Origin of the sequence: Streptomyces sp. NPDC055243 (assembly GCF_044544025.1) — a bacterium.
In the GTDB taxonomy this organism is placed as follows: domain Bacteria; phylum Actinomycetota; class Actinomycetes; order Streptomycetales; family Streptomycetaceae; genus Streptomyces.
In genome coordinates, this window is sequence record NZ_JBITWR010000002.1 from 1 (window position 1) to 230,686 (window position 230,686).

Sequence of the window (230,686 nt, forward strand, 5' to 3'; positions counted from 1 at the left end):
CCGTCTCCGCCCCCCGGCACCGCCCCGCCCGGCCCCCCCCCGCCCCCCGCCGCCCCCCCCGCGCCCCCCCCGCGCGCGGGCCCCCGGCGGCCCCCCCCCCCCCCCCCCCCCCCCCCCCCCCCCCCCCCTCCACGTACAAGCAGGCGCGACGGCTAGCTGGCCGCGTCCTCCCGGCGGACCGACAGGAGGTCCTCCAGCTGCTCCTCGCGGGCCTGGGCGGCCACGAAGAGGAGCTCGTCGCCCGCCTCCAGGGAGTCGTCCGCGGTCGGCGCGAGGACGCGCGTGCCGCGGATGATCGTCACCAGTGAGGTGTCCTCGGGCCACTCGACGTCGCCGACCTGCGTGCCCGCGAGGGCCGACTCGGGCGGCAGGGTCAGCTCGACGAGGTTCGCGTCGCCGTGGCTGAAGCGCAGCAGACGGACGAGATCACCGACGCTCACCGCCTCCTCGACCAGCGCGGACATCAGGCGCGGGGTGGAGACCGCGACGTCGACGCCCCAGGACTCGTTGAAGAGCCATTCGTTCTTGGGGTTGTTCACGCGGGCCACGACCCGCGGGACGCCGTACTCGGTCTTGGCGAGCAGCGAGACGACGAGGTTGACCTTGTCGTCGCCGGTCGCGGCGATCACCACGTTGCAGCGCTGGAGCGCCGCCTCGTCGAGCGAGGTGATCTCGCAGGCGTCGGCGAGGAGCCACTCGGCCTGCGGGACGCGCTCCACCGAGATGGCGGTCGGCGCCTTGTCGATGAGCAGAATCTCGTGCCCGTTCTCCAGGAGCTCACCGGCGATGGAACGTCCCACCGCGCCGGCTCCGGCAATGGCGACCCTCATCACTGACCGCCTTCCTCGGGGCCTTCGGCGAACGCCGCTTCGACCTTCTCGACCTCGTCGGTGCGCATCATCACGTGCACCAGGTCGCCCTCCTGGAGAACCGTCTGGGAGGTCGGCAGGACCGCCTCGCCCAGCCGGGTGAGGAAGGCCACGCGGACGCCGGTCTCCTCCTGGAGCTCACTGATCTTGTGGCCGATCCAGGACGCGGACGCGTGCACCTCGGCGAGCTGTACGCCGCCGGTGGGGTCGCGCCACAGCGGCTCGGCCCCGGAGGGCAGCAGCCTGCGCAGCATCTGGTCGGCGGTCCAGCGGACCGTGGCGACGGTGGGGATGCCCAGGCGCTGGTAGACCTCGGCGCGGCGCGGGTCGTAGATGCGGGCCGCGACGTTCTCGATGCCGAACATCTCGCGGGCCACCCGGGCGGCGATGATGTTCGAGTTGTCGCCGCTGCTCACCGCGGCGAAGGCGCCCGCCTCCTCGATGCCGGCCTCGCGCAGGGTGTCCTGGTCGAAGCCGATTCCGGTGACGCGGCGGCCGCCGAAGCCGGAGCCCAGACGGCGGAAGGCGGTGGGGTCCTGGTCGATCACGGCGACCGTGTGCCCCTGTTGTTCCAGGGTTTGCGCGAGAGCGGATCCGACTCTCCCGCAGCCCATGATGACGATGTGCACGCCCGTCCTTCCGGCTGTGTCAATACTTTTTGCTCAGGCTGAACGGTAAAAGCGTCTCAGACCGAGGCCCAAGCTACACACGCGCGGTCGGTGGAGGGCACCCCCGTGCACCCGCCGGTCCTCAGGACCGGCCGCTTCCTCAGTCCACGCTGCGCAGCAGGCCCTCGACGGCCTTGAGCCGGTAGCCCATCTCGACCAGCTGCAGCCGCGCCGCCTCCTGCTCGGACCTGGCGCGCTCGACGACCTCGCGGTACTGCTCCATCGCCTCGGCCCACTGCCGGTCGCGCTCGCGGTTGCGCTGCGTCTGGAAGTAGGCGACGGCCACGATCGCGCCGGCGAGTATCAGGAAGAAGGCGACCGGGATGATCACGTCGTCCATTAAGACCCCTCTGGTGAGTGCTGTGCGGCCTCGTCCGACGCGTCCTCCCGGACGGCCGCGAGGATCGTGTCCACGTTCAATCGCACGTCGAACGGCGCCAGTTCGAAGTACTTGAGCGCCTTGCCGTCGTCGGAGAGCTCCAGGCGGCCGACGACGAGACCGGCCTTCTCCAGACGTTCGAGGTGCATGTAGAGCAGGGGCCGGGAGACACCGAGCCGCCGCGCCAGTTCGCTGACGTACAGCTGCCCCGGGGCGAGCTCGGTGATGATCCGGATCCGCTGGGCATGGCCGACGGCGGAGAGGAAGGCGAGCAGCTCTTCGCTGTCCATGGCCCGCCTTCTCGCTGGTCTTGGCGCTGTTCTTCGCGCGTCCCGAAACCTGTCAGCCAAGACTTACGCATGACGGGATCCACTGTCAATCTGCCCCCTTCAGCCTCTGCGCAGCCTCGAATAACAGTTGACGGTTCATTCCTTCACCTGTCAGTCTCCACTTACACATGAAGGTATGGGGTACGGCGAAGGGGCGGGGATGGTCATGAGAAAGCGATCGGTCACGGTGCGCGTGGCCCGGTGGAGCGCGCTGCATCCGGGGCGCGCGGTCATCGGCTGGCTGGTGTTCGTGGTGCTCTGCCTGGGGGGCGGCATCGCCGCCGGCATGAACAGCGCGACCTCGGAGGACTTCCGCGTCGGCGAGGCGGGCCGCGCCGAGGCCCTGGCGACCGAGGGCGGCGTCCAGCTGCGGCCCACGGAGCAGGTGCTGATCAGCGCCCGTTCGGGGCCGCTCGACAAGGCGGCCGCCGACGCCGCCGTCAAGGACATCACCGCCCGGATGAAGTCACTGCCCGAGGTCGCCTCGGTGGCGGCGCCGGTGGAATCGGCCGACGGGCGGGTGCTGCGGGTCCAGGTGGAGCTCAACGGCCCCGACCAGGACGGCAAGAAGAACGTCGTCCCGCTCCAGGCCCAGACCGAGCAGGCAGAGAAGGCCCACCCGGACCTGGTGATCGAGGAGACCGGCGCCGCGTCCGCGAGCAAGGGCGTCAACGACCAGCGGGGCGAGGACCTCGCCTTCTCCGAGACGATCACGCTGCCCATCACACTCATCACGCTCGCCCTGGTGTTCGGCTCGGTGGTGATGGTCGGCGTACCGCTGCTCCTCGCCGTCACCTCGATCATGGCGACCATGGGCCTGGCGATGCTGGCCTCGCACCTGCTGCCCGACACCGGCGTCGGGATGAACATGATCCTGCTCATCGGCATGGCCGTCGGCGTCGACTACACGCTCTTCTACCTCAAGCGCGAACGCGAGGAGCGGGCCCGCGCGGGCGGCCGTCTCACCTCGGAGGCGCTCGTCGAGGCCGCCGCCGCGACGGCGGGCCGCGCGATCGTGGTCTCCGGGCTCGCGGTGATCGTCTCCACCGCCACGCTCTACCTCGCCGGTGACGTCATCTTCGACTCGCTCGCGACCGGCACCATCCTGGTGGTGGCCGTCGCCGTGATCAGCTCGGTGACCGTGCTTCCCGCGCTCCTGGTCAAGCTCGGCAAGCGCGCGGAGCGCAGGGCGGCCAAGCGCCTGGCGCAGGGCAAGCCGGTGAAGACGTACGGCGAGAAGAAGCCCGGACGTGCCTGGAACGCGCTGCTCGCCCCGGCCCGCAAGCGCCCCGCGCTCACCCTGTGCATCTCCGTCCTGGCCATGCTCGGCCTCGCGCTGCCCGCGCTGAACATGGAGCTCAAGGACCCGGCCCGGGACAGCTTCTCGCGCGACATCCCGGCGATGCAGGGCTACGACCGGCTGCTCGACGCCTTCCCCGAGCAGCGCATCCGGCACCAGGTCGTGGTGCGCGCGTCGGCCGAGCAGGCCGGTGAGGTCACCCGGGCCCTGCGCGACCTGGACCGCAGGGCGGCGGCCGACCCGCTCTTCTCCCACCCCTCCAAGGCCCCGCTCCTGCGCTCCTCGGAGGACCGCAGGACCACCACCCTGGAGCTCAACGCGCCGCACGCCACGTACTCCAAGAAGGCCGTCGCCTCCCTCGACCACCTGCGCGACGACCACCTCCCCGCCACCGTCGGCAAGCTGCCCGGCGTCGAGACCGCCGTCACCGGCGAGGTGCCGCGCGGCACCGACTACGTGGAGCACCAGAACCAGAAGCTCCCGCTCGTCCTCGGCTTCCTGCTCCTGATGACCTTCGCCATGACGGTCTTCGCGTTCCGCTCGGTCGTCCTCGGACTGCTCGGCATCGTGCTCAACCTGCTCTCCGCCGCGTCCGCGCTCGGGCTGCTCGTCCTGGTCTTCCAGGGCAAGTGGGCCGAGGAACTGCTCTCGTTCATCTCGCTCGGCGGGATCTCCTCGCGGGTGCCGCTCTTCCTCTTCGTGATCCTCTTCGGGCTCTCGATGGACTATCAGGTGTTCGTGGTCAGCCGTATCCGGGAGGCCGCGCTGAACGGGGTACCCACCCCGCAGGCCGTCATCCAGGGCATCGGCTCCTCCGCCAAGGTCGTCACCAGCGCGGCGATCGTCATGGTCACCGTCTTCGCGAGCTTCGTGATGCTGCACATCCTGGAGATGAAGCAGATGGGCTTCGTCCTCGCGGTGGCCGTCCTGCTCGACGCCGTCGTGATCCGCATCATGATCCTGCCGGCGGCGCTGCTGCTGCTCGGGCGCGCCACCTGGTGGCCCTCCCGCGCGATCCGCAGGGCCGAGGAGCAGGCCGCCGAGCGGTACGGGGCGCACGGGACGATGGGGGTACCGGAATCACCGGAGGCCGCCGAAGACCGTCCGCTTTCCGGGCATTGGGCGGAGCCCCGGGCGGCGCGTCGTGGCTAACCGGAGCAGTTAGGGGGTGGTGGGTGGGCGGGCACCCATTCGAACGCTTACGATCCTCTGCGTGTCCAAACTGACCGACGTGCCCAAACGGATCCTCATCGGGCGCGCACTGCGCAGCGACCGGCTCGGAGAAACCCTCCTGCCGAAGCGCATCGCTCTACCCGTGTTCGCGTCCGACCCGCTGTCCTCCGTGGCCTATGCGCCGGGGGAAGTGCTCCTCGTCCTCTCGATCGCGGGTGTGTCGGCGTACCACTTCAGCCCCTGGATCGCTGTCGCGGTCGTCGTGCTGATGTTCACCGTCGTCGCTTCGTACCGGCAGAACGTGCACGCCTACCCGAGTGGTGGTGGCGACTACGAGGTCGCCAACACCAACCTCGGCCCCAAGGCCGGGCTCACCGTCGCGAGCGCCCTGCTCGTCGACTACGTCCTGACCGTGGCGGTGTCGATCTCCTCGGGCATCGAGAACCTCGGCTCGGCGGTCCCGTTCGTCGTCGAGCACAAGGTGCTCTGCGCCGTCGCCGTCATCGTGCTCCTCACGCTGATGAACCTGCGCGGCGTGAAGGAGTCCGGGAAGCTCTTCGCCATCCCGACGTACGTCTTCGTCGTCGGCGTCTTCCTCATGATCGCGTGGGGTGCCTTCCGGGGCATCGTCCTCGACGAGACGATGAAGGCGCCCACCGCGGACTACGAGATCAAGCCCGAGCACCAGGGACTCGCGGGCTTCGCGCTCGTCTTCCTGCTCCTGCGGGCCTTCTCCTCAGGCTGTGCCGCGCTCACCGGCGTCGAGGCGATCAGCAACGGCGTCCCGGCCTTCCGCAAGCCCAAGAGCAAGAACGCGGCGAGCACCCTGGCCCTGATGGGCGGCCTGGCCGTCACCATGTTCTGCGGCATCATCGCGCTGGCCATGACGACCAAGGTCAGGATGGCCGAGAACCCGGCCAAGGACCTGTTCCACAACGGTGCGTCGGTCGGTTCCGACTACGTCCAGAACCCGGTGATCTCCCAGGTCGCCGAGGCCGTGTTCGGCAACGGCAGCTTCCTGTTCATCGTCCTGGCCGCCGCCACCGCGCTGGTCCTCTTCCTCGCGGCCAACACGGCGTACAACGGCTTCCCGCTGCTCGGCTCGATCCTCGCGCAGGACCGCTACCTGCCGCGGCAGCTGCACACCCGCGGCGACCGGCTCGCCTTCTCCAACGGCATCGTGCTGCTCGCGGGCGCCGCGGCCCTCCTCGTCGTCATCTACGGCGCGGACTCGACCCGACTGATCCAGCTCTACATCGTCGGCGTCTTCGTCTCCTTCACGCTCAGCCAGATCGGCATGGTCCGGCACTGGAACCGCCATCTGCGCACCGAGAAGGGCCAGGCCAAGCGCCGCCACATGATCCGCTCGCGGGCGATCAACACCTTCGGCGCCTTCTTCACGGGCATGGTCCTGATCGTCGTACTCGTCACGAAGTTCACGCACGGCGCGTGGGTCGCCCTGCTCGGCATGTGCATCTTCTACGCGACGATGTCCGCGATCCGCCGCCACTACGACCGTGTGGCCGAGGAGATCGCCGCCCCGGACGCCCCCTCCGACGACAGCGTGCGCCCTTCCCGCGTGCACTCCATCGTCCTGGTCTCCAAGATCCACCGCCCGACGCTGCGCGCCCTGGCCTACGCCAAGCTGATGCGCTCGGACACCCTCGAAGCGCTGAGCATCAACGTCGACCCGGCGGAGACCAAGGCCCTCAAGGCCGAGTGGGAGCGGCGCGGCCTCACCGTCCCGCTGAAGATCCTCGACTCGCCCTACCGCGAGATCACCCGGCCGATCATCGAGTACGTGAAGAACCTGCGCCGCGAGAGCCCGCGCGACGTGGTCAGCGTGATCATCCCGGAGTACGTGGTCGGTCACTGGTACGAGCACCTGCTGCACAACCAGAGCGCGCTCCGCCTCAAGGGACGCCTGCTGTTCACGCCGGGCGTGATGGTGACGTCCGTCCCCTACCAGCTCGACTCGTCCGAGGCCGCGAAGAAGCGGGCCCGGAAGCGGTCGGAGTGGAACGCGCCGGGTGCGGTGCGGCGGGGCCCGGTCGAGAAGCGCCCGAAGGAGCCGAGCAACGGCAGCAAGGGCTAGCCCTTGTCCCGGGCGGTTGGTGAGCGGCCGGACGACACCCACGTAGACTGGTGGGCTGTTGTCCGGCCGTTTCTTTCGGCCGATCCCCTTTTACGTAGTGGAGTCACCCCGCCATGCAGGCAGAACCGAAGAAATCGCAGGCGGGGAACTCGAAGGAGGGCTCGCAGGAGACCTCCCTCGTCGGGCAGGAGTACGAGGTCGAGGTCGGCCCCGTCGCGCACGGCGGCCACTGCGTCGCCCGCACGGCCGAGGGCCGGGTGCTTTTCGTCCGCCACACGCTCCCCGGCGAGAAGGTCGTCGCGCGCGTGACCGACGGCGACGAGGACTCCCGCTTCCTGCGCGCGGACGCGGTGACCGTACTCGAACCGTCCAAGGACCGCGTCGAGGCCCCCTGCCCGTACGCGGGACCCGGCCGCTGCGGCGGCTGCGACTGGCAGCACGCCAAGCCGGGCGCGCAGCGCCGCCTCAAGGGCGAGGTCATCACCGAGCAGCTCCAGCGCCTCGCGGGCCTCACCCCCGAGGAGGCCGGCTGGGACGGCACGGTGCTGCCCGCGGAGGGCGACAAGCTGCCCGGGGGAGAGGTCCCGGCCTGGCGCACGCGCGTCCAGTACGCGGTGGACCCCGACGGCAACGCGGGCCTGCGCCGCCACCGTTCGCACGAGGTCGAGCCCATCGAGCACTGCATGATCGCGGCGCCCGGTGTCTCGGAGCTCGGCATCGAGAAGCACGACTGGTCCGGCATGGAGTCGGTCGAGGCCATCGCGGCCACGGGCTCCCAGGACCGCCAGGTGATCCTGGAGCCGAAGCCGGGCGCGCGCCTGCCGCTCGTGGAGCTGGACAAGCCGGTCTCGGTGCTGCGCATCGCCGAACAGGACGGCGGGGTCCACCGCGTCCACGGCCGTCCCTTCGTCCGCGAGCGCGCCGACAACCGCACCTACCGCGTCGGCAACGGCGGCTTCTGGCAGGTCCACCCGAAGGCCGCGGAGACGCTGATGCTCGCGGTCATGCAGGGCCTGACGCCCCGCAAGGGCGAGACGGCCCTGGACCTCTACTGCGGCGTGGGCCTGTTCGCGGGCGCGATCGCCGACCGGGTCGGCGACCAGGGCGCGGTCCTCGGCATCGAGTCCGGCAAGCGAGCGGTCGAGGACGCCCGGCACAACCTGGCCGCCTTCGACCGCGTCCGCATCGAACAGGGCAAGGTCGAGGCCGCCCTGCCGCGCACCGGCATCACCGAGGTCGACCTGATCGTCCTCGACCCGCCGCGCGCGGGCGCGGGCAAGCAGACGGTGAAGCACCTGGCGGGCCTGGGCGCCCGAAGGATCGCGTACGTGGCCTGCGACCCGGCCGCCCTGGCACGCGACGTGGCGTACTTCCGTGAGGGCGGCTACCGGGTGCGGTCGCTGCGGGCGTTCGACCTGTTCCCGATGACGCATCACGTGGAGTGCGTGGCGATCCTGGAGCCGATCAAGCCGGCGAAGCCGGTGAAGAAGGGCGACTGACCTGCCACATCACACATGCCGGTGGGGCGCCCCCTGAGAAAGGGGGCGCCCCACCGGCATGTTCGGTGGTGTTGCTAGTGCTTGCCGATGTCCTTGGTCTTTTCCTTGGCCTCGCGTGCGTCGCCCTTCATCTGCTGGGCGTGGCCCTTGGCGGTGAGGCTCTCGTTGCCCACAGCGCGTCCGGCGGCCTTCGCGGCTGCGCCGGTGGCCTGCTCGATCTTTGCCTTGGCCTTCTCGTTGGCGGTCATGTCCGCTCACGCTCCCTTGGCATCGACATCATGTGCTGTCAGTCCGCCTGGCCGCTCAGCCGCTCGGCAAACATCCCGGGCTTCTTCGATCTTCTTCGGCCGGGTGTGTGTGGCCGGGGCGGAACGGGGCACTCCATGGTGCGGTCGCATGCCCTGCACTCTGTGAAAGAAACACACCTTTTGTGTGTTTGTGAGATGGAGTTAAGAGCACACGGTGGCCTGGAGGTTGATAACAATGGTTCCCCTGATTCTGGTACTTCTTCTGGCCCTGCTCCTCTTCGGTGCGGGCTTCGCGCTCAAGGCACTGTGGTGGATCGCCGTCATCGTGCTCGTGGTGTGGCTGCTCGGCTTCGTGATCCGGCCCGCTGCGGGCGGCGGCCGCAAGGGCCGTTGGTATCGATGGTGATCAGCTTCGCCTGATGGCGACATGGAACGGCGCCGCGCCATGACAAGTGGTGCGTGCGTCCGAGGGGTGGGCCCGGCCTGGGACGGCCGGGCCCACCCCTCTTTCCGCGTGGCGGCTGAGATCCTTGGTGCGGAAAGGAACAGCACATGGATCAGTCGGCGGCAGGACCTGCCCCGGGAGAGCCCGAGCAGCAAGCGCTCTTCGGATGGTCGGACACCTTACCGGCGCCGCCGGCCGCGCGCGGGGCGTTCCGGGACAGTCCGCGGGCACGGCGGATGCTCGATGTGCGGGAGGTGTACGCAGAGGGGGCGGCCCTCGACTCTCCGCGCGGTCAGCAGATCATGGCCCGGTTGCCGGGTGTGCGCGTGACCGAGGTCGAAAGCCACTGGCGGATTCCCTCCCTGCACGGCAACGACGGCAACATCGCCCGGTGGGTCCGCATCAAGACCGAGACGCTCGTCCTCGGCGTCAAGCACACCCTCGCCACGCGCCCCAACGGCAGGTCGGCCGACTGGATCGCCCCCGGCCCCTCCAACGGGTGCGCGATGGCATGCGCCTACTGCTACGTCCCCCGCCGCAAGGGCTTCGCCAACCCCATCACGCTGTTCACCAACATCGAGGCGATCGTCGCTCATGTCCGCCGCCACGTACGGGCCCAGGGTCCCAAGAGCGAACCCAACCAGTGCGACCCCCGGGCATGGGTCTACGACATCGGCGAGAACGGCGACTGCTCCGTCGACGCCCTGGTCTGCGACAACACCGCGGATCTCGTCGCCGCGTTCCGCGGCCTGCCGACGGCCAAGGCCTCCTTCGCGACCAAGTTCGTCAACCCCGACCTGCTGGCCCTCGACCCGCAGGGGCGCACGCGGGTCCGCTTCTCGCTCATGCCGGCCGCCGACGCCCGCCTCCTCGACATCCGCACCAGCCCGGTCGACGAGCGGATCGCCGCGGCAGCCGACTTCCTCGACGCCGGGTACGAAGTCCACTTCAACCTCTCGCCGGTCGTGCTGCGCCTGGGATGGCAGCGGGACTGGGCCGAGCTTCTCGACCATCTCGACGATGTCCTGCCCGCCCGCGTGAAGGAGCAGGCGGCGGCCGAGATCATCATGCTGACCCACAACCAGTCGCTCCACGAGGTCAACTTGGGCTGGCACCCTCGCGCGGAGGACGTGCTGTGGCAGCCGGACGCCCAGGAGACCAAGCGCTCCCAGAACGGCGCCCTCAACGTCCGCTACGCCAGGGAGATCAAGCAGCAGTCCTTGGTGCGCATCGAGGAACTGATCGCCGATCACGCGCCGTGGCTGCGCGTCAGGTACGCCTTCTGAGCGGGCGGGTCACGGGCGCTCCCGGCTCCGGCGGCGCCCGGTGGGCAGGGGGAACGGGGCAGGGCCCGGGACCACCCTGTTCGTGAGGGTGCCGATGGCCTCCGCCGTGAGGGTGACCGTGTCTCCGGGGCGGAGGGGCGGCGGGGACTGTTCGCCCCGTACGCCCCAGAGTTCCGCGAGACAGCCGCCGTTGCCGCACGTGCCCGAACCCAGGACGTCGCCGGGGTGGACCGCCGTGCCGCGTGAGGCGTACGCCGTCATCTCCTCGAAGGTCCAGCTCATGTTGGACAGCAGGTCCTTGCCGATGACCTGGCCGTTGACCTCGGCGGTCAGGGCCAGCCGCAGGAAGCCCTCCGCGTCGCGGTAGGGCTCCAGTTCGTCAGCCGTGACCAGGTACGGGCCGAGGGTCGTGGCGGTGTCCTTGCCCTTGCAGGGCCCCAGGCCGACCTTCATCTCGGCCGACTGGAGATCGCGGGCCGACCAGTCGTTGAAGAGGGTGTAGCCGATGATGTGGTCGCGGGCCCGCTCCGGGGTGAGGTCCTGGCCCTTGCTGCCGATGACCGCCGCGATCTCGAGTTCGTAGTCCAGGACGGCCGAGCCCGGAGGCATCGGGATGTCGTCGTGGGGGCCGAACACCGCGTGGGGGTTCGTGAAGTAGAACGTAGGCGCCGCGTACCACTGCTCGGGCACGCCGCTCACGCCGTCCACCGCGCGGCGGACACCCTCGACGTGCTCCTCGAACGTGACGAAGTCCCTTATGGAGGTGGGCTGGAGGGGTGGGAGAAGCCGTACGTGGGACACGCGGGGGCCTGCCGGTTCGGCCAGGGCCAGGGCACTCGCGCCGGCGCGCAGCAGGTCCGGCAGGCCGTTCCCCGCCCGGATCAGCTCCGTCAGGGAGGTGGCGCCGGGCACGGGGTGGAGCGTGCCGTCCTCCTCCACCACGGCGACACGGGTGCGGTGCTGGTGTTCGTACGTGGCGAAACGCATGCGGGCGGCTCTCTCTCCTCTGTCCTTCTTGTCTCTCCCGGCGGTTCGGGTCAGACCGGCGGGGCTATGAACACGCCTCGGTCGGGGTCGTTGAACGACTCCTTGGCGACGAGTTCGTTCATCGGGTTGGCCGTGCCCCACTGGTCGGTGACCTCGGGGCGGGAGAAGTCGTAGACGTGCGGGTGCCAGGTGTCCTCGTCAAGGGCCTCCAACTCCGTCGTGTACTCGACGGTGTTGCCGTGCGGGTCCAGGAAGTACGTGAAGGTGTTGTCGCCCGCCATGTGCCGGCCCGGACCCCAGATCTTCCGGAACCCCGCGCGCATGACACGGCCCGAGCCGCGCATGTACTCGTCCAGGCCGCGCATCTCGAAGGAGACGTGGTGCAGGGCCGTGTGCGGGCCCTGGGCGATGGCCATGGAGTGATGCTGGTTGCTGATCCGCATGAAGTGCATGACCTCGCCCATGTGGGGAGAGCTGAGCGTGTCCGACAGGGCGAAGCCCAGGTGTCGCTCGTACCACTCCCGAGTCCGGTTCAGATCAGGGGAGTTGAGGACCACGTGCGACAGCTTGACCGGGATCGCCTCCTTCTCCTCGATCTTGCGGTGCCGCCTGACCTCGACGTCCGCGGAGACCTCGATGGTGCGCCCGTCGACGTCGAAGAACCGGAAGCCGTAGCCCCCTCCTGGGGTGTCGACCTTGCCCGGATCGCTGAGCAACTGGACTCCAGCAGCCGCGAGTTCCTCGGCCAGCGTGTCCACGTCCGCCCGCGAAGACGCTCCGTACGAGACGAGGTCCAGGCGCTTCTCGTCCGCTTTGCGCAGGCGCACCACGTACTGCTCCGGTGAGCCCTCTGCGGCCAGGAAGGAGATGCCGGAGTCCTCGGCGACCTTGGTCAGGCCCCAGACGCCGGAGTAGAAGTCCAGCTGCTTGTCGTAGTCGGGGACGGCCAGGTCTACGTGCCTGAGGTGGGTGAGCAGGCGCATGATGTCAGTCCGTTCGCTGAGTTCGCTGAGTTCACTGAGTTCACTGAGTTCACTGAGTTCACTGAGTTCACTGAGTTCGCCGAGTTTGCTGAATTCACTGGATTCGCTTGATTCACTGAAGCTGGAGGAGGGTGGCCGCGTTTGCGCCGCGCACGGCGGCGAGGTCCGCTTCGGAAAGCCGCGCGGCGCGCAGCGCGCCCACCGGGTCCTCGGACCCCATGTCGAAGGGGTAGTCGGAGCCGAGGAGTACACGGTCCGCACCCGCCGCACGGATCAACTCGCGCAGTACGTACGGGTCGTGGACCAGCGAGTCGAAGTAGAGCCGCTTGAGGTAGGTGCTCGGCGCGTGGGCGCAGGACGCGCCCGCGTCCGCGCGGGTTGACCAGGCGTGGTCGGAGCGGCCCATGTGCGTGGGCAGGTACCCGCCCCCGTGCGCCGCGATCAGCCTCAGCTCCGGGTGCCGGTCCAGGACGCCGGAGAAGATGAGGTGGGAGAGCGCCACGGCGTTCTCGGTGGGCTGGCCGACGGTGTTGGACAGATACCAGCGGTCGAGGCGGTCGTCGAGCGTGCAGCCGAAGGGGTGCAGGAAGATGAGCGCGCCCGTCTCCTCGGCGCGGGACCAGAAGGGTTCGTAGGCCGGGTCCGAGAGCTCGCGACCGGGCGCGTGGCTGGAGATCTCCACCCCCAACAGGCCCTGCTCCAGCGCATTTTCGAGGGCGCCCACCGTCCGTTCCGGGTGGTGAAGCGGCGCCAGTCCGAGGCCCTTCAGGCGGTCGGGAGCCGTCGAACAGTGCCTCGCCGTCGCCTCGTTGGCCAGTCGGTAGACCTTTTCGGCCGTCTCCTCGTCCGTCCAGGAGTGGTAGTGCGAGGGGGACGGGCTGACCAGCTGTACGTCCACACCCTGGGCGTCCATCGCGGCCAGACGTACGGAGGCGTCGGTGAGCCGGGGGACGCGCTCGCGCACCATGGGGCCGCTGACGGCCAGGGCGGCCGGGCCGTTGCGGCGGGCGTCCAGTGCCTGTGCCTCCGCGTGGCCGGGCAGGCCCGCCACGAGTGCCTCGATCTCGGGCAGCAGGACGTGGGCGTGCACGTCCACGGTAGGGACGGCGGGATGGCTCATGGGACCGACAGGGCTCACGGGCGCTCCTTGAGCAAAGCCATGGTGCGCCCCATCAGGGCGGGTACGTCGGCGTCCCGCACCCCGTCCAGCTGCCACTGCCCGATCTGGACGGACGCCTCCACCACCGGCCGCACCCGGCGCATGCGCCGCTCGTAGTACCTCAGGAACAACGCGTCGTCCCACTCCTCGGAGCCGGAGCCGGAGCCGGTGAGCAGCTCGGCGAGGACGAGAGCGTCCTCCAGGGAGAGCGCCGCGCCCTGCGCGAGCGTGGGCGGGCAGCAGTGGGCGGCGTCGCCGGCCAGCACCACCCGGCCCCGGTGCCAGGAGCCCTCCACCAGCATCCGGTCGAACCACGTGTAGTTGACCTTCGCCGGGTCGGTGATGTGCTCGGTGATCCCCGGCCAGAAGCCGCCGTAGTGCCGGGCGATGCCTCGCATCTCGTCGGCGTACGACTGAGGAGGGATCGAGCCGCGGTCCCGCTTGGCCTCGACGACGAACGCGTAGAGCGTCGAGTCGCCGGTCGGACAGTACCCGGCTATGTAGGACGGGCCGCCGTAGGCCAGGTCGGCGCGGACGACGCCTTCGGGGCGCGGGGCCTCGACGCGCCAGATGGCCATGCCGGTGGGTTCCGGTTCGGCGGTGATGCCGATCGCGGCGCGGGTGGTGGAGCCGATGCCGTCGGCGGCGATCACCAGGTCGTAGCGCCCGGTCGTGCCGTCGCTGAACCGCACCGTCACACCGGAAGCGTCCTGCTCCAGGGAGGTGGCGCGCGTCCCCAGGCGCACGGTGGCGCCGGATGCGCGGACGGCTTCGATGAGGATGCGCTGGAGCCTCGGGCGCTGGATGCCGACGGTCGCGGGCAGGTCGTCGCCACCCGTGCGGACGTCCTCGGCGACGTGCAGGACGGTGCCGTCCGGCGCCGTGATGCCGACCGACCCGAAGCCGTGGCCGGACTCCCGCACCCGCTCCCACACGCCGAGTTCGCGCAGGACGCGCAGTGCGTTGCCCTGGAGGGTGATACCGGAGCCCGCGGTGGCGTTCCAGTCGTCCTTGGCCTCGATCAGGTCCACGTCCATGCCGGCCCGGCGCAGCAGGATCGTGGCGGCGTTGCCCGCCGCGCCGCCGCCGATGACGAGGACCGTGCGTCGTACGCTCATGAAGCGAACTCCCTTGTGTCTGTGCTCACTTGACGGCCACCGGATTGACCGGGGAGCCTACGGCGCCGGTGATCGGCAGGGGCGCTGCGGTGAGCCAGAACTCGTACACCCCGTCGGCCGCGCAGTCGTCGGCGAGCGCGTCGAGGTCCCACATCTCGCCGATCAGCAGGCCGATGTGGGGGATCGCGATCTGGTGCAGCGGCTGGAAGGCGTGCTCGAACTCGTTGGGCCGCACCTCGAATCCCCAGGTGTCGGTGGCGAGCGCGGCCATCTCGGTGCCGTGCAGCCAGCCCGCGGTGGTGAAGGAGAGACCGGGGGCCGGACCACCCGCGTAGTCGCCCCAGCCGTCGCGGCGGGTGCGGGCCAGCTGCCCGGTGCGGACGAGGACGATGTCGCCGCGCCCGGCCCGGACCCCGTGCGCATCCGCTGTCGCGGTGAGGTGCTCCTCGGTGATCGCGAACCCGTCGGGCAGCTCGCCGTCGTCGCCGATCACCCGGCCCACGTCGAGGAGCACCCCGCGCCCGGCGACGTGTGGCGCCATGTGCTCGATGCCGGTCACCAGGTCGCCCTCGGAGGTGACGACCCGAGCGGCGTCCCGGCCGTTCCACGCCTTGCCGTGGTCGAAGATGTGCCCGAGCCCGTCCCACTGCGTCGAGCACTGGAGCGGCATCGAGATCACGTCGTCCGCGCCGCCCAGGCCGTGCGGGAAGGGGTGGTTGCCGAGGGCGAAGTCGGCGCCCGTGTCGAGCATCGTGTGCACCGGGTTGCTGCGGCGGCGCCAGCCCCGCTGCGGGCCGTGCGTGTCGAAGCGCTGGGAGAGGGAGAAGCTCGCCCCGCGCCGGACCAGTGCCGCGCCCTCCCGCCGCTTGGCCTCGTCGAGGAAGTTGAGGGTGCCGAGCACGTCGTCCGCGCCCCAACGCCCCCAGTTGGAGCACGACGTGGCGGTGCGGGCGATCGCGCCCTCCGGGTCGGTGAAGTCGGCGCGGTCCGGCGACGTCACGGTGCCACCTCCGCCGCGCTCGCCGCCACATGCTCCGGCACGCTCTGCGCCACGCATCGGGTGCGCTGGGCGCCGAGTCCCGTGAGGGAGCCGTCCATGACGTCGCCGTCGCGCAGCAGCCGCCCCCAGTGCATGCCGTTGCCCGCCGGGGAGCCCGTCAACACGACGTCACCGGGCAGGAGTTGGGCCGACTGGGACGCGTACGAGACCATGCGTGCGACGTCGAAGATCATGTCCTTGGTGGACTCGTCCTGCATGGTCTCGCCGTTGAGCTTCAGCGTGACCCGCAGATCACCCGGATCGGGGATCGATCCGGCGGGCACGATCCACGGCCCGAGCGGGGTGAAGCCGGGCGCGTTCTTGCTGCGCAGCCAGTCGGTGCCGATCTGCGGCATGTCCCGGCGGAACACGGTCGCCCGGTCGGTGAGGTCGTTGGCGATGGTGTATCCGGCTACGTACCGCAGCGCTTCGTCCACCGGCACCTGATGGGCGGGGCGTCCAATCACCGCCGCCAACTCCAGTTCCCAGTCCGGCTGTTGTGCCCACGCGGGCAGGACGACATCGTCGTACGGACCCGTGATCGCACTCGGCAGGCCGATGAACACGTACGGCAGGTCCTCGGCCGCCCGCCGGTCCATGAGCGCGGCGGCCTCCTCGCGCCGCTCCTCCTCGGACCGCTCGTCCGACGGGGCGCGGTGGGCTACATGGAGGTCGATGACGTGCTTGCGGTAGTTGGCGCCGGACTGGAAGACCTGCCGCGGCTCGACCGGCGCGTGCACCCGGAACTCCGCGAGCGGCCTTCGCACCGCACCGCCGTCGGTGGCCAGCGCGCGCAGCCGGGGGAGGAACTCGTCCCAGCGTTCGAGCAGTCCGCGCACGGTCAGCGCCGGCTCTCCGAAGGCCGCGCGTACGTCGACCGCCTGCCCCTCGGGCGTCACGAGCGCGGGAAAGCCCGAGGGGTCGGTCCGGTCCGAGGCGGAGAGGGTGCCGATGGCGAAAGGCCCGGCGAAGAGCGCGGACGCGGGTCCGGACGCGGAGGCGGATACAGCTGCGGAAGCAGAAGCAGAAGCAGAAGCAGAAGCAGAAGCGGATGCGGGTTCGGCTTTCACGAACATGTCCTCCTGAGTGCGGTGTGACCAATCTGGACCCACCACCCTGGATCAGGGAAATCGATTCTGTGGATACCGGGAATCCACCGCGTTTATGGTGGAGCCCATGAACCTGGCCAGCCTCGACCTCAACCTCGTCGTCGCCCTGCGCGCCCTCCTCGAAGAGCGCAACGTGACCCGCGCCGGGGAGCGGGTCGGCCTCAGCCAGCCCGCCATGAGCGCGGCCCTGGCCCGCCTGCGCCGCCACTTCGACGACGACCTGCTCGCCAGGAGCGGCGGCCACTACACGCTCACCGCGCTCGGCCAGGTGCTCCTCGACCGCACCTCCACCGTCTACGACCTCCTCGACCGCCTCTTCAGCAGCCAGGCCAGCTTCGACCCGGCCCAGGAGCACCGGGAGTTCAGACTGCTGGCGTCGGACTACGCGGTCGCCGTCTTCGGCGCCGAACTCGCCCGTACGGTGCACGCGTCGGCGCCCGGCATCCGGCTGCGCTTCACCCAGACCCCGACCACCGTCGTCGACGACACCGGCGTACTGCTCAGCTCGGCCGACGGGCTGCTCATGCCGCACGGCATCGTCAACGACCTGCCCGCCACCGACCTCTACGAGGACCGCTGGGTCTTCCTCGTCGCGGACGACCACCCCGACGTCGGCGATCACCTCACCCGCGACGACCTCGCGCTGCTGCCGTGGGTGACCTACCAGCGGACCTACGACGCCCCTGCCGTACGGCAGTTGGGCATGCTCGGCATCGAGCCGCGCGTCGAGGTCTCGGTGGACAGCTTCCAGACCCTGCCGCTCCTGGTCGCGGGAACCCGCCGGATCGCCCTGGTCCAGGAACGGCTCGCCCGGCTGCTGGCTCCGGTCGCCCCGGTCAGAATTCTCGAACCACCGTATGAGGCAGTGCCGTTGAGGGAAGCCCTGTGGTGGCATCCCGCGCACACGCACGACGCGGCCCACATCTGGCTGCGCGAGACGGCAGCCGAGGTCGGCGCCCGGATCGCGGAGACGTCCTGAGCCCGCAGCTCCGCAGCCCCGCGGTCAGGCCTCCCGCCGTCACCGCACCGGCAGCCCGACCAGCCTCCCGCTGTCCTCCCACAGCGCTCGCGCCACCTCGTCCCTGCGCGCGAGCTCCGACAGCTCCGGCCAGGTGAGCCGCCCCTGGCGCAGGGCGGCGAGCAGACGACCGCCCGGCGGCTTCGCGATGCCGAGAACCAGGTCGGCCAGGGTGTTCCCGGCCGCCGTACGGGTGTTGAAGTGCGGGTTGAGCCTGCGCAGCGGTCGGCCGAGTACCGGCGTGCCGAGGAGCGACCAGGCCGTTCGGAGGGGGAACGAGAGGTCCTTGGCCAGGCCTGTTCCGAAGACCTGGCCCGGATCGTAGGCGAGCGCGGTGAGCCGACGCGTCGGGTACCCGGCCAGTGTTCGGGCGGTGAGGACGGCGCACAGCTTGGACGCGGTGTACGCCTGCTCGCCCGCCTTGCGCGGCCTGGGGTCGCGGCCGGGATCGTGATCGGGGTGGGCGAGCAGTTCCGCGTCGGCGTGGCGCGGCGGAGTCAACCCGGCCCGGGTGGCGGGGTCGTACGTCCCGCTCGTCGTCAGGACGACGAGCGCGCCCTCCCGCAGCGCGGGCAGCAGCAGGCGCACCAGCAGGTGGTGCGCGAGGTGGTTGACCGCGAAGGTCGTCTCGAAGCCGTCCACGGTTCTGCCGGTGGTGTCGGGACGGACCACGCCTGCGTTCAGGACCAGCGCGTCGATCGGAGTACCGCCCAGCCGTTCACGCACTGCCGCCGCGAAGGCCCGCACCGAGTCGAGCGCCGTCAGGTCCAGCGGGATCGAATCGCCGTCCGGTGCCGTACGGCGTGACCCCAGGATGAGCCGGGCCTGGCCCGACCGCGCCAGTCGTCCGGCGGCGATCGCTCCGAAGCCCGAAGTGCCGCCGGTCATCACCATCGTTGACACGCTGCCCCCTCGGGAGCCGCCGATCCGGGACGCCATCGAGCGTAGCGCCCCAAGGGGGCAGGTGCCTCCGACTCAGTTGCTCCGCTGTTCCGCCGTCCTACGAAGGCGAGCCGCCCCACAGGTCGGTGCTGTGCGCGGCGGTGAGCGCGCCGATGCGGGCGAGCACCTCGTCGGCGGGCGCCGGGTCGAGTCGGCGCCCGCCGCGCAGGCGCAGGGCGACATGGTCGTCGGCGGCTTCCTTGGCGCCGATGACCGCCTGGTAGGGCACCAGGCGGGCCTCTCTGACGCGGGCCCCCAGGGTGCCGCGCTCCGGCCCGGCGATCTCGGCCCGCAGCCCGAGCTCCCCGCAGCGCCGCGCGAACGCGTCGGCGTTCGGCCGCTCGGCGTCGGAGAGCGGCAGGACGGCGAGCTGGGTGGGGGCGAGCCAGGCGGGGAAGGCGCCGCCGTGCTGCTCGATGAGGTGGGCGACGGCTCGTTCCACGCTGCCGATGATGCTGCGGTGGACCATGACCGGCCGGTGTTTCGCGCCGTCCGCGCCGATGTAGTGCAGGTCGAACCGCTCGGGCTGGTGGAAGTCGACCTGGACGGTGGACAGGGTGGATTCCCGCCCCGCTCCGTCGGTGACCTGGACGTCGATCTTGGGGCCGTAGAACGCGGCTTCGCCTTCGACGGCTTCGTAGACAAGCCCCGACCGGTCGAGGACGTCGGTCAGCAGGGCGGTGGACCGCTGCCACATCTCGGGGGCGGCGACGTACTTCCCGCCGGGTCCCGGCAGGGAGAGGCGGTAGCGGGCCGCGGTGATGCCGAGGTCCTCGTACGCCCGGCGGATCATCTCCAGGGCGGACCGTGCCTCCTCGGCGACCTGGTCCAGGGTGCAGAAGATGTGCGCGTCGTTGAGGTGGATGGACCGGACCCGGGTGAGGCCGCCGAGCACGCCCGAGAGCTCGGAGCGGTACATGCCGCCCAACTCGGCCATGCGAAGAGGCAGTTCGCGGTAGCTGTGGGAGCGGGAACGGTAGATCACCGCGTGGTGGGGGCACAGGCTCGGCCGCAGGACGACCTGCTCGCCGCCGAGGTCCATCGGCGGGAACATGTCCTCGCTGTAGTGCGACCAGTGCCCGGAGATCTCGTACAGTTCCCGCTTGCCGAGCACCGGTGAGTACACGTGCCGGTACCCCGCCTTCCGCTCGGCGGTGCGGATGTACTCCTCCAGGGTGTGCCGCACCGCCGCGCCGTCGGGCAGCCAGTACGGCAGTCCGGCGCCGATCAGGGGGTCGGTGTCGAACAGGTCCAGCTCGCGGCCGAGCCTGCGGTGGTCGTGACGGTCGGGCATGGCGGTCTCCTCGCCTACGTCGCGTACGCCGGGTGTATGGCGTACGTCGGGTACATCGGGCGAGTGACCGCACGGCGAAGCCCCGGGGCACTCGCCCCGGGGCTTTCGACTGAGACATCGGTCAGCGCGCCGGGACACTCTCCGGCGTCGTCGTCATCGCAGCGCGCTTCATGCCGGTGACGCTAACAGAGGATCGGCGAGGGCGACTCGGTATTTTCCGCGGCACGACCGGGAAGGGGGCCGCGGACGAACCGGGGAAACAGGCTGTCCGAAGCCTGTTCCGATCATGCGTGGAGGGGTCCTGTCCTCGGCCGAGGAGTCAGGACGCAGCTCCGTGGTCGCACCGGCAGCCGTCCTGCGCCTTCCTGCTCGGCGCCGAGTGGACCCCCGCAGGCCAGCGGGAGCCGCATCACCGACGACGCGGCTCCTGCCACAGCCCTTCGTGGTGGGAAGATTCCGCATCTCACCCATGGAGGGCACCGCGCGAGGAAGCGACGAGGGGGAGCCTCGTTCCTCGCGCCCCGGGCGGCCGTCGCCACCCCGTGCGCGGCGGCCGCCATCCCTACGGCAGCTCCGATCGCACGATCCCGACGCTACTCCGTCTTCCCCCACCGTCCGTACACAAGTGCGGAGTTGGTCCGAACCGGTGTGCTATGTCATTCCTGAACGTGGGGCAACGCCCTCAGCTGGCCGGTGCGTGTGTCGGCGATGCGGGCGGCGAGACGGCGGACCTCGCCGCTGCCTGCCGAGCGGGCGGCGGAGCGTGAGACGCGCCGCGACTGGCCGAGGTGGTCGCGGAGCTCCTGGAGGACGAAGCGGTCGAAGGCGGCGCCGGTCAGCCGACGGCCCCGGGCGAGGTCGGCTTCGGTGACCATGCCGGGCATGTCGTGGCCCCGGTGCACATTGGTGTCGGGCAGCCCCATGCGAAGCAACAGGACGCGTAGCCGGGCGAGTTCCGATCCGTGGTCCTCGGCGCACTCGACCGCCCAGGTGGCCAGGCGCGGCGCCGACGCGCGGTCGGCGGCGAGTTCGAGGAGCTGCCCGGCCTGGTCGTCCATCGGGATCAGCAACTGGATCCAGCCGGTGTCGGTGGCGGTGGCCCCGGAGAGGGCGGGGCGCGCGGAGGGGGTGGGAGTGGCGGCCGGGGCGGACGGTTCCGAGCAGCCGGCCAGGAGCAAGGACGAGACCAGAGCCAGGGGCAGGAACAGGCCGAGCGCGGGGGTGATGAGAGCGGGTGCCGGCTTCATGAGCGCTTCCGGAGGGCGGGCCCGTGCCCGGCCGGAGGGGAGTCCGGCCGGGCACGGGGCTTGCGGAGAGGGTGAGTTGAGGTCGGAGGGGTCGCGTAAGTGAGTCAGGACGGACGTCCGTCGGCACCGCATTTGACGATCGGCCTGATGCAGTCCCGCACCCGGCGTTCCATCTCGTCCTCGGGCCATACGTTGATGAAGTCGCCGTGCATCGTGTACCCCGCTCCCGAGGCCAGCCGCAGGTCCGACGGGTCGCCGTTGACGGGGTAGCGCAGGACCTGCCGGAGCTTGGGCACCGGAACCGGGTGGGTGGTGGGGCAGGCGCCGTTCACCGGGTAGGACATGTGGCTCTTGTGGTCCGCGGAGTCGAGGTCCTTGCCGTTCCAGCACTGCGGGAAGTCGAGGTAGGACTCCAGCATCGATCCGGCCGGGCAGTTCACGAAGCCGGGCGACGAGCCGACCTCGCCGTGGTGCAGGCAGGACCAGCGGGAGATGGTGTTGTCGCCGGGGCCGGTGGCCTTGGCGTTGCCCGCCACGATGCGCAGGCCGCGGGGCAGGGGCCGGGTCTTGGCGATGATGTCGTCCCGTACTCCCTCGCCGAGGTAGTAGAAGGTGGTGCCGGTCGGCTCGACCGGAGTGCTGCCCTCGTACAGGGTCGGCACCCAGTAGGCGGAGAGGTCGGTGTCCGGCGCGCAGGTGCTCGCGGAGCCGTCCAGGCTGTTCAGGTCGGAGTGGGCGTCGGTCGAGGTGTTGCCGAAGAAGCTGTGCATGTGGGAGGCGCCGGGCAGGCCGGGGAAGATGATCGGGTCGTCCGGCGCGCGGTGGCTCGCGGGGCACTCGGCCAGGAACTCGGCCACGCGCACGACGTCCGCCTTGGGGGCGGCTGCCGCCATCGCGCCGCTCTCGGGGAGGGTGACGCCAAGGAGCGGCAGGGCCAAGGCCAACAGGGCCAAGGGCAGTCGCGGACGGCGACGGTGGCGGGGTGGTTCCGGCTTCGGGGGAGCGGGGTGTCTGGTCACGAGAGCTCCGTTCGGTTCGATTCGATGTGAGACATCGGCGTGAGCAGTCCCGGTGCGAGGACTCGGTGTGCGGAATCCCGGTGTGGGCAGGCGTGGCGAACTCAGCTCTTCTGTTCCGCCCGCACCCAGTCGATCTCCGCCTTGACCCCACCGGCGGCGATCTTGTCGACGCTGGACTGCGGCAGCCCCCAGTACGGCTGGGTGACCTTGTTCCAGCCCGCCGGATAGGCGCCGCCCAGGGCGAGGTTGAGGATGACGTACTGGTCGTGGTCGAAGACCCACTCGCCGCGGGTGGACTCCAGCTTGCTGCGCGTCGTCTCCTGGACGAGACGGTCGTCGACGTAGAAGCGCATGGTGGTGGGCGTCCACTCCACCGCGTACGTGTGCCACTGGTCGGCGGTGCCGCCGTTCGGGTACGTCTGGCGGGCACCGATGTTGCCGTCCGCCGAGTAGCCGGGGCCGTGCAGGGCGGTGCTGGTCCAGTCCGCGTAGCCGATGTTCTCCATGATGTCGGTCTCGCCGGAGGCGGGCCACGAGACGTTCGGGTCGTCCACGTCGCTGCCCAGCATCCAGAAGGCGGGCCAGAACCCGTCGCCGACCGGCAGCTTCATGCGCGCGCTGACCTTGCCGTACGTGAAGTCGAACTTGGTGTTGGTGTCGACGCGGCCCGAGGTGAAGTCGTAGGTGGCGCCGCCCGCGGTGGTGCAGTTGTCGCAGTAGTCGGCCTCCAGGACCAGACTGCCGTTCTCCGTACGGATGTTGTTCGTGGAGTCGACGTACGCCTGCGACTCGCCGTTGACCGAGCCCATCTCCTGGCCGGTCCTGACGACGCGCCACTTGGAGCGGTCCAGGCTCGCACCGGTGAAGTCGTCGAAGAACGTCGTCCTGTACGTCCCCGACTGGTCCCCCGGCAGTGCCGGGTACGCGGCGGACGCGCTGCCGCCCGTGCCCCACACCTGGAACTCATAGAGCGAGTAGCCGAATTGGGCGGTGGCGGGGGCCGGGTTGTAGAAGGACCGGCGTTCCTTGCCGAGCATCCGCACGTAGCGCCCGGTCGCGGGCTGCGAGAGGCGCACGCTGTCGTGCCGGCCCACCGCGTCGGCGGGGGACTTGACGTCGGCGCGGCGCGCGGCGACCTCCGCGGCGGAGGGCTTGTGCACCGTGCGCCAGTTCTGGTTGTCGTCGGAGACCTGGAGCTCGTAGTCGACGGCGTAGGCCGCCTCCCAGTACAGGTCCACCGTGTCGATGGTGGAGCGCGCGCCCAGGTCGACCGAGACCCAGCGGTTGGCGTTCCAGTCGCTGGACCAGCGGGTCTGATCGGCCTTGAGGTCGGCGGGCCAGCCGCCGTCGGTCACGAAGGAGGGTGCGTTGCCCGCGTGCTGGTAGCGGTTGGAGTAGGCGGGGTGGTTCAGGGCGAGGTTCGAGCGGGTGGTCGAGGCGGGGGCGGGTGCGCCGCCGTAGACCTTGAAGGCGTGCAGCGAGTAGCCCCAGGGCGTGGCGCGTTCGACGCCGCGCATCCTGACGTAGCGGCCCGTCACTTCCTGGGGGTAGGTGTGGGCGGTGACGGAGCCGCCGGTGCCCGCCGTCTCGGTGTAGAAGGGGGTCCAGTCGGTGCCGTTCCTCGACACCTCCAGGACGTACTTCTTGCCGTAGGCGGCTTCCCAGTCCAGGACGACGCGGTCGACGCGCAGGGTGGCGCCGAGGTCGAGGCGTATCCACGCGTCGTCGGCGAACTGGCTGGACCAGCGGGTCGACGCGTTGCCGTCGAAGGCGGCGCCGGGTCCGGCGGTGCCCGCCTCGTTGCCGGACGCGGTCGCGGATGCCGGGTTCGCGGTGTACGCCTCGGCGGCGCGGTCGGTGTCCCAGGCCGCGGCGGCGACCGCGCCGGGAGGGTCGGCCGGCGCGGCGGAGGCGAGGCCGGTCAGCAGGGTCAGGACGCAGGCCGTCGCGAGCGCGACGACAGGGGTGCGTCTCTTCCTTCGGGAGGTGCCGGTTCTTCGTGAGGTGCCGGAGCGCATGCTGCTCTCCTTGCGGGTGAGGGGCAACTGGCCGGTGCTGTAAGGGGGTTCATGGGTTCGGGCGGTTCACGCGGCTCAGGCGGTTCAGGGGAAGGAGACCACCGTGGACGGCACCGTGTTGGAGCCCGACGTGGGAGCACCGATCGCGTTGATGACGTGCGCGTACTGACCCTTGCCGCCGAGCGAGACGACGAGCAGGTGGTGGAACTTCACGCCGGACTTGTTCGGGGCGGCGAAGCCGTGCTCCTGCACGATGGTCGGGTCGACGTTGTAGTAGCAGTAGCTGCCCAGGCCCCAGCCCTCGTGGGTGTTGACGGAGTCGGCGACCTTGTACGAGGCGTAGCCCCGGATGCCGCCGTTCTGGATGGCGGCCTGGTTGGGGGCGTCGTACGCCTTCTCGTTCTGGTAGAAGATCGTGCGCCCGCGCTCGCCGTTCCACTGCACGTCGTACTTGTTGAAGTGCTCCACGAACAGGCCGGTGGCGAGCACGTCGGCGCCGTTGACGACGACGCCGTAGTCGGCCCGGTTGGTCTCCCAGCCGACGCCGTCGCCGTGGTCGGCGCGCCAGACCCAGGTGTGGTCGACGATGGTGTGGCGGCTGTTGATAACCAGGCTGGTGGTGGCCTTGCCCGCGCCCGCGCCGCCGATGCGGATGAACACGTCCTGGACGGTGGTCGGGTTGCCGACGTGCGACGCGCCCGCGCCGGCGGGGCCCACCTCGACGAGCGTCGCGGATCTCTGCGGCCCCGCGTCGACCAGGAATCCGGCCAGGCGCACCCCGTCCACGTCGGCGGTCTTCACCGCGGTGACCCCGCCGTCCGGGATGAGGGTCGCGTAGCCGAGGCCGAGGACGACGGTGTTGGCCCGCTTGACCTGGATCGGCCGGTCGAGGTGGTAGATGCCGGGGGTGAGCAGCAGGTGGAGCCCCCGGTCGAGGGCGGCGTTGAGGGTGGCCGCGCTGTCGCCCGCTTTGGCGACGTAGAAGGCGGAGAGGGAGAGGGACTGGCCCTGGGGGGTGCCGTTGCCCCAGCTGGTGCCGCGGGCGTTGGTGCGCAGGGCGGGCAGGAAGACCTTGTACTCCGCGCCGTCCAGGTAGAGGAAGGGCTTCTCGCGGGAGTACGGGGTGGTGTTCAGGGTGGTGTAGGGCGGGTTGGGGAAGGAGTTGCCGGGGGCGCCCTCGACCCCGGAGAAGACCATGTTCCACACCGCGTTGAGCCAGCCGCCGATCGAGCTGTCGCGGGTGTACCACTGCTGCTGCGAGTACGGCTGGACGGTGCCGTCGATGCGGCTGTCGGCGATGTAGCCGCCGCTGGCCCAGCCGTAGCCGTTGGGCGCGAGGTTCAGGTCGCCGCGCACGTGCATGCGGCGGAACGGGGCGGCCTGGGAGACGGCCCAGCGGTTGGCGCCGCTGACCGGCGAGAGGGAGAGGTTCTCCGCCGAACGCCAGAAGTTCTGGGTGGCGTTGCCGTTGAACCAGCCGGCGTCCACGGTGACGTCGCCGTTGATGTGGGTGTTGTCGGGGGTCAGGCCCAGGCCCATGATCGAGGTGTAGAAGCCGATCTGGGCGTTGAGACCGCTGTACGTGCCGGGCTTGAACAGCAGGGCGTAGCGGTCCGTGCCGAACTGCGCCGACTCCTGCTTCTTGAATATCTCGTCCAGTTTGGCCTGGATGCCCCCGGTGGACGGGTCGAAGACGATGACGTTCGGGCCGAAGTCGGGGGCGAGGGCGTTCGCGGGCTGCGGGCGGCGGGCCGCGGGGACCTGCGCCGAGGGGGTGTCGGGAGCGGCGACCGCCTGGGAGGCGAGCAGACCGGTGGCCGGGACCGCCAGGGCTGCGGCCAGGGCGGTGCGGCGGGAGAGGGTGGAGCTCGCGGCGGACGGAGGCAGTTGCTCAGACATGGCAAGTCTCTCTGGTAGCCGGGCGGTTGGTGCGCCGGGTGCTGACGGTGGGGGGCGGTGCCGCTCCGGGGTGGGTCTCCGGCCCGGGGTCTACGGCCCGGGGTCTCCGGGGTGGGGTGGAGTGGGGCAGAGCGGTGCCGCATGGGTTCGGTTTGAGTTCAGAACCTGAACGTTGATCGCTGAGAGAGCGCTCTCTCGCGTTGGATAGTTGTGTCTGCGACAAGGCGCGTCAAGGGGGTGCGCACGATGTCGCACGGACTCGGTGGAGAGAAGTCAACTAGGTGACCGTGTGGGAAAGTTGACGTCAATCGCTCGCGCGTGGGTGATATGTCCGAGGGTGTGACGAGGGCCCAACGACGCGCTGCGCGCGCCCAGGTGACGTCACCTCAGGTGCAGATATCTGAACGCCCAGCCCACGGGGTTGCTATAAAGACCCCGTGACTGCCGACGCCCTGCGCCCCGCCCGCCCGGTGACCCTGGAGGACGTGGCCCGCACGGCGGGGGTGTCGCGCGCCACCGTCTCCCGGGTCGTGAACGGCGCGCCCACCGTCGACCCGGTGCTGCGCCGCAAGGTGGAGGAGGCCGTCGAGGACACCGGCTACGTCCCCAATCAGGCCGCCCGCTCCCTGGTGACCCAACGGACCGACTCCATCGCCCTGGTGGTGTCCGAGCGGGAGCGGCGGCCGGTCGAGGCGCCCTTCGTCGGCCGGATGTTCACCGACCCGCACTTCGGCAGGGTGGTCGGCGGGCTCCTGGACGTGCTGCGCCCCGCCGGGGTCCAGATGGTCCTGATGCTGGTGGACGACGACACCTCGCGCCGGCAGTTCCTGTCGTACCTGCGGCAGGGCCACGTGGACGGCACGGTGCTCGTCTCCTCGCACGCCTCCGATCCGCTGCCCCGGCTGCTCGCGGAGACCGGCCTGCCCGCCGTGCTCGCCGGGCGCCCGGCGGAGACGGTCCCGCTGCCGTACGTGGAGGTGGACCAGCGGGCCGGGGCGCGGATGGCCGTCGACCGCCTGGTCTCCGAGGGGCGCCGCAGGATCGGCACCGTCGCGGGGCCGCAGGACATGCCGGCCGCCCAGGAGCGCCTCGAAGGCTTCCGTGCCGCGCTGGCCGCGCACGGCATCACCGACGCGCCCTGGGCGGAGGCGGACTTCACGCGGGTGGGCGGCGCGGAGGCCACGCGGCGGCTCCTGGACCACCACCCGGACCTGGACGGGGTGTTCGTCGCGTCGGACCTGATGGCGCAGGGCGCCCTGCAGACCCTGCTGCGGGCGGGCAGACGGCTGCCGCAGGACGTGGCGGTGGTCGGCTTCGACGACAGCGAGGCCGCCAGGGCCTGTGAGCCCGCGCTGACCACGGTCAGGCAGCCGGTGGAGGAGATGGCCGCCGAGATGGCCCGGCTGCTGCTGGGGAGGATCAAGCAGCCGGGGGAATCGCCGCTGTCGATGGTGTTCCGGCCGACGCTGGTGGAGCGGGCGTCGGCGTGATCAGGCGGCCGTGCGGCGCATGCGGGTGGCTTCGCGTGTGAACTTGCCGCAATGGTGCGGGAGTTGGCGCGCTTGCGCGGAGCGTCTCCTGCCCCTGCTTGTCGAGATCGGCCTCTCCCGTGCAAGGCCCCCTCATAAGCGACGATCGCCGCCTGAAAGACAGGAACCACCGGACGCCACGGCGTGCGCAGGACGGCGCCCCCTACGGAAGTGGCGCCGCGGTGCTCGTCCTTCCGCTCTGGTCGCTCGCCGGGCTCACGGCCGGAATCGTGGTGCTGCGCCGCCGCGACGCGCGGAGATCCGTCCCGCGCGCGCCTGGGCCGGGTCGCTCAGCACAGCAGCGCCACCAGGGTGACCGTGGTGCCCGTGGCGCAGGCGGCGACCTCGAAGTGGTCGGCCAGCGCGCGGGCCAGCCACAGGCCCCGGCCGCTCTCGGCCTCGTCGCTGTCGGGGAGACCGACTGGCGCCGACGGCTCCGGAGGGGCGAGCCCCGGACCGCTGTCCGCGATCACGCACCGCAACCCGTCGCCCGTGTAGGCGAGATGGATGCGGCCCTTGCCGCCGCCGTGCACGACGGCGTTGCTCGCGACCTCGTGCACGGCGAGCACGAAGTCGCTGAGCCGGGGGTCGCACAGGCCCGCGTCCTCGGAACGCCGGGTCACCTGGAGTCGCAGCCGCGCCAAGTCGGCCATGGTGAAGGGGAGTTCGAGGAGCGTGGCCCTGCCCGGTGCGGGGGCGAGCGTGCTGTTGGGCGGGACCCGGTGCGGGGCCGGGTCGCCGCCGTTGTCGTCGTTGCCGATGCCGCGGTTGAGGATCACTTCGCGGATCACCCTTCGCCCAGGACGAGTTGAGGCACTTCGGCGGCTCCGCAGAGCCGTAACAATTTGTCCTGCTCGGGCCTGCCGCGGACCGCGATGAGGTGGCCGCAGGGGAGCCTGCTCGCGAGCCGCACCAGCGTCGACGCGCCGTGTACGTCCATGAAGCACAGCTCGGACAGGTCGAGCACGAGGGGGCGGTCGGGCCCGGCTAAGGCGTGGGCGAGCGCCGAGTCGAACTCCTCGCGCGTCGCCAGGTCGATGTCCCCGGCGACGCGCAGCTCGGTGCCGTACCGGGTGATGTCCAGGGCGCCGAGGTGCCGCAGGAGCCGTTTGGGGTGCGCGTGCTGGATCCGGCCCAGGACGCCGTCGCTGAACTTGCGCCGGTCGTACTCGCAGACGGCGGTGAACCCGATCTTCGCGAAGAGGGGCGAGAGCCCGGCCTCGTACTCGACCAGGAGGTCCTGGTCCACGCCCGGTTCGGCGGCCCAGCCCATGTCGCCGACCACCCGGATGCCGGAGAAGCCGTCCAGGCGGGCCTTGTCGGTCAACTCCACCCAGGTCTGGGCCCGTTCGACCGGGTCGAAGCCGGTGGCCGGGTCGTATCCGGGGACTTCGTTGACCACGACAAGGCGTCCGTCCATGAGCGCGGGGTCCAAGGGAAAGCCGGTGGAACTCAGCTGCTCGGCCGCGACGTCGGGGGTGGTCGTCCGGTCCGTGAAGAAGACCACTTGCTCGCCGCGCGAAATACCGATGTCGGCGTACGCGGCACGGAGTTCCCAGCGGGTTTCGTCGTCGTCGAATCCGAGGCAGGCATGGTCCCCGGAGTTCATACGGGTGACGGAGACCGTCCTGGTCACAGAACTGGAATCCATGGGGCAGACCTTAGGGTCCGCGCGACGCACCACGGCCGCGGTGATCACTGTTGACTGAAGACGTTCCAAACGCTCGACAACTCGATAATTCGTTGCGGGGCGCGATCGCCGGAGGCGATGATCCACGCATGGTTCCGACTCCTCCTGACGGGCGTGCCGGTATCGACGCCGCCCTGGTGAAACGGTTGGTCGCCGCGCAGTTCCCGCAGTGGAGCGAGCTGCCGGTCAGGCCCGTGGAGGTCGACGGCTGGGACAACCGGACGTACCGCCTGGGCGAGGATCTGACGGCACGGCTGCCCACCGCCGCCGGCTACGTCCCCGCGGTCGCCAAGGAGACCGAGTGGCTGCCCCGGCTCGCGCCGTCCCTGCCGTGCGCCGTCCCGCCGATCCTGGGCCAGGGCGTCCCGGGCGAGGGGTATCCCTTCCCGTGGTCCGTCCGCGGCTGGCTGGACGGTGAGACGGCGGCTCCTGAACGCATCGACGACATGGCCCGGTTCGCGGTCTGTGTGGCCGAGTTCATCCTCGCCCTCCAGCGCTGCGACACCACCGGGGGCCCGCTCGCCGGCGAGCACAGCTGGTACCGAGGGGCGTCTTTGGCGTACTACGACGAGGAGACCCGGCGGTGCCTGGCCGCCCTGGAGGGGCGCGTCGACACGGGCAGGGCCGCGGCCGTCTGGGAGGCCGCACTCGCCGCGCGGTGGCACGGGGTGCCCGTGTGGTTCCACGGCGACATCGCCTCCGGGAACCTGCTGGTCGCCGACGGCAGGCTCACCGCCGTCATCGACTTCGGCACCTCGGGCGTCGGCGACCCGGCCTGCGATCTGGTCATCGCCTGGTGGATGTTCTCCGGCGAGAGCCGCGAGGCGTTCCGGCGCACGGTCGGCCAGGACGCGGGCACCTGGGCGCGCGCCCGCGGCTGGCTGCTGTGGAAGTGCCTGCTGACGCTGAGCGGCTGCGTCGACAGCGACCCGGACAAGGCGGCCGTCGACCGGCGCCTGATCGCCGAGGTCCTGGCCGACCACGAACTCTTCGGCTGACGCGGCGCGTGCGGCCCGCGCGTCTCAGGTGGGCACGACCGTCACCTCGGTCGCCTTCACGCTGGTCCACACCGGCGCCCCGTCGGAGAGGCCGAGTTCGGCGGCGGCCTGCGGGGTGATCTCGGCCACGAGGTCCGGCGCCCGGGACGAGGTGATCAGGAGGCGGAGGCGGCTGCCGCTGGTGGTGATCTCGCGGATGGTGCCGGGCCAGACGTTGCGGGGGCTGCCGGTGGGCCTGTCGCGGTGCACGGAGACCGCCTCCGGGGCGATGATCGCCAGCGCCTCGGTGCCCGGCGGCAGCGGATCGGCGACCACCAGGGTGCCGCCGCCGGGCAGGGCGAGCCCCTCGGGTCCCGCGGTGCCGGGCCAGGCGTTGCGGCCCAGCATCCTGGCCACCCACGGGGAGCGCGGGTGCCGGGTCACCTCGGCGGGCGCCTCGTCCTGGAGGGCGATCCCCTGGTCGAGTACGAGAACCCGGTCGGCAAGGGACACCGCCTCGACGGGGTCGTGCGTGACGATCAGGCAGACGCCGCCGAAGGTGTCCAGGTGCGTACGCAGGGTGTGGCGCACGCGGGCCCGGGTCGTCTGGTCGAGCGCGGCGAGCGGTTCGTCCAGCAGGAGCAGCCGGGGCCGAGCCGCCAACGCCCTTGCCAGTGCCACCCGTTGGGCCTGTCCGCCGGAGACCTGGGCCGGCTTGCGGTGCGCGAGGTGGCCGACGCCGAGCCGGTCGAGCCACTCCTGCGCGCGGCGCCGGGCCTCGGCCCGTGGAACACCCAGCGCGCGCGGCCCGTACGCCGTGTTGGCGAGGGCGCTCATGTGCGGGAACAGGGCGCCGTCCTGCGGGACCCAGGCGACGTGACGGCGGTGCGGCGCGAGTCCGGTGACGTCGGTGTCGCCGAGGCGGAGCTCGGCGTGGGCGCGCGGGGTCAGGCCGAGGAGGGCGCGCAGCAGCGTGGTCTTGCCCGCGCCGTTGGGCCCGACGACGGCGATGGTGGTGCCCGGTCCGGCGTCCAGGGTGAGTCGGTTGAAGCCGGTGACCTCGGCGTGCAGGGACCAGCGCTCCTCGGGCTGTGAGGCGGACGGCGAGGCGGGCGGCGCGGGCTCGGCCTCGGTGGCCTGGGGGAGCGCGGGCGCGGCCGCGTCGTCCGGCAGAGGCTCGGACCGCCCCCCGCGCCGGTCGCCCCGGTCGCCCGGCGTGCCCATCCACCGCCCGCGCAGCGCGACGAGCACCGCCATGGCGATGGCGAGCAGCAGCAGGGACACGGACGTCGCGGCCTCGGGGGAGTCCTGGAGCAGCAGATACACCTGGAGGGGCAGGGTCTGGGTGGTGCCGGGAAGGTTGCCGGCGAAGGTGATGGTCGCGCCGAATTCGCCGAGCGCCCGCGCCCAGGTCAGGGCGGCTCCCGCGATGAGCCCGGGGGCGACCATGGGCAGCGTGACGGTGCGGAACACCCGTACGGGAGAGGCCCCCAGGGACGCCGCCGTCTCCTCGTAACGGGGGCGAAGGCCGCCGAGCGCGCCTTCGAGGCTGATGACGAGGAACGGCATCGCCACGAAGGTCGCCGCGATCACCGCGCCGGACGTCTGGAACGGCAGGGTGATGCCGAACGTGTCCTCCAGCCACGGGCCGAGCAGTCCGCGCCGCCCGAACGCGAGCAGCAGGGCGACGCCGCCCACGGTGGGCGGCAGGACCATCGGGAGCAGGACGAGGGAACGTACGACCGCCTTGCCGGGAAAGTCGACCCGGGCGAGCAGCCAGGCCAGCGGCACCCCGAGCAGCAGGGAAAGCCCCAGCGCCCAGAAGGAGACGACGAGGGACAGCTTCAGCGCCTGCGTGGTCCCTTCGCCGGTCAGATGGGCGCCGAGGTCGCTCCACTCGGTGCGGGCGAGGATTCCGAGCAGCGGCAGCATCAGGAACGCGATGGCGAGCAGCGCGGGGATCGCCAGGGCGATCGGGGTGCGGGGGCCGGTGGTGCGGCCGCGCGGGCGTTTCATCGTGGTCCCTGGGGTGTGCTCGGAGCGGTGTCGCGAGGTGAGGGGGCGTACGGGGCGCTGCGGGGGACGGCCCGGCCCGCGCCCCGACCGGGGAGGCGGTCGGCCCCCTCACCTCGGCGTGCGGGGGCTACGGCTTCTCGAAGCCCGCGTCCTGAAGGATCTTCTGCGCCGCGGGCGTGGAGAGCCACTTCACGAACGCCGACGCGGCGTCCGCGTGCTTCGACGTCTTCAGGGTGGCCGCAGGGTAGTCGGCGATCGCGTTCTGGCCGTCGGGGATCTTGATCGCGTCGACCTTCTTGGGGGCGGTCGCCGCATCGGTCTTGTAGACGAGCCCGGCGTCCGCCTCGCCCAGCTCGACCTTGCTCAGGACCGCGCGGACGTTGGGCTCCTGCGAGACCGGCTTCACGTCGATCTTCTGGTCGTCCAGGATCTGCTGGCTGTAGCGGCCGACCGGCACCTCGGCCGCGGCGAGGACGACCTTCAGCTTGCTGTCGGAGAGGTCCTTCAGCTCGGCGACCTTCTTCGGGTTGCCCTCGCCGACGGCGATGACCAGGCGGTTCTTGGCGATGACGGAGGGGGTCCCGGTGTCGGACCCCAGACCGTCCATGGTCTTGGTGTCGGCGGTGACCAGGGCGTCGGCCGGGGCGCCCTGCTTGACCTGGGCGGCCAGTTCCTGGGACCCGGCGAAGGAGAAGTTGACCTTCGTCCCCGGGTTCTCCTTCTCGTACGCCGCGCCGGCGGTCTCGAAGACGTCGGTGAGCGAGGAGGCGGCGAGCACCGTCAGGTCGGCCTTCGGGGCGGCGGCGCCGGCGGCCTTCTCGCCGCTGTCGTTTGTGTCGTCCTCGTTGCCGCAGGCGGCGAGCGGGACGAGCAGGGCGGCCGTCAGGACGGCGGCGGCGGTGCGGCGCCGGGCGGGGGGGAGAGCGAGGGACATGAGCGTGGAAACTCCTTGGGGGCGAGGCCGGCGGCGCGGTCCGGCCCGTGGTTGCGGACCCTGGGGTGCGGACCAGGGGTCAGGTGCGGTCGATGTGCACGCTGGTGGATTTCACGCGGGCGGTGGCCCGCATGCCGACCTCCAGACCGAGCTCCTCCACGGCCTCCCGGGTCAGGAGCGAGACGAGCCGGTGCGGACCTGCCTGGATCTCGACCTGGGCCGCGACGTCGCCGAGCTTTACGGCGGTGACGATGCCGGGAAAGGCGTTGCGGGCCGAGGTGTAGGGGACGTCGTCCTCGCCGTTGCCCCCTTGTGCCTGCGCCTGCCCCTGCGCCTGCCCCTGGCCCTGTGCGACCTCGACGGAGAACGCGGCGAGATCGCGGCCGTCGATGAGCCGACGGCCGCTCTCGTCCCGGTGGGTCGTGACCCGTCCGGCGTCCGCCCAGCGGCGGGCGGTGTCGGGGCTGACGCCGAGCAGACGCGCTGCCTGTCCGATCGTGTAGGACTGCATGCGCGACACGATAAGCCGCCTCACCTGGCATCTACAACACTTTCAGGTGATTGCCCATGGCAGATGCCACCCCCCTTGGAGGAAGCGTCAAGAGGCGGTGGCGCCGCCCGGAGAGTCCGGGGCGTCCGGGGCGTCCGGGGAGTCCGGGGCGTCCGGGGAGTCCGGGGAGTCCGAAGACACGGTCTTCTTCACGTGCGGCACCTGCGCCAGCGTGATGCCGAAGTGCTTGTCGTACGCCTCCAGCACGTCGGCGTCCGTGGTCAGTTCGACGGCGTGGCGCTCACCGGCCTCCGTCGTGGTGAGGGTGCGGCCGCTGAGGGTGATCCGGCCGGTCCCGGTGAGCAGCGAGCAGACCAAGGACCGCGTGAAGTGGGACCGGGGCGAGGTGCGGTGCCACCAGGCGCCGGACGTGAAGTCGGCCAGGGCGCGCGGGCGCCGGTCGACCACGTACTGCGCCTTGCCGTCCCTGCTGACGTCCAGATCGCCTTCGGCGGTCTCGGCGATGCGGAAGGTGCCGCCGGGGTCCGACTGGTCGCCGCGTTCGCCGAAGGCCAGCGGGAAGTGGCTGTGGGTGCCGAAGCCGACGTCTGCGAGCCAGTCGCCCCCGTCGGCGGTGAGCACGCGCAACGCCAGGTGGTCGTAGGGGATTCCGGGCTGCCCGGAGGCGTCGTACACCCGGGCCTGCAACAGGGTGACCTCGTAGCCGACGGCGGTGAGCAGCGCGGCGAAGGCGCCGTTGAGTTCGTAGCAGAAGCCGCCCCGGTGGGCGCCGACGACCTTGGCGACCAGGGAGCCCGCGGTGAGTTCGATGTCCTCGTCGAGGTGGACGGAGAGGTTCTCGAACGGGACGGCGCGCAGGTGCGCCAGGTGCAGGTCGTGCAGCGCCCGCGTGGTGGGGGCGGCGGGGCGCTCGGCGCCGATGCGGCGCAGGTAGGCATCCGTCTGATCAAAATCCATGGGCAGATTCTTGCGCGTCGCGCATCATGGGCCTGCCTGCTGCCTGCCTGCCCGCCGCGTCGCTGCCGACCGGGAGCCGTGGCGGCCCCTGCCTCCCGCACCGAAGGAACCATGACCGCCGACCCCGCTCCCTTCCGGACCTCCGTCTCCGACGACGTCCTGAACGACCTGCGTACGCGCCTGAAGCGCACCCTCTTCACCCAGCCCTCCGACTCCACGTACTGGGCGGCGGGCGTCGACCCCGCCTATCTGCGCGACCTCGTCGCCTACTGGGCCGACGCGTTCGACTGGCGCGCGGCCGAAGCCGCGCTCAACGCCTTTCCCCAGTACGTCGCCGAAGTCGCCGGACGGCGCGTGCACTTCGTGCATCTGCGGGGCCGCCGCCCCGAAGGCGCCCCCGCGCCGCTTCCGCTGGTCCTGAGTCACGGCTGGCCGAGCAGCTTCGTGGAGATGCTGCGGGTCGCGGGGCGTCTGGCCGACCCTGCCGCGCACGGCGGCGACCCGGCCGACGCCTTCGACGTGGTCATCCCCTCGCTGCCCGGGTTCCTCCACTCCGAACTGCCGCGCGAGCCCTTCACGCGCAGGGGCGTCGCCGAGATCTGGCACGAGCTGATGACCGAGACCCTGGGCTACGAACGCTTCGGGGCCTTCGGCGGTGACATCGGCGGCGGTGTGACGCAGTGGCTCGGCGCCCTCTACCCGCGCGAGGTGGCCGGGGTGCACGTGACCTCCGCGGTGATCACGGAACAGTTCACGGAGGAGCCGCCGACCGCGCAGGAGCAGTCGTACCTCGACGCGCTTGCCGCCTACGACGCGGGCGACCAGGGCTACAGCGAGATCATGTGCACCCGCCCCGACACGATCGCCGCGGCCCTGGCGGACTCACCTGCCGGGCTCGTGGCCTGGATCGCCGACAAGTACCGCGACTGGAGCGACTGCGGCGGCGACCTGGAGGCCCGCTGGGACAAGGACACCCTGCTCACCGTCGCGACCCTGTACTGGGCCACCGGCAGCATCGGCTCGTCCTTCAGGCAGTACTACGACTACCCCCGGAACAGGCCGGTGCCGCCCATCACCGTCCCCGGAGCCATCACCTTGAGCCATGAACCGGCGTTCGCGGGCTACCCCAGGAGCCTGGCCGAGCGCGCCTTCACCGACCTGCGCCACTGGAGCACGCCGCAGCGGGGCGGGCACTTCATGGCGCACGAGGAGCCGGAACAGGTGGCTCAGGAGCTGCGGACGTTCTTCCGGCCGCTGAGGGGCTGATCCTGGCGCCTGCCTTCACTGCCTTCACCGCCTCCGCGCTGCCTCCACGTCTCGCGCTCGCTTAGGTTAGGCTAAGCTAAGTTGATATTGGCGTGCTGGACCAGGAAGGCGGGGAACGATGCGGGTCCTCTTCGTGTGCGGATGAGTGTGACGACGGGGGTGCTCGCGTCCGACGCGGCGCCCCGCAGGCTCCCGGGCGCCGCGCCCTGCGTCGAACGCGTCGCGGCTCGCGTGGCCGGTGCCGCAGATGCCGCCGGTGTCGCCGATGCCTCTGCGGCCTCCGGAGGCTTCGAAGCCTCCCCAGCCTCCGCCGCCTCCGAAGCCTTCGAAGCCGAACGAAACGCCATCCTGGAGGAGTTCTGGGCGGACGCCGCGCGCCGCGGCACCCCCCTGATCGAGGCCGTCGAGGGCGACCCGGACCACTGCGCCGCGACGTTCCTGTGGCGCGGCCACCGCGCCACCCGGCAGGTCCTGCTGCTCGCCGAGGGCATCGCGGACCGTGCCGACCTCGCCGCGTCCCTGCTGAGCCCGCTGCCCGGCACGGACATCTGGCACCTCACCTACCGGCTGCGCGCCGACCACCGCGGCTCGTACCGCATGGCCGCCGACATTTCGCCCGGCGAACCGCCCGCGGCCGCCGCGCCGCTCCAGCAACGCCTGCTCTCGCTGTCCGCGCACGCCGCGCCCGACCCGCTCAACCCCCACAAGATGCAGGGACGTTGGACGGACCGCGCCACCTCCGTCTTCGAGCTCCCGCGGGCGCCCGCGCGGGCGTGGACCGAGTGGACCGAGCCCCGTCCCGGAGTGCCCCGGGGAAGGGTCGAGAGGCACCGGCTGCCCGCGGGGGCGCTCGGCGCGGAGCGGGACGTGTGGGCCTACCTCCCGCCGGGCGGCCACGCGGCCGAACTGCCGGTGCTCGTGCTGTGCGACGGCGACATGTGGTTCGGGCGGCTCGCCTTCCAGGACACACTGGACGCCCTCATCGCCGACGGAGCCCTGCCGCCGCTCGCCGTCCTCGCCCCGGACGCCGTCGACCGGGACACGCGCCGCCGTGAGCTGGACGCGCACGAGCGCCATGTGGGTTTCCTCGCCGACGAACTTCTGCCGTGGGCGGCGGGCCGCTGGCCCCTCACCACCGACCCCGCGCGCACGCTCGTCTCCGGCCAGGGCCTGGCCGGACTGACCTCCCTGTACGCGGGATTCCTGCGGCCGGAGCGGTTCGGCAACGTCCTGTCCCAGTCCGCGCCCGTCGCACGCCTGGACATCGACGCGTCCCGGCCCGTCACCGTGCGCCTGGAGGTCGGACTGCGCGAGGAAGAAATTCTTGATCACCATCGCGATCTGTACGAGAACCTGCGATCGCGCGGCTGTCCGGTGACCCTGGGTGAGTACAACGGCGGTCATGACTGGGCCTGTTGGCGCGGCTGCCTGGCCGAAGGGCTTGTGGGACTCCTGGGACACTGACCCGCCGGCCCTGGCACACTGGTCGGCCCGCCCCGTGTCGCTGTTGGGCCGAACGGGTGAGGTCGCGTAAGAATGAGCCAGTGCAGATATCGAGTGCGAGCCAGGACGGGGTGGAGCGTTGAACAGCCACGACGTCACCGATGAACAGTGGGAAGGGCTCGCCCAGGTCGTACCACTGCGCAGCCGCAACGAATGGCCGTCCTGGCCCGGACACCGCGCGATGCCCGACGCGGAGACCGAGGCGCGGCGGCGTTTTGTGGTGATGCGGGTGAACATTTTCGCCGACGCCCGCGAGGTCGCGGAGACCGTGATGGCGCAGATCCCGGTGCTGCTCGACCTGACCGGGGCCGAGACGGAAGTCGCCAAGCGCGTCCTGGACTTCAGCAGCGGCGTGGTCCTCGGCCTCGGCTGCGGGATGCACCGCGTCGACAAGAACGTCTTCCTGCTCGCGCCTCCCGGCACCGAGGTGCAGGGGCTCGTCGAGGCGGCGCAGTCGTAGCGGAACCGTCGTAGCGGAACAGCTGGGGTGGAAACCGCGGCAGGGGTACGGGCCCGGCGCGTAGCCGCCCGCGGGCGGCGCCGGAGCGGCTCCGCCGGGAATCCCTCATTCGTAGGAAGGTCACTTGGGCGGAACGGTTCACCGGTTCCGTCGGCGCCTACCTTCCGGACATGTCTGAGCACCTTCCGGAGACGGTCGCCGAGCCGCCGTCGGGTCCGGACCGGAGCCGCGTCACCGAACTGCGGCTCTCGGCCTACGCCTCGCACCGGGGCGCCGTCTTCCCGCTCGGCCCGCTGACCCTCGTCGCGGGCCCGAGCGGGAGCGGCAAGTCCACCGCGCTCGCCGCGTACGAGGCGCTGGCGCGGCTCGGTGCGGGCGAGGAACTTGTCGACGTCTTCGCCGATCCCGTGGCCTGCGTGCCCGATCGCGCGCGGGGCGACGGCCAGCAGCGGCGCGGATTCCGGATCGGCTGCACGGTCGACGGCCCCGTCGGAGCGGTGCGGCTCGACGTCGCCGTACAGGCCGAGCCCGAACTGCGCGTCGTGGGCGAGCGGCTGACCCGGGGCGGGCTCACCCTCCTCGAGACGGCGCTGCGTGATCCTGGGCGGCGCGCGGTGCAGGCGGCCTGGCACACGGCGGGCGCGACGCCGGTGACCCGCGGCCCCCTGCCGGACGACCGGCTCGGCACGGCGCTGCTCCCGCTGCGGGTCGCGGGCAAGACCGAGGGACAACGCCTGGTGCTCGCGGCGACCGAGCAGGTGGTGGTCGCGCTGCGCTCGGTGTTCCCGTGCGCTCCCCGGCCCGGCCTCATGCGGCTGCCCGTGCCCCCTGGACTGATCGGCGCGGGGCGCCTGTTGAGCGGCTGCGACAACCTCGCCGAGGTCCTTCTCCGTACGAAGCAGGAGTGCGGCAACCGTCATGCGCGGCTGGTGGCGGCGGTGCGGGAGGGGTGCGCGGGGCCGGTCGCCGACGTGTTCGCGGAGGTGGCCGACGACGGTTCGGTCCACGCGCTCATCGACCGGGGCGGCGGGATCAGGTCACCGGTCGGGCGGCTCGGGGACGGCGAGTTGAGATACCTGGCGCTCGCCCTGGTGCTGCTCACCGGGCCCGGAGTGCTCGAGGTGGACCCGGTGGCCGAGGTGCCGTCGGCGTACCAGAACCTCACCGTGCTCGCCGACGGCCTCGACCACTTCCTGGACCGGCGGCAGAAGCGCGCACTGGCCGAACTGGCGGCGCGCACCTGCGAGCGCGGGCACATCCGTCTGGTCGGGACGGTCAGCGACGCGTCGTGGGCCGCCGAAGTGGGCGGGGCCGCGGTGGTAGACCTGGAGCCGTGACTGAACTTGATGTAGCGGGACTGCAGCAGCGGCTGGCCGACTTCGCGGCGAAGCGGGACTGGGAGCAGTACCACACGCCCAAGAACCTGGCCGCGGCGCTCAGCGTGGAGGCCTCCGAACTGGTCGAGATCTTCCAGTGGTTGACGCCCGACGAATCGGCACGGGTGATGGACGACCCGGACTCGGCGCACCGGGTGGCGGACGAGGTCGCCGACGTGCTCGCCTATCTGCTCCAGTTCTGCGAGGTGTTGGGCATCGACGCCCTCGCGGCGCTCGCCGCGAAGATCGACCGGAACGAGCGGCGCTTTCCGGCGACGTGAGGTCGGGGCCTGTTTCGGGGACGCTCCGAGGACATCCGGCCCGAAGATCCGTCACTCTCCGGAGTGGACGTGTTGTCCACAGTCGATAACTTGTCCACAGATTTCCGGGTTGCTCTGGCTTTTCGCTCCGCTGGCACTCACTGTGGGTAGTGGACAAGGGAGTTCGGGCGAACGTGCGGCGGCTGCGCGCGGGATGGGTGGGGGTGCGCATGGAGGCGATGCGGCTCATCGAAGCGAGCAGGCACGCTCTGGCGCGGAGCCAGGAACCGTCGGACATCCTGGCCGAGGTGTGGCAGTCCCAGGCCCTCGCGCAGGTGATCGGCAGTCGGCTCGCGATAGCGGGGCCACCGGAGCTGCGGGGCGAGGCGCTCGGCCTGAGCGAAGTCGGCGGCAGGGGCTGCGGGGTCCTCGACACCCTGGGGCTGGGGAAGGAGGACGTGCGGGCGGCGCGCCTGACGGACATCGGCCAGGCGTACGAGGTGTTGCGGGGCCTCGACGAACTGCTCGGCGAGGTGGGCATCGCGCTCGTCGGCGTGGCCATGGGCGCGGACGACGAGGGGGTGTACTGGCAGTGCATGGAGGGGATCGACGCCGCCGACGAGTCGAGGGACCGGGTGCTCGAGATGCTGCGCAGGCTCGCGGTGCGCGAACAGAGCCTGCCCGAGCCCGACTCGGCGGCGGGGTCGCCATGATCCGGCGCTGTGCCGGGAGCCGCGGACGGCTGAGTGACACAGGCGCCCGGGGAGTGCCGGTGCCGTCAGGAGCGGGCGGACTCGTCGCCCACGGGCGGACGAGGGGCGGGGGGCGCGGTGTCGCCGGCCGGCGTGGGCTGCTGCGGATCGCCGGTCGCCGTGGGCTGCTGAAGATCCGCGTCGAGCTGCGTCAGATCCGCGTTGAGCGCGGCCATCAGCTCCTCCATCTGCTGGAGCAGGCTGGGTGGTCCCTGCTCGGGCACGGACGTTTCGCGCTCGGCCTCCTGATCGGGTACGGCTTCGTGGGACATGACGGCCTCCTCGGCCCTCGCCCTCCCGGTGGTGGAGGGCAGCTGATGCAAGCGACGCACCAGCAGCGGCCGCCGGTGCGAGGGCCGGGCGGTCCGGCTCCGCCCGAGCCAACGATCACCGGCGGCGGCGGGTCACTGGGGCGGGGCCACACCGGATGCCGGGTTGACGGAATTTCACCCGGCCGGGGCCGCGCAGGACCGGCGCGGCCGGCGGAGTTGACGGGAGTGCGCTGGAGGTCGACTCCACCGGGGCCGGTCGCGTCGCGGTCAGGTCAGCTGCGGCATGACCTGCGAGGAGATCAGCTCCAGGTGGTCCAGGTCGTCCAGGTCGAGGATCTGGAGATACATGCGCTGCGAGCCGACGGCCTGGTAGGCGGCGATCTTCTCGACGACCTCCGCGGGAGAACCGGCGAGCCCGTTCGCCTTCAGGTCCTCCACCTCGCGCCCGATCGCGTCGGCGCGGCGCTTCACCTCCGCGTCCGTCTTGCCGACGCAGGCCACCAGGGCGTTGGAGTAGGTGAGGTCATCGGCCTTGCGGCCGATCTCCTCCGCGGCGGCGCGCACGCGCTTGAACTGCTGCTCGGTATCGGGGAGAGAGGCAAAGGGAATGTTGAACTCGCCGGCGTAGCGGGCCGCGAGGGCGGGTGTCCGCTTGGCGCCGTGTCCGCCGATGAGGACGGGCACCTTGGGCTGCGCGGGCTTGGGAAGGGCGGGGGAATCGGAGAGCTGGTAGTAGGTGCCGTCGAAGGTGAAGGTCTTGCCGACCGGGGTCTCCCACAGGCCCGTGACAATGGCGAGTTGCTCCTCCAGGCGCCCGAACTTCTCCTTCGGGAAGGGGATTCCGTACGCGGAGTGCTCCGCCTCGTACCACCCCGAGCCGAGGCCGAGCTCGATGCGGCCGCCCGACATCTGGTCGACCTGCGCGACCTGGATCGCCAGGACGCCGGGCAGCCGGAAGGTGCCCGCGGTCATCAGGGTGCCGAGCCTGATCCGCTGGGTCTCACGGGCCAGTCCGGCGAGGGTGATCCAGGCGTCCGTGGGACCGGGCAGGCCGTCGGAGGAGCCCATCACGAGGTAGTGGTCGGAGCGGAAGAAGGCGCTGTAGCCGAGGTCCTCGGTGGCCTTGGCGACGCGCAGGAGCGTCTCGTAGGTCGCACCCTGCTGCGGTTCGGTGAAGATTCGAAGGTCCATGCAGCTATCTTGCCCGGCTGCCGGAGCCAGGTTCAGTCCCGCACGAGCCGTGTTGCCACCGCCCGCCCGAGGGGCGCGCTGGGCCGGTCCGGCGCCCGGGTGCGGAGGTTAGGCTTCGGCACTGGCTGTCCGGGCGAGGGGTCCGGAGATGGTGTTGAGGTTGAGGTCGAGATGGTCGCTGGCAGGGTTGTCCGGTTCGACGGCGCGCGGGGATATGGGTTCATCGCCCCGGAGCACGGCGGGGAAGACGTGTTCCTGCACGCCAACGATCTGCTGATTCCGGAGCCTTTGGTGTACACGGGGGCGCAGGTCGAGTTCGAGATCGAGGAGGGCGAGCGCGGGCCCAAGGCGTCGTCCGTCCGCCTCCCCAAGGGGGCGCAGGCAGTGACGGGGGCGCCGTTCGCGGTCCGCGCCCAGGTGCCTCCGTCGATTCAGGCGGCCGCCGCGGCGGGGTTCGACGACGGTGAGGAGCCCACCTGCGATGTGCTCAGCGTCGCGGAGTACTCGTTCGAGCTGACCGAGCTGTTGCTGAGCACGGCTCCGTGGATGACCGGCGAGCAGATCAAGCAGCTGCGCGAACAACTGGTGCAGCACGGCAAGAGCCACGGCTGGGTCGAGGGCTGAGGGCCGGGGGAGAAGGGCCGGGGGAGGAGGGCCGAGGGGGAGCCAGCGGGGATCGAAGGGGGAGCGAAAAACCCCTGAGGGTGTCGGTGATGTTCGCTGTACGGTCTAGAGGCGCGCTGGAGCCGCAACCGTAAGTTTCCGCAGTTCAGATTGCGTTTCGAGGCAAATCCGTGTTCCTGACGATCAGTACCTCCGGTACCCCTGAGAGCCCCGCGACCGACCTCGGGTTCCTGCTGCACAAGCATCCCGAGAAGGCGCAGGCGTTCTCCACCTCGTACGGCACCGCGCACGTCCTCTACCCCGAGGCGTCCGTGGAGCGTTGCACGGCCGCGCTGCTGCTCGAGGTGGATCCCGTGGCACTGGTGAAGCGGGGCAAGGGCAAGGGGCGGGGCGGTGCGCCCGACGCGGCGCTCGCGCAGTATGTGAACGATCGGCCCTACGCCGCTTCGTCGCTGCTCGCCGTGGCGCTGAGCGCGGTGTTCTCCAGCGCGATGCGCGGGGTGTGCACCGCACGGCCCGAGCGGGCGGGGCAGCCGCTGCCGCTGCGCATCGAGATACCCGCGCTGCCCGCGCGCGGCGGGGCCGACCTGGTGCACAAGCTGTTCGAGCCGTTGGGCTGGACGGCCACGGTGACGCGGATTCCGCTGGACGAGCAGTTCCCGGAGTGGGGCGAATCTCGGTACGTCCATCTCGTACTCGACGTGCCGGACGGGAAGTTGACCCTGGGCGAGGCGCTTCGGCACCTCTATGTCCTGCTCCCCGTGCTCGACGACGCCAAGCACTACTGGGTCTCGCCCGACGAGGTCGACAAGCTGCTGCGCGCCGGTGAGGGCTGGCTCGCGGGACACCCGGAGCACAAGCTCATCACCAGCCGCTATCTGGCGCGGCGCTGGTCGCTCACCCAGGAGGCCATGCAGCGGCTCGAACTGGTGCGGCTCGCGGACGCGGACGACACGGACGTCGACGACATCGACAACGCGGTCGACGAGGAGAGCGACACGGAGGACACGCCGACCCCGCTCGCCGTGCTGCGCCGCGAGGCGATCCTCGCGGCGCTGACCGGTGCCGGTGCCGGGCGCGTGCTCGACCTCGGGTGCGGTCAGGGCCAGTTGGTGCAGGCGCTGCTCAAGGACACGCGGTTCACCGAGATCGCCGGTGTCGACGTGTCGATGCGGGCGCTGACCGTCGCGTCGCGGCGGCTGAAACTGGACCGCATGGGCGAGCGGCAGGCCGAGCGCGTCAAGCTCTTCCAGGGCTCGCTCGCGTACACGGACAAGCGGCTCAAGGGGTACGACGCCGCCGTGCTCAGCGAGGTCATCGAGCACCTCGACGTGGAGCGGCTGCCCGCCCTGGAGTACGCGGTGTTCGGCTCCGCACGGCCGCGCACCGTGCTCGTGACGACACCGAACGTCGAGTACAACGTCCGCTGGGAGACGCTCCCCGCCGGGCATGTCCGGCACGGCGACCACCGGTTCGAGTGGACGCGCGAGGAGTTCCGCGGCTGGGCCGGCCAGGTAGGTGAACGGCACGGGTACGACGTGGAGTTCGTGCCGATCGGGGTCGACGACCCCGAGGTGGGGCCGCCGACGCAGATGGCCGTGTTCACGCGGTCCGACCAGACCGACCAGACCGACAAGGCCGGCAAGACCGACCAGACCAGCAAGAACGACGAGAACGCCAAGGAGGTGCAGGCGGCATGACGAAGGAATCCAGCTCCAGCAACAGCACTGGCTCCAGCAACAGCACTGGCTCCAGCGCCGAAGCCACCCAGCCGGGGCGCGTGCTGCCCGTCACCGACCTCTCCCTCGTCGTCCTCGTCGGTGCCACCGGCTCCGGCAAGTCCACCTTCGGCCGCAGGCACTTCAAGCCCACCGAGGTGCTCTCCAGCGACTTCTGCCGCGGCCTCGTCGCCGACGACGAGAACGACCAGGGCGCGAGCGGCGACGCCTTCGACGTCCTGCACTACATCGCGGGCAAGCGGCTCGCCGCGGGCCGCCGCACCGTCGTCGACGCGACCAACGTGCAGAGCGAGAGCCGCAAGCAGCTGATCGACCTGGCCAGACAGCACGACGTGCTGCCCATCGCCATCGTCCTGGACGTGCCCGAGGAGGTCTGCGCCGCTCGCAACGCCCAGCGCGCCGACCGTGCGGGCATGCCCCGCCGCGTCATCCAGCGCCACCAGCGCGAACTGCGCCGTTCGCTCAAGCACTTGGAGCGCGAGGGGTTCAGGAAGGTCCACGTCCTCAAGGGCGTGGCGGAGATCGACGGCGCCACCATCGTCACCGAGAAGCGCTACAACGACCTCTCGCACCTTACGGGCCCCTTCGACATCATCGGCGACATCCACGGCTGCGCCGCCGAGCTGGACACCCTGCTCGGCAAGCTCGGTTACGTCGACGGCACGCACCCCGAAGGGCGTACGGCCGTGTTCGTGGGCGACCTCGTCGACCGCGGCCCGGACTCCCCGGGCGTGCTGCGCCGCGTGATGTCGATGGTCGCCGGCGGCACCGCCCTGTGCGTACCGGGCAACCACGAGAACAAGCTCGGTCGCCACCTCAAGGGCCGCAAGGTCCAGCACACTCACGGACTCGCCGAGACCGTCGAGCAGTTGGCGGCGGAGAGCGAGGAATTCCGCGCCAGCGTCCGGGAGTTCGTGGACGGGCTCGTCTCGCACTATGTCCTCGACGGCGGCAGGCTCGTCGTCTGTCACGCGGGTCTGCCCGAGAAGTACCACGGTCGTACGTCGGGCCGGGTGCGCTCGCACGCGCTCTACGGCGACACGACCGGCGAGACCGACGAGTTCGGCCTGCCCGTGCGCTATCCGTGGGCGGAGGACTACCGCGGCAGCGCCGCCGTGGTCTACGGCCACACTCCCGTGCCCACCGCGAGCTGGCTGAACAACACCATCTGCCTGGACACCGGCGCCGTCTTCGGCGGCAGGCTCACCGCGCTGCGCTGGCCGGAGCGCGAGCTGGTCGACGTACCGGCGGAGCGGGTCTGGTACGAACCGGCCAAGCCGTTGCGCACGGAGGCGCCCGGCGGTCACGACGGACGGCCGCTCGACCTGAACGACGTGCACGGCCGCCGCGCCGTGGAGACCGGGCACGCCGGCCGCGTCGCCGTGCGCGAGGAGAACGCGGCGGCGGCCCTCGAGGTCATGAGCCGCTTCGCCGTCGACCCGCGGCTCCTTCCCTACCTCCCGCCGACGATGGCGCCCACCGCGACATCGCAGCGCGAGGGGTACTTGGAGCACCCGGCCGAGGCCTTCGCGTCGTACGCCCAGGACGGGGTCGCCCGGGTCGTGTGCGAGGAGAAGCACATGGGCTCGCGCGCCGTGGCCCTGGTGTGCCGTGACGCGGACGTGGCCCGGGAGCGCTTCGGCGTGGACGGGCCCACCGGCTCGCTCTGCACCCGCACCGGGCGCCCCTTCTTCGACGATTTTGAGGTCACCGAGGAGATACTCGGCCGCGTGCGCACCGCCGTCACCGAGGCGGGCCTGTGGCAGGAGCTCGACACGGACTGGCTGCTGCTCGACGCGGAGTTGATGCCCTGGTCGCTCAAGGCCTCCGGCCTGCTCCGCACGCAGTACGCGGCCGTGGGCGCCGCATCCGGAGCCGTCTTCCCCGGCGCGATCGCTGCCCTGGAAGCGGCGACGGCACGCGGCGTGGACACCGGGGCGCTGCTGGCCAAGCAGCGCGAACGGGCCGTGGACGCCGCCGCCTTCACGGACGCCTACCGCCGCTACTGCTGGCCGACCGAGGGCCTGGAGGGCGTGCGTCTGGCGCCGTTCCAGATCCTGGCCGTCCAGGGCCGCAGCCTCGCCGCGCTCCCGCACGACGAACAGCTCGCCCTGATCGACCGCATGGTGGAGCACGACGGCACCGGCCTGCTTCAGACCACCCGACGGCTGTACGTGGAAACGGGCGACGAGGCGTCGGTCCAGTCGGGCATCGACTGGTGGACGGAGATGACCGGCCGCGGCGGCGAGGGCATGGTCGTCAAGCCGGTCGAGGCGCTGGTCAGGGACGGGAAGGGCCGGATCGTGCAGCCCGGCATCAAGTGCCGTGGCCGCGAATATCTCCGGATCATCTACGGCCCGGAGTACACCCGCCCCGACCACCTCGACAAGCTGCGCGGCCGCTTCCTCGGCCACAAGCGCTCGCTCGCGATCCGTGAGTACGCGCTGGGGCTCGAAGCCCTCGACCGCCTCGCGGCGGGCGAGCCGCTGTGGCGGGTCCACGAAGCGGTGTTCGCGGTCCTGGCCCTGGAGTCGGAGCCGGTGGACCCGCGGCTCTAGCCGCGAACCCACCGCTCTAGCCGCGAACCCACCGCTCTAGCCGCGAACCCACCGCTCCAGCCGCGAACCCGCGGCTTTGGCCAACAGCGGGCGTCGGCCGTCCGGCAGGGGAAAGATGGACTCCATGGGATTCCATGTCGACTCCGAGGCCGGGCGGCTGCGCCGCGTGATCCTGCACCGCCCTGATCTGGAGCTCAAGCGGCTCACGCCGACCAACAAGGACGCGTTGCTCTTCGACGACGTCCTGTGGGTCCGCAGGGCCCGCCAGGAACACGACGGATTCGCCGACGTGCTGCGCGATCGGGGGGTGGCCGTCCACCTCTTCGGCGACCTGCTGACCGAGGCGATGGACGTGCCCGGCGCGCGCCTCCTGGTCCTGGACCGGGTCTTCGACGAGAAGGAGTACGGGCCGCTGGCGACGGACCATCTGCGGGCCGCGTTCGAGACGTTGCCGTCGGCCGAGCTCGCCGACGCGCTGATCGGCGGGATGACGAAGCGGGAGTTCCTGGAGCGCCACCCCGAGCCGACGTCGGTGCGCTTCCACTGCATGGACCTGGACGACTTCCTGCTCGGCCCGCTGCCCAACCACCTCTTCACGCGCGACACCTCCGCCTGGATATACGACGGCGTCTCGATCAACGCGATGCGCTGGCCCGCGCGGCAGCGCGAGACCGTGCACTTCGAGGCGATCTACCAGCACCACCCGCTCTTCCGGGCCGAGGAATTCCACATGTGGTCCCAGGGGCAGTCGGACTACCCCTCCACCATCGAGGGCGGCGACGTCCTGGTGATCGGCAAGGGGGCGGTCCTCATCGGCATGAGCGAGCGCACCACGCCGCAGGCCGTCGAGATGCTCGCGCACAAGCTGTTCGCCGCGGGCTCCGCGCAGACGATCGTGGCCCTGGACATGCCGAAGAGACGCGCGTTCATGCATCTGGACACCGTGATGACGATGGTCGACGCCGACACCTTCACGCAGTACGCGGGCCTGGGCATGCTGCCGTCGTACACCATCGAACCGGGCGTCGACGGGCGGGAGCTGAAGGTCACCGACCATCCGCCCGAGCACATGCACCGGGCCATCGCGGCGGCCCTAGGCCTGAGCGGCATCCGGGTCCTCACGGCCACCCAGGACGTGCACGCGGCCGAGCGGGAGCAGTGGGACGACGGTTGCAACGTCCTGGCGGTGGAGCCGGGCGTCGTCGTGGCGTACGAGCGGAACTCGACGACGAACACGCATCTGCGCAAGGAGGGCATCGAGGTGATCGAGATCCTGGGGAGCGAGCTGGGGCGAGGCCGGGGCGGTCCGCGCTGCATGAGCTGTCCGGTGGAGCGCGATCCGATCACTGAATAGACGCGTTGAGATCACTGAATAGAAATGTGGAGCATCGTATAGACTTCCAGAATCCCGTGTCCCCGTACTCGCCTCTGGAGCGCCATCATGGCCATCGACCTCACCGGCCGCCACTTCCTCAAGGAGCTGGACTTCACCGCCGAGGAGTTCCGCGGCCTGATCGATCTCGCCGCCGAGCTGAAGGCGGCCAAGAAGGCGGGGACCGAGACGCAGCGGCTGCGCGGCAAGAACGTCGCGCTGATCTTCGAGAAGACCTCGACCCGTACGCGCTGTGCCTTCGAGGTCGCCGCCGCCGACCAGGGCGCCTCCACCACGTATCTCGACCCCTCGGGCTCGCAGATAGGGCACAAGGAGTCGGTCAAGGACACCGCGCGCGTGCTCGGCCGGATGTTCGACGGCATCGAGTACCGCGGGGACAGCCAGCCCGGGATCGAGGAGCTCGCCGCCTACGCGGGCGTGCCCGTCTACAACGGCCTGACCGACGACTGGCATCCCACCCAGATGCTCGCCGACGTGCTCACGATGACCGAGCACAGCACGAAGCCCCTCACGGAGATCGCCTTCGCGTATCTCGGTGACGCGCGCTTCAACATGGGCAACTCGTACCTGATCACCGCCGCGCTGCTCGGCATGGACGTACGCATCGTCGCGCCGAAGGCCTACTGGCCCGCCGACGCGATCGTGGCGCGGGCCCGCGAGCTCGCCGGGACCAGCGGTGCGCGGATCACGCTCAGCGAGGACGTCGCCGAGGGTGTCGCGGGCGCCGACTTCGTCGTGACCGACGTCTGGGTCTCCATGGGCGAGCCCAAGGAGGTCTGGGACGAGCGCATCGCGGCGCTCGCGCCGTACGCCGTGACGATGGACGTCCTGCGCGCGACGGGCAACGCCGACGTGAAGTTCCTGCACTGCCTGCCGGCCTTCCACGACCTGGGCACGAAGGTCGGGCGCGAGATCCACGCGCGGCACGGTCTAAGCTCTCTGGAGGTCACCGACGAGGTCTTCGAGTCGGCGCACTCCGTCGTCTTCGACGAGGCCGAGAACCGCCTGCACACGATCAAGGCGGTCCTCGTCGCCACGCTCGCCTGAACGCGTTACCGCACGCTCACACGGGCGGGGCCGGGGAACACCTTCCCCCGGCCCCGCTTTTTTGCGGCACACCCCAGCCGCTCCCCGCACCACCGAAATGAGAACCACCGCATGCGCACGACCGGTCCGGCAGGACTCCGCATCAAGTCCCCCGAACTCCTCGTCGCCGAATCGGGTGCCGACCTCGAAGGCCACGGCCTCAAGCGCACCATGGGCCTGTTCCAGCTGGTCTGCTTCGGCGTCGGCGCGATCGTCGGCACCGGCATCTTCGTCGGCCTCTCCGACAGCGTCGCCGAGGCGGGCCCCGCGGTCGCCGTCTCGTACTTCCTGGCCGCCGTGACCTGCATCTTCACCGCCTTCTCGTTCGCCGAGCTGGGCGGTGCGATCCCGGTCTCCGGCAGCTCGTACTCCTTCGCGTACGCCTCGCTCGGCGAGCGCACCGCCTTCCTCGTCGGGTGGTGCCTGCTCCTGGAGTACGGCGTCTCGGTCTCCGCCGTGGCGGTCGGCTGGAGCCAGTACCTGAACGAGCTGCTCGAAAGCCTCACCGGCCAGCACCTGCCCGACGCGCTCTCCGCGGGGCCCGGCGAGGGCGGCGTGGTGAACCTGCCCGCCGTCGTCGTGATCCTGCTGGCCGCGGTGCTGCTCGTGCGCGGCATCCGGGAGAGCGCGCGGGCGACGGCCGCCATGGCCATCCTCAAGATCGGGATTCTGCTGCTGTTCCTGGCGATCGCGTTCACCGCGTTCAAGGCCGGCAACCTCACCCCCTTCGCGGGCGCCGGTGCCTCCGGCATCACCGCGGGCGCCTCGCTCGCCTTCTTCTCCTTCATCGGCTTCGACGCGATCACCACGGCGGGCGAAGAGGTCAAGAACCCCCGGCGCAACATCCCGATCGCCATCCTGATCTGCATCGGCGTCGCCACGCTGCTGTACGTCGCCGTCGCCCTCGGGGCGATCGGCGCGCTGGGCGCGGACGCGGTCGCCGACAAGCCCGCCGCGCTCTCCCTGGTCGTCAACCAGGTCACCGACTCGACGATCGGCGGCGGCATCATCGCCTTCGGCGCGGTCGTGGCCATCGCGTCCGTCGTGCTCGCCGTGATGTACGGCCAGACCCGCATCCTGATGTCGATGTCCCGCGACGGGCTCATCCCGCGCGTCTTCGAGCGCGTGTCGCCGAAGACCTCGACGCCGGTCGCCAACACCTGGATCGTCGCGGCGGTCTTCGCCGTCCCCGCCGCCTTCTCGTCGCTGGACGTGGTGGTCAACCTGACGACGATCGGCACGCTGGGGATCATGGTCGTGGTGAATGTCGCGGTGCTCGCGCTGCGCCGCTCGGCGCCGGAGCTGAGGCGCACCTTCCGGGTGCCGCTGTACCCCGTGAGCCCGATCCTGGGCGTGGGCTTCTGCCTCTACCTGATCTGGGGCACGGGCTGGACGACGTGGGTGCAGTTCGCGGTGTTCCTCGTGGTGGGCACGCTGGTGTACGCGCTGTACGGGCGCCGCAACTCCCGGCTGGGCAAGGCCGCAGAGGCCGAGGCCGGTTCGCCTACGCCGCGGGGAGTGTGAACCAGACCGCCTTGCCGGAGCCGGTGGTGCGGTGACCGCACGAGGAGCTGAGGGTGCGGATCAGGAGCAGGCCGCGCCCGTGCTCCTGCCAGGGGTCCGGCTCGCCGGGCGGTGACGGGTTGGTGAGATCACCGGGCGGCTGCGGGTTCGAGTCGTGGACCTCGACCTGGCAGCCGCTCGCCAGGAGCTCGATGACGAGCTCTATCGGGTCGTTCCCCGACGTGTGCTCCACCGCGTTGGCCACCAGCTCGGCCGTGAGCAGCTCGGCGGTGTCGCTGTCGGCGGGCGACTCGATCTCCGTGAGCGCGGTGCGCACCAGCGCGCGGGCGATCGGTACGGCGGCCGTGGTGTGCGGCAGCGCGATGCGCCACGAGGCAGGAGCGGGAGGTTCTTGCAAGGCTGGTCCGATCAGGGCAGCAGGCGGTCCTGCTTTCAACCGTACGAATCTTAAGCGCTATGTCGACAGGGTCGACGGTCGGGCATTTCCGGGACGTCCGGCCCTTGGGTGCTCCAGGTGAAAAGACGCGCATATCGGGATTTCAGTTCCCACAAGGGCTCTGTGGTGCGGATGGGAGCTCTGGGGGCTGCCGCGGCCGTGGGGTCCACGGGGAGGCTGCCCGGACCGCATATCGCGCACTCGTGACGACGGTCACGGATCGGTGATAACTTCGAGAGGCAGACCGCCGCCGCCCCGACCGAGGAGGCCGCACGTCGTCATGAGTCCCTTCACCGGCTCCGCCCCCCGCACCCCCGACTGGCAGCACCTCCGCTTCGAGGTGGACGACGGGGTCGCCACGGTCACCCTGGCCCGCCCCGACAAACTGAACGCGCTCACCTTCGGCGCCTACGCCGACCTGCGCGATCTCCTGGCCGAGCTCTCCCGCGACAAGTCCGTGCGCGCCCTGGTGCTCGGCGGGGAGGGGCGCGGCTTCTGCTCGGGCGGTGACGTCGACGAGATCATCGGCGCGACCCTCGGCATGGACACCGCTCAGCTGCTCGACTTCAACCGCATGACGGGCCAGGTCGTCCGGGCCATCCGCGAATGCCCCTTCCCGGTGATCGCCGCCGTGCACGGGGTCGCCGCGGGCGCGGGCGCCGTGCTCGCCCTCGCCGCCGACTTCCGGGTGGCGGACCCCTCGGCGCGGTTCTCCTTCCTCTTCACCCGGGTCGGCCTGTCCGGCGGCGACATGGGCGCCGCGTACCTCCTGCCCCGCGTCGTCGGCCTCGGCCACGCCACGCGCATCCTGATGCTGGGCGACGCGGTGCGCGCCCCCGAGGCCGAACGGATCGGTCTGATCAGCGAGTTGACGGACGAGGGCAGGGCGGCCGAGGCCGCACAGGCCCTGGCCCGCCGCCTCGCCGACGGGCCCGCCCTCGCGTACGCGCAGACCAAGGCCCTGCTGACCTCCGAACTGGACATGCCGCTCGCCGCCGCCGTGGAGCTGGACGCGGCGACGCAGGCCCTGCTCATGACCGGCGAGGACTACAAGGAATTCCACGCGGCGTTCACGGAGAAGCGCCCGCCCAAGTGGCAGGGGCGCTGACCATGACCACCCCCGCGACCACGGCCACCCCCGCGCGCGGCTCCGCGCACCGCATCGCCGTCATCGGCGGCGGCCCCGGCGGGCTCTACGCGGCGGCCCTGCTCAAGCGGCTCGACCCGGAGCGCGAGATCACCGTCTGGGAGCGCAACGCCCCGGACGACACGTTCGGCTTCGGCGTCGTCCTCTCGGACGAGACGCTCGGCGGCATCGAGCACGCCGACCCCGTCGTGTACGCCGCTCTCCAGGCGGAGTTCGTGCGCTGGGACGACATCGACATCGTGCACCGGGGCAGCCGGCACACCTCGGGCGGCCACGGCTTCGCTGCGCTCGGGCGCCGCCGACTGCTCGGCATCCTGCACGAGCGGTGCCGGGAGCTCGGCGTCGACCTGCGCTTTTGCGCCGAGGCACCCCCTGCGGCCGAGCTCTCCACCGCGTACGACCTGGTGATCGCGGCCGACGGCGTGCACAGCCTCACCCGCGAGGCGCACGCCGAAGCCTTCGGGCCGAGCATCGAGACGCACCGCTGCCGCTACATCTGGCTCGCCGCCGACTTCGCCTTCGACGCCTTCCGCTTCGAGATCGCCGAGACCGAGCACGGCGTGATGCAGCTGCACGGCTATCCGTTCTCCACGGCGGGGAGCGGGGGCGGGACCGGCGAGTCCACCGTCATCGTCGAGATGCGCGAAGAGGTGTGGGAGGCGGCCGGGTTCGCGGAGCTCGACGAGCGCGAGTCGACCGAGCGCTGCGCCAAGATCTTCGCCGACGCCCTCGACGGCCGCACCCTGCGCGGCAACAAGTCCGCCTGGATCAACTTCCGCACGGTCGTCAACAAACGCTGGTCGCACGGCAACACGGTCCTCATCGGCGACGCGGCCCACACCGCCCACTTTTCCATCGGCTCCGGCACCAAGCTCGCCGTCGAGGACGCCCTCGCGCTCGCCGCCTGCCTCCAGGAGCGGCCCGGCATTGCCGAGGCCCTCGCCGCGTACGAGAGCGAGCGCCGGCCCGTCGTCGAGTCCACGCAGCGCGCCGCCCGCGCGAGCCTGGAGTGGTTCGAGCGGCTCCCGGACTATCTCGGCCAGCCGCCGCGCCAGTTCGCGTTCAACCTGCTCACCCGCAGCCGCCGCGTCACCCACGACAACCTGCGGCTGCGCGACGCCCGCTTCACCGAGTCCGTCGAGCGCGACTTCGGCTGCCCGGCCGGTACGCCGCCGATGTTCACGCCCTTCCGGCTGCGCGACCTCACCCTGCGCAACCGCGTGGTCGTCTCGCCCATGGACATGTACTCCGCGGTGGACGGCGTCCCCGGCGACTTCCACCTCGTCCACCTGGGCGCCCGTGCGCTCGGCGGCGCGGGCCTGGTCATGACCGAGATGGTCTGCGTCAGCGAGCGTGGCCGCATCACGCCGGGCTGCGCCGGGCTCTACACCGACGGCCAGGCCGACGCCTGGCGCAGGATCACCGACTTCGCGCACGCGCAGGCGCCCGGCACCGCGATCGGCGTCCAGCTCGGTCACTCGGGCCGCAAGGGCTCGACGAAGCTGATGTGGGAGGGCATCGACGAACCCCTCGACGAGGGCAACTGGCCGCTGGTGGCGCCCTCGCCCCTCCCGTACAAGGAGAACAGTCAGCGCCCGCACGAGCTGGACCGGGCCGAACTGACCGCGGTCCGCGAGGAGTTCGTCTCGGCGGCCCGGCGCGCAGATGACAGCGGTTTCGACCTCCTCGAACTGCACTGCGCGCACGGCTATCTGCTGTCCGGGTTCCTCTCGCCGCTGACCAACCGCAGGACGGACGAGTACGGCGGATCGCTGCACAACCGACTGCGCTTCCCCCTCGAAGTCTTCGACGCGCTGCGGGAGTTGTGGCCGGAGGGTAAACCCATGACCGTCCGCATCTCGGCCACCGACTGGGCCGACGGCGGCACCACGGCGGACGAGGCCGTCGAGATCGCCCGCGCCTTCGCCGCCCACGGAGCCGACGCGATCGACGTCTCCACGGGCCAGGTCGTCTCCGACGAGCGCCCCGCGTACGGCCGCTCCTACCAGACCCCGTTCGCCGACCGCATCCGCAATGAAACCGGTACCCCCGTCCTCACGGTCGGCGCCATCTCCTCCTGGGACGACGTCAACTCGCTGATCCTGGCGGGCCGCACGGACCTGTGCGCACTCGCGCGCCCGCATCTGTACGACCCGCACTGGACCCTGCACGCGGCGGCCGAACAGGGCTACGCGGGGCCGGGAGTCAGCTGGCCCTCGCAGTACCGCGCGGGCAGCAGGCCGCCGCAGACCGGCCGCACGGACGCCCCCAAGCCCCGCCTCACGCTGGGGAGGTGACGAGCGGGCTCAGGTGCCGTCCGGCGCGGGCGTCACGAAGCGCGCCCCCGCGTCCCGCAGCCGCCCGTCCAGCGCCGTGAACACCTCGGCGGACCGGTCGCCGGGCCACCCCTCCGGGAGGAGTTCCCCCGGCAGCCCCGGATCCGCGTACGGAAGCCGGCGCCAGGAGTCCAGGGCCAGCAGGTAGTCGCGGTACGCCTCCTCCGGCGGGGTGTCCGTCCGCCCCTGCCAGGCCCGGAGCACCGGCTCGTGCCGGTCGAGGAACGCCTCGTGCTCCTTGGCGATCGAGGACAGGTCCCACCAGCGGGCCACCGCGTCCGCCGTCGCCGCGAAGCCCAGGTGCTCGCCCCGGAACAGGTCGACGTACGAGGCGAGTTGGAGGCGCTCCAGGGTGTGCCGGGTCTCTTCGTAGAGGTGCGCCGGGGCGATCCATACCCCTGGAGCGGCCGTCCCGAAGCCGAGCCCGGCAAGGCGGGAGCGCAGTACGTGTCGCTTCTGGCGCTCCGACTCCGGCACGGAGAAGACGGCGAGCACCCAGCCGCCGTCCCGCCGCGCGGCCGGGGGAGAGGCGTAGATGCGCCGGTCGCCGTCCTCCAGGAGCTGGCGCGCGTCCGGCGACAGGGCGTACCCCGCGGCGCCCGCGGCCGTCCGCGCCGGGACGAGGAGGCCGCGCCGCTTGAGCCGGGACACGGACGAGCGCACGGAGGGGGCGTCCACGCCGACCGGGGCGAGGAGTCTGACCAGCTCGGCGACGGGCACCGGGCCGGGGGCCGCGCGCCCGTAGGCGCCGTAGAAGGTGACGATCAGGGACCGTGGAGTGTGCTGCTCGGACACGTGATCACTCTACGGGGCCGGGCTCCCGCAGCCGGAACCGCTGGAGCTTGCCCGTGGCGGTGCGCGGCAGCGCGTCCAGGTAGACGATCTCGCGCGGGCACTTGTACGGCACCAGCTCGCCCTTCACGAACTCGCGGAGCCGGTCCGGGTCCCGTTCCGTGCCCGGACGCGCGACGACGTACGCGACGACTATCTGCCCGCGCAGCTCGTCCGGGCGCCCCACGACGGCGGTCTCCAGGACGTCGGGGTGGCGCATGAGCGCCTCCTCGACCTCCGGGCCCGCGATGTTGTACCCGGCCGAGATGATCATGTCGTCCGCGCGGGCCACGTAGGTGAAGTAGCCGTCGGCGTCGCGGACATAGGTGTCGCCGGTGACGTTCCAGCCGTGGCGTACGTACTGAAGCTGCCGCTCGTCACCCAGATAGCGGCAGCCGACCGGGCCGCGGACGGCGAGCAGGCCTGGTTGCCCGTCCGGCACCTGGGCCCCCGAATCGTCGACCACGCGCGCGTGCCACCCCGGAACGGGGCGGCCCGTGGTGCCGGGCCTGATGGCCTCGTCCGCGGCGGAGATGAAGATGTGCAGGAGCTCGGTCGCGCCGATGCCGTTGATGATGCGGTGCCCGGTGCGCTCGTGCCAGGCCTGCCAGGTGGAGGCGGGCAGGTTCTCGCCGGCGGAGACGCACCGCCGCAGCGTGGAGACGTCGTGCGCGTCGGGCCTGCTGAGCTCGTCGAGCATCGCGCGGTAGGCGGTCGGCGCGGTGAAGATCACCGTCACGCCGTGCTCGGCGATCGCGGGCAACAGCTGCTTGGGACCCGCCTGTTCGAGCAGGAGCGAGGAGGCGCCGAACCGCAGCGGGAAGATGACGAGCCCGCCGAGCCCGAAGGTGAAGCCGAGCGGCGGGCTGCCCGCGAACACGTCCTCGGGCACGGGCTTGAGGACGTGGCGCGCGAAGGTGTCGGCGATGGCGAGCACGTCACGGTGGAAGTGCATGCAGCCCTTGGGGCGGCCGGTGGTGCCGGAGGTGAAGGCGATGAGGGCGACGTCGTCGGCGGCGGTGTCGACGGGTTCGTAGCCGTCCGGCTGCCGGGCGGCGCGCGCCAGCAGGTCGTCGTCCGTGTCCGCGCCGTACGTGGTGACGCGGAGCCCCGGGACACCGGCCTTGATCAGGTCGTCCACGGCGCGGGCGTCGCACAGCGCGTGGCCGACCTCGGCGATCTCGCACATCGTGGCCAGCTCCTGCGAGCGCTGCTGGGCCAGGACGGTGACCGCGACCGCGCCCGCCTTCATCACCGCCAGCCAGCAGGCCGCGAGCCAGGGGGAGGTGGGGCCGCGCAGCAGGACGCGCTGGCCGGGCCGTACGTCGAGTTCGCCGGTCAGGACGTGCGCGATCCGGTCGACGTGCCGCTGCAGCTCGCCGTACGTCCACAGCTCGCCGGAGCCCGCACGGAACGCGGGACGGTCGGCGCCGAACCGCGCCACCGTCCGGTCCAGGAGCTCGGCGCCGCAGTTGAGCCGGTCGGGGTAGTGCAGCTCGGGCCGGTCGTGGACGAACGCGGGCCACTGCTCCGGCGGCGGGAGATGCTCCCGGGCGAAGGTGTCGACGTGGGCCGATGGATGGAGTCGGGGTGCACTCTTGGCGTCCACAGCGGGTCGCCCCCTTGCCGTTCGGGCTTGTGGTGAGCTCGCGCAACGAGCGTATCGTGATGGTGACGACAGTCAACGGTGCGCGATAGAGGAGGGGCCCGGCATGACGGCATTCTCGCTCAATCCGGAACAAACCGCCTGGTGTGCGGAGCTACGCACCCTCGCCGACGAGCGGCTGCGCCCGCTGGCGGAGAAGGGCGAGCCGGGCCGGGTGAACCGCCCGCTGGTGGAGGCGCTGGGTGAACTGGGTCTGCTGGACCGCCTGTTCGCGGGCGAGGGGGAGGGTAGGGGTGGGGGTGGGGGTGGAGCCTCCACCCCCTCCGCCTCACGGGCCCCGCGCGCCACGTCCGGCGCCCTGGGGCTCTGCCTCCTGCGCGAGTCCCTCGCCTATGCCTGTACGGAGGCCGAGACAGCGCTCGCCCTGCAGGGCCTGGGGGCGCACCCCGTCGCCGCGTACGGCTCCGCGCGCCAGCGCGAGCAGTGGTTGGCCCCCGCCCGCGCGGGCCACGCCGTCGCAGCCTTCGCGCTCTCCGAGCCCGGCGCGGGCTCGGACGCCGCGGCCCTGGCCCTGCGCGCCGCGCCGGACGGCCCGTCCTCCTGGCGGCTCACCGGCGAGAAGTGCTGGATCTCGAACGCACCCGAGGCCGACTTCTACACCGTCTTCGCCCGTACGACCCCCGGCGCGGGCGCCCGCGGCGTCACCGCCTTCCTCGTGCCCGCCGACCGGGCGGGCCTCACCGGCACCCCCCTGGACATGCTCTCCCCGCACCCGATCGGCGCCCTCGCCTTCGACGGCGTGACCGTCACCGGCGACGACGTGCTGGGCGAACCCGACCGCGGTTTCCGCGTCGCCATGACCACCCTCAACCGCTTCCGCCCCAGCGTCGGCGCCTTCGCGGTCGGCATGGCGGCCGCGGCGCTCGACGCGACGCTCGCGCACACGGCTCAACGCGACGCGTTCGGCGGCAAGTTGAAGGACCTTCAGGCGGTGGCGCACCAGGTCGCTGAGATGGCCACCCGGACCGAGGCGGCCCGCCTCATGGTGCACGCGGCGGCGGCGGCCTACGACCGCGACGAGCCGGACATCGCCCGGCGCGCGGCGATGGCGAAGCTGATGGCCACGGAGACGGCGCAGTATGTGGTGGACGCGGCGGTTCAGCTGCACGGGGCGTGCGCTTTGCAGCGGGGGCATTTGCTGGAGCACTTGTACCGGGAGGTGCGGGCGCCTCGTATCTACGAGGGGGCGAGTGAGGTGCAACGGACCATCATCGCGAAGGAGTTGTACTCGGGTTACAACGAATGATCTCTCCCCAACCCCGCCCCTTCCCGAAAACCCGCTCTGGCGCGGGGGCCTTGGTGGCCGTCCATCACCGGCTCCGCCGAGTTCGTCCTCAAACGCCGGACGGGCTGAAAATTCAGCCCCTCCGGCGTTTGAGGAGCGGGGTCTGGGGCGGAGCCCCAGGTTGGCCCCCGCGCCGAGCGGGTTTTCGGGAAGGGGTGGGGTTGGGGAAAGGCCCGCCGCAGGCGCAACGATCCCGCACACGACTACAGAGAGACAGGAGACCACCCCATGCCCCTCAACCGCATCAACCCCGTAGACCTCTCCCCGCCCACCGGCTTCTCGCACGCCGTCACCGCCACCGGCACCCGCCTCGTCTTCCTCGCGGGCCAGACCGCGCTCGACGTCGAGGGGAAGGTCACCGCCACCACCCTCCCCGAACAGTTCGAGCAGGCGTTGACCAACCTCCTCACGGCCCTGCGCCACGCAGGCGGCACCCCCGCCGACCTCGCCCGCGTCACCGTCTACGCCACGGACGTCGCCGACTACCGCACCCAGGCCGCGCAACTCGGCCGCATCTGGCGCAAGTTGGCGGGACGCGACTACCCCGCCATGGCGGTGATCGGCGCCGTCCGGCTCTGGGACGAACAGTGCCTGGTGGAGCTGGACGGGGTGGCGGTACTCGACTGATCCGCATAGCGTCATGCCGACGATCACGCGAGGCAATGACGATCACGCGAGGAAACGGGGCGGGCATGGCACAGATCGAACTCACCGCGGGACCGATCGAGTACGAGGACACCGGAGGGACCGGCACACCGCTCGTCCTTCTGCACGGTCCTGTCCAGGACGGCAGCGTATGGCGCCACGTCGTCGAGGAACTGGGCGACGAGTTCCGCTGCCTGGTGCCGACCCTGCCGTACGGCAGCCACCGCGTGCCCCTGAAGCCGGGCGCCGAGCTCACGCCACCGACCATGGCCCGGCTGATCGGCGAGTTCGCCGACGCGCTGGAGCTCGGCGACGACGCGGTCTTCGTCGAGAACGACGCCGGACGGCTCCAGCAGCTGGCGGCCGAACGCCCCGACCGAGTCGGCCGGATGGTCATCGCGGGCTGCGAGGCCTTCGACAACTACCCGCCGCGCGCGGGCGGCAAGATGATGGACGCCGCCGCGCGCGTCCCGGGCGGCATCGCGCTCCTGGTCCGCATCCTCTCCGTACGCGCCCTGCGCCGCGTCCCGGGCACGGGATTCGCGGTCATGGCGCACCGCCCCGTCCCGCACGACCTGACCGACCGCTGGCTCGAACCGCTGCGCACCGACCCCGTGGCACGCGGGGTCCTGGTCCGCTATCTGCGCTCCGCGCGCAAGACGGAGATGCGGGAGGCGGCGGACGCGCTGGCCTCGTACGACAGGCCGGCCCTGATCGTGTGGGGCAAGCAGGACAAGATGATGCCCCCGGAGCACGGCCGCAGGTTCGCCGAACTGCTTCCCAAGAGCCGCCTGGTGGAGCTGGACGACTGCCGCACGCTGATCCCGCTGGACCGCCCGGACGGCCTGGCTGCGGCGATCCGGGAGTTCGTGGCCGCCACCTAGGGCGGGGGCGCTCAGCCCCTCAGCCCCGCCCCGCGAACCCCGTCGTGGCGAACGCCGTCTTGTCGTGGGACGACGTGCCGTCCGTGAGCCACCAGTGCGTGGGGTTCTCGCCGTAGAGGTTGAACAACACGCCCGTGCCCCAGTTCAGGATCAGTTCCTCCTTGCCGTCGTCGTCGAAGTCGGCGGCGGCGAAGGGGCGGGCGTGCCGCCAGCGGGCCGGGATCTTCTTGCCGTCCGCGCGGGCGGGCCTCTCGCGGAGGATCTTCGTCCGCTTCTCGCCCTCGGCCGGCAGCTCGATCAGCAGCGCGCCCTCGTCCGTGGCCACGACGAGGCCGTCCTTGCCGTCGCCGTCCGGGTCCGCGGAGTTGTAGCCGCCGGGCCCGTAGTAGGAGCTGTTCTTGCTCGGCGGGATCTTGTGCGTGGCCGGGGCGCCACCCGTGCCCGGGTAGATCGCGAGGGAGAAGACCACCTCCGGCGCTTCTCCCGTGTCCGGCTCGTTGTTGCGGCTGCCGTTGTCGCCGATGGCCACATCGCGGGCGCCGTCACCGTCGTAGTCGCCCCACGCCACCGCGTTGCCGTCGCGCAGCTCGACGGAGGTCCGGGACAGGCCGCTTCCGGTGCGCGCCCGGTAGAGGACGCCGCCCGTCTGCTCGCCGTCGTCGCCCTCGTGGACGAGGAGGCCGGTCGCGTGCGCCTTGCCCGTGGGGTCGATGTCGTCCGCGGCGAGCCAGCTCCCCCTGCCGGGCCGGGAGTCGCTGCGGGCCGGGGCCCCGGCCCGGGTGAAGGGGCCGTACAGCAGGGTCACGGACCCGTCCTGCCGGACCGCCGCGATGTCGTGGTGTCCGTCCCCGTCGAAGTCGCCCCGCTCCGGGCCGGACAGGCCCTCGCCCGACAGGCCGCCCGGCACCTGGATCTCGGTCGCCTCCGCACCGGCCTTCGGCCCGCTCGGGCCGCCCCAGGCCACGGTCGGCTTCTCCTGCGCCGTGGAGCGCTCGGTGGAGACGAAGTCGGGATAGCCGTCGCCGTCCAGGTCGGCCGTGGTGAGGGTGCCCGAGGCGTAGTCGTACACGGCGTGGGTCGACGGGTCGAGCCCCTTGGCGGAGCCGAAGACGACGGCGGTCCGCCCGTGTCCGTCCTCCTTGCGGGAGGTCACGGGGACGAGCAGATCGCGGTGCCCGTCCCCGTTGATGTCGTCCGGGTCCTTCGAGCCCTTGCCGTCGGCGGGCACGGGACGCGAGGCGGTCGGAGTCACCACGGGGGTCACGGGGTTCATGGGGTTGCCGCCGCCCTTGGACGGCGACGGCTCGCCGGTGTCGCCCTGCCCGCCGCACCCCGCCGCGAGCAGGGCCAGCGAGGCACAGAGCGCGACGAGGGCGCGTGTGCCGAGGGCGCGGGTGCCGGGGACGCGGGTGCGATCTTCCATGCGCCCACCCCAACACCGCGCCCTCGCGCATCTCCAGGCACGACCGGGATCGTTGCCCAGTCGTGTCAGGAGAACCGGGGGCTACCGGGGATACCGGGGTCTACCGGAGGCTAGATGTCCCGGAACGTCTCGATCTGCGCGCCCACGGAGTTGAGCCGCTCGGCCAGCTCCTCGTAGCCACGGTTGATCACGTACACGTTGCGCAGCACGGACGTGCCCTCGGCGGCCATCATCGCGAGCAGCACGACCACGGCGGGCCGCAGCGCGGGCGGGCACATCATCTCGGCGGCGCGCCAGCGGGTCGGGCCCTCCACCAACACGCGGTGCGGGTCGAGGAGTTGGAGGCGCCCGCCGAGGCGGTTCAGGTCGGTCAGATAGATCGCGCGGTTGTCGTAGACCCAGTCGTGGATCAGCGTCTTGCCCTGCGCCGCCGCCGCGATGGCCGCGAAGAAGGGGACGTTGTCGATGTTCAGGCCGGGGAACGGCATCGGGTGGATCTTGTCGATCGGCGCCTCCAGCTTGGAGGGCCGGACGGTGAGGTCGATCAGGCGCGTACGGCCGTTGTCGGCGAAGTACTCCGCCGTGCGGTCGTGGTCGAGCCCCATCTCCTCCAGGACCGCGAGCTCGATCTCCAGGAACTCGATCGGGACGCGGTTCACGGTCAGTTCGGACTCCGTGACGACCGCCGCGGCGAGCAGGCTCATCGCCTCGACCGGGTCCTCGGAGGGGGAGTAGTCCACGTCGACGTCGATGGTCGGCACGCCGTGCACGGTGAGGGTCGTCGTGCCGATGCCCTCGACCTTCACGCCGAGCGCCTCCAGGAAGAAGCACAGGTCCTGGACCATGTAGTTCGACGAGGCGTTGCGGATGACGGTCGTGCAGTCGCTGCGCGCCGCGGCGAGCAGGGCGTTCTCGGTCACGGTGTCGCCGCGCTCGGTCAGCACGATCGGACGGTCCGGTACGACGTCCCGCGCGACCTCGGCGTGGTAGAGCCCCTCGGTCGCGGCGATGTCGAGCCCGAAGCGGCGCAGCGCGATCATGTGCGGCTCGATCGTGCGGGTGCCGAGGTCGCAACCGCCCGCGTACGGCAGCTTGAAGCGGTCCATGCGGTGCAGCAGCGGACCCAGGAACATGATGATCGAGCGGGTCCGGATCGCGGCCTCGGAGTCGATCGCCTCCATGTCGAGTTTGGCGGGCGGCACGATCTCGAGGTCGACCCCGTCGTTGATCCAACGGGTGCGTACGCCGATCGAACCGAGGACCTCGAGGAGGCGGTAGACCTCCTCGATCCGCGCCACGCGGCGCAGCACCGTGCGCCCCTTGTTCAGCAGGGACGCGCAGAGCAGCGCCACGCAGGCGTTCTTGCTCGTCTTGACGTCGATGGAGCCCGAGAGCCGGCGATTGCCGACCACGCGCAGATGCATGGGTCCCGCGTACCCGAGCGAGACGATTTCACTGTCCAGCGCTTCGCCGATACGGGCGATCATCTCAAGGCTGATGTTCTGGTTGCCCCGCTCGATGCGGTTCACGGCGCTCTGACTGGTGTTGAGCGCCTCGGCAAGCTGCGACTGCGTCCAGCCCCGGTGCTGACGGGCGTCGCGGATGAGCTTGCCGATACGTACGAGGTAATCGTCTGCCATGTTCCGCAGGTTATCTCAGATATGAGATGACGCACGCGCTGGGGTAGGCCATACGAGAAACGACCGATTCAGTACGGAAGTCCCCGTACGTCGTTTCCGTACGCCACGTGCCGCTACGGCTCAGCCGCATCCGCACGAGGCGTGCCGACCACCGTGCACCGCGGCCTGCGCCGTGGGCCGGGGACCGGCCGCCGCGCGCGTCACCCGGGCGGCGGCCGCGCGCCCGGCCGACGAGTCGGCGTCATGCACCACTGTGCCCCCGGTCAACGTCAGACGCACTTCGGCAGAGCTGATATCAGCCACCGGACACCGCGTCAGATCGCGGTCGAGCAGCACCAGATCGGCCGACTTGCCCCGTTCGACGGTTCCGGTGAGATGGTCCATACGGAGTTGACGCGCCGTGCCGAGGGTGTGCATGAGCAGGGCGGACGACCGGCTCAGCCCTTCCTGCTCGCGGTACAGCTCGCCCTCGCCCTCGTCCCCGAACCGGTCGACGGAGGTGCGCACCTGGTTCCACACCTGGAGCGGGTCGACCGGCCAGTCCGAGCCACCGGCGAGCTGCGCCCCGTGCCGCTCCAGACTGCGCGCCGGGTACTGCCAACGGTGGCGCCCGGCACCGATGTAGGGCAGCAGGGCGTCCATGGTCCAGGTGTTGCGGGTGGCCCACTGGAGCTGCATGCAGGGCACGACGCCGAGCCGGGCGAAGCGGGGCAGGTCTGCGGGGTCGACGAGTTGGAGGTGGGCGGTGGTGTTGCGCAGGCCGCGCGCCTTGGTCGTGCGCAGGGCGTACGCGTACCCGTCCAGGGACGTTCGGACCGCGCGGTCGCCGATGGCGTGCGCGTGCATCTGCCAGCCGTCCTTGTTGAAGGCGGCGGTGAGCCGGCCGTAGTCGGCGGCGGAGACGTACAGCTCGCCGCGGTGGTCGGTCGGCTTCCCGTCCTCGTCCAGATAGGGCTCCAGCAGCGCGGCGGTCTGGGCCGGGTACTCGATGACCCCGTCGAGGAAGACCTTCACCGTGCCGAAGCGGAGCCCGCGTACGCCGCCGAACGTGTCACGGAGTCCCCGCGCGTGGGCGAGCGCGGCGGCCGGGTCCGTGGTCATGTCGGTGTCGATGCGCAGGGCGGGCACGATGCGCTGCAAGAGCTTCCCGCTCTCGGCCAGCGCCTTGTAGAGGCCCAACTCGCTCTTGCCGACGACGGCTTCCATGAAGGTGGTGATCCCCGAAGCGGCGGCCTCGGCGAGGACCTTCGCGGCGGCGGCGACGAGCTGCTCCTGGTCGGGCTCGGGGATGTGCCGGGTGACGAGCGGCTGGGCGTCGTCCTTGAGCACGCCGGTCGGCTTGCCGTCCGACCCCTTCACGATCTTGCCGCCGACCGGGTCGGGGGTGGAGGCGGTGATGCCCGCGATGTCGAGGGCACGCTGATTGACCCAGATGTTGTGCCCGTCGCCGCCGCGCAGGACGACCGGGCGCCGGGTGGGCAGGGCGTCGAGCATGGAGTGGTGCGGGGCGGTCCCGTGCGGAAGGAGCCCCACGGGGTTCCAGTCCTCCACCACCAGCCACCCGTCGGGCTCCTGGTCGGCGGAGTCCTTCAGGAAGTCCGTCAGGGTCTTCTGGAGGTCGGCGATGGTCTGTTCGGCACTGGCGAGCGAAGGCTTCAGGGAGCGGTTGGCGGCGTCCATCGGGTGGGCGTGCCCGTCGTGGATGCCGCTCATGAGGGTCCCGCCGCGCGCGTCGACGACCTCCGTGTCCCGCCCGATGAACCGCTTCAGCGCGGAGTCGCTCCCGACGGCAAGAATCCTCCCGTCCCGCCCGACGGCGACGGCCCGCGCACGGTCGCGCCCGGGAGTGCCGCTGAAGACACGGGCGTTGTGCACCACGAGCGCGGCGGACCGCCGGGGCGATGCGGCGGCGGGCGCGGCGCCCACGGCGGTGAGCAGCCCGGTGGCCCCGGCGGCGGCGATGAGGCCACGGCGGGAGAGGGAGGAGGACGGAGAGGGCATGGACGCTCCAGGGTGCGGCCGGCCCCGGACGCCGACGGTGCGCCGCGGGGTGATCGGGTGGGAGGGGGGCAAGATCCGCCGAGAAGCGGCGGCATGAACGCTTGCCGAGTAAGGCGTTAACCAGAAGCCACCCGCATCGACGAAATCCGCATCCGTACGATGTGCCCCGTGCCAAGGCCGACCCTCGCCGACATCGCCCGCGCAGCGGAGGTATCGACTGCGACGGTCTCGCACGCCCTGAACGGCACGGGCCGCATAGGCGAGTCCACCCGCCGCCGGGTACGCGAGGTGGCGACCGCCCTCGGCTACGGCACGCCCCGCACCGCCCCGCGCACCCGGACGCTCGGCATCGCCGTCACGACGTTCGCCACCGCCTGGAACTACACGGAGATCGCCTACTTCTCGCGCGCCGTCACGGCGGCCACATCGGCGGCCCACGCGCGGGGCTACGCCCTGATCACGCTGCCCGCGGACCGCGCGGCGGACGACACCTGGCACAGCCTCGCCGTCGACGGAATGCTGATCATGGACAGCCCGCGCGGTGACCCCATGGTCAACGCGCTGCGCGCCCGCGGCATCCCGCTCGTCTTCGACGGCGTCCCCGGTGACCCGCGCCCCGGCGACCACTGGGTCGACAACGACCACGAGGCGACCACCCGCGAGGTCCTCGACCACCTCACGGCATCCGGCGCCCGCCGCGTCGCCCTGCAGTCAGGCAACGGCGACGAGCACTACGCCCGCGCGGTGACGGCCGCGTACGCCGGATGGTGCGCGGAGCGCGGCGCCGAACCGCTGGTGGTGCCCTTCGATCTGGCGGACGGCCAGGGGCGCTCGCTCGACGCGCTGTTGCGGGGACCGGACCGCGCCGACGCCGTCTACGCGGCGTACGACCCCGGCGGCCACCGGCTGCTTGCCGCCGCGGCCCGGCTCGGTCTGCGCGTCCCCGGCGACCTGCGGGTGGTGTGCGCGAGCGAGGACCCCGGATACGCGACGACGCGGCCGCCCGTGACCACGGTGACCCTCGACCCGGAGCGGACGGCCCGCGCCGCCGTCGGCCTCCTGGTCGACCTGATCGAGGGCGGCGGCTCGGCGGCGCCGGGGCCGGTCGTCGTACCGGCGCGGCTCCTCGTGCGCGCGTCGTCGGGTGCTCAGCCCGCGGCCGGATAGTCGGCGTACCCCTTCGCGCCGCCCTGGTAGTACGTGGCGGGATCACCGGCCGCCAGCTCCCGGCCCAGGGCGAACCGGCCGACCAGGTCGGGGTTGGCGACGAAGTGGGTGGCGAAGGACACGGCATCGGCGTGTCCCGCGTCGACGAGGGCGTTCGCGGAGTCCCTGTCGAAGCCGTTGTTCGCGATCAGCGGCCCTTCGAAACGCTTCCGGTAGCGGGCGAACGCCTCGAAGTCGGGGCTCTCGCCGGGGCCCGCGAGGTCGGGGCCGCGCAGGTGGAGATAGGCCAGGGGGCGCTCGTTCAGCTCCGTCACCAGCTCGTCGTAGTCGGCGAGCAGTTCCTCGTCGACCACGAAACGCTCGGTCGCGGCCATGTACGGCGCGAGGCGCACGCCCACCCGCCGCCCGTCCCACTCGGCGGTGACCGCGTCGACGACATCGAGCAGCAGGCGGCGCCGTCCCGCGCGGTCTCCGCCGTAGGCGTCCGTGCGGTGGTTGAGCAGCGGATTGAGGAACTGGGTGAAGAGGAACGCGCCGAGGGCGCCGATCTCGACCCCGTCGAACCCGGCGCGCCGCGCGTTGGCCGCCGCGGCGCGGAACTCGGCGACGGTGGCCCGGATGTCGTCGGCGGTCATCGCGCGCGGTGTGAGCGTCTCCTTGAACCCGCCGGGCGTGAAGGTCCGCGCGCGGGGGTCGATCGCCGAAGGCCCGGCGGGCGGTTCGCCGCCGAGGTGGTCGGGGTGCGACGCGGCGCCGGTGTGCCAGAGCTGCTGCACGATGCGGCCGCCGAGGGTGTGGACGACGTCGGTGACCCGGCGCCATCCGGCGACCTGGGCCTCGCTGTAGACGCCGGGGACGTTGACGAAGCCGATGGCCCGCTCGCTGACCCAGGTCCCCTCGGTGACGATGAGCCCGGCACCGGCGCGCTGCCCGTAGTAGGCGGCGTGCAGTTCGGTGGGGACGAGGCCGGGGTTGTCGGCGCGGGCCCGGGTGAGCGGGGCCATCACCACGCGGTTGGGCATCCGGAGCTCGCCCAGGCGGGTGCCGTGCAGAAGTGGCTGGTCCAGGGTGAGGGGCAGGGCGGCGGTCATGACGGTTCTCCTTCGTGGCGTTCGTGGCGTTACTGTCACGGCGGCTCGGCGCGAGGGACACGAAGCCGGGGGGACACGAAGGTGACGGCGTACGACGGGGAAAGGTGACCGATGGACGGGCAAGAGGTACTCGCCGACCGCTTCGAGGCGCACCGGGGGCATCTGCGCGGTGTCGCCTACCGCATGCTCGGCTCGCTCAGCGACGCCGACGACGCGGTCCAGGAGACCTGGCTGCGCCTCAGCCGCACCGATGCCGACGAGATCGAGAACCTCACCGGCTGGCTGCGCACGGTCGTCTCCCGCCTCTGCCTCGACATGCTGCGCTCCGCCGCCAAACGCCACGAGGAACCGGCGGGGGAGCGCCTTCCGGACCGGATTCCGCCGTCCGGCGACGACGGTGACCCGCAGGAGGAGGTGCTCCTGGCCGACTCGGTGGGCCGCGCGCTGCTCGTGGTCCTCGGCACGCTGGGGCCCGCCGAGCGGGTGGCCTTCGTGCTGCACGACCTGTTCGCCGTGCCGTTCGACCAGATCGCGCCCGTCGTGGAGCGCACCCCCGTCGCCACGAAGAAGCTCGCGAGCCGCGCGCGGCACAAGGTGCAGGCCCCGCCCGAGGCGCTTGCCGTCCCGGTGCGCGCGGAGCACCGGCGTGTCGTGGAGACCTTTCTCGCGGCCGCCCGCACCGGCGACCTGGAGGCGCTGCTCACGGTCCTGGCCCCCGACGTCGTGCGCACGGCCGACCTCTCCGCGCTGCCGGCGGGCGGCGCCGCGGTGATCCGCGGCGCACGGGCGGTGGCCGAGGAGACGGTCCTGCTCAGGCGCAACGCCCGCTTCGCGCAGGCCGCGCTGGTCGGCGGAGCGGTGGGACTCGTCGTGGCGCCGCGGGGCAGGCTGCTCCTCGCGCTCGTCATCAGGGTCGAGGAAGGGCGCGTCGCCGCGTACGAGGTCGTCGCAGATCCCGCGCGGCTGGCGGCTCTGGAGGTGTCCGTTCTCGACGAGGTGTCCGGCACCCCCGAAGGAGGGCATGGCGAACTGTGAGCGGGCGCACTTCGTCGTGACGCCGGGGCATGTACTAGAGTTATCTCGACATCGAGATATCTGCCGAGGCGCACCAGAAGCCGCCACTCGGTAAGGGTTACCTAACTAAGCCTTACCTTAGCGGATCGACGAGGAGTCGTGGCGGCAGGATGTGACGGAAACGCGCACATATATGAAGGAGACTGTCGTGTCGGCGAACAGCTTCGACGCCCGCAGCACGCTGCGCGTGGGCGACGAGTCGTACGAGATCTTCAAGCTGGACAAGGTCGAGGGCTCCGCGCGCCTCCCTTACAGCTTGAAGGTGCTGCTGGAGAACCTGCTCCGCACCGAGGACGGCGCGAACATCACCGCCGACCACATCCGTGCGATCGGCGGCTGGGACTCCCAGGCCCAGCCCTCGCAGGAGATCCAGTTCACGCCGGCCCGCGTGATCATGCAGGACTTCACCGGCGTGCCCTGCGTCGTGGACCTCGCCACCATGCGTGAGGCCGTCAAGGAGCTCGGCGGCGACGCGGACAAGGTCAACCCGCTCTCCCCGGCCGAGCTGGTCATCGACCACTCCGTCATCGCCGACAAGTTCGGCACGGCGGAGGCGTTCGGCCAGAACGTCGAGCTGGAGTACGGCCGCAACAAGGAGCGCTACCAGTTCCTGCGCTGGGGCCAGACCGCCTTCGACGACTTCAAGGTCGTCCCCCCGGGCACCGGCATCGTCCACCAGGTCAACATCGAGCACCTGGCGCGCACGGTCATGGTCCGTAACGGCCAGGCCTACCCCGACACCCTGGTCGGCACCGACTCGCACACCACGATGGTCAACGGCCTGGGCGTCCTGGGCTGGGGCGTCGGCGGCATCGAGGCCGAGGCCGCGATGCTGGGCCAGCCGGTCTCCATGCTCATCCCGCGCGTCGTCGGCTTCAAGCTGACCGGTGAGCTGAACGCCGGCACCACCGCCACGGACCTCGTCCTCACGATCACCGAGATGCTGCGCAAGCACGGCGTCGTCGGCAAGTTCGTCGAGTTCTACGGAGAGGGCGTCGCCGCCACCTCCCTGGCCAACCGCGCCACCATCGGCAACATGTCGCCGGAGTTCGGCTCCACCGCCGCGATCTTCCCGATCGACGACGAGACGCTGAAGTACCTCCGTCTGACCGGCCGCGACGCCCAGCAGGTCGCGCTCGTCGAGGCGTACGCCAAGGAGCAGGGCCTCTGGCTCGACCCGGCCGCCGAGCCCGACTTCTCCGAGAAGCTGGAGCTCGACCTCTCCACGGTCGTCCCCTCCATCGCAGGCCCCAAGCGCCCGCAGGACCGCATCGTCCTGGCCAACGCCGCGCAGCAGTTCGCGCTCGACGTGCGCAACTACGTCGAGGACGACGACGAGGCGGGCAAGGAGTCCTTCCCGGCCTCCGACGCCCCGGCCACCACCAACGGCGTGCCGACGCGTCCGACCACCGTCACCGCCCCCGACGGCTCGACGTACGAGATCGACCACGGCGCCGTCACGGTCGCCGCGATCACCTCCTGCACCAACACCTCGAACCCGTACGTCATGGTCGCCGCCGCGCTCGTCGCGAAGAAGGCCGTGGAGAAGGGCCTGACCCGCAAGCCGTGGGTCAAGACCACCCTCGCCCCGGGTTCCAAGGTCGTCACCGACTACTTCGACAAGGCGGGGCTCACCCCCTACCTCGACAAGGTCGGCTTCAACCTCGTCGGCTACGGCTGCACCACCTGCATCGGCAACTCGGGCCCGCTGCCCGAGGAGGTCTCCAAGGCGGTCAACGAGCACGACCTGGCCGTGACGTCGGTCCTCTCCGGCAACCGGAACTTCGAGGGTCGCATCAACCCCGACGTCAAGATGAACTACCTGGCGTCCCCGCCGCTGGTCGTCGCGTACGCCATCGCCGGTTCGATGAAGGTGGACATCACCAAGGACGCGCTCGGCGCGGACCAGGACGGCAACCCGGTCTTCCTCAAGGACATCTGGCCGACCGAGGCCGAGGTGAACGACGTCGTCGCCAACTCCATCGGCGAGGACATGTTCAACAAGTCCTACCAGGACGTCTTCGCGGGCGACGCCCAGTGGCAGGCGCTCTCGATCCCGACCGGCAACACCTTCGAGTGGGACCCGCAGTCCACCTACGTCCGTAAGCCCCCTTACTTCGAGGGCATGACGATGGAGACCACCCCGGTCTCCGACATCACGGGCGCCCGCGTCCTGGCCAAGCTGGGCGACTCGGTCACCACCGACCACATCTCCCCGGCCGGTGCGATCAAGGCCGACACCCCGGCCGGCAAGTACCTCACGGAGCACGGCGTCGAGCGTCGCGACTTCAACTCCTACGGCTCGCGCCGAGGCAACCACGAGGTCATGATCCGCGGCACGTTCGCCAACATCCGCCTGCGCAACCAGATCGCGCCGGGCACCGAGGGCGGCTTCACCCGCGACTTCACGAAGGAAGACGGCCCCGTCTCCTTCATCTACGACGCCTCGCAGAACTACCAGGCGGCCGGCACCCCCCTCGCGATCCTCGCGGGCAAGGAGTACGGCTCGGGCTCGTCCCGCGACTGGGCCGCCAAGGGCACCGCGCTGCTCGGCGTGAAGGCCGTCATCGCCGAGTCGTACGAGCGCATCCACCGCTCGAACCTCATCGGCATGGGCGTCCTGCCGCTCCAGTTCCCGGAGGGCCTGTCCGCCGAGTCCCTCGGCCTCACCGGCGAGGAGTCCTTCTCCTTCACCGGCGTGACCGAGCTGAACAACGGCACGACCCCGAGCACGGTCAAGGTCACGACCGACACCGGTGTGGAGTTCGACGCGGTCGTCCGCATCGACACCCCCGGTGAGGCGGACTACTACCGCAACGGCGGCATCATGCAGTACGTGCTGCGCAGCCTGATCCGCAAGTAGGCCTCAGCAGACAGCAGTTGAGGGCCGCACCCCCGGCTGGGGGTGCGGCCCTCGTGCGTTGTCTGCGGCGCCGCGGGGGCTTGTCGCGCAATTCCCCGCGCCCCCTACGGGGCCTAGCCGCCGTACGGGACCGTGATCAGTTCCATCGCGTGCTTCGACGGGTCCAGGAAGTAGACGCCGCGTCCGCCGTCGTTGGTGTTGATCTCGCCCGGCTGCTTCTGCTGCGGGTCGGCCCAGTGCTCGATGCCGCGTGCCCTGATCTTCTCGTACGCCGCGTCGAACTCCGGCTCGGAGAGCAGGAAGGCGTAGTGCTGCGGGGTGATCTTGTCCGCGGGGATGCTGGCGAAGTCCAGGGTGACGGAGTTGCTCAGTTGCACCGCGATGAACGGGCCCCACTCCGAGGCGATTTCGAGCCCCAGAAGATCCGAGAAGAACTCGGCGGACTCCCGGTTGTCCCGGGCGTGGATGATCGTGTGGTTCAGCTCGACTGACAAGGAATGCCTCCAGAAGGCATCTCCCGACACCTCCATGCCTCACCCAGCCGGTGACCGACACGCGATGTCGCCGTCGATCTTAGTCACGGCGACACCGCGCTGTCACCCCTCTTCCCAGCCGACACTGCCGACACCCGTGCCGGCGATGCAGCGGGCACTCGACACGTCGGACGCGCCCGGCTTCAGCGTCTTCCACTGTCCGGCGGTGTCGGGCCATTCCCCGCAGACCACCGTGACACGGAAGGCCGTCACGACACCGGTGTTGTTGGTGCAGTGCGCGTGACCCCAGTAACCGTCGGTGTCCGTGGTGCAGTTGAGGACATTGGCCACCGCGGCCGACGCCTGCTGCGCCGCCGCCGCGCCCGGCGCGACGGCGAACACCGGCAGCACGGCGGCCGCCACCGCCGCGAGCTTGAGGGCGAGCCCGGTAAGACGACGAGGCTTGTTCATGGGTCGGTCTCCTTCTGGTTCCGCGTCGCGGTGCACCGGTCGTGCACCGCTGTCCGCACTCCAGTGATGTTTCCGGGCGGCCCTGTCGCGCCGGTCACTCCTTGGTCACTCGACACTCACGCCTCGTGCTGGAATGATGACTCTGGGTGACGATGGTGGGTGACGGGGGTGAGGATCACGGAGTTCGAGTACAGGCTTCTGGGGCCGCTTGAAGTGCTGTTCGACGGCAGGCCCGTGGCGATGCGGGCAGCCAAGCAGCGGGCCCTTCTGGCATCGCTTCTGATCGACGCGAACAAGGTCGTCCCCAGTGAAACCCTGATCGCCAGGCTGTGGGACGAACCACCGGACGGCGCCCGCAACGCCCTGCAGAACTACGTGCTGCGGCTGCGCCGCACCCTCGGCTGCGGGTCCCGGGGGCCGATCCGCACCTGCGCGGACGGCTATCTCGTCCACGTGCCCGACGAGGCCCTGGACCTGCACCGCTTCGACGCCCTGGTCGCCCGCGCCCGGTCCGCCGCGGCGGCGCAGGCCACGGAGCGGGCATCGGCGCTGCTCGGCGAGGCGCTGGCGCTGTGGCGCGGAGAGCCGTTCTCGGACGTCCCGTCCGAGCGGCTGCGGCTGGACGTCGCCCCCGCGCTGCACGAACGCCGCCTGGCCGCCCTGGAGTTGCACACCGACGCCGACGTCCGGCTCGGGCGCCACGCGGACGTACTGCCGCGCCTGCGCGAACTCACCGCCGCCCACCCGCTCCAGGAGCGCTTCTGGGCGCAGCGCATGCTGGCCCTCTACCGCTCGGGCCGGCAGAGCGAGGCCCTGGACTGCTACCGGACCGTCAGCGCCCTGCTCGTCGAGGAGCTGGGCGTCAACCCGGGACCGGAGCTGTGGCAGCTCCATCAGCGGGTGCTCACCGCCGACCCCTCCCTGGCCGCGCCGTCGTTGCCGGACGGCCCACGGACCGAGGGGAACCTGCCCGCCGAGACGACGACGTTCATCGGCCGCGAGAGCATGCTCCGCAAGACCCGCAAGCTCCTGGAGAGCGCCCGCCTCGTCACGCTCACCGGGCCGGGCGGAGTCGGCAAGACGCGCCTCGCGCTGCGCGCGGCGGCCGAGGCGTCCTGGGCCTTTCCGCACGGCGCGTGGCTCGCCGACCTCGCGCCGCTGACCGAGCCGAAGCTCCTGGACCGCGCGGTCGCCGAGGCGCTCGGCATCCCCGACCAGTCGCTGCGGCCCGGCACGGCGGTGCTCGTCGAGCACCTGAGGGAGCGGCAGTTGCTCCTCGTGCTCGACAACTGCGAGCACGTGGCCGAGGCCGCCGGACACCTCCTGAGTACGCTCCTGACCGCCGCCCCCGGCCTGCGCGTGCTGGCCACCAGCCGCCAAGGGCTGCGCATCCCCGGCGAGTACCTGCTGCCCGTGCCGCCGCTGACCGTCCCCCAGGACCGGGGCGCGCCGCCGACGCCGACGCGCTGTGAGGCCGTGCGGCTGCTTGCCGACCGCGCCGAGGCCTGCGCCCCGCACTTCCGGATCACCCGGCGCAACGAGGAGGCCGTGGGCCGCCTGTGCCGCCGTCTGGACGGCATCCCGCTGGCGATCGAGCTGGCCGCCGTGCGTCTGGGCGCGCTCTCGGCCGAGGAGATCCTGGAGCGCCTCGACGACCGCTTCCGGCTGCTCTCCGACACCGGGAAACCCACCGGGCCCCGGCACCAGCGCACCCTGCGCGGCGTCGTCGACTGGAGCCACGACCTGTGCGACGAACGCGAGAGGAGGCTGTGGGCAGGGGTGTCGGTGTTCTCCGGCGGCTTCGACCTCGCGGCGGCCGAGGCGGTGTGCCCGGGTGACGACACCACCCGCGAGGACATCGTGGACGTCCTCGCCGCTCTGGTGCACAAGTCGGTGCTCACCGTCGACACCACCGGCCCCCGGGCCCGGTACCGCATGCTGGAGACCCTGCGCCAGTACGGGCAGTGCAGGCTCCAGGAGCTGGGCCGGGACATCCCGCTGCGGCGGCGCCACTGCGCGTACTACGCGGACATGGCCGCGCGGTCGGCCGAGCAGTGGTGCGGGCCCGACGAGGTCGCCTGGCTGTCCCGGCTGCGCCTGGAGTCACCGAACCTGCGGGCGGCCCTGGACTTCTGCGTCACGGGGGAGGGCGACGCCACGGCCGGTCTGGCGATCGCCGCGAACCTCACCCGCACCCGGTACTGGTTCTTCAGCAGCTCGCTCGGCGAAGGCCGCCACTGGCTGACCCGCGCGCTCGACCTCGCCCCGACCGCCCCCGCCCCACTGCGCGTCGGCTGCTTGGCCCTGGCCGCCTGGATCGCGCTGTGCCAGGGGGACCGGTCCACCGCCGAACGCTTCCTGGCCGAGGCCGGTCGGCTCGGCCGGGACGACGCGGACGTCGAAGCGCTGGGCGTGCTCTCGTACGTGGAGGGCGCCTTCGCCTTCCTCGTCCACGCGGACGCGGGGTCCATCGCGCTCCTGGCGCGGGCCAGGGAGCGTTTCCGTTCCCACGGCCAGGTGGGCGACGCGCACATGGCGACCATGCTCTGGGCCATGGCGGCGGCCTTCCTCGGCGGGCGTGAGCTCGCCCTGGCGGCCGGCCGGGAGTACGCGACGGAGGCCGAAGCCCACGGCGCGGGCTGGGCCCACTCCTGGGGGCTGTGGGGCGTGGGCCTCGCGGAGCTCCGGCACGGCGACCCGCACCGGGCGGTGGGCCTGTTCCGTGACTCCCTGCGCCGACAGCGGGCCATCGGTGACCGCTGGGGGACCGTGTGGGGCATGGAGGCCATGGCCTGGGCCGTCGCCGCCACCGGAGACCATGGCCGAGCCGCCCGGCTGATAGGAGCGGCGTGCAGCCTCCTGCGGACGACGGGCGTCGCACTGACGGGCCTGCGGCCACTCCACGAAGCGCACGTCGAGACCGAGCACTTGGTCCGCCACACCCTCGGCGAACGGGCCTACGCGGCGGCCTTCGCGGAAGGAGAGGGGACGCGGGACCCCCTGCGGCTCGCGCTGTGAGCGGTCAGGCGCGGGCCTGGGGGAGAGCCAGGAAGGCGGCCCACGCCCTCGGGGCCACGGTGAGGTGCGGGGCCCCGTCCGGGTTCTTGGAGTCGCGGATGTGTACGGCGGCGGGGTGAGCGGCGAGTTCCAGGCAGGCGCCGCCCTGCTCGCTGCTATAGCTGGACTTACGCCAGGCGTAGGCGACTTCGAGGCATGCGCCGCCTTCGCTCCCGCTGTAGCTCGACTTGAACCAGGTAAGCGCGGTGCCGCTCATTGCTCTCCTAGCAGACGGACCAACTGGGCCCTCGTGTCCTCGGCGTTGAGGGCCTGTGTCCGCAGCATCGCACATTTCTGCGTCAGGATCGCCACCTCGTCTGGATCAGCGATCAGTTGGCTTCCGCGTTGGGTCTCGGTGTAGGCGAGTCGCTGGTGTTCAGGCGTCTCAAGGAGTACGAACGGGCCGTCGAGGGCCGCGTGGGTGGTGCGACGGAACGGCATGATCTGCAAGGTGAGGCCGGGCAGTTCGGCATACTCGCGCAGACGATGCAGCTGCTCGACGAAGACCTCTTGGCCGCCGAGGCGATCGTGCAGCACGGCCTCCCAGATCACGAAGCTGGTCGTGGGCGGGACCTTGCGGTGCAGGATTTCCTGCCGTTCCACTCGCATCGCGACGAACTGCTCAAGTGCGTCCTCATCGAGAACCGGGACGCGGCTGCGGAAGACCGCGCGCGCATACGCATCCGTCTGGAGCAGCCCAGGAAGCACCAGACCCTCGTACCAGGAGATCGCGATCGCCTCCCGCTCGCAATCCAGATACTCCTCGGCCCACCGAGGAACCAGATCCACCTCCGGCATGTTCTCGACAGCCGTCTGCAACGTCCCATGCGTACGCAGGAGTTCATCCAGCTGCACCGCCAGGTCCATCTTCAGGGGCCGCCGCCCCTGCTCGATGGAGGCAATCGCCTCCTCGCCGATCACGAACCGCTCGGCCAGCGACTTCTGTGTGTACCCGGCCGCCTCGCGGTGGACGGCGAGCAGCGCGCCCACCATCCGCATCGCCGAGGCATTCCTCCGTGACCGTCGCCTTGGGCTGTTCATACCGTTCAACTCCCCACCAGAAGCCGCACGTTCACGCGGCGAACCCGTACAACCCGGCTGTACGGGTTCACGTACTGCTTCATGATGACCACGGAGTGTGACCCTCGTCACGTGAATGACGAAACTCCACTCCCCTTCCGGCGGGACCCCCGCGAGCGCTTCTACCGGCGCGAACGCCAGTCCGTGCCCGCCGCCCGCGCCTTCACGCGCGCCGCGCTCGTCGGGTGGGACATCCGCGAGCGCGCGGACGACATCACCCTCTGCGTAGGCGAGTTGACGACCAACGCCCTGCTGCACGGAGTCCCGCCGGGGCGGGGATTCCGGCTGCACCTGCGCCGCGACAGCGACGTACTCCGTGTCGAAGTGCACGACAGCGGCGGCGGATGGCCCCGGCTCGGCGGCGGTGATGACGCCGACGAGTCGGGGCGCGGCCTGCTGATCGTGGCGGCCCTTGCCGACAAGTGGGGGGTGGTGGAACGCGATCCCGGCAAGGTCGTGTGGTGCGAGTTCGCCACGGGCTAGGCCGTGGCGGTGTCAGGACGAGGTCACGGTGTACGTGCCGGACCCGGCCTTGTTGACGAGGACGACGCCGTAACAGCCTCCTTGTGAGGTGAACTTGAACGACTCGGCCTGGCCGGGACCGTTCCCGGTCGCCGATGTGGTCGCGGCGTAACGGCCACGGACGGCGGTCTTGGCGTCGGCCGGATCGGAGTCCATCAGGAACAGCTCCGCGTCCTGGCTCGCGTCGGACGGCGTCGCGGTGATGGTCACCTCGGTGCCCGCGACCGGGCAGGTGTCCCAGACGGCGGTCACGTCGTCGGCGCCGTTCATCGTCTTGGTGTCGGAGGCGCCGAGCAGCTTTCCGCTGTCGGCGAGCTCGATGCGGTACTCACCGGTGCCCGTGCCGCCGAGCGGCCGCTTGACGACCGGGTAGTAGTCGCCGGGGCCACGCGCGTTGGAGTCGACGGCGATGAAGTCGACCGTGTCCCCGGTGGCCAGGCTGACGTCGAGGCGCTGCTGGAGCGCCTGGTCGTCGTACAGGTCGAGGTCGTAGTCGACGCCCGCCGGAGGCCGCAGCGCCACGACCGACCAGAAGCGGAAGGTGGTGTCGTAGCGGTAGTTGTGCTGCGGGTCCGGTGTGGGCAGCGTCTTGGACTGGCCGTCCGCGAGCTGGTTGCGGAAGCCGTAGTCGATGCCGTTCTGGAAGAGCGCGCCGCCCGGCCCCGAGCCCACGTCGTGGCCTTCCTGGCCGCGGTGGGTCCAGAACTCCTGGAAGGTGGTGGACCGCCGGTCCAGCAGGGTGTCCCAGATGGCGCCCGTCGCGGCCTCCTGGTGGTGGTCCCAGTAGCGCTCGCCCGACGGGTCGAAGAGGTCCCACAGGGAGCCGGTGACCCGGCCCTCGGTGTCGTCGCCGGTGTCGTAGGTCGTGGTGTCCTCGACGCGCCAGCCCCGGTACTCGTCCCGGTTGAAGATCGCCATCGGGTAGAAGTTCGCGAACCCCTCGACCCAGGCGCACCCCTTCGAACTGCGGGTATCCATCGCGTGCGGGCTGCAGTTCTCGGTGGCGGGCTTGTTGTCCTCGTACGCGTCGGCCATCACCGCGTGGCCGTACTCGTGGACGGTGTCGGTGCGGTCGTCGGGAGCGGCGGCCTCCAGCCAGACGCTCTCGTCGCCCCACTCGTAACGGCTGCCGTCGCCCGCGTCGTCGTCCGGATAGATGATCTCCATCCGGCGGCAGTCGCCGGAGTCGCGGGCGTCCCAGCACTCGCCGGGCGTCCAGTTCTTGGCCTGGTTCGCCAGGTCGTACGCGTGGAAGACCCGGTTCATCGTCTGGTCGCCGGGGGCGATGCGGCCGAAGTTCACCGTGCGGCCGTCACCGATGTTGTCGCGCTGGCCGGAGCGGAACTCGTAGACGTCACGGCTGAGGAAGTTGTCCTCGACGATCCGCCACAGGCCGCTCTCGGTGCGGACCTTGACGTAGACGTCCTGGCCGCCGGAGGTGTCGTTGTTGTCGAAGCACATCCGGAAGCCGCCGCTGCCGTCGGTCAGCGCGGAGTCGAGCAGGTCGTCCCCGCCGAAGGAGTCGTCGTCCCAGGCCTCGACCTGGATGTTCGGCGAGGGGTGCGCGCCGCCCGGCTCCGTGTAGCCGACCGTGCCGGTGACGCAGGAGAGCGCCCGCACGGACGGGTCGGTGGAGGGGGCGTCGTCGCTGTGCGGATTCGGCAGCTTCGTGCGGCCGGCCACCGGCTCGAACGGCCGCTCGGGCTTGGCCGGGGTGAGCTCGACGTCGTCGGGGAGCTCGCGCAGCGCGGTGGAGTTGCGGCGCTGGTCGAAGCCCAGGTGCGAGGCGGCGGGCGTGGCGCCGACCGTGAGGAGCTGGAGGTGCTCGTCGCGGTCGACGGGCTCGGCCGACGTGCCGTCGACGCGGGCGCGCACGGAGGTGGCGGCGGCCTTGACGCCCTTGACCGGGAGCGAGAAGCGCAGGGTCTTCCCGGCGGCCAGGTCGACGGTGCGCTGGGCGCGGTGCACCGCGCCGCCGTCCTCGGGCAGCAGCGGGCCGATGTCCTTGAACTGCCAGCCGGCGGGCGCGGACGCCCAGTCGACGACGGCGGGCAGGTCGGCCTGGACGCGGGCCCCGGAGAGGTCGACGCGGGTGTCGACGGTGATGTCGAGGCGGGCCTGCCGTCCCACGGAGGGGGCCTGGTCCAGGTGCGTGGTCACCCGTACACAGCTGGACCAGTCGTCGGGCGCCGTACAGCTGCTCTTGGGGGCCTTGTCGGCTGCGGCGGGGGCGGCGGACGCGGGGCCGAGGACGGTGAGCGGGGCGCCGATGGCGAGGGTGCCGATGACGGCGACGGCCTTCGAGCGGGGTCTTCGTGGTCTTCGTAACACGGATGATCTCCCCTCAACGATGCGATCAGTGTCCATCAGTGTCGATCAATGGCGTGATCATGACAAAAGGTGCGTTGCGAGGTGAGTCTCCAGCCATGGGGAGGATGAGGCCAGGGGTGTTCCGGCCAACGCTCCTGCGGCGCACGCGAACGGGGGCGGGAGTGAACTTTCCACTCCCGCCCCCGCGTCGCGCTGTTCGGTCCCGCCGGATCAGCTCAGGAGCTCGACCTCCGCGAGCGTCGCGGAACCGTCCGGCACGAGCCGGTAGTGCGCGTACGTCCCCGGCTTGTCGACCGTGAACACCCGGGTCTGCTTGTCCCAGGCGAAGGACTCGCCGGACCGCTTGTCCAGCTCCTTCCACTTCTCGCCGTCGGCGGAGCCCTGCAGGACCCAGCCGCGCGGCGCCTTCGCCTTGTCGGCGGACGACGTCAGCGTGTACTGCACCGCCTTGGTCTCCTTGCCCACCGGCAGGTCCACGGCGTCCGCCGAAGTGGCGTCCGTGTCCGACGTGTTGTCGAAGAGCGCGCCGTCACCCTTGATGGCGTCCGCGCGAGGCGACGGCACCTTGTCGTCCTGCGTGACCGACGTCGGCTGGGCGTTCTTGCCGGTGCCCCACGCCGACGGCTTCGGTCCCATGTCGAACTCCAGGACGCCGCCGCGAGCGATCGCCTTGTGGGGCAGGGCGGTCGAGGTCCACTTCTTGCCGTTGACCTTCAGACCCTGGACGTACACGTTCTTCGCGCTGTTCTTGGGCGCCTTGACGACCAGGTCGCGCCCGCCGTCCAGGTGCACGGTCATCTTGGTGAACTGCGGCGAACCGATCGCGTACTCGCCGCTGCCCATGACCAGCGGATAGAAGCCGAGCGAGGAGAAGAGGTACCAGGCCGACTGCTCGCCGTTGTCCTCGTCGCCGTGGTAGCCCTGCCCGATCTCGCTGCCCGTGTAGAGGCGGGAGAGGACCTCGCGGACCTTCTCCTGCGTCTTGGACGGCTCACCGGCCGCGTCGTACATGTAGGCGGCGTGGTGGGCGACCTGGTTGGAGTGCCCGTACATGCCCATGCGGACGTCGCGCGCCTCGGTCATCTCGTGGATGACGCCTCCGTAGGAGCCCGCGAACTCGGCGGAGCCGGTCTCCGGAGTGGCGAAGTACTTGTCGAGCTTGTCGCCCAGGCCCTTGCGGCCGCCGTACAGGTTCGCCAGACCGCGCGAGTCCTGGGGAGCGGTGAAGGCGTAGCCCCAGGCGTTGGTCTCCGTGTAGTCGTGGCCCCACACGCGCGGGTCGAACTTCTCGGACGGGACGCGCCAGTCGCCCTTCTTGTCCTTGCCCTGGAAGAAGCCCTCCCCGGCCGCCTTGCCGTCGAAGAGGTGCACGTAGTCCCGGGCACGGTTGAGGAAGTACTCCGACTCCTCCTTGTAGTGCTTCTCGCCCGTCTTCTTGTAGAGGGCCTGGCCCATGCGCGAGATGCCGTAGTCGTTGACGTAACCCTCCAGGGCCCAGGACAGGCCCTCGTGGGTCTCGCTGGGGGTGTAGCCGAGGAAGGGAGAGGTCTCCATCCCCTTGCGGCCGACGCCCTTGCTCGGCGGTACGACCGTCGCGTTCTTCAGGGCGGCGTCGTACGCGTCCTTGGCGTCGAAGTCCACGCCCTTGACGTACGCGTCGGCGAACGCCACGTCCGACGAGGTGCCCGTCATCAGGTCCGCGTAGCCGGGCGAGGACCAGCGCGACGTCCAGCCGCCGTCCTTGTACTGCTGGACGAAGCCGTCGACCAGCTCACCCGCCTTCTTCGGCGTGAGGAGCGAGTAGGCGGGCCAGGTCGTGCGATAGGTGTCCCAGAAGCCGTTGTTCACGTACGGCTTGCCGTCGACGATCTTCGCGCCGGTGTGGGTCGGGGTGTCGGGACCCGTCTGCGGCGAGAAGGGCGAGGCGTACTGGTACTTCGACTTGCCGCCCGAAGTGACCTTCTCGAAGCCCGAGTTGGGGTAGAGGTACAGGCGGTACAGGCTGGAGTAGAGCGAGGTCCGCTGCCCCTCGCTCGCGCCTTCCACCTCCACCTTGCCGAGGATGTCGTCCCAGCTCTTCTGCGCGCGGTTCTTCACGCGCTCGAAGGAGGTGCCGGCGGGGATCTCCTGGCCGAGGTTGGCCTTGGCCTGGTCGAGGCTGATGAGCGAGGTCGCGAGGCGCAGGTTGACCGTGCGGTCCTTGCCGGGCTTGAAGCGCAGATAGCCGGTGACGTCACCGCCGCCCCCGCCGTCGAGCTTGCCGCCCGCGGTGACGGGCGCGTCGAAGGTGCCGTACACGAACAGACGCGTGGCACCCGTGGAGAGCCCGGACTTGACGTCCGAGAAGCCGCTGACGACACCGCTCTCCTTGTCGAGGGTGAGGCCGCCCTTCTCCGAGACGTTGTCGAAGATGACGCTCGCGTCGTCACCGGGATAGGTGAACTTCATCATCGCCGCGTGATCGGTCGGGGCCATCTCGGCCTTCAGACCGTTCTCGAACGTCACGCCGTAGTAGTGCGGGCGTGCCGTCTCCTTCTCGTGCTTGAAGGGCAGCGCGCGCTTGGTGCGGGACGCGGACGGGGTGTCCTTGTCGACCGACGGCATCATCTGGAACGTCTGCCGGTCGCCCATCCAGGGGCTCGGCTCGTGGCTCGCGCTGAACGCCTGGATCGTCGGCAGGTTGTCCGCGTTGTTGCCGCGCGCGTAGTCGTAGAGCCAGCTCAGGGAGCCCGCGTTGGTCACCGGCGTCCAGAAGTTGAAGCCGTGCGGGACGGCCGTCGCCGGGAAGGTGTTGCCGCGCGAGAAGCCGCCGCTGGAGTTCGTGCCGCGGGTGGTGTCCGCGTAGTCCGAGGGGTGGGCCTTCGGCTTCGCCGGGGCCTTCTCCTTCAGGGACACGTCGTCCACCCAGCCGCGGAACTTCGCCGGGCCCTTGGGGGAGTCGTACGCGACGAGCACTCGGTCGACGGTCTTGCCGCGCGCGACCTGCCCGATCCGCGCGGCCACGTTGTTCCACTGGTTGACGTAGAGGCCCTTCGCGGCGCCCTGGCCCTGCGGGGTCAGCGGGAAGCCGTGCTGGTCCGTGGCCTTGAGGTCACTCAGATGGGTGCCGTCGGTGAAGGCCAGGTCCACGGACACGTTCGTGGCGTCGTAGTCGAGGTCGCCCTCGGCCATGGACGGGAAGATCCGGTACGACAGCTCGGTGTCCCGGCGCACCGAGACGTTCACGTCGAAGACCTTGTTGTACGAGTAGCCGCGGCCGTCCACCTTGTGGGTGCCCGCGTAGCGCAGCGCGCGCTTGCCGGTGAACCCGGCGCCCGACTTCGCGGTCGGGGAGCCGCTGGGGCCGCGGTCCACGAGGGAGAGCATGTCCTCGGGGGCGGGCGTCTCGCTGCCGCCGACGGAGAGGTGGACGTCGGAGAGCTGGAGCGCGTCGGACGCGCCGTTGTTGGCGGTCACCTCCAGGCGGTAGTGCGCGTACGCCGTGCCGTTCTCGAAGTCGTACTTCTTCGTCTGGTGACGCTTGTCGAACGCCTCACCCTTTCGGGTGTCGAGGACCTTCCAGTCCTTGCCGTCCGTGGAGCCCTGCAGGGTCCAGTCCTTCGGGTCGCGCTCGTCGTGGTCGTTCGCCGACGTCAGCGCGTACGTCACGGCCTTGGCCGGCTCGTCGAGGTCGAACTCGACCCAGCCGGTGGCCGCGAAGGTGAGCCACTTGCTCGTGGGCTCACCGTCGACCAGGTTCTCCTTGACCTCGCCGCTGCCGGAGTTCTCGCCGCTGGCGCGGACCTCCGTGACGTGGTCGTTCACACTTCCGGGTATTCCCGAACTGAACGCTCCGTTGACACCGGCGGTGCGCTTCTTGCCGTCGGGGCCGGTGTCGACCGTGTTCAGCCAGTCCGGCTGGGCGTCGCCCTCCTCGAACGAGGAGACGAACTCCCTGGCGGCTTTGGGCGGTTCCTCCGGCTTGGCGACGGCCGCGCCCTGCGCCGTCGCGACGAGCGTGAACGCGGCCGCTCCGAGGACCGCGGCCGAACGGTGGTGTCTGAAGCGAGGTCTGCGTGATCTGTGCGGCATCCTCGAGCCCCTCCCTGCGAGTTGGACAACGTTGTCACGTGGCTGCGCAAGGTCCAGTAGGGCGCCAAGTTGCCGGTGGTGTCAAGGCTGTTGAAGGGGCCGGTGGAGTGGGTGGGGGAGTGGGCGGGGCCCGGTGAAAGTCCAAGGGGATCGAGGAGAAAGTCCAATGAGGAGCAAGGAGGGGCCAGGGAAGATCGGTGAGGGGCGAGCGGAGGCGGGTTTCGGCGCGACCGAATCCCCTGGCCGAATTTGCTCACGCCGTGAACGAACCAGTCCATATCTCCGCGAGGTCTCAACTCGGGAAAGACTGCTGGCCGAAGCTGCATTCGATCTTGCTCTGCTGCGGAGGAGTGGACTATACCTATCGGCACCCTGAGTGGCGGGTGCAAGCCCTTGCCATGTAGTTGTCGCACGTTCGGTACCACCAAGCTTCAACTGACCCGCGGTGTCGGGCCCTTCGCCACTGGCGAGCTGTCGGGAGCCCCGTACGCCGCCTGAGTCCTGGAAGGCGAGGACTTGAGCATGGGATCCACCAGCATCAACCGTCGTGACGTGATGAAGAGGGCGGCGGCCACCAGCCTTCTCGCCGTGCCGGCCGTGGGCGCCCTGAGCTCCTGCGCGAGCGGCGGCGGGGACGAGAACAAGGCGGAGAAGGGCGAGAAGTCCAAGAAGAACCCGCTCGGCGTGAAGGACGACGCCGGGCTCGCCGTGGTCGTCTTCAACGGCGGTTACGGCGACAAGTACGCCCAGTTCGTGACCGACATGTACAAGAAGCGGTACCCGGACTCGAAAGCCGCCCAGAAGTCGACGACGAAGATCGCCACTCAGGTGCAGCCGAAGATCGTCCGCGGCAACCCGACGGCCGACGTCATCAACAACTCCGGCGCCGACCAGATGAACCCGGGCAAGCTGGTCTCCAACAAGCAGGTGGCGGACCTCACCGAGCTGCTCGACGCGCCGTCGTGGGACGACCCGAGCGTCAAGGTGCGCGACATCCTCGAACCGGCGGTCGAGGCGAGCGGCAACTTCGGTGGCCCCGGCACCTTCCAGGCCGGCATCTCGCTGACGGTCTACGGCACCTTCTACTCCAAGAAGCTCCTTGAGGAGGGCCTGGATTCCGCGTACCCGAAGACCTGGGACGAGATGCTGGCCGTCTGCAAGAAGGCCAAGGCCAAGGGCATCCACGGCTGGAGCTACCCGGGCGGCCACCCGCGGTACATGTTCTTCAGCATCTACACGATGTTCGCGCAGCGCGGCGGGCGCGAGATCACCACGGCCATGGACTACCTGGAGCCGGGCGCCTGGAAGAACGACGCGGTCAAGGACGTCTTCGAGGCCTGGGAGGAACTGGTCGCCAAGAAGTACGTCCTGACCGGCTTCGACGGCACCGAGGCGCACACCGAGATGCAGACCGCCTGGACCAAGGGGGGCAAGTGCGTCTTCGTGCCCAACGGTTCCTGGGTGGAGAACGAGGCCAAGGACACCACCCCGAAGGACTTCGGGATGTCGTTCGGCCCGAGCCCGTCACTGGACTCCGGCGACAAGATGCCGTTCGGCACGATCAACGCTCCGGCCGGTGAGTTCTACGTCGTCCCCGAGAAGGCGCAGAACCGGCAGGGCGGCCTGGAGTGGCTGCGGGCGATGTACAGCAAGGAAGCCGCCCTGAACAACTTCAAGGAGCTCTCCGCTCTGCCGGTGGTCAAGGGGGCCATCGACGGCCAGGAAATGCCGCACGGTGTGGCGAGCGTGCAGGCGGCGATCAAGGCCGCCGGCAAGAACGTCGTCATCGCGAAGCACATGGACTGGTACAACGAGCTGTTCCGCGAGGACTTCAACAACATGATCGCCAAGTTCATGCTGGGTCAGATCGGCACCAAGCAGGCCATGGACATCATGGAGAAGGCCGGAGCCCGGATCCTCAAGGACCCTGACGTCGTCAAGGTCAAGAAGTCCTGATCAGCAGCGGATCGACCGAGAACGCGAGCACGTGAACGAGGCGGGGCGGAGTGGCGTGAAGACTGACACCCGGGTGGGCGATTCGCCACCTTCGAAGAAGGCACCGGACCCGGCAGGACGGCCCAAGTCGCCGAACGGGCTGCTGTTCGTCCTGGCGGTGCTCCTTCCGCCCCGCTTCACCCCGCAGAGCGTGCGCTACGACCGGCGCTACCGGACGCTCGACAAGTACCGCTTCATCGCGGGCTTCCTGTCGCTGCCGCTCGCGTTCTACGCCCTGTTCGTGATCTCGCCCTTCATCCAGGCGATCTACTACTCGTTCACGGACTGGTCCGGCGGGCCGGTGGCGAACTTCATCGGCTTCGACAACTTCACCAAGATGTGGAACGACGAGCGCTTCTGGGAGTCCCTGGAGGTGAGCATCACCCTGGCGGTCGTCGCCCCGGTGATCACGCTCGTGCTCGGCATGTTCTTCGCGTACATGATCACGTCGGGCGGCAGGCACCGGAAGGGCCAGGCCATCGCGGGCGTCGCGGGCTCGTCGGTCTACAAAGTCGTCTACTTCTTCCCCCAGGTCCTGTCCGTCGCGATCATCGCCGTGGTCTGGGGCCGCGTCTTCAACACCAACAGCGGCCTGATCAACGGCGGGCTCGACAAGCTGGGCGTCGACGGCCCGGCCTGGCTGGGCGGCGACCGCTCCCTGGCCCTCATCGCCGTGATGATCGTGCTCTCCTGGAGCTTCGTCGGCTTCTACGTGGTGCTGTTCTCCGCCGCGATGGGCGCGATCCCCAAGGACATCTACGAGGCCGCGCTGCTGGACGGCGCGAGCCGCGGGCGGACCTTCTTCAGCGTGACGCTCCCGCTGATCTGGGACACCGTGCGGACCGGCTGGATCTACATGGGCATCCAGGCACTCGACTCGTTCGCGATCGTCCTGGTCATGGTTCCCGAACACGTCCTGAAGGTCACCCCGGTCTTCCTCTACGAACGGTTCCGTGACGGTCAGTACGGCTATGCCACCTCCATCGGCGTCGTCCTCCTCGTCCTCAGCATGGCGTTCTCGCTGATCGTCATGAGGATCGGGAACCGCGACCGGATCGAATACTAAAGACCGCGGGAGCACTGCATCATGACCACGACCACCGCACCCCGCGCCGAGTCCGCCGACACACCCCGCCGGGAGGGCGATTCGGCGAGCGGCGCGACCCTGAACGTCTTCTCGCACGCCTTCCTCGTCCTGTGGGTGGTCCTCGCGGCGGGCCCCCTGATCTGGGTCGCCCTCACCGCGCTGCGCCCCTCGGTCGAGATCCTCAGCGATCCGATGGGCTGGCCGACCTCCTTCCACTGGGAGAACTTCAGCAACGCGTGGACCGAGGCGAACATCGGCCAGTACGCCATCAACTCGGTGATCATCCTGGCGGGTTCGCTGACCGGCACCATGCTGCTCGGCTCGATGGCGGCCTATGTGATCGCCCGCTTCACCTTCCCGGGCAACCGCTTCATCTTCATGCTCTTCGCGGGCGGCATGATGTTCCCCGTCATCCTCGCCCTCGTCCCGCTCTTCGCGGTCATGGAGAACTTCGGCCTCCTGGACACCCGGCCCGGCCTGATGATCGCGTACATCGCGTACTCGCTGCCCTTCACGACCTTCTTCCTCACCTCCTTCTTCCGTACGCTGCCGACCGGCGTCCAGGAGGCGGCGATGGTCGACGGGGCCTCGCACACGCGGACGTTCTTCCAGATCATGCTGCCGATGGCCAAGCCGGGCCTGGTCAGCATCGGCATCTTCAACTTCCTCGGCCAGTGGAACCAGTACCTGCTTCCGCTGCTGCTCAACAACGAGGAGGAGAGCAGCTACGTGCTGCCTCAGGGGCTCGCCACGCTGGCGGTCTCGCAGGGGTACCGGGGCGACTGGGGAGCGCTCTTCGCGGGTCTGACGATCGCGATGCTTCCGGTGCTCGTCGTGTACGCGGTGTTCCAGCGTCAGGTGCAGGCCGGCCTCACCGCGGGGGCTCTCAAGTGACCCTGTCCGCCGGTGATTTCAGCTTGGCCACGAAAGTGGTCTAGGCCTGTCGCGCCAATTCCGGCCGTGAGTAATGTCGGCCCCACGGCGCCGCGGGGGGAACCTTTTGCCCGCGTTCAAGTCGACACCGATGTCGAAGGGTTGAACAGCATGAGGAATCGATTGATCGCCACCGGTGCGGCAACGCTCGCGATGGCCATGGGACTTACCGCGTGCGGCGGTGACAGCGACAGCGGCGACGGCAAGACCATCAAGCTCGTCGCCGCCGACTACGGCGACAAGGCCTCCAACGCCTCCAAGAAGTACTGGGACGGCGTGAAGAAGGAGTTCGAGAAGGAGAACGACGGCTACAAGGTCGACGTCCAGGTCATCAACTGGAACGAGATCGACAAGCAGGTCAAGAACATGATCCAGGCGGGCGACCAGCCCGACCTGCTGCAGACCGGCGGCTACGCCGACAAGGTCGCGGACGATCTGCTCTACAAGGCCGACGAGGTCCTCTCGCCCAAGACGCAGGAGAACCTCATCCCCACCTTCGCCAAGGCCGGCGAGGTCAAGGGCACGCAGTACGGCATCCCGTGGGTCTCCTCCAGCCGCGTGATGTTCTACAACAAGGCCGTCCTGAAGAAGGCCGGCGTGAAGACGCCGCCCAAGACCTGGGACGAACTCGCCGCGGCCGCCAAGAAGATCAAGTCCTCCAAGGCGGCCGACACCCCCTACGCCCTCCCGCTCGGCCCCGAGGAGACCCAGGGCGAGACGATGATGTGGGAGCTCGGCAACGGCGGTGGCTACACCGACGCGAGCGGCAAGTACACGCTCGACAGCGCGAAGAACGTCGAGACCTTCGACTGGCTCCAGAAGAACCTGGTCAAGCCCGGTCTCACGTACTCCAACCCGGCCTCCACCGACCGCAAGACGGCCTTCGCGGACTTCGCGGCGGGCAAGGTCGGCATGCTCAACGGCCACCCGAGCCTGATCCAGATGGCCAAGGACGGCAAGGTCGACTACGGCGTCGCGCCGATCCCCGGCAAGACGGGCCCGCTGGAGTCCACCCTCGGCGTGGCCGACTGGATGATGGCGTTCAAGGACGGCGGCGCGGAGAAGGAAGGCGTCAAGAAGTTCCTGGACTTCACGTACTCCAAGAAGATGCTGGAGTTCGACGAGATGTACAACCTGATGCCCGTCACCCAGGACGCGCTCAAGACGATGCAGACGAACGGCAAGCACAAGGACCTGGAGCCCTTCTTCGAGGTCCTGCCGAACGCCAAGTTCTACCCGCTGGGCGACACCGCGTGGGACGTCATCTCCGCGGAGATGAAGAAGACCGGTGGCAAGGCCGCGAGCGACGACCCGAAGACGGTCCTCGGCGACCTGCAGAAGAAGGCGGAAGCGGCGGCTGCCGAGAGCAAGTAGCAGCCAGGCAGACGCACTTCGTCCCGTAGTCCCGTTCGCTAGGAGACCTTGTGTCACTGAAGGCCCCTCCGCCCCCGGCCGACACCGGCCGGGGACGGAGCGGGCGCGCACCCAGGCCGGTGAGCCGTCGCAGCGGCATCGCCCGACTCGGCCCGCTGCCCTGGATAGCGCCCGTCATCCTGCTGATCCTCGCCGTGGTCATCTGGCCGGTCGTCGAGCTGGTCCGCACCTCGTTCCTCAACATCTCCATCGCCGGCATCGTGCGCGGCAGCGCGGGGACCGACAAGTACAAGAAGCTCTTCGACGAGACCGACTTCGGGGCCGTCCTGCTCTGGACGGTCGTGTGGACCGTCGTCGTCGTGAGCGTGACGATGCTGCTCTCGCTGGCCCTCGCCCAGCTGTTCAACCAGAAGTTCCCCGGCCGCACCGTCACCCGCTGGGCGCTCATCGCGCCCTGGGCCGCGTCCGTCCTGATGACCGCCATCGGCTTCAAGTGGATGCTCAACCAGACCGCGGGCGTGCTCAACACGCTGATGCTCGACCTCGGTCTCATCGACAAGTCCAAGGACTGGCTGGGCAAGCCGGAGACGGCCTGGCCGTGGATGATGGCCGTCGCGATCTTCGTGTCGCTGCCCTTCACCACGTACACCCTGCTCGCGGGTCTGCAGACCATCCCGCACGAGGTCTACGAGGCGTCGCGGATCGACGGGGCGAGCCCCGGGCAGACGTACCGGCACATCACGCTGCCGATGCTGCGGCCCGCGTTCCTCGTCGGTGTGGTCATCAACCTCATCAACGTCTTCAACTCCTTCCCGATCATCTGGGCCATGACGCAGGGCGGTCCCGGCTATGACACCTCCACGACCATGGTGTTCATGTACAAGCTGAAGGAGACCGACATCGGCGAATCCGCCGCCATGTCCGTGGTCAACTTCGCGATGGTCGTCGTGCTCGTGCTGATCTTCCTGAAGGTCAGCCGGTGGAACGAGGAGGACTGATGGCCACCGCGACGGAGACCCGCGCGGGGTCCCCGAAGGGCCCCGCGCCCCAGCTCAAGCCCAAGCGCACGTTCCGGCCGCGCACGCTGGTCATCACGGTGGTCGCCTGGGCCCTGGCGGCGATCTTCCTGGCTCCGTACCTGGAGATGGTGATCACCGCGCTCCGGCCCAAGAGCGAGCTGCGGGACCGGACCTATCTCCCGCAGAACCTGGAGTGGTCGAACTTCATCGAGGTCTGGAAGGAGTCGGAGCTCGGCCAGAACCTCCAGGTGACCCTGTTGGTCGCGGGCGGGGCCACGCTCCTGGTGCTCCTGGTCTCGCTGCCCGCCGCGTACTACACGGCGCGCATGCGCTACCGCGGACGCAAGGCCTTCCTGCTGCTCGTCCTGATCACCCAGATGTTCCAGCCCACCGCCCTGCTCGTCGGTCTCTACCGCGAGTTCCACCAGCTGGACATGCTCAACTCGGTCTGGACGCTGATCATCACCAACGCGGCGTTCAACCTCGCGTTCGCGGTGTGGATCCTGACGGCCTACATCAGCTCGATCCCGCCCGAGCTGGAGGAGGCGGCGATGGTGGACGGCACCAGCCGCTTCGGCGCCATGATCAAGGTGACCCTGCCGCTGGCGCTGCCGGGCGTGGTCACCGCGGTGATCTTCACTTTCATCACTGCGTGGAACGAGTTCGTGATGGGCCTCACGCTCACCACCGAACCCGACAAGCAGCCGCTGACCGTCGGCATCAACAACTTCATCGGCGCCTACACCGTGGAGTGGAACTACCTCTTCGCGGCGTCCGTGGTGGCGATCGTGCCGGTCATCGTGCTGTTCGCCTTCATCGAGCGGCACGTCGTCTCGGGTCTCACCGCGGGATCGGTCAAGTAACGGATCGGCCCGCACAGGCCGGGTCTGGGTGGTTTGGGGTGCATCCTCGCCGCTTGGACCCGGCCTGTCCGGCTGTTCGGGAGCGCCGATTTCCGTCAAGGACTTGACTGCGCCAACCCGTTCAGCAGAGCTTGGAGTTCACAACTTGTACGGGCGGCGAAGGCGCGCCACGACATTTACGTCATACGGAATAAGGGTGGCTGAGTCAATGGAGACTCCGGGGTCGCAGTCGTCGCTGCACCGGGCCAATCTCGAGCGGGTCGTACGTGCCGTACGGCTCGCCGGATCGCTCACTCAGGCGGAGATCGCCAGGACGACGGGTCTGTCCGCGGCCACGGTCTCCAACATCGTCCGGGAGCTCAAGGACGGCGGAACGGTCGAGGTCACGCCCACCTCGGCAGGCGGCCGCCGGGCCCGCAGCGTCTCGCTCAGCGGCGACGCGGGCATCGTCATCGGCGTGGACTTCGGCCATACGCACCTGCGGGTGGCAGTCGGCAACCTCGCCCACCAGGTGCTCGCCGAGGAGTCCGAGCCGCTGGACGTGGACGCGTCGGCCGCGCAGGGCTTCGACCGCGCCGAGCAGCTGGTCAGCAGGCTGATCGGGGTGACCGGGGTGGACCGCGCGAAGATCGCGGGCATCGGCCTCGGCGTGCCGGGGCCCATCGACGTGGAGTCCGGGACGCTCGGCTCGACCTCGATCCTGCCGGGCTGGACCGGCACCAAGCCCGCCGAGGAGCTCAAGGACCGCCTGGGCGTCCCCGTGCACGTCGACAACGACGCCAACCTCGGCGCGCTCGGCGAGCTGGTCTGGGGGAGCGGCCGCGGGGTCAAGGACCTGGCGTACATCAAGGTCGCCAGCGGTGTCGGCGCCGGTCTGGTGATCAGCGGGCGGATCTACCGCGGCCCCGGCGGCACCGCGGGCGAGATCGGGCACATCACCCTGGACGAGTCCGGCCCGGTCTGCCGCTGCGGCAACCGCGGCTGCCTGGAGACCTTCACCGCGGCCCGCTATGTGCTGCCCCTGCTCCAGTCGAGCCACGGCACCGAGCTGACCATGGAGCGCGTGGTGGCCCTCGCGCGCGACGGCGACCCGGGCTGCCGCCGGGTGATCGCCGACGTCGGCCGGCACATCGGCAGCGGCGTCGCGAACCTCTGCAATCTCCTGAACCCCAGCCGTGTCGTCCTCGGCGGCGACCTCGCGGAGGCCGGTGAGCTGGTCCTGGGGCCCATCAGGGAGTCCGTGGGGCGCTATGCGATCCCCAGCGCCGCGCGCCAGCTGACCGTCCTCCCAGGGGCGCTCGGCGGCCGCGCCGAAGTGCTCGGGGCGCTGGCTCTCGCACTCAGCGAAATGGGCGATTCAACCCTTTTGGACGGGTCTCTGTCTGCGTCCGCACCTGCCTTCACTTAGATAACGCATGGCACCGTTGTCATCTCGTTAAGGATTTACTCCTTGACGCTGGTGTGGCGGCCGAGTTGACTTCGAGCCACCTCGGCCGCAACGACGCGGCCACGTCAGGGAGGTTGGACAGTGAACACCCATCTGCGTCGTGCCGCGATAGCCATGACCGCTACCGCGATGGCCGTTTCCCTTGCCGCTTGCGGCGAGGCTGGTGGCGGTGACAAGGGAGACGGGGACAACAAGACCATCGGTCTGTTGCTGCCCGAGAGCAAGACCACGCGTTACGAGTCCTTCGACTACCCGCTGATCAAGGCGAAGGTCCAGGATCTCTGCTCCGACTGCAAGATCAATTACAAGAACGCCTCCGAGAACGTCTCGACCCAGAAGCAGCAGTTCGACGACCTCGTCGACTCCGGCGTCAAGGTCATCATTCTGGACGCGGTCGACTCCGGTGCCACCAAGGCGTGGGTGCAGGAGGCGAAGAAGAAGGACATCAAGGTCGTGGCGTACGACCGCCTGGCCGAGGGCCCGGTCTCCGCGTATGTCTCCTTCGACAACGAGAAGATCGGCAAGCTCCAGGGCGAGGGCATCGTCAACGCCCTGGGCGACAAGGCCAAGGACTCGAACGTCGTCATGATCAACGGCAAGGAGTCCGACCCGAACGCCGCCCTGTTCAAGAAGGGCGCGCACTCCGTCCTGGACGGCAAGGTCAAGAAGATCGTCTACGAGCAGACGGGTGAGTGGGACCCGAAGATCGCCGGCGAGAAGATGGGCACCGCCATCACCTCGCTGGGCAAGGACGGCTTCGACGCCGTCTACTCGGCCAACGACGGCATGGCGGGCGGCATCGTCGCGGCGCTGGAGTCGGCGAAGGTCAAGGGCATCCCGGTCGGCGGCCAGGACGCCGAACTGGCGGGCATCCAGCGGATCCTGAAGGGCTCGCAGGCCTTCAGCATCTACAAGCCGTACAAGCCCGAGGCGGAGAAGACCGCCGAGGTCGCGGTCAAGCTCCTGAACGGCGAGAAGATCGACTCGCTGGTCACGGACAAGCTGGACAGCCCCAGCGACAAGGGCATCCCGTCGGCGCTCGTCCAGGCGTTCGTCGTCACCAAGGACGACATCAAGGACACCGTCGTCAAGGACAAGCTCTACAAGGTCAGCGAGATCTGCACGCCTGACTTCGCGAAGGCCTGCGCGGACGCCGGCATCAAGTAGCCGCACTCGCAGGCAACGGACTCGTACGGCGTCTCGCCCTCCTTCACGCTCGCCCCGCTGTCGGGGGCCGAGACGCCGTACGTCTGCTCGCACCCCTGCCGCATTCCCCCTCAGCCCACATCACATCCCGCCGTACGCCATGCCCGTACGGCCTCCGCCGGCCCCCCTCGGCGGAAGAAGGAGATGGTTCACATGTCCGCTCCGCCCGTGCTGGCGTTGCGCGGCGTCTCCAAGCGATTCGGTGCCGTCCAGGCGCTCACCGATGTCGAACTGGAAGTACACGCAGGTCAAGTGGTCGCCCTGGTCGGCGACAACGGAGCCGGTAAGTCGACCCTGGTCAAGACGATCGCCGGGGTCCATCCGATCGACGAGGGCACTATCGAGTGGGACGGCAACCCCGTCTCCATCTCGCGCCCGCACGACGCCCAGGGCCTGGGCGTCGCCACCGTCTACCAGGACCTCGCGCTCTGCGACAACCTGGACGTCGTGGCCAACCTCTTCCTCGGCCGTGAGCTCGGCCGGGCCAAGGTCCTCGACGAGGTGGCGATGGAGAAGCGTGCCAAGGAGCTCCTCGACACCCTCTCCATCCGCATCCCGAGCGTGCGCATCCCGATCGCCTCGCTCTCCGGCGGTCAGCGCCAGGTCGTCGCGATCGCCCGCGCCCTGGTCGGCGACCCCAAGCTCGTGATCCTCGACGAGCCCACCGCGGCGCTCGGCGTCGAGCAGACCGCACAGGTCCTCGACCTGGTGGAGCGGCTGCGCGAGCGCGGCCTCGCGGTCCTGCTCATCAGCCACAACATGGCCGACGTCAAGGCCGTCGCCGACGAGGTGGCCGTCCTGCGCCTGGGCCGCAACAACGGCGTCTTCAGCGTCAAGGACACCAGCAACGAAGAGATCATCGCCGCGATCACCGGAGCCACGGAGAACGCCGTGACCCGGCGCAAGGCGCGCAGCGCGGAGGCCACGAAGTGAGTGAGACCGTGAACACCTCAAAGAAGGTGGACGCCGAGGCCCCGGCCGCCGACGCCATCCCGGCCGTCGACCCGCGCCTGCTCGTGCGCGAGCAGGGCTTCGCCGGTTACCTCACCGAGTTCAAGCGGAAGATCAAGGGCGGCGAGCTCGGCTCCATACCCGTCGTCACCGGTCTCATCGTCATCTGGGCGATCTTTGAGATCACCACCGGGCGCTTCCTCGACCCGTCCAACCTCAGCAACATCGCGCAGTACATCGTCGGCCCCGGCCTCATCGCGACCGGCATCGTCTTCGTGCTGCTGCTCGGCGAGATCGACCTGTCGGTCGGCTCGGTCGCGGGCCTCACCGCCGCGATCAGCTCGGTGCTCGCGATCAAGCAGGACGTGAACGAGGGCCTCGCCGTCGTCATCGGCCTGGCCGCCGCCGCCGCGATCGGCGCCCTGCACGGCTTCTTCTTCGCCCGAATAGGTGTGCCTGCCTTCGTCGTGACACTGGCGGGCTTCCTCGGGTGGAGCGGCCTGCAGCTGTACGTCCTCGGCAACACCCTGAGCCTGAACAACATCTCCGACGGCATCATCTACAACCTGAACAACTACTACTTCAGCGACGTCGCCGCCGCGTACGGCCTGGCCACCGTCGCGGTCGCCGCGTACGGCTACTCCCAGTGGAGCCAGCGGGTGCGCCGCAAGGCCGCCGACCTGCCGCACCGCCCGGTCAGCGAGCTGGCCCTGCGGACCGCGGTCGTCGCCGTCCTCGCCTACGTCGTGGCCTTCGTCCTGAACCAGGAGGACGGCCTGCCCCTTGGCCTGACCGTCTTCGTCGCCGTGGTGGTCCTCGCCAGCTTCGTGCTGCGCCGCACCAACTACGGACGTCAGGTCTTCGCGGTCGGCGGTGGCGTCGAGGCGGCCCGCAGGGCCGGCATCAACGTCGTGTGGATCCGGATCTCCGTGTTCACGATCTCCGGCTTCCTCGGCGGTCTTGGCGGCCTCTTCATCGCCTCCCAGTCCGGCGTCGCCGACTCGAACCTGGGCGGCGGCGACACCCTGATGCTGGCGATCGCCGCGGCCGTCATCGGCGGCACCAGCCTCTTCGGCGGCCGGGGCACCCCCTGGTCGGCGCTGCTCGGCATCCTGGTCATCCAGTCGATCATGACGGGCCTGTACATGTCGGGCAGCTCCAGCAAGGCGGTGCAGTCGATGATCACGGGTGCCGTACTCCTTGCCGCGGTCGTGCTCGACTCCGTGTCCCGCAGGAGCCAGAAGGCGGCAGGACGCGCCTGACCTGGCAGAACCCGGAGCAGAGCTGCCCGGCACCGCGATGGAGCGGTGCCGGGCAGCTCTCTGTCCACGTCCGACGTACGCCCGTTCGCGTGACACGGAACATCCGGCCCGGACGCCGTCGTCAGCGGCGGAACATTAGACTCAACAGGCCCGGCAACAATCCGGTCAACGCTTGAACAGCTCTACTGCACGCTCTACTGCAAGGAGGCACGGGTGCCGCTGCTGACCCGCATCAGGGGACCGCGCGATCTGGACCGGCTCAGCCCGGAGGAGCTGAACCAGCTGGCCGGCGAGATCCGCGCCTTCCTCGTCGACGCAGTGTCCAAGACAGGCGGCCACCTCGGCCCCAACCTCGGCGTGGTCGAGCTCACGATCGCCATGCACCGCGTCTTCGAGTCCCCGCAGGACAAGGTGCTCTTCGACACCGGCCACCAGAGCTACGTGCACAAGCTGCTCACCGGCCGCCAGGACTTCGCCAAGCTGCGCACCAAGGGCGGCCTCTCCGGCTACCCCGCGCGCGCCGAGTCCGACCACGACGTGATCGAGAACTCGCACGCCTCGACGGTCCTGGGCTGGGCCGACGGCCTCGCCAAGGCCAACGAGGTGCGGGGCAAGGACGACCACGTCGTCGCCGTCATCGGTGACGGCGCGCTCACCGGCGGCATGGCCTGGGAGGCGCTGAACAACATCGCCGCCGCCAAGGACCGCCCCCTGGTGATCGTCGTCAACGACAACGAGCGTTCGTACGCCCCCACCATCGGCGGCCTCGCGAACCACCTGGCGACCCTGCGCACCACGGACGGCTACGAACGCTTCCTGGCCCGCGGCAAGGACCTCCTGGAGCGCACCCCGGTCGTCGGCAGGCCCCTCTACGAGACGCTGCACGGCGCGAAGAAGGGCCTGAAGGACTTCATCGCCCCGCAGGGCATGTTCGAGGACCTCGGCCTGAAGTACGTCGGCCCGATCGACGGCCACGACATCGAGGCCCTGGAGTCCGCCCTGGTGCGCGCCAAGCGCTTCGGCGGCCCGGTCATCGTGCACTGCATCACCGAGAAGGGCCGCGGCTACAAGCCCGCCCTGGAGGACGAGGCCGACCACTTCCACGCCGTCGGCGTCATCCACCCCGACACGGGCCTGCCCATCGCCGCCTCCGGCATGGACTGGACCTCCGTCTTCGGTGAGGAGATGGTCAAGCTCGGCCGTGAGCGCGAGGACATCGTCGCGATCACCGCCGCCATGCTCCAGCCGGTGGGCCTGAAGAAGTTCGCCGAGGAGTTCCCCGACCGGGTCTACGACGTGGGCATCGCCGAGCAGCACGCGGCCGTCTCCGCGGCGGGCCTGGCCACCGGCGGCCTGCACCCCGTCTTCGCCGTGTACGCGACGTTCCTCAACCGCGCCTTCGACCAGCTCCTGATGGACGTGGCCCTGCACAAGTGCGGCGTCACCTTCGTCCTGGACCGGGCGGGCGTCACCGGCACGGACGGCGCCTCGCACAACGGCATGTGGGACATGTCGATCCTCCAGTGCGTGCCGACCCTGCGGATCGCCGCCCCGCGCGACGCCGACCAGGTCCGCCTCCAGCTGCGCGAGGCCGTCGAGGTCGACGACGCCCCGACCGTGGTGCGCTACTCGAAGGGCGCGGTCGGCCCGGCGGTCAAGGCCGTCGGCAAGGTCGGCGGCATGGACGTCCTGCGCAAGGCGGGCACCAACCGCGCCGACGTCCTGCTCGTCTCCGTGGGCGCGCTCGCCCCCATGTGCCTGGAGATCGCCGACCTCCTGAACAAGCAGGGCATCACGACCACGGTCGTCGACCCCCGCTGGGTCAAGCCCGTCGACGAGGCGCTCGCCCCGCTCGCCGAGCAGCACCGCGTGGTCGTCACCGTCGAGGACAACTCCCGCGCGGGCGGCGTCGGCTCGGCCATCGCCCAGGCCCTGCGGGACGCGGGCGTGGACGTGCCGCTGCGCGACTTCGGCATCCCGCCGCGCTTCCTGGACCACGCGTCGCGCAAGGAGATCATGGCCGAGATCGGCCTGACCGCCCCGGACATCGCCCGCCAGGTGACCGGCCTGGTCGCCAAGCTGGACGGGCGATTCGAGCGCACGGCGGCCGTGGACTCCGTCGAGGCGGGGGAGCCCGCGCGCGACTGACCGAGTCAACCCGCACCGCCGATGGGCCGGTTCCAGCACCCTGTACGGGTGGTGGAACCGGCCCATTCGCGTGAATAGGCTCGCGCCGAGGCCTGCGGGGTACTCGCCCTCTCGATCATGTCGAGGACGACAAGCGTGGAGGTACGTCCGTGGCAAGCAGCCTTTTCAGAACGAAGAGCATCGAGCAGTCCATCCAGGACACCGAGGAGCCGGAGCACGCGCTCAGGAAGTCGCTGTCCGCCCTCGATCTCACGGTCTTCGGAGTCGGCGTCGTCATCGGCACCGGCATCTTCGTGCTGACCGGAGCGGTGGCCAAGGAGACCGCGGGGCCCGCCACCGCGATCGCCTTCGCCGTCGCCGGCGTCGTCTGCGCCCTCGCGGCGCTCTGCTACGCGGAGTTCGCCTCCACCGTGCCGGTGGCCGGATCGGCGTACACCTTCTCGTACGCCTCGCTCGGTGAGCTGCCCGCCTGGACCATCGGCTGGGACCTGGTCCTGGAGTTCGCCCTCGGCACCGCGGTGGTCGCCGTCGGCTGGTCCGGCTACGTGCGCTCGCTGATGGACAACGCGGGCTGGAAGCTGCCCGACGCGCTCTCCGGGCCCGATGCCGCCGAGGGCTTCAGCTTCGACATCCTCGCCACCGCGCTGGTGCTTGTCCTCACGGTCGTCCTCGTCCTCGGCATGAAGCTGTCCGCGCGCGTCACCACGGTGATCGTCGCCATCAAGGTGGCCGTCGTCCTGATCGTCATCATCGCGGGCGCCTTCTTCATCGACACGGACAACTACAAGCCCTTCATCCCCAAGGCGCAGGAGGTGACCGCGGGCAACAGCATCGACTCCCCGCTCATCCAGCTGATGTTCGGCTACGCGCCCACCAACTTCGGCGTCCTCGGCATCTTCACGGCCGCCTCCATCGTCTTCTTCGCCTTCATCGGCTTCGACATCGTGGCCACCGCCGCCGAAGAGACCAAGATGCCCCAGCGGGACATGCCGCGCGGCATCCTCGGCTCCCTGCTGATCTGCACCGTCCTGTACGTCGCCGTGTCGATCGTCGTCACGGGCATGCAGCACTACAGCGAACTGTCCGTGGACGCCCCGCTCGCCGACGCCTTCAAGGCCACCGGGCATCCCTTCTACGGCGGCGTGATCAGCTTCGGCGCCGCCGTCGGCCTCACCACCGTCTGCATGATCCTGCTGCTCGGCCAGACCCGCGTCTTCTTCGCGATGAGCCGCGACGGACTGCTGCCGCGGTTCTTCTCCCACGTCCACCCGAAGTACCGCACGCCGCACCGCCCGACCATCCTGCTCGGTGTCCTCATCGCGATCCTCGCGGGCTTCACCAGCCTCGACGAACTCGCCGAGCTGGTGAACATCGGCACGCTCTTCGCCTTCGTCGTGGTCGCCCTGAGCGTCATCATCCTGCGCCGCACCCGCCCGGACCTGCCCCGCGCCTTCCGCACCCCGCTGGTGCCGTTCGTGCCCATCCTCTCGGTGGCCGCCTCGGTGTGGCTGATGCTGAACCTGCCGGCCGAGACCTGGGTGCGGTTCGGCATCTGGATGGCGCTCGGCTTCGTCGTCTACTTCGCGTACGGGCGCTCGCACAGCCAGCTGGGCCGCCAGGCCAAGCAGCGCGCGGCCGGTGACGCCTCGTAGTCACCGCGGTCGCGTCCGGTCAATCATCCGGCCCCGTATGTCCCGATCAGGCAGGGACTGCGGGGCCGGATAGCGTGCTCCCTATGCTCGCCGAGCCTTCCGCATCACTACGCTCCGTACGCGGCCTCCGGCTGCCGCGCCCGCGTACGGAGCGGGCCACGGCGCCCCCCGCGCCGTACTGGCCGCGCCTGCTCCCCCTCCTCGCCGCGCTGGCCTGCGTCACCCGGATTCCCTCCTTCCGGTGGCCGCTGTGGAGCCCGGACGAGGGCTATCTCGCCGTCCAGGCAAGGATGTTGGCGGACGGCGGCGAGCTCTACGAAACGGTCGTCGACCGCAAGCCGCCGCTGGTCCCCTGGCTGTACGAGGGGACGTTCGCGCTCTTCGGCGATGAGACGCTGCTCCCGCTGAAGGTCCTCGCGGTGGCGGCCCAGCTCCTGACCGCCGTCCTCCTCGTCTCCATCGCCCGGCGCCGCTGGGGCGACGGCGCGGGCCGCACGGCAGGCGTGCTCTACCTCCTCATCTCGGTCGGCCTGAACCCCGAGGACGCCCAGGCGGCCACCTTCGAGGTCTTCATGCTGCCGTGCACGGCGGCCGCCATATGGTGCGCGGACCGGCGCCGCTGGGGTGCGGCGGGTACCGCGGTGGCCTGCGCCTTCCTGGTCAAGCAGACCGGGGGAGCGGTCCTTGTGCCGGTGGCGTGGCTGCTGTGGCAGGCGGGCGCGGTCCGAAAGGACGTACTGCGCCTGGGAGTCGGTCTGGGCGCTCCGGTCCTCGCGGTGGCTGCGGTCACGACCCCGGCGGGTTTCCTGTTCTGGACGGTGACGGGATCGGGCGCGTACGCCTCCTTCACCGGGTCCGAACTCCACGTACTCTTGCGGGGTTTGACGAACGCGACGATCCTCGCGGCGGCCTGCGCGGGGATCATTCCGCCGGTCGCGCGGGTCCTGCGCATCGCCCGCACCGGCTCGGCGGAGCTGTGGCTCTGGCTCGCCTCATCGGCGGGCGCGGTCCTCGTCGGTTTCCACTTCTTCGGGCACTACTACCTCCAACTCACGCCTTCCCTAGCCCTGTTGGGCGCTGCGGCGCTCCAGATCCTGCCCCGGGAGCGCACCCTGACGGCGGTGTCGGTCTCGGCCGGGGCGTGCGCGCTCTTCCTGGCCTGGGGGATGCTGGCGCCGCGCCCCGAGCTCGCGCACGCGCAGCGGCTCGCGGGCGAGATCCAGACGCGCACGGCGCCGGGGGAGCGCGTACTGGTGTGGGGCATACACCCCGAGACGTACTGGCTGGCCGACCGCGCCCCCGCCAGCCGCTACCTCACGGCGGGCCTCCTGACCAACTACAGCGGCGGTCGCGACGGCCCTCAGGTGGGCGAGAAGTACGCGGTGGACGGCGCCTGGCCGGTCCTCCGCGGCGAGCTCGCGGCCGACCCGCCCGCGCTGATCGTGGACGACTCCCGGGGCAAGCCGTACGGCCCCGACCGGGTGCCGTCGCTGCGGCGGATCCTCGCGGTGAGCTACCGGCCGGTGCTGCGGGTCGAGGGGACGGTGGTGTACGCGCGGGTGGACCGGGCGCGGTGAGCGGGCGACGGGGGCGGCCTAGTCGGGGCGCCGCCAGGTGCGCGTGACCTCCGCGAGCGCTTCGACCACCTCCCGCGAGCGGTCGCGGTCCTCGCGGATCCGGGCGTCGAACTCGACGTGCAGGAACGGCACATCGCGCGCCGCCGCCGTCCGCCCCTGCACATTGGAGCGGCCCGCGAGCGGGCAGGACCGGGCCCAGGCCCGGCAGACGTCGTAACCCCGCTCCCGCAGCGCGTCCGCGAGGTCGCGGCCCTCGGTGACCGCCTCCCTGCCCCGGCCCGTGGAGGCGACGACATCGTGCTTCGGCGCGGAGGCGTCGTCCATCCCGTGCAGCTGCACACCGGGGAGCCCGCGGCGCACGAGTTCGGCGCAGATCGCGTGAAAGACGCTGTCCCTGCGGTGCGCCACATCCGCCTCGTCGCCGCGCCCGGCTTTGCGATGTGCTCCCGCGACGACCAGTACGCCACCGGGTGCGCGGCTCAGGAGCCGAGCGCCGAGCCGTTCCGTGTACCGGTCGGTGACGGGGTGGGGGATCTGGGCCGACCAGCGGACGGGGGAGTCGAGGTCGATGTAGACGCGGCCCCAGCCGCGCGGTGCCGCGCCGCCTTCGGAGCGGTCGGCGACCTCGGCGAACCGGCGGCCGCCGGCCGGGTCGGTGACCGTGCGCACCGCGAAGTCCACGTCGGCCAGACGGTGTTCGGCCGCCGTGCGCCGGTGGTCCAGGAGCAGCGCGATCCCCGCGGCCATCGTGCGCCGGTCCTCGCGGGTGGGGTGGCGGTATCCGCTGTCCTCGTCGAAGCCGGAGCTGTAGTCGGTGATCAGCCGCTCCAGGTTGCCGCCGGGGCGGCCGTCCGGGCTCGGGGCGGAAGGGCTGCGGTCCGGCCGTGAGGGCTTGTGGTCGCTGTCCGAGGGGGTCGAGTCGCACTGTACGAGGCTGAGGGCGACGGCCGTCACGGCGGCGAAGACCCCGAGCTTCTTCGCGATCGTGATCAGTCGGGTACGGGAGTGCTTCATGGTTGTATAAAGATATCCCTGTGATGACACGTCCCTTCCGCAGGTATTTCGTGACCTGTGTGGCCTCCGCGTCCCTGCTCGCCTGCACCGCCACGGCCTGCGGCCCCTTCGGCGACGATGACAAGCCCGCCGCCGACGGCGGCCCCTCGTTCACCGTCGCCGCGGCGGGCGACATCCTGATCCACCCGCAACTGACCGAGCAGGCGCGCAAGGACGCCAAGGCCTCGGGCAAGGGCGAGAAGGGCATCGACTTCCGGCCGATGATGGCCGGGATCAAACCCGTCATCAGCAAGGCCGACCTCGGCATCTGCCACTTCGAGCCGGTGGTGGGCAAACCGGGCGGCCCCTTCCAGAGCTATCCCGACTTCCTCGTGCCGCCGCAGATCGCCACGGCGGTCAAGGACGTCGGCTACGACCAGTGCTCGACCGCGTCCAACCACACCCTCGACCACGGCCCCGCCGGAGTCACCCGCACCCTGGAAACGCTCGACAAGGCGGGCCTGAGGCACACCGGTTCGGCGCGCGGCGCGGCGGAAGGGGACAAACCGCTCATCACCGAGGTGAAGGGCGTCAAGGTCGCACAGATAGCCTTCGCCTTCGGCTTCAACGGCCGCGAGGTCCCCAAGGACAAGCCGTGGATCGTGAACCAGAACAAGTTCGACGCGATCGCGGCGGCCGAGAAGAAGGCGCGCGCCGCGGGCGCCGACGTCGTGATCCTCAGCATCCACTGGGGGCGTGAGAACCAGCCCAACGCCAGCTCCTCGCAGCTCAGACTCGCCCGCAGGATCGCGCGCGAGACCGGCATCAACCTCGTCATCGGCCACCACGCGCACGTCGTCCAGCCGATGGAGAAGGTCGACGGCACCTGGATCGCGTACGGACTCGGCAACCAGATCGCCCGGCACGACGTGCCGAGCGGACTGACCGAGGAGGGTGCCATCGGCTGGTTCGAGTTCGTCCAGCGCGGCGGGAAGTGGGACGTCGACGCCAAGTACGTGCCGACGTTCGTGGACATCCCGCCGGACCCGGACGAGGCGGGGGCCCTGCCCAAGGACGCGGTCCAGGACCACCGGCTGCTGGACGTGGCCGCCACGCTGCGCGACGGCGACGGCCTCAGCGAGGAGCAGCGCTCCCGCTACCGTCTCGCCTTCGAGCGCACCCAGGGCACGCTCCTGAACCGGGGCGCGAGCAAGGACGGCCTGGAGCCCCTGGAAGCGCTGCCCGGCTCCTGACGACTGCCGTCTTCCCTGTGTACACCCGCCATTCACCGTCCCGGGCCCGCCTGCGTCGGCGGGCGGATGAGTCGTGCGTCTTCTGACGTAACGGGTGTCGGGCGATCAGCGCGAGCTAGCTCACATTTCCCATAACTCGTACATCCTCTCGGTTGGCTCGGAAGTCCAAGCTCTCCGGAACGCATCACTCTGTGCTCGTGCGTCCCGCCGTCGCCACACGTCCCCGCGTCACTCCAGGAGAGGAGCACCCCTTGGCCGCTTCGCGTTCGAAGCGGCGGCACAAGGTCCGCCGAAGAACCGACATGTCCCTGCTGGGTGGCATACGTCCCCCCATCGCCGTGCTGTCGGTCCTGCTCCTCGCCCTCGCGGGCATCACCGCCCTGACCCTCGGCCGTGCCGGCCAGGAAGCCGTACCCCAAGCGATCAAGTCGTCCCAGCAGCACTTCGCCGAGGACGGCGCCATCGCGCTGCGCGCCTCCATCGACGAGTCCGTCACCGACCTGACCCGGACCGCCGGACTGTTCAGCGCCGGCGAGCCGGTCCCCGCCGACGCCGTCCTGGACAAGATCGGCAGCGTCTACCAGAAGTGGATGGGCACCGCGGTCGTCGAGATCTCCTCGGGCAAGCTCCTCGCCGCCCGCGGCGAGAACCTGCCGCTGACCGCCATCGACCGCGGCGCGCTCGCGGACGAGGACGGTCTCGCCCCGCGCATGGTGCGCCTGGAGAACGGCGAGACCCGCCTGCTCTCCTTCGCCCTGCTCACCTGGAAGGGGCAGCCGCAGCAGCTCCTCGTCGCCTCCGGCAGCCTGCGCTTCCCCGGCATCAGCCTCGGCAAGTTCCGCTCCATCGCCGTCGTCGGCCAGGACGGCAAGGTCCTGAGCACCGACGGCATCCCCGAGCCCGAGCAGGTCCTCACCGATCTGCAGCGCGACGAGGTCAAGCAGTCCAACAAACAGCTCAGGTCCTTCGCCACGACCGCGGCCAAGAAGGCCCGCGCGCACCCGATCAAGTCCAAGGAGCCCGGCTCGGGCGGCTTCCTCGGGGTCAGCGGCCACCTCACCGGCGAGCGCTACCTCGGTGAGCGCGCCGTCGCCGGTTACGCGAGCCTGGCCGGACCCGAGGCGGGCAAGGCCACCGTGGCCACCCGGCTCGGTCTCGCCGTCGTCGCGATGGTCCCGGTCGCCGAGGACCCGACGGCCACCAGCAGCTCGGCCTTCGGCCTCTTCGCCGCGGCCGCCCTGCTGCTCATCGGCGGCGTCACCGTCTACTTTCTCCTTCGGACCGTGCAGCGCCCGCTGATCCAGCTGTTCCTGGAGGGCCGCAGGCTGACCCGCGGCGACCTCGAACGGCCGGTCTCCGTGCCGCGCCGCGGCGAGGCGGCCCGCATCGGCGCCGGCCTCGAACGGCTGCGCCGCCAACTGCTCGGCGCGCCCGCCGATACGCAGCGCGAGCCCGCCCGCCGCCGCAGGTTCGGCAGCCGCACCCTGCTCGCGGTCTGCGCCGTGCTCCTGCTCGCGTGGTCCGCGCCGCTCATGCTGCTGCTCAACCGCGCGGGCGACACCGTCGTCGTGCCCCAGCAGCTGGTCAACGACCAGCGCGAACGCACCGACACCCTCACCGACCGGGTCCGCCGCGCCCTCAACGAAGGCCACGCCGACCTCACGTCGGTCGCCTCCCTCATGGGCGACCGCACCGAGGCGTCGGACATGACCACGGTCCTCGAGAGCACCCTGAACCAGCACGCCCGCTACCAGTCGCTGTACGTGCTCGACGCGCGGGGCAAGGTCCTGGCCGAGGCGGGCGGCGACCCGCGCAGCCCGTCCGGCGAGGGACCCTCCGACGAGGCCATCCGGGTCGTCGACGAGGGCGGCAAGGAGCCGGTCATCTTCGGCACGGCCGAGGTACCGGGTCGCGAAGGGGCCGCCGTGGTCGGCGAGTTCCGCATCGAGTTCCTCAACTCGCTGCTCAAGCGCCCCGGCCTCGGTGCGGTCCGTGTGGTCGACGAGAAGCGCCGGGTGATCGGCGCCAACACCGGCTACCGCGAGTTCGAGGGCCTGCCCAACGGGCGGCTCAAGGCGCTCGCGGAGGGCACCGGGCAGAAAGTGGGCCTCAGCCCGCGCCCCAGCGGCGTCCTCTACCGCGGCGGCGGCGACGGGATCGAGATCGCGGCCGCGGCGCCCTTCGCCGGCGGCGGCGCCGCGGGGTCGCTGCGCTGGACCGTGCTCAGCTGGCAGCCCGCGTCGAGCCTCGCCATCCCCGAGTACAGCCTGCAGAACCGCACCGTCCTCGCGGGTCTGCTCGGCATCACCGCCGCGGCGGCCTGTCTCGGCTGGCTGCACATCGTCGTCGTACGGCCGCTGCGGCACCTCGCCGACCAGGCCGAGGCACTCGCCGACGGCGACCGTCGCACGGTCCTCTACCCGCGCCACCACGACGAGGTCGGTGCCGTCACCCGCAGCCTGGAACTCCTGCGGCAGCAGCTGCCGACGGGCACCCAGCGCAAGCGGGACGGCGTCACGGCCGACCTCGCCGGAAGGAACTGAACCCCCGTGCTCTTCCTCTACACCGTGCTCGTGGTGTGCGGCGCCATCCTGTTGGTGGCCGGAGTCGTCGAACAGCGGCGGCACTTCACCAACCTGGAGCACATCCCCTCGCGGGTCCTCGTCAACGGCATCCGCGGCAAGTCCTCCATCACCCGCCTCTGCGCGGGCGCCCTGCGGGGCGGCGGGCTCACCACGGTCGCCAAGACCACCGGTACCGCGGCCCGGTTCATCCACCCGGACGCCACCGAGGAGCCCGTCTACCGCAAGTTCGGCATCGCCAACGTCGTCGAGCAGATCGGCATCGTGCGGCGGGCCGCCGCGTACAACCCGGACGCCCTGGTCATCGAGTGCATGGCGGTCATGCCGGCGCTCCAGGAGATCAACCAGTCCAAGCTGATCCGCTCCACGATCGGCGTGCTCTGCAACGTCCGTGAGGACCACCTCGCCGAGATGGGCCCGACCCTCGACGACGTGGCGCGCTCCCTCTCGCGCTCCATGCCGGAGGGCGGCATCTGCGTCACCGCCGAGCAGGACCGCTTCGACATCCTCAAGGAAGAGGCGGACGCGCGGAACTGCGAGCTGATCTACGCCGACCCCGAGACGGTGAGCGACGAGGAGCTGCGCGGCTTCAGCTGGTTCACCTTCAAGGAGAACGTGGCGATCGCGCTGAAGGTCGCCGAGCTGCTCGGCGTCGGCCGCGAGGTCGCCCTCCAGGGCATGTACGACGCCCCGCCGGACCCCGGTGTCCTCTCGGTCGAGCGGTACGCGACCGAGGACGGCAAGAAGGTGCGCTTCGCCAACGTCTTCGCGGCCAACGACCCCGAGTCGACGCTGATGAACATCAACCAGCTGCTCGACCTCGGCGCCATCCACCGACCGCTGCACGTCGTCATCAACTGCCGTCCCGACCGCGTCGAGCGCAACGGCCAGATGGGCGAGATCATCCCCGACCTCCAGCCGGAGAAGGTCTTCGTCATCGGCCACCCCGCCAAGTCCGCGATCGACGCGATCCCCGCCGAGTGGCGCGGGCGCGCCGTGGACCTCGGCGGCGACCGGCGCGACCCCGAGGAGTTCATGCACCAGATCCTCGGGCAGCTCGGCCCCGACTCCTCGCTGGTGGCGATCGGCAACATCCACGGCCAGGGCGAGCTGCTCCTGGAGCGCCTCGCGGAACTGCCGCCGGACGAGAGCGAGGAGCAGGCCCCCGAGGAGCCCGCCCCGTTCTACGAGCCGCACGTCGACCCCTATCAGCACTACCCGGAGGCGTACGAGTCGCGGTACTCCACGGCCCAGCTCCAGCAGGTGCAGATCCCGCAGGCTCAGATCCCGCAGGTGCACGTCCCCGTACAGCGCACACCGGACCAGCAGTACGAGACCTACGCACCGCACGAGCAGTACGCGCCCCACCAGGCATACCCGCCCCAGGAACCACAGCCCCAGCCACCCGCGCCCCGCGGCATGTTCGAGCCGAGGATCGCGCCCGTACCGCCCGCCCAAGACGACGACCAGCAGTGGTACAGCCCAGGAGAGCCCCGTTGATTCCCTCCGTCCTCACCCCCGAGATCGCCGCGGTCGGTATCGCGCTCGGGCTGCTGTTCTCCCTGGTCTGTTATCTGACGACCAACCTCTCGCCCGGCGGCATGATCACCCCGGGCTGGCTCGCCCTGACCCTCGTCGAGGACCTGCAGCGCGCGGCCATGGTGCTCGGCGTGACCGTGCTGACCTACGTCGGCACCCTGCTGATGCAGAAGTTCGTGATCCTGTACGGCAAGCGCCTCTTCGCCGCGGTCGTCCTGCTCGGCGTCACCCTCCAGGCGACCGTGATGATCGTGCTGTCCATCGAGTTCCCGCTCATGTACGCGAACCAGACCCTCGGCTTCATCGTCCCCGGCCTGATCGCCTACCAGCTGGTGCGCCAGCCCAAGGGCCCCACCCTGCTCGCCACCGGCTCGGTGACGCTCATGGCCTATGTCGTCCTCACGGCCGGGATTCTCCTCGGCTTCATGCCGTCCGCCTGATTCCCAGGAGTCATTCATGCCGCCCAAGAAGAAGCGTCCCGTCCTGCACGCGGCGACCGTGCTCGCCCTCCTCGCGGGCAGCGCGTACCTGACCGTGGAACTGCGCAAGGACGAAGAGGCCAAGGCCCCCAAGGTGCAGGCCGTCACCGACACCCCCGGCGGCCTGCAGAACAGCAACGGTCAGCCGGGGAGCGGGAAGCAGAAGTGGGAGCGCCTGAAGAACCCCGACCGCTCCGTCCTGCGCACCGAGAGCGGCAAGGTCGTCGCGACCTTCACGGACGGCGCCCGCAGCGCGACGCTGACAGGACCGAGCCGTACGTTCACCGAGCCCGCGAACACCAAGTCCCGCGTCGTGACGAACGACTGGGTACGGCTCATGCCCGAGACGTGGCGCGAGGGCGCCGAGAAGGAGAAGTGGTTCAAGGACTGGTACAAGGAGTTCTCCGGCAGCGAAGAGGACGACATCTTCGCGATGGCGTTCCAGTACGTGGAGGGGGCGCCGGTCAAGAAGGACGACGAGGGCATCTCCTACGCGGGCGACGCCAACTTCGGGCCGCTCAACCCGGACGGCAGCGCGGAGAACGACCTGCGTCTGGAGGAGTCGGACTTCTTCGACTACCTCGGCATCCCGTACACGTTCCGCAACGGCACCACCATCCAGCCGGAGACGAAGCGGGCCCGCTCCATGGACTGCTCCGGGTTCATCCGCACGGTCTTCGGCTACCGCGCCCGCTACCCCCTGATGGCCAACGACCAGGCCGGTGACGGCCTGCCCCGCACCGCCAACGGCATGGCACGCGGCAAGGCCGGCACGGACGTCATCAGGCTCAAGGGCGTCGGCGCGGCGGACCGCCCCAAGTCCATCGACGTCGTCCAACCCGGTGACCTGGTCTTCTTCAAGCTGGATGCCCGCACCAAGCAGCGCCTGGACCACGTGGGGATCTTCCTCGGCCACGACGCCGACGGGCACAAGCTCTTCATCTCCAGCCGCGAAGAGGTCAACGGTCCGACGATCGGGGACAAGGGCGGCACATCGCGCCTCGACGGCAACGGCTACTACGCCTCCACCCTGCGCAGCGCGAAGCGGCTCTAGGGCGGACCTAGAAGCAGACCTAGGGGCGAACCGTACGGGGGCCCGCACACCGGGCCCCCGATTCGCCCACCCTGCGCCGCAGTTCACGGTCGGCCGTGACGACCAGGCAGGGGCGGCCCGCGGCCTGCGCGGCCAGCTCCGCGATGAGGTCGTCGCCGCTGCCGGGCGCGCTCTCGACGCGTACGCCGGGCACCGATTCCACGCCGCGCGCCGCGCCCTCGACGACGAGGACGATCTCCAGCGGCCCCGGGTGTTCCGGCAGGCCCTGATCCGCGTACGCGACCAGAGAGTTCCGCAGTCGTTCCGCGGCTCCGCGGCGATCGCGCCACCAGCCGTCGGGGACGGACCCGACGACGTTCGCGGCGTCCACGACGACCAGAGTTCTCATCCGGCAAACGTAAACTAACCAGTGAACGTTGTGCGTATGTGGACGTGGAAAGGTGCCACCGAGTCATGTCGTCGAGGTCGAGAACCGTGAGCACCGGTGCCCTGCAGAGCGCCCGCTGGCTGCTGCGCGGCCGGGACGGCCGGCTCACCGCGTACACCCGGACCGAAGGCGGACTGCTGCGCTGGACGGAGAGCGCGCCCGGCGGCCCCGACTGGTCGGGGCCGGAGTTCTTCGAGGCGCCCGACCTGACCTGCCTCACCCTGGCGCAGGGAGCCGACGGGTACGTGCACTTCCTGGGCCGCAGGGAGGTGCGCGACGGCGAGGGAAAGGCCGCCGTCGACATCGTGCACTCGATCCAGTACCAGTCGGGCAGGCCCCTCATGGACTGGCGCTCGCTCGGCAACCCGCACACCAAGCTCGTCGAGCGGGCCCCGCACCTGGGTGACCCGACCGCCGCGGTGGACGCGGCGGGCACGGTCCACGTCTTCGTGCGGGACGCCGTGAACAGCGTGCGGCTGCGGCGCGAGGGCAAGGGCGGCAAGTGGGAGGGGTGGAAGGACCTCAAGGTCCGCGAGGTCCTTGACGGCATCACGGCGCTCGCCACCTCCACCGGCCGCGTCGAGGTCTTCGGCCCGGCCGAGAACAAGACGCTGCACTGGACGCAGGAGAAGCAGGGCGCCGAGCTGACGCGCTCCGACGACATCGCGCTGCCCCCGGCCGTCGGTTCCGGCACGGCCCTGGAGACGGGCACGGACCGCCTCACGTACTACGCCGCCGACGCCCGCGGCAAGGGAGTCGTCGCCCACCGCGGCGACGGCGAGGACCTGCGGCGTCTCGGCGGAACCCCGGCCACGGGCCCCATGGCGGCCCTGCGCGCGACGATAGAGGGCCACGACTGCACGGTCCTCGCCCACCGGGGGCAGGACGGGCGCCCGGTGATAGCGGCGTACCCGACGGAGGACGAGACGGCGGGCGTCTGGTGGGCCGGGACGGGAGAACCCTGCCTGGGCTCCCCGGCGTTGGCCCTCGACGCGCGGGGCCGCGTGGTCATGGCGACGATCGGCCTCGACGGCACGCTGCGGATCGCGCGCCAGAAGGCGGAGTCGGGGCTCGCGCTGGAGGCGTGGACGCGGGTGTAGGCGGGAGACGCGGGCGCGGGCGGGAAGCGCGCGACAACGGGCGATGCCCGGCAGGCCTCTCGGCCCGCCGGGCATCGCCCGTATGCGGAGGTGTTACGCGGGAACGCTGGCCACGCCCGGCGCCAGGAACCGCTTGCCGTTGACGCGCTCGCTGACACCGGCCCGGTCCAGGTACGGCGTGACGCCGCCCAGGTGGAAGGGCCAGCCGGCGCCCGTGATCAGGCACAGGTCGATGTCCTGCGCCTCGGCGACGACGCCCTCGTCGAGCATCAGGCCGATCTCCTGCGCCACGGCGTCGAGCACGCGGTCGCGGGTCTGCTCCTCGGTCAGGACGGTGTCGCCCTGCTTGAGGAGGGCGGCGACCTCGGGGTCCAGCTCCGGCTTGCCGGAGTCGTAGACGTAGAAGCCGCGCTTGCCGGCCTTGACGACCGCCGCGAGGTTCGGGGAGACCGTGAAGCGCTCCGGGAAGGCACGGTTGAGCGTCTCGGAGACGTGCAGACCGATGGCCGGACCGACCAGCTCCAGGAGCACCAGCGGCGACATCGGCAGACCGAGCGGCTCGACGGCCTTCTCGGCGACGGCGACCGGGGTGCCCTCGTCGATGACGTTCTGGATCTCGCCCATGAAGCGGGTGAGGATGCGGTTCACGACGAACGCCGGGGCGTCCTTCACCAGGACCGCGGTCTTCTTCAGCTTCTTGGCGACACCGAAGGCCGTGGCCAGCGAGGCGTCGTCCGTCTGCTCGCCGCGCACGATCTCCAGGAGCGGCAGGATCGCGACCGGGTTGAAGAAGTGGAAGCCGACGACCCGCTCGGGGTGCTTCAGCTTCGACGCCATCTCGGAGACCGAGAGCGAGGAGGTGTTGGTGGCGAGGATCGCGTGCGCCGGAGCGACCGCCTCGACCTCCGCGAACACCTGCTGCTTGACGCCGATCTCCTCGAAGACGGCCTCGATGATGAAGTCGGCGTCGGAGAAGCCCTCGGCCTTGTCCAGGACACCGGAGACCAGGCCCTTGAGACGGTTGGCCTTGTCCTGGTTGACGCGGCCCTTGAGGAGAAGCTTGTCGATCTCCTCGTGGACGTAACCCACACCCTTGTCCACGCGGGCCTGGTCGATGTCGGTCAGGACGACCGGCACCTCGAGGCGGCGCAGGAAGAGCAGCGCGAGCTGCGAGGCCATCAGACCGGCGCCGACGACGCCGACCTTGGTGACCGGGCGCGCCAGGTTCTTGTCCGGGGCACCCGCCGGGCGCTTGGCGCGCTTCTGCACGAGGTTGAACGCGTAGATGCCGCTGCGCAGTTCGCCGCCCATGATGAGGTCGGCGAGCGCCTTGTCCTCGGCGTCGAAGCCCTTCTGGAGGTCGCCGTCCTTGGCGGCCTCGATGATCTCCAGGGCGCGGTAGGCGGCCGGGGCCGCACCGTGCACCTTGGAGTCCGCGATGCCCCGGCCGCGCGCCACAGCGGCGTCCCAGGCCTCGCCGCGGTCGATCTCGGGGCGGTCCACCGTGAGCGAGCCGTTGAGGACGGAGGCCGTCCAGATCAGCGACTGCTCCAGGAAGTCCGCACCCTCGAAGAGCGCGTCGGCGATGCCGAGCTCGAAGACCTGCTTGCCCTTGAGCTGGCGGTTCTGGTTCAGCGAGTTCTCGATGATGACCGAGACGGCCTTGTCGGCGCCGATCAGGTTCGGCAGCAGCGCGCAGCCGCCCCAGCCCGGTACGAGACCGAGGAAGACCTCGGGCAGCGAGAAGGCCGGAAGCGCCTTGGAGACGGTGCGGTACGAGCAGTGCAGACCGACCTCGACACCGCCGCCCATCGCGGCGCCGTTGTAGTAGGCGAAGGTCGGCACGGCGAGGCCGGAGAGCCGCTTGAAGACTTCATGGCCGCCCTTGCCGATGGCGAGCGCGTCTTCATGCCGCTTCAGGATCTCGACGCCCTTGAGGTCGGCGCCGACGGCGAAGATGAACGGCTTGCCGGTCACACCGACACCGACGATCGTGCCCTCGGCCGCCTCCTTCTCGACCTGGTCGATCGCGGCGTTCAGGTTCGCGAGCGAGCCGGGGCCGAAGGTGGTTGGCTTGGTGTGGTCGAAGCCGTTGTCGAGCGTGATGAGCGCGAAGCGCCCGGCGCCCGCGGGCAGGTCGAGGTGGCGTACGTGCGCCTGCGTGACGACCTCGTCCGGGAACAGCTCGGCCGCGCCCTTCAGAAGCTCCGTGGTGGAGCTGGTGGAGCTGCTCACTTGTCGCCTCCGGCGTCCTTGTGGTTCGGGTTCTCCCAGATGACGGTGGCGCCCATGCCGAAGCCGACGCACATCGTCGTCAGGCCGTAGCGGACGTCCGGCTGCTCCTCGAACTGCCGCGCCAGCTGCGTCATCAGACGCACGCCGGAGGAGGCGAGGGGGTGGCCGTACGCGATGGCGCCGCCGTACTGGTTCACGCGGGTGTCGTCGTCCGCGATGCCGTAGTGCTCCAGGAAGGCGAGCACCTGCACGGCGAAGGCCTCATTGATCTCGAAGAGACCGATGTCGGAGATGGACAGGCCCGCCTGGGCGAGCGCCTTCTCCGTGGCGGGGATGGGCCCGTAGCCCATGACCTCGGGCTCGACACCGGCGAAGGAGTACGAGACGAGCCGCATCTTGACGGGCAGGTTGTGCTCGCGTGCGAAGTCCTCGGAGGCGATGATCGACGCCGTGGCGCCGTCGTTGAGGCCCGCGGCGTTGCCGGCGGTGACGCGGCCGTGCGTACGGAACGGCGTCTTGAGGCCGGCGAGGCTCTCCAGGGTGGTGCCGGGGCGCATCGGCTCGTCGGCGGTCGCCAGACCCCAACCGGTCTCGCCCGCTTCCTCGTTGGTCCGTCGTACGGAGACGGGCACGAGGTCCTGCTGGATCTTGCCGTTGGCGTAGGCCTTGGCGGCCTTCTCCTGCGAGCGCACGGCGTACTCGTCGGCACGCTGCTTGGTGATCGTGGGGTACCGGTCGTGCAGGTTCTCGGCGGTCATGCCCATGAAGAGGGCCGACTCGTCGACGAGCTTCTCGCTCACGAACCGCGGGTTCGGGTCGACGCCCTCGCCCATGGGGTGGCGGCCCATGTGCTCGACGCCACCGGCGATGACGGCGTCGTACGCACCGAACGCGATGGAGCCGGCGGTCGCCGTCACGGCGGTCAGCGCGCCCGCACACATGCGGTCGATGGAGTAACCGGGCACGGACTGCGGAAGCCCGGCCAGGATCCCGGCGGTGCGGCCCAGCGTCAGACCCTGGTCGCCGATCTGCGTGGTCGCGGCGATGGCGACCTCGTCGATCTTGGCGGGGTCGAGGGCCGGGTTGCGGCGCAGCAGCTCCCGGATGGCCTTCACGATGAGGTCATCCGCACGGGTCTCGTGGTAGATGCCCTTCGGGCCCGCCTTGCCGAACGGGGTGCGGACGCCATCAACGAAGACGACGTCCCTGACGGTACGAGGCACGATGGCTCTCCTCCAGGGTGCGGGTGCGCCTGGCGGCGCGCTTCCGGGTTCCATGCTACTTGTCGGTAACTATGCGGCCAAGGGTTGCTGGGCGCTGCCGCGGGGAGGCGAAGGTCACACTTGCCCTGCGGGCGGGCTTTCACCGGGGCGGTGGGTCGAACTCCGCGGCGGACGGACCGGGGGGCGCCCTGTCCCCGCCGCTCGGCGCCGTATCTCTCCCCACCGATCACCCGGCGCCCGCGTGGCGCTGCCCCCTGCGGGCCGGTGGCGCCCTGTTCCCGCCGCTTGGCGCCGGATGTCTCCCCACCGATCACCCGGCGCCTGCCTGGCGCTGCCCCCTGCGGGCCGGTGGCGCCCTGTTCCCGCCGCTCCGCGCCGGATGTTCCCCACCCACCCACCCGATCACCCGGCGTCGGCCCTGGTGCCGCCCTGTGTCCCCTGCGAGCCGCTGATGGCACCCCTGTCCCGCCGCTTCGCGCCGGATGCCTCCCTCCCACCCACCCGATCACCCGGCGTCCGCCTGGCGTCGTGGCGGGGGTGGGCGAGTGGTCCTCTGCGGGCCGGTGGTAACACCCCTGTCCCGCCGCTCCGCGGCGGATTTTCCCCGCCCACCCGCCCGATTGCCCGGCGTCCGCCCTGGTGCCGCCCCCTGCCCCCTGCGAGCCGGTGATGGGCACCCCTGTCCCGCCTGCCCGCCCGATCCCGACGTCCGCCTGGTGCCGTCCTCTGTCCCCTGCGGGCCGGTGGTGACACTCCTGTCCCGCCGCTTCGCGGCGGATGTTCCCCACCCGGCCGCCCATTACTCGGCATCCGTCGGCACCGCGGGGCAATCGGGTGGGCGGGTGGGACAGACCCGCCGCGAAGCGGCGGTACAGGGGAACATCCCCGCAACGGTCAGCTGAGCTCCCCGCCCGCAACGATCAATCAGCCCTCCCCCCGTAACGGGCAGCTGAGCCCTCCGCCTTCCCACAGCGGTCGGCGGAGCTATCCCCCCCGCAGCGGCTAGTTGAGCCTTCGCCTCCCACAGTGGCCAGTTGAGCCTCCGCCCTGTAGTGATCGACTGAGCCCTTCGCCCTCCCGCAGCGGTCAGGCGGAGCTCCCACCCCCCCCCGCAGCGGTTAGTTGAGCCTCCGCCTCCCGCAGTGGTCAGCTCACCTATCTGCCCCGTAACGGGCAGTTGAGCTTCGCCCCCCGCGGTCAGCTGAGCTATCCGCCTGGCAACGGTCAGCCGAACCCTCCGCCCCCGCAACGATCAGCGGCCCCCCGCCCGTAACGGTCAGCGGCCCCCCCCCGCCCGTAACGGTCAGCTGCCCCCACGCCCGTAACGGTCAGATGCCCCCCGTCCGTCACGGTCAGTGGCCCCCACGCCCGTAACGGTCAGATGCCCCCACGCCCGTAAAGGTCAGCTGCCCCCCCCACGCCCGTAACGGTCAGCGGCCCCACCCCGCAGCGATCAGAGGGGGCCCCGGCCGTGGCTGTCTGTGAGGCTCCACCCCACCCCCGGCGTGAACCACCCACCCGCCCCTCACCCCTCGACTGCGGGGTAATCGGGTGGGTGGGTGGGCGAGATTCGCCGCGGAGCGGCGGCTTGGGGATTTGGGGATGTCGGCGCGCAGTTTGCCCAGTGACGCGGACCACCCACCCGCCCCTCACCCCTGCACTGCGGGGTGAACGGGTGGGTGGGTGGGGGAGAACCGCGCTGAGCGGCGGTCCGGGCGCCACGTGGGGGTGGCGGTCGCTTGGGAGGGGCGGCGTTACGTGGGGGTGGCGGTCACACCGGAGGGGTGGTCGTCGGGGGCTGAGTCAGGGCCGTTACCAAGGCCGGGGTCACCTGGGAGATCTGCCACTGCCGCGCACCGTGCGAGGCAAGCGCCGCGGCCACGGAATCCGCGTCCACCTGAGCCGGCGGCTCCCAGCAGACCCTTCGTACCGTGTCCGGAGTGATCAAGTTCTCCTGCGGCATGTTCAACTCCTCGGCCAGCGCCGAGACAGCCGACCGTGCCGCGGACAGGCGCGCCGCGGCGGCCGGGTCGCGGTCCGCCCAGGAGCGGGGCGGCGGAGGTCCGGAAACGGTCGCCCCGGGCTGCGGGAGCTCCGAGTCGGGCAGGGCCTTGGCCCGGTCCACCGCGGCCTGCCACTGCTCCAGCTGACGGCGCCCCATCCGGTGCCCGAAGCCCGTGAGCCCGGAGAGCGCGTGCACGTTGGGCGGAAGCCCGAGCGCCGCCTCCACGATCGCGCCGTCACTGAGCACCTTGCCGGGCGACACGTCCCGCCGCTGGGCGACCTTGTCGCGGGCGGTCCACAACTCGCGTACGACCGCCATCTGGCGACGGCGGCGCACCTTGTGCATGCCCGAAGTACGGCGCCAGGGATCGACCCGCGGCGGAGCTGGCGGCGCGGAGGAGATCGCGTCGAACTCCTCGCGGGCCCACTCCAGCTTGCCCTGCCGGTCGAGCTCCTTCTCCAGCGCGTCCCGCAGGTCCACGAGCAGCTCGACGTCGAGCGCCGCGTAGCGAAGCCAGGGGTCGGGCAGCGGGCGTGTCGACCAGTCGACCGCCGAGTGGCCCTTCTCCAGGACGAAGCCGAGCACGCCCTCGACCATCGCGCCGAGGCCGACCCGGGGGAAACCGGCGAGGCGCCCGGCGAGTTCGGTGTCGAAGATGCTGGTGGGGATCATGCCTATTTCGCGCAGGCAGGGCAGGTCCTGAGTGGCTGCGTGCAGCACCCACTCGGCACCGGAGATCGCCTCGCCGAGCTCCGACAGGTCGGGGCAGGCGACGGGGTCGATCAAGGTGCTGCCCGCGCCTTCACGGCGCAGCTGCACTAGGTAGGCGCGCTGGCCGTACCTGTAGCCGGACGCGCGTTCGGCGTCCACGGCCACGGGGCCACTTCCTGCCGCGAAAGCGGCGATCACCTCGGCGAGCGAGGTTGCGTCGGCGACCACCGGAGGAATGCCATCACGCGGCTCGAGCAAAGGGATCGGCGCCGTTTCGACGTCGTCCGGAGGGCCGCCTCCGGTGGTTCGCAGTGAACTGTCTGCTGCGGTCTCTTGGGCGTCGGTCACCTGTCAAGGGTATCTGTGTATGCACAGCGCCCGTCGACGGAACGTTCCGTCGACGGGCGCGCGAGGGGTGTAAATGAGTCAGTGGATGATTCCGGTGCGCAGGGCCACCGCTACCATCCCGGCCCGGTCTCCCGTGCCGAGCTTGCGTGCGATCCGGGCGAGGTGGCTCTTCACGGTCAGCGCCGAGAGCCCCATCGAGACGCCGATGGCCTTGTTCGACTGGCCCTCCGCGACCAGGCGGAGGACCTCCACCTCACGGCCGGACAGCTCGCGGTAGCCACCGGGGTGGCTCGGGGCGCCGGGCGGGCGGCGGTGCATTCGGGCGGCGGCCGAACCGATGGGCGCGGCGCCGGGACGGGTGGGGAGACCGACATTGTTGCGGGTACCGGTGACGACGTAGCCCTTGACGCCGCCCGCGAGGGCGTTGCGTACGGCGCCGATGTCATCGGCGGCGGAGAGGGCAAGGCCGTTCGGCCAGCCCGCCGCACGGGTTTCTGAGAGGAGCGTCAGGCCGGAGCCGTCGGGGAGGTGGACGTCTGCGACGCAGATGTCACGGGGGTTGCCGATGCGGGGACGAGCCTCCGCGATCGACGAGGCCTCGATCACGTCGCGTACACCGAGGGCCCACAGGTGGCGGGTGACGGTGGAGCGGACGCGCGGGTCGGCCACGACGACCATGGCGGTCGGCTTGTTCGGGCGGTAGGCGACCAGGCTTGCGGGCTGCTCGAGGAGAACGGACACCAGGCCTCCTGGGGTGCGGGACTGAACCGGCTCGGGGATGAAGCCGGGACGAACCGTGCTTTCAAGGTCACCAAGGTCTTCGGCACCAAACCCGCCCGCCTTTAGAGAATGATCACGATTTGGTGAGTAACAATTCGGACCATTCGGACACACGATCGATCATCCGAAGATCAACCCGAATCGCAGTCGTTCACATTCGCTCATCCGCGTGACCGTTCAGCCCAGCCGCATCCAGCCACGTCCGGTTCTGTCCGGTTCCATCCGGTCCGGGGCGTTCCCTGCCAGCCCCCTCCGGCCCCTCACAGACCTTCCGGCCGCATCCCGCCGTAGGTCACGGCGTCTGCGGCCCCCGTCGCTGCGGCAGCGACACCACGGACCCCTCGCCGTGCCCGCCCTGGTTGACCGGCGGCAGCCCCGCCACCTGGCAGAGCAGATCGCACCACGCGGCGAGATGCGCCGCCGTGTCCGGCGTACCGCCCGGCCCCTCGCGCGGCGTCCACGACGCCCGGATCTCGATCTGCGAGGCGGACGGCCGCTCGGAGAGCCCGCCGAAGTAGTGCGAGGCCGCCCGCGTGACGGTGCCGCTCGGCTCCCCGCAGGCCAGGCCGCGCGCCTGCAGCGCGCCCGTCAGCCAGGACCAGCAGACCTCCGGCAGCAGCGGGTCCGCCGCCATCTCCGGCTCCAACTCCGCGCGCACGAGCGTGACGAGGCGGAACGTGCCCTGCCAGGCGTCGTGCCCCGCCGGGTCGTGCAGCAGGACCAGACGTCCGTCCGCCAGGTCCTCGTCGCCGTCGACCACCGCCGCCTCCAGGGCGTACGCATGCGGGGCCAGGCGCTGTGGAGGCCGCGTCGGGTCGATCTCGATCTCAGGCCGAAGCCGTGCCCCGCGCAGCGCCTCGACCGCCGCGCGAAAGGGCAACGGAGCCGATTCCGCCACCTTCCCCTCCGTACTTTCCATTTCGCCAGCGCCGTCCGACCGTTGTCCTTGAGCCGCAGCCATGCGGGGAAGATTAAGGGGAACGGCGGCTTCGCGCAGGGAGAGACACCCGTGAGAGGGGCCCCGGTCAAGGCAGGGTGTCCCTCGGGGCGGGCGGCGCACGGGCCCGTGCGAGACTTTCGGGGTGAGTGCCAACAACAGCCCCGCGGGCCAGCAGAACGCAGCGACGTACGACTCCGCTTTCATGAAGGCCTGCAGGCGCGAGCCCGTGCCGCACACGCCGGTCTGGTTCATGCGGCAGGCGGGGCGCTCACTTCCCGAGTACCGCAAGGTGCGCGAGGGCACGGCCATGCTGGAGTCCTGCATGATGCCGGAGCTGGTCACGGAGATCACGCTCCAGCCGGTGCGCCGCCACAAGGTCGACGCCGCGATCTACTTCAGCGACATCGTCGTCCCCCTCAAGGCCATCGGCATCGACCTCGACATCAAGCCGGGCATCGGCCCGGTCGTCGCCAACCCCATCCGCTCGCGCGCCGACCTCGCCCAGCTGCGGGACCTGACGCCGGACGACGTGAGCTACGTGACGCAGGCGATCGGCATGCTGACCGCCGAGCTGGGGTCCACCCCGCTCATCGGATTCGCCGGTGCGCCTTTCACCCTCGCGAGCTACCTCGTCGAGGGCGGCCCTAGCCGCAACCACGAGCACACCAAGGCGCTCATGTACGGCGACCCGCAGCTCTGGGCCGACCTGCTCGACCGCCTCGCGGAGATCACCGGCGCCTTCCTGAAGGTGCAGATCGAGGCGGGCGCGAGCGCCGTGCAGCTCTTCGACTCGTGGGTGGGCGCGCTGGCCCCCGCCGACTACCGGCGCTCCGTGATGCCCGCGTCGCAAAAGGTCTTCGACGCCGTGGCCCCGTACGGCGTGCCGCGCATCCACTTCGGTGTCGGCACCGGTGAACTGCTCGGCCTGATGGGCGAGGCGGGCGCCGACGTGGTGGGCGTCGACTGGCGCGTCCCGATGGACGAGGCGGCCCGGCGGGTCGGTCCCGGCAAGGCGCTCCAGGGGAACATCGACCCGGCGGTCCTCTTCTCCACGCGGGAGGCGATCGAGGCCAAGACGGACGAGGTCCTGGACGCCGCGGCCGGCCTTGAGGGGCACATCTTCAACCTCGGCCACGGCGTGCTGCCGGCCACGGACCCCGACGCGCTGACGCGGCTCGTGGAGCATGTCCACACGCGGACCGCGCGCTGACGGAGCCGGTCCGTAGTTGGCCGAAAATCTCGCCTGAATGTGACGGGTGAGGAGGGGGACGGGACGTGTCCGCGATGAAGATCGGTGATCTCGTCGAGTCCTGGGGCGGAGTCCAGGACGACTACCAGCGCCGCGGCGACGCGGAGATGGACCGGATCGTCCTGGAATGCGCCCGTGAGCTCGCCGCGGACCCCGGCGGTGAGCTCGCGCATCAGTGGACCTTCGGGCTGGTGATGATGCTGCCGTACGTCGGCTGGCTGCCGGGCGACGACGTGCCCGGCGCCGTGTTCGCCGCCGCGAAGGCCGCCGACGAGGCGCTCAAGGACCGGCCGTGCGCCCACGAAGGCCATCCGTACGCCGAGGACGAGCTGGAGGACCATCTCTTCTGGCTCCGCGACATCCTGTCGGCCGCGGCCGACGAGAGCGCCGAGTGGGACGAGGACGAGCGCCCGCGCGACGAGTGGCTCTGCCCGCTCAACGTCGCGGGCTTCGCGCGGATCGCCATGGACTTCATCGAACCCGGCTCGGCGACCGGCGTCCCGCCGCGCCTTCCCGACGACATCCAGCAGGACATCGACTCGCTCTCGGCCATCCTGCACGGCTGCCCCCGGCCGGGCACCGAGGCGGACCGCGAGATCGCGTACGTCGGCGACGCGCTCGGCCGGGCCACCGACCCCGACGACCGTGCGGGCCTCGTCATCGTCACCACGGCCGTGTCCTGGTACGCCGTCTCCGACATGATGCGGTCCAAGCCCGTCCTCGACGGGCTGGCCGCGGGCCTGGAAGAGGCCCTCGCGCACCTCTCCGACGCGTCATGCGCGCACGACGGGCATCCCGGCCTGCCGAGCGGCGGCCCCGACGCCGTCCGGGTCGGCCTCCATCTCAGCAGCCCGGCCGGCCGCGAGGTCTACGAGAAGGAGCACCGGTCCAGCGGGTGGGGCGCCCCGCTGGACACGCTCCTGTGCCCGGCCTTCACCGCGGCCACCGCACGCGAGACCCTCGCACGGCTGCGGGAGCGGCGCGCGGCCCTCTTCGGGGCCTGACGCGCCGGTCAGGCCCGCCTGCCTAGCCCGCCTTCCGCACCGCAGCGACCGCCTTGCGCGCCGCCACCAGGACCGGGTCCCACACCGGCGAGAACGGCGGTGCGTAGCCGAGGTCGAGCGCGGTCATCTGGTCCACCGTCATCCGCGCCGTCAGGGCCACGGCCGCGATGTCGACGCGCTTGGCCGCGCCCTCGCGGCCGACGATCTGGACGCCGAGCAGCTTTCCCGTGAGGCGCTCGGCGATCATCTTGACGGTCATCACGGCCGCACCGGGGTAGTAGCCCGCGCGGCTCGTCGACTCGATGGTCACCGTCGCGTACTGAAGTCCGGCCGCCCGCGCCTCCTTCTCGCGCAGGCCCGTGCGGGCGATCTCCAGGTCGCAGACCTTGCTGACGGCCGTGCCGACGACACCGGGGAAGGTCGCGTAACTCCCGCCCACGTTCGAGCCGATGACCTGGCCGTGCTTATTGGCGTGCGTACCGAGCGCGATGTGGCGCTCGCGGCCCGAGACCAGGTCGAGTACCTCGACGCAGTCGCCGCCCGCCCAGATGTTCTCGTGCCCGCGCACCCGCATCGCGAGGTCGGTGAGCAGCCCACCGTGCTGGCCCAGCGGCAGGCCCGCCGCCTCCGCGAGACCCGTCTCGGGGCGCACCCCGATGCCGAGCACCACCACGTCCGCCGGGTACTCGGCGTCCTCGGTGGCCACCGCCCTGACCCGGCCGTCGTCGCCGGTGAGGATCTTGGTGACCTCGGCGCCGTTCACCATCTCGATGCCCATGCCGGACATCGCGTCGTGGACGAGGCGGCCCATGTCCGGGTCGAGCGTCGACATCGGCTCGGCGCCGCGGTTGACGACCGTGACCTCGTAGCGCCGCTGGATCAGCGCCTCGGCCATCTCGACGCCGATGTAGCCAGCGCCGATGACGACCGCCCTGCGGCCCGGCGTGCGGGCCAGCGTGTCCAGGAGCGCCTGGCCGTCGTCCAGGGTCTGCACGCCGTGCACGCCGGGGGCGTCGATGCCGGGCAGGGCCGGGCGGATGGGCCGGGCGCCGGTGCCGATCACGAGCTTGTCGTACGCCGTCCAGTCCTCCGCGCCGGACTCCAGGTCCCGGGTGCGGACCCGGCGGCCCTCCGGGTCGATCTCCATGACCTCCGTGCACATCCGCAGGTCGATGCCGCGCTCCCGGTGCTCCTCGGGCGTACGCGCGATCAGCTCGTCCCGCGAAGGGACGTCGCCGCCGACCCAGTAGGGGATGCCGCAGGCCGAGTACGAGGTGAAGTGGCCGCGCTCGAACGCGACGATCTCCAACTCCTTCGGGTCCTTGAGCCTGCGTGCCTGTGACGCGGCGGACATGCCCGCCGCGTCACCCCCGATGACCACCAGTCGCTCTCTCGCGCTACTCATACGGACACGCTACGACGCGGCGGCAGTTGACGGACCTCTAGTCCTCGTCACCCCCGCGCGCCGGTGCCACCGCGGGCCGCCGCGGCAGCCGGGGCCGCACCAGGCGCTGCCACAGCAGGAACAACAGCGCCGCCACCGCCGCGAACGGCAGGATCGCGCCGATGGCGACCGCGAGCCACCGCAGCATCGTCACGAAGGCGTTCCAGCCACCGGACAGGGCATCCACGAACGTCGGGTCGTCGTCGCCCGCGTCTACCTTCTTCACTGCCGTCTCGCTGAGCGAGAGCGTGATGGTCGACATGCTCGTACGGTCCTTCAGCGAGGAACGCTGGGCGAGCAGCGCCTCCAGTTCGGACTGGCGGCTGCTCAACTCGCCCTCCAGGGTGACGACATCGCTCAGTTTCGTCGCCTTGTCCATCAGCTCCCGCACGCGCTCCACGCTCGCCCGCTGCGACTTGACGCGGCTCTCCACGTCGACGACCTGCTCGGTGACGTCCTGCGCCTTGGCCTTGCGCTCGATCAGCTTGCCGGTTCCTTCGAGCGCCGTGAGCACCTCCTCGTACCGGTCCTGCGGGACGCGCAGCACGATGCGGGAGCGCTCGTGGCCGCGGCCGTCGCGGTCGGTGGTCTCGTCGCCGACGACGCCGCCCGCGTCGGTGGCCGCCGCGCGCGCCTCGTCCAGGGCCTTCGGCACGTCCTTGACGCGGACGGTCAGGGTGGCGGTGCGGATGATGTGCGTGCCGGTGAGCTCGGGCGGCTTCTTCTTGCCGGACTGATCCGCCCGGCCGCCCCCGGCCACCCCCTTGTCGTCCTGGTTGCCGGACGCGGCCGCGTCCTCCCGCGCGGCGCTGCCCGCCGCCTTGTCGCTGTCGCCGCCGCCGTCGCCACCCGCGCTGCACCCGGTGAGCGCGAGTGCCGCCGCGAGCAGGACGGCCGAGAGTGCCTGGACGGTGCGGTGCCTTGATGTGCCGGTCGCGAGCATCTCGACGTACCCCCGAGGTTCGTGGTCGCTGATGCTCCTTTGACGCCGGGGAGGGGCGAAACGATGGTGTCCGACCGGTCCCGATGAGGTCACGGTCGGGACTCGCACGCGTCGTGTCGCGCGGCTCGTAGAGTGGGGGGCATGCGCGAAACGGACACACGTACGGGTCATGTCGTCGTCATCGGTGGCGGGATCGCCGGGCTGGCAGCCGCCCACCGATTGCTCGACACCGGAGCCCGCGTGACCGTCCTGGAGGCCTCCGACCGGCTCGGCGGCAAGCTGCTCCCCGGCGCGATCGAGGGCGTCCGCGTCGACCTCGGCGCCGAGTCGATGCTGGCCCGCCGCCCCGAGGCCGTCGCCCTCGCCCGCGAGGTGGGCCTCGCCGACCGGCTCCAGCCGCCCGCCACCGCGACCGCCGCGATCTGGACCCGCGGGGCCCTGCGGCCGATGCCCAAGGGCCACGTCATGGGCGTGCCCGGCGACGCTTCGGCCTTGACCGGGGTGCTCTCCGACGAGGGCCTGCGGCGCATCGAGGAGGACCGCGACCTGCCGCCCACCGAGGTCGGGGACGACGTCGCGGTCGGCGAGTACGTCGCCGCGCGCCTGGGCCGCGAGGTCGTCGACCGCCTCGTGGAGCCGCTGCTCGGCGGGGTGTACGCGGGCGACGCCTACCGCATCTCGATGCGCTCGGCGGTCCCGCAGCTCTTCGAGGCCGCCCGCACGCACGCCTCGCTCACGGAGGGCGTCCGCGAGATCCAGGCCCGCGCCGCGAAGAACCAGCAGACCGGGCCCGTGTTCATGGGCATCGAGGGCGGCGTCGGCCAACTGCCGCTCGCCGTCGCGGAGTCGGTGCGGGCGCGGGGCGGCGAGATCCGCACCGGGACGCCGGTCACCGAGCTGCGGCGCACCCCCGATGGCTGGCAGGTGAGCACCGCGGAGCGGACCCTCGACGCCGAAGCCGTGGTCGTCGCCGTGCCCGCCTACGCCGCCGCCGCGCTCCTGGGCGTCGAGGCGCCCGCCGCGGCGGCCGAGCTGGCGACCGTCGAGTACGCCTCCATGGCCCTCATGACCCTCGCCTACCGCCGCAGCGAGACCGACCTCCCCGAAGGCAGCGGTTTTCTCGTGCCGCCCGTCGACGGGCACACCATCAAGGCCTCCACCTTCGCCTCGCGCAAATGGGGCTGGATCGCCGAGGAGAACCCCGACCTGCTGGTTCTGCGCACTTCAGTGGGGCGGTACGGCGAAACGGCGATCCTGGGGCGCGACGACGCCGACCTCATCGCCCTCTCCCGGCGCGACCTGCGCGCGGCCACCGGCCTCGACGCCGAGCCCGTCGCCACCCGCGTCACCCGCTGGCACGACGGCCTGCCGCAGTACCCCGTCGGCCACCACGCGCGCGTGGCCCGCGTCCGCGAGCACGTGGCCAAGCTGCCCGGCCTCGCCGTCTGCGGAGCCGCGTACGACGGAGTGGGCATCCCCGCGTGCATCGCGAGCGCCTACGCGGCCGTCGACCAGCTGGGCGGCGACCTGGCCGGTGTGCAGGAGCTCACCGCCAACCCGGTGCAGAGCCTGCACGGCGGCGGAGGAGAATAGGGTCATGAGTGACGACGCCCCCGCCAAGAGCCCCAACGCAGGCAAGAAGGCCAAGGACCTCAACGAGGTCATTCGCTACACCCTGTGGTCCGTCTTCAAGCTGCGCGACCTGCTCCCCGAGGACCGCGCCGGCTACGCCGACGAGGTCCAGGAGCTGTTCGACCAGCTCGCCGCCAAGGACATCACCGTCCGCGGCACGTACGACGTGTCGGGGCTGCGCGCCGACGCCGACGTCATGATCTGGTGGCACGCCGAGACGGCCGACGAGCTTCAGGAGGCCTACAACCTCTTCCGCCGCACCAAGCTGGGCCGCGCCCTGGAGCCGGTCTGGTCGAACATGGCGCTGCACCGCCCCGCCGAGTTCAACAAGTCGCACATCCCGGCCTTCCTGGCCGACGAGACGCCGCGCAACTACATCAGCGTCTACCCCTTCGTGCGCTCCTACGACTGGTACCTGCTGCCCGACGAGGACCGTCGCCGCATGCTCAAGGACCACGGCATGATGGCCCGCGGCTACCCCGACGTGCGCGCCAACACGGTCGCCTCGTTCTCGCTCGGGGACTACGAGTGGCTCCTCGCCTTCGAGGCGGACGAGCTGTACCGCATCGTCGACCTCATGCGGCACCTGCGCGCCTCCGAGGCCCGCATGCACGTCCGCGAAGAGGTGCCGTTCTACACCGGCCGCCGCAAGTCGGTCGCCGACCTCGTGGCGGGCCTCGCCTAGGCGGTTCGGCCGCCGCGTTAATTCGGTTGCCGTGCCCGCCCGGTGAGCGTTTCATCGAGAGGTCGAAGCCGAGAACGAAAGATGGTGCGTGTATGCCCAGGGCCCTGCGGAACAGCTCGGAGTCATCCCCTTCCGCAACGCTCAGGAGTCATCCTCACCATGTCCCGCAACACCTCTCGGCGGGCCCGCACTGAAGCGCGCGCCCAGTCCTTCCGCTGCCTCCAGTGCGGTCTCGACGTACCGATGACCGCCCCCGGCACCGACCACCGCAACCACTGCCCGAACTGCTTGTGGAGCCGTCACCTCGACGACACCCCCGGCGACCGGGCAGCGGAGTGCGGAGCCCGGATGGAACCCCTCGCCATCTCCGTGCGCGGAGACGGCGAGTGGGTCCTCGTCCACCGCTGCACCCACTGCGGTGTCCTGCACGCCAACCGCACGGCGGGCGACGACAACGCCCTGCCGCTGACCAGGCTCGCGGTGCGCCCGCTGGCCCAGCCGCCGTTCCCGCTGGAACGGCTCGGGGCCCTGTAGCGGCTAGTGCTCCTTGGGAAGAGCCGCGGCCCGCGTGCCGGACAGCGGCTCGGGCTCCTTGTGCGGTGCGCACGCCGCGCGCCGCACGGGGAGCCTGCCCTCCAGGAGGTACGCCTCCATGTGTCCGTTGACGCACTTGTTGGGGCCGCCGCCGATGCCGTGCGTGCCCGCGTCCCGCTCGGTCACCAGGACCGAGTCGCCCAGCCTGCGGTGCAGCTCCTGGGCGCCCGCGTACGGTGTCGCCGCGTCGCGCTCGGCGGCCAGGATCAGCGTCGGGGGCAGCTCACCCCTCTCCGTGCCGACGTCCACCGGCTGCTGCCGGGGCGCGGGCCAGTAGGCGCACGGCAGGTTCATCCACGCGTTGTCCCAGGTCTCGAAGGGAGCGCTGCGCGCGAGGAGCGAGTTGTCGCGGTTCCAGGTGCCGAAGTCCGTCGGCCAGGGCGCGTCGTTGCACTCCACGGCCGTGTAGACCGCGTTGCCGTTCTCCTGCTCCTTGGCCGCCTTCGGCTCGGGCGCGGCCTGCTCGATGAGCGGCTTCGGGTTGCCCTTCAGGTACGCCGAGAGCGCCGAGGCGCGCGTCGGCCAGTAGTCGTCGTAGTACCCGGCCTGGAGGAACGCCGACTGCAGCTGGCCGGGGCCGACCTTGCCGCCCGCGGGCTTGGTGGCCAGCTCGGTGCGCACCTTCTCGTAGCTGCGCATGACCGCCTCGGGGGTCTTGCCCAGGTGGTACGTCTTGTCGTGCTTGGCCACCCAGCTGCGGAAGTCGCCCCAGCGGTGCTCGAAGGCCGCGGACTGGTCGAGATTGTTCTGGTACCAGATCTGCGCGGGAGCGGGGTTGACCGCCGAGTCGAACACCATGCGGCGCACGTGCGAGGGGAAGAGCGACGCGTACACGGCGCCGAAATAGGTGCCGTACGAGGCGCCCATGAAGGTCAGCTTCTTCTCGCCGAGCGCCGCCCGCAGCACATCCAGGTCACGGGCGTTGTTCAGGCTCGAATAGTGCCGCACGGCCTCCCCGGAGCGCTCCAGGCAGCCCGCCGCGTACGCCTTGGCCTGCTTGACGCGCTTGAGCTTGTACGCGGCGTCGGGGTGGGTCGGAGCCTGCGTCGGCGCCTTGGCGAACTCCTTGGGGTCCTGGCAGGAGATCGGTGCCGAGCGGCCGACACCGCGCGGGGCATAGCCCACGAGGTCGTACGCCGCCGCGATGCGCTTCCACTCGGGGATCATGCCGACCATCGGGAAGTACATCCCGGACCCGCCGGGGCCGCCCGGATTGAACACGAGGGCGCCCTGCCGCTTGACGGCCTTGCCCCGCCGCGGTTCGGCCTTCTGCGTGGCCTTGGTGCGGCTGACGGTCAGCTTGATCTGCTTGCCGTCCGGGCGGGCGTAGTCCAGCGGCACCGAGACGGTGCCGCACTTGACCGACGGGGGCAGGCCCTCCGCCGCGGGGCAGGCGCCGAAGCGGACACCGGCCGCCGTGGCGCGCTGGGCCGCGACGAGCGTGCCCTGGGCTTCGGGGTAGGGGGAGGTGTCGGCCGCGGACGCGCTTCCCGTGGGTGCGGCGACGAGTGCGGTCAGGACCAGGGATCCGGCGGTTCCGTAGAGGGCGGCTGCTGCTCTCATCGCGCTTCATCCTTCATTCGGCGGTGCGTGCTCGAACAAAAGGGATGATTCGTTCGGTAAATGGCGAAGTAAAGCACCGCACCGCCGGTGTCGGGCGTGTCGGGCTCAATGACCCCGATGCGCCGTATCCCGGTGCGCGAAAGCCGCCCGCAGCTCCGGGTCCGCGAGCGCGCGCGTGCCGCGTACGGCGACGGCGGTGAGGTCGGAGCCGCCGCGCGCGGGCAGCGCGCTCAGCAGGAGCTGGCCCGCGGGGGAGGCCCAGCGGGGGTAGGGGTGGATCTCGAAGCGGGCGACGGCGAGGCAGCTCAGGTTCAAGGCCAGGGGCAGCGCGAACCAGAGAGCCACGTGCACCTCTCCCGGCGGCGCCTGAGCGGGCATCAGGAGGGCGACGGCCCCCAGCGCGATCACCGCCGCCGCGGCGGCCCGCACCTGCCGGACCGCTCCCGCGACCCCCGACCAGGAGCCCTCGGGCAGGGCGAGCCCGGCCGCGACGAGGCGGTCGGCGAGGGCGCGCATCGCCTCGGTGCCGGCCGCGGCCCTGCGCACCGGAGCTATCGGCGACTGCCCCGCGGGCCCTATCGCGCCGAGCACGGAACGCTCCATCTCGTCGCAGCCCACCGGGTCGACGACCGTCGCCCAGCCGGTGTGCGCGAGCAGCAGCCGCCGGGTGCGGGCCATCGACACCAGGGTGAGATCGGTGACGCGGGCGGGACCGCCGGAGAGGAACGCGGCTTCGTAGAGCGTCAGTTCACGGCGGTCACCCGGGGCCGCGCCGTGCGGGGCCGCGCGGTACGCGGTGAGGCAGAGCCGGGCACAGGACAGACCCGTCGCCACCCAGGCCACGAGAAGGAGCGGAAGCCAGAACATGACCGGTGTTGTATGCGAGGCGGTGGGGGCCGCGCCACGGGTTATCCAGCATGCGGACGGGGCCGCGCGGGTGCGTGACGTTCCGCTTTCGAGCGGGGCTTCTCCTTGTTCTCGTCGCGCTCCTCGGGCTTGGGGCGGGACGCCGGTGGAGGCAGCGAGAACGTGGGGGAGGGGGAGACCGGGGTCGGCGGATCGGGGGACTCGGCCGGGCCCGGCGGGGCGGGGGAACGGGTCACCGGATCGGGGCGCCCCGATGCCGCGTCGCGCGCCAGATCGTCGAAGTCGACCAGACCCGTGCCTTCGAGGACCGTGATGTGGTCGAGGACCGTCGTGTTCGCGTCGTCGGCGAGCGTGCGCACCAGCGAGTTGCGGGTGGTCGCGCGGACCTCGGCGACCACCGAGAAGACCTTGCCGTGGGCGGCGCGCAGGATGTTGGCGAACTTCTCGTCGTACGCGTCGCCGTGCGCGTCGCTCATCTCGTCGAGCCAGCCCCGCTGCTGCGAGGTCGGCTGATTGGGCAGCTCCAGGTTGAGCCGCGCCGCCACCTCGCGGACCCGCGCGTCCAGGAACGTGTGCCCCTCGACGAGATGCTCGCCCGCCGTCTTGACGGCCTTGCTGGTGCCGCGGGCCTCGGCCTGCTGTCCGGCCGGGAGCTCCCAGAGGCCCGCGAGGCGCACCTTGGTGATGAAGTCGCGGTCGAGCGCGGAGAGCGGGCCGAACTCCGTCGACACGCTCTCCGCGTCGAGTCTGGCCAGGGCGGTGCCCGACCTGTCCTCGTACGACCAGAGAGGGAAGAGCAGTGCGGCCAGCGTCGCGACGAGCCCCGCGACGATGAGGCCGGTGCCGTTGATGGATCGCATGACGCCTCCTGTTGCACCGCCGCACGTTAGTGCGCCGCGGGGAGGCGACTGCGGAATACCGCCCGGAGTACGTCAACTGCCGTACGGGTAAGGGGCATGGGATGCGGGCGGGCGCTGTTCCCCCGGCGATCTCCCGTGCAGCGGGCTAGGAGCTGCCGCCTCCGCCGCCGCCCCCGCAGCCCCCACCGCCTCCGCCGGAGCCGCCCCCGCCGCAGGACGAGGAGGAGCCGCCGCAGCCGCCGCCGGAACTCCCGCAGCCGGAGCCGCCGCACGCCGATCCGCCTACGCCGCTTCCGCACCACACGGGCGTGCCCGCGCCGGAGCTGGTGAACGGCGCGGCCGTGCCCGGCGTACTGCCCGGCCGGACGCGGTGCGCGGCGTGCAGTTGGGCCTGCAGCTCGGGGTCGAGCACGCCGACCAGGCCCTCCACCGCCACGCGGTGCGCCGCGCCGAACACCTGCGCGCCGGCGGCGCGGTACTCCGCGAGGGCGGTCCGGCCTGCGGCGGTCACCCGGGTGCGGGTGGCACGGCTGCAGAGCCGGCCGACCAGGGCGCCGAGCACCCAGGCCACGATCAGGAGGATGGTCGACGCGCTGACGGGGTCCCATCCGGGGCCGTCGCCGTCCTCGGCGGCGATCACCGCGATGACGAGACAGAACCCGGCGATGCTCAGGGCGTTGTGCCGGATCTTGTGACGCCGCAGGCGGGCCAGGGCCTCGGGGCGCACCAGCAGGCCGCGCCGGGCCAGGGTGTCGCCGATCGCCTGGACGGCGGGGCTGCGCATCACGCCGATGCGCAGCCAGTGCAGGGCGCCGCTCGGCGCGGCGGCGTGGGCCTGGAGCACCGCGCCCTCCACCGGGTTGCGGACTTCGGTCGACCGGATCGCGACGACGCCGGGATAGGCGACCACCAGGCGTCCGTCCTCGTGCAGGGCCGCGATCGCAGCGTCGGCGACCCGGCCCGGGCCACTGGCCAGGAAGGCGGCCTCCAGGGGGTCGAACACGGCTCCGTGCCGTGCGTCGGGCTGCTGCGGCGCGGGCTGCCGGACGCGGGAGACGCCGACGAGGAGGACGGCCGACGAGACCGCGACCAGCAGGGCGAAGCCGATGGACAGGATCTCCACGGCCGCCCCCTCAGCCCCGCCGCAGCGCGAACCGCGCCGCGCGCAGCCACCGCGTGACCGGCCGCGCGTCCAGCGGCGCGGGACCGGAGCGCTCGAGCCACCACCGGGTGAGACGGCCGCGCGCCTCCGCGTCCTCGGGCTGCCCGGCGAGCAGCAGCCGCTCGGCGAAGTCCATCGCGTCGCGCCGGTATCCGCCGGTCATCGGCCGGGCCTGGGCGTACGCGAAGAACTGCGCGCGATAGCCCTTGCCGAGGATCTCCGGCAGTTCGGGCGCCACCTTCGCCACGACGTCCGCTCGCTTGCCGGTCAACGCGCGGCTCTGCACGGTCAGCCGGGCCCGGTCGAACCCCTCGGGCGCGGGCGTGCCCGCGACGAGCGCGGAGAGCAGCGCGGTCTGCGCGAGGGCGAGCCGCTGGCGGGCGGCGGCGGGGACGGCGTCCGGTGCCGTGGGCTCACTGGCGTCCGGCGCCGTGCCGGTGGCGCACTCACCGGAAGCGGGCGCCCGCGTCCGCACCGTCGCCCGTATCGCGTCCAGCTCCCGTTCGAGCTCCTGCGGCGCGGGGAAGTTCTCGTCCCGCTCCAGCAGGACGCCCGGCGGGGTCACCCGTGACGCCAGGTCCGACAGGATCGCGAGGACCGGCTCGGGGACCGCGTGGGCGTGGCTGTCGTGCCAGACGCCGTCCCGCTCGAAGCCGCCCGCGACATGGACGTACGCGATGGCCTCGACCGGCAGCTCGTCCAGGGCCTTGGCGGGGTCCTCGCCGCGGTTGACGTGGTTCGTGTGCAGGTTGGCGACGTCGATGAGCAGGCGTACGCCCGTGCGCTCGACGAGCTCGTAGAGGAACTGCCCCTCCGTCATCTCCTCGCCGGGCCAGGAGATCAGCGCCGCGATGTTCTCCACCGCGAGCGGCACCGGCAGCGCGTCCTGCGCGATGCGCACGTTCTCGCACAGCACGTCCAGGGCGTCGCGGGTGCGCGGCACCGGCAGCAGGTGGCCCGCCTCCAGCGGCTGCGAGGCCGTCAGCGGGCCCCCGGCACGTACGAACGCGATGTGCTCGGTGACCAGCGGTGAGCCGAGCGCCTCCGCACGCTCGGCGAGCGCGGCGAGGCGGGTCTCGTCGGGGCGGTCGGCGCCGCCGAGGCCGAGTGCGACGCCGTGCGGCACCACCGTGACGCCGCGCTCGCGCAGCCGCAGGAGGGAGTCGGGGAGGTGCCCGGGGCACAGGTTCTCCGCGACGGCCTCGACCCAGTCGATGCCGGGCATCCGTTCCACGGCGTCCGCGATCTCCGGACGCCACCCGATTCCGGTCCCCAGGTGCTTCATGTTCCCCCTCCTCCGCCAAGACCCCGCGTCGTGCCCGTGTCTTGTGAACGTGTGCAGGGGTCATGGCCCCGACAGACGCTTGCGAACCCCTGAGGAGGGACGTTCAGAGCTACATTTGAGGTTCCGGCCTGTCCGTGTTGACCTCTCCGGGCGGCGCGGGCGAGGGCCGCGACGTCGTGGACACGTCGCCGGTCGGACCGGCCGGCGGAGGCTCCGGGGGAGCGACGCCGGAGGGCGGCGGCGGGCCGCTGGGGCTGGCCGTCGCGGTGGCGGCGCCGCCGTTCGCGATGTCGTCGAAGTCGACGAGTCCGGTCGCCTCCAGCATCGTGATGTGGTCCAGGACCGTCTGGTTGGAGTCGCTGGCGAGCTGCCGGATCAGGGTGTTGCGGGTGCTGTCGCGCACCTGCGCGATCACGCTGAACACCTTGCCGTGCGCGACGCGCAGCAGATTCACGAACTTCCGCTGGTACGTCTCGCCGCTGGCCTCGGTCAACTCCTGGAGCCAGCCCTGCTGTTGGGCGGTGGGCTGGTTCGGCAGCTCCACGCCGAGCTGCGCCGCGACCGAACGGGCCCGCTTGTCGAGGTCCGTGTGGCCGACGATCAGATGGTCACCGGCCTCCTTGATCGCCTCGGTCGGCGCCCGCTCGACGGCCTGCTGGCCGGCGGGCAGCTCCCACAGCCCCGCGAGCCGCACCTTGACCAGCAGATCGCGGTCGGCCGCCGAGAGGGGCCCCCACTGCGTGGCCACCGATCCGGCGGCCAGGTTGGCGGGCCCCGTGCCCGAACGGTCGGCGTAGGACCACATGGGGAACGCGAGCGCGCCCAGTGTGGCCACGAGTGCCGCGATGATCAGAGCCGTGCCGTTGATGCGCCGCAATGTGCCGTGCCTCCCTGCCCGTCAACCTGCCGTGGAGGCAAGCTACTTCCTGGTACCAGGAGATACGGAAGAGGCGTGCGTGATGTTCAACGCATTGCTTCACCGGTGTGAGGGGCTTGGGGCCCATCCGGCGTCGCGCCCCAGGAGGGCCAGCATCTCCTCCAGCGGGGAGGCGTCCTCCTGCGTGGGCAGGACCGGCGCGAACGCGGCGCCGGGGCCCCGGCGTTCGGGGTCCTTGGGCACCCGGCGGGCGATGTCGAGCGCGGCCTCGACGACCGGCCGCGGGAGGTCGAGCCCGACGCCGATGGTCGCCGCCACGTCCCAGGAGTGCACCACGTAATCCAGGAAGTGGAAGCCGACGGCGAGCCGCCCCGTGAACGTCCCCCCGATCTCGGGAAGGGTGAACCCCCGCTCCAGAACGCCCACTTCACCGTCTGAGCCCACTTGACCGGCTCCGCCCGCTGCACCGGCTCCGCCCTCTTCGGCGAACGCGGCCAGCACGTGCCGCACCGACTCGTCGTAGACCTTGAACGGGTCGCGGCCGAGATCCGGGGCGATCCAGTACGTACGGTCGGCGCCCGCGCCCCGCGCCGCCGCCGCGAATCCGTGGTGCTGCGCGGTCATGTGCGCCACCAGGTCGCGCAGCGTCCAACCGGCGCAGGGCGAGGGGCGTTCCCAGTCGGTGTCGCGGGCGGCGCGCAGGACGCGGACCGATTCCCGGACGGCGGTGCGGTCGAGTGCGACGAGGTCGTTCGTGGCGTCGCCTATGGCGTTGTTCGTGACGTCGTTCATGAGGTCATCAGGGTCCTTCCTTGGCGTGAACGGCCGGGCCCGGCCAGGCGGCCGGGTCGACGAGCAGCGGGTGCGCGACGACCCAGGCGGCGTCCGTGTCGAGCCGGTCCGCGGTCCAGGCGGTGGCGCGCATCGTGCCCCGGTCCCGGTGCGCGCGGACGATCCGTACGTGGTCGGGGCGCCCGACGAACGCGTACATGGACCGCTCGTCGATCCAGAACGAGACCGATCCCGAGCGCTTGTGCCACGGGTCGGCCCAGAGCCACATGCCGACGGCGCCGGGCGTCCCCGACCAGGTCCGGCGCAGGCGCAGCCCCGCCAGGGCGATCGGGGCGGTCTGGGTGTGCCGGTGGGCGGTGAACTCCGTGACGCTCACCAGGACCGGGCCCGGCGTGTGTGCCTCGGGCCCCGCTTGCCAGGGGGAGCGTGTGATCTGTCGCGCGATCGGTGAAGGCATGGCGTGAGCATAAATCTAAACGAACGGTCGTGCTACTTGTTTCTCGGAGTCGGTACGGATTCCGTGCGGAGCCGATCCGCGGGGCCGTCAGGGGAGTTGAGGCACCTGTGACGGGTCCGTCGCCGCCGCGCGCAGGCGTGCCGTGATGGCGACGCCCGCCCTGCGGTAGGCGGCCGGTCCGCCGTGCAGCACCGAGTGCGCGTTCGCCGTCTCCAAGAAGGCGATGAGCTCGAAGGCGAGCTGGGGGACGTCGGTGTCCTGGTGCAGGCCGCCGGTGTCGCGGGCCTCGGTGAGGCAGTGCTCCACCTGGCCGATCCAGTCGCGGTCGGCGCGGACCAGTGCGTCGTGCACCGCACCCTCGCGGGCGTCGAACTCGGCGATCACCCCGTAGAAGAAGCAGCCGCCGGGGAAGACCCGCTGCTCCGAGTAGTCCAGCCAGCGCGCGCACAGCTGCCACACGCGGTCGAGGCCAGGCGGGGACTGCCGGGCCGGTTCCACCACGGTGTCCAGGAAGATGCGGGCCGCCGCGCGGACGGTCGCGAGCTGCAGCTCCTCCTTGGAGCCGAAGAGCGCGAAGACACCGCTCTTGCTGAGCTTCAGCTCGGTGGCGATCCGGCCGACCGACAGCGCGTCCAGGCCTTCGACGGAGGCGATGTCGACCGTGCGGCGCAGGACGAGGCGCCGGGTCTGGTTGCCGCGCTCGACACGGCCGTCGAGCTTGGTGCCCGCCGCGCCGGCACTCGTGCGCGTGGCGGGGCCCGCGCCGGTGTCAGGACTCGCGCCAGCGCCAGGGCTCGCGCCTGCTCCCGCGTCCTCGCTCACGCCGAGCTCGCTCGCCATGCCGGTCTCCTCAGCGCCGTTCCGTCGTGCTCTGTCTGGTTGCCCAGTCCGTCTGGTTGCCCAGTCCGTCGCACGTTTCGATTTCCCGAGGGACATCCTCTCTCGTGGCGCCGGGCTTGTGGGCGCGCACGTCAGATGGCCCGGCTCCCTGGTTCACGGGCTCCCGGGTGCGAGGAGCGTCCTGCGGACGGTGTCGCGGAGCCAGCGGTGGCCTCCGTCGGCCGCCTGGCGGGGATGCCATGCCATGCCGACGGACAGGGGTGGCAGGGGCAGGGGGATGTCGAGGAGGCGCAGGCCGAGGGTGGTGGCCGGGTCGGTGAGGGGGGTGGGGGCGGCGCCGGGAAGCGCGGTGGGGACGAGGCAGACGACGTCGCTGCCGGCGGCGAGGGCCATCGCCGCCATGTGGCTGGGCAGGACGACGACGACCCGCCGCTGGAGGTCCAGCTCGGCCAGGGCGGCGTCCAGCGGCCCCGTGAACCGGCCGCGGCGGCTCACCACGACGTGCTCGGCGGCGGCGAGCCGTTCCGGGGTCAACGTCCCTTCGGTGAGGGGGTGTCCGGGCCGGACGGCCGCCGCCATCCGCAGGGCGACCAGTTCCTCGACCCGGGTCTCGGGGTCGACGTGGTCGATGGAGCCGACCTCCAGGTCGATCCTGCCGTCACGGAGGGCGGGACCGGCCTCCAGATCCTCGGCACGGAACCGCAACGAGACGCCGGGCGCCTCCTGTTGGGCAAGCCTGAGCAGCCCGGGGGCCAGGGCCGCGCCGATCAGGTCGGCGGCCTGGAGGGTGAAGGTGCCGCGCAGGGCAGCGGGGTCGACCCCGCCGTCGGGGGCGAGCAGCGCTCCGAGCCTGCGCACCACCGTGGCGGCCTCGTCACGCAGCGCCTGGGCGCGCGGAGTGGGGACCATCGTCTGCCCGGCCCGGACCAGGAGGGGGTCCTGGAGGATGCGCCTGAGGCGGGCGAGCGTGCGGCTCATGGCGGCGGGGGACGTGCGCAGGCGCGCGGCGGCACGAGTGACGCTCTGCTCGGCCAGCAGAGCGTCGAGCGCGACGGCGAGATGGGCGTCGACGACGGGTTCCGAAGGCTCCGGACTGCTACTCATGGGCGTCATTCCCTTCAGGTGATTCCCCTGTAATTCCATTTCGGGCAATGATTCCTTGCCGAAGTTCCCATTGTGGCAACACCGTGGTCCTCCGCAGGATGAGGGACGTACCGATCCGGCACGACCCACGAGGTTTCCATGATCGTCATCACTGCTCCCACCGGGAACATCGGCCGCCGGCTGCTGCCCCTGCTCCTGGACTCCGCTCCCGCCCGCGGCGAGGAACTGCGCGTGATCGTGCGCGATCCCGCCCGGCTCACCGACGCGGTGCGCGAACGCGTCGAGGTGGTCACCGGCTCGCACGGCGACCCCGAGGTCCTCGACCGCGCCTTCGAGGGAGCGGACGCCGTGTTCTGGCTCGTCCCCCCGGACGCCTCCCTGACCCCGGAGGACGCCTACCGCGGCTTCACCCGCCCCGCCGCCAAGGCCCTCGTCACGCACGGCGTCGGCCACGTCGTCGGCGTCTCCGCGCTCGGCCGTGGCACCCCGGTCGCCGACCGCGCGGGACTCGTCACCGCTTCCCTCGCCATGGACGACCTCATCGCGGACACCGGCGTCGCCTACCGGGCCCTGGCCAACCCGTCCTTCTTCGAGAACCTCCTGGAGGAGGCCGAATCGATCCGTGAGAAGGGCGTCTTCACCGATGCGGTGGACGCCGACCGCAGGGCGCCTCTCGTCGCCGTCGCCGACATCGCGGCCGTCGCGGCGGGCCTGCTGCTCGACCGCACGTGGACGGGGAGCGACAGCGTCCCGGTCCTCGGACCGCAGGACCTGTCCCCCAACGACCTGGCCCGCATCATGACCAAGCAGCTCGGCCGCCCCGTCCGCTACGAACGCCAGCCGCTCGACGAGCTCTACACCACGCTCGTCGGCTACCGCCTCGACGAGGCGTTCGCCCAGGGCATCGTCGACATGAAGCGGGCCAAGGACCAGGGCCTGGACGCCGGTGTCGCCCGTACTCCGGACACCGCCTCGCCCACCACCTTCGAGGAGTGGTGCGCCCGGACGCTCAAGCCCGCCGTCCGCTCCTGACGGCCACCGCCCCCGGCCGTCCGCCGCGCATTCGCTGATCTCCAACGCACATCAAACGCGCATCCAGCGCACATCCAACGCACACCTGACGCCCAGGAGGCGCCCGCAATGCCCGCCGAGAACACCGCACCGCCGGTCACCGCGTTCATGCTCGTCAAGACCACGCCCGAGTGGCTGGCCATGACCGTTCAGGAACGGGTGGACGCGTTCAGCACCCAGGTCATCCCCGCGATCAAGGCCAGGACCACCGGTGTCCGGTCACGCTTCTACGACACGGAGTTCTACTCCACCCGCGTCACCGACGTATGGGTCTGGGAGGCCGACGACCACGAGGCCTACCAGCTGCTCATCGACGCTTTGCGCGAAACCCCGTTCTGGGACCGCTACTTCGAGATCGTCGACCTTCTCGTCGGCACCGAGAACGGCTACGCCCGCACCTACGGCCTCGACGCCGTGGCCACCATCAGTACCTGAGTGCAGCGGGGCGGGGCCCGCTCAACGCAGGGCGGGGTGGTCGGCGACGACGGTGCAGGAGCCGGGCGCGATCTCCGTGAAGCCCGCGTCCCGCACCACCGGCAGGCCGCTCGCCACGAGTTCGCGCCAGAGCGCGGCGTCCGGGGTGCGGACGGAGAGCGGGTAACCGGCGTCCCGCCAGGCCGCGCGCTCTTCGTCCGACAGTTCCCACCACGCCAGTTGGGCACCGTGCCCCGCCTGCGCCATCGCCTTGCCGGCCGACATGTCGACATCGGGGCTCATCCACAGGACGGGGGCGGCACCGTCCGGGGGCGACAAGGGCTCGGGGTCGTCCAGTTCCGTACCGGAGACCTGGAGCCGCGCCAGGTCCTTGGGCCAGCCGTCCAGCGGCACCGGCGGGAAGACGCGGACCTGCGCCGACTTGCCCGTGACCGTGATGCCGGGGAGCGCCTCGGCCCGTCGCCACTCGGCGCCGCGGGCCCGGCGCACCACCTTGCGGATACGGGCGTCCTGCCAGTCCCGCATGGCCTGCGCCCACTCGCCCTCGCCGAGCGACCGCTCGTCGCCGAGCATGACGAGCACCGCGCGAGCCGCGGTCTCCAGGGCGTCCGTACGGTGCGGAGGCTCGGCGCGCTCGATGCGCGCCACCAGCGGCAGTACGTACTGCGGCGCCTCGTCGCGGGGCGTCTGCTCCACGCGGAAGGGGCTGTCCTGGGGCTCTCGGCTGTCCTGCGGCCGGGGGGTCCCGGCGGTCTCGTCGCTGCTCACGCGTCCAGTCTGCCAGGCGGAAGATCGGACCCGGCGGGGGCTTTGCCCCTTGCCCTCGCTCTCCTCGTCCCCTGTCCGGCCGCTCACCGCGTCTTGCCTGCCCGGCCGCTCCGCACCTCTTGCCGTGCTGCCGGACCCCTGCGCGAGGATGGCCGCATGGACAGTGATCTTGCTGGGGCCGCGCTGCGGCTCGACGGGGTGGGGCGGCGCTATGCCATGGGCGGGCCATGGGTCCTGCGCGGAGTCGCATTGGGCGTCCGTGCGGGCACGCTGGTGCGGATCGAGGGCGCGAACGGCACCGGCAAGTCGACCCTGCTGAGAGTGCTCGCCGGGCTCGACGCCCCGACCGAGGGCCGCGTGCTCGGACGGCCGCGCACGGCGTACGTCCCCGAACGCTTCCCCGCGGCGCTGCCGTTCACCGCCGCCGGTTACCTCGCGCACCTGGGCCGCATCCACGGCCTCGCGAAGGGCGCGGCCGAGCGGGGCGCGCAGGAGTGGCTGGAGCGCTTCGGGGCCGGGAGTCACGCGCGTACGCCCCTGTCGGAACTGTCCAAGGGCAGCAGCCAGAAGGTCGCCGTGGCCCAGGCGCTCCTCGCGGGGCCCGAGCTGCTCGTGCTCGACGAGGCGTGGACGGGCCTGGACGCCGCGGCCCGCGACGAACTCGACCGGGCCGTGGCCGAACGGGTCGCGCGGGGCGGCGCCGTCGTCTTCGTGGACCATGACCCGCGGCGGCTCTCGGGGACGGTCGACGAGACGTACGCGGTGGCCGGATCGGCGGTGAACCTCCGTACGCCGGAAGGCACTTCGCGGGATGCCGCCGCCCTGGAAGGCCCTTCGGCCGTCATCGAGGCGCAGGGGCCGCCGGGGGTCGCGCCGCCCTCCCTGCCCGGTGTCGTCACCTCGCACTCCGCCGAGGGCGCGCTGCGGCTGACGGTGGCGGCGACGCACTCGGACGTCGCGCTGCGCGCGCTGTTGGCGGCGCGACCGCCGTGGCACGTGGTGTCGGTCTCGGGGGCTGTGCCGGGTCCCGCGTCCGCCGGGTCCTCCGCGCCGGGTCCCACGTCCGCCGGGTCCTCTGTCGCGCCCACTGCTTTGCCTGCGACTCCGCCCGCGTCGAGCGAGGTGTACGACCGATGAACGCCCTCCTCCACTACCAGTCCGCCCTCCTCCTGCGCTCCCAGCGCTGGCTCGCCCCCGTCATCCTCTACGCCGCGTTCCTCGCCGTCGGCGTGCAGAGCGGGCAGCCCGTCCTCGACTCCCTCGCGTACGCTGCCGCCGCGCTGCTGCCCGTCGCCGCCTGGCTGGTACGGATCTGCGCCACCAACGAGCCGCCCGCCGCCCGCAGTTGCGTGGCCGCGGCGGCCGGTCCCTGGCGGGCGCAGCTGGCCTGCCTGCTCTCCGCCTTCCTCGCCTCGGCCGTGCTCGGCGCCGTCGCCACCGTCGTCGTCGCGCTGATCAGCGACTCGGCGAGCACCGATCACCGGACGGCCGTGAACCGGCTCGCGGCGAGCGGTGCGGGGCTCCTCGCGATGCTGGTGAGCGCCCTCCTGGGCACTGCCGTCGGCGCCGTCACCAGTGGGCCGCTGATGCGCTCGCCGGGGCGGGCGATCCCGGTGATGCTGCTCGCCTCGCTGCTCGCCCTGGTGACCACGGGCTCACCGGCGAAGGCGACCCTGACCGCGCTGGTCACGGGGTCGCGGGACGGGGCGGTGCCGGTGCCGTTGCTGCCGGTCGCGGGGGCGGCGGTGCTCGCGGTGGCGGCGGTGGGGGTGGCCTGCGGGATGGCTTCGCGCAGGGGGTGAGTGATGCGCGCAGGGGATGAGTGAAGGGCTGAGGGCCCGGGGGCGTGGGTCAGCCCGAGCAGGCCGTGCGCTGCGCCTCGTGCCACTCGCACACGGGGCACAGCGTCACGCCCTTGTGTGTCTCCGGGTACTCGGTGGGCTTGCGGCACAGCACGCACTCGGCGGTGTCGTCGCTGGTGGCGCCATCGGCTGTGTCATCCATGGGAGCCAGGCTATCCGCGCCGGCCGCGCTATCCGCGCGTATCGGCGGCCGTCCGGCTCTGCTCCGACGTCCGGCTCTGCTCCGACATCCGGATCTGCTCCGACACCCGGACGAACCGGAAGCCGCGCTCGCGCAGCTTCGGGACGATCGTGCGCAGGGCGCGCTCGGTCGTGGGAGCCGCGCTGCGCGTGCAGTGCATGACGACGACCGAGCCGGGCCGCACCCCGTCGAGCACCTGCCGGGCCACCGCGTCGGCGTCCGTGGCGAAGGCGTCGCCGCTGACCACGTCCCACTGCACGGCCGTGACGCCGCCGGGAGCCAGCGCGCGCAGCGCCCGCTTGTCGTAACAGCCGCCGGGGAAGCGGAAGTACGGCACCTGGTGCTCGACGCCCGCCTTGCGGAAGGCGGCGAAGGCGCGCTCCACGTCGGCGCGCATGCGGGAGGCGGGGACGGTCGGCAGGCCGTAGCAGCGGTCGGTGAAGGCGTAGTGGCTGTACGAGTGGTTGGCGACCTCGAAGAGCGGGTCCCGGCCGATGTTCTTGGCCTGCGCCGGATACTCCTCGGCCCACCGCCCCGTCATGAAGAACGTCGAGGGCACCTTCAGCCGGCGCAACGTCGCCACCAGCGCCGGATTGTCGAACCGCTCGCCCGCCGCGGCGCGGGGCCCCTGATCGGCGGTCATGTCGGCGTCGAAGGTGAGGGCGACGGTAGGGGCGGCGGACGTCTTGGTGCGGGGCGCGTTCTTGAAGACGGGGGTGAGACCCGCGGGGCCCGGGGCGAGGGTCGCGGGGCGGGGCGGGGCGCTCGCCGAGTGGCGCGCGGCCTGGTCGCGGCTGCCCGGAGCCGGGTCCGAGCCGCAGGCGGCGAGCGCGGTGAGGGCTGTGAGGGTGAGGGCGGTCAGGGCGCGGGCGCTGGTCAGTCTTCGGGTACCCGGTCTCCGGGTCAGGATGATCATCTGGCGAACATATCGCCACAAAAAGGATGAAAGGATGAAGAGCGAACCACACTGCCCCGGACGGCCGAACCGCTGTCCGTCCCGGAGTCCCGCTCCGAACAACCGGAGTCCCGCTCCGAACAAGAGGGACCGGCGGCGGGCGAGTGGTTGCTCGCGTGACGGGTGAGCGTCTCTGTGGCCCGCCTTCCCCGAATTCCGTTACGAGGAGGGGGAGTTGAGCAATCGCGCCGACCGTGCGGGATGGCCGCGGCTATTCTGCTGGCAGCTTGAGGTCCTTGCAGGCGTGGGGCGGAGGGGCCGTGGCACATGGGGCGGAGCACGGGCAGCTGATCGGCGGTCGCTATCGGCTCGTCCGGACTCTGGGTGCCGGCGGCATGGGGCGGGTCTGGGAGGCCCATGACGTGCAGCTCCGGACCGATGTGGCGATCAAGGAAGTGTTCCTGCCGCCGGTGATGTCGCCCGCGGACAGGGCGGACCGCCTGGAGCGCGCCATACGCGAAGCCCGCAACGCGGCGCGGCTGCGCGACCACCCCGGCATCGTCACCGTGCACGACGTCGTCATCGTGGACGGCGTGCCGTGGATCGTGATGGAGCTCGTCACCGGAGCCACCCTGCAGGAGCGCCTCCGGGCGGGACGCCTGACGGTGGATGCCGTCGAAGAGGTGGCCACGGCCGTCCTGAGGGCACTTGAAGCGGCACACAGGGCGGGCATCGTGCACCGTGACATCAAACCGGCCAATGTGATGGTGACGGCGGACAGGAGAGTCCTGCTCACCGACTTCGGGGTCGCGTTCAACGAGGCCGATGTGGGGCTGACCGTGACCGGGGTGGTCATCGGGTCGGCGCCCTATCTCTCCCCGGAGCGAGCCCGCGGACACAAGGGCAATGCCGCGAGCGATCTGTTCTCGCTCGGGGCGACTCTTTACGAGGCGGTGGAGGGGGTGTCCCCCTTCCGCCGGGAGACCGTCGTCGGCTCGCAGTACGCGGTCGTGCACGAACCGGCCCCTCCTCTGCGGTGCGCGGGCCGCCTCGCACCCCTGATCCTGGGGCTGCTGGAGAAGAACCCGGATGGCCGCCCGACGGCTTCCGAGGCGCTGGAACTGCTCACGTCACGCGCACCGAAGCCGACCCCGACCCTGCCCCCGACCCCGAAGCCGCCCCCGAGCCTGCCCCCGACTCCGACTCCGACCCCGCCCCCGGAGCCGGAGAGCCGCCCCATGGCGGTGATGCCCTCCAGCGGTGTGTGGGGCGCCGCGGGGACGGCACCCCCCAGGCCCGCAGCCACCGGCCCCGGACGACAGGAACCGGCGCGGCGCAAGCCCCGTCGCGGAGTGGTGCTCGGCGTCGTAATGGCCCTCGTGCTCATCGGCGGCATGTACGGCGGCTACCGGTGGACGCAGACGCAGTACTTCGTCGGCGCCCACGAGGGGCACGTGGCGCTGTACAGGGGAGTCGACAAGGAGATCGGCTGGGTGGACCTGTCGACGGTGGAGGACGACCACCCCGAGATCGAGCTCAAGTACCTGCCGGCGTACCAGCGCAAGCAGGTCGAGTCGGCCATCACCGAAGACGGCATCGACGAGTCGGAGGAGAAGATCGAGGAGCTCGCCGTCCAGGCGTCGGCCTGCAAGAAGAACGAGCAGGCACGGTCCGCGAAGAGCGGCAGCACTCCCGCCCCCAGCCTTTCGGAGGAGGAGCAGAAGCTGGTCCCCTTGTGCGGCCGGCAGTGAGCGGGACGCGGAGCGGCCGCCGCCCAGCACGGCGGCCAGGCAGTGCTGCCGCGGCGTCCAGGCCTACTGGGCGCGGCAGGTCCTGAGGTAGCTGAGGAACGATGCCTGCAGCCCGGTCACGTGGGTTTCGTGCATGAGTGCGCTGGTGACGGAGCCGTTGCGTGAGGTCAGGCGGTGAAGGAACGTGGCCGTGTTCTTCGCGAGACTCTGGTAGACCGCCATGTCTCCGAGGATCTCCCGGTCGTTGAAGGTCACGTGGAGCTTGGTGGCAGGCAGGGTGTCACCCATCGCGTGAAGACGGGCGAAGACCTGACTGTCCGCGTTGACGATGCCGGGGCTGCCCGCGCCGATGCTCTCGAAGAAGGTGCTCTTGGTGAGCCAGGCGTAGAGACTGAAGAGTCCGCCGTAGGAGTAGCCGAAGAGCCCGTGACCGCTCGGGGCTGTGCCGTAGTCGCGTTCGATCCGCGGGTGCAGGTCGTCGGTGAGGAAGTCCAGGAACATGTCCCCGCGGCTGTCGCTCAGTTCAGCGAGGTAGGCATCGGCTTGCCCGCGAGTCATCGTGCCGGTTTCGACCCCCGTCTCCACCGCATCGATGTACTCCTTCGCGATGGGTTCGCCGGGGGGCACGAGGTCGCGGTTGCGCAGCCGCTCCCACTGCTCCGCTTCCTCGCCTGCGTAGCCCACGCTGACCTGGACGTAGGGCTGGATCGACTGCATGGGGTCCAGTTGCGTGACGATGAGTGGGGCGGTCATGCCCACGGCCCAGTTGCCGTCGAGGACGTACACGACAGGCACTTGTGCCGCGGCGGGGTCGTAGCGCGGTGGCGTGGTGACCCAGATCCCGTAGTCGTGCCCACCGCCGGAGCGCATCTCGAAGTAGTCGGTGTGGGCGAGGCAGCCCTGCCACATGGTGCTCATCTGAGGTCCTTCATGATATGGCCGGCCTGGATCACGAGGACGGCGTTGGTGGGGTCGGAGAACAGTTCCGGGTCTTCGAGCGGGTTGCCGTTCCACAGCACGAGGTCTGCCTGCGCGCCGGGAGTGATGACCCCCACCTGGCCGGCCAGGCCGAGGATCTCGGCGTTGGTCCGGGTCGCCGCCACGAGCGCTTCCATCGGCGTCTCGAGGGCTGCGCGCAGGCTGAGTTCTCTGCCGCGAAGGCCCTGGGCCGGACCGATGAGGTCGGAACCCAGCCCGATCCGTACTCCTGCGTGCTTGGCGACGGCGAGCGCCTTCGTCATCTGCTCGCGTACGCCCTCGACTCGGTCGCGGGTCGACTCGGCGAGCCCGGCTTGGGCGGTGTCGTGCAGCAGTTGCTCGACGACAGCGAACGTGGGCACGAGGGCGACTTCGCGAGCGGCCATCAGGGCCGCTGTGGATTCGTCGAGGCTGGTGCCGTGCTCGACACAGCGCACCCCGGCCTCGACCGCATTGCGTATGCCCTCGTTGTTGTGGGCGTGAACGGTCACATAGGTGTTCCGTGCCGCGGCTTCCTGAACTGCGACAGCGATCTCTTCCACGGTGAACTGGGTGTCGGACAGTCGATCATGTGCGCCCACCACTCCGCCGGTGACGCAGAGCTTCAGGAAGGAGGCTCCGCGACGGAAGGCTTCGCGGACGTTGTGACGCAGCTCGTCCGCGTTGCCCGCCATCATGGAGAGGGCGCACAGGCCGGGGATGTGGTGGCTGCTCCACAGCTCGGTGGGTTCCCATTCGGCTCCGTAGTAGCCGTGCCCGCCGATCTGGCATTGAACCGGTCCGCACGACAGGGTGCGTGGCCCTCTGACCTTGCCTTTCGCGATCGCGGTGACGACACCGCCGTCGATCCCGCCGGTGTCGCGCACGGTGGTGAAGCCGGCGTCGAGCGTCGCGCCGGCCGTGGCGAAGATGTCCGCCGCGACCTCGGCGGCACTTATCTGAAACGAGAAGTGCGGCTGGATGGGGCTCGACAGGCCCAGATGGACGTGAGCGTCGATCAGGCCGGGCGTCATCGTCAGTCCCTCGGCGTCGAGACGCTCACCGTGCGCGCTGGAGGCGCCGAGCCGGGTGATGCGGCCGTTCTCGATGGTGATGTCGAGGTTGCTTGGGTCGCGCCCCGATCCGTCGATGACCGCCGCGCCGACCACATGAGCAGGTCCCATGGTCGATCCTCCGTCGTTGCGAGCCGGCTGCGACCATGTGCGAAGCAACACGGACCGCCGAAGTTTCTTTTCCAATGGATAAACCGTGGGAGTGATCCTGTCAACCTCGGAACGCAAGGGCAGCGCGCGCGAGCGACTCCTGGCACGGCTTCTCGACGCCTTCGGCGAGGCCCTTCCCCCGCCGGAGATGTCGCTCCGTGAGGTCGCCGCCCGGATCGAGACAAGCCACGCCCTGCTGCGATACCACTTCGGGTCGCTCTCGGGTGTCTTGGCCGCCATGCTCACGGCGCAGCGATCCCGGGACAACGAGGCACTCCTGGAGGCCGCGCAGCAGGGCACCTTCAACGATTTCGTCGCGGCGATCTGGCGCGCCTACACCCGCCCGGAGCAGCTGTCGCGTACCCGCGGCTTCTTCTACGTCGCCGGACTGGCCGCGTACGGCCCCGAGGACTTCCGTGAGTTCGTGGAGTCGATCGGCGACCTGACCGTGATGCTGTCCTCGCTCGCGGAACGCGAAGGGCTCGACGCGAAGGAAGCGCGGGATCTGGCCACCGTCACCATTGCCGCGATGCGCGGCCTCCTCCTGCAGGAAGTCCTGACCCCCGGAACCCGCTCGGAGGACGCGGTCACCTTGATCCTGCGCATGAGAGAGGGCTGATCCGTTCCACGGACATCGGCGCACAGGCGCGCGACAACTGTCGGATACGAGGACGGAAAGTGGCGACAACAGTCGCCGCAACAAGGTCTCTGACCTGCGTAATGTGCGGACGACGGGCGGAGCGGCGACCCTCCGCGCCGCCAGCGGAACTGTCTGGTCCGGCAACGAGAAGGCGGGTTGGAACATGGCTGAGAGCACAGACGTAGTCGTTGTCGGGGCCGGGGTGATCGGATCCTCCATCGCCCTCGAACTGGTGCGGAGCGGCCTGCGGGTCGTCGTGGTCGACAAGTTCGGCGGCGCGGGCAACGGCTCCACCAGCGCCTCGAGCGCCGTGGTCCGCTTCACCTACCCCACGATCGCGGGCGTCAGCGCTGCTTGGGAGTCCCGTCACTGCTGGGAAGCATGGCGCGACCATCTCCAGGCACCCGCCAGTGAACCCCTCGCGGCGTTCAACCGCTGCGGCGTCACCATGCTGGACGTGGACTTCGCGCCCCGCGGCATGTTCACGCGACACTTCGACAAGGTCGGAATCCCGTACGAGGAATGGGATGCACGAGAGCTGTCCCGGCGGTGGCCCGCCGTGGACACCGGCCGGTACTTCCCGCCCCGCCCCGTGGACGACGACGAGTTCTTCGCCGACGCGCCCGCTCGGCTCGGTGCTCTCCACACACCCGACGGCGGCTACATCGACGACCCGCAACTCGCCGCGCACAACCTTGCTACGGCGGCCCAGCGACACGGAGCCGCCTTCCGGTGGAAGACTCCCGTCGCTGCGGTGACGCGGCGCGGGGGACGCGTGCGCGGGGTGCGCCTCCACGATGGAACCGAACTGTCCGCCGGGGTGGTCGTCAACGCGGCCGGCCCATGGTCGGGACAGCTCAACCGGCTCGCCGGAGTGGGCGGCGACTTCACCGTCGGTCTGCGGCCGCTGCGCCAGGAGGTACACCACGTAGCGGCGCCCGCCGGCTACCACGAGGCCGCCGGGGACCGGCACGCACCGGTGCTGGCCGATATGGACCTCGGCACGTACATACGGCCCGATGGCAGGGAGTTCCTGCTCGTCGGCGGCACGGAACCCGAGTGCGACCCGCTGGAATGGCTCGACGATCCGGACGACGGGAGTCCCACTCCGACCGTGTGGCGGTTCAGGACGCAGGTGACGCGGGCGGCTCGCCGACTGCCCGGCCTGCGCGTTCCCAACAAGCCTCGAGGTGTTGCAGGCGTATACGACGTGACCGACGACTGGACCCCCGTGTACGACCGAACCGAGCTTGCCGGCTTCTACGTGGCCATAGGCACCAGTGGCAATCAGTTCAAGAACGCCCCTCTGGTGGGCCGCCTCATGACCACCCTGATCCACGGTGTCGAAGGCGGGCACGACCACGACCGGAGTGCGCTCACGCACACCTGCGAGCACACCGGCCGGACCATCGACCTGGGTGCGTTCTCACGCCGACGCAGGCCGGCCCCGTCCACGGGCACCGTCCTCGGCTGACGCCAGTTGCTGAGCCGGGGTTCCCCGGCGAAGAGGATGGCCCGTACCCGGCGGTCGACCACCTGTGCGGCGTCAGCGAGAAGGCACACCCGGCCGAACACCGGGTCGGCCGACCTGGTGCCGGGTATCCGGTCAACGTTGCGTTGCCCGGCTGCGGCCCGTGCTCAGAACACCACGTCCGGCGCATTCGTCGATGCCGGAAGGCGGGGGTGCAACTCTGCCGTCTTCAGGCCGAGATGCGCGGCCAGTCGGTCGTCGCCGACGTCCAGTCGCAGTCCGGTGAGCTGCTCGACGCGATGCAGCCGTTTGTAGAGGGTGGAGCGGTGGACATGTAGGGCGGTGGCGGCATGCCGGGCATCGCCGGCGTGATCGAGATAGACCCGCAGGGTTTCCACCAGCCCACGGTGCGCGGGGTTCGAAAGCAGGGGGCGCAGCCCCGGGTGGATGCCCTGGGCAAGCTGGTCGGGGGTGAGCTTGCCCAAGAGCGCGTACACCCCCAGCTGTCCATGAGCCACTACGTGACCCAGGGTGCCCGTGATGCGGGCGACCTCGGCAGCGCAGCGGGCTTCCTCGTAGGAAGAGCGGGCCTCGGTCAGACGGGGGCGAGGCCCGCCTATGCCCACCCAGCACAGGCCGGCCAGTCCCAGGCCGAGTTCCGTGACCAGCATTTCGCGCAGAACCTCGGCAAGCTCGGCGGCATTGCGCTCGACGACCTGGGAACGCGCCCCAGGCCAGATCGTCAGCAGAAGCGCGTGATCCGGACGCGTCAGGGCCAATCCGCGCGAGGGAGGGAGCCGCCGTCGACAGCGGTCGACTGCGAGCTCCAGGGCCAGACGGCGGTCTTCGGCCAGGGGCTCGCCCTCTTCGCCCCCCACCATGGCCACCAGGACGGCGACCGGGCCGGCCACGGCGTGTTCCTCCTCGACGAGCGCGACACCCGCCTCCGTCCGGAGCGCCTGGTCCGGGGCGATCAGGTCGCGGACCAGCTCCCTGGCATGGCTGCGAGCCGCTTCGAGGCCAAGGTGGCCGCGGTGCAGGATGAGGGCGGCTTGCGCGGCCGCCTCGCGCAGCAACTCGACGGCCCGGTCGCCGACAGGGCCATCGGAGCCGATCAGCCATACGAAGCCGAGCAGCACGTCGTCGTGGCGGATCGGCATACCGACCCGTTCCATCGTGATGCCGATCCGGGGGCACGGCGGAAGAGTGAAAACATCGAAAGCCTGGGCAGCGCCCTGCTCGCAGACGTGCGCGACCAGCGCGGTCGACACACCGCGGTGCATGACCGATTCGATCCGGGCGTCGTCCACGTCGCCACTGTGCGCGTTGTACGCGAGCAGCTTGAGTCGCGCGTCGTCGACGGCGATCGAGCGGCAAAGGCGGGCACCGAACGCGTCGACAAGCCGCTGCAGCTCCGAAACCATCTCGGCACTGTATCTGGGGACATGAACTGTCCACAGATCGATAGCCTGGCCGCGCCCAGCGCCCAGCGCCCAGCGGCCCGCGCCTCGAAGGCGCACATCGAGGTCAGGGAGTCCAGCCGCCGGGTGCGGCCGGTGTCACCGGTGCCAGGGGTATCGCCTCGGTGAACCGCTGCCGCAGCAGTTCGTACTCCTCATGACGGCGCGGCAGCCGACCCGGCGGTCGCTCCACGGAGCGCGGTTCCGTGATCCGCTGGTCCAGCAGGAACTGCTCGCGCGTCAGGTCGAGTTCGACCCCGCTCGCCAGGCGGTTCCACCAGTGGAAGCCCTGCTGCTCGCCGTCGGCCGACCACACCTCACCGACCAGCAACACGCCGCCGAACAAGTCGTGCACGACGAGCGCGGTGATGTCGCAGTGCCCCCACGCCGGGTTGTCGGGGGTCCACGGGGTGCGGGCGGCGTCGTCGGGCGAGCAGGTGTCGGCGGACCACGCGGCGCGCAGTGCCGCGTCGACGCCGGTCGGGGTCAGTGGTCTCGCACTGGTCAGGGGCAGCGGATTCATGACGATCAGCATGGCACCCACCACTGACAACGCCCGCGGCACGACTACCGCTTGACGCCCCGCGGCAGCACAATCCCCGTGATCACGCACCGCCACGGACGAAGGGCTCCCCGCATGCGCTCGACCCTCTTCAACGTCGCCTTCGACTGCGCCGACGCGTACGAACTGGCGCGGTTCTGGAGCAAGGTGGTGGGCCACCCGCTCAACGCCGACGACCTCCCGGGCGAATCGACCGCGGCCATCGCCCTGCCCACCGGACTCCACCTCTTCTTCGCCGAGGTCTCCGAGCCGAAGACCCAGAAGAACCGCGTCCACCTCTGCCTCCAGCCCGAGACTCCCCGGGACGAAGAGGTGGAACGCCTCCTGGCGGTGGGCGCGACCGTGGCGGCGGACCGCCGGAACCCCGACGGCACCGGCTGGGTGGTCTTCACCGACCCCGAGGGCAACGAGTTCTGCGTGCTGCGCAGCGCGGCCGAGCGCGCGGCGGGCGAAGCGGCCGGCTGCGACCGGGCGGCTCCCTGACCGCGTCCTGACCGCGACCCCTGGCCCTGGTGCCCGATCGATCACCACGTTTTGAAGCGATCGATTCAGAATGTGCTAGCGTCCTGCTCGTCAGTTTTGGAGCGAGTGCTCCAAAAGAGCGGTCGCGATCAGGAGGGGCGTCAATGCCGCCTGCGGTGTACATAGTTGGGCTCGGCATCTTCACCCAAGGGACCTCGGAGTTCATGCTCTCCGGCCTCCTGCCGGGCATGGCCGCCGACCTCGGCGTCTCGATCCCGGACGCGGGGCTGCTGATCTCGGCCTTCGCGATCGGCATGGTCGTGGGCGCGCCGCTGCTCGCGGTGGCCACCCTCAGCTGGCCCCGGCGCACCGCCCTCGTCAGCCTCCAGGCGGCCTTCGTCGTCGCCCACGTGATCGGTGCGCTCGCGCCCGGCTACGGGGTCCTCTTCGTCACGCGCGTGGTCAGCGCCCTCGCGTACGCGGGGTACTGGGGCGTGGCCGTGGCCACCGCGGTCGCCCTCGTGCCGCCCGCGGCCAAGGGGAAGGCGGTCGCGATCGTGGCGGGCGGCCTGACGCTGGCCACGGTCGTCGGCGTGCCCGCCGGCACCCTCCTGAGCCAGTACTCCAGCTGGCGCGCCGCGTTCTGGGCGGTGGCCGCGGCCACCGTGGTGAGCCTCGTGTGCACGCTGCTGGTCGTCCCCGGCGGCCGGGCCGAAGCCGGGCGTACGTCGGTCAAGGCCGAGCTGCGCGGCATGGCGCGGCCCCAGCTCTGGCTCTCGTACGCCGTCACGGCCTTCGCCTTCGGCGCGGTCATCGTCACCTTCAGCTATCTCGCGCCCCTGCTGACCGAGGTGAGCGGAGTGTCCGAGGGGTGGGTGCCCGCGGTCCTCGCCCTGTTCGGCGTCGGCGGGATGGTGGGCCTGGTCATCGGCGGCCGGACCGCCGAGGCGAGCCCGCTGCGGACCCTCGGTCTGGGGCTCGGCGCGCTCGCCGTGTTCTCCGCGCTGCTCGCGCTGACGGCGCGCTCCACCGTCGTCGTGATCGTGCTCGTCTTCCTGCTCGGGCTCGTCGGGTACGTGACCAACCCCGCCCTCCAGTCACGGGTGTTCACCCTCGCCCCGGCCGCCCCGACGCTGGTCGGCGCCACCAACACGGCCGCGTTCAACGTCGGCAACACCCTGGCCCCGCTCCTCGGCGGCATGACCATCGACGCCGGTCTCGGCTACGCCTCCGTCGCCTGGGTCGGCGCGGCGCTCGCCGCCGCCGGAGCGGTGGCCGTGCTCTGGGCGGCGCGACTCCAGCGGGCGGGACGGGACGCCGTGCCCCGGCCCCGGGGACGTACACGCGTGACCGCATGACCACGAAGGCCGTCGCACGCCACACGCCACCGACCCGACCGAGAGAAATGAGACACGCCATGTCACAGACCCCCGCAGTCAGCCCGTCGGGAGCCCGCACCCGCGTCACCGCCGACCCCGACTGGTACGCCTCCGCCGGGATCTCGCTCGGCATCCGCGTCGGAGACCTCGTCTTCGCCTCGGGGCAGGCCCCGGTCGACGAGCGCGGTCACACGGTGGGCGCCGGGGACTTCGAGGCCCAGGCGCGCCGGGCGCTGGCCAATCTCGCCACCGTCCTGACGAACGCCGGGTCCGGTCCGGACAAGGCCGTGAAGCTCACGGTCTTCGTCACCGACATCGCCCACCAGGACGTCTTCGCCGCTCTCCGCGCGGAGTTCTACGTACCGCCCTTCCCGGCGGAGTCGTTCGTCCAGGTCGCCGCGCTCGCCGATCCCGAGTGGCTGATCGAGATCGAGGGCATCGGCGCGCTCGCGTAGCCACGGCGTTCCGGATGTTTTGTACGTGTGTTCCAAAACCCGTACTGTGGGGGTCATGGCCAGGCCACGAGAGTTCGACGAGGACCGCGTCATCACCGCGGCCATGGAGACGTTCTGGCGTCACGGCTACGAGGGCACGTCGACGCGCGCGCTGTGCGAGAGCACCGGACTCGGGCCCTCCAGCCTCTACAACACCTTCGGCGGCAAGCGGCAGCTCTATCTGCGCGCCCTGCGGCGTTACTACGAGACCAGCACCGCCGAGCAGGTCGAGATCCTGCGGGGCGAAGGACCCGCGAAACAGCGGCTGCGGGACATGATGGTGCACGCCGTGGACGCCGACCTCGACGAGGCGGACGGGCGCGGCTGCTTCGCGATCAACGCGGCCGTCGAGATCGCCGGGCTCGACCCGGAGGTCAAGGAAGCCGTCCGGCGCAGTTTCGACCGGGTGGAGGAGGAGCTGCGCACGGTCGTGGCGGCCGGCGCGCGCACGGGCGAACTCCGTCCCACCACCGACGCGGTGGCCGTCGCGCGCCGGGTGCAGAGCACCTACTACGGCCTGCGCATCCTCGCCCGCGTCCAGGACGACCGGCAGGTACTGCTCGACACGGTGGAGAGCACGCTCGCCGACCTCTGAGCGGCCCGCCGCGCCCCGCGCCACTCCGGTCACGTGGGCTCACCGGGTCCTGGCGGGTCGCACAAAATCGTCGTGCACCTGCGGCGGGATCTTTGTTCACACGAAGTATCCCCAGAAGTAATCACGGCTGATTGGATATGCGGCGCCACATCAGTCACATCACGTGCACGTTCACGACGTCGTGCATGACGACGTGCACGACGACCCTCGCACAACCCCCCACCCACAACAGGAGATTCAGTGCCGCACCCAGCGCTGCGCAGGACTCAGGCCGTCGCGATCACCACGGCGCTCGCAGCGGCCACGCTCGCCGCCGTCGCCCCGTCCGCGACCGCCGTCGACGCACCTGCCGCCTCTGTCGACACTCCCGCACTCAAGGTGCTCTCGTACAACGCGTTTCTCTTCAGCAAGACCCTGTACCCGAACTGGGGCCAGGACCACCGCGCCAAGGCGATACCGGCCGCGGGCTTCTTCCAGGGCAAGGACGTGGTCGTCCTCCAGGAGGCCTTCGACAACTCCTCGTCCGACGCCCTGAAGGCCAACGCCGCGGGCGGATACCCGCACCAGACCCCCGTCATGGGCCGCAGCAAGAACGGCTGGGACGCCACCGGCGGCGCGTACTCCTCGGTGACGCCGGAGGACGGCGGGGTGACCGTCCTGAGCAAGTGGCCGATCCTGCGCAAGGAGCAGTACGTCTACAAGGACGCCTGCGGCTCCGACGCGTACTCCAACAAGGGTTTCGTCTATGCCCAGTTGAACGTCAACGGCACGAAGGTGCACGTCGTCGGCACCCACGCCCAGTCCACCGACCCGGGCTGCGGCTCCGGCGAGGCGGCCGCGACCCGCGCCCTGCAGTTCAAGGAGATGGACGCCTTCCTGGACGCCAAGAACATCCCGGCGGGTGAACAGGTCGTCGTGGCAGGCGACTTCAACGTCGACTCGCACAGCGACGAGTACGCCTCGATGCTCGCCGACGGCGGCTTCGCCCCCGCCGACGGCCGCAGCGGCCACCCGTACTCCTTCGACACCCAGGACAACTCCATCGCCGCCGAGCGCTACCCGGACGACCCGCGCGAGGACCTGGACTACGTCCTGCACCGCAAGGGCCACGCCCGCCCCGCCGCCTGGCACAACGAGGTGGTCAAGGAGCAGAGCGCGCCCTGGACGGTCTCCAGCTGGGGCAAGCAGTACACCTACACCAACCTGTCCGACCACTATCCGGTGATCGGTTCCTAGAGTTGATCGGTTCCTAGGCCCTGGAGCCCTGCGCGGGGTGCGCGGCGGTCCGCCGCGCACCCCGTCCGGTCAGGTCCTGTGCCAGGGTCCTGTCACGGCGAACGTGGTGCCGGGGTTGTAGCAGTTGACGTACATCGTGTCGTGGTCCGGCGAGAACGAGACGCCCGCGAACTCGCCCCACTCGGGCTCTTCGGGGGTGCCGATGTTCTGCCGGCCGCGGGCCATCGCGTAGACCTCGCCGCGGCGGGTCAGGCCGTACACGTGCTGCGCGCCCCCGCCGTCCTCGGCCACCATCAGGCCGCCGCTGGGCGCGAGGCAGATGTTGTCGGGGGACTCGCCGGGCAGCTGGATGTCGGTGCTCGGGCCGAAGACGATCACGAGGGTGAGGCGGCGCTCGGAGGGGTCGTAGCGCCAGATCTGGCCGAAGTGGTCGGCCGCGGACCCTTCCGCGCTGTGCGCGAACGACGACACGAAGTAGACGGACTTCCCGCCCCAGTAGCAGCCCTCCAGCTTCTGCGCGTGGGTGATGCCCTTGGGGCCGAAGTCCTGCAGGCGGATGGGGGTCTGGGCGGCGAGCGGGTCCGGTACGTCGACCCATTCGACGCCTTCGAAGCACGCCCCCGTCTCCTGGATCGCGGACAGGTCGGGCACACCCGGCACCCGCATGGCCTGGAGCTTGCCGCCCGCGCGGAGCGAACCGAGGCCGCCCTCGGGCTTCTTGGGCAGGAAGCGGTAGAAGAGGCCGAAGGGCTTGAGGAAGGCGTCCTCGGTCTCGTACACCACGCCCCGCCGGGGGTCGACGGCGATCGCCTCGTGCTGGAAGCGGCCCATCGCGGTGAGCGGCACGGCTCCGGTGCGGTGCGGGTCGACGGGGTCGACCTCGAAGATGAAGCCGTGGTCCTTGGTGTAGCCGTTCGTCCCGGCCTTGTCCTCGGTCTCCTCACAGGTCAGCCAGGTGCCCCAAGGGGTCGGGCCGCCCGCGCAGTTGACCGCGGTCCCGGCGATCGCGACGCGCTCGCTCAGGACGTTGTTGTGCCGGTCGAGCGCGAGCGCCGTACAGCCGCCCTTGCCCATCGGGTCGTAGGTGAGTCCCTTGACCGTGGGCACGGGGGCTCTGCCGTTGTGGCGGTTCTCGTGGTTGCGGACGAGGTGGACGCCGCCGCGCTTGCCGCGGAACGCGTCCATGCCGTCGAAGTTGCTCGGCACCTTGCCCTCGCCGGACGGCAGATCGGCGCCCTCCCGCGAGAGCACCTTGTAGCGGAAACCTTTCGGCAGATCGAGCAGACCGGCGGGGTCGGGCACCAGCGGCCCGTACCCTGCCTTGCCCTGCGCGGCGGCGCTTCCCGCGAAGAGCTCCGAGAGAGCGCCGGTGAAGGCGATACCCGCACCCACCGCACCGGTACGAGCTAGTACTTGACGTCGTGTCGTGGACATAAAGGCCGACCTCCTGCTGGCGGACAGGAACATGACCGGATGTGTGTACCACGCGCCTAGGCGTGCGGGAACCACGCGCGTAGCGGTGAGTCGCTACGGCTTGACGAGGCTCTCCGCGTCCCGGGCCAGTGCCGTGAGCCTGGAGATCGCCCGGAAGTACTTCTTCCGGTAGCCGCCGTTGAGCATGTCCTCGCTGAACAGCTGGTCGAAGGGGACACCCGAGGCGAGCACGGGGACCTCGCGGTCGTACAGGCGGTCGGCGAGCACGACGAGGCGCAGCGCGGTCGACTGGTCGGGGACGGGCGTCACGTCGGTGAGGCAGACGGCCCGCAGCCCGTCGGTGAGCGCTCCGTACCGGCTGGGGTGCACGCGCGCGAGGTGGTCGAGCAGGTGCGGGAAGTCGTCGAGGCTCGCGCCGTCGGTCGCGTACGCGGTCTTGGTGACCTGCTCGTCCGAGTACGGGGCGGGCGCCTCCGGAAGGCCCCGGTGGCGGTAGTCCTCGCCGTCGATGCGCAGCGACTTGAAGTGGGTGGACAGGCCCTGGATCTCACGCAGGAAGTCGGCGGACGCGAACCGGCCCTCGCCGAGCTTGCCCGGCAGCGTGTTCGAGGTCGCGGCGAGCGCCACGCCCTCCTCGACGAGCCGCGCGAGCAGCGAGGAGACGAGCACCGTGTCACCCGGGTCGTCGAGTTCGAACTCGTCGATGCAGAGCAGCCGGTGACCGCTGAGGGTGCGCACGGTCTGCTGGAAGCCGAGCGCCCCGACCAGGTTCGTGAGCTCGACGAAGGTGCCGAACGCCTTCTGCTCGGGCGCCGCGGGCGTCGCGTGCCAGAGGGAGGCCAGGAGGTGGGTCTTGCCCACGCCGTAGCCGCCGTCGAGGTAGACGCCGCGGGGTCCGGTGGGCGCCGCGGCCTTCTTCTGGAACCAGCGGCGCTTGCCGGCGCCGGACGCGTGCGCCCCGCCGAGCCCGGCCGCGAAGCCGCTCAGGACCCGCACGGCCTCGGTCTGGCTCGGCTGGTTCGGGTCCGGGATGTACGTATCGAAGCGGACGGAGTCGAAGCGCGGCGGCGGCACCATCTCCGCGACCAGACGGTCGGCGGGAACGTGGGGCGCGCGGGCGCACAGCGACAGGGGAGCCGCTTCGGCTATGGGGCTCTGCCCGGGGGCGGCGGTGGAGGACGACACGGTTCCTAACTCTAAGCGCCGTGCAAGACTGCTGGACATGCGACGCCTGTTCCCTGTGACCGACCAGACAGACGAAACATCCGTACGAGAGTGGGGGCTGGGGGAGCTGGCGGACGCGTACGCCTACCCTCCGGGCGGCGACCCCTGGATGCGCGCCAACATGGTGTCCACGCTGGACGGGGCGGCCCAGCACGACGGCCGCTCGCAGCCCATCTCCAGCGACGCGGACATGCGGATCTTCGGCACCTTGCGCGGAATCGCCGATGTCGTGGTCGTGGGTGCCGAAACGGTCCGCCAAGAGGGTTACCGGCCCTCACGCGCACGCGCAGCCTTCGCCGAGCGCAGGGCGGCGGCCGGTCAGACCGTGGCGCCCGCGATCGCCGTGGTCAGCGCGAGCCTGGACCTGGATTTCGGCCTTCCGCTTTTCACCTCGCCCCTGGTGCCCACGCTCGTGGTGACGGGCGCCGCGGCGCCCGCCGACCGGGTCGCCGAGGCCGAGAAGGCGGGCGCCGTGGTGGTGCTCGCGGGGGAGGGCGCGGCGGTCGAGCCCGAGCGGGTCGCACCCGCTCTGGCGGAGCGCGGCCTGACGCGGCTGCTCACGGAGGGCGGGCCCCGGCTCCTCGGCCAGTTCGTGGCGGCGGGGGCCCTGGACGAGCTCTGTCTGACGGTGTCCCCGATGCTCACCGCGGGGGACGCGCAGCGGATCTCCTGGGGGTCCGCGGTGGAGGTGCCGACGGAATTCGCACTGGCTTCCGTACTGGAGGAGGCCGGGTTCCTCTTCACCCGATACCGTCGAACCTGACAATCAGCGGAATCGGCCGTTCCGTTTCGCTTCCGTTGGGCACACTAAAAGTCGCAGACCCCGTGCGGCCACGGGGCAGGATGGTTTCCGCAGGGGCTGTCGAGACAGACTCTCGGCAGCCCACGGATGAGAAGGGCGCCTGTCGTGTTCACAAGCGTATTGATGATCGAGAAGGCCCTGACCTCCGCCGACGTGGAGTTCGTCACCACCTTGCACGGCGACGAGACGGTCACCTTCCGGGTGCTGCTCCAGCCCCGCGGCGATCAGGCGGACCGCCTGCTGCGGGCCATCGACGACGTCGCTCTCGGGGAGCTCGACGAGGCGGCGAGGGAAGGGGACGTTCCCGAGGGGCAGGACGCCACGGCCCCCGCGCAGAAGGCGCTGGAGGTCTCCCTCACGGCGCTGCGCGCCGCGGGCTGCGAGGCACTGGGACAGCTGATCGAGGACCACCCCCTCGACGCGCTCAAGCAGCTGGTCGACGAGGCGGACGCGGACGAGGTCATCGTCCTGACCGACCCGCACTACGTGGAGGAGTTCTTCCACCGGGACTGGGCCTCGCGGGCGCGGCACAAGGTGGGCGTACCGGTCCTGAAGCTGTTCTCGCACACGGAGGACTAGGGGCCTCGCCCCCTCGCGGGGCGCAGATGTGCCTGCCGGATGTCCGAGGCAATAGTCTGGGCCCTGCTCATCTGCCGTAACTTCTGGACTCTTGGGGAGACACACGTATGGCACCCGGCCTGCCCACCGCCATGGACCGACCGCACTTCATCGGCATCGGCGGCGCCGGAATGTCGGGCATCGCCAAGATCCTGGCCCAGCGCGGCGCCAAGGTCGCGGGCAGCGACGCGCGGGAGTCGGCCACCGCCGAGTCCCTGCGCACCCTGGGAGCCACGGTCCACATCGGCCACGACGCCGCGCACCTCGCGTCCGACGCGACCTGCGTGGTCGTCTCGTCCGCGATCCGCGCCGACAACCCCGAGCTGGCCCGCGCCACGGAGCTCGGCATTCCGGTCGTGCACCGCTCGGACGCCCTGGCCTCCCTCATGGAGGGCCTGCGCCCGATCGCGGTGGCCGGCACGCACGGCAAGACCACGACGACGTCGATGCTCGCGGTCACCCTCTCCACCCTGGGCCTGAACCCCTCGTACGCCATCGGCGGCGACCTGGACGCCCCGGGCTCGAACGCGCTGCACGGCGACGGCGACATCTTCGTGGCCGAGGCGGACGAGAGCGACCGCAGCTTCCACAAGTACGCGCCCGAGGTCGCCATCGTCCTGAACGTGGAGCTCGACCACCACGCCAACTACGCGTCGATGGACGAGATCTACGAGTCCTTCGAGACCTTCGTCGGCAAGATCGTCCCCGGCGGCACCCTGGTGATCGCGGCGGACCAGTCGGGCGCGGCGGAGCTGACGAAGCGCGTGCGCGACGCGGGCGACCTGAAGGTCGTCACGTACGGCGAGTCCGAGGGCTCCGACCTGCGCATCCACAAGATCACCCCGCGCGGTCTGACCAGCGAGGTCACGGTGATCCTGAACGGCAAGTTCCTGACCTTCACCGTCTCGGTCCCCGGCCGTCACTACGCCCACAACGCGGTGGCCGCCCTGGCCGCGGGCATCGCGCTCGGCATCCCCGCGCACAACCTCGCGTCGGCCCTCGGCTCGTACACCGGCGTCAAGCGCCGCCTCCAGCTCAAGGGCGAGGCGAAGGGCGTCCAGGTCATCGACTCGTACGCGCACCACCCCACCGAGATGACCGCGGACCTGGAGGCGATGCGCTCCTCGGCGGGCGACTCGCGCCTCCTGGTCCTCTTCCAGCCCCACCTCTTCTCCCGCACCCAGGAGCTGGGCAAGGAGATGGGCCAGTCCCTGGCCCTCGCGGACGCCTCCGTGGTCCTCGACATCTACCCCGCCCGCGAGGACCCGATCCCCGGCATCACCAGCGCCCTGATCATCGACGCGGCCGTGGCGGCGGGCGCCGACGTCAGGGCCGTGCACGACAAGAGCGAGGCCGCGGCGGTCGTGGCGGGAATGACACGCCCCGGTGATCTCGTTCTCACCATGGGAGCGGGCGACGTCACGGACCTCGGCCCGCAGATTCTGGCAGAGCTGTCGAAGCCGTAGCCGTAGGTCGAAGCAGCACATCCAAGCAGTAAGGGGTTCAGTCTCATGTCGTACGACGTCGAGAAGCCGGACGAGCAGTGGCGCGCGGAGCTGAGCCCCTCGGAGTACGCGGTGCTGCGCCAGGCCGGCACGGAGCCCGCGTTCGTGGGCGAGTACACCGACACCAAGACCAAGGGCGTCTACTCCTGCCGCGCGTGCGGCGCGGAGCTGTTCACCTCGGAAGAGAAGTTCGAGTCGCACTGCGGCTGGCCGAGCTTCTTCGACCCCAAGGACACGGACGCGGTCGAGCTGCTCCAGGACTCCTCGCACGGCATGGTGCGCACGGAGGTCCGGTGCGCGCGGTGCGGCTCGCACCTCGGTCACGTCTTCGAGGGCGAGGGCTATGCGACGCCGACGGACCAGCGGTACTGCATCAACTCGATCTCGCTGACGCTGGCGCCCGAAGAAGGCTAGCCACCGATCACGATCACGGCGCCCGGCAGCGGAGAGACGCTGCCGGGCGCCGTCGTACGTGCTCGTGGCGCAGGTGCTCTAGAAGGTCAGCTTCCAGCTGTTGATGTAGCCGGTGTCCTGCGCCGCCACATCCTGCACCCGCAGCTTCCAGGCGCCGTTCGCCACCTCGCTCGACGCGTTGACCGTGTACGTCGCGATCACGTTGTCCGCCGAGTCGTTGCTGCTGGAGTTCTTCAGGCGGTACGCCGTGCCGTCGGGGGCCAGCAGGTCGACGACCACGTCACCGCGCCAGGTGTGCCGGATGTCGACGTCCGCCTTGAGGGTGGCCGGGGCGTTGCCCGTGCGGCCCGTCACGTTCACCGTCGAGGTCACGGCCGCGCCGTTGTCCGGGATGGCGACGTCCGTGGTGTTCTCGTACGAGTCACCGGGCGGGACGGGGGTCTCCGTGCCGAGGGTCCAGACGGCGTGGGCGATAGCGTCGCTGTTGCGGTCCAGGGCGGTGTCGTTGATGTTCGCCGTGGTGTCGCAGGACGAGTGGTAGCAGCGGTCGAAGGCCTGGCCCGCCGTGCCGCCCCACTTCTGGGCCTGGGCGCTGGACTTCGTACGGCTCGCGCCGGTGAAGAGGCCGCCGACCGGGATGCCCACGTTCTTGAAGCTGGCGTGGTCGGAGCGGCCGTCGCCCTCGGTCTCTATCTCCGTGGGGACGTTCAGGCCCGCGTAGTAGTCCTTGAAGGTCTTCTCGATGACCGGGTCGTCGTCGTAGACGAAGTAGCCCGGGTTCGGGGAGCCGATCATGTCGAAGTTCAGATAGCCGGAGACCTTCGAACGCTCCGTGGCGGGAAGGTTGTTGACGTAGTACTTCGACCCGACCAGACCCAGCTCCTCCGCGCCCCACCAGGCGAACCGCAGGTGCTTCGTCGGCTCGAGCTGTGCTCGTGACACGGCGAGCGCCGTCTCCAGGACACCCGCCGAGCCCGAGCCGTTGTCGTTGATGCCGGCGCCCGAGGAGACGCTGTCCAGGTGGGCGCCCGCCATCAGGACCTTGTTCGGGTCGCCGCCCGGCCAGTCCGCGATGAGGTTGTAGCCGGTGGCGCCGCTGGAGGTGAACTGCTGCACGGTGGTGGTGAACCCGGCCGCGTCCAGCTTGGCCTTCGCGTAGTCGATCGAGGCCTTGTAGCCGGGGCGTCCGTGGGCGCGGTTGCCGCCGTTGGCCGTGGCGATGGACTGGAACTGGGAGAGGTGCGCCTTGACGTTGGCGAGCGGGATGTCGGGGGCCGCGAGCGTCGGGGACGGGGCTGCCAGGGCCGCGGGCGCGGTGGCGGCGATCAGCCCGGCGGCGGCGAGTGCGGCGACGCCGGCGGTGGCCCGTCTCAGGGTGCGAGGAAGGGAGGGTCTGGAGAGTTTCATGTGGGGCTCCGGATTCCGAACAGCAAGGGGGACGGAACGTACTGACGCCCTGCGACGCGGATGCCGCAGGGCGTTGGAGCTGTACTGAGCTGCGCTGAGCCTGAAGTGAGGTGAGTGGCGCGAAGTGCGTTGCCTGATATTGGGGGTGCGTCGACCCGCCGTCAAGGGAGGAAACCGGTCAGATGCCGGTCAGCCAGTTTCGGATACCGGACACGCGTGCAGGCGGTCCGACTCAGTCCTCGTCGGGCGTCTCCGGACGCAGCAGCGGATGCTTCACGCCCGGGAAGACCCGGGCCCGGATCACCGGTTCGGCGGAGCCGCCCTGGATCACCGTCTCGGTGATGCCCCACGGGCGGCCCGGCAGGACGACCAGGATCGTGTACGAGGACGCGCAGCCCATGCAGTCGTAGCGGTCGGCCCAGGTCTCGACCTCGGTGCGGCTGCCGGGGTAGCGGGCCACGTGGCGGTGGCGGGCGTGGCAGCGGTCGCACTTCTCGCCGGGCTCGCAGGTGCCGCCGCAGGGGCACGGCACGTCCAGGGTCTCGGCGGGCTGCCAGCGCTGCGTGACGACGGCCTCGCGGGTGGCGCCCATGTCCTTCATCGCCTTGAGATTGCGGGCGGCGACGTTGTACGACTCTCCGGTCGACGTCATCCGGTTGCGGATCACGTCCTTGCGTCCGCGGTTCGTCGTCATGCTGGGCCTCCTGGGGTTCACGCAGCCCACCAGGAGGCCCATGAGATCGGTACCTCTACGGTACCCGCCGTCCGGCCCTCTCCTGTTCGATCCCCTCGCGGGACTACTCGATGACGAGCTCGACCTCGATGTTGCCGCGCGTGGCCTTGGAGTACGGGCAGTACGCGTGCGTCGCCTCGACCAGCTGCTGCCCGGTCTCGCCCGCCAGGGAGTCCGGCAGCTCCACGCGCATCACGACCGCGAGCCCGAAGCCCGTGTCGTCCTTGCCGATGGAGACCTCGGCGGTCACCGAGACGTCCTTGGTGTCGACCTTCATCTCGCGGGCGACCGCCCCCATCGCACTGGCGAAGCAGGCCGCGTACCCGGCGGCGAAGAGCTGCTCGGGGTTCGTGCCCTGTCCGTTGCCGCCGAGGGCCGGGGGCATGGCGAGCGCGAGGTCGATCTGACCGTCGGAGCTGACGGCGCGGCCCTCGCGGCCGTTGGCGGTGGCGACGGCGGTGTACAGCGCGTTCATGGGGTGTCCTCTTCCCTCGGTCGAAGAACGAGAAGAACGGGATTCGTTCGCTCTGCCGCAATGGTTGCACACGATTTAGTTGTGCACAACTTAGTGGCGCGTGCCAGGTACCCTGGACCCATGACGTCATCGCCGACCGCCCTGCCCCACGGACGCGAGATGCCCGACGTGCCCGACGACGCCGAGCTCCTGCGCCTCGACCACCAGGTCTGCTTCTCGCTGCACGCCGCCTCGCGCGCCTTCGGCGGCGTCTACCGCGATGCCCTCAAGGACCTGGGCCTCACCTACCCCCAGTACCTGGTCATGCTGGTGCTCTGGGAACACGGCCCGCAGCCCGTCAAGGCCATCGGCGAGAGGCTGCGCCTGGACTCCGGCACGCTCTCGCCGCTCCTCAAGCGCCTCGAGACCGCGGGCCTCGTACGGCGTGAGCGCAGCGCCGCCGACGAGCGCTCGGTCACCGTGCAGCTGACGGATGCCGGAACCGAGCTGCGCGAGCGCGCGCTGCCCGTCCCGCGCCGCATCCTCGAGTCGACCGGGATGACCGTCGAGGAGATCATCACCCTCCAGGGCCTCCTCGGCCGCCTCACGGGAGCTCTGGACGAGGCTCAGTGAGGCGACCGGGATTTCGGGGGAGGGCGGACCGGCGGACCCTTACCGCTTCAGTTCCCGCACGTACTTCCCGAACTTCTCCAGGCCGTCGATGTTGCGCGGGCCGCTGATGCCCTCGTTGTAGTCGAGGACGAAGAAGTTGTTCTTCTTCACGGCCGGCAGTTCCTTGGTGTGCGGGGACTTCTTCAGGAACTCGATCTTCTTCTTGGCGGGCATGTCGCCGTAGTCGAAGATGATGATGACCTCGGGCTCGGCCTTGGCGACGGCCTCCCAGTTCACCTGGGTCCACCGCTCGTCCAGGCCGTCGAAGATGTTCTTGCCGCCGGCGGTCTTGATGATGTCGTTGGGCGGGACCTGGCTGCCCGCCGTGAAGGGCTGGTCGGTGCCGGAGTCGTAGAGGAAGGTGGGGACCGGGTCGCCCTCGGGCGCCTTGGACTCGACGGCGGCCACGCGCTTCTTGAGGCCGCCCACGACCTCGTCCGCCTTCTTCTCGACCTGGAAGATCTTGCCGAGGCGGTCCAGGTCCGAGTACAGCGCCTTGAACGGGGTTACCTTCTCCGGGTACTTGGGGTAGTTGAAGCAGCTCTCCGTGTGCATGAAGCTCTGGACGCCGAGCTTGTCCAGGATCTCCGGGGTGATGCCCCGCTGGTCGCTGAAGCCCGAGTTCCAGCCCGCGACGACGAAGTCGGACTTGGCCTCCACGACGAGCTCCTTGTTGAGCAGGTCGTCGCTGAGCATCTTCACCTTGGCGTACTCCGACGCCCAAGGGGACTCGCTGACCGGCGGGTTGGCCGGAGGCATCACATAGCCGTGGACGTGCTCGGTCAGGCCGAGGCTGAACATCTTGTCCGCGCTGCCGCCCTCGTAGACCACCGCGCGCTGCGGGGTCTTGTACGTGACCGGCTCACCGCAGCGCTTGACGGTGACCTTCTCGGACGCCTTGGAGCCCGCGGAGTCCCCGGACTTCCCGGAGTCCGCGTCGACCTCCGCGCCGCAGCCGCCGAGCAGCAGGGTGACGGCGAGCGCGGAGCCGACGGCGGCGGATGTACGTGGTGTTCTGAGCATGACGTCGTGGTGCCTTTCAGAGGGGTCAGAGGAGTCAGAGGTGGGCTGAGGTGGGCTGAGGTCAGAGGGGAGTTGACGGGGTCAGTGCGTAGAGAAGCTGGGGGTCGCCGGTCAGGGGGTGGCTGATCACGCTGGCCTTGACGCCGAACACCTCGTCGACGAGTCCCGTGGTGAGCACCTCGTGCGGCGTTCCGGCGGCCACCAGCTCGCCGCCGGAAAGGACCCCGATGCGGTCGCACGCGGCCGCCGCGAGATTGAGGTCGTGCAGGACCACGAGGACGGTGAGGCCCGAGCCCTTCAACAGCGAGAGGAGCTCGATCTGGTGGCGTACGTCGAGGTGGTTGGTCGGCTCGTCGAGCACCAGAATCCGCGGCTCCTGCACCAACGCCCGTGCGAGCAGCACGCGTTGGCGCTCCCCGCCCGAGAGGGTGAGGACCCCGCGGTCGGCGAGGCGGGTCAGGTCGAGACGGGCCATCGTCCGCGCGCACAGGTCACGTTCGCGCTCGCTGAGTGCCTGGTTCCCGCGCAGATGGGGCGCGCGGCCCAGGGCGATGACCTCCTCCACCGTGAAGTCGAGGTCCACCGCGCCGTCCTGGGCCATCGCGGCGACGAGCTGCGCGCTGCGGCGCGGCGCAAGCCGGGAGAGGTCGTCGTCGCCCACCCTGACCACGCCGGAGCTCGGGCGCAGCGCGCGGTAGACGCACTTGAGGGCGGTGGACTTGCCGCTGCCGTTCGGGCCGACCAGGCCCACGATCTGGCCGCCGCCCACCTCCAGGGACAGGTCCCGGACGAGGAGCTTGCCGTCGATGGTCACGGACAGGCCATCGAGTACGAGATCCATGGGTTCCACGGGTTCCACGGGTTCCACGGGCTCCATGGGCGCCGCGGGTGCCGCGGCTTCGGTGGGTTCCGTGGGCTTCATCTCAACGGCCCCCGAACATGTAGCCCTTGCGCCGCATCAGCGCGATGAACACCGGCACCCCGACGAGCGCCGTGATGACCCCGAGCGGCAGCTCGCGCGGCGCCACGAGGGTGCGCGACACCAGGTCGACCCAGACCATGAACACCGCTCCGACCAGCGGCGCCACGGCGAGCACCCGCGCATGCGTGGCGCCGACCACCATGCGTACGAGATGGGGCATGACCAGGCCGACGAAGCTGATCGCCCCGCTCACGGCGACCATCACCCCGGTGATCAGCGAGGCGAGCAGGAGCAGGCCCTTGCGGTGCCGGTCGGGGCTGATGCCCAGGCTCGTCGCGGTCTCGTCGCCGAGCGCCAGGACGTCGAGGGCCCTGCTGTAGCGGTAGAGCACGGCCAGGCCGAGCAGTACGCAGGCGGCCACGACGGGCAGCGCGCCCCAGCTCGCGGCGCCGAAGCTGCCCATCGTCCAGTACAGGACCATGCTGGTCGCCTCGCTGTCCGGCGCGAAGTAGATGATCACGCTCATCACGGCCTGGAAGCCGAGCGCCATCGCCACGCCCGTCAGGACGAGCCGCAGCGGCGAGAGCCCGCCACCGCGGCTCGCCGAGGCGACGTACACGAGGACGGAGGCGACGAGCGCGCCGATGAACGCCCCCGCCGACACCGCGTAGATGCCGAGCGCCGCGAGCCCACCCGTCACCGTGACGCCGACCGCGCCGACCGATGCCCCGGACGAGACGCCCAGGACGAAGGGGTCGGCGAGCGCGTTGCGCACCAGCGCCTGGATGGCGACGCCGACCGCGCTGAGGCCCGCCCCCACAAGTGCCGCCAGGAGCACGCGCGGTGTGCGGATCTGCCAGATGATCTGATACGTCGTCACCTCGTCGGAGTCGATGCTCCCGCCGCTCAGCGCCGCCCACAGCAGCCGGGCGGTGTCGCCCGGCGGGACGACGGCGGAGCCGAGGCCGATGGCCACGACGACGGAGACGAGGAGGGCGAGGAGGAGCGCGGCGCAGGTCGCCGCCAGGCCCGCCCGGGAGGAGAGTCGGTTCCGTATGCCCTTGGCCCTGGCCGGCCGTTCGGGAGGGGGTGCGTCGGGCGCCGTGACGACGGCTGCGGTGGCGGAGAGCGCGGGTGGAGGCATGGCGGTCGGTCCTTTCAAGTCGGCGTGGGGGCGGATGCGTTGGGAGAAGCGAGGGGCTGGGAGGGATCGACGAAGTCGGCGCGTGTCGCGCCCCGCAGGGGGCGCGAGGCTGTGACATATACGGCTCCGACGCGTGGGCGCGACCAGCCCCCACCGGCCCGCGGGGGGTTCCACCACGGCCCTCCCAGCGGGCCGCTCAGCCCGCGGGCTCCGCCTCTTCCACCGGTCCGGCCCTCAGCACGAGCCCCGCCGCGACGAGCGCCACGACGACCAGCGCCCCGAAGGCCGCCGCGATCCCCGGATATCCGGCGAGTCCGAGCCCGAGGCCGCCCAGGCCCGCGCCCACGAACACCCCGAGGCTCATCCCCGCGGCGTTCACGCTCAGGGCCGCGCCCCGCTGGGTCCCGCAGCGCCGCACGAGCAGGCTGACCACGCACGCGGCCACGACGGCGTGGCTGGCCGCGTGCAGGGACGTCATCGCAAGGGCGAGCGGCAGCCAGTGCGTGAAGTAGAAGCCCACGACCGAGACGAGCGCGGCGACCAGGCCGATGGCCAGCATCCGCTCGGTGCCGATCTTCGGTTCGGCGGAGTTCGTGATCCGCCCCGTGAGGAGGTTGCTCACGAAGAACGACGCGCCGCTGAGCGTCCACACGAACGCGAACAGCCCGGGGTCGAGTTCGAACCGGTCGTCGTAGTAGGCCGCCAGATAGGAGAGGTAGCCCATGAACACGGCGGTGCGCAGCAGCGCGATGAGCAGCAGCGGCACGACACCGGGGATCGCCCCGAGCGCCTTGAACGAGGCGATGTAGCCCAGGCGTTGGGCTTCACCCTTCTCCTCGACGGGCTTGTCCTTGCCGCGTACGAAGAAGACGGCGGCGAGGAGCAGCGACACCCCGGTCACGGCGAACAGGTCGCCCTGCCAGCCCCAGAACAGCGCGGGCAGCGCGATGACCGGCGCCGCCAGCATCGCGGTCATCGACTGGGTGGCCGTGACGAGCGTCGCCGCGCGCCCCGCGGCCTTCCCGGAGCCGAAGCGGTCGGCGGCGGCCGCGGTCAGTGCCGGGTTCAGGACCGACGTACTGGCGCCGACGAGCAGGCAGAACACGGCGAGCAGGATGAAGTCCCCGCTCGCGCCGAGGGCGGCGGAGACGCCGAGCGCGGCGAGACCGCCCGCGGCGGCCCACTCCTTGCGCACCCGGTCGATCAGCGGGGCGAGCGCGGTGCCCACCAACAGGGCGGCGAGACCGCCGAGTCCGCGCAGGCCGCCCAGCGTGGCGACGCTGCTGTCGGCGTCCTCGGCCATCGGCACAAGATACGTACTGAAGACGGTGAAGGGCAGCAGGCCGACCGCGGACGCGACCAGGACGGGCCACAGCGCACGGGCCATTCGCAGGTCGCCCGGCAGCGCGTCCTCGGAGGAGTTCTCCTCGGAGGTCTTCGACTTGGAGGTCTTCGACATGCCGGGGCCCGGGGCCGAGCCCTTGGAGTCGACGCTCACGCCGCCTCCTTGTAGCGGTAGAGCGGCGTCTCGTCGGCGCTGAACTGGGAGAACGCGAAGGGCTCGGCGGAGAGCCCGGTGACTCCCGCGGGCAGGAACGCGCGGGCCACTGCGCTGCCGCTCTGCGCGTACACCACCAGCGGCACCTCGTGCTCGCGGCAGTGCGCGAGGATCAGGTCGAAGGTGCCGTTGCTGAGCGTCATGCCGGTGGCGACCACGGCGTCGGCTTCCTTCAGGACCTCGGTCATGTCGTCGGTGATCTGGTCGCCCCACTGGGTCGTACGGAGATTGAGGTCGCAGGGCAGGCAGACGCCGCCCCGCTCGCGTATCGCCGCGACGAGGGGGTTGACCACGCCGATGAGCGCCACCTTCGCGCCCGGCTCGATGTCCAGCAGCCCGGCGATGGCGGCGTCGCGGGCCTTCGCCCGGACCTCGGGGGTGCCGGTGGGCAGCGTGACGCGCTCGGCGTCGGCGGCGTCCCGGTGCGGGCTCACCTGCGCGAGGTAGGCGTCGAGCGCGGCGATGCGGACGGGGGTGGACTCGGCGCGCAGCAGCTTGTCGAGGGTGTGGCCCGACGCGTTCTCGCAGAAGTCCGGGGAGAGTTCACCGGCTTCGAAGGAGCAGGCGCCGAAGGCCGTGCCGACCCGGAGCAGCAAGTAGTGGTTGTGGTACGTCACTTGGCTGCCGGCGAGGCGGGTGGTGTTGTACAGCCAGAACGCGCTGGTGACGGAGAGGTCCTTGGGATCGGGGCCGTAGTCGCCCGCCAGGACGGCGTCGACGAGCTCCGCGACGTTGTGGGGCGTGCGCGGCTCGGGGAGAGACATGGGGAGTTCTTTCGGTGTGATGGTGGAGGCGGTCAGGGAAGATCGCTGCCAGAGAAGCTGGCGGTCAGGGAGGATCGCCGTCAGGGAAGATCGCGCCAGGAAGTGGTCGACCAGGGATGCCTCAGCTCGTCGAGCGAGGTGATTTCATGCGGCTTCAAGGTGTCGATGTCCGGCGCCGAAGCGTGGTGTGCGTAAGCGCTCTCGACATAGCGATGACCGGTGTCCGCCGCGATGAAGACGTACGTACGGGAATCGTCGCGGCGCTGTTCCCAGAGAGCCGTCAGATAGGCGGCTCCGGCGGAGAGACCGGCGAAGATGCCGCTGGTTCTGAGGAGCGATACCGCGCCGGACACCGCGCAGTCGAAATTCACCCAGTGCACGCGGTCGTAGGCGTCGTGCCGGACGTTCTCGAAAGCGATGGCGCTGCCGATACCCGCGATGATCATGTCCGGGTCGGCCACGTGCTCCGAGCCGAAGGTGACGCTGCCGAAAGGCTGCACGCCGACGAGTGAGACATCGCGGCCCGCTTCCCGCAGATATCCGGCGATGGCGCCGGTCGAGGCCCCTGAGCCGACCCCGCCCACCAGGGCGAGCGGCCCCTGGGGGACCTCGGTGTCGATCGTCTGGGCCACGTCGCGGTAGCCGTAGTAATGAATGCTGTCGTGGTACTGCCGCATCCAGTGGTACGACGGATTCGCCTCGAGTATCTCGGCGATGCGCCGCACCCTCAGCTCCTGGTCGAGCCGGAGATTCTTCGACGGCCGCACCTGTTCAAGCGTGGCGCCGAGTATGTCCAGCTGAATGCGCAGGGTGTGGTCCACGGTCGTGGAACCCACGATGTGGCACTTCATTCCATAGCGGTGACAGGCGAGTGCCAGGGCCTGTGCGTAGATGCCGCTCGAACTGTCGATGAGGGTGTCGCCCGGCTTCACGGCACCCGAATCAAGAAGGTGACGGACGGCCCCCAGAGCCGAATAGATCTTCATCGTCTCGAACCGGAGACAGACCAAGTCCGGCTCCAGGGATATGAGATCGGGATTCTTCACCGCTTCGGCTATGTGGTCGTGCATGTCAGCCCTCTGCCCCCTGTGTTCGGTCGCCGAGCCGAGAGCATCACACTAGATGAAAATGATTGTCAAGACGGTTAGTGCTGTGGCAGCCTGTGGGCACTGGAGGCGTCGGGACGTTGAGAGGAGACCTGTGAAGCTGTCCCAGGAGGCCGGGCCACGACCCCGCCCGGCAGGTACGGGACCGACCGCGAGGTCGGGTGGCCCGAGGCCGGGTGGCCCGAGGCCGGGCGTAGTGGCCGGGACCGGAGTGGGCGCCGCCTTCGGAACCTTCGGCGAGCTGCTGCAAGGCGTACTGCCGGAGGAGGACGGGGACTTCCTGGTGACGCTGCCCGTGGCGCGATGGACGATGGCCACGTTCCGGCAGGAGCCCGACTCCGGGGAGGTGGTGGTCCGTCCGGCCGGAAAGACCAAGGCGCTCCAACTGGCCCGCACGATCGGTGAGTTGTCGGAGCGGCGGACCGGCGTACCGGCCGGGGGAACTCTCCACGTCAACAGCGTCATCCCCGAGGGCAAGGGGTTGGCCAGTTCGTCCGCCGACCTGGTGGCGACCGCGCGGGCGGTCGGGCAGGCGCTGCGGGTCGACATGCCGCCGTCCCGGATCGAGCGGCTGCTCGCGGACATCGAGCCCACCGACGGGGTGCTCTACCCGGCCATCGTCGCCTTCCACCACCGCACCGTGCGGCTGCGCGGCGTCCTCGGATCGCTCCCGGTGATGGCCGTGGTGGGGATCGACGAGGGCGGTTCGGTCGACACGGTCGACTTCAACCGCATCCCCAAGCCGTTCACCCTGGCCGACCGCCACGAGTACGCGCGCCTGCTCGACCGCCTCACGGGCGCCGTCCGCCGCCGCGACCTGGCGGAGGTCGGCAGGGTCGCGACGCGCAGCGCGCGGATGAACCAACTCCTGCGCCACAAATGGTCGTTGGAGCCGATGCGGGAGATCTGCCGGGAGGTCGGCGGCCTGGGCGTGGCCGTGGCGCACAGCGGCACGACGCTGGGCATCCTCCTCGACACCGCGGACCCCTCGTACACCCAACGCGTCAGCGCGGCGGCACGGGCCTGCGGGGAGCTGGCGGGAGGAGTGACGGTGTACCGGACGCTGAGTTTTCCCGGCCGGGGGCGGGCGGGGTGAGGTGGCGCGGCGGCGGGGTTCCGCCGCCGGGCCGGAGGTGCGTCAGGCGCGGTCGGCTGTGACCGAGTGCGTGACCGTCACGGAACGGTGGTCCTGTGCGGTTGATTCCGTCGAGGATGTCATCTTCGAGGGAATGCAGATGGCTATCCCCATCGCGGCGGCGACGAACAGTCCGTTTCTGACGGCTCGCCTGTTGATCCCAGCTTTCATCGTTGCGATTTCTCCATGAGATATCGATGGGCACGAGGGGCGAAAATGCTTCCTCGGCGGGATTTTTACAGCACGGAGATTAAATCTGCAAACGTGCCCGTGACTTCCTGCTTGAGGGTCCCGTGGGCGGTCCGGATCTGGTACTGGAGATCCGGTACTGGAGGTAGTGTCAAGAGGAACGATTCGCCGCTGTTCCGGCGACGGCCGCCAGACTCTCCCGCGCCCGCGCGGCTTCCCGCGCCGCTCCGATCCGGTCCGCCGTCTCGATGGCGGCGTTGATGTGCCCGGCGGCGGCCGACGTGTGTCCGAGGCCGTGTTCGGCGAGGCCGAGGCCGTGCAGTGCCTGGGATTCCTCGTGGGCCGCCCCGATGCTCCTGGCCAGGTCCAGGGCTCTCCTGTGCTGCGCGGCCGCCTCGCGGAACCGCCCCGCGGCGTGCAGGGCGCTGCCCATGCCGTGCAGGGTGTTCGACGCGTTCCTGCGGTCTCCGAGACGGCGGAACGCGGTGAGCGAATCCCGGTAGAGATCCAGCATCGCATTCAATTCGTCCGGGGAATTCATGGTGTTCGCGAGGTTCACCTGAGTGATGGCGCGGTCCCCTTGGCTCCCGGAATCTTCGAGGATGTCGAGGGCCTCGTTCAGGAATCGCCGTGCGGACTCCGGGTCGCCGTTCTGCGCATGGAGGTCGGAGAGATTGTTCAGTACGTGCGCCTCTTCGCGGGCGTCGTGCGTGGCTCGGAATCCCGCCAGTGCCGCGTTGAAATGTTCGTCGGCGCTCACGGAATTCCCGAGATAGAGATGTGTGATTCCCAGGTTGTTCTGGGATCTGGCCGTCTGCCAGAGATCTCCTGAGTCGAGCCGCAGGCTGAGCGTCTCGCTCTGGTGCGAGAGTGCCGTGGAGAGGCTGCCGAGATTCCAGTGCAACACGCCCAGCAGATGCAGGACTTCGGCCTTCGCCTCGGCGTCCCCGGAGTCCGTCGCGATCTGGAGCGCGCGCTCGGTGGCGGTGAGCGCCGGGTCGTACCGCCCGCAGTGCGACAGGGCGGTGCCGAGGTCGAGCAGCGCACGCACCTGGGCCCGGTGCTGACCTGCGGCGCCCCAGTACCGGGCGGCGGACTCGTGCATGCGGCGGGACTCCGCCGTGTAGCCCTCCTCGACGAGGAAGGCCGCCAGGGTGCCGGCGAGCAGAGCGGCTTCGCGTGGGCGGCCATGCGTGCGGCAGTGGCGTTCCGCGGCGATGAGCGCGGCGCGCTCCGAGATGAGCCACTGCCTCGCGGCTGCCGGGCTCGGCCACCGGGGAACGGGGCCGGACGGGGTGGGACGGGGCGGGCCGCCGCGCAGTCGGCGGGGATGGATCATTCGGTCCGCGGCGTCGGACGCCTGAATGTAGAAGACGATCAGCCGGTGCAGGGCGCGTTCGCGGGCGGCCGGTGGATCTTCGGATGTGGCGAGCGTCCGGGAGTATTCACCGAGCAGATCATGAAATGCGTACCGCTCGGGTGACGGCTCCTGAATGAGGTAGGCGTCGAGGAGCGATTCAAGAACACGTTCCACGCTGTCGAGCGGAAGATCCGTAAGTGCCGCCGTCGCGAACGCGTCGATATTCGGGCCGAGTTGGAGGCCGAGCAGCCGGAAGACTGTTTGCTCTTCGACAGTCAGTGTCTGGTACGAGATTTCGAATGCGCGGGCCACCTCCTGGTAGCCGTCCCGGAATTCCTTCAGCCTGCCGTGTCCGTGGGTCAGCCGGTGCAGGAGGTGGGCCGTCGTCCAGGTCGGACGGGAGGCCAGGCGGCCCGCGGCGAGTTCGATGGCCAGGGGGAGGTGTCCGGAGAGCCGGACGATGTCGGCGACCTCGTTCGCCCTGGTGGTGCGCTCCTCCCCGGCCAGCCTTCTGAACAGCGCGACGGCGTCCCGAGGGGGGAGTACGTCGAGCAGGACGGACCGGACGCCGGGCAGTCCGGTGATCCGGCGGCGGCTGGTGACGATGACCAGGGAGGGGGAGGGGCCGGGCAGAAGCGGCCGGAGCTGGTCGGGTCCCGCCACGTCGTCGAGGACGACGATGGCGCGGCGGGTGCTGAGCAAGGTGCGCCAGAGGGCCACGAGTTCGTCCAGGCTCTCGGGGAGCGTACTCGCGGGAACGCCCAGGACCCGCAGGAGTGCGGTGAGCGCGGCCCGCGCGGTCAACGGCTCCTGGCCCACGGAGTGGGCGCGCAGGTCGAGGTGGATCTGGCCGTCGGGGAAGTGCCGGCCGAGGCGGCTCGCGGCGTGCACGGCGAGCAGTGATTTGCCGACTCCCGCCATGCCGGAGATGGTCTGGAGCGCGATGACCGTACGTGGTACATGCGGGCTGTGGGGTGCGGTGGAGGCCCGGATGATGGCGTCCAGCTCCGCTTGCCTGCCCACCATGTCGGCATGGCTGGGCAGGGTGTGGGGAGCCGTCACCGCGGGTTCCGGGGCCGGCAGGAGTTGTCTGACCGGCGCTCCGTCCAGGATGAGACCGTGCAGCCGGGTCAGGGGCTCGCCCGGGTCCGTGCCGAGGTCCTCGCGCAGATGGCGGCGAACGGTGTCGTAGACGCGCAGGGCGTCGGCCTGGCGCCCGCAGCCGTAGGCCGCGGTCATCAGCATCCCGGCGAGGGTCTCGTCGCTGGGGCGCTGTTCGAGCAACGCGGCGACCTCGACGGCGACTTCGGCGAAGTGGCCCCTGCGCAGCTCGATGCCGATCCGGGTGAGCTGGGCGCCGAGGCGTTGCTCCGTCAGGCTGGTGCGGACACGTTCCGCCCAGAGGCCGGGCAGCCCGGTGAGTGGTTCGCCCCGCCACAGCTCTTCCGCCTCCCGCAGCAGACCGAGCGCCTCGGTGTCGTCGCCGCCGTCGGTCAGGGCGAGGGCTCGGGCCGCCAGGTCCTTGAAGTGATGGCAGTCCACAAGGTCAGGGCGGACGTCGAGCGTGTAGGTGTGTGCCTGCTGGACGAGTCGTTCATCGCAGCCGGCGGTGCGGAGTCTTCGGCGGATGCGCGCGGCGTACGCGTGCAGGCTCGCGCGGGGTTTGGCGGGCGGCGCGTCGTCCCACAGCCGGTGGAGCAGGGTGTCGAGGGAGACCGGCCGGCCGGCGTCGTGGGCGAGGGCCGCGAGCATCAGCCGTTCTTTTGCCGAACCGAGTGCGTCGGTGTGTCCGCCCGTCCGCAGTTCCACGGGACCAAGGATGCGAATCCGCACGTCCACCAGTGCCCCCGTCCGCAGGTCGGCCTGTGCCGCTGGGTGACGTCAAAGAATCGCATGAGTTCAGAAACGTTCAAATAGTGATGCTGTCCGGTCAGTTGTATTGGCCGCATTTGGCTTAAACGCTCGACTTGGAGGGGCATTCGGTCTGGAGAGAACAGCGGACGGGTAAGGAAGGCGGTGGAGACCGGCGGATCAGTGGGAGGCGGGGGAATGGACCACGTGACGGCCCGGGAACTGACGGCTGCCCTCACCTCGGCCTCTCCCCGGCCACGGGCGAGACGTGCCCTCCTGGAGCGGGTGCGCGAGGCGGCGCCGCCGGAGACGGCCGGACTGGTGCGCGCGTGGGCGATGCCGGAAGGGGGGACCGGCGGCGGGAACCCCGTCGAGGAGCTGGCCGAGGTCCTCGCCCGGGAAGCGGCTCTGCGGCCCTCGCTGGCACGGGAGTTGAGGGGATGGCTGCTCGCAGAGGCGGACGAGGCCGCCGTCGCCGGCGGCCACCGCGTGGACAACGCCATCGGCGCTTCCGCCCGGATCGGGGGCCCCGTGGTGCAGGCCCACGACATCCACGGCGGGATCCACATCCACTCGCCGTCCGCGCCTCACTCGGCCGCGGACCGTGCGGTGCCTCGGCAACTGCCGCCCGTTCCGGCCCACTTCACCAACCGCAGCCGTGAGCTCGCCGGCCTCGATCGGCTTGCGCGCAACGTCGGGCACGGGCCGGTGCTCGCCGTCATCAGCGGACCGGCCGGGGTCGGGAAGACGACGCTGGCCCGGCGCTGGCTGCTCGGCCTGGCCGACGCCTTCCCCGACGGGCAGCTGTACGCCGATCTGCGGGGCCACTCCGGGGGCGGCCCCGCGCGGCCGACCGAGCTGCTGGGCGAGCTCCTGCGGGCGCTCGGTCATGAGCAGGTCCCGGTGGAGCTGAATGAGCAGGCCGCGCTGTGGCGTTCGACGACAGCGGGTGCGCGCATCGCCGTGCTTCTGGACAACGCGGTGAGCGCCGCCCAGGTCCGTCCGCTCCTTCCCGGGGCGGCGGGCGCGCTGACTGCGGTGACGAGCCGGGCCCGGCTGACCGGCCTGGGGATGGACGGAGCCGCCTTCCACCCGCTGGGCGTGCTCGCCACGGGCGATGCGGTGGAACTGCTCCGCAGCCGGATCGGCGCCGACCGAGTGGGCCGGGAGCCGGAGGCGGCGCTGGCGATGGCCAAGGCCTGCGCGGGACTGCCGCTTGCCGTCTGCGTCGCGGGGGCCCGGGTGGCGGCTCGCCCCCGGCAACCCCTCGCAGTGATGGCCGGGGCACTGGGCGGTGACCCCGGGGGGACCCTGGACGCGCTGTGGGTGGAGGGGGAGTACGCAGTGCGGGGAGCCCTCGACGCGTCGTACCGCCTTCTCGGTCCCGACCTCGCTCGTTGCTACCGGAGACTGGGCCTTGCGCCGGTCCCTGTCTTCGGCGTCCCGATCGCCGCCGCTGTCTGCGAGGTGCCCCCGGTGGTGGCGGAGCGGCTCCTCGACGAGCTGGCCGAAGTCAATCTGATCGAGGACCTCGGTCCTGACTCCCGTACGGGGCAAGGGCGGTACCGCTTCCACGATCTGGTCCGCGCGCACGCCAGCCAGGTCGCGGAGGAGACGGAGACACCCGCGGCAGCGGAAGCGACGGTCCGCCGTGTCGTCGACTTCTGCCTGTCGGCCGCGACGGCCGCGGAGGCACTTCTGACGCCCGGCCACCGCACACTGCGCCGTGCGTACGAACACCCCGTCGGCCAGCCGCCGCCCTTCGCCGACGCGCCGAGCGCGCTGCGCTGGCTGGACGCCGAACGGGCGCACCTGATGGCGGTGCTGCGCACCGCCGCCGAGAGGGGCTGGGACGCCAGCACATGGATGCTTGCCGACGCGCTCTGGCCGCTGTTCCTGCGCCTTCGGCCGTACGACTTGTGGATCGAAGCCCATGAGACCGGACTCGCGGCGGCGCGCCGTGCGGGCGACCGAGAAGGCCTGGGCCGGATGCTGACCTCGGGTGGCACGGGGTTGCGCAACATCGGTCGGCACGACGAAGCCGCCGCTTGGTTCGGCGAGGCGCTCGACCTCGCGCGGCAGGAAGTGGCACGGCTGGCCGAAGGCCAGGAGGCCGAAGACCCGGGCCGGCCGGCCGCCGCGCGCAAGGCCGAGGCGCAAGCCCTGCACGGGCTCGGGCAGACCTACCGGCTCGCCGAACGGCTCACCGACGCCACCCGGTACTTCCACCTGGCCCTCGCGCTGCGGGAGGAGATCGGATACCGCCGTGGTGCCGCCCTGACCCGGCTCTGTCTGGGCGATGTCGCCCTCGCCGCCCACCGCCCCGAAGACGCACTGCCCCACCTCACCCGCGCCCGCGCGGATCTGCTCGCCGAGGACGACCCGTACGACGCGGCGCGGGCCCTGGCCTTCCTGGGGCGGGCCCATGCACGCTGCGACGGTGCCGACTTCGAACGAGCGGAAGGGCAACTGACGCAGGCCCTGGCCGAGTTCGAGGCAACCGGCTCCGTGCACTGGCAGGGCCGCGTACTGGAAATGCTCGGCGAAGGCGCCGCAGAGCGCGGTGACCAGTCACGGGCCAGGGAGTGGTACGGCGCGTCCCTGGCCCGCTATGCGGCGGTCAGCGCAGCCGACGCGCGCCGCCTGGAGGAGCGATTGAGCGCCCTCGGGTGACGCGTCCCCGGCAGGGGTGCGGCAGACGGAGCCGTGAGCACTCGGGCAGCAACGACGCGTACAGCGCGGAGGCGAGACGTACGACGTCGACGGTGGTCCGCGCCGCCTGCCGGGGGAGGAGCGGACCGACCACGGCCTGCGTGCCGGGACGGGCGCGTGCCACCCAGCAGCCGTCAGTGCTGGGAGCCATGGCAAGGGCACAGCCCGGGTAACGCTCCAAGACCTTCCGTATCAGCCCCACCGCGTCGGGCAGGGAACGCGGACGGCATCCGTACAGGACATCCGCGCACTGTCGCCAGGTCTCGCCTGTGCGTGCGTCGAATCGGCCGCGGTCCTCGAAGCCGCGGTCCTCGAAGCAGACGACCAGCGACTCGCTCACACCGGTACCTCGCCCACTCCCGCGCCCACCCAAGGCGTGGGAAGCGGCAGCGGAGGCAGCAGCGGCGCGTAGGCGGGCTCGCCCAGGCCGAGGAGCCCGTACATCAGACGCCGGGTGTTCCGGCCGAAGCGGCCGGGCTCGGACGAGATGCGGTGGGCGATGCGCGCGTACGCCGCCGCCGGGTACTCGGCGCGCGCGTAGGCGAGCTGTTCCGGCAGGGGGTGGGCCGGGGACAGGGCAGGTGCGGTCCTCGCCAGTTCCGCGCCCGGGGAGGCGGGATCGACGTCGGCCGTGGGGAAGCGGGCCAGCAGGATCGCCGCGTGGGTCAGCGTCGCGTACAGCGTGACCGAGCCGTGGTCACCGATCACCCAGTCCGCGGCGATCAGCGGCTGGCGCCAATCGGCCTCCGGCGGGATGACCACGATCCCGCGGCGCCGGGCGGCGGAGAGCCACGATCGCACCTGCCAGTCGCCGTGACCGGACCAGACATTGGGGTGGACGAGTACGGCGATCAGGTACCGGGCGGGCGAGAGTTCCGTCAGGAGACGCGGCAGCAGCGCGTCGAGACGGTTGAAGGATGAGCCGACACCCCACGTGGAGGAAACGAGGAGCAGCTTCTGGCCGCGGCGCAGACCCAGTGCCGCTCGGTAGCGCCGCCGCAGCGGAAGGCTGGAGACGATGCGGTCGTGGGTGGCGTCGCCGACGACCTCGGCGATGGGCAGCGCCTCCGGGCACGTCCGTTCCAGCGTGGCCAGGTCGTCGCGGTGGGCGAGGGCCATCGCCCTGGGTACGACCTTCCCCTCCCGCACCAGATACTGCCGCCCCATCCCGCTCACGGTCCGCGACGCCCCCGGGTCCCGGTCGTCGGTCGTCCGTGAAAGCTTGATGTGCCCGGCGCCGTGCGGCAGTCGGACCAGCGGACCGCGCAGCTGCTCGACGCCCTGCGAACCGGCGGCGAGCACCAGGTCGTACTCGGCGCGCAGCGCCACTTCCCACGGCAGGACCGCGCTGTCCAGGTCCCGCAGGGAGCGCTCCGCGCCGGCGTTGAACGCGTGTGGTGCGATGGTGAAGTCGACCTGGACACGCAGGTCGGCCTCCAGCAGCGGCAGCAGGTCCCGCAGCCGGCGGCCGTACACCTCCGTGTGCACGACGACCAGGACGCGTTTGCAGCCGGGCAGGGTCAGCCACTGTGCGGACCGTGGGCTTGCGGGGCGTGTGTCGGATGGCATGGGATCCCCCGGTGTTGTGTGAGAACAACTCTCCGGCCAGGGATGCCCGGGGGTGCGGGAGGAAGCCTTGCCCGGGGCTTGCCCAAAGCTTGCAGGAAGCCGAGGGCCGAGCCGTCAGAAGAACACCCCGCACCGCAGCAGCACGTTCGCGTACGGGGTGGCCTCGCCCGTGCGGATCACCAGGCGGGCGCCCGCCGTGCGCAGTTTGAGTTCCTCGTGCGGGATCAGGGTGAGGGGGGTGACGCGGGAGGTCAGGAGTGCGGCCGTCGCCGGGTTCGCTTCCCGGACCTCCTCCGCCGCCGTTCCGCCCTCCGTCACCAACTCCGCGAGCAGCCCGTCCAGGACCTCGGCGAAGGACGGCACGCCCGCGCGGAAGGCCAGGTCGACGACGCGTGGCCCGGGCGGTATGGGCATGCCCGCGTCGCAGATCAGGACCGTGTCCCCGTGGCCCAACTCGGCCAGGGCGCCGGACAGATGGCGGTTGAGGATGCCGGTCTTCTTCATGCCGAGGGAGCCGCCGTTCCTCGGGCCGGGTGCGCAGGGACCTCGGCCGCCGTCGGGTACGACTCCTGCGCGCCCTGCCGGGTGACCGACGCCGCGCCGACGCGCGCCGCGTACGCCGCCGCCGTGGGGAGGTCGTCGCCCAGGCCCAGGCGCCAGGCCAGGGCCGCCGTGAACGCGTCGCCCGCGCCGGTCGTGTCCACCGCGTCCACCTTCGGGCTGGGGACGGTGACGGGGGAGCCGCTGCCGTCCGCCGTCAGGGCGCCCTCCGCGCCCAGGGTGATCACCACCGAGCGGGGGCCGAGGTCCAGCAGCGCCCGCGCCCAGTCCGCGGGGGAGTCCGCGGGGCTCGCGTCGTCGCCCAAAGTGCCCAGGATGTAGCGCGCCTCGTGCTCGTTCACCACCAACGGGTCGCAGGCGGAGAGGACTTCACGCGGCAGGGGAGCCGGCGGTGACGGGTTGAGCACGAAGCGGGTGGCCGCCGGAAGCGTGCGTACGAGCTCCGTGACCGTCTCGACGGGGATCTCCAGCTGGGTGGAGACCACCCGGGACGCGGCGAGCAGGCTGCCCGCCGCGCGGATGTCCTCGGGGGCCAGCCGGGCGTTGGCGCCCGGCGAGACCACGATGCTGTTGTCGCCCGACGGGTCGACGGTGATCAGCGCGACGCCCGTGGGCGCCCCGCCGACCAGGACGCCGACCGTGTCCGCGCCCGCCGCGCGCTGCGAGTCGAGCAGGAGCCTGCCGTGCGCGTCGTCGCCGACCCGCGCGAGCAGGGCGGTGCGGGCGCCGAGGCGGGCCGCCGCGACCGACTGGTTGGCGCCCTTGCCACCGGGATGCGTGGCGAGGTCGGAGCCGAGGACCGTCTCGCCGGGGGCGGGGCGGCGCTCGACGCCGATCACCAGGTCGGCGTTGGCCGACCCGACGACCAGGAGGTCGTACGTGGCGTCGTCGATGTCGGCGTCGGGGGCGTGCTCGTGCATCTGTGGGTCCAGCTCCTGTGTTCGTTCGTCCGGCGGGGCGCGATGGAGTCGGGGTTCAGGAGAAGTCGGCCACGTTCTTCTTCGTGACCACCTTCACCGGGACCTTCACCATCGTCTCGACGTCCTTGCCGCGCGCAGCCTTCACCGCGTTCCGCACGGCGATCCTGCCCAGCTCCTTCGGCTGCTGCGCCACGGACGCGTACAGCGTCCCCGACTCGACCGCCTTGAGTCCGTCCGGGGTTCCATCGAAGCCGACCACCGAGACCGACTTGCCCGCCTTGCCGCCGAGGGCCTTGGCCGCGCCGAGTGCCATCTCGTCGTTCTCGGCGAAGACGCCGTCGATGCCGGGGTTGGACTGGATCAGGTTCGTCATGACGTCCAGGCCCTTGGTGCGGTCGAAGTCCGCGGGCTGGGAGGCGACGACCTTGATGCCGGGGTACTCCTTGATGCCGTCGGCGAAGCCCTTGCCGCGCTCGCGGCTCGCGGACGTGCCCGCCACGCCCTGCAGGGTGACGATCTTGCCCTTGCCGCCCAGCTTCTCCGCGAGGGTCTTCGCGGCGAGCTTGCCGCCGGCGACGTTGTCGGAGGCGACGAGCGTGGCCGCCTTCGCCTTGTTCACGCCGCGGTCGGCGGCGATCACCGGGATGTCGGACTTGTTGGCGCCGCGCACCGCGGGGCCCACCGCGTCGGAGTCGACCGGGTTGACGATGATCGACTTCATGCCTTCGCCGGTGAAGTTCTGCAGCTGGTTGGTCTGCTGCGACGCGTCGTTCTGCGCGTCGGTGACCGTGAGGTCGATGCCGGCCTTCTCGGCCTCCGCCTGCGCGCCCTCCTTCATCTGGACGAAGAAGGGGTTGTTGAGGGTGGAGAGCGACATGCCGATCTTCGTCGTCGTACCGGAGGACGAGCCGTTGTTGAAGACGGAGATGCCGCCGATGACGGCGGCCACCAGCACGGCCGCGATACCGAGCTTCAGGACCTGCGGCCCCTTCTTCCCGCCACCCGCCGCCGCGCCCGTCGAGGCACCGGGGGTCGCCCCCGCCTTGCGGCGCAGCGTGTCCAGGAGGACCGCCAGCGCGATGACCACGCCGATCACGACCTGCTGCCAGAAGGCGGACACGGAGAGGAGGTTGAGGCCGTTGCGCAGGACCGCCAGGATCAGCGCGCCGATCAGCGTGCCGGACGCCTTGCCGACACCGCCCGCCAGGCTCGCGCCGCCGATGACGACCGCGGCGATCGCGTCCAGCTCGTAACCCTGCGCGGCCTGCGGCTGCGCGGAGACCAGACGGGAGGCCAGGACGATGCCCGCGACGGCGGCGAAGAGACCGGAGAGGCCGTAGATGACGAGCTTCTGCCGCTTGACGCGCAGCCCGGAGAGACGGGCCGCCTCTTCGTTGCCGCCGATCGCGTACATGGAACGGCCGATGTACGTACGGGCCAGGATGACGGCCGTGATCAGACCCATCGCGATCATCACGATGACCGGGACCGGCAGCCAGCCGCCGATCGTGTCACCGAGGTTGGAGACCGAGTCGGGGAACGGGATCGGGCTGCCCTGCGAGATGACCAGCGAGAGGCCGCGGGCCACCGACAGCATCGCCAGCGTCGCGATGAACGGCGGGAGTTTGCCGTACGAGACGAGCAGGCCGTTCACGAATCCGCACGCTATGCCGGTGCCGACCGCGAGGACGACCGCGAGCCAGACCGGCAGGCCCTGCGACGTCGCCGTCCAGGCGAGGACGGTGGCCGAGAGCGCGGCCACCGAGCCGACCGACAGGTCGATGCCCGCCGAGACGATGACGAAGGTGACGCCGAACGCGAGGATCGCGGTGACGGCGGCCTGCACGCCCACATTGAGCAGGTTCTGGGTGGTGAGGAAGTCCCCGGAAAGCAGCGACATCGCCACCAGGAGGACGACCAGGGCGCTCAGGGCGCCGTTGTCGAGGAGCACGCGGCGCAGACCGGTGGCGCCACCCGCGTTGCTCTTCAGCGTTTCAGTGGCCACGGGAGGCCTCCCCTTCGGTTGTTCCGTTCCGGACTGCTGCGGGTGCTTCCGTTGTGGTGGTACTCACGGCCGCGGTGGTGCTGACGGCCAGGGCCATCACCGCGTCCTGCGTCGCTTCGTCCGCGGCGAGTTCGCCCGCGATGCGGCCCTGCGCCATGACGAGCACGCGGTCGCTCATGCCGAGGACCTCGGGCAGATCGCTGGAGATCATCAGGACCGCGTGGCCGGAGGCCGTCAGTTCGTTGATGAGCTGGTAGATCTCGACCTTCGCGCCCACGTCGATGCCGCGCGTCGGCTCGTCGAGGATCAGCACCTTCGTGTCGGCGAGCAGCCACTTGCCGATGACGACCTTCTGCTGGTTGCCGCCGGACAGCGTGCGCACGTGCTGGCCGATCCCGGCCATCCGCACGCCGAGCTGCTCGGCGATCCTCGCCGCCGCGACGCGCTGCCCCTTGAGGTCCACGAGCCCGGAGCGCGTCGCCGAACGCAGCGTCACCAGGCCGAGGTTCTCCTGCACGGAGGCGTCGAGCAGCAGCCCTTGGCCCTTGCGGTCCTCCGGTACGAGGCCGATGCCGGCGCCCATCGCGGCGATCACGTCATGCCGGGGCAGCCGCTCGCCGCGTACGTCGACGGAGCCCGCGTCGTACGGATCGGCGCCGAAGACGGCACGCGCCACCTCGGTCCGTCCCGCTCCGACGAGCCCCGCGAGGCCGACGACCTCACCGGCCCGCACCTCGAAGCTGACGTCGTGGAAGACGCCGTCGCGGGTGAGGCCCTTCACGGTGAGCAACGCACCCCCGGCGTCCGGGCGTTCGCGCGGGTACTGCTGCTCGATGCTGCGGCCCACCATCAGGCGCACGAGCTCGTCCTCGGCAGTGGAGGCGGGCACCTGGTCGACGCTGCGGCCGTCGCGCAGGACGGTCACGCGGTCGCCGAGCGCGGCGATCTCCTCCAGGTGGTGGGTGATGAAGACGACGCCGACGCCGTCCGCGCGCAGCTGCCGCACGATGGCGAAGAGCTTGTCGACCTCCTCGCTCGTCAGGACGGCCGTCGGCTCGTCCATGATCAGGACGCGGGCCTCCAGGCTGAGCGCCTTGGCGATCTCCACCATCTGCAGCCGGGCGATGCCCAGTTCACGCACCTTGGCACGCGGCGACACCTGGACGCCGACCCGCTTGAGCAGCTTCTCGGCTGCCTCCTCCATCGCCTTGCGGTCGATCACCCCGAAGCGGCGCGGCTGGCGGCCAAGGAAGATGTTCTCGGCGACGGTGAGGTCGGGTACGAGGTTGAACTCCTGGTAGATCGTGGCGATGCCGAGCCGCTCGGCGTCCTGCGCGCCGTGGATGCGCGCTTCCCTGCCGTCCACGAGGATGCGGCCGCTGTCGGGGCGGTAGGCGCCGGAGAGCATCTTGATGAGCGTGCTCTTGCCCGCGCCGTTCTCGCCGAGCAGGACGTGCACCTCGCCCCGGCGGAGGTCGAAGTCCACGGAGTCGAGCGCGACGACCCCGGGGAAGGTCTTGCGTATGCCTTCGATCCGCAGCAGCTCGTCCGGGGTGCGGTCGGTGCCGGGCTCGGCGTCGCGCGGCAACTCGTCCTGGCTGCTCACGTGGTGCTCCTCTGGTCGGTGGGGGACTCGCCGCAGGAGCGGCGTACGACGAGGCGGGCGGGCAGGGTGACAGACCGGGGGCTGCGGCCCTCGATCCGGTCGACCAGCGCCTGCACGGCGGCCCGGCCCAGATCGCCGGTCGGCTGGGCGATGGCGGTGATCGGCGGATCGGTGTGCACGAACCACGGGATGTCGTCGAAGGCGGCGAGCCCGATGTCGTGCGGGACGCGCAGGCCGTGCGCGCGGATCGCGTCGAGCGCGCCGAGTGCCATCAGGTTGTCGGCGGCGAAGATGACGTGCGGCGGCTCGGGCAGCGCGAGGAACCGCTCGGTGGCCTGGCGCCCACTGTCGGCCTGGAAGTCGCCCTGCCCGATGTGGTCGTCGGGCAGGGGGAGCCCGTACGCGCCCAGTGCCTCGCGGAAGGCCTCGACGCGCTCGCTGCCGGTGGTGGTGGCCGCGGGCCCGGCGATGATCGCGAGCCTGCGGTGCCCGATGGCGTGCAGGTGGGCGACCAGGTCACGGACGGCCTCGCGGCCGTCGGCGCGGACGACGGGGACGTCCACGCCCGGGATCCAGCGGTCCACGAACACCATCGGGGTGCTGGAGCGGGCCGTCTCCAGCATCAGCGGGGAGCCGCCGTCGGTGGGGGAGACCAGGAGCCCGTCGATCCGGCGGTCCAGGAGCGTGCGCACGTGGTGGTCCTGTAGCTCGGGCCGCTCGTCGGCGTTGCCGATGATCACGCTGTAGCCGAGCGCGCGGGCCGCCTCCTCGACGGAGCGGGCCAGAGCCGTGAAGTACGGGTTCAGTACGTCGCTGATGACCAGGCCGAGCGTGCGGGTCTGGGCGGTGCGCAGCGAGCGTGCGACGGCGTTCGGGCGGTAGCCGAGGCCCTCTATCGCGGCGAGGACGCGGGCCCGGGCCGCAGGGCTGACCGAGGGGTGACTGTTCAGGACGCGCGAGACCGTGGCGACGGATACGCCTGCCTCGGCCGCGACGTCCTTGATGCTCGCCATCGCCGGTCCACCTCCTTGTGGAATCGATTACACGGAGGATTGGAATCGATTACACGGGTGGGTGGCAAGACCCTGGAGGGGCAGCGAGACCAGATTGTGATGCGGGGTGCTCAGGTGAGCGGGGTGGCCCCGGGCGCCTCGGGGCAGCGGCGGCCGGGGCTCCGCCGTCTCACGCGAACGGCACCGTCAGCCACGGGCTGTCCGGGTCCGAGACCAGCTCGCGGTGGGCCCGCAGCACCGTCGTGTACCAGTCGCCGAACTGCTCCTCGTCGAAGTGGAGGCAGCGGCCGAGGACGTAGCCCGCGGAGAACTCCTCCCAGGAGGCGTACGCCGCCCTGGCCGCATGGCTCGCGCGCTCGATCGCCGCCTCCAGCTCGGCGTGGGACGCGTACCGCGCGCCCCTGCCCCAGCGGGCCATCTTCGACGCGCGGCCGATGTCCCAGGCCGCGACCGTGCGGACGTGGCCGTCGGGCGGCAGCAGGCCGTCGGCGCGGAAGCGCGACTCGTAGCGGACGATCTTTCCGACGAGTCCGCGCAGCGCGGCGACGAAGTCGTCCAGGTCGGGGTCGTCGCCAGGCCTGTGCGGGGAGTCGTGGCCGCCGGTCTCGGCCACGCGGTCGCGGATCGTCGTCTCCACGCACCGGCGCCACAGCTCGGGGTCGACGCGCGGGCCGAACTGCTTGATCAGCGACGTACGGGCGCCGAGCACGAAGTCCCAGTACCACGGGCTGACTTCACGCTTCAGGAGCCGCTCCTGCACGTCGAGCCAGTCCGCGCGGCCGTGCACGCCCCACCATTCCGCAAGGCGCTCGACCTCGGAGTTGTAGCCCGCGCCGTGCCAGTCGAGGGTGTTCCAGGCGTCGCCGTTGGCGAAGCAGAGGTGGGCGCCGCAGGCCAGGCCGTGCAGCAGGACGGGGGATTCCGGGGCGCCGGTGCGGCGGGTGTCGACGCGGTCGTGCAGACGGCCGTCGACGTAGAGATCGGCGTGCAGGTCCGCCCAGACCTCCCGCTCGTCCTCCGTCGTGAGATAGAACTGCTGGCAGGGCGTGGCCGCGTTGACGACCAGGATGTCGATGTCGTCCGGCAGTTCGGCCGCCAGCGTGCCCAGCGTGACGAACTCGTACACGACCTCGGGATGCGGGCGCGGCAGCAGCCCCACGGTGTACATCTGCGCGATCCGGCGGCCGTCGGGGAGGTCGACGGTGAGGACCGGGCGTTCGGTCGCGCCCGGCTCGACGTCGGCCACCGACACCGGGCGGTACAGGCCGGTGACGGCTATCGCCCGCAGGTAGGTGTACCCGTCGTCGGCCTCGCACAGTTCGTACAGGTGCTCTTCGAGGTCGGCGGGCGCCTGCCAGGCAGTGCCGTCCTCGGGGGCCTCGACGTTCGGGAAGACGTCGTCGTGGTGCTCGTCCTCGGCTGCGGGGGCGGCTGCGCCGTGCATGCGGGGGTCTCCGTCGTGGGTGGCGCGCGCGGGGTGCGCGCGGAGGGCATCAAACCGGATCTTGCACCGTATCCGACGCCTGCCCGGTGCCACTCGCGCCGGTGCCGCCTACGCCGACAGTCCCACCCGCACCGACTTCAGACCGTTGATGAAGTTGGACACCAGCCGCACCGGCGGGCCCGCCAGTTGGGGCGGCGCGGTCTGTGCGGCGCGGAACTCCTCGTACAGGACGCGGAGTTGGAGCCGGGCGAAGTGTGCGCCCAGACAGACGTGCGGGCCCTCGCCGAAGGAGACGTGGGGGTTCGGGGAGCGGGACAGGTCCAGGCGGTGGGGGTCCGCGAAGACGCGTTCGTCGTGGTTGGCCGACGCGTGGAAGACGACCACCTTGTCCCCGGCGCGGACGGCCCGGCCCGCCAGCGTGGTGTCCCGGGCGGCCGTGCGGCGGAAGGTAAGCACGGGAGGGTGGTGGCGCAGGAGCTCGTCCACGGTGGTGGCGACCGGGGCCTCGCCCTCGCGAAAGCGGCGGTACTCGTCCGGATGCTCGGCGAACGCGAGGAGACCGCCGGGCGCCGCGCCCCGCACGGTGTCGTTGCCCGCCACGGTGAGCAGGAAGAAGAACATCTCCAGCTCGGGACCGGTCAGTTCGGGGTCCGTCGCGAGGGTGGTCATGATGTCGTCGGCGGGCGCGCGGCGCTTGTGCGCCGCCAGCTCCTGCGCGTAGCCGAACATGTCGCGCAGCATCGCGGGCGAGCGGGGATTGAGTGGCTTGCCGTCCGTGTCGAGTCTCAACTCTCCCGCTTCGTCCGGGTCTTGGTAGCCGATGACACGTTGCGTCCAGCGCAGGAGCAGACCGCGGTCGCTCTCGGGCACGCCGAGCAGGTCGGCGAGGTTGAGCAGGGCGTAGTCGTCGGTGACGGCGGTGACGAGATCGCAGGTTCCGTCGTGGGCACGGGCGCGGGCCGCCGCCCCGGCAAGCAGGGTGCGGGCCCGGTCGCGGGCGAGGGACTCGAAGCGCTCCACGCGTCCGGGCGTGAACGCGCGACTGACCAGGCGCCGCAGCCGACCGTGGTCCGGCGGGTCCTGGTTGAGCATCATGCGGCGGATGAACGGCAGGTCGTCCGGGTCGGGATCGCGGATCTGGGTGGCGCCCAGGTGCGAGGAGTACGTGGCGTAGTCCTTCAGGACGCGGACGACGTCCGCGTGCCGCGTGACCGCCCAGAAGCCGGGCCCCGCAGGCCAGCCGAGCACCGGCGGCTCGTCCTGCCACGCCACGGGGTGCAGGTCGCGGAGCAGGCGGTAGCGGTCGTGCGGGACCCCGGCCGCGTACTGCCGCGGGTCGAACACATCGGGCACGGCGGTGAGTTCACCGTCCACGGGTGCGGGGATCGGCCCGCTCGCCTCGCTCGGCGGCCGGTTCACGTGTCCGTACGCCCATGAAGCGCTCGTACGTTCATGACGCGCCGCCGCCGTCCTCGCCGTCCGCCCGCAGGAAGTCCTCCACGGCGCGGACGAGGGCGAGCGGCGTCTCGTCCATCGCGTAGTGGCCCGCCTCGGGGAGTTCGGTGAGCTCGGCGCGCGGGTACCAGCGCAGCCACGTCCGGCGCATCAGATCCGCGCCGAGCGCCGGGTCCAGGGCCCCGACCACCGCGAGCGCCGGCACGGTCGCTCCCTCGATCCGCTCGTGGAAGTCCTCGCGCGCCCAGGAGTCCAGCCAGGCCCGGAAGGCCTTCGCGTCGCTGACCTCCAGGGAGCGCGCCACCATGCGGTCGAGCCAGGCCGCGGGGCGTACGCCGCCGGTGGTGACGTCGAGGATCGCGCGGCGGTTCTCCGGCAGCCGGTCCGCTTCGGAGAACAACTCCCATTGCTCGGGCGGAAGTTCGAGGCCCGAGGCGGGAACGGGCGATACGCCGACCAGCCTGCGGACCCGGTGCGGGGCGGCCGCGAGGACCCGCTGGGCGACGCTGCCGCCCATCGAGTGGCCGATCAGCGAGAACCGGTCCCAGCCCAGGCGGTCGGCAAGGCCGACGACGTCGGCGGCTCCCTCGGAGGTGGTGTACGCGCCGGTGGTGTCCTTCGCTTCGCCGTACCCGCGCAGGTCGACCACCGCGTACTGGAACGAGGCGAGGTCGAGGTCCGCGAGCACCGGCGCGTACGCCGAGCGGTCGGCGAACCAGCCGTGCACGGCCATCACCTTGTGCGGGCCGTCACCCAACAGGGCATGGGGGAGCGGGAAGGAGGCCACGGCGACTCCGATCAGCGTCAGCACCAACGTCGGGAACGGGCCGGTGGATGGGCCCGCGCACCACCGTGGCCCCAACGCACCCGTACCGCAAGGGCGCACGGCGTCACCCGGGAGTGGGACACGGGTGAGTCACGTGCGTCCCGTGGAAAGGGGAAACTTGGCGGACGGCCTGCGATCGGGGCGCGCGGGTGGTCAGAATGTGGCATGGCCATCCGCCGTCTCAGCTACCGGCTCGACGAGGAGCCGGACACCGGAGCCGTCCGTCTGATCCCCGCACCGCAGGGACCGCAGGAGCAGGAGAAACAACAGAGTCTGGAACCAACGGAGTTGGCCGCCCTTGTGCTGGCCGTCGGGCACCGTCAGGGCCTCAGCCGCAGCAGGCTCCCGGACGGCGGCAGCCTGCTCTGCAGCACGGCCGCCGATCGTACGAACGCCGACCGTACGACTGCCGGTGGTGCGTCCGGTGGGCTTCGCGTCGACGTCGCGTACGCGGACAGCCCCGCCGAACTTCCCCGGCCCTTACGTGATGTCGCCCCGGAAAGCCTGACCGCCTTCGCCCGCGCGCACGCCGACCGCGTAGAACCCTTCCTGGCCGACGTGCGCCGGCTGTTCGACGAGCGGGCCGGCCGGCAGATCGTCGTCGCCGAGCACGAACCGGAGGCCGTGGCCCACTGGGTCGCCCTCGCCTGTGCCTCGCTGCCCGACGCGTACGCCGTCTCGCTGACGTTCAGCACCTGGACCGCGAAGCCGCGGCGCGCGCCGCAGCAGATCCTCGGCATCGGGCCCGACGCTGACTTCGACCGGTTCGACGGGCCGACGCTCGACCACTTCTACCGCGTGCACGACGGGGTCGGCGGCCAGGGAAGCACGCCGGTGCCCGACACCTGGGCCGAGGTGACCGCCCGGCAGTGGATCGAGGGGACACCGCCCGAGCCGGGCGCCGACGACGACCCGTTCGCGCTGACCGGCCCGACCTTCGACGTACGGCAGTTGGCCGCGATGTCCGGCGAGGCCCGCCGCGACATCGTCAGCGCCCATGCCGCGTCGGTGGCGCGGGAGAGCGCGGGCAGTCCCGTCGTCGACGAGCTGTACGCGCTGTGCCGGGACCTCGGCGACGAGGACCGCGCCGCGGCCGAGCCGCTCGCCCTCGCCCTGGTCCGGCACTACGTGGCGGTGGCCGAGGACCAGGGCACACTGCCCGACATCGCCGCCTGCGAACGGCTCCCGCTGAGCACCGAGGCCTGGCTGAGCCTTCGCGGCGAGCTCGGCGGGCGCGCGGACGACGCGCTGCGCCGCAGGCTGCGCGAGCCGGTGCGGACCTGGACCGAGCCGCTGCGGCTGGCGCTCGCCATGGGCGCGGACGCGGGGCGCGGCCTCGACGAGGCGATGGAGCGGCTCGCGAGGGCGCTGCTCAACCCCGGGCGGCGCGAGTGCGCCGAAGCCGTCGAGGTCCTGGAGGCCCTTGGCCACACCGGTCTGAACCGGCGGGTCCTGAAGCTGCTCGCCCAGAACCTCACGGGTCACAAGCTGGACCGGCTGCGCGACTTGGCCGACGCGCCGCAGGGCAGGTGGCTGCTGAAGCACATCGACGACGCCCCCCTCGCCGTCCGTCTCGCCGAGGCGGCCGCACGCTGGCGCAGGGAGCCCGGCGGGCCGCGCGGCGCCGAGCTGTTCGGCGCGCTGACCGAGCTGCTGCCGGGGCGGCGGGTGAACGACGCCGAGACGCTGCGGCTGCTGTGGCGCCTGGTGTGGGGCGGTCGGCAGCCCGACCGGGTCGACGTGATGCGGCTCGCAAGGACCTGCACGGCGCGCCTGATCATCGAAGCGGGCTTCGGCATCCGTCTGGTGGGCTGGCTCAAGGAGCCGGACCGGGTCGACAACGAGCTGGTGGACCTGGCGCGGGCGCTGCTCGCCGAGCGCCTCGGCCCGCGCGAGCAGGCCACCGCCGAACTCCTGGTACTGGCCGCCGACTTCGCCGAGATGCGGGTTCCCGTGGACCGCGCCGTCGACCAGCTCATCGGCCGGATGCGGCGGGCGTCCCCCGTCCATGTCGTCCTGCGCAAGGGGATCGACGAACTGGTCGCCCGCGGCCTTTCCCGGCTGGATCCGGTCGACCTGTGCCGCTCTCAGGGGCTGCGGTTCCTGATGAACGCGGAGAGCGGCCTGCTGCGGCAGTACCGCGCGCGGCTCCTCGACGACGGCGTACGCGAGGGGCTGATCCACGCACTGCCGCACCAGCCCGCGCACATCGCCGCGCTCTACCAGGCGTGGCGCCCGCGCCACGGGCGTGGAGTCACGGTGGAGTGGCAGCGGGTCAGCGACGAACTCCTGTCGCAGATCCTGGCTCCCGTGATGCCCGGGCTCGACGAGTGGACGCTGAGCCAGGTCGCCACGGAGCTGGCCCGCCTCGCGCACGGGCGGGGGCAGCAGCGCGTCCAGGAGTGGAACGCGTGGCGCAACCGGCTGACGGAGGCGCAGGGCCCGCCAAAGCCGCAGGGACCGCCGGGATCCTGCCCCGGCCACGACTGCGGCCACCCGGCCCCCTAGAACCTCGGCCCCCGAAAAAGACCTGATCCACAGAGAACGCGCGAGAGGACCAGCGTGAGGAAGACCAGCGACACCAGTGTGACCGTCAAGGCCGCCCAGGCCGCCGACAACTTCCCCGGCGGCAGCATGGCGAACCGCCCCGTCCATTTCATCTGGATGCTCGACTGCTCGGGCTCCATGGGCGTGAACGGCAAGATCGGCGAGCTGAACTTCGCCATCCGCGAGGCCATCCCCGAGATGCAGCAGGCGGCCGAGTCCAACCCGGCCGCCTCCCTGCTCGTACGCGCCATCTCCTTCGCCAGCGGCGCCAGTTGGCATGTGGGCGAGCCGACCCCGGTGGACCAGTTCGCGTGGGACGACGTGCACACGTACGGCGGCACCGACATGGGCGCGGCGTTCAGGCTCGCGGCGGGCGCGCTGCAGACCCCGCCGATGCCGCAGCGCGCGCTGCCCCCGGTGCTCGCGCTCGCCTCCGACGGGCAGCCCACCGACGACTGGCGGGCGGGCCTGCGCGAGATCGACGCGACGCCGTGGGGCAAGCGTGCCGTACGCGTCGCGGTGGCCATCGGGGACGACGCGGACAAGAGCATGCTCAAGGAGTTCCTCGGCAACCCGGAGCTCGAGCCCCTCCAGGCCAAGAACCCCCGCCAGCTCGCCGCGGCCATCCGCTGGATGTCGACGGCCGTCGTGAAGGACGCGTCGACGCCGAAGGTCGAGGACGCGAGGCCCGCGTCCCCGCTGGGACCGGCGCCGCTGACCAAGGACGACGAAGACGACATCTGGTGAGCGGGCCCTCGACACCGGAAGGTGCGCCTTCGGCACCGGAGCGGACTCGGGCGGGGACCGGCGGCTGGGCCATCATCGGCGCCACGGTCAAGGGAGTCGGCAAGAAGTACAGCCAGGACAGCGGTGGCGCCTTCTCCGTGGCGGAGGGACGCGCCGCGGTGCTCACCGTCGCCGACGGGCACGGCTCCGGCGCGCACTTCCGCAGCGACCTCGGCTCCCAGTGGGCCGTCGAGGAGTTCACCGCGTGCGCCGAGGACTTCGCGCGGGAAGTGGTGCGGGTCGGCGCCGACGCGACGGGCTGGACCGGCCTGCGGGCCGAGGCCCGCAGGCTGCCGCAGCAGGTGGCGCACCGCTGGCGCGAGCGCGTGCTCCTGCACGACTGGAACTCCCCGGCGCACGGCGGACGCCTGCTGCCGGACGCGGCCCGCGATGCGCCCGACCTCGCCGTGTACGGCAGCACTCTCATCGGCGCCGTCCTCACCGAACGCATGTTGTTCTGCTGGCAGTTGGGTGACGGTGACATCGTCCTGGTCGACGCGGACGGCACCCCGCACACACCGCTCTCGACGGGGCCCGACATGGGGGACGAGACGGACTCGCTGTGCGAACCGGAGCCCTGGCGCAAGATGCGGTCGCACTGGCAGCCCTTCACCGCGGGTGCGCCACCGGCCGTGCTCATGTCCACCGACGGGCTCTCCAAGAGCTTCGCCGACCACCAGGGGTTCCTGGACTTCGCCACCGGCGTCACCGAGCGCGCCGCGGTGCAGGGCGTGCCCGCGGTGCAGGCGCAGCTGGCGGACTGGCTGGAGCGCGCCGCCAAGTACTCCGGCGACGACACGACGTTCGTGGGCGCGTTCGCGGCCACGGCACCCGCTGGGCCCGAAGGCTCAGCCGAACAGGAAGCCGAGAAAGGAACCGCATGGTGAACGGCATGCTCGCCGCCGGAAAGACCCTGGTGGCCGAGTCGGGGGAGAAGGTGACGGTCGCCGAGCTCTTCGGCTCCGGCGGCCAGGGCGAGGTCTACCGCGTGACGACGCCACAGGGCGATCGCGCGCTGAAGTGGTACTACCCGCAGCTGGCCGACGCCCGCCAGCGGCAGATCCTCGAAGGGCTCATCGCACGCGGCTGGAGCGACGACCGCTTCTTGTGGCCGACGGCCATAGTCCTCGACCCCGAGGGCCCCAAGAGCGGCGCGGCGGGCTTCGGCTATCTCATGGACGTACGGCCCGCCCGCTTCCAGGACCTGCCCGCGCTGTTCCGCCGCGATCCCTCGGTGTCCGCCGCGACGATGCGCACGCTGGTCACCGTGGCGCTGCACACCGTCGAGGCCTACCGCTCGCTGCACTCCAGGGGCATCGCCTACCGCGACATCAACTGGGGCAACATCTTCTTCGACCCGCGCACCGGGGACGTCCTGGTCTGCGACAACGACAACGCGGTGGTGGAGGGCGAGTCCGCGGCCGTCGCCGGAACGATGGACTTCATGGCGCCCGAGCTGGTCCGCCGCGACAAGGGGGCCCAGCCCGGCACACAGACCGACCTGCACTCGCTCGCGGTGCTGCTCTTCCTGCTCCTGATGAACGACCACCCGTTCAACGGCGCGCAGGCCCTGCAGATCCGCTGCATGGACGAAGCGGCCAAGCGCCGCCTCTACGGCACCGATCCGGTCTTCGTCTACGACCCGTCCGACGCCCGCAACCGCCCCGTCCCCGGCGAGCAGCCGACCGTGCTCGCCACCTGGGGCGCGCTGCCGCCGATCCTGCGCGACCTGTTCATCCGTACCTTCACGGAGGGGGTACGGACACCGGTCAAGCGGGTGCGCGAGTCGCAGTGGTGCGACGCCCTGAGCCAGGTCCTCGACGCCATCACCCAGTGCGGCTCGTGCGGCAAGCAGAACCTCACGCAACCGGACGGCGCGGCCCCCGACTGCTGGAAGTGCGGTCGCACGCTGGTGCTTCCGCCCCGGCTCGAACTGGTCACGGGTACGGGGACGTCGCGCACCCGGCGCGGCATCCGGCTCGCCCCGAACGCGCGGGTCTACGCCCATCACCTGGTCGAGTACCCCGAGCGGCACGACTTCCGGGCCGTCGTGGGCGAGGTGACCGAACACCCGCAGAACCGGGGCAGGTTCGGGCTCACCAACCACACCAAGGACGTGTGGACCGCGCGCAAGGACGACGGGACCGTGCGGGACGTGGAGCCGGGGCGGACGATCGCCCTGCGGGCCGGGCTGCTCCTGGAGTTCGGGGGCGGGGCGGAGGCGGAGGTGCGGGACTAGGCGGGACCAGGCGGGGCTACAAGGGGCGGGCGGGGCCAGGCGGGGCTAGAAGGGGGCGGCGGGTGTCTGCTTCGGACGCCACCGCCGCCACCACGTCCGCCACCAGGGGGCGGACGTGGGCGCCGCCACCGGCACCGGTGGCGGCGCGGCGGGCAGCACGGCCAGCGCGGAGGGCGCCCCGATGGCCACGGCGTCCGGCCGTGGCAGCGCGGTCACGGTGAAGCGGCACTCCGCCGGGGAGACCTGGAGCGCCACGCCCTGCCCCGAGAGGTGCTGGCTGCGGGCCACGCGCCGCTCACCGCCGCGTACGCCGTCCTCCCAGGAGATGAGCGTGAGCACGGCGGGCTCGGGCCAGTCGAACCGCAGCTCGGCGCGGTCGGCGGCCACCCGCCGCACCTCCAGGTCCCGTACCTCGCCCTGCCGTTCGACGACGACGTTCGGTCCGGAGACGGCGCGGTCGCCAAGGACGCTCACGGCCGTCATCCGCAGCCGCTCACGGGGCGGCGGCAGCACGTCGACGGAGGTGGCCGGCGCCCCGGCAGGCGGCGTCCCGTCCGGCGAGGCGAGGCGGCCGACATGCTCGGACACGTCCGCGCCCGGCGGCACGGGGTGCGTGAACCACGGCACCAGGTGGCCCTCACCGCGCGACGGCGGTCGCCACGCGATGCGCACGCGGCCGTCGTCGAGGCGCCGGACGCTGAGTTCCTCCACCGGTGAGGGCCAGCGCTCGACGCGGGCGGTGACGGTGCGCCCCGGCGACCAGACGAGACGGCCGGTGGGCCCCGGGTAGCCGCACCGCACCTCGTAGACGTACAGGCCGACGGCCAGCGGCGTGTCCAGGAGTTGGTCGTGCTCGCAGAACACCCGCTGTCCCGGGCCGCTGTCGCCGTCGGCCGTCCGCACGACACGGACCTCCAGGGCCGCCGGGTCGGGGCGCCACCGCACCCGCACGCCGTCCGGCACCGCTTCGACGCGCAGCTCCGCGACGTCCGGGGTGAGCAGCACCCGCGCGGTGACGCGCGGCACCCCGGCGACGCGGCCCCGGAGCATGGGGAACACGGCGTAGCGCAACGGCCGTCCGGTGGGGGGATCGAGGTCGACCGCCGCGAGGGCGGTGCCGTCCGCCGACACCTCGACGGCGTGCTCGGGCGCGCCCTCGACGTACCGGAGCACGCGGTACGACACCGTGTCCCGGCCACGGCTCGGGGCGCGCCAGGACAGTCGTACGGTCCGGTCCCCGACGGCGGCCGTCACCTCGGACTCCGCAGAGGCGCCGGGTCCGTCGGCCAGGAGAGCGGCTACGCCCAGGAGACCCGCCTGCGCGTCCACGTCGTCGCGCGCCTGCCGCAGGGCGCCGAGCCAGGCGTCGGCGGCGGACCGGAGGTCGCCCCGGCTCGCCGACTCGGCTGCGGTGCAGGTGAGGTGGTGGACCTCGGTGGACCGGGCGTGGAGGGCGTCGAGCAGGGCAGCCAGCACGTGATCCGTGGGCGCCGGGGGAATCAGCCCCGCGAGCCGCTCGGCTTCGCGGAGACGGGTGCCCGGCCAGATGTCGTTGAGGGTCTCGGCGGCGTCCCTGGCCTCGCCCGCCGCCGGGAAGCGGACCGCGGCGACGGCGTCCACGAGCGGCCCCGCCTCGGCGCGGTGCACGCCGAGGGCGACGGCGTGCGCGGCGGCGGGCGGCGAAGCCCCGGACTTCTTCTCCGTGGTGCCGTCGCTCAGCCGGCAGCACAGCTCCCACAGCACGATGCGGCGCAGGCCCATCGGGTCGTCGCGCACGACGGTCTCCAGGACGTCCACGACGGCCGCCGCGTCCATGGCGCGCGGGTGCGCCGACGCGAGCCACCGGGCGCGGGACTGCTGGACGTACGCCAGGTCGACGCGCTGCCACAGGCCGCCGCGGGCGGGGAACCACAGGCCGTCGAGGACGCGGAAGCCGTCGTCGGTCTCGGCCTGCGGCAGGGTGCCGAACAGCGCCTGCGTCGACTTCCCCGACGCGTGCGCGGGCGCGGGGGCGCGCAGGGCGTCGGCCGCGTGCCGGAAGCCCAGTTTCCTCATGGTCGCGTGTAGTTGGACGTAGCCGCGCATCGCGGGGAAGGCGGGCAGGCTCGGCAGGGGGAGCCCGGAGAGGCCGTCGTCCGGCGGGCGATCGCCGGGGTGCCAGTTCGTCATGGGTCAGCCGCCCGGCGTCGTGTAGAAGTACACCCTGACCTTCGCCGTCGACGCGGGGTCGCCCAGGTTGTGGAAGTCGTCCGTCGCCGTCTTCTTGGTGAACATGCCCGGACGGCCCTTGCCGAGCAGCGAGTTGACGCGGTGCGCGTACGCCTCGCCGTTCCTGGAGCCGCCGAACGTCAGCACCAGCGCCGCCTCGCGGTCCGCCCACTTCCCGGTGTTCTTGTGGATCTGGGCGGTGAGATCGCCCTTGTCGGTGCCCTTGACCCGGAACTCCTCCGGTTGCAGCTCCACCGAGCGGGGGCCCGTCGGGGTGGGTGACGCGGACGGCGACGGCTTCGTGCCGTCCTTGGCCCTGGGGCGGTCGGCCAGGGGGTCGGGGCGGTCGGCCATCGACACCAGGGCGAGGACGAGGAGCAGATCGGCGAAGAGCCACCCCGCGAGGACCACCACGCTGATCCGCCCCCGGCGCCGCGGTCGGCTCACGCGTCACTCCTGCCGGGCGCCTGGTGCGGGGGTTGCGGCGGCGCGTCGGCGGGCTCGACGGGGTCGACTGGTTCGGCGGGGGAGGGGATGCGACGCCCCCGGGCGGGCAGGACGCGGGTCGCCTCGCTGCGGAGGCTGTCGTCGGCGTCATCGGCGGGCCCGTCGGCGCCCTGCCCGTTCGAGCCGCCGCCCGCAGCGCCGTCGTTCACGTCGGCTCCGTACCCATGGCCCCCGAAGGGGTCGCCGTTGGAGCCGGCGCTCGAACTGCCGCCCCAGGCGTACCCGTTCCCCTCGCCTCCGGTCGACGCGGGCACGGTCGCCGTCCCCGGCAGGGCAGACGCCTCCGGCAGGGCAGACGCCCCCACCAGCACCCCGATCCGCGCGTCGAGCCGCGCCGCCGCGTCCTGCCAGTGCGCCGCCGCCGCGTCCCACCGCTCCGTCGCCTCGCGCATCCCGTCCACCGCGTCGCCCGTGCGCCCGGTGCTCGCGACCAGCGCCTGCGAGGCCCGGTCGGTGGCCGCGGCAACCGACTCCGACTTGATGACCAGCGACTGCTGGGCCGCTATCAGCGACCGCAGGGAGGTCTCGACGGTGTCGCCCGCCGCCTTGACGCGGTCGGCGATCCCGCGCGCCGCGTCCGCCTCGGCCACGCTCGCCCTGTCCGCCGCCGTCCGGCCGTCGCGCAAGGTCTGCTCGATACGGGATGCCGCGACGCCCAGCTTCGGCACTTCGAGGGTGAGCGCGTCCGCCGCGGCCTTCAGGGCGTCGATGGACCTGCTCACCGCCGTCGTCGTGCCGGTCAGCGCCCTGTGGCTGGTCTCCGCCTTCGACGCGAGCTGCCGCATCTGCGTGGCCGCCTTGGTCAGCTCGGAGGTGAACTGCTGGGGAGACGCGCTCCGATGCGGGGCGAGCAGCATCTGCGTACGCGTGAGGACGGACGCCAGCTCGGCGAGCAGCCGTTCCCGCTCGCCCTGCTGTTCCGTCTCCTCCCGGTCGGTGCGAGCCCGCACCCGCGCGTGCCACACCGAGAGCAGGACGAGGAGGGCGATCAGGAGCACCGCCATCAGCGCGACGTTCTCGAAGCGGCCGAGGGCCGACAGGTGCCCGCCGAAGCCGGACTGCCACAGCTGGAGGAAGGGCCGCGTCGACTCCTTGGGGTCCTCCTTGCTCAGCTCACCGTAGGCACGCACCGCCTCCCGCAGCCCGAACCACGTCACCAGGAGCGGGATGAAGACGAGGATGCCGAGCGCGGCCTCCAGGCGCCCGTCGTGCCGCACGGCCTGCCCGGTGGGCGGCGTGAGCACGCTCTCGGGGCGTACGTAGGCGTCCACGAGGTCCACCTCGGCCCACCGGTCGAGCTGGTGCTCCGGCTCCAAGTCCTGCGCGAGGACCTTCAGCTCCGCCGACCGGGGCGCGAGTGATGGATGGGCTGCCAGACGCTGCAACTCGTCGACGAGTCTCTGCTTGTCCAGCAGTTCTGCGGGCGTCAAACGCTTCCCCCTGTTCTCGGGCCTCGCCGGTTGCTCCCGTCGCGGTTCAACCGCCGCAACAGGGCCTCGGCATCGGCGTGTTCAGGATTCCATGTGAGGCACTTCCCCAGGGCCTCAATCGCCTCATCGCGACCCCCGAGACGCTGTATTTCGACCGCGTGCCGGTAGGTGCGCTCGGCGAGCAGCCCGCGCACGCGTTCACTGGTCGGGTCGTGGCTGTACGCGCACCGCAGCCACCGCTCGGCGTCGGGGAAGTGCCGGGGTGCCGTGTCGGCCATCGCGGCAGCGCAGTGCACGTCGATCATCGCGTCGAGCACGTCGGCACCGGCGGCCTGGGTGGCCACCCCCAGCCACGCCGCGTGCGAGGCCTGCACGGCATCGTCGTACCGTCCGAGTTCCAACAGGTTCTCCGCACGCGCCAGTTGACGCAGCGCCAACCGGTCGGCGGGCGGCGGCGTGTCCGGCTCATCGGCCACCTGGCGTGCTTCCGCTGCCAGGGTCTTCAGCAGCGCCCCCGCCTCCGCGGCGATCTCCCGCAGCAGCGCCACCGCCTCCTGCGTGCGCCCCTGCCCCGCGAGCGCCCGCGCCCGCTCCACGTCCCCGAGCGGCGCCCCCCGCCCCGGCTCCCCGCTCCCGCTCCCGACCCCGACCCCGACCCCGACCCCGACCCCGACCAGCGTGGCCGTCAGGGCGGGCGCCTCCGAAAGCGTGTCGTCGGCCGGATCGGCGGGCTCCAGCGGGCCCTCCTCGAGCGCGGCGGCCCCGGCGGCGCCGCCCGCGAGCCGCACCGCGTGCTTCAGCGCCCCCAGGGCGAGCAGCTCGGGCGGCGCCTGCACCCGGTGCCCGCCGAGCTCCGCCACCCCCGAACCGACCTGCTCCATCAGGGTGTTGCCGCCCGTCAGGAGCAGCGTGTCGACGTCCGCCGGCGTCATCCCCGACTGGTCGAGCAGCGACCGCGCGCGGTCCACCGTGCGGCGCACGTGCAGCGCGAGGTAGGCGTCCAGATGGGGCCGCGTGATCCGCACCTCCAACGGCGGCCCGGTGCCGACGTCCAGGGACAGCTCGGCGGCCCCCGCGCTCCCCGGCCTGCTCAGCGCCTCCCGCGCCTCCTGCGCCCCCGCCCGCAGCGCGAGCCACAGCTCCGGGTCCACCCCCGACACCGATCCGGGGCCCCGGTGCCTGCGCAGCAGTCGTACCGCCGACGAAAGCACCTCCCCGTCGAAGGCGCGCCCGCCCGAGGTCGCCGCCCCCTCGTGGCCGAGCGCGCGATAGTGCCCCCGCACACCGCGGACCAGGCCGATCTCGAACCCCTCGTACCCCATCCCGTACACGAGGAAGGTGCCGCTGTCCCGCTCCGACGCGTGCCCGACGACCGCGGCCATCGCGTCGCTGATGAGCCGAGCGGGCCCGAGCCCCGCCTCCCGCGCCGCGTCCCGAAGCGCCGCACGCTGCGCCGACTGATAGCCCGCGGGCACGCTGATCACGGTCTGCGCGACCGTCCCCTCCGCCTCCGCCTCAAGACGCTCCCGCAGCAGCCCCAGCGTCCGCACCACCAGGCGCTCCGGCGGGAACGACGTCCCCCGCACCCGGACGGGCCGCCCGCTGCCCAGCCTGCTCTTGAGGCCGGGGAAGGAGACGGGCAGCACGCCCGCGGGCGCCGGCTCGCACAGCGGCCACGGCCAGTCGCCGACCACCGCGTCGAGCCGCCGCGCGGGCTGGCCGGGCAGCGCGAACAGTGCGCGCAGGCCCGTACTGCCGAAGTCGAGCCCGAGGCACACGGGGGCGCGCCCCACCGCTTGTGTCATCCGTCGACCGTGTCTTCCCCGACCTGGAGGATGCCGCCGTAGTCGGGCCGGTCGGGCAGCTGCTGCACCCGCCGCTCGGACTGGGCCACCGCCACCAGGCTGCGCAGGTTGCGGGCCTGCTGCGCGGTCTGCACGCGGTTGCCCTGCCGGTGGGCCTGCTTGACGAAGTCGACCGCCTCGTTGATCTGCCGCACCGTGTCCGGCGGCGCGCCCTCCGAGGCCAGCTCTGCCTGCCGGAACTGGCTCGCCAGACCGCACTGGTGGAACACGTCGTCGAGCAGCAGCTCGGTGAGCCGCTTGTACTCGCCGCTGTCGCCCATCGCCGCGGCCCGCTGCGCCTGCTCGATGTCCCTGCGCACCTTCATCGCCTGCACCGGCTCGATGTAGGTGCCGTACCGCTTCAGGAAGTGGTCGGCCTCCCGCTCGGCGTACCCCAGTTCCTCGCGCAGCACATGGCTGTCGACCTCCGCGCCCGTCTCCGGCGGCGGGGTCCGCGGCCGCTCCCGGTTCGGGGTCGCCTCCAGGGTCATGTCCGTGCCGCGCACACTGATGCGTACGGTGATGATGCGGTCGGCGGAGTAGTTGAACGACACGTCCACGTGCCGGTTGACCTCGATCTCCTGCGGCAGGTCGAACTCGACGACGCCCTGCTCGTGGTTCTCGCTCGCCACCTGGCTGTCGCCCTCGTAGACCGGGACGCGGATGCGGCGGCTGTCGGTCGCGTGGAAGGTCCGCTGCCGGGGCTCGGGCAGCGGATAGGGCGATCCCGCCGGGATGATCTCGACGAACACGTCGCGCTGGGAGCCCTTGACCGCGGCGATCCCCATCGCCATGGGCGTCGACTCGTACAGGCCCGTCGAGCCGACCGGGCGGGCGTTGACCAGGCTCTCGGCGCAGTCCTCACAGGTCTGCGCGGAGTCGTCGTTGACCTTCGCGCACTGCGGGTCCGGGCACTCCACACCGTCCAGGGTCTCGGCGAGCACCCCGGCGCCGAACGCGACGCACTCCATGGGGTTGATGTTCCTGCGGACCTTGTCCTTGCCGAAGAACGCCTCGACCGCCTCGTAGACGGGCCGCGTGAGCGTGCCGCCGCCCACCAGGAGCACGTCGGAGATGTCCGTGGGCGCCAGTTCGTAGCGGCCCAGGGTCTCCCTCACCAGGTCCATCGTCCGGGACACCAGCGGCGCGATCATCGCGTTGAACTCGCCCTGGGAGAGCGTCATCTCGACGTCGAGCACGCCCTTCTGGCTGCGGTAGGCCGCCGGGATCACGATGTACGTCTCGTCGAGATCGTTCAGCTCCCGCTTGGCGCGCTCGGCCGCCTTCTTCGCCTGAAAGAGGAACGCCTTGTCGCCCGAAGGATCGACCTGGTGCTCGTCCCGCATCCACTGGATGATCCGCTCGACGATGGCGAGGTCGAAGTCGTCGCCGCCGAGCCAGATGTCGCCCGCCGAACGCAGCACCTGGAACTGGCTGTTGCCCTCCCGGTCCTTGACCGCGTTCAGGACCGAGATGTCGAAGGTGCCGCCGCCCAGGTCGTAGACCAGGACGCGGCTGCGCTCGCCGCCCGGCTTGTGCAGGCCGAAGGCGACCGCGGCGGCCGTCGGCTCGTCCACGATCTTCTTCACCACCAGGCCCGCACGCTCGGCCGCCTCCCGGGTCGCGGCGCGCTGGGCGTCGCGGAAGTACGCGGGCACGGTGATCACGGCGTGCGTCACCTGCTCGCCCAGGGTCCGCGTCGCGTCCTGGACGAGCTTCTCCAGGATCATCCGGGAGACCTCGGCGGGCGTCAGCGTCTTCTCGCCGAGCACCACGTGGGCGCGCGGGTCGTCGTCGGGCCCCGGCACGATCTCGTAGCTCAGCCTGCCGCGCGCCTCCGCCACCGAGGTGTCCGCGAAGTCCCGGCCCATCAGGCGCTTCACGGACACCACCGTGTCCTTGGGCTGCCTGATCGCCCAGTTCAGCGCGTCCTCGCCGACCAGCGGCTGGTGCGGGCGGTCCTGCCGGGCCAGGCCCACCACGGACGGGGTGAGCCGCTCGCCCTTGCTGTTGGTGAGCACCGCGATGTCCGCGCGGTGCGGGTCGTGGGCGGCGACCGCGCTGTTCGTGGTGCCGAGATCGATGCCGATGGCCTTCATGAACGCTCCGTTCCCTGCTCGGCGTCGCCGGGCACGGCGACAACTACCCGGGCGGCGCGCAGGACGTGCCCCCGGTATCGGTATCCGCGCTGCAGAATCTCCAGGACCTCGTCGTCGGCCGCTCCGGGCGCGGTGCGGACCTCGGCGACGTGGTGGGTCGCCGGATCGGCGCGCTCGCCGACCCGGCCCACGGGCTCGACCCCCTGTCCTGCCATGGCCGTTTCGAGCTGCCGGGCGATCAGCTCCAGGCTGCCGCGGTACGCGGCCGGGTCCGGCGCCGTCCCCGCGGCGAGCAGCCGGTCGAAGGAGTCCAGGGTGTCGGCGAGCACGAGGAGCAGCTGTTCGGTCAGCGCGCGATGGGCGGCGTCCCGCGCGGCGATGGCCAGGGAGTTCTCGTAGGCGAGGCGGGCGGCGGTGGCCGTCGTCGCGGGGGACGGGTCCTGCGTACTCATCGAAGGCGGGCTCCTCGGGGGTCTCACTCGGGGGACTCAGGGGTCTCGGGGGTTCAGGGGCGGGCGTCAGGTGTCGAAGGTGATGAGGTCGTCGAGGAGGCGCGCGGTTTCCTCCGGGAGCGGGAATGTGGGCGGGCCGGCCGGAGTGGAGGGCCCGGCCGCCGCGAGCGCGCGGTCGAGCTCCGCGACCGCCGCGGGCAGCTCCGTCGCCAAGTCCACGTCGTAGAGCAGCAGTTCGGCCACCATGCGGCGGCGTACGACGCGCAACTCGTCCCACGCCTGCTGGGTGACCGGCGTCATCAGGCGCCGGGCGAGCAGCTCGAAGGAGACGTCCTGGAGGTCGGCGTGCGACGTGCCGGGGGTGACGCCCACCTCGGCGAGCGCGTCGTAGGGGAACGGGCCGCCGTCCCAGCCCGTCGCCGGGTCCTTGATCACGGAGCCTCGACCCCTTCCTGTGTTTCGTGGTCCTCGTTGTCGTGCGTCAGCGCGTCGAGCCTGCGCAGGACGGCGTCGAGCAGGGCGCGCCGGATGCGGCTGTTCGTCGGGTCGGCGCGGGTGGCGCGGATCAGATGGTGCAGGGTCCGCTGGATGTCGCCCCGACTGAGGGACTCCTCCGCGCGGTCCGTCAACCACGCCGCCCAGGCGGCCAGTTCACCCTCGTCGGGCGGCGTCTCCTTGCTGTCGCTGCGCATCAGGTCGCGCAGCCCGTCTACCCCGAGGTCCTGCGCCAGGAGCCGCTCCAGTTCGTCCAGGGCCTCGCCGAGCGTCTCCCGGTAGCCGTGGGTCAGGGCCTGCCCCAGGCCCACGTCCAGGAGGCCGAGCGCCTCGTGGAGGATCTTCAGGCGGCCCGGGATCGTGTACGTGTGCGCGTCCAGGGTGAAGACCAGGGCGCGCGCCAGGTTGTCGCGGGCGTGGCTGGACGCCGGGTTGAGCGTCAGGGCACGGCGCAGGTCGGCCTCGGCTCCATAGGCGTCGGAGCGCATGCCGTACTTGGTCCGGGTGTAGCCGCGCCACACCCCGCGCATGGACAGCAACGCCGAGAGTTTCGCGTCCAGTTGGTCAACCAGGTCGCGGTCGAGCGGGTGCAGGAGGGGCGGTACCGCCTCGACGAGCGTGACGGCCTCGTCCAGACACTCGCCGCGCTGCGCGCCGTCCCGGTCGGCCAGGGCCTCGACACGGCCGAGCACGGTGCCGACCACCGCCTTCTTGCTGCGGGCCTGCATCCCGGCGTGCCGGGACACGCGCACGAGCTCGGCCCACTCGTCGAGCGCGCGGTCGAGGCCGCCCGCGCCGTCGGCCAGGGCGGTGCGGGCGAGCGCGAGACGGACCCGCACGGCCAGCTCGACGCCGTCCTGGAGCAGCTTGGTCCGCCGCTCCGGCAGATGGACGTACGCGGGATTGCGGCGCAGGAAGTCCTGGCAGTGCGCGCACGCCTCGATGTGCTCGGCCGGCACGGGGTCCGACGCCGGGCCCGCGCAGTCGGCGGGCAGCGTGGTGAGGGTGGCGAAGGCGGGCAGCGCGCGCAGGGCGGGCTCGAACTTGTGGACTTCGGAGAGGCCGAAGCTCCGCGCCAACTCCGAGAAGGCCCAGCGCAGTTCGCGTACCGCGTAGACGCCGGGGTCCCTGCCCTGCTCGGCCGCCGCGTCCAGGGCGGCGGCGAGCGCGCCGAGCGGTGCCTCCAGGTGGAGCAGGCGCAGGTAGCGGGGGCCGCAGGCGACGGGCGCGGAGCCCGCGCCCGGGATGTCGCGCAGGCCGCCCATGTCCTTCAGTACGCGGGCCGCGCCCAGCTCGGCTTCGAGGACGGCCGCCAACTCCTGGTAGGCGGCGGCCTGTTCGGGGCGGTCCTGCTCGGTGTGGCGCTGCTCGCAGACGGACAGCTGCCCGAAGAGGTGCTGGCTCAGTTCGAGGCGCAGCTGGGCCATGTCCTCGCCCGGCAGGTCCCGTTCGTAACAGGCGGCGCGCTCGGCGCGCCAGCCGTCCCAGTACTCGTCGTCGCTCAGGAGCGTCGCCCAGTAGGCGAGCGCCGACTCCCAGGCGGTGACCGCGTGCTCCCAGGCCCCGCTCTGCTCCAGCTCCTGCGCCTGCCAGAGCCGGGCGGCGGCGAGTCCATGGACGACGGCCATGTCGCCCGGAGCCGCCGCGAGGCGCCGCTCCCACTCGGCGGCGGCCGCTTCCCTGTCCCGGGCGAGCAGCAGCAGAAGCGGCGCGTCCTGCGGGAAACGCTCGCACAGATCCCCCAGCAGCCCGGCCCCCGCGCCCTCGTCCGGCGAGAGCCCGGCCATCGCGTCGCGCAGCGCGGCGGGGGAGTGCCACCGGTACAGGAGCGCGTCCAGCTGGAGCCGCCGTCCCGGAAGCCGCAGCCGGTCCCAGGCGACGCGCTCGGACCAGGTCATGCCGCCGCGTTCGAGGAGCGTGTACGAGGCGTCGTTGACGACGTCCATGGTCGCGCCGGGATCGACGCCCGCGTCCCGCAGCGCGAAGTACGGATACGTGTGATCACTGGACGCGAAGGGGTCGGCCACGAGCGGGGCGCTGGTGAGCCCGTCGGCCCACGGCAGCAGTTCGAGCAGCCGCCGGAGCCTGCGGCACCGCGCGTCGGCCCGGTCGAGGCCGCCACCGGCCCGCTCGTACGCGGCGACGGCATCGCTCCACCGTCCGTCCGACTCCAGCAACCGCCCCTGCGCGTACGCGAGATGGGCTTCGGCGTCCCGGTGCCCCGCACACCGCCGGAAGGCGTCGACCGCCTGCCGCCAGTCCTGGTGGGCGTCGGCCAGGCGCCCGCGCGCGTAGGCGCCGAGCGCGGCGGCGTCCCGGTGGTCCCCGAGCGCGGCGGCCTCTTCCTGGACGCGGGCCCAGTCCCCCTCGGCCTCGGCGAGCCGCACCCGGGCGTACCTCTTGCGCCCCGCGGCGTCCCCGAAGGCTCCGGGCCCGGCCTCCACGGTACTGACGTCGGCCTCCACGGCGCCGAAGGCCGCCACGACGGCACGCCACTCCACGGCGCTCGCGGCGGCGGCCTCGGCGATCCGCGCCCGCGCGTACCGCCGCCGCACCACGGCATCGGCCCAGCCGTCGGGCAGCGCCTCGTAGGCGAGGAAGGCGTCGCCCCAGGCGTCGGCGAGCTCGTGGGTCCGGGCGAGGGCGTAGCGGTGCAGGTGGTGGGGTTCGCGGTCGTCGCCGCCGTCCGCCTCTCCTTCTGCCTCCTCCGCGGGAAGCCCCCGTGCGTAGATCTCGCAGGCGCCCGCCCAGTCGCCCGACGCCTCCGCGAGGCGGCCCTCCGCCTTGCGCCGCAGGGCGCCGACCGCTCCGGCGCGGCCCGTGTCGGGGACGTCGGCCAGCAGGCTCAGGACTGCGCCCCAGTCGCCGCGCAGTTCGGCGGCGACCCGGGCGCGCGCGTAGCGGCGGCGGTCGCGCACCTCGCCGTGGGCGTACGTGTCGGGCAGCCGCCCGAAGCCGTCGATCACCCCGGCCCACTCGGCGCGGGCGTCGGCGACCCGCCCGCGCGCGTACAGGAGGCGGTCGGGCACGTCCAGGAGGTCCGACGACAGCCGGGTGAAGCAGTCCAGCGCGTCCTGCCAGCGCGACTCGTCCTGGCAGTGGCGCCCCTGGGCGTACGTCCGCAGCGCGTCGGCGTCCTCGAACCCGCAGCCCGCCGGGGCCGGGCCCGCCGCGACGCACTCCGCGAACGCGTCCGCGGCCTTCGTCCAGTCGCCGCCGCCAGCCGCCATCTGGCCCTGGACGTAGCACCTGCGTGGCCGCACGTCGCGGAAGTCGGGGGGCAGCAGATCGAGGCCCGCCAGCGCGTCGGCCCAGCTCCCGACGCCCGCCGCGTCCAACGCCCCCTGGTACGTCCGCTCCCGCAGCCCGCTCAACCACGGCTCCGCGTCCCATCCTTGAGCGGCGGCGGCCTCCAGCTCGACCAGCGCCTCCGGCCAGGCCTCCCGGTCGGCGGCGCCCCGGCCCCGCGCGTACCGGAGCCGTACGCCCGCGTCCAGGAAGCCACCGGCGGCGGCGAATCCCTCGGCCGCCTCGGCCCAGGCCTGCCCGGCCTCGGCGAGGCGTCCGGTGGCGTAGGCGTGCCAGGAGGTCGGGTCGGGGCCGGGGCTCTCGGCGGGGCCCTCCCCGCGGCTTTCGCAGGGCCGCGCCACGCCGCCGCCCTCCGTGAGCGCCTCGGCCTCCCTGAGCGCCTCGCCCTCCCTGAGCGCCTCGGCCTCCGCTTCCGCCTCCGCGAACGCCGACCGCGCCGCGCCCCACTCCTCCGCATCGGCCGCCGCCCGCCCCCGTACGTACGCCGCCCGAGCCGCGGAGTCCGCAACTCCCCGGCACGCCGCGTACCCCGCCTGCGCGGCGGCCCACTCCCCGGCCTCCTGCGCGATCCGGCCGTCCACGTAGGCGGCGCCCGCCATGGCGCCCGCATGGTCGGAGCGCCGGACGAGGACACCGGTGTACGCGGCTGCGGCGGCCGCCCAGTCGGTGCGGTGGCGGGCAAGGTCGGCGGTCGCCAAGGCCTCGGCCAGATGGAGTTCGTCGCGGGCGGCGGCGAGGCGCGACGCCGTGTCCCTGATGCCCGCCGGGTGCGCGGCGAGCAGTTCCTCGTACCGCGCGATCGCCTCGGCCCAGTCCCCGGCCTCCTCGGCGGCGCGCGCCTGCTCGGCGAGCCCGGAGAGGTGCCGGAGCCGCTCCACCTCCGCCGCGAGGCAGGCCGGGGGCGGCCCTGGCAGCGCGTCACGGAGGGCCGCGAACTGCTCCACGACGGCGTCCGTGTCCCGCTCCGCCGCCAGCAGCACGCAGAGCTTCTCCACCTCCCCCCAGGCGAGTTCGAACGCCGACTCCGCCCGCAGCCGCCGCTGCTCGTCCTCGAACTGGCGGGTCTCGGCCCGCAGGGTCCGCTGCACCTGCGCCCACTGTCCCAGGTCGCGCTGGAACCGCGCCGCACCGATCAGGACCGTCGAGTCGACGTGTCCGACCGGGCTCTGGAAGGCTCGCAGCGCCTCCGCGCCCTCGCGCAGCGGATCGGCCACGGCGCCGCCGTCGTCCCGCACCTCCCGCGCCTTGAACAGCCAGCCCTGCCGACAGGACTCGTGCAGGAACAGCGCGGGCGTCGCCCACTCCACCGCCGTGTGTCCCGGCAGATGCGAGATGCGGCGGCGCGCGGCGCCCATGGCCTCGTCGACGGTGCGGTTCGCCGCGAGCCCCTTGAACAGCTCCGGGCTGAACTGCCCCGCCGACACGTCGCTCACCCGCCCCCGCATCGCCACCACGGCGGGCACGCCCCCGCCGATCAGCGCCTGGGCGAGCCCGGAGAAGGGCTCGGCGAGCGAACTGTCCGCGCCGGAACAGAGGTTGAGCGCCACGAGACGCAGCCCCGGCGCCTTCAGGAGGATTCCGCTGAGCAGGTCGGCGGGTACTCGGTCGACGCCGCCGCCCTCGGTCTCCAGGGCCACCACGCCCTTGCCGAGTTCGTGGTCGTACGTCCCGTGCGCGATCAGGAGCAGGGCCGTCGGCAGCGGGGAGTGGGCGCCGAGGGCCGCCTCCAGGCTCTCGCGCGTCGCCCGTTCGAGCACCGTGGTCTGCACGGCCACCTCGGGCAACTCATGCCGCAGGGCCGCCACTTCGGTGTCGGGTCGCAGGGGCGGCAGGCTCGGGTCGACGGGCGACGCGCAGGCCACGAGCAGCCGGATCAGACTGGGCTCGTCCGCGGGTTCGGGGAGCCGCTGGCCCAGCGGGCCACCGGGCAGCGAACGCACGAGTGAGTAGCCGTGATGGAGGGCGAGCGACTGCTGCGGCTGACCCGGCGGCGCGCACAGCGTCTCCAGCGGCAGGTCGCGCAGCTCTCGCGGCACGTCGAACCGGATTCGCAGCCCGCGCGCGGGCCGCATCCGCTGGGCCCGTTCCAGCGCGAGGCCGACGCAGGCGCCGACGCCCTCAGGGAGCGGCTCGCCTGCGCACCTGCCCTCCCCGAAGAGCAGCCGGAAGACGGCACGGCCAAGACCCCTCAGCTGCGCCACCGTGTGCTGCTCGCCCATGGGGGCCAGGCCCAGCTCGGCCGAGATCAGCTGGTCCCACTGGGCGCGGAACGCTGCGGGCTCGCCGTTCACCGCGATCACTTCGGTGGCGGTCGCCGGGCCGTTGGCGGTGACGAGGTAGCGGGAGGTGCCGATGGGGCGGATGCGGATGCGGAGTTCTTCGTAGTGGAGCATCGACTGCCGTCACCTCCCGCTCTCTTGCTGCTCTGCTGTCACGTGGTCCAGGTCGGCCAGGGTCGCCTCGCGCTGCTCGGTCAGCTCCGGATCGTCGGGGAAGTGGGCGAGGGCTGCGGTGAGTCGGTCCAGCGCCTCCTGCAAGGTCGCCTTGGCCCCGGATACGCTCCCCGAGCGCCACCGCCGAGCGGCAAGGCCGCGCAGCACGACTCCGAGGCTGACCTGGGCGCGCAGCAGGTGCGGGTTGAAGGCGACGGAGCGTCTCAGGTCCGCTGCGGGCGCGTCGAGCAGGGAGGCGTCCTTGTTGACCGCGGAGATGCCCCGGTCGGCGAGCAGACGCGCCAACTGTCCCTCCAGTCGCCCGCGTTCATTGGCTCCGGTGATGGCGTGCACCGCCTCAAGTGTGTCCACGGCTCGCGTCGGGTCCCCCGCCCGGTGTGCCGCACGCGCCGCGCCGAGCGCCAGGTCGACGACGGCCGCCTGGGTCTCGCGGTAGCGTTCGAGCTCCCTGCCGTGCACGAGGGCGCGCCGCCAGGACGCGGCGGCGGCGTCGAAGTCGGGTCGTTCGGCGGTGAGTTGGCCGCGTCCCAGATCGAGTCGGGCCCGCAGGGCGAGGCCTCGGGCGTCGCGCGCGAGGCGGTGGTGTTTGTCGGGGTGTCCGGCGTAGGCGGGGTTCAGCTCGTCGAAACGGCCGCAGCCCGGTTCGCAGATGGCGGCGGCCACGGGGGACGCTCCCGGCCCGGGTACCCCTGCTCCGTCCTTGCGCTCGCGGCACCGGCGGCAGCGGAGTTCGGTGAGCGACGCGAGGGCGTCGGCGGGCTTGTCCTGCTTCAGCAGGAGCTGGGCGAAGCCGAGTTCGGAGAAGGCGTACGTCAGTTGGGCCCTGTCGGGGGCACCTGCGTCGGCGTCGGGAGCGGCAGTGGTAGTGGTGTGGGTGGTGGTAGTGGCGAAGGTGCCGAACGCGTCGACCAGGCCGAGCCCCGCGATGCGTAAGGGCCCGCCCATCAGAGGGTCTCCGCCGCTTCCCCCCGGGAACCCGCCCACCCCGGCCAGGATCTTCGCGGCGTCCGCCTCCCGCTGGAGCAGCGCCCCCGGCGGCACACGGCCGCCGACGTCGCCCTCCGGCATCCGCCGCTCCAGCAGCTCCCGCAGGTCGGCCCGGAGGCCCGCGTCGAGTGCTTCCTCCACGGGCACGCCGAACCTGGCCTCGGCCGAGGCGCGCCGGTGCTCCCAGAAGGCGTCGTCGTGCAGGAGGGCACCCCAGGCGGCGACGCACCGCTCCCAGCGCCGCGCGGCGTCGTCATCCGTACGGCCTTGATCCGAAGGGGAGTTGAGCAGGGCGAGCGCCAACGTGTGGGTGATCCGGTGGTCGGCGGGGTGGCGCCGCGCGGCGTCCTCCAGGAGCCCGACTGCGGCTTCGCGCCGTCCACCGAGGAGGAGAGCGACGGCGTACAGCGGCACGAACTCCCGCTCCATCGGGCGCTCGGCCGGGCGTTCCGCCGGACCCTCCATCGGGCGTTCTGCCGGGCGTTCTGCCGGGCGTTCCGCCGGGCGTTTGGCCGGGCCCTCCACCGGACTTTCCTCCGGGCGCTCCGCCGGGCGTTCCGCCGGGCCCTCCATGGGGCGTTCGGCCGTGCGTTTGGCCGGGCCCTCCATCGGGCGTTCGGCCGGGCGCTCCGCCGGACCCTCCATCGGGCGCTCTGCCGGGCGCTTCGCCGGGCGCTCCACCGGGCCCTCCGCCGGGCTAGACAACTGCCAGGAGGCGGCGATCAGGTGCGCGGCGCGAGCCTGCCCCGGGGCGGGTCGCGCGTGCCTGCTGCCCTCGCCCTCCGCCCCGGCAAGCTCAACCGGCCCGGCCGACCCGGCCGGCCCACCCAACTCACCCAGCCCACCCAACTCGCCCAGCGCCGCCCTCCGCAACAGCAGGCCGGCGCCCCCAGTCGCACCACCGCCGGACAGCACCGCCATGACCCAGCGTGCATCGGCGTCCAGCGCGCCCCGTCCGCTCGCCGCGCGCAAATCGTCCAGTGCGTCCGCGTACCGCCTCAACCGCACCCGTACGTAAGCCCGTTGGATCAGCGATCGGCGGTGCGGACGCACGCACCCGAGCGCCGAGGTGAAGTACTCGTCCGCGGCCTCGTACGCCGCCCGGTGTGCCGCCGCGCACCCCAGCCAGTGCAGCGGCTCGGCCTCATCGGGCCGCACCTCATGCGCCCGCCCGAACTCCACGGCCCCCTGCGCGGCGTCCCCCGCCGCGAGGCGGACCCGCCCGAGCCCCACATGGGCGCGCCCCCGGAGCGTCTCGTCCCCCGCACCGTCACCGGCCGCGTTCCCGACCAGGGAAAGCGCCGCCAGGAAGTCCCGCTCGGCGGCCTCGCCGTCGCGGCGCGCCAGGCTCGACTCGCCCCTGGCGCAGGCCTGTTCCGCACGGTTCAGGTCGGCATGCGGCCCCACGTCACCACCCCCGTTCCCCGGCGGGTCAGCCGGCGGCTTCGTCCAGCTCGGAGCGCCAGCGGCCCTGCTCCTTGTCGTAGTGCAGCGGGCCCTCGCCGAACCGCGCGAGGTCGAGGCCCAGGAGCTGGTCGTACGCCTCGCCCGGCAGGCCCGGCTCCAGGACCACGCGCAGTCCCGTACGCCGGTCCTGGAGGACCAGCGGCCGGGGAGTCGAGGCGGCGGCGGTGGAGTCGGCGGCGCGCGCGGACCGGCGCACGACATCCTTGAGCGCCGCATACGAGTCCTTGACCGCCTCGGCGCCGAGCCCGCTCAGGAACGCCTGCAGGGGCAGGGACGCCAGCATGATCCAAGGGATGTCCGCGGCGCCCCGGTGATCGACCGCACGGCGCACCCGCGCCGTGTGGACGCCGAGGCCTTCCAGGGCGGAGACCAGGTCCCGCCGCAGGTCGTCGGAGGCGTCCCGGTCGAGGAGCAGCTCCGCGGGCAGCGGTGTGTCGGTCATATGGACGGTCCTTCCCGGAGCTGATCTCCGTCCCGCAGCCTAGAGGCGCCGACCGCACCGGTGCGGGGAAATCTACGATTCGGCCCCCGCCGCTTCGACGGCCATCCGCTCCAGCTCGGCAAGGCGTGCGTCGGCCGCGGCGCGGCCCTCGGCGGTGTCCTGCAGCGACCGGTGCAGACGCTGGGCCCGTATCGCCTGGGTGTAGTCGCCGAGCAGCGTCAACTCGTCGCGCAGTACGGCCAGTTGCGCCGCGTCGGGGCCCGTGTCGTCCAGTTCGCGGATCAGATAGGTGCGGGCGGCCTCCACCATTCCCTGCTCCCGTGCGAGCTCGAGCCAGGTGGATTCCGGTTCGTCGTCGGGGTCCACCCCGTAGTTGGAATCGTCGAACGAGCGCGCCCACTCCTGGACCTGACCGGCCTCGTCCGGGAGTCCGCCGAGGCCGCACCAGGTGTCGTACGTCGTCTCATGGACCTCGCGCAGCAGCGGCAGGTCCTCGGCCAGGCAGTGCAGCCCCACCAGGACGACGGCGAGCCGCAGTTCGTCGGACATGGAGGCGTCCGCCTCGTGCTTGAGGAGGTGGCGCAGGAGGGCGCGGTCCGTGTTCCGCCGGTCGTACTGCGCGCAGCGCAGCGCCGCCACTCTGCGCGGCCGGTCCCCGGCGACGCCCTCCCAGACCGTGCGGTCGCCCGTCCGCAGCAGGGCCAGGTCGGTGCGGCCCCTGGCGAGCACCTGCTCCCACAGGGGCGGGCGCGGATGCGGGTCGAGCCGTTGGTACGCGAGGTGCTCGACGGCGTTCAGGAGGAGGTGGTCCGGTTCGGTGCGCAGGAGCGCGGCGTGCAGGCGTGCGACGAGCTGCACGGGGGAGCGCTCGGGGAATCCGAGCGCGGTCCGCAGCTCGGCGCGGCGCGTGTCGAGGTCGGGCACGCAGTCCTCGCGGAAGTCACCCTCCGTGTCGGCGATCTCGGCGAGTATCCGCGCCTCGCCGTCGGTCGGCGACAGGCCTACGTAGTCCTGCCAGCCGGGCAGGCCGACGAGGATCTCCAGGGCTTCGTCCACGCTCTCCCCGATGGTCCCGGCGGAGCCCTCGGAGTCGGCGTACAGGACGGACCCGTCACCGCACACGAAATACGTGCCCCCGGAATCGTCGCCCGCGATCGGTTCCAGCGGGCCGCCCGACGCGAGGCGGACCTCTTCGACGTGGTCCGCGCGGGACAGGTCGAATGCGAAAGGGAACGCGGCCAGCTCGGCCAGACGCGGGTCCTGTCGCAGCAGACGGAGTGCACGTTCGGTCATGCTCCGAAAGTAACAGCGGTCACTGACACCAGACCCACAACAGGACTGCCCAATTCCATATGCGGTTTCCGATACTTTTCTTGTGGAATGGGGGATTCATGGAACTTGGCTGAGGTGCCGCGAGTCTTCCGTTGTGAGGAGCGGCCCGTCGACCAGGACCGCCCAACTGGCAGCACGACAGAGGCCATTGCATTTGCATTGATCAACTGCACTGATCACCACGGGGGGTGTTCACCTTGACCGACATCATCGAGCGCATCACGGACCGCCCGACGGGCACGCCGGCCGATGCGTACGCGGACACGGACGCGACAGCGGCACCGGGGGAGCTGACGCCGTACGTAGCGCCGCTGCCCGTGCCGCCGGTCCTGCGGCCCGACTCCGTCGACGTGCGGGACGAGACCGATGTGCCCGCGGAGACCGAGATCGCGCTGCGGCCGGCCTGGATCAGGCTGCACCCGCAGCTGCCGCCGACCCTGATGTGGGGGTACGACGGCTCCGTGCCGGGCCCGACGATCGAGGTGCGGCGCGGCCGGCGCATCCGGATCGCCTGGACCAACCGCATCCCGAAGGGCAGCGAGTATCCCGTCACCTCCGTGGAGGTGCCGCGGGCCGACCCGAGCCCGTCCACCCTGCCGGGCCGGGCGGGCGTCGAGCCGAACAAGGACGTTGCCGCGCTGCCGCCCTGGTCGGTCACGCATCTGCACGGCGCGCAGACCGGCGGGGGCAACGACGGATGGGCCGACAACGCGGTGGGGACCGGCGACGCCCAGCTCTCCGAGTACGCGAACGACCACCAGGCGGTTCAGTGGTGGTATCACGACCACGCCATGAACATCACCCGGTGGAACGTCCAGGCGGGTCTCTACGGCACGTATCTGGTGAGGGACGACGAAGAGGACGCACTCCACCTCCCCTCCGGGGAGCGGGAGATCCCGCTGCTGCTCGCCGACCGGAACCTGGACACGGACGAGGACGGACGGCTGAACGGCCGTCTGCTGCACAAGACCGTGATCGTCCAGGCCGAGAACCCGGAGACGCGCAAGCCGGTCTCGCTGCCCTTCACGGGCCCGTACAGCACGGTCAACGGCCGCATCTGGCCGTACGCGGACGTCGACGCGGCCTGGCACCGCTTCCGCCTGGTGAACGCGTCGAACGCCCGGATCTACGACCTCGTCCTGGTCGACGAGGACAACAACCCCGTGCCGGGCGTCCTGCACCAGATCGGCAGCGACGGCGGTCTGCTGCCGCGTCCCGTGCCGGTCGACTTCGACGAGGCGCTGCCCACGCTCACCGTCGCCCCGGCCGAGCGGATGGACCTGCTCATCGACTTCCGCGCGCTCGCGGGCACGCGCGTGCGGCTCGTGAACAAGGGCAGGGGGCAGGCCCCCGGGGTGCCGGACCCGGCGAACGACGTGCGCTATCCGCAGGTCATGGAGTTCCGCGTGCGGGACACCGGGTGCGAGGACAGCTTCTCGCTCCCGGAGATCCTCTCGGGCTCGTTCCGCCCGCTGAGCCATGACGTCGAGCACGGCCACCGCCTGATCGTCCTGACGCCGCCCGCCACGAAGGGCGGCGGGGGCCACCCGGAGATCTGGGAGATGACCGAGGTCAAGGGCGCGGGCGACATCCGGGTCCCGACCGAGGGGATCATCCAGCTGACGGGCGCGGACGGGAAGACCAAGACCTACCGCCGCACCGCCCGCACCTTCAACGACGGCCTGGGCTTCACCATCGCCGAGGGCAGCCACGAGCAGTGGAGCTTCCTGAACCTCGCGGTGAACCCGCCGGTGACCCACCCCATGCACATCCACCTGGCCGACTTCCAGCTCCTGGGCCGCGACGCGTACGACGCGTCAGGCTTCGACGTCACGGTGGGCGGCACCCGGACCCCGATCACCTTCGACCCGAAGACGGAGATCCCCCTCGCCCCGAACGAGCGGGGCTGGAAGGACGTCTTTCTGGTCCCCGGCGGTCAACTGCTGCGGGTGATGGGCAAGTTCGACGGCGCGTACGGCCGCTTCATGTACCACTGCCACCTCCTGGAGCACGAGGACATGGGCATGATGCGCCCCTTCGTGGTCCTGCCGAAGGAGGCCCTGAAGTTCGACCACGGGGCGGGGCACGGGGGCCATGACGGAGGCCACGGCGGGGGCGGGCACGAGGGAGGGCACGCGGGCTGACGGAGCGCGCGGTCGGTCCGCGGGCCGCCCGCTTCTGTGGCCGCACACCTGGACGTCACTCGTTCGTGAATCGTCGCGCCGGTTCACGCCGGGTAGGGCTGTGGCCGGAGGCGAGCCATGGACCAGACTGCGTTGCGTCCCAAGCCGATGCCCGGACAGGATCCCGGCGGAGGCGTCACGTTCGGCCGAGGTGGCGGAGGCGGCAGATTCGGCATCGGCCGGAAGCTCGGCATCGGGCGGAGGCTCGGAGGCGGGGTGAAGGCCGGCGCCGGGCGTAAGGCCGGTGCGGGCCGGACGTCCGGCACGGGCCACAGGTCCGGGCCGGGCCGCCGTCCGCACGCCGCGCGGCGGCGCGGAAGGCGGCTGGTCACCCTGCTCTTCGGGCTGCTCTTCTCGGCCGTCCTCGTGCTGTCGGGGGTGGGGCTCGGCACGGTCAGCGCCACCGTCATCGGCATGAGCAAGCTCGCAGACATGCAGAAGGAGGCGGCGAAGGCGCAGGGCGGCGCCAAGGGGCCGGCAGGTCAGGCAGGTCAGGCGGGACAGGCGGGTCAGGCGGGGCAGGGTGGCCGGACGGAGCCGGGGGGACCGGCCGCTCCCGGCGCCGCGTCCGAGCCCGCGGCCCCGCCGAAGCCGCCTCGGAAGGAGCCCGGCAAGGCAGAGGGGAGAGCCGCCGCCCGTCCCGCCCTCGGTGTCGAGGCCATCGACGCCCCCGGGGGTCGCGGGGCCCTGCTCGTCGGGGTGCACAGCCCGGGTCCTGGATACAGCGCAGGTCTCGTACGCGGCGACGTACTGCTCGCCTTCGGCGGGACCCGCATCGCTTCGGCCGAGGCCCTGGCGGTGGCGGTCGCCGCCGCGGACCCGGGAAGGAACGTCAGGGTGACCGTCCGCCACGCGAGCGGCGAGCGGCAGGCCCTCTCGGTGACGCCGGGCTTCGTCACGTGAGGTGACGGTGACGGCCAGAACTGGGTCGCGCACGCGCGGCGGTGCGGGCAGGATCGGCTCCATCGGCAGCGCCGTACGCGCAGCAGTGAGCAGCCCTGGAGGCCCCCATGACCGGCACCCCCGCAGGCGCCCCCGCGCCCTTCACCGCCGACGACTACAAGTCCCGCATGGACCGCGCCGCGGCCACCGCGGCGGACGCGGGGCTCGCCGGGCTGCTCGTCGCGCCGGGCCCCGACATGGTCTGGCTCACCGGCTATCAGCCCACCGCCGCCACCGAGCGCCTGACGGTCCTCGTGCTCGCCGCGGGCCAGGAGCCGGTGCTCGTGGTGCCCACCCTGGAGGCCCCGGACGCGGAGCGCGCGGCAGGTGCGAGCGCGCTCTCGCTGCGCGACTGGACCGACGGCAAGGACCCCTACGCCGCGACCGCGCCGCTCCTGGACGTCGACGGCCGCTTCGGGATCAGCGACAACTCCTGGGCCATGCATCTCCTCGGCTTCCAGAAGGAGCTGCCGAACACCTCCTACGTGTCCCTCACCGAAGCGCTCCCCATGCTGCGCGCCATCAAGGACGCCGCGGAACTCGAGCGCCTCGCGGCGGCCGGCGCCGCCGCGGACGCGACGTACGAAGAGATCAAGAAGGTTCCCTTCGCGGGCCGCGAGGAGACCGACGTCGCCGCCGATCTCGCCGACCTGCTGCGGCAGTTCGGGCACTCCCAGGTCGACTTCACCGTCGTCGGCTCCGGCCCGAACGGCGCCAACCCGCACCACGAGGCGGGCCGACGCGTCATCGAGAACGGCGACATGGTCGTCCTCGACTTCGGCGGCCTGCTGCACGGCTACGGCTCGGACACCTCGCGCACGGTGCACGTGGGCGAGCCTGGGTCCGAGGAGCAGCGCGTGCACCACATAGTGCGCGAGGCGCAGGAGGCGGGCTGCCGCGCGGTGCGGCCCGGCGCCGCCTGCCAGGACGTCGACAGGGCGGCGCGGGCGGTGATCACCGACGCGGGCTACGGCGATCACTTCATCCACCGCACCGGGCACGGCATCGGCGTCACCACCCACGAGCCGCCCTACATGATCGAGGGCGAGGAGCTGCCGCTGGTGCCCGGCATGTGCTTCTCCGTGGAGCCCGGCATCTATCTGCCGGGCCGCTTCGGCGTGCGCATCGAGGACATCGTGACGGTCACCGACGACGGCGTACGCCGCCTCAACTCCACGCCGCGCGAGCTGGCGGTCGTCAACTGAACTCCCCTGTAGGCCTCATGGCGTCGCGAACACCGCGCACGACTCGGCGGGCAGCCGCAGCAGCCCGTCCGCGCCCGGCGCGGTGACCGGCTCCCACGCCGCGAGCACCCGCGCGCCCCGGCCGCCCAACGGGATGTCGACCGCCTCCTTGCCGGCGTTCACCGCGATCCGCAGATCACCGCGCCGGACCGCGAACCAGCGCGCCTGCTCGTCGTACGCGACCCGCAGCGCCGCCAGGTCGGGGTCGAGGAGGTCGCCGCGGGCGCGGCGCAGGGCGATCAGCTCGCGGTACCAGGCCAGCACGCGCGCGTGCGGGTCGGTCAGCGGCTCGGCCCAGTCGAGGCAGGAGCGGTTCCTGGTGGCGGGGTCCTGCGGATCGGGGATGTCGTCCTCGGCCCATCCGTGCGCCGCGAACTCCCGTCGCCTGCCCCGGCGTACGGCGTCCGCGAGGTCGGGATCGGTGTGGTCGGTGAAGAACTGCCAGGGCGTGGCGGCGCCCCACTCCTCGCCCATGAACAGCATCGGCGTGAAGGGCCCGGTGAGGGTGAGCGCGGCCGCGCAGGCGAGCAGACCGGGGGAGAGGGTGGAGGAGAGCCGGTCTCCTTGTGCGCGATTGCCGATCTGGTCGTGGGTCTGGGTGTAGCCGAGGAAGCGGTACGCGGGCGTCCGGGCGCGGTCCACGGGACGGCCGTGCCGTCGGCCCCGGAAGGTCGAGTACGTGCCGTCGTGGAAGAAGGCGCCCGTCAGCGTCTTGGCGAGCGCGGCGAAGGGCGCGCGGGCGAAGTCCGCGTAGTAGCCGTGCGATTCGCCGGTGAGCGCGGTGTGCAGCGCGTGGTGGAAGTCGTCGTTCCACTGCGCGTGCAGCCCGAGTCCGCCCTCCGCGCGCGGGGTGACCAGCCGCTGATCGCCCTGGTCGGACTCGGCGATCAGCGAGAGCGGCCTGCCGAGCTCGGCGGCCAGCCCGTCCACGGCCGCCGAGAGCTCCTCCAGGAAGTGGCACGCGCGCGTGTCCATGAGCGCGTGCACCGCGTCCAGGCGCAGCCCGTCCAGGCGGTAGTCGCGCAACCAGGCGAGCGCGCTGCCGATCAGGAAGGCGCGGACCTCGTCCGAGCCGGGGGCGTCGAGGTTGACCGCGGCGCCCCACGGGGTGTGGTGGGTGTCCGTGAAGTAGGGCCCGAACGCGGGCAGGTAATTGCCGGACGGACCGAGGTGGTTGTGGACGACGTCGAGCACGACGCCGATGCCGTGCGCGTGTGCCGCGTCGACGAACCGTTTCAGCGCCTCGGGCCCGCCGTACGGCTCGTGCACGGCCCACAGCGACACACCCTCGTACCCCCAGCCGTGCTGCCCGGGGAAGGGGCACAGCGGCATCAGCTCCACGTGCGTGACGCCCAGTTCGGCGAGGTGGCCGAGCCGCCCCGCGGCCGAGTCGAGCGTGCCGTCCGGTGTGTACGTCCCCACGTGCAGCTCGTACAGGACCGCGTCCCGCACCCCGCGCCCCGCCCAGGGCGCGCGCCACGCGTACCGGTCGTGGTCGACGACGGCGCTCAGCCCGTCGGGGCCGTCCGGCTGCCGCCGTGAGCGGGGATCGGGCAGCACGGGGCCGCCGTCGAGCGAGAAGCCGTAGCGCGCCCCGTCGGCCGCGTCCGCCTCCACCGTCCACCACCCGTCCCGGCCTGCCGCGCGCTCCAACGCGCGCGTGGCGCCCTCGCACCGCAACTCGACACGCTCGGCCTGCGGTGCCCACACCTCGAACTCCACTGACAGTTCCCCCTTGTCTGTCATCCGCTGTCGGCCATCCGTCTTCATCCCTACGTCATACCTGGTGACGTCCGTCCATCGTGCTTCAGAAGTGATCGGCTCGGGGTCGTTCCGCGTTTTCTGGACACCCCGGCCGAGCTGACCGACAATCAGCAGGGTGACGTCGTCCTTCGAGATCCACACGTACCCCGCGCGGCTGACCGACGCCGAGCGCGACAGGGCGCTGGAAGTGCTCAGGGAGGGCGCCGCACTCGGCAAGCTGTCGCACGACACGTTCGTGCGGCGCATGGAGCTGGCTCTCGCCGCCCGGCAGCCCGACGAGCTCGCGGCGCTCACCGCCGATCTGCGGACCGAGAGCCGCTTCTCGCGGGCGGTGTTCGGCACCGTCGGCGCGGTCTCCGGGTTCACGGTCCGGCTGCGCAGGGCCTGGCAGGCCGAGAAGCTGCCGAAGCTGCTGCTTCCGGTGCCGGCCAACCCGCATCCGCTGCGGATCGGCCGCGATCCCGCGAACGGGCTCAGGCTCAGCCACGAGACGGTCTCCCGGGTGCACGCCGAGCTGAGCAGGCAGGGCGGCACGTGGGTGCTGCGCGACCTCGGCTCGACCAACGGCACGTCCGTGAACGGCCGCAGGGTGATCGGCGCGGCCGTCGTCCAGGACGGCGATCAGGTCAGCTTCGGGAAGATGGGCTTCCGGCTCTCCTCTTCGTGAGGCTGCTTCGTCATGCCCCTTCGGGGGAGCGGTGCGTGTCGTACGTGTGCTCAGCCGCCCCGCACGCGCGCGTGGCGCGCCGCCGCGACCGTCGTGCGTGACTGGTGCTCGACCTGGTCCTCCAGCGGCACCCAGCGCGCCCTGAACCGCTCGGCGAACGCGTCGCTCCAGTGCAGGACCAGCCGCTCCAGACGGGGCGCGGCGCGATCGCCCGCCGCGTCCAGGACCCGCAGCAGCATCGCGGCGGCCCGCAGCGGAAGGCGGCGCCCGAAGGCGTCGACGCTGCCGATGTACGCCATCGACGTCTCCGCGGGCGGCAGCCTGGCCCAGTCGTCCGCGAGGCCGGGCACCAGGTCGAGCGCCCAGCGCGCCGCCCGAAGCAGCGGCCCCTGCGCCTCCGGGAGCCTCGGCAGCGCCTCGCTGAGGATCTCCTCGACCAGGCCCGCGTCGTGGCGCAGCCGCTGGGAGAAGCCGCGCAGCGCGAGGACCGGGGCGGGATGGACGGTCAGGTCGTCCACGAGGTCGCTCGCCCACATCGGGACCTCGACGATGGCGGTCAGGCCGCCGTACCGGTGGGCGTGGTGCCAGGTGGTGTGCCGGGCGTCCTCGGGCAGGCTCGGATAGGCCGCCGCCGAACCGGGTCCCGGCAGCACATGGACCCCCGGCCCCGACACCGGCCAGCCCGCGGCGTCCGAGGCCCCCGTCTCCACCGGGATGTGCAGCTCCGCGGCGGACTTGGCGAACGGCTCGGCGAGCCCCGGTATGTCGCGCGTCAACTGCACCCAGCTGCCGCCGAGATCGGTTCCGTGCAGCGACACCTGGAGGTAGGGCCGCAGTTCGTCGATGACGCCGGTCAGGGTGCGGGTCTCCGGAGGCAGCCGGTCGGGCGGCAGGACCGAGGGGGACCACTCCGGCTGCTCGGGTCCCGCGGGGCGGAAGAAGTGCCGGTGGTAGTCGAACAGGGTGCGCGGGGCCGGCGTGCGGTGCAGGTTCGCTCCGTCCGGGTCGGCGCACAGGAGGAAGTGCCAGGAGGTGTCGGCCCGCAGGTCCTCGTCGCGCAGGGCCCACTCCGCGAGGCGGAGGAGCGTGGAACCGCCGGTCGGTTCGTTCGCGTGCGCGCCCGCGACGATCAGGACGGAACGCGGGGAGCGGCCGACGGACAGCAGGTGCAGCGGTCGGCCGGCGCGCGAGGAGCCCACCTGGCGCAGGGTGCTCAACTCGGGACGGTGGGCGACCAACTCCCGGGCGGACAGCACGAGTTCGGCCACATTGGGATACCGCTGCTCCGCCAGTTGACTCACCCCCGTCTTGTCCGCTGACGCAATCCGCAGTACGCCACGCGGTCGGGCAGGTGTCAAGCGTGCGACCCAAGGGATGTCATCCCGCGCTGGCCGCGCCCCGCAGCGTCACCCGAATGGGCTACGGGAACTGCGTGAGCGGCGCTGCGGTGGTCCTCTGATCTGGCGGGGGCGCCCCGCGGAAGGGAAGCCTGCCGTGCCCCCCGTGCCTGCCGTGCCCCCCGTGCCTGCCGTGCCCGCAGTGCCCGCAGTGCCAGCCGTGCCGCCGAGCCCGGCCCCTCGTGGGCGCCGTCGGTCACCGGCTTCGCCGAGTTCGTCCTCGAAGGCCGGACGGGCCGACACGGCCTCGCCCGCCGGGCCCGCTCCTCCGGTCAGCCTCCTGGACCCCGGCGTGGAGCGTGACCCCTATCCGTTCTACCGCACCCTCCGCGAGGGCTTTCCCCTCGTGCGCGACGAGCTTCTGGGGGCCTGGCTGCTCAGCCGGTACGCGGATGTGCGGGCCGCGCTCGGCGACACCCGGCTCGGTTCGGTGGACACCGGGCTGAGTCCGGCCTACCGGGGGCTCCTGGAGCCCGCGCTGCGCGCCGCCGCCGAGCGCACCGCCCACGTCCTCGCCCGGCGCATAGGCGGGCGGCGCGAGGTCGATCTCGTCGCCGAGTTCAGCGGGTGGCTGCCCGCAGCCGCTGCCGCCGCCGCGCTCGGGCTGCCCTGGGAGGACGCGGCGCGGGTGCACGAGTGGTGCCGTACGGGGCCCGTGCCTCCCGGCGGCTCCCACCCGGAGCTGGAGGGGCTGCTGCGCCCCCATGTCGCCCGGCGGCGCGCCCATCCCGGCGCGGACCTGCTCTCCGCGCTGTGCGGCGCCCGGGTGGCCGGGCAGGCGCTCTCCGACGAGGCCGTCACCGGCCTTGCGGGCACCCTGCTCACCGGCGGCGGCGAGGCCACCGCCCTCGCGCTGGCCTCCTTCCTGGCCAACCTCCTCGACCATCCCGCCCAGTTGGACCTCGTACGCGCCCGTCCGGGGCTGATACCCGGTGCGTGGGCGGAGTCCCTGCGGCGCGATCCGCCCGCCCCCGTCGTCCTGCGCCGCGCGACCGTGCCGATCACCCTGGGCGGCACCACGCTGCCCGCGGGAGCCGCCGTGGCCTGCCTCGTCGGCTCCGCGGGGCGCGATCCCTTCCGCTACGCGGACCCCGACCGCTACGACATCTTCCGCCCGGACCCGGCGCACCTCGCGTTCGGCGCGGGACGGCGGTTCTGCCTGGCGGCCACCCTGGCGGGGCTCGCCGCCGAGTGCGGCCTTCGGGCCCTGCTCGACGCCATGCCGGGCCTGCGCTGGGCGCCCGGCTTCCGGCCCGCGCCCAGCGGACTCATGGCGCGGGCGCCGCGAGCGCTACTCGTCCGCCCCTCCCAAGGCCCCTTCTGAGACCCGCTCCAGAAGCACCACCGGCAGCTCCCCGAAAAGCTCCGCCACGCGCGCGTGCCCGGTGAACTCCCGCCCCCGGGTGAGCAGATCCGCCCATCGCCCCTCCGGAAGCGCCAGTTCCGTCGCGCCCCAGCCGCCCGCTCCCTTCAGCCGCAAGGAGAGCCGGGTCACCGCCGCGATCACCTCTCCGGAGCGCGTGAAGGCCACGCAGTGCGCCGCGCCGGGGCCCCGCGCCGCCAGCGGCTCGTACGTCGCCGCGCCGCCGAACAGCTCCGGGCGCCGCCTGCGCAGCCGCAGCGCGGCCGCCGTCACCGCCAGCTTCTCCTCGGAGAGCTCCCAGCGGTCGCGGTGCTGCTCCAGGTACTCCAGGACATGCGCCTGGAACCGCACGGGCCGCCGGTTGTCCGGGTCCACCAGGGCCCGGTACTCGCCCTCCGTGCCCTGGTAGAGGTCGGGCACCCCGGGCATCGTCAGCTGGAGCAGCGTGGCCCCCAGGACGTTCGCCCGCACGTGGGGCCGCAGCTCGCCCGCGAACTCCGCGACCGTGTAGAGCGGCGGCCCGCAGGGACCGGCCTCCACGAACGCCGTCACGGCCTTCTCGTACGCCTCGTTCGGCTCGGTCCAGCTCGTGTGCAGGCCCGCCTCGCGCACGTGCTTGAGCAGGGCCTTCTGCAGCCGTTCGTCGTAGGGGAAGCCGAAGCCGACCGCCGTCTGCCAGGCCGCCCACGCCAATTGGGGATCGGGCGCGCTGGCGCCGCCCACGCGGGCGGTCTGCTCGGTCACGTCGACCAGGAGGTCGGCCCACAGTTCCGGGCACTGCGTGAGCACGGCGATGCCCGCCCGCACGTCGGCGCTGCGTTTCGTGTCGTGCGTGGTGAGCACCGTCCCCCCGTACGGCCAGTCGCGCTGCACGCGCGCGCAGTAGGCGTGGAAGGACTCCGGGGCCACCGCGGGACGCTCGGGCGAGCCGCCCACCTCGGCCGCCGACAGGAGCGGGGCGTGCCGGTAGAAGGCCGTGTCCTCGACCGCCTTGGCGCGCAGCGCCGACGAGGTCTGCGCGAACCGCGCGCGGAAGCCGTCGAGCGCGGGCCCGGACCCGAGCCGTCCGAGCACCAGGTCCCGTACGACGTCGACCGCCTCGGCCTCCTCGCGCACCGCGAAGGCGGCCTTGGCCTCGTCGGCGGCCCGCACGGTGAGCACCGAAGCCGGTTCGGCGCCCCCGGAGACGTACGGCCGGTAGACGGGAAGCCGCACGAGCAGCTCCAGGAGCGCGGTGCGCAGCGCCCACGGCGCGTGGTCGCGCAGTGCGGGGTCCGGGGCGCAGAGCGCGGTCGCCTCGCGCGTGAGGCGGTCGGTCTCGGCGGCCAGCTCATGGGTGAGCACCTTGTACGCGGCGCGCCGCACCGTCGCGTCCCAGTCGCCGCCCCGGTCCACCGCGGGCGCCGTGAACCTGCGGTACTGGCCCAGGAGCTCACCCGCCCCCGCCGGGTCCGTGAACAGGCCGTCGAGGTGGCGCAGCGCGTCGTACCCGGTGGTGCCCGCGACGGGCCACGCGGCGGGCAGCTGCTCACCGTCGCCGAGGATCTTCTCGACGACCGTCCAGCGTCCGCGGGTGGCCTCCTGGAGCCGCTGGAGATACGCCCCGGGGTCCGCGAGCCCGTCGGGGTGGTCGATGCGCAGCCCCTCCACGACTCCCTCCCGCAGCAGTTCGAGGATCTTCGCGTGGGTCGCGTCGAACACCTCGGGGTCCTCGACGCGTACCCCGATGAGGTCCGAGATGGTGAAGAAGCGCCGGTAGTTGAGCTCCGTGCGGGCCAGGCGCCACCACGAGAGGCGGTACCACTGGGCGTCCAGGAGCCGCGGCAGCGGCAGCTCCCCGGTGCCTTCGCGCAGGGGGAACGCGTGCTCGTGGTAGCGCAGCACGTCCCCGTCGACCCGCAGCCGCTCCAGCTCGTCCCCGACGCCGCGCCCGAGCACCGGCAGGAGCACCTGCCCGCCGCCCGCGTCCCAGTCGATGTCGAACCACCGCGCGTAGGGCGACTCGGGGCCCTCCCGCAGCACCTCCCAGAGGGCGTGGTTGTGGCGCGGCACCGCCGCCATGTGGTTCGGCACGATGTCCACGACCAGGCCGAGCCCGTGCGCCCGCGCGGTGCGCGCGAGGGACCGCAGCCCCTCCTCGCCGCCCAGCTCGTCGCGCACGCGCGCGTGGTCCACGACGTCGTAGCCGTGCGTGGACCCCGGCACGGACTCAAGCACCGGCGACAGATGCAGGTGCGAGACTCCCAGCGAGGCCAGATACGGGACGGCCGCCTCGGCGGCAGCGAACGGAAACTCCGGCTGGAGCTGCAGCCGGTAGGTGGCGGTGGGCGGTGGCGGAACCGCGGGCTCTGAGCGCTCAGGCGTCATGCGAACGTACGTACCCGCCTGGCGGGCTTTCGTGCCATCGACTCATGCTTCTGGGCGCCTCGGGGTCGTTAGCTTCGGACGATGGCTGCGAAAGCACAGGTCGTACGGGACGGGCCGCGGGAGGACCGGGGTGCCCCCGGGCTCCTGGAGACCTACCGCGAAGTGATCGGGCACACCGGAGCGCTCCTTCCGGTGATCTCGCTCCTCGGCAGGCTCCCCGTGGCCATGATCCAGTTCGGCAGTGTCCTGCTGGTCACCGAGACCAGCGGATCGCTCGCCACGGGCGGCGTGGTCGCCTGCGCGCTCGCGCTGGGCCAGGTGACCATGGGACCGCTCGTCGGCCGCCTCGCCGACCGGCACGGCCAGCGCGCCGTCGTCCTCGGCTTCTCGCTGCTCAACGCCGTGGCGATCGCGGTGTACACGCTCGGCGCCCTCCTGCAGCTGCCCACGCCCGCGCTGGTCGTCCTCGCCGTGCTGGCCGGCGCGAGCATCCCGGGCATCGGCCCGCTGGCCCGCGCACGCGCCGTCCCGCTGGTCCGAAGGGCGGGCGGGAACGACCGCCTGGTGAACACCGTGCTCTCCCTGGAGAGCACCATGGACGAGCTGTCCTTCGTGCTCGGCCCCGCCTTCGTCGGCCTCGCGGCCGTGGCGGGCCATCCGGCGTACGCCTTCGGGGCGGCGGCGCTCCTCGTCGCCGTCTGCGGCTCCGGCTTCGCGCTGCACCCCACGGGCCGGACGGTGCGAGCGAACCGGACAGCGGACCGGGCGGCACGCGCGCGTGGCGGCCGTCCGCGCCTCCCGCGCGCGGTCGTCGTCGTACGCGTCGGGCTCGTCTTCGTCGGCGTCCTGCTCGGCGCCTGTGGAGCGGGCATCACGGCCCTGACCGAGGAGTTGGGCGCGCCGGGCCAGGCGGGCCTCGTCTACGCCGCCATGGGCGTCATGAGCGCCGTCGTGGGGCTCTCCATGGCCGCGCTGCCCGAGCGCTTCGGCCTGTACACGCGCTGGCGCCTGGCGACGGCGGCCGCGGCGCTGCTCTCGCTGCCGCTGGTGTGGATCGACAGCATGACGGGCCTGTACCTCGTGGTGACCGTCTTCGGCGCCGTCTTCGCCCCGAACCTGATCACCGGCTTCGCGCTCACCGAGCGCTCCTGCCCGCCCCAGCGGCTCGCCGAGGGGATGACGTTCGCCGCGAGCGCCTTCGTCGGCGGCCAGGCGATCACGCTCGCCGTGGCGGGACGCCTGGCGGAGTCCCACGGCCCCGGCGCGGCGTTCGCGCTCGGCAGCGCGGCCGCCGCCGTCGCCTTCCTGGTCGCGCTGGTCGCCCGCCCCGCGGCGGACGACCACGCGAACACCACCCCTCCGGTCACGCCGGGCGCTGCAGGACCGTGAGGCTCCGGTCGGCGAGCGTCAGACGCTCGCCCGCCCCCGCCTTCGGCCCGGTGTCCGGCGGCACGCCCTCCGTCCGCGCGGTGTCCACGACCACCTGCCACTGGCGGCCGTGATTGACCGGAACCACGAACTCCAGCGGCTCCGCCGACGCGTTGAACATCAACAGGAACGAGTCGTCCGTGATCCGCTCGCCGCGCGTGCCCGGCTCGGAGATCGCGTTGCCGTTCAGGAACACCGTCAGCGCCCGTGCCTGCGACGCGTCCCAGTCCTCCTGCGTCATCTCCTCGCCCTCCGGCGTGAACCAGGCGATGTCCGAGAGTTCGTCGTGCGTGCCCTCGACCGGGCGGCCGTGGAAGAACCGCCGCCTGCGGAAGACGGGGTGGTCGCGCCGCAGCCAGGCCATCGCGCGCGTGAACTCCAGCTGCGTGCTCTCGCCCTCGGGCCAGCGCACCCAGGCGATCTCGTTGTCCTGGCAGTAGGCGTTGTTGTTGCCCCCTTGCGTCCGGGCGAACTCGTCGCCGTGGCTGAGCATCGGGACGCCCTGGGAGAGCATCAGCGTCGCGATGAAGTTGCGCATCTGCCGCTCGCGCAGCTCCAGGACCTCCGGGTCGTACGTGTCGCCCTCGACGCCGCAGTTCCAGGAGCGGTTGTGGCTCTCGCCGTCCTGGTTGTCCTCGCCGTTGGCGTCGTTGTGCTTGTCGTTGTACGAGACCAGGTCGTGCAGCGTGAAGCCGTCGTGGCAGGTCGTGAAGTTGATCGACGCCAGCGGGCGCCGGCCGTCGTCCTGGTAGAGGTCCGAGGAACCGGTCAGGCGTGAGGCGAACTCGGCGAGCGTGCGCGGCTCGCCGCGCCACATGTCGCGCACGGTGTCGCGGTACATGCCGTTCCACTCGGTCCACAGCGGCGGGAAGTTGCCGACCTGATAGCCGCCCTCGCCGACGTCCCACGGCTCGGCGATCAGCTTCACCTGGCTCACCACGGGGTCCTGCTGCACGAGGTCGAAGAACGACGACAGGCGGTCCACCTCGTGGAACTGCCGGGCGAGCGTCGCCGCGAGATCGAAGCGGAAGCCGTCCACGTGCATGTCGGTGACCCAGTGCCGCAGCGAGTCCATGATCATTTGGAGTACGTGCGGCGACCGCATCAGGAGCGAGTTGCCGGTCCCCGTGGTGTCCATGTAGTAGCGGGGATCGTCCGTCAGGCGGTAGTACGAGGCGTTGTCCAGGCCCTTGAAGGAGAGCGTCGGGCCCAGGTGGTTGCCCTCGGCCGTGTGGTTGTAGACGACGTCGAGGATCACCTCGATGTTCGCCTCGTGCAGCGCCTTGACCGCCTGCTTGAACTCCAGGACCTGTTCGCCCCGGTCGCCCCAGGAGGCGTACGCGTTGTGGGGCGCGAAGAAGCCGATCGTGTTGTAGCCCCAGTAGTTGTTCAGGCCCATGTCGACCAGACGGTGGTCGTTCACGAACTGGTGCACCGGCATCAGCTCGAGAGCCGTCACGCCCAGCTGCGTGAGGTGATCGATGACCGCCGGATGCGCGAGCGCCGCGTACGAACCGCGCAATTCGTCGGGAAGGTCCGGATGCCGCATGGTCAGGCCCTTCACATGGGCCTCGTAGAGCACGGTCTCGTTGTACGGGGTGCGGGGCGGCCGGTCGTCGCCCCAGTCGAAGTACGGATTGACCACCACGGACGTCATCATGTGCGGCGCCGAGTCCATGTCGTTGCGCTTGTCGGGGGCGCCGAACCGGTAGCCGTATATCTCCTCGCCCCAGTCGATCCGGCCGCTCACCGCCCGCGCGTACGGATCGAGCAGCAGCTTCGCCGAATTGCAGCGGTGCCCCTGCGCCGGTTCGTACGGGCCGTGCACACGGAAGCCGTACCGCTGGCCCGGCATCACGCCGGGCAGGTACGCGTGGAGCACGAACGCGTCGGACTCACGCAGCTCGACGGCTGTCTCCGAGCCGTCGTCGTGCAACAAACAGAGCTCTATGCGGTCGGCGGCCTCGGAGAAGACCGCGAAGTTCGTGCCGGCGCCGTCGTACGTGGCACCGAGTGGATACGCCTGCCCTGGCCACACCTGCATGCATACGACTCTTCCACTACAGCCCCCTCGGCCCGGGGTCACTTTGGTCAGAGTCTCCCCGAAAGTGGGGCAACCACGCGGGAGTTGAACCCGTCTAACCGACCGACCACATACTCGGTATGCCCGTTCTTGGGGCTCGTGGGGGAAAAGGGGAGTAAGTGAGAGAGCTAGTCAGACGCCACCTGGGGAAGGTGGTGGCGGGCGCGGCAGTAGCGGTGGCCGCCACCGCGGTGCTGGTGGGCGTCACGCTGCCGGGGGCGGGCGAGTCGGGGGACCGCCAGGCCAACGCGGCGGCCGCGAAGCAGAACGCGATCGCGAAGGACGGCGTCGTCGAGGCCGCGCCCGACGAGGGCGAGAAGGGCATAGGCAGCGACCCGCTGACCGATGCGGAGATCGAACGCGCCGAAAAGGCCTCGGTGACGCCCGACCTGCGCTCCAGCGCCAGGGACGTCGAGGGCGACCGCGGCCCGCAGCTCCTGTCGACGAACCTCAGTGAGCCCGGACCCACCGAAGCGGGCGCCGATGCCCCGCGCCGCGCGGAGGTCGTCTACTACGACTACAAGAAGGACGCGGTCATCACCAAGACGGTCAACGTGGCGACCGGCAAGGTGGAGAACACGAACACCACGCAGAACGTCCAGCCGCCGCCCAGCCAGGAAGAGCTCGCCGAGGGCGCCCAGCTGCTGATCGCCGACCCGCTGGGCAAGGGCCTGAAGCAGGACTTCAAGCACGCCACGGGCAAGGCGCTGACCGGCCCGGGCCAGCTCCAGCTGAGCGGCATGGTCTTCCGCAAGGAGACCGTCGAGCAGGTGCCTTCCGACCTCACCGAGTGCGGCAAGCACCGGTGCCTCCAGGTCGTCACCAAGGTCAAGAACGGTCCGTGGATCGACACCCGGTCCCTCGTCGTCGACCTGAGCACCCGCTCCGTGGGCCGACTCGGCTGATTTCGGCCGCTCGCGCACGACACCACACTTCTGCTTCTCCTCGTACGAGGGAGTTCACACCGCAATGCACGTCAACAGACTTTCGCGCGCCCGCAAAAGGGTCACCATGGCCCTCGCGGTCTCCGCGCTCATCGGCGGCGCCGCCACCGTCGCCTCACCCGCATCGGCCGCACCCAAGGCGCCGAGCGCCCCCGCGGCGGCCGCCGACTGCAGTGACGCCTACAAGATCGAGCAGACCGTCGACGGCGGCACGACCTGGCGCATGTGCTGGCACTACAACACGCTCTCCGGCCTGATCCTCGACAAGATCAGCTACCAGCCCAAGGGCGAGGCCAAGCCGATACCCGTCCTGACCAGCGCCCGGCTCGCCCAGGTCCACGTCCCCTACGACGACGGCGAGGCCGAGTACGACGACGTCACCGGCACCGACTTCGGCATGGCCCTGCAGAACCTGAACCCCGGCGAGTGTCCCGGCGGCACCATCAAGACCGTGAAGGTCCCGCAGCGGGGCAACGTCAAGGGCCTGTGCGCCACCACGCGCGCGCGTGGGCACGCGTACCGCCTCAACGACGACGCCAGCACCGGCGGCAACGGCAAGGTCTACACCGGCCAGGGCAAGGACCTGCTCGTCTACACGGTGAACAAGGCCTCCTGGTACGAGTACATCACCGAGTGGCGGTTCTCCTCGGACGGCACCATCAGCTCCCAGGTCGGCGCGACCGGCAGCCTCTCGCCGTTCGACTACGACGGCGGCGACAGCCGCGGCTGGCCCATCGGCAAGGGCGACCAGGCCAAGGCCGAGAGCCACGCCCACAACGTCTTCTGGCGGCTCAACTTCGGCCTGGACGGCTCCCCGAAGGCCAAGGTCGAGCAGTACGACTCCAAGGTCACCCCGCCCACCGGCCAGGGCAGCCCCACCACGAAGACCACCCGCACCAAGGTCACCAAGGAGCTCGCCGGTGACCGCAAGGACATGCGCTGGTGGCGCGTGGTCAGCGGGGCCGGCAAGAACAAGGACGGCCACCCCCGTTCGTACGAGATCGTGCCCGGGGCCAGCAGCAAGCACGCCGGACGCCCCTTCACCAAGCACGACGTGTACTTCACCGAGTACAAGAAGTGCGAGCAGTACGCGAGCAACAACCCGGGATGCCCCAACGGCACACCGGACAGTGTCGACAAGTGGGTGGACGGCCAGTCCCTCACGCACCCGGTCACCTGGGTGCACATCGGCTACCACCACATCGCGCGTGACGAGGACCAGCAGCCGATGCCGGTCCACTGGCAGGGCTTCTCGCTGGCCGCGCGCGACGTCACCGCTATGAGCCCGCTCACTCCGCAGGACCTCGCCGGCCAGAACGGCCAGCCGCCGCTTGGTCGTTGAGAATTGACCCTTGCCATCCGGCTGCACCGCCCGCCGCTCCCGGAGTACCCTTCCTTGATCGTTGAACGGGGGAGTGCTCGGGGGAGCGGAAGGGGTGCGCTGGGTGAGCTCGGGAGGGCGGGAACTGCCCCCTGGTGACGAGGGTCACGAGGGGGGTCCCGCGGACGGCCCGCCCGGAGCGGTGTCCTTGGCGCGGCCGATGGAGATGGGATCTCAGATCGGACCCGAACTGGACTGGGGCGCCGATGCCTGGCGCGAGGTGCGCACGCGCGCCCAGCGCGCCGGGCGGGCCTACATCTGGCTGAATCTCGTGGAGCAGCGGCTGCGCGCGGTCGTGGCCGCTGTTCTGCGACCCATCTACGAACCCGTCCACGCCGACGACTGGGTGGTCGCCGCCGCCGGACCCGCGGGGCAGGAGTGGGTGCAGCGGGCCGTCGCCGTCCGCGAAGTCAGCCGCCGCAAGGGCTACTTGCTCGACCCGGCCGACGACAACGTCCTGAGCTTCCTCACGCTGCCCCAGCTGCGCGAGCTGATGGTGCAGCACTGGCCGTGCTTCGAGCCGTACTTCGACGACCGCAGGGACGTCGAGCTCGCCCTGGACGAGCTGGAGGTCACCCGCAACGTCGTGTCGCGCAACCGCGCCCTGTCCACCGCCGTGCTCGCCCAGGCGGAGCGCGCCTCGGCCAAGCTCCTGGACATACTCGGCGCGGGCTCCGACACG

At 71.4% G+C, this 230,686-nt stretch carries 186 protein-coding genes (1 of these 186 cut by a window edge); 86 read left to right on the plus strand and 100 right to left on the minus strand.

Annotated elements, in window-relative coordinates; genetic code table 11:
* Positions 1-152: 152 nt before the first annotated feature.
* The 4 genes from ACIGXX_RS04975 to ACIGXX_RS04990 form a co-directional block, all read right to left on the minus strand.
* Positions 153-830, minus strand: a complete 678-nt coding sequence (locus tag ACIGXX_RS04975; RefSeq protein WP_160507675.1) for a TrkA family potassium uptake protein — start codon at positions 828-830, stop codon at positions 153-155.
* A complete protein-coding gene (locus ACIGXX_RS04980) occupies positions 830-1,498 on the minus strand; it encodes a TrkA family potassium uptake protein (RefSeq protein ID WP_351158081.1) in 669 nt (222 codons plus the stop codon). The genes ACIGXX_RS04975 and ACIGXX_RS04980 overlap by 1 nt, the downstream gene beginning before the upstream one ends.
* Before the next feature lie 139 nt (positions 1,499-1,637).
* A complete protein-coding gene (locus ACIGXX_RS04985) occupies positions 1,638-1,877 on the minus strand; it encodes a hypothetical protein (RefSeq protein ID WP_351158084.1) in 240 nt (79 codons plus the stop codon).
* Positions 1,877-2,206 (minus strand): winged helix-turn-helix domain-containing protein, encoded by a 330-nt coding sequence (locus tag ACIGXX_RS04990; protein WP_351158086.1) that lies wholly within the window; start codon positions 2,204-2,206, stop codon positions 1,877-1,879. The genes ACIGXX_RS04985 and ACIGXX_RS04990 overlap by 1 nt, the downstream gene beginning before the upstream one ends.
* A gap of 205 nt (positions 2,207-2,411) precedes the next feature.
* Between ACIGXX_RS04990 and ACIGXX_RS04995 the strand changes: the two genes are divergently transcribed.
* From ACIGXX_RS04995 to ACIGXX_RS05005, 3 genes are all read left to right on the plus strand, one after another.
* Positions 2,412-4,697, plus strand: coding sequence for an MMPL family transporter (locus ACIGXX_RS04995; protein ID WP_399972867.1), 2,286 nt, complete (start codon positions 2,412-2,414; stop codon positions 4,695-4,697).
* 61 nt (positions 4,698-4,758) lie between these two features.
* Positions 4,759-6,813 carry an APC family permease gene (locus tag ACIGXX_RS05000; protein ID WP_399972870.1) on the plus strand — a complete coding sequence of 685 codons (2,055 nt, stop codon included), beginning with the start codon at positions 4,759-4,761 and terminating at the stop codon, positions 6,811-6,813.
* 113 nt (positions 6,814-6,926) lie between these two features.
* Positions 6,927-8,312: a class I SAM-dependent RNA methyltransferase gene (locus ACIGXX_RS05005; protein WP_351158095.1), complete on the plus strand. Its 1,386-nt coding sequence runs from the start codon at positions 6,927-6,929 to the stop codon at positions 8,310-8,312.
* A 74-nt stretch (positions 8,313-8,386) separates the two neighbouring features.
* On the opposite strand, the gene ACIGXX_RS05010 is transcribed toward ACIGXX_RS05005, so the two are convergent.
* The gene (locus ACIGXX_RS05010) at positions 8,387-8,560 is read right to left on the minus strand and encodes a CsbD family protein (RefSeq protein ID WP_351158098.1); all 174 of its coding nucleotides are present in this window, start codon (positions 8,558-8,560) and stop codon (positions 8,387-8,389) included.
* A 235-nt stretch (positions 8,561-8,795) separates the two neighbouring features.
* Here ACIGXX_RS05010 and ACIGXX_RS05015 point away from each other — a divergent pair, with 235 nt between their 5' ends.
* Positions 8,796-8,966, plus strand: a complete 171-nt coding sequence (locus ACIGXX_RS05015; RefSeq protein WP_351158101.1) for a hydrophobic protein — start codon at positions 8,796-8,798, stop codon at positions 8,964-8,966.
* 146 nt (positions 8,967-9,112) lie between these two features.
* Positions 9,113-10,291 (plus strand): spore photoproduct lyase family protein, encoded by a 1,179-nt coding sequence (locus ACIGXX_RS05020; protein ID WP_399972875.1) that lies wholly within the window; start codon positions 9,113-9,115, stop codon positions 10,289-10,291.
* A gap of 9 nt (positions 10,292-10,300) precedes the next feature.
* Here ACIGXX_RS05020 and ACIGXX_RS05025 read toward each other — a convergent pair whose 3' ends face one another.
* The 6 genes from ACIGXX_RS05025 to ACIGXX_RS05050 form a co-directional block, all read right to left on the minus strand.
* Positions 10,301-11,278 carry a fumarylacetoacetate hydrolase family protein gene (locus ACIGXX_RS05025; protein ID WP_399972878.1) on the minus strand — a complete coding sequence of 326 codons (978 nt, stop codon included), beginning with the start codon at positions 11,276-11,278 and terminating at the stop codon, positions 10,301-10,303.
* Between the two features lie 50 nt (positions 11,279-11,328).
* Complete coding sequence (locus ACIGXX_RS05030; RefSeq protein ID WP_351158109.1) at positions 11,329-12,261, minus strand: VOC family protein; 933 nt, start codon at positions 12,259-12,261, stop codon at positions 11,329-11,331.
* Between the two features lie 112 nt (positions 12,262-12,373).
* A complete protein-coding gene (locus tag ACIGXX_RS05035) occupies positions 12,374-13,381 on the minus strand; it encodes an amidohydrolase family protein (protein WP_399974289.1) in 1,008 nt (335 codons plus the stop codon).
* Between the two features lie 14 nt (positions 13,382-13,395).
* On the minus strand, positions 13,396-14,538 hold the full coding sequence (locus ACIGXX_RS05040) for an FAD-dependent oxidoreductase (RefSeq protein ID WP_399972882.1): 1,143 nt from the start codon (positions 14,536-14,538) through the stop codon (positions 13,396-13,398).
* A gap of 25 nt (positions 14,539-14,563) precedes the next feature.
* Positions 14,564-15,538, minus strand: coding sequence for a cyclase family protein (locus ACIGXX_RS05045; protein WP_383823801.1), 975 nt, complete (start codon positions 15,536-15,538; stop codon positions 14,564-14,566).
* Positions 15,535-16,530 (minus strand): fumarylacetoacetate hydrolase family protein, encoded by a 996-nt coding sequence (locus ACIGXX_RS05050; protein ID WP_399974292.1) that lies wholly within the window; start codon positions 16,528-16,530, stop codon positions 15,535-15,537. The genes ACIGXX_RS05045 and ACIGXX_RS05050 overlap by 4 nt, the downstream gene beginning before the upstream one ends.
* Positions 16,531-16,753: 223 nt before the next feature.
* On the opposite strand from ACIGXX_RS05050, the gene ACIGXX_RS05055 reads away from it, so the two are divergent.
* Positions 16,754-17,665 (plus strand): LysR family transcriptional regulator, encoded by a 912-nt coding sequence (locus ACIGXX_RS05055; RefSeq protein ID WP_361468112.1) that lies wholly within the window; start codon positions 16,754-16,756, stop codon positions 17,663-17,665.
* A gap of 39 nt (positions 17,666-17,704) precedes the next feature.
* On the opposite strand, the gene ACIGXX_RS05060 is transcribed toward ACIGXX_RS05055, so the two are convergent.
* From ACIGXX_RS05060 to ACIGXX_RS05085, 6 genes are all read right to left on the minus strand, one after another.
* The gene (locus ACIGXX_RS05060; RefSeq protein WP_399974295.1) at positions 17,705-18,598 is read right to left on the minus strand and encodes an SDR family NAD(P)-dependent oxidoreductase; all 894 of its coding nucleotides are present in this window, start codon (positions 18,596-18,598) and stop codon (positions 17,705-17,707) included.
* A 106-nt stretch (positions 18,599-18,704) separates the two neighbouring features.
* Entirely contained in the window at positions 18,705-19,940 is a 1,236-nt protein-coding gene (gene thrS / locus ACIGXX_RS05065) for a threonine--tRNA ligase (protein WP_399972886.1), read from the minus strand.
* Positions 19,941-20,596: 656 nt separating this feature from the next.
* The gene (locus ACIGXX_RS05070; protein ID WP_351158124.1) at positions 20,597-21,187 is read right to left on the minus strand and encodes a DUF305 domain-containing protein; all 591 of its coding nucleotides are present in this window, start codon (positions 21,185-21,187) and stop codon (positions 20,597-20,599) included.
* A gap of 104 nt (positions 21,188-21,291) precedes the next feature.
* Positions 21,292-22,206 carry a DUF1996 domain-containing protein gene (locus tag ACIGXX_RS05075; RefSeq protein ID WP_399972890.1) on the minus strand — a complete coding sequence of 305 codons (915 nt, stop codon included), beginning with the start codon at positions 22,204-22,206 and terminating at the stop codon, positions 21,292-21,294.
* A 101-nt stretch (positions 22,207-22,307) separates the two neighbouring features.
* Positions 22,308-24,224, minus strand: a complete 1,917-nt coding sequence (locus ACIGXX_RS05080; protein WP_399972893.1) for a discoidin domain-containing protein — start codon at positions 24,222-24,224, stop codon at positions 22,308-22,310.
* An 84-nt stretch (positions 24,225-24,308) separates the two neighbouring features.
* The gene (locus ACIGXX_RS05085; protein WP_366464371.1) at positions 24,309-26,123 is read right to left on the minus strand and encodes a coagulation factor 5/8 type domain-containing protein; all 1,815 of its coding nucleotides are present in this window, start codon (positions 26,121-26,123) and stop codon (positions 24,309-24,311) included.
* A 437-nt stretch (positions 26,124-26,560) separates the two neighbouring features.
* Between ACIGXX_RS05085 and ACIGXX_RS05090 the strand changes: the two genes are divergently transcribed.
* Entirely contained in the window at positions 26,561-27,613 is a 1,053-nt protein-coding gene (locus ACIGXX_RS05090) for a LacI family DNA-binding transcriptional regulator (RefSeq protein WP_351158132.1), read from the plus strand.
* Between the two features lie 329 nt (positions 27,614-27,942).
* Here the strand turns inward: ACIGXX_RS05090 and ACIGXX_RS05095 are convergent, their stop codons facing one another.
* Both ACIGXX_RS05095 and ACIGXX_RS05100 read right to left on the minus strand, forming a co-directional pair.
* Positions 27,943-28,431, minus strand: coding sequence for an ATP-binding protein (locus tag ACIGXX_RS05095; protein WP_351158133.1), 489 nt, complete (start codon positions 28,429-28,431; stop codon positions 27,943-27,945).
* An 8-nt stretch (positions 28,432-28,439) separates the two neighbouring features.
* Complete coding sequence (locus tag ACIGXX_RS05100; RefSeq protein ID WP_399972897.1) at positions 28,440-29,303, minus strand: MEDS domain-containing protein; 864 nt, start codon at positions 29,301-29,303, stop codon at positions 28,440-28,442.
* Positions 29,304-29,431: 128 nt separating this feature from the next.
* Between ACIGXX_RS05100 and ACIGXX_RS05105 the strand changes: the two genes are divergently transcribed.
* Positions 29,432-30,340 (plus strand): aminoglycoside phosphotransferase family protein, encoded by a 909-nt coding sequence (locus tag ACIGXX_RS05105; RefSeq protein ID WP_399972900.1) that lies wholly within the window; start codon positions 29,432-29,434, stop codon positions 30,338-30,340.
* 24 nt (positions 30,341-30,364) lie between these two features.
* Here ACIGXX_RS05105 and ACIGXX_RS05110 read toward each other — a convergent pair whose 3' ends face one another.
* The 4 genes from ACIGXX_RS05110 to ACIGXX_RS05125 form a co-directional block, all read right to left on the minus strand.
* Positions 30,365-32,335, minus strand: coding sequence for an ABC transporter permease (locus tag ACIGXX_RS05110; RefSeq protein WP_399972903.1), 1,971 nt, complete (start codon positions 32,333-32,335; stop codon positions 30,365-30,367).
* A gap of 127 nt (positions 32,336-32,462) precedes the next feature.
* Positions 32,463-33,269, minus strand: a complete 807-nt coding sequence (modA, locus tag ACIGXX_RS05115) for a molybdate ABC transporter substrate-binding protein (protein WP_351158140.1) — start codon at positions 33,267-33,269, stop codon at positions 32,463-32,465.
* 79 nt (positions 33,270-33,348) lie between these two features.
* Entirely contained in the window at positions 33,349-33,780 is a 432-nt protein-coding gene (locus tag ACIGXX_RS05120) for a helix-turn-helix transcriptional regulator (RefSeq protein ID WP_351158142.1), read from the minus strand.
* Between the two features lie 87 nt (positions 33,781-33,867).
* Positions 33,868-34,737, minus strand: a complete 870-nt coding sequence (locus tag ACIGXX_RS05125; RefSeq protein ID WP_399972906.1) for an arylamine N-acetyltransferase — start codon at positions 34,735-34,737, stop codon at positions 33,868-33,870.
* A 111-nt stretch (positions 34,738-34,848) separates the two neighbouring features.
* Between ACIGXX_RS05125 and ACIGXX_RS05130 the strand changes: the two genes are divergently transcribed.
* From ACIGXX_RS05130 to ACIGXX_RS05155, 6 genes are all read left to right on the plus strand, one after another.
* Positions 34,849-36,003 carry an epoxide hydrolase family protein gene (locus ACIGXX_RS05130; RefSeq protein WP_399972909.1) on the plus strand — a complete coding sequence of 385 codons (1,155 nt, stop codon included), beginning with the start codon at positions 34,849-34,851 and terminating at the stop codon, positions 36,001-36,003.
* Between the two features lie 141 nt (positions 36,004-36,144).
* A complete protein-coding gene (gene fes / locus ACIGXX_RS05135; RefSeq protein ID WP_399972912.1) occupies positions 36,145-37,467 on the plus strand; it encodes an enterochelin esterase in 1,323 nt (440 codons plus the stop codon).
* Positions 37,468-37,585: 118 nt separating this feature from the next.
* Positions 37,586-37,966, plus strand: coding sequence for a cell division protein SepF (locus ACIGXX_RS05140; RefSeq protein ID WP_249587197.1), 381 nt, complete (start codon positions 37,586-37,588; stop codon positions 37,964-37,966).
* 170 nt (positions 37,967-38,136) lie between these two features.
* Positions 38,137-39,303, plus strand: a complete 1,167-nt coding sequence (locus ACIGXX_RS05145) for an ATP-binding protein (RefSeq protein ID WP_351158152.1) — start codon at positions 38,137-38,139, stop codon at positions 39,301-39,303.
* On the plus strand, positions 39,300-39,623 hold the full coding sequence (locus tag ACIGXX_RS05150; protein WP_351158155.1) for a nucleotide pyrophosphohydrolase: 324 nt from the start codon (positions 39,300-39,302) through the stop codon (positions 39,621-39,623). Before ACIGXX_RS05145 ends, ACIGXX_RS05150 begins: the two co-directional genes overlap by 4 nt.
* 209 nt (positions 39,624-39,832) lie before the next feature.
* Positions 39,833-40,315, plus strand: a complete 483-nt coding sequence (locus ACIGXX_RS05155; protein ID WP_366464374.1) for a DUF6099 family protein — start codon at positions 39,833-39,835, stop codon at positions 40,313-40,315.
* A 65-nt stretch (positions 40,316-40,380) separates the two neighbouring features.
* On the opposite strand, the gene ACIGXX_RS05160 is transcribed toward ACIGXX_RS05155, so the two are convergent.
* Both ACIGXX_RS05160 and ACIGXX_RS05165 read right to left on the minus strand, forming a co-directional pair.
* Positions 40,381-40,626 carry a hypothetical protein gene (locus ACIGXX_RS05160; protein WP_351158157.1) on the minus strand — a complete coding sequence of 82 codons (246 nt, stop codon included), beginning with the start codon at positions 40,624-40,626 and terminating at the stop codon, positions 40,381-40,383.
* 267 nt (positions 40,627-40,893) lie between these two features.
* The gene (locus tag ACIGXX_RS05165; RefSeq protein WP_351158160.1) at positions 40,894-41,817 is read right to left on the minus strand and encodes an LLM class F420-dependent oxidoreductase; all 924 of its coding nucleotides are present in this window, start codon (positions 41,815-41,817) and stop codon (positions 40,894-40,896) included.
* 171 nt (positions 41,818-41,988) lie between these two features.
* Here ACIGXX_RS05165 and ACIGXX_RS05170 point away from each other — a divergent pair, with 171 nt between their 5' ends.
* From ACIGXX_RS05170 to ACIGXX_RS05195, 6 genes are all read left to right on the plus strand, one after another.
* Entirely contained in the window at positions 41,989-42,441 is a 453-nt protein-coding gene (locus tag ACIGXX_RS05170; RefSeq protein ID WP_351158162.1) for a cold shock domain-containing protein, read from the plus strand.
* A gap of 170 nt (positions 42,442-42,611) precedes the next feature.
* Positions 42,612-44,141 (plus strand): 3' terminal RNA ribose 2'-O-methyltransferase Hen1, encoded by a 1,530-nt coding sequence (locus tag ACIGXX_RS05175; RefSeq protein ID WP_399972918.1) that lies wholly within the window; start codon positions 42,612-42,614, stop codon positions 44,139-44,141.
* Positions 44,138-46,738, plus strand: a complete 2,601-nt coding sequence (locus ACIGXX_RS05180) for a polynucleotide kinase-phosphatase (protein ID WP_399972921.1) — start codon at positions 44,138-44,140, stop codon at positions 46,736-46,738. The genes ACIGXX_RS05175 and ACIGXX_RS05180 overlap by 4 nt, the downstream gene beginning before the upstream one ends.
* A 124-nt stretch (positions 46,739-46,862) precedes the next feature.
* Positions 46,863-48,092, plus strand: coding sequence for an arginine deiminase (locus ACIGXX_RS05185; RefSeq protein ID WP_351158171.1), 1,230 nt, complete (start codon positions 46,863-46,865; stop codon positions 48,090-48,092).
* Between the two features lie 87 nt (positions 48,093-48,179).
* Positions 48,180-49,178 carry an ornithine carbamoyltransferase gene (argF, locus tag ACIGXX_RS05190; RefSeq protein WP_399972924.1) on the plus strand — a complete coding sequence of 333 codons (999 nt, stop codon included), beginning with the start codon at positions 48,180-48,182 and terminating at the stop codon, positions 49,176-49,178.
* Between the two features lie 111 nt (positions 49,179-49,289).
* Positions 49,290-50,741 carry an amino acid permease gene (locus ACIGXX_RS05195; protein ID WP_399972927.1) on the plus strand — a complete coding sequence of 484 codons (1,452 nt, stop codon included), beginning with the start codon at positions 49,290-49,292 and terminating at the stop codon, positions 50,739-50,741.
* Here ACIGXX_RS05195 and ACIGXX_RS05200 read toward each other — a convergent pair.
* A complete protein-coding gene (locus ACIGXX_RS05200) occupies positions 50,722-51,138 on the minus strand; it encodes an ATP-binding protein (RefSeq protein WP_351158179.1) in 417 nt (138 codons plus the stop codon). The two genes, ACIGXX_RS05195 and ACIGXX_RS05200, sit on opposite strands and share 20 nt — an antisense overlap.
* Before the next feature lie 319 nt (positions 51,139-51,457).
* On the opposite strand from ACIGXX_RS05200, the gene ACIGXX_RS05205 reads away from it, so the two are divergent.
* Positions 51,458-52,285, plus strand: a complete 828-nt coding sequence (locus ACIGXX_RS05205; RefSeq protein WP_351158182.1) for an enoyl-CoA hydratase family protein — start codon at positions 51,458-51,460, stop codon at positions 52,283-52,285.
* A 2-nt stretch (positions 52,286-52,287) separates the two neighbouring features.
* The gene (locus ACIGXX_RS05210) at positions 52,288-54,621 is read left to right on the plus strand and encodes a bifunctional salicylyl-CoA 5-hydroxylase/oxidoreductase (protein WP_399972932.1); all 2,334 of its coding nucleotides are present in this window, start codon (positions 52,288-52,290) and stop codon (positions 54,619-54,621) included.
* 9 nt (positions 54,622-54,630) lie between these two features.
* On the opposite strand, the gene ACIGXX_RS05215 is transcribed toward ACIGXX_RS05210, so the two are convergent.
* Positions 54,631-55,455, minus strand: a complete 825-nt coding sequence (locus ACIGXX_RS05215) for a PaaX family transcriptional regulator C-terminal domain-containing protein (RefSeq protein ID WP_351158184.1) — start codon at positions 55,453-55,455, stop codon at positions 54,631-54,633.
* Between the two features lie 4 nt (positions 55,456-55,459).
* Complete coding sequence (locus ACIGXX_RS05220; protein WP_399972936.1) at positions 55,460-57,100, minus strand: AMP-binding protein; 1,641 nt, start codon at positions 57,098-57,100, stop codon at positions 55,460-55,462.
* Between the two features lie 103 nt (positions 57,101-57,203).
* On the opposite strand from ACIGXX_RS05220, the gene ACIGXX_RS05225 reads away from it, so the two are divergent.
* From ACIGXX_RS05225 to ACIGXX_RS05235, 3 genes are all read left to right on the plus strand, one after another.
* Positions 57,204-58,403 carry an acyl-CoA dehydrogenase family protein gene (locus tag ACIGXX_RS05225; protein ID WP_399972939.1) on the plus strand — a complete coding sequence of 400 codons (1,200 nt, stop codon included), beginning with the start codon at positions 57,204-57,206 and terminating at the stop codon, positions 58,401-58,403.
* 267 nt (positions 58,404-58,670) lie between these two features.
* A complete protein-coding gene (locus ACIGXX_RS05230) occupies positions 58,671-59,069 on the plus strand; it encodes a RidA family protein (RefSeq protein WP_351158193.1) in 399 nt (132 codons plus the stop codon).
* Between the two features lie 65 nt (positions 59,070-59,134).
* Positions 59,135-59,971: an alpha/beta hydrolase gene (locus tag ACIGXX_RS05235; protein WP_351158196.1), complete on the plus strand. Its 837-nt coding sequence runs from the start codon at positions 59,135-59,137 to the stop codon at positions 59,969-59,971.
* 19 nt (positions 59,972-59,990) lie between these two features.
* Here the strand turns inward: ACIGXX_RS05235 and ACIGXX_RS05240 are convergent, their stop codons facing one another.
* From ACIGXX_RS05240 to ACIGXX_RS05250, 3 genes are all read right to left on the minus strand, one after another.
* Entirely contained in the window at positions 59,991-61,394 is a 1,404-nt protein-coding gene (locus ACIGXX_RS05240) for an FG-GAP repeat domain-containing protein (RefSeq protein ID WP_399972944.1), read from the minus strand.
* Between the two features lie 110 nt (positions 61,395-61,504).
* A complete protein-coding gene (locus ACIGXX_RS05245; protein ID WP_351158202.1) occupies positions 61,505-63,034 on the minus strand; it encodes a UDP-N-acetylglucosamine 1-carboxyvinyltransferase in 1,530 nt (509 codons plus the stop codon).
* A gap of 120 nt (positions 63,035-63,154) precedes the next feature.
* Positions 63,155-65,035 (minus strand): amidohydrolase, encoded by a 1,881-nt coding sequence (locus ACIGXX_RS05250; RefSeq protein WP_399972948.1) that lies wholly within the window; start codon positions 65,033-65,035, stop codon positions 63,155-63,157.
* A 159-nt stretch (positions 65,036-65,194) separates the two neighbouring features.
* On the opposite strand from ACIGXX_RS05250, the gene ACIGXX_RS05255 reads away from it, so the two are divergent.
* Positions 65,195-66,202, plus strand: a complete 1,008-nt coding sequence (locus ACIGXX_RS05255; protein ID WP_351158207.1) for a LacI family DNA-binding transcriptional regulator — start codon at positions 65,195-65,197, stop codon at positions 66,200-66,202.
* Here ACIGXX_RS05255 and ACIGXX_RS05260 read toward each other — a convergent pair.
* Positions 66,184-67,293: an alkene reductase gene (locus ACIGXX_RS05260; protein WP_361468048.1), complete on the minus strand. Its 1,110-nt coding sequence runs from the start codon at positions 67,291-67,293 to the stop codon at positions 66,184-66,186. The two genes, ACIGXX_RS05255 and ACIGXX_RS05260, sit on opposite strands and share 19 nt — an antisense overlap.
* A 111-nt stretch (positions 67,294-67,404) precedes the next feature.
* On the opposite strand from ACIGXX_RS05260, the gene ACIGXX_RS05265 reads away from it, so the two are divergent.
* Together ACIGXX_RS05265 and acnA are read left to right on the plus strand one after the other, a co-directional pair.
* On the plus strand, positions 67,405-68,328 hold the full coding sequence (locus tag ACIGXX_RS05265) for a sigma-70 family RNA polymerase sigma factor (RefSeq protein WP_351158213.1): 924 nt from the start codon (positions 67,405-67,407) through the stop codon (positions 68,326-68,328).
* A gap of 172 nt (positions 68,329-68,500) precedes the next feature.
* On the plus strand, positions 68,501-71,230 hold the full coding sequence (gene acnA, locus ACIGXX_RS05270) for an aconitate hydratase AcnA (RefSeq protein WP_351158216.1): 2,730 nt from the start codon (positions 68,501-68,503) through the stop codon (positions 71,228-71,230).
* 113 nt (positions 71,231-71,343) lie between these two features.
* On the opposite strand, the gene ACIGXX_RS05275 is transcribed toward acnA, so the two are convergent.
* Positions 71,344-71,724 (minus strand): VOC family protein, encoded by a 381-nt coding sequence (locus tag ACIGXX_RS05275; protein WP_351158219.1) that lies wholly within the window; start codon positions 71,722-71,724, stop codon positions 71,344-71,346.
* Positions 71,725-71,826: 102 nt separating this feature from the next.
* Positions 71,827-72,174, minus strand: a complete 348-nt coding sequence (locus ACIGXX_RS05280; RefSeq protein WP_351158222.1) for a hypothetical protein — start codon at positions 72,172-72,174, stop codon at positions 71,827-71,829.
* 168 nt (positions 72,175-72,342) lie between these two features.
* Here ACIGXX_RS05280 and ACIGXX_RS05285 point away from each other — a divergent pair, with 168 nt between their 5' ends.
* Positions 72,343-75,192 (plus strand): BTAD domain-containing putative transcriptional regulator, encoded by a 2,850-nt coding sequence (locus ACIGXX_RS05285; protein WP_399972954.1) that lies wholly within the window; start codon positions 72,343-72,345, stop codon positions 75,190-75,192.
* A gap of 4 nt (positions 75,193-75,196) precedes the next feature.
* Here the strand turns inward: ACIGXX_RS05285 and ACIGXX_RS05290 are convergent, their stop codons facing one another.
* Entirely contained in the window at positions 75,197-75,448 is a 252-nt protein-coding gene (locus ACIGXX_RS05290) for a DUF397 domain-containing protein (RefSeq protein WP_399972957.1), read from the minus strand.
* Positions 75,445-76,230, minus strand: coding sequence for a helix-turn-helix transcriptional regulator (locus ACIGXX_RS05295; RefSeq protein ID WP_399972960.1), 786 nt, complete (start codon positions 76,228-76,230; stop codon positions 75,445-75,447). The genes ACIGXX_RS05290 and ACIGXX_RS05295 overlap by 4 nt, the downstream gene beginning before the upstream one ends.
* Before the next feature lie 153 nt (positions 76,231-76,383).
* Here ACIGXX_RS05295 and ACIGXX_RS05300 point away from each other — a divergent pair, with 153 nt between their 5' ends.
* Entirely contained in the window at positions 76,384-76,794 is a 411-nt protein-coding gene (locus ACIGXX_RS05300) for an ATP-binding protein (RefSeq protein WP_351158234.1), read from the plus strand.
* A gap of 12 nt (positions 76,795-76,806) precedes the next feature.
* On the opposite strand, the gene ACIGXX_RS05305 is transcribed toward ACIGXX_RS05300, so the two are convergent.
* Positions 76,807-79,164 carry a hypothetical protein gene (locus ACIGXX_RS05305; RefSeq protein WP_399972964.1) on the minus strand — a complete coding sequence of 786 codons (2,358 nt, stop codon included), beginning with the start codon at positions 79,162-79,164 and terminating at the stop codon, positions 76,807-76,809.
* Positions 79,165-79,374: 210 nt separating this feature from the next.
* On the minus strand, positions 79,375-83,235 hold the full coding sequence (locus tag ACIGXX_RS05310; RefSeq protein WP_366462155.1) for a GH92 family glycosyl hydrolase: 3,861 nt from the start codon (positions 83,233-83,235) through the stop codon (positions 79,375-79,377).
* Positions 83,236-83,757: 522 nt separating this feature from the next.
* On the opposite strand from ACIGXX_RS05310, the gene ngcE reads away from it, so the two are divergent.
* The 13 genes from ngcE (at position 83,758) to ACIGXX_RS05375 (ending at position 100,749) form a co-directional block, all read left to right on the plus strand.
* Entirely contained in the window at positions 83,758-85,191 is a 1,434-nt protein-coding gene (gene ngcE / locus ACIGXX_RS05315; RefSeq protein WP_351158243.1) for an N-acetylglucosamine/diacetylchitobiose ABC transporter substrate-binding protein, read from the plus strand.
* A 190-nt stretch (positions 85,192-85,381) separates the two neighbouring features.
* On the plus strand, positions 85,382-86,296 hold the full coding sequence (locus tag ACIGXX_RS05320; RefSeq protein WP_351159327.1) for a sugar ABC transporter permease: 915 nt from the start codon (positions 85,382-85,384) through the stop codon (positions 86,294-86,296).
* 21 nt (positions 86,297-86,317) lie between these two features.
* On the plus strand, positions 86,318-87,211 hold the full coding sequence (locus ACIGXX_RS05325) for a carbohydrate ABC transporter permease (RefSeq protein ID WP_351158246.1): 894 nt from the start codon (positions 86,318-86,320) through the stop codon (positions 87,209-87,211).
* A 150-nt stretch (positions 87,212-87,361) separates the two neighbouring features.
* Positions 87,362-88,624 (plus strand): extracellular solute-binding protein, encoded by a 1,263-nt coding sequence (locus ACIGXX_RS05330; protein ID WP_361468025.1) that lies wholly within the window; start codon positions 87,362-87,364, stop codon positions 88,622-88,624.
* Between the two features lie 119 nt (positions 88,625-88,743).
* Positions 88,744-89,622, plus strand: a complete 879-nt coding sequence (locus ACIGXX_RS05335; protein WP_351158252.1) for a sugar ABC transporter permease — start codon at positions 88,744-88,746, stop codon at positions 89,620-89,622.
* Complete coding sequence (locus tag ACIGXX_RS05340) at positions 89,622-90,506, plus strand: carbohydrate ABC transporter permease (RefSeq protein ID WP_351158255.1); 885 nt, start codon at positions 89,622-89,624, stop codon at positions 90,504-90,506. The genes ACIGXX_RS05335 and ACIGXX_RS05340 overlap by 1 nt, the downstream gene beginning before the upstream one ends.
* 208 nt (positions 90,507-90,714) lie before the next feature.
* The gene (locus ACIGXX_RS05345; protein ID WP_361468020.1) at positions 90,715-91,914 is read left to right on the plus strand and encodes an ROK family transcriptional regulator; all 1,200 of its coding nucleotides are present in this window, start codon (positions 90,715-90,717) and stop codon (positions 91,912-91,914) included.
* A gap of 120 nt (positions 91,915-92,034) precedes the next feature.
* Positions 92,035-93,120, plus strand: a complete 1,086-nt coding sequence (locus ACIGXX_RS05350) for a substrate-binding domain-containing protein (protein WP_351158260.1) — start codon at positions 92,035-92,037, stop codon at positions 93,118-93,120.
* A gap of 192 nt (positions 93,121-93,312) precedes the next feature.
* On the plus strand, positions 93,313-94,092 hold the full coding sequence (locus ACIGXX_RS05355) for an ATP-binding cassette domain-containing protein (RefSeq protein ID WP_351158263.1): 780 nt from the start codon (positions 93,313-93,315) through the stop codon (positions 94,090-94,092).
* Complete coding sequence (locus ACIGXX_RS05360; protein WP_351158266.1) at positions 94,089-95,372, plus strand: sugar ABC transporter permease; 1,284 nt, start codon at positions 94,089-94,091, stop codon at positions 95,370-95,372. Before ACIGXX_RS05355 ends, ACIGXX_RS05360 begins: the two co-directional genes overlap by 4 nt.
* A gap of 213 nt (positions 95,373-95,585) precedes the next feature.
* Entirely contained in the window at positions 95,586-97,520 is a 1,935-nt protein-coding gene (gene dxs, locus ACIGXX_RS05365) for a 1-deoxy-D-xylulose-5-phosphate synthase (RefSeq protein ID WP_383823704.1), read from the plus strand.
* A gap of 149 nt (positions 97,521-97,669) precedes the next feature.
* Complete coding sequence (locus ACIGXX_RS05370) at positions 97,670-99,172, plus strand: amino acid permease (RefSeq protein WP_361468011.1); 1,503 nt, start codon at positions 97,670-97,672, stop codon at positions 99,170-99,172.
* An 83-nt stretch (positions 99,173-99,255) separates the two neighbouring features.
* On the plus strand, positions 99,256-100,749 hold the full coding sequence (locus ACIGXX_RS05375; RefSeq protein WP_399972976.1) for an ArnT family glycosyltransferase: 1,494 nt from the start codon (positions 99,256-99,258) through the stop codon (positions 100,747-100,749).
* A gap of 18 nt (positions 100,750-100,767) precedes the next feature.
* Here the strand turns inward: ACIGXX_RS05375 and ACIGXX_RS05380 are convergent, their stop codons facing one another.
* Positions 100,768-101,763, minus strand: coding sequence for a hypothetical protein (locus ACIGXX_RS05380; protein ID WP_399972979.1), 996 nt, complete (start codon positions 101,761-101,763; stop codon positions 100,768-100,770).
* Between the two features lie 23 nt (positions 101,764-101,786).
* Between ACIGXX_RS05380 and ACIGXX_RS05385 the strand changes: the two genes are divergently transcribed.
* The 5 genes from ACIGXX_RS05385 (at position 101,787) to ACIGXX_RS05405 (ending at position 108,649) form a co-directional block, all read left to right on the plus strand.
* Positions 101,787-102,995 (plus strand): CapA family protein, encoded by a 1,209-nt coding sequence (locus tag ACIGXX_RS05385; protein WP_399972982.1) that lies wholly within the window; start codon positions 101,787-101,789, stop codon positions 102,993-102,995.
* Between the two features lie 302 nt (positions 102,996-103,297).
* Complete coding sequence (locus tag ACIGXX_RS05390; protein WP_399972985.1) at positions 103,298-105,538, plus strand: HAMP domain-containing protein; 2,241 nt, start codon at positions 103,298-103,300, stop codon at positions 105,536-105,538.
* A gap of 6 nt (positions 105,539-105,544) precedes the next feature.
* Positions 105,545-107,077, plus strand: coding sequence for a poly-gamma-glutamate synthase PgsB (pgsB, locus tag ACIGXX_RS05395; protein WP_351158283.1), 1,533 nt, complete (start codon positions 105,545-105,547; stop codon positions 107,075-107,077).
* Entirely contained in the window at positions 107,074-107,556 is a 483-nt protein-coding gene (locus tag ACIGXX_RS05400; protein ID WP_249587145.1) for a poly-gamma-glutamate biosynthesis protein PgsC/CapC, read from the plus strand. The genes pgsB and ACIGXX_RS05400 overlap by 4 nt, the downstream gene beginning before the upstream one ends.
* A 16-nt stretch (positions 107,557-107,572) precedes the next feature.
* Positions 107,573-108,649 (plus strand): NlpC/P60 family protein, encoded by a 1,077-nt coding sequence (locus ACIGXX_RS05405; RefSeq protein WP_351158287.1) that lies wholly within the window; start codon positions 107,573-107,575, stop codon positions 108,647-108,649.
* A 19-nt stretch (positions 108,650-108,668) separates the two neighbouring features.
* Here ACIGXX_RS05405 and ACIGXX_RS05410 read toward each other — a convergent pair whose 3' ends face one another.
* Positions 108,669-109,037, minus strand: coding sequence for an NTP pyrophosphohydrolase (locus ACIGXX_RS05410; protein WP_361467995.1), 369 nt, complete (start codon positions 109,035-109,037; stop codon positions 108,669-108,671).
* 86 nt (positions 109,038-109,123) lie between these two features.
* Between ACIGXX_RS05410 and ACIGXX_RS05415 the strand changes: the two genes are divergently transcribed.
* Positions 109,124-110,176 carry a hypothetical protein gene (locus ACIGXX_RS05415; RefSeq protein ID WP_351158293.1) on the plus strand — a complete coding sequence of 351 codons (1,053 nt, stop codon included), beginning with the start codon at positions 109,124-109,126 and terminating at the stop codon, positions 110,174-110,176.
* A 93-nt stretch (positions 110,177-110,269) separates the two neighbouring features.
* Here the strand turns inward: ACIGXX_RS05415 and ACIGXX_RS05420 are convergent, their stop codons facing one another.
* The 5 genes from ACIGXX_RS05420 to ACIGXX_RS05440 form a co-directional block, all read right to left on the minus strand.
* Positions 110,270-112,411 carry a 3-hydroxyacyl-CoA dehydrogenase NAD-binding domain-containing protein gene (locus ACIGXX_RS05420; protein ID WP_361467990.1) on the minus strand — a complete coding sequence of 714 codons (2,142 nt, stop codon included), beginning with the start codon at positions 112,409-112,411 and terminating at the stop codon, positions 110,270-110,272.
* Complete coding sequence (locus tag ACIGXX_RS05425; RefSeq protein ID WP_351158299.1) at positions 112,408-113,634, minus strand: acetyl-CoA C-acyltransferase; 1,227 nt, start codon at positions 113,632-113,634, stop codon at positions 112,408-112,410. Before ACIGXX_RS05425 ends, ACIGXX_RS05420 begins: the two co-directional genes overlap by 4 nt.
* Before the next feature lie 1,771 nt (positions 113,635-115,405).
* Positions 115,406-116,698: a ribonuclease D gene (locus ACIGXX_RS05430; RefSeq protein WP_351158302.1), complete on the minus strand. Its 1,293-nt coding sequence runs from the start codon at positions 116,696-116,698 to the stop codon at positions 115,406-115,408.
* A 78-nt stretch (positions 116,699-116,776) separates the two neighbouring features.
* Positions 116,777-117,439 carry a response regulator transcription factor gene (locus tag ACIGXX_RS05435; protein WP_160507754.1) on the minus strand — a complete coding sequence of 221 codons (663 nt, stop codon included), beginning with the start codon at positions 117,437-117,439 and terminating at the stop codon, positions 116,777-116,779.
* A gap of 331 nt (positions 117,440-117,770) precedes the next feature.
* Complete coding sequence (locus ACIGXX_RS05440; RefSeq protein ID WP_351158305.1) at positions 117,771-118,439, minus strand: DUF3000 domain-containing protein; 669 nt, start codon at positions 118,437-118,439, stop codon at positions 117,771-117,773.
* A gap of 121 nt (positions 118,440-118,560) precedes the next feature.
* On the opposite strand from ACIGXX_RS05440, the gene hemE reads away from it, so the two are divergent.
* Positions 118,561-119,628 carry a uroporphyrinogen decarboxylase gene (gene hemE, locus ACIGXX_RS05445; RefSeq protein ID WP_351158308.1) on the plus strand — a complete coding sequence of 356 codons (1,068 nt, stop codon included), beginning with the start codon at positions 118,561-118,563 and terminating at the stop codon, positions 119,626-119,628.
* Between the two features lie 65 nt (positions 119,629-119,693).
* Positions 119,694-120,671, plus strand: a complete 978-nt coding sequence (locus ACIGXX_RS05450; protein WP_399972996.1) for a hypothetical protein — start codon at positions 119,694-119,696, stop codon at positions 120,669-120,671.
* Positions 120,672-120,693: 22 nt separating this feature from the next.
* Here ACIGXX_RS05450 and ACIGXX_RS05455 read toward each other — a convergent pair whose 3' ends face one another.
* Together ACIGXX_RS05455 and ACIGXX_RS05460 are read right to left on the minus strand one after the other, a co-directional pair.
* Positions 120,694-122,076, minus strand: a complete 1,383-nt coding sequence (locus tag ACIGXX_RS05455) for an FAD-dependent oxidoreductase (protein WP_399972999.1) — start codon at positions 122,074-122,076, stop codon at positions 120,694-120,696.
* 37 nt (positions 122,077-122,113) lie between these two features.
* Positions 122,114-123,058, minus strand: coding sequence for a DUF4349 domain-containing protein (locus ACIGXX_RS05460; protein WP_399973002.1), 945 nt, complete (start codon positions 123,056-123,058; stop codon positions 122,114-122,116).
* A 141-nt stretch (positions 123,059-123,199) separates the two neighbouring features.
* Between ACIGXX_RS05460 and hemG the strand changes: the two genes are divergently transcribed.
* The 3 genes from hemG (at position 123,200) to ACIGXX_RS05475 (ending at position 125,909) form a co-directional block, all read left to right on the plus strand.
* A complete protein-coding gene (gene hemG / locus ACIGXX_RS05465; protein ID WP_399973005.1) occupies positions 123,200-124,651 on the plus strand; it encodes a protoporphyrinogen oxidase in 1,452 nt (483 codons plus the stop codon).
* Between the two features lie 4 nt (positions 124,652-124,655).
* Complete coding sequence (gene hemQ, locus ACIGXX_RS05470; RefSeq protein ID WP_351158322.1) at positions 124,656-125,375, plus strand: hydrogen peroxide-dependent heme synthase; 720 nt, start codon at positions 124,656-124,658, stop codon at positions 125,373-125,375.
* Positions 125,376-125,534: 159 nt separating this feature from the next.
* Entirely contained in the window at positions 125,535-125,909 is a 375-nt protein-coding gene (locus tag ACIGXX_RS05475) for an RNHCP domain-containing protein (protein ID WP_351158325.1), read from the plus strand.
* Between the two features lie 3 nt (positions 125,910-125,912).
* On the opposite strand, the gene ACIGXX_RS05480 is transcribed toward ACIGXX_RS05475, so the two are convergent.
* The 10 genes from ACIGXX_RS05480 to ACIGXX_RS05525 all read right to left on the minus strand — a co-directional run bounded on the left by ACIGXX_RS05480 (position 125,913) and on the right by ACIGXX_RS05525 (position 135,785).
* Positions 125,913-127,532 carry an alpha/beta hydrolase gene (locus ACIGXX_RS05480; protein WP_399973010.1) on the minus strand — a complete coding sequence of 540 codons (1,620 nt, stop codon included), beginning with the start codon at positions 127,530-127,532 and terminating at the stop codon, positions 125,913-125,915.
* 105 nt (positions 127,533-127,637) lie between these two features.
* Positions 127,638-128,399, minus strand: a complete 762-nt coding sequence (locus tag ACIGXX_RS05485; protein ID WP_399973013.1) for a TIGR04222 domain-containing membrane protein — start codon at positions 128,397-128,399, stop codon at positions 127,638-127,640.
* Positions 128,400-128,440: 41 nt separating this feature from the next.
* Positions 128,441-129,259, minus strand: coding sequence for a DUF4142 domain-containing protein (locus ACIGXX_RS05490; protein ID WP_399973016.1), 819 nt, complete (start codon positions 129,257-129,259; stop codon positions 128,441-128,443).
* A 145-nt stretch (positions 129,260-129,404) separates the two neighbouring features.
* Positions 129,405-130,382, minus strand: a complete 978-nt coding sequence (locus ACIGXX_RS05495) for a TIGR04222 domain-containing membrane protein (protein WP_366462143.1) — start codon at positions 130,380-130,382, stop codon at positions 129,405-129,407.
* 10 nt (positions 130,383-130,392) lie between these two features.
* Complete coding sequence (locus ACIGXX_RS05500) at positions 130,393-131,706, minus strand: DUF692 domain-containing protein (protein WP_361467960.1); 1,314 nt, start codon at positions 131,704-131,706, stop codon at positions 130,393-130,395.
* Positions 131,707-131,815: 109 nt separating this feature from the next.
* Entirely contained in the window at positions 131,816-132,583 is a 768-nt protein-coding gene (locus ACIGXX_RS05505) for a DUF4142 domain-containing protein (protein WP_351158340.1), read from the minus strand.
* 99 nt (positions 132,584-132,682) lie between these two features.
* Positions 132,683-133,375: a TIGR03086 family metal-binding protein gene (locus tag ACIGXX_RS05510; protein WP_399973021.1), complete on the minus strand. Its 693-nt coding sequence runs from the start codon at positions 133,373-133,375 to the stop codon at positions 132,683-132,685.
* Between the two features lie 7 nt (positions 133,376-133,382).
* Positions 133,383-133,832 (minus strand): hypothetical protein, encoded by a 450-nt coding sequence (locus ACIGXX_RS05515; protein WP_351158344.1) that lies wholly within the window; start codon positions 133,830-133,832, stop codon positions 133,383-133,385.
* An 87-nt stretch (positions 133,833-133,919) separates the two neighbouring features.
* A complete protein-coding gene (locus ACIGXX_RS05520) occupies positions 133,920-134,672 on the minus strand; it encodes a TetR/AcrR family transcriptional regulator (RefSeq protein ID WP_399973025.1) in 753 nt (250 codons plus the stop codon).
* 153 nt (positions 134,673-134,825) lie between these two features.
* Positions 134,826-135,785, minus strand: a complete 960-nt coding sequence (locus ACIGXX_RS05525; RefSeq protein ID WP_351158349.1) for a LysR family transcriptional regulator — start codon at positions 135,783-135,785, stop codon at positions 134,826-134,828.
* A gap of 129 nt (positions 135,786-135,914) precedes the next feature.
* On the opposite strand from ACIGXX_RS05525, the gene ACIGXX_RS05530 reads away from it, so the two are divergent.
* Positions 135,915-136,808: an NAD(P)H-binding protein gene (locus ACIGXX_RS05530; protein WP_399973029.1), complete on the plus strand. Its 894-nt coding sequence runs from the start codon at positions 135,915-135,917 to the stop codon at positions 136,806-136,808.
* Positions 136,809-136,916: 108 nt separating this feature from the next.
* Positions 136,917-137,282: a darcynin family protein gene (locus ACIGXX_RS05535; protein ID WP_351158355.1), complete on the plus strand. Its 366-nt coding sequence runs from the start codon at positions 136,917-136,919 to the stop codon at positions 137,280-137,282.
* 21 nt (positions 137,283-137,303) lie between these two features.
* On the opposite strand, the gene ACIGXX_RS05540 is transcribed toward ACIGXX_RS05535, so the two are convergent.
* Positions 137,304-138,050, minus strand: coding sequence for an aminoacyl-tRNA hydrolase (locus ACIGXX_RS05540; RefSeq protein ID WP_351158357.1), 747 nt, complete (start codon positions 138,048-138,050; stop codon positions 137,304-137,306).
* Positions 138,051-138,206: 156 nt separating this feature from the next.
* Here ACIGXX_RS05540 and ACIGXX_RS05545 point away from each other — a divergent pair, with 156 nt between their 5' ends.
* Positions 138,207-139,187 carry an ATP-binding cassette domain-containing protein gene (locus ACIGXX_RS05545; RefSeq protein ID WP_351158360.1) on the plus strand — a complete coding sequence of 327 codons (981 nt, stop codon included), beginning with the start codon at positions 138,207-138,209 and terminating at the stop codon, positions 139,185-139,187.
* Positions 139,184-139,852: an ABC transporter gene (locus ACIGXX_RS05550; RefSeq protein WP_351158363.1), complete on the plus strand. Its 669-nt coding sequence runs from the start codon at positions 139,184-139,186 to the stop codon at positions 139,850-139,852. The genes ACIGXX_RS05545 and ACIGXX_RS05550 overlap by 4 nt, the downstream gene beginning before the upstream one ends.
* 49 nt (positions 139,853-139,901) lie before the next feature.
* On the opposite strand, the gene ACIGXX_RS05555 is transcribed toward ACIGXX_RS05550, so the two are convergent.
* Positions 139,902-140,054 (minus strand): hypothetical protein, encoded by a 153-nt coding sequence (locus ACIGXX_RS05555; RefSeq protein ID WP_351158366.1) that lies wholly within the window; start codon positions 140,052-140,054, stop codon positions 139,902-139,904.
* Positions 140,055-140,082: 28 nt separating this feature from the next.
* Positions 140,083-141,009 (minus strand): polysaccharide deacetylase family protein, encoded by a 927-nt coding sequence (locus ACIGXX_RS05560; protein ID WP_399973034.1) that lies wholly within the window; start codon positions 141,007-141,009, stop codon positions 140,083-140,085.
* A 299-nt stretch (positions 141,010-141,308) separates the two neighbouring features.
* Here ACIGXX_RS05560 and ACIGXX_RS05565 point away from each other — a divergent pair, with 299 nt between their 5' ends.
* The gene (locus ACIGXX_RS05565) at positions 141,309-142,739 is read left to right on the plus strand and encodes a serine/threonine-protein kinase (RefSeq protein ID WP_399973037.1); all 1,431 of its coding nucleotides are present in this window, start codon (positions 141,309-141,311) and stop codon (positions 142,737-142,739) included.
* Between the two features lie 63 nt (positions 142,740-142,802).
* Here ACIGXX_RS05565 and ACIGXX_RS05570 read toward each other — a convergent pair whose 3' ends face one another.
* Together ACIGXX_RS05570 and ACIGXX_RS05575 are read right to left on the minus strand one after the other, a co-directional pair.
* Positions 142,803-143,657, minus strand: coding sequence for an alpha/beta hydrolase (locus ACIGXX_RS05570; RefSeq protein ID WP_399973040.1), 855 nt, complete (start codon positions 143,655-143,657; stop codon positions 142,803-142,805).
* A complete protein-coding gene (locus tag ACIGXX_RS05575) occupies positions 143,654-144,865 on the minus strand; it encodes an amidohydrolase family protein (protein ID WP_351158375.1) in 1,212 nt (403 codons plus the stop codon). Before ACIGXX_RS05575 ends, ACIGXX_RS05570 begins: the two co-directional genes overlap by 4 nt.
* A gap of 100 nt (positions 144,866-144,965) precedes the next feature.
* On the opposite strand from ACIGXX_RS05575, the gene ACIGXX_RS05580 reads away from it, so the two are divergent.
* Together ACIGXX_RS05580 and ACIGXX_RS05585 are read left to right on the plus strand one after the other, a co-directional pair.
* Complete coding sequence (locus ACIGXX_RS05580) at positions 144,966-145,538, plus strand: TetR/AcrR family transcriptional regulator (RefSeq protein WP_351158377.1); 573 nt, start codon at positions 144,966-144,968, stop codon at positions 145,536-145,538.
* Positions 145,539-145,722: 184 nt separating this feature from the next.
* The gene (locus ACIGXX_RS05585; protein ID WP_399973045.1) at positions 145,723-147,033 is read left to right on the plus strand and encodes an NAD(P)/FAD-dependent oxidoreductase; all 1,311 of its coding nucleotides are present in this window, start codon (positions 145,723-145,725) and stop codon (positions 147,031-147,033) included.
* Between the two features lie 164 nt (positions 147,034-147,197).
* On the opposite strand, the gene ACIGXX_RS05590 is transcribed toward ACIGXX_RS05585, so the two are convergent.
* A complete protein-coding gene (locus ACIGXX_RS05590) occupies positions 147,198-148,454 on the minus strand; it encodes a helix-turn-helix domain-containing protein (protein ID WP_351158381.1) in 1,257 nt (418 codons plus the stop codon).
* A 103-nt stretch (positions 148,455-148,557) separates the two neighbouring features.
* Entirely contained in the window at positions 148,558-149,025 is a 468-nt protein-coding gene (locus ACIGXX_RS05595) for a hypothetical protein (RefSeq protein ID WP_399973048.1), read from the minus strand.
* Positions 149,026-149,127: 102 nt separating this feature from the next.
* On the opposite strand from ACIGXX_RS05595, the gene ACIGXX_RS05600 reads away from it, so the two are divergent.
* The 5 genes from ACIGXX_RS05600 (at position 149,128) to sph (ending at position 153,218) form a co-directional block, all read left to right on the plus strand.
* Positions 149,128-149,535 (plus strand): VOC family protein, encoded by a 408-nt coding sequence (locus ACIGXX_RS05600; RefSeq protein ID WP_351158385.1) that lies wholly within the window; start codon positions 149,128-149,130, stop codon positions 149,533-149,535.
* A 143-nt stretch (positions 149,536-149,678) separates the two neighbouring features.
* Positions 149,679-150,872: a Cmx/CmrA family chloramphenicol efflux MFS transporter gene (locus ACIGXX_RS05605; RefSeq protein WP_399973051.1), complete on the plus strand. Its 1,194-nt coding sequence runs from the start codon at positions 149,679-149,681 to the stop codon at positions 150,870-150,872.
* A gap of 59 nt (positions 150,873-150,931) precedes the next feature.
* Positions 150,932-151,348, plus strand: coding sequence for a RidA family protein (locus ACIGXX_RS05610; protein ID WP_351158390.1), 417 nt, complete (start codon positions 150,932-150,934; stop codon positions 151,346-151,348).
* Between the two features lie 55 nt (positions 151,349-151,403).
* Positions 151,404-151,982: a TetR/AcrR family transcriptional regulator gene (locus tag ACIGXX_RS05615; protein ID WP_399973054.1), complete on the plus strand. Its 579-nt coding sequence runs from the start codon at positions 151,404-151,406 to the stop codon at positions 151,980-151,982.
* Between the two features lie 240 nt (positions 151,983-152,222).
* A complete protein-coding gene (gene sph, locus ACIGXX_RS05620; protein WP_399973058.1) occupies positions 152,223-153,218 on the plus strand; it encodes a sphingomyelin phosphodiesterase in 996 nt (331 codons plus the stop codon).
* A gap of 69 nt (positions 153,219-153,287) precedes the next feature.
* On the opposite strand, the gene ACIGXX_RS05625 is transcribed toward sph, so the two are convergent.
* Positions 153,288-154,652, minus strand: coding sequence for an alkaline phosphatase PhoX (locus tag ACIGXX_RS05625; RefSeq protein WP_361467914.1), 1,365 nt, complete (start codon positions 154,650-154,652; stop codon positions 153,288-153,290).
* A 93-nt stretch (positions 154,653-154,745) separates the two neighbouring features.
* Positions 154,746-155,837 carry a cell division protein ZapE gene (zapE, locus tag ACIGXX_RS05630; protein WP_351158399.1) on the minus strand — a complete coding sequence of 364 codons (1,092 nt, stop codon included), beginning with the start codon at positions 155,835-155,837 and terminating at the stop codon, positions 154,746-154,748.
* Positions 155,838-155,874: 37 nt separating this feature from the next.
* Between zapE and ACIGXX_RS05635 the strand changes: the two genes are divergently transcribed.
* The 4 genes from ACIGXX_RS05635 to msrB all read left to right on the plus strand — a co-directional run bounded on the left by ACIGXX_RS05635 (position 155,875) and on the right by msrB (position 159,215).
* Entirely contained in the window at positions 155,875-156,639 is a 765-nt protein-coding gene (locus tag ACIGXX_RS05635; protein WP_351158402.1) for a pyrimidine reductase family protein, read from the plus strand.
* 144 nt (positions 156,640-156,783) lie between these two features.
* The gene (locus tag ACIGXX_RS05640; protein WP_351158404.1) at positions 156,784-157,257 is read left to right on the plus strand and encodes an indole-3-glycerol phosphate synthase; all 474 of its coding nucleotides are present in this window, start codon (positions 156,784-156,786) and stop codon (positions 157,255-157,257) included.
* 107 nt (positions 157,258-157,364) lie between these two features.
* A complete protein-coding gene (murC, locus tag ACIGXX_RS05645) occupies positions 157,365-158,762 on the plus strand; it encodes a UDP-N-acetylmuramate--L-alanine ligase (protein WP_351158406.1) in 1,398 nt (465 codons plus the stop codon).
* Positions 158,763-158,807: 45 nt separating this feature from the next.
* A complete protein-coding gene (gene msrB / locus ACIGXX_RS05650) occupies positions 158,808-159,215 on the plus strand; it encodes a peptide-methionine (R)-S-oxide reductase MsrB (protein ID WP_249587096.1) in 408 nt (135 codons plus the stop codon).
* Positions 159,216-159,293: 78 nt separating this feature from the next.
* Here the strand turns inward: msrB and ACIGXX_RS05655 are convergent, their stop codons facing one another.
* The 3 genes from ACIGXX_RS05655 to ACIGXX_RS05665 form a co-directional block, all read right to left on the minus strand.
* The gene (locus ACIGXX_RS05655) at positions 159,294-160,622 is read right to left on the minus strand and encodes a M28 family metallopeptidase (protein WP_351158409.1); all 1,329 of its coding nucleotides are present in this window, start codon (positions 160,620-160,622) and stop codon (positions 159,294-159,296) included.
* 232 nt (positions 160,623-160,854) lie between these two features.
* Complete coding sequence (locus ACIGXX_RS05660; RefSeq protein WP_351158411.1) at positions 160,855-161,316, minus strand: hypothetical protein; 462 nt, start codon at positions 161,314-161,316, stop codon at positions 160,855-160,857.
* A 103-nt stretch (positions 161,317-161,419) separates the two neighbouring features.
* Positions 161,420-161,830 (minus strand): organic hydroperoxide resistance protein, encoded by a 411-nt coding sequence (locus ACIGXX_RS05665; protein WP_351158413.1) that lies wholly within the window; start codon positions 161,828-161,830, stop codon positions 161,420-161,422.
* Between the two features lie 120 nt (positions 161,831-161,950).
* On the opposite strand from ACIGXX_RS05665, the gene ACIGXX_RS05670 reads away from it, so the two are divergent.
* Positions 161,951-162,442, plus strand: a complete 492-nt coding sequence (locus ACIGXX_RS05670; RefSeq protein ID WP_351158414.1) for a MarR family transcriptional regulator — start codon at positions 161,951-161,953, stop codon at positions 162,440-162,442.
* Between the two features lie 39 nt (positions 162,443-162,481).
* Here the strand turns inward: ACIGXX_RS05670 and ACIGXX_RS05675 are convergent, their stop codons facing one another.
* The 6 genes from ACIGXX_RS05675 to ACIGXX_RS05700 all read right to left on the minus strand — a co-directional run bounded on the left by ACIGXX_RS05675 (position 162,482) and on the right by ACIGXX_RS05700 (position 168,962).
* Entirely contained in the window at positions 162,482-163,504 is a 1,023-nt protein-coding gene (locus ACIGXX_RS05675) for an ABC transporter substrate-binding protein (protein ID WP_399973068.1), read from the minus strand.
* A gap of 61 nt (positions 163,505-163,565) precedes the next feature.
* Complete coding sequence (locus ACIGXX_RS05680; protein WP_366462166.1) at positions 163,566-164,345, minus strand: ABC transporter ATP-binding protein; 780 nt, start codon at positions 164,343-164,345, stop codon at positions 163,566-163,568.
* 82 nt (positions 164,346-164,427) lie between these two features.
* Positions 164,428-165,570, minus strand: a complete 1,143-nt coding sequence (locus tag ACIGXX_RS05685; protein WP_366462129.1) for an iron ABC transporter permease — start codon at positions 165,568-165,570, stop codon at positions 164,428-164,430.
* Between the two features lie 196 nt (positions 165,571-165,766).
* Entirely contained in the window at positions 165,767-167,068 is a 1,302-nt protein-coding gene (locus ACIGXX_RS05690; protein ID WP_399973072.1) for an MFS transporter, read from the minus strand.
* Positions 167,065-167,892, minus strand: coding sequence for a Rossmann-like domain-containing protein (locus tag ACIGXX_RS05695; RefSeq protein ID WP_351158425.1), 828 nt, complete (start codon positions 167,890-167,892; stop codon positions 167,065-167,067). The genes ACIGXX_RS05690 and ACIGXX_RS05695 overlap by 4 nt, the downstream gene beginning before the upstream one ends.
* 80 nt (positions 167,893-167,972) lie before the next feature.
* A complete protein-coding gene (locus ACIGXX_RS05700) occupies positions 167,973-168,962 on the minus strand; it encodes a pyridoxal-phosphate dependent enzyme (RefSeq protein ID WP_399973076.1) in 990 nt (329 codons plus the stop codon).
* 232 nt (positions 168,963-169,194) lie between these two features.
* Here ACIGXX_RS05700 and ACIGXX_RS05705 point away from each other — a divergent pair, with 232 nt between their 5' ends.
* On the plus strand, positions 169,195-170,094 hold the full coding sequence (locus tag ACIGXX_RS05705) for a kinase (RefSeq protein ID WP_399973079.1): 900 nt from the start codon (positions 169,195-169,197) through the stop codon (positions 170,092-170,094).
* A 379-nt stretch (positions 170,095-170,473) separates the two neighbouring features.
* Here ACIGXX_RS05705 and ACIGXX_RS05710 read toward each other — a convergent pair whose 3' ends face one another.
* Positions 170,474-173,491: a BTAD domain-containing putative transcriptional regulator gene (locus ACIGXX_RS05710; RefSeq protein ID WP_399973082.1), complete on the minus strand. Its 3,018-nt coding sequence runs from the start codon at positions 173,489-173,491 to the stop codon at positions 170,474-170,476.
* Positions 173,492-173,731: 240 nt separating this feature from the next.
* Here ACIGXX_RS05710 and ACIGXX_RS05715 point away from each other — a divergent pair, with 240 nt between their 5' ends.
* The gene (locus tag ACIGXX_RS05715) at positions 173,732-176,206 is read left to right on the plus strand and encodes an ATP-binding protein (RefSeq protein ID WP_399973085.1); all 2,475 of its coding nucleotides are present in this window, start codon (positions 173,732-173,734) and stop codon (positions 176,204-176,206) included.
* A gap of 375 nt (positions 176,207-176,581) precedes the next feature.
* On the opposite strand, the gene ACIGXX_RS05720 is transcribed toward ACIGXX_RS05715, so the two are convergent.
* The 9 genes from ACIGXX_RS05720 to ACIGXX_RS05760 all read right to left on the minus strand — a co-directional run bounded on the left by ACIGXX_RS05720 (position 176,582) and on the right by ACIGXX_RS05760 (position 187,605).
* Positions 176,582-177,814: a hypothetical protein gene (locus ACIGXX_RS05720; RefSeq protein ID WP_366462123.1), complete on the minus strand. Its 1,233-nt coding sequence runs from the start codon at positions 177,812-177,814 to the stop codon at positions 176,582-176,584.
* Between the two features lie 114 nt (positions 177,815-177,928).
* The gene (rbsD, locus tag ACIGXX_RS05725) at positions 177,929-178,318 is read right to left on the minus strand and encodes a D-ribose pyranase (RefSeq protein WP_361467874.1); all 390 of its coding nucleotides are present in this window, start codon (positions 178,316-178,318) and stop codon (positions 177,929-177,931) included.
* Positions 178,315-179,295: a ribokinase gene (locus ACIGXX_RS05730; protein WP_366462121.1), complete on the minus strand. Its 981-nt coding sequence runs from the start codon at positions 179,293-179,295 to the stop codon at positions 178,315-178,317. Before ACIGXX_RS05730 ends, rbsD begins: the two co-directional genes overlap by 4 nt.
* A gap of 55 nt (positions 179,296-179,350) precedes the next feature.
* Positions 179,351-181,300, minus strand: a complete 1,950-nt coding sequence (locus ACIGXX_RS05735; RefSeq protein ID WP_361470754.1) for a substrate-binding domain-containing protein — start codon at positions 181,298-181,300, stop codon at positions 179,351-179,353.
* Positions 181,290-182,906, minus strand: coding sequence for a sugar ABC transporter ATP-binding protein (locus tag ACIGXX_RS05740; protein ID WP_399973090.1), 1,617 nt, complete (start codon positions 182,904-182,906; stop codon positions 181,290-181,292). Before ACIGXX_RS05740 ends, ACIGXX_RS05735 begins: the two co-directional genes overlap by 11 nt.
* Complete coding sequence (locus tag ACIGXX_RS05745) at positions 182,903-183,919, minus strand: LacI family DNA-binding transcriptional regulator (protein WP_351158449.1); 1,017 nt, start codon at positions 183,917-183,919, stop codon at positions 182,903-182,905. The genes ACIGXX_RS05740 and ACIGXX_RS05745 overlap by 4 nt, the downstream gene beginning before the upstream one ends.
* A gap of 169 nt (positions 183,920-184,088) precedes the next feature.
* Positions 184,089-185,363 carry a DUF1266 domain-containing protein gene (locus tag ACIGXX_RS05750; protein WP_399973094.1) on the minus strand — a complete coding sequence of 425 codons (1,275 nt, stop codon included), beginning with the start codon at positions 185,361-185,363 and terminating at the stop codon, positions 184,089-184,091.
* A 108-nt stretch (positions 185,364-185,471) separates the two neighbouring features.
* Complete coding sequence (locus ACIGXX_RS05755; protein WP_399974300.1) at positions 185,472-186,737, minus strand: cytochrome P450; 1,266 nt, start codon at positions 186,735-186,737, stop codon at positions 185,472-185,474.
* A gap of 76 nt (positions 186,738-186,813) precedes the next feature.
* Positions 186,814-187,605, minus strand: coding sequence for an alpha/beta fold hydrolase (locus ACIGXX_RS05760; RefSeq protein WP_399974303.1), 792 nt, complete (start codon positions 187,603-187,605; stop codon positions 186,814-186,816).
* A 204-nt stretch (positions 187,606-187,809) separates the two neighbouring features.
* Here ACIGXX_RS05760 and ACIGXX_RS05765 point away from each other — a divergent pair, with 204 nt between their 5' ends.
* From ACIGXX_RS05765 to ACIGXX_RS05780, 4 genes are all read left to right on the plus strand, one after another.
* Positions 187,810-190,152, plus strand: a complete 2,343-nt coding sequence (locus ACIGXX_RS05765) for a GTPase-associated protein 1-related protein (protein ID WP_399973097.1) — start codon at positions 187,810-187,812, stop codon at positions 190,150-190,152.
* Between the two features lie 126 nt (positions 190,153-190,278).
* A complete protein-coding gene (locus ACIGXX_RS05770) occupies positions 190,279-190,938 on the plus strand; it encodes a tellurium resistance protein (RefSeq protein ID WP_351159337.1) in 660 nt (219 codons plus the stop codon).
* On the plus strand, positions 190,935-191,864 hold the full coding sequence (locus ACIGXX_RS05775) for a PP2C family serine/threonine-protein phosphatase (RefSeq protein ID WP_383817231.1): 930 nt from the start codon (positions 190,935-190,937) through the stop codon (positions 191,862-191,864). The genes ACIGXX_RS05770 and ACIGXX_RS05775 overlap by 4 nt, the downstream gene beginning before the upstream one ends.
* Positions 191,858-193,216, plus strand: a complete 1,359-nt coding sequence (locus tag ACIGXX_RS05780; RefSeq protein WP_351158460.1) for a protein kinase — start codon at positions 191,858-191,860, stop codon at positions 193,214-193,216. The genes ACIGXX_RS05775 and ACIGXX_RS05780 overlap by 7 nt, the downstream gene beginning before the upstream one ends.
* A 45-nt stretch (positions 193,217-193,261) precedes the next feature.
* Here the strand turns inward: ACIGXX_RS05780 and ACIGXX_RS05785 are convergent, their stop codons facing one another.
* From ACIGXX_RS05785 to ACIGXX_RS05835, 11 genes are all read right to left on the minus strand, one after another.
* Positions 193,262-195,385, minus strand: coding sequence for a hypothetical protein (locus ACIGXX_RS05785; protein ID WP_399973101.1), 2,124 nt, complete (start codon positions 195,383-195,385; stop codon positions 193,262-193,264).
* Between the two features lie 3 nt (positions 195,386-195,388).
* Positions 195,389-195,871 carry a hypothetical protein gene (locus ACIGXX_RS05790; protein ID WP_351158465.1) on the minus strand — a complete coding sequence of 161 codons (483 nt, stop codon included), beginning with the start codon at positions 195,869-195,871 and terminating at the stop codon, positions 195,389-195,391.
* Positions 195,868-197,361 (minus strand): hypothetical protein, encoded by a 1,494-nt coding sequence (locus ACIGXX_RS05795; RefSeq protein ID WP_399973105.1) that lies wholly within the window; start codon positions 197,359-197,361, stop codon positions 195,868-195,870. Before ACIGXX_RS05795 ends, ACIGXX_RS05790 begins: the two co-directional genes overlap by 4 nt.
* A complete protein-coding gene (locus ACIGXX_RS05800) occupies positions 197,358-199,166 on the minus strand; it encodes an Hsp70 family protein (RefSeq protein WP_399973108.1) in 1,809 nt (602 codons plus the stop codon). Before ACIGXX_RS05800 ends, ACIGXX_RS05795 begins: the two co-directional genes overlap by 4 nt.
* Complete coding sequence (locus ACIGXX_RS05805; protein WP_351158472.1) at positions 199,163-201,304, minus strand: Hsp70 family protein; 2,142 nt, start codon at positions 201,302-201,304, stop codon at positions 199,163-199,165. The genes ACIGXX_RS05800 and ACIGXX_RS05805 overlap by 4 nt, the downstream gene beginning before the upstream one ends.
* Entirely contained in the window at positions 201,301-201,756 is a 456-nt protein-coding gene (locus ACIGXX_RS05810; RefSeq protein ID WP_351158474.1) for a nucleotide exchange factor GrpE, read from the minus strand. Before ACIGXX_RS05810 ends, ACIGXX_RS05805 begins: the two co-directional genes overlap by 4 nt.
* 66 nt (positions 201,757-201,822) lie before the next feature.
* Positions 201,823-202,191: a hypothetical protein gene (locus ACIGXX_RS05815; protein WP_399973113.1), complete on the minus strand. Its 369-nt coding sequence runs from the start codon at positions 202,189-202,191 to the stop codon at positions 201,823-201,825.
* The gene (locus ACIGXX_RS05820; protein ID WP_399973116.1) at positions 202,188-207,953 is read right to left on the minus strand and encodes a CHAT domain-containing protein; all 5,766 of its coding nucleotides are present in this window, start codon (positions 207,951-207,953) and stop codon (positions 202,188-202,190) included. Before ACIGXX_RS05820 ends, ACIGXX_RS05815 begins: the two co-directional genes overlap by 4 nt.
* Before the next feature lie 9 nt (positions 207,954-207,962).
* On the minus strand, positions 207,963-210,407 hold the full coding sequence (locus ACIGXX_RS05825; protein ID WP_399973120.1) for a hypothetical protein: 2,445 nt from the start codon (positions 210,405-210,407) through the stop codon (positions 207,963-207,965).
* A 25-nt stretch (positions 210,408-210,432) separates the two neighbouring features.
* Positions 210,433-210,909: a hypothetical protein gene (locus ACIGXX_RS05830; RefSeq protein WP_399973122.1), complete on the minus strand. Its 477-nt coding sequence runs from the start codon at positions 210,907-210,909 to the stop codon at positions 210,433-210,435.
* 72 nt (positions 210,910-210,981) lie between these two features.
* On the minus strand, positions 210,982-212,202 hold the full coding sequence (locus tag ACIGXX_RS05835) for a hypothetical protein (protein WP_361470731.1): 1,221 nt from the start codon (positions 212,200-212,202) through the stop codon (positions 210,982-210,984).
* Between the two features lie 236 nt (positions 212,203-212,438).
* Here ACIGXX_RS05835 and phsA point away from each other — a divergent pair, with 236 nt between their 5' ends.
* From phsA to ACIGXX_RS05850, 3 genes are all read left to right on the plus strand, one after another.
* Entirely contained in the window at positions 212,439-214,385 is a 1,947-nt protein-coding gene (phsA, locus tag ACIGXX_RS05840) for an O-aminophenol oxidase PhsA (RefSeq protein WP_399973126.1), read from the plus strand.
* Positions 214,386-214,502: 117 nt separating this feature from the next.
* Entirely contained in the window at positions 214,503-215,327 is an 825-nt protein-coding gene (locus ACIGXX_RS05845; protein ID WP_399973130.1) for a PDZ domain-containing protein, read from the plus strand.
* Positions 215,328-215,434: 107 nt separating this feature from the next.
* Positions 215,435-216,571, plus strand: coding sequence for an aminopeptidase P family protein (locus ACIGXX_RS05850; protein ID WP_399973133.1), 1,137 nt, complete (start codon positions 215,435-215,437; stop codon positions 216,569-216,571).
* A gap of 15 nt (positions 216,572-216,586) precedes the next feature.
* On the opposite strand, the gene treZ is transcribed toward ACIGXX_RS05850, so the two are convergent.
* Positions 216,587-218,332 (minus strand): malto-oligosyltrehalose trehalohydrolase, encoded by a 1,746-nt coding sequence (treZ, locus tag ACIGXX_RS05855; RefSeq protein ID WP_399974307.1) that lies wholly within the window; start codon positions 218,330-218,332, stop codon positions 216,587-216,589.
* 157 nt (positions 218,333-218,489) lie between these two features.
* Between treZ and ACIGXX_RS05860 the strand changes: the two genes are divergently transcribed.
* Positions 218,490-219,041 carry a DUF1707 and FHA domain-containing protein gene (locus tag ACIGXX_RS05860; RefSeq protein WP_351158500.1) on the plus strand — a complete coding sequence of 184 codons (552 nt, stop codon included), beginning with the start codon at positions 218,490-218,492 and terminating at the stop codon, positions 219,039-219,041.
* A 50-nt stretch (positions 219,042-219,091) separates the two neighbouring features.
* Here the strand turns inward: ACIGXX_RS05860 and ACIGXX_RS05865 are convergent, their stop codons facing one another.
* On the minus strand, positions 219,092-220,342 hold the full coding sequence (locus ACIGXX_RS05865; protein WP_351158503.1) for a M14 family zinc carboxypeptidase: 1,251 nt from the start codon (positions 220,340-220,342) through the stop codon (positions 219,092-219,094).
* Between the two features lie 388 nt (positions 220,343-220,730).
* On the opposite strand from ACIGXX_RS05865, the gene ACIGXX_RS05870 reads away from it, so the two are divergent.
* The gene (locus tag ACIGXX_RS05870) at positions 220,731-221,762 is read left to right on the plus strand and encodes a cytochrome P450 (protein ID WP_399973138.1); all 1,032 of its coding nucleotides are present in this window, start codon (positions 220,731-220,733) and stop codon (positions 221,760-221,762) included.
* Here ACIGXX_RS05870 and treY read toward each other — a convergent pair.
* Positions 221,730-224,168 (minus strand): malto-oligosyltrehalose synthase, encoded by a 2,439-nt coding sequence (treY, locus tag ACIGXX_RS05875; protein ID WP_399973140.1) that lies wholly within the window; start codon positions 224,166-224,168, stop codon positions 221,730-221,732. The two genes, ACIGXX_RS05870 and treY, sit on opposite strands and share 33 nt — an antisense overlap.
* Positions 224,169-224,249: 81 nt before the next feature.
* Between treY and ACIGXX_RS05880 the strand changes: the two genes are divergently transcribed.
* Positions 224,250-225,557 carry an MFS transporter gene (locus tag ACIGXX_RS05880; protein WP_399973143.1) on the plus strand — a complete coding sequence of 436 codons (1,308 nt, stop codon included), beginning with the start codon at positions 224,250-224,252 and terminating at the stop codon, positions 225,555-225,557.
* Here the strand turns inward: ACIGXX_RS05880 and glgX are convergent.
* Entirely contained in the window at positions 225,532-227,640 is a 2,109-nt protein-coding gene (gene glgX / locus ACIGXX_RS05885) for a glycogen debranching protein GlgX (RefSeq protein WP_351158511.1), read from the minus strand. The genes ACIGXX_RS05880 and glgX overlap by 26 nt on opposite strands.
* Positions 227,641-227,798: 158 nt before the next feature.
* Here glgX and ACIGXX_RS05890 point away from each other — a divergent pair, with 158 nt between their 5' ends.
* The 3 genes from ACIGXX_RS05890 to ACIGXX_RS05900 all read left to right on the plus strand — a co-directional run.
* Positions 227,799-228,584 (plus strand): Tat pathway signal sequence domain protein, encoded by a 786-nt coding sequence (locus tag ACIGXX_RS05890; RefSeq protein ID WP_366463905.1) that lies wholly within the window; start codon positions 227,799-227,801, stop codon positions 228,582-228,584.
* 64 nt (positions 228,585-228,648) lie between these two features.
* Positions 228,649-229,965 carry a copper amine oxidase gene (locus ACIGXX_RS05895; protein ID WP_351158516.1) on the plus strand — a complete coding sequence of 439 codons (1,317 nt, stop codon included), beginning with the start codon at positions 228,649-228,651 and terminating at the stop codon, positions 229,963-229,965.
* A gap of 103 nt (positions 229,966-230,068) precedes the next feature.
* On the plus strand, positions 230,069-230,686 hold the 5' end (the start) of the coding sequence (locus ACIGXX_RS05900) for an SAV2148 family HEPN domain-containing protein (protein ID WP_351158518.1). It continues 624 nt past the right edge of the window; 618 of the gene's 1,242 nt are visible here — the first part of the coding sequence; it begins with the start codon at positions 230,069-230,071; its stop codon lies off the right edge, out of view.

Coding starts and splice junctions, on each gene's coding strand:
- ACIGXX_RS05440 (WP_351158305.1), bottom strand. CDS start 118,439: ATGGCTGCGGCTCAAGGACAACGGTCGGACGGCGCTGGCGAAATGGAA.
- ACIGXX_RS05195 (WP_399972927.1), top strand. CDS start 49,290: ATGCGCACGACCGGTCCGGCAGGACTCCGCATCAAGTCCCCCGAACTC.
- thrS (WP_399972886.1), bottom strand. CDS start 19,940: ATGCCCGACCGTCACGACCACCGCAGGCTCGGCCGCGAGCTGGACCTG.
- ACIGXX_RS05780 (WP_351158460.1), top strand. CDS start 191,858: ATGGTGAACGGCATGCTCGCCGCCGGAAAGACCCTGGTGGCCGAGTCG.
- ACIGXX_RS05770 (WP_351159337.1), top strand. CDS start 190,279: ATGGCGAACCGCCCCGTCCATTTCATCTGGATGCTCGACTGCTCGGGC.
- ACIGXX_RS05080 (WP_399972893.1), bottom strand. CDS start 24,224: ATGCGCTCCGGCACCTCACGAAGAACCGGCACCTCCCGAAGGAAGAGA.
- ACIGXX_RS05680 (WP_366462166.1), bottom strand. CDS start 164,345: ATGGATCTCGTACTCGATGGCCTGTCCGTGACCATCGACGGCAAGCTC.
- ACIGXX_RS05205 (WP_351158182.1), top strand. CDS start 51,458: ATGAGTCCCTTCACCGGCTCCGCCCCCCGCACCCCCGACTGGCAGCAC.
- ACIGXX_RS05585 (WP_399973045.1), top strand. CDS start 145,723: ATGGCTGAGAGCACAGACGTAGTCGTTGTCGGGGCCGGGGTGATCGGA.
- ACIGXX_RS04975 (WP_160507675.1), bottom strand. CDS start 830: ATGAGGGTCGCCATTGCCGGAGCCGGCGCGGTGGGACGTTCCATCGCC.
- ACIGXX_RS05510 (WP_399973021.1), bottom strand. CDS start 133,375: ATGAACGACGTCACGAACAACGCCATAGGCGACGCCACGAACGACCTC.
- ACIGXX_RS05310 (WP_366462155.1), bottom strand. CDS start 83,235: ATGCCGCACAGATCACGCAGACCTCGCTTCAGACACCACCGTTCGGCC.
- ACIGXX_RS05660 (WP_351158411.1), bottom strand. CDS start 161,316: ATGACGACGAACCGCGGACGCAAGGACGTGATCCGCAACCGGATGACG.
- ACIGXX_RS05265 (WP_351158213.1), top strand. CDS start 67,405: ATGGACGGGCAAGAGGTACTCGCCGACCGCTTCGAGGCGCACCGGGGG.
- ACIGXX_RS05455 (WP_399972999.1), bottom strand. CDS start 122,076: ATGAGTAGCGCGAGAGAGCGACTGGTGGTCATCGGGGGTGACGCGGCG.
- ACIGXX_RS05545 (WP_351158360.1), top strand. CDS start 138,207: ATGGACAGTGATCTTGCTGGGGCCGCGCTGCGGCTCGACGGGGTGGGG.
- ACIGXX_RS05390 (WP_399972985.1), top strand. CDS start 103,298: ATGTCCCTGCTGGGTGGCATACGTCCCCCCATCGCCGTGCTGTCGGTC.
- ACIGXX_RS05015 (WP_351158101.1), top strand. CDS start 8,796: ATGGTTCCCCTGATTCTGGTACTTCTTCTGGCCCTGCTCCTCTTCGGT.
- ACIGXX_RS05055 (WP_361468112.1), top strand. CDS start 16,754: ATGAACCTGGCCAGCCTCGACCTCAACCTCGTCGTCGCCCTGCGCGCC.
- ACIGXX_RS05555 (WP_351158366.1), bottom strand. CDS start 140,054: ATGGATGACACAGCCGATGGCGCCACCAGCGACGACACCGCCGAGTGC.
- ACIGXX_RS05835 (WP_361470731.1), bottom strand. CDS start 212,202: ATGACCGAACGTGCACTCCGTCTGCTGCGACAGGACCCGCGTCTGGCC.
- hemQ (WP_351158322.1), top strand. CDS start 124,656: ATGAGTGACGACGCCCCCGCCAAGAGCCCCAACGCAGGCAAGAAGGCC.
- ACIGXX_RS05325 (WP_351158246.1), top strand. CDS start 86,318: ATGACCACGACCACCGCACCCCGCGCCGAGTCCGCCGACACACCCCGC.
- ACIGXX_RS05820 (WP_399973116.1), bottom strand. CDS start 207,953: ATGCTCCACTACGAAGAACTCCGCATCCGCATCCGCCCCATCGGCACC.
- ACIGXX_RS05715 (WP_399973085.1), top strand. CDS start 173,732: ATGGACCACGTGACGGCCCGGGAACTGACGGCTGCCCTCACCTCGGCC.
- ACIGXX_RS05405 (WP_351158287.1), top strand. CDS start 107,573: ATGCCGCCCAAGAAGAAGCGTCCCGTCCTGCACGCGGCGACCGTGCTC.
- ACIGXX_RS05845 (WP_399973130.1), top strand. CDS start 214,503: ATGGACCAGACTGCGTTGCGTCCCAAGCCGATGCCCGGACAGGATCCC.
- ACIGXX_RS05110 (WP_399972903.1), bottom strand. CDS start 32,335: ATGAAACGCCCGCGCGGCCGCACCACCGGCCCCCGCACCCCGATCGCC.
- ACIGXX_RS05850 (WP_399973133.1), top strand. CDS start 215,435: ATGACCGGCACCCCCGCAGGCGCCCCCGCGCCCTTCACCGCCGACGAC.
- ACIGXX_RS05605 (WP_399973051.1), top strand. CDS start 149,679: ATGCCGCCTGCGGTGTACATAGTTGGGCTCGGCATCTTCACCCAAGGG.
- ACIGXX_RS05345 (WP_361468020.1), top strand. CDS start 90,715: ATGGAGACTCCGGGGTCGCAGTCGTCGCTGCACCGGGCCAATCTCGAG.
- ACIGXX_RS05785 (WP_399973101.1), bottom strand. CDS start 195,385: ATGACGAACTGGCACCCCGGCGATCGCCCGCCGGACGACGGCCTCTCC.
- ACIGXX_RS05170 (WP_351158162.1), top strand. CDS start 41,989: ATGGTCGCTGGCAGGGTTGTCCGGTTCGACGGCGCGCGGGGATATGGG.
- ACIGXX_RS05070 (WP_351158124.1), bottom strand. CDS start 21,187: ATGAAGCCGGCACCCGCTCTCATCACCCCCGCGCTCGGCCTGTTCCTG.
- ACIGXX_RS05830 (WP_399973122.1), bottom strand. CDS start 210,909: ATGACCGACACACCGCTGCCCGCGGAGCTGCTCCTCGACCGGGACGCC.
- hemG (WP_399973005.1), top strand. CDS start 123,200: ATGCGCGAAACGGACACACGTACGGGTCATGTCGTCGTCATCGGTGGC.
- ACIGXX_RS05615 (WP_399973054.1), top strand. CDS start 151,404: ATGGCCAGGCCACGAGAGTTCGACGAGGACCGCGTCATCACCGCGGCC.
- modA (WP_351158140.1), bottom strand. CDS start 33,269: ATGTCCCTCGCTCTCCCCCCCGCCCGGCGCCGCACCGCCGCCGCCGTC.
- ACIGXX_RS05410 (WP_361467995.1), bottom strand. CDS start 109,037: ATGAGAACTCTGGTCGTCGTGGACGCCGCGAACGTCGTCGGGTCCGTC.
- ACIGXX_RS05480 (WP_399973010.1), bottom strand. CDS start 127,532: ATGAGAGCAGCAGCCGCCCTCTACGGAACCGCCGGATCCCTGGTCCTG.
- ACIGXX_RS05800 (WP_399973108.1), bottom strand. CDS start 199,166: ATGACACAAGCGGTGGGGCGCGCCCCCGTGTGCCTCGGGCTCGACTTC.
- ACIGXX_RS05635 (WP_351158402.1), top strand. CDS start 155,875: ATGCGACGCCTGTTCCCTGTGACCGACCAGACAGACGAAACATCCGTA.
- argF (WP_399972924.1), top strand. CDS start 48,180: ATGGCCATCGACCTCACCGGCCGCCACTTCCTCAAGGAGCTGGACTTC.
- ACIGXX_RS05085 (WP_366464371.1), bottom strand. CDS start 26,123: ATGTCTGAGCAACTGCCTCCGTCCGCCGCGAGCTCCACCCTCTCCCGC.
- ACIGXX_RS04990 (WP_351158086.1), bottom strand. CDS start 2,206: ATGGACAGCGAAGAGCTGCTCGCCTTCCTCTCCGCCGTCGGCCATGCC.
- ACIGXX_RS05720 (WP_366462123.1), bottom strand. CDS start 177,814: ATGCCATCCGACACACGCCCCGCAAGCCCACGGTCCGCACAGTGGCTG.
- ACIGXX_RS05160 (WP_351158157.1), bottom strand. CDS start 40,626: ATGTCCCACGAAGCCGTACCCGATCAGGAGGCCGAGCGCGAAACGTCC.
- ACIGXX_RS05535 (WP_351158355.1), top strand. CDS start 136,917: ATGCCCGCCGAGAACACCGCACCGCCGGTCACCGCGTTCATGCTCGTC.
- glgX (WP_351158511.1), bottom strand. CDS start 227,640: ATGCAGGTGTGGCCAGGGCAGGCGTATCCACTCGGTGCCACGTACGAC.
- ACIGXX_RS05040 (WP_399972882.1), bottom strand. CDS start 14,538: ATGAGCGTACGACGCACGGTCCTCGTCATCGGCGGCGGCGCGGCGGGC.
- ACIGXX_RS05380 (WP_399972979.1), bottom strand. CDS start 101,763: ATGAAGCACTCCCGTACCCGACTGATCACGATCGCGAAGAAGCTCGGG.
- ACIGXX_RS05570 (WP_399973040.1), bottom strand. CDS start 143,657: ATGAGCACCATGTGGCAGGGCTGCCTCGCCCACACCGACTACTTCGAG.
- ACIGXX_RS05685 (WP_366462129.1), bottom strand. CDS start 165,570: ATGCCTCCACCCGCGCTCTCCGCCACCGCAGCCGTCGTCACGGCGCCC.
- ACIGXX_RS05695 (WP_351158425.1), bottom strand. CDS start 167,892: ATGTCTCTCCCCGAGCCGCGCACGCCCCACAACGTCGCGGAGCTCGTC.
- ACIGXX_RS05010 (WP_351158098.1), bottom strand. CDS start 8,560: ATGACCGCCAACGAGAAGGCCAAGGCAAAGATCGAGCAGGCCACCGGC.
- ACIGXX_RS05490 (WP_399973016.1), bottom strand. CDS start 129,259: ATGCGATCCATCAACGGCACCGGCCTCATCGTCGCGGGGCTCGTCGCG.
- ACIGXX_RS05625 (WP_361467914.1), bottom strand. CDS start 154,652: ATGTCCACGACACGACGTCAAGTACTAGCTCGTACCGGTGCGGTGGGT.
- ACIGXX_RS05475 (WP_351158325.1), top strand. CDS start 125,535: ATGTCCCGCAACACCTCTCGGCGGGCCCGCACTGAAGCGCGCGCCCAG.
- ACIGXX_RS05515 (WP_351158344.1), bottom strand. CDS start 133,832: ATGCCTTCACCGATCGCGCGACAGATCACACGCTCCCCCTGGCAAGCG.
- ACIGXX_RS05155 (WP_366464374.1), top strand. CDS start 39,833: ATGGAGGCGATGCGGCTCATCGAAGCGAGCAGGCACGCTCTGGCGCGG.
- ACIGXX_RS05700 (WP_399973076.1), bottom strand. CDS start 168,962: ATGCACGACCACATAGCCGAAGCGGTGAAGAATCCCGATCTCATATCC.
- ACIGXX_RS05330 (WP_361468025.1), top strand. CDS start 87,362: ATGAGGAATCGATTGATCGCCACCGGTGCGGCAACGCTCGCGATGGCC.
- ACIGXX_RS05595 (WP_399973048.1), bottom strand. CDS start 149,025: ATGCTGATCGTCATGAATCCGCTGCCCCTGACCAGTGCGAGACCACTG.
- ACIGXX_RS05060 (WP_399974295.1), bottom strand. CDS start 18,598: ATGGTGATGACCGGCGGCACTTCGGGCTTCGGAGCGATCGCCGCCGGA.
- ACIGXX_RS05750 (WP_399973094.1), bottom strand. CDS start 185,363: ATGCACGGCGCAGCCGCCCCCGCAGCCGAGGACGAGCACCACGACGAC.
- ACIGXX_RS05225 (WP_399972939.1), top strand. CDS start 57,204: ATGACGGCATTCTCGCTCAATCCGGAACAAACCGCCTGGTGTGCGGAG.
- ACIGXX_RS05550 (WP_351158363.1), top strand. CDS start 139,184: ATGAACGCCCTCCTCCACTACCAGTCCGCCCTCCTCCTGCGCTCCCAG.
- ACIGXX_RS05145 (WP_351158152.1), top strand. CDS start 38,137: ATGTCTGAGCACCTTCCGGAGACGGTCGCCGAGCCGCCGTCGGGTCCG.
- ACIGXX_RS05210 (WP_399972932.1), top strand. CDS start 52,288: ATGACCACCCCCGCGACCACGGCCACCCCCGCGCGCGGCTCCGCGCAC.
- ACIGXX_RS05250 (WP_399972948.1), bottom strand. CDS start 65,035: ATGCCCTCTCCGTCCTCCTCCCTCTCCCGCCGTGGCCTCATCGCCGCC.
- ACIGXX_RS05730 (WP_366462121.1), bottom strand. CDS start 179,295: ATGCACGAGCACGCCCCCGACGCCGACATCGACGACGCCACGTACGAC.
- fes (WP_399972912.1), top strand. CDS start 36,145: ATGAGTGTGACGACGGGGGTGCTCGCGTCCGACGCGGCGCCCCGCAGG.
- ACIGXX_RS05165 (WP_351158160.1), bottom strand. CDS start 41,817: ATGGACCTTCGAATCTTCACCGAACCGCAGCAGGGTGCGACCTACGAG.
- ACIGXX_RS05125 (WP_399972906.1), bottom strand. CDS start 34,737: ATGGATTTTGATCAGACGGATGCCTACCTGCGCCGCATCGGCGCCGAG.
- ACIGXX_RS05525 (WP_351158349.1), bottom strand. CDS start 135,785: ATGACGCCCATGAGTAGCAGTCCGGAGCCTTCGGAACCCGTCGTCGAC.
- ACIGXX_RS05590 (WP_351158381.1), bottom strand. CDS start 148,454: ATGGTTTCGGAGCTGCAGCGGCTTGTCGACGCGTTCGGTGCCCGCCTT.
- ACIGXX_RS05665 (WP_351158413.1), bottom strand. CDS start 161,830: ATGAACGCGCTGTACACCGCCGTCGCCACCGCCAACGGCCGCGAGGGC.
- ACIGXX_RS05035 (WP_399974289.1), bottom strand. CDS start 13,381: ATGAGCCATCCCGCCGTCCCTACCGTGGACGTGCACGCCCACGTCCTG.
- ACIGXX_RS05805 (WP_351158472.1), bottom strand. CDS start 201,304: ATGAAGGCCATCGGCATCGATCTCGGCACCACGAACAGCGCGGTCGCC.
- ACIGXX_RS05105 (WP_399972900.1), top strand. CDS start 29,432: ATGGTTCCGACTCCTCCTGACGGGCGTGCCGGTATCGACGCCGCCCTG.
- ACIGXX_RS05120 (WP_351158142.1), bottom strand. CDS start 33,780: ATGCAGTCCTACACGATCGGACAGGCAGCGCGTCTGCTCGGCGTCAGC.
- ACIGXX_RS05245 (WP_351158202.1), bottom strand. CDS start 63,034: ATGGCAGACGATTACCTCGTACGTATCGGCAAGCTCATCCGCGACGCC.
- ACIGXX_RS05600 (WP_351158385.1), top strand. CDS start 149,128: ATGCGCTCGACCCTCTTCAACGTCGCCTTCGACTGCGCCGACGCGTAC.
- ACIGXX_RS05280 (WP_351158222.1), bottom strand. CDS start 72,174: ATGAACAAGCCTCGTCGTCTTACCGGGCTCGCCCTCAAGCTCGCGGCG.
- ACIGXX_RS05530 (WP_399973029.1), top strand. CDS start 135,915: ATGATCGTCATCACTGCTCCCACCGGGAACATCGGCCGCCGGCTGCTG.
- ACIGXX_RS05185 (WP_351158171.1), top strand. CDS start 46,863: ATGGGATTCCATGTCGACTCCGAGGCCGGGCGGCTGCGCCGCGTGATC.
- ACIGXX_RS05020 (WP_399972875.1), top strand. CDS start 9,113: ATGGATCAGTCGGCGGCAGGACCTGCCCCGGGAGAGCCCGAGCAGCAA.
- ACIGXX_RS05235 (WP_351158196.1), top strand. CDS start 59,135: ATGGCACAGATCGAACTCACCGCGGGACCGATCGAGTACGAGGACACC.
- ACIGXX_RS05610 (WP_351158390.1), top strand. CDS start 150,932: ATGTCACAGACCCCCGCAGTCAGCCCGTCGGGAGCCCGCACCCGCGTC.
- ACIGXX_RS05340 (WP_351158255.1), top strand. CDS start 89,622: ATGGCCACCGCGACGGAGACCCGCGCGGGGTCCCCGAAGGGCCCCGCG.
- ACIGXX_RS05005 (WP_351158095.1), top strand. CDS start 6,927: ATGCAGGCAGAACCGAAGAAATCGCAGGCGGGGAACTCGAAGGAGGGC.
- ACIGXX_RS05675 (WP_399973068.1), bottom strand. CDS start 163,504: ATGCTCAGAACACCACGTACATCCGCCGCCGTCGGCTCCGCGCTCGCC.
- ACIGXX_RS05260 (WP_361468048.1), bottom strand. CDS start 67,293: ATGACCGCCGCCCTGCCCCTCACCCTGGACCAGCCACTTCTGCACGGC.
- ACIGXX_RS04985 (WP_351158084.1), bottom strand. CDS start 1,877: ATGGACGACGTGATCATCCCGGTCGCCTTCTTCCTGATACTCGCCGGC.
- treY (WP_399973140.1), bottom strand. CDS start 224,168: ATGACGCCTGAGCGCTCAGAGCCCGCGGTTCCGCCACCGCCCACCGCC.
- ACIGXX_RS05355 (WP_351158263.1), top strand. CDS start 93,313: ATGTCCGCTCCGCCCGTGCTGGCGTTGCGCGGCGTCTCCAAGCGATTC.
- ACIGXX_RS05295 (WP_399972960.1), bottom strand. CDS start 76,230: ATGCGGATGGTGGGCGCGCTGCTCGCCGTCCACCGCGAGGCGGCCGGG.
- ACIGXX_RS05655 (WP_351158409.1), bottom strand. CDS start 160,622: ATGAAACTCTCCAGACCCTCCCTTCCTCGCACCCTGAGACGGGCCACC.
- ACIGXX_RS05180 (WP_399972921.1), top strand. CDS start 44,138: ATGACGAAGGAATCCAGCTCCAGCAACAGCACTGGCTCCAGCAACAGC.
- ACIGXX_RS05895 (WP_351158516.1), top strand. CDS start 228,649: ATGCACGTCAACAGACTTTCGCGCGCCCGCAAAAGGGTCACCATGGCC.
- ACIGXX_RS05100 (WP_399972897.1), bottom strand. CDS start 29,303: ATGGATTCCAGTTCTGTGACCAGGACGGTCTCCGTCACCCGTATGAAC.
- ACIGXX_RS05460 (WP_399973002.1), bottom strand. CDS start 123,058: ATGCTCGCGACCGGCACATCAAGGCACCGCACCGTCCAGGCACTCTCG.
- ACIGXX_RS05290 (WP_399972957.1), bottom strand. CDS start 75,448: ATGAGCGGCACCGCGCTTACCTGGTTCAAGTCGAGCTACAGCGGGAGC.
- ACIGXX_RS05130 (WP_399972909.1), top strand. CDS start 34,849: ATGACCGCCGACCCCGCTCCCTTCCGGACCTCCGTCTCCGACGACGTC.
- ACIGXX_RS05670 (WP_351158414.1), top strand. CDS start 161,951: ATGACGTCATCGCCGACCGCCCTGCCCCACGGACGCGAGATGCCCGAC.
- ACIGXX_RS05030 (WP_351158109.1), bottom strand. CDS start 12,261: ATGCGCCTGCTCACCCACCTCAGGCACGTAGACCTGGCCGTCCCCGAC.
- rbsD (WP_361467874.1), bottom strand. CDS start 178,318: ATGAAGAAGACCGGCATCCTCAACCGCCATCTGTCCGGCGCCCTGGCC.
- ACIGXX_RS05240 (WP_399972944.1), bottom strand. CDS start 61,394: ATGGAAGATCGCACCCGCGTCCCCGGCACCCGCGCCCTCGGCACACGC.
- ngcE (WP_351158243.1), top strand. CDS start 83,758: ATGGGATCCACCAGCATCAACCGTCGTGACGTGATGAAGAGGGCGGCG.
- ACIGXX_RS05560 (WP_399973034.1), bottom strand. CDS start 141,009: ATGATCATCCTGACCCGGAGACCGGGTACCCGAAGACTGACCAGCGCC.
- ACIGXX_RS05500 (WP_361467960.1), bottom strand. CDS start 131,706: ATGAAGCACCTGGGGACCGGAATCGGGTGGCGTCCGGAGATCGCGGAC.
- ACIGXX_RS05745 (WP_351158449.1), bottom strand. CDS start 183,919: ATGGCGAGCATCAAGGACGTCGCGGCCGAGGCAGGCGTATCCGTCGCC.
- msrB (WP_249587096.1), top strand. CDS start 158,808: ATGTCGTACGACGTCGAGAAGCCGGACGAGCAGTGGCGCGCGGAGCTG.
- ACIGXX_RS05375 (WP_399972976.1), top strand. CDS start 99,256: ATGCTCGCCGAGCCTTCCGCATCACTACGCTCCGTACGCGGCCTCCGG.
- ACIGXX_RS05385 (WP_399972982.1), top strand. CDS start 101,787: ATGACACGTCCCTTCCGCAGGTATTTCGTGACCTGTGTGGCCTCCGCG.
- ACIGXX_RS05765 (WP_399973097.1), top strand. CDS start 187,810: ATGGCCATCCGCCGTCTCAGCTACCGGCTCGACGAGGAGCCGGACACC.
- ACIGXX_RS05810 (WP_351158474.1), bottom strand. CDS start 201,756: ATGAGTACGCAGGACCCGTCCCCCGCGACGACGGCCACCGCCGCCCGC.
- ACIGXX_RS05880 (WP_399973143.1), top strand. CDS start 224,250: ATGGCTGCGAAAGCACAGGTCGTACGGGACGGGCCGCGGGAGGACCGG.
- ACIGXX_RS05485 (WP_399973013.1), bottom strand. CDS start 128,399: ATGTTCTGGCTTCCGCTCCTTCTCGTGGCCTGGGTGGCGACGGGTCTG.
- ACIGXX_RS05255 (WP_351158207.1), top strand. CDS start 65,195: ATGTGCCCCGTGCCAAGGCCGACCCTCGCCGACATCGCCCGCGCAGCG.
- ACIGXX_RS05025 (WP_399972878.1), bottom strand. CDS start 11,278: ATGCGTTTCGCCACGTACGAACACCAGCACCGCACCCGTGTCGCCGTG.
- ACIGXX_RS04995 (WP_399972867.1), top strand. CDS start 2,412: ATGAGAAAGCGATCGGTCACGGTGCGCGTGGCCCGGTGGAGCGCGCTG.
- murC (WP_351158406.1), top strand. CDS start 157,365: ATGGCACCCGGCCTGCCCACCGCCATGGACCGACCGCACTTCATCGGC.
- ACIGXX_RS05230 (WP_351158193.1), top strand. CDS start 58,671: ATGCCCCTCAACCGCATCAACCCCGTAGACCTCTCCCCGCCCACCGGC.
- ACIGXX_RS05520 (WP_399973025.1), bottom strand. CDS start 134,672: ATGGCGAGCGAGCTCGGCGTGAGCGAGGACGCGGGAGCAGGCGCGAGC.
- acnA (WP_351158216.1), top strand. CDS start 68,501: ATGAAGGAGACTGTCGTGTCGGCGAACAGCTTCGACGCCCGCAGCACG.